The organism is Stenotrophomonas sp. ATs4 (assembly GCF_051861585.1).
GTDB lineage: Bacteria > Pseudomonadota > Gammaproteobacteria > Xanthomonadales > Xanthomonadaceae > Stenotrophomonas > Stenotrophomonas maltophilia_AS.
Genome location: NZ_JBLYPK010000009.1, coordinates 55979 through 245221, shown reverse-complemented (window position 1 = coordinate 245221; position 189243 = coordinate 55979). Strand labels below are relative to the sequence as shown.

Below are 189243 nucleotides of genomic sequence, written 5' to 3'. Positions count from 1 at the left end.
GGCGGAAGCAGTGCGAACCAAGGTTCGCACCCACCACGGCAGATCCCGCATCGGTAGCGCCGGGCCATGCCCGGCGAGCGCAGCGGCAGAAGCGGTGCGAACCAAGGTTCGCACCCACCCCGGCAGATCCTGCATCGGTAGCGCCGGGCCATGCCCGGCGAGTGCAGCGGCGGAAGCGGTGCGAACCAAGGTTCGCACCCACCCCGGCAGATCCTGTATCGGTAGCGCCGGGCCATGCCCGGCGAGCGCAGCGGCGGAAGCGGTGCGAACCAAGGTTCGCACCCACCACGGCAGATCCCGCATCGGTAGCGCCGGGCCACGCCCGGCGATTGCAGCGGCGGGAGCGGTGCGAACCAAGGTTCGCACCCACCCCGGCAGATCCCGCATCGGGAACCGGATGGGGTCAGAGCCCTCGCCGTGGCGAGGGCTCTGACCCCGCGCAGAGGTTCAATCGCGGCGACTTGCCCACTGCGCCAGCAGCACGGCCGTGGCGGAAGCGACATTCAGGCTTTCAACCGCGCCGCTGCCGGGAATCGACAGCTGCTGGTCACACTGACTGGCCAGGCCGCGATCCATGCCTTCACCTTCCGCGCCCATCACGTAGACCAGGCGGGCCGGCAGCGACGCACGGAACACGTCATCGCCACCGTCCACCAGGGTTGCGGCCAGGCCGAAGCCAGCAGCGCGCAGCTGCGCCATCGCTTCTGCGTCTTCAGGCAGCTGCACCAGCGGCACCGACTCCGCCCCACCTTCGGCCACGCGTGCGGCAGCACCGGACAGTGCCAGCGTGCTGCCAGCCGGCAGCAGCAGCGCCTTGACGCCGAAGTGCGCGGCCGAGCGCAGGATCGCGCCGAAGTTGTGCGGATTGCCCACACCATCCAGCCACAACGCCAGCGCCGGGCCTTCGCCCAGATCTTCCAGCCACTGCGCCAGCGGCACCACAGGCGCACGCAGCACATCGGCCACCAGGCCTTCGTGGTGCGTGGTAGCGGCCAGCTTGTTGAGGTCGCCCTCCTCCACCACGCGATAGCCCACGCGGTTGGCCACGCACCACTTCAGCACCGGCTGCATGCGCGGAATCAGCGCGTCCACCAGATACAGCTTGCGCAGCGCCTGCGGACGCTTGTCGAACAGGGCCTGCACGGCGTTCCAGCCATACAGGCGCAGCTCGTCATTGCCACGCCCCGGCGGTGGCGGGGTGCCGCCCTCACGCGGTGGCAGCGGGGTGGCCCGCGGCGGTCGCGACGACGGGCGGCGGGCATTCTTCCAGGGATCATTCACTACGGGACAACTCCAGCTTGCGTTGACGCCAGAAATCGGCGTTCTTGATGCCCAGGGCATCGGGGTCGAAGATCGGATCGAGGCCGAGCTTCTTCTGTCGTTCGTAATCACGCAGGGCCAGCATGGCCGGCTTCTGCACGATGAGGATGGCGATGATGTTCAACCAGGCCATCAAGCCCACGCCGATGTCACCCAGCGCCCAGGCCAGGGTGGCGTTGTGGAAGGCACCGAACACCACCATGCCGATGATGCCCAGGCGCAGCAGCAGCACGGTCAGCGGGCGCTTCTTGTTGTGGTTGACGTAGGTCAGGTTGGTTTCGGCCATGTAGTAATAGGCCATGATCGTGGTGAAGGCGAAGAAGAAGATCGCGATCGACACGAACGCCGAACCCCAGCCCGGCAGCACGGCTTCAACGCCGGCCTGCGCGTAACCGGCACCTTCCGGAATACCGGCCAGACCCTGGAAGATCGGCGCGCCACCCGGTACCGGCGAATACACGTTGTAGGTGCCGCTGGCCAGAATCAGGAAGGCGGTAGCGGTGCACACCATCATGGTATCGAAGTAGATCGCGAAGGCCTGTACGTAACCCTGCTTGGCCGGGTGCGAGACCTCGGAGGCCGCCGCCGCGTGTGGGCCCGAGCCCTGGCCAGCTTCGTTGGCATAGATGCCGCGCTTGATGCCCCACTCCACCGCCAGGCCCATCATCGCGCCGAACGCAGCGTGGGTGCCGAAGGCGCTCTTGAAGATGATGCCGAACATTTCCGGCACGCGGTCGTAGTTGATGATCATGATGACGATGGCCATCAGGATGAAGCCGGCGGCCATGAACGGCACCACCACTTCGGCGAAGTTGGCGATGCGCTTGACGCCGCCGAAGATCACCACGCCCAGCAGCAGGGCCACCACGATGCCGATGCCCAGCTTCAGCGCCTGCGCCGCTTCCATGCCGAAGGCCTGGCCATCAAGCGGACCGCACAGCGCGGTGCCGCGGCAGGCATTGATGACGCTGTCGGCGATGGCATTGGCCTGCACGCCCGGCATCAGGAAACCGGCGGCAATGATCGTGGCGATGGCGAAGGCCATGGCATACCACTTCAGGCCCATCGCTTTTTCGATGTAGTAGGCCGGACCACCGCGGTAGCGGCCTTCGGCATCCTTGGTCTTGTAGATCTGCGCCAGGGTGCATTCCACATACGAGGTGGACGCGCCGAGGAAGCCCATCACCCACATCCAGAAGATGGCGCCGGGGCCGCCGAAGGCGATGGCGGTGGCCACGCCGGCGATGTTGCCGATGCCCATGCGCCCGGCCATCGACATGGCCAGCGCCTGGAACGAGGACACGCCGGCCTCGGACTTCTCGCCCGATACGGTGAGGCGGCACATCTCGACGAAGCCACGGATCTGCATGAAGCGGGTGCGCAGGCTGAAGAACAGGCCGGCGGCCAGGCACATGAAGATCAGTGCCTTGCTCCAGATGATGCTGTTGATGAAATGTACGGTAGCTTCCACGCGCGCTCTCTCCAGTCGGCGGGTTGTGAGGACGTCCCGTCGGCTGGAAGGGACCGGTCGATTCTCCCTGATCGAAGGCCGCTGCGATAGCGCCGGATGTGGGGGCGTGTTCTCCGCCGGGCATGGCCCGGCGCTAGCGGCAATGACCGTGACCCCCACGGTAGCGCCGGGCCATCCCCGGCGGCCTTTCAGGGCAGCTGCGTGCGCACCCGGGCGAAACGGCGCAGGTCGTGCAGCACGCCGCGCTTGTAGACCGCGCAGCGCTCCACGCCTTCTTCCAGGAAACCGCTCTTTTCCAGCACCCGGGCCGAGCCGAGGTTGAAGTCGACCACCGTGGCCTGCAGCCTGAGCAGGCGCAGTTCGTCCATCACCCACGGCGCGAATAGGCCGACCACGCGGGTCATCAGACCCTGCCCCCAATGCGCCTGGCCGAGCCAGTAACCCAGCTCGGCGGTATGCCCGCGCTCGGCCACGCCCTGCTGGGCACCGACGCTGCCACAGGCCTGGCCGTCGATCTCGATGGCCAGGTTGAGCGTGCCCGGCGCCAGCACACGGCCGGCGAGGAAGGCCTCGCCATCCTCGCGCGTGTACGGGTACGGGAAGCGATCACGCAGGCCCCGCGACACCTCGGCGTCGTTGGCGTGGTGCAGCAGCGATTCCAGATCATCCGGGCGCCAGGGGCGCAGGCGGAAACCGTCGCCTTGCAGGTTTGGGGTCAGAGCCCTTTCCCTTTGGGAAAGGGATCCGACCCCGTCGGCAGGCCGGTCAGGCATGGCCACCCACCGACGGGGACTCGGCCTCCTGCTTCTCCAGCTCGCGCTTCACCGCTTCCGGCGAACGGGTGTACGGCGCCAGGCGCGCGTAGAACGCCGGCACCACGAACAGCGACAGGAAGGTGGAGAGGGTCACGCCGAAGATGATCACGATGCCGATCGTGCCACGACTGGCCGAACCGGGGCCACCGGCGACGACCAGCGGGATCGCGCCGACCACGGTGGCGATGGAGGTCATCAGGATCGGGCGCAGGCGCACCATTGCCGATTCGATGATCGCCTCGCGCACGGTCCGCCCGTCATCACGCAGCTGGTTGGCAAATTCGACGATCAGGATGCCGTTCTTGGCCGCCAGGCCCACCAGCATGACGATGCCGATCTGGCTGAACAGATTCACCGTGCCGCCACTCAGCCACAGGCCCACCAACGCGCCGAGCACGCCCAGCGGCACGGTCAGCATGATCGTGAGCGGGTGGATGAAGCTCTCGAACTGCGCGGCCAGCACCAGATACACCACCAGCAGCGCCATGGCGAAGGTCAGCAGCACTGCGCCGCCTGCGCTCTGGTACTCGCGCGATTCGCCCTTCCAGTTCACCTGGGCATACTGCGGCAGCTCCTCGCGCGTGACCTGCTGTGCCCAGGCAATGGCCTCGCCCAGCGGGTAGCCCGGGGCCAGGCCGGCATTGATGGTGATCGAGCGCAGCCGGTTGAAGCGGTTCAGGGTACCGGCCTCGGCCATTTCGCTAAGGGTGACCAGGTTGGACAGCGGCACCAGCTCGCCGGAGGTGGCGCGCACGCGGATAGCGGCGAGGTCGGCCGGGCTGGCACGGCCATCGCGACCGGCCTGGACCAGCACGTCGTACTCCTCACCGTTGTCGACGAAGGTGGTAACGCGGCGCGAGCCCATCATGGTTTCCAGCGCCGAACCGATCGCGGTGACCGGCACGCCCAGATCGGCCGCACGCTGGCGGTCGATGTTCACCCGCATCTGCGGCCGGGTTTCCTTGTAGTCGGAGTCGGGGCCGACCAGACCGGGGTTGTCGGCCATGCGCAGCAGGATGCGGTCACGCCACTGCGCGATCTCGGCGTATTCCGGGCCGCCCAGCACGATCTGGAATGGCTGGCCGCCACTGCGTACCAGACCACCGCCGACCTGTGTACGTACGCGCACGCCGCGGATGGTATCCAGTTCCTTCTGCAGTTCGTTGGCCACTTCCGGGGTACCTTCGCTGCGCTGACGCCACGGCTGCAGGAAGACGCTGACGCGGCCGGTGTGCATTTCCTCGCTGGCGCCCCAGCCGCCCGGCACGCGCGGGTTGGCACGCACGATCGGCTTGTCCGCGCCCACGTGCGGGGCCAGCATCGCTTCCACCTGCTGCACCTGCTGCACGGTGTAGTCGTAGCCGGCGCCTTCCGGGCCATCGATCATGATCTGGAACGAGCCACGGTCTTCGGCCGGGGCCAGTTCCGAGGGCAGCAGCCTGAGCAGGCCCCAGCTGGCGGCCAACGCGGCCACCATCACCAGCAGGTAGATCCAGGTGCGGTCGACGTGGTGGTCGAGCACCCGCCCATAGGCGCCTGCCAGGCGCTCCAGATTGCGGTTGATGAAGCCATGCAGCCCGCGCGGTGCCTGCCCGGTGTGCGGCTTGAGCAGCTTGGAGGCCATCATCGGCGTCAGCGTCAGCGCCACGAAGGCAGACAATGCCACCGCTGCCGCCAGCGCTACCGCCAGCTCGCGGAACAGGCGCCCGGTGTTGCCCTCCAGGAAACCGACCGGCAGGAACACCGCCACCAGCACGGCGGTGGTGGCGATCACCGCGAAGGCGACCTGTGCGGTGCCGCGCTTGGACGCCACCAGCGGTGGCTCGCCCAGATCGATACGGCGCTGCACGTTCTCAACCACCACGATCGCGTCATCCACCACCAGGCCGATGCACAGCACCAGCGCCAGCAGCGTCAGCAGATTGATCGAGAAGTCGAACGCATACAGCGCGATGAACGCCGCGACCAGACACACCGGAACGGTGACCGCAGGAATCAGCGCGGCACGGAAGCTGCCGAGGAACAACCAGATCACCGCCAGTACCAGGATCATCGCCTCCACCAGCGTGGCGTAGACGCGGTCCACTGCGGCTTCGATGAAGGTGGTGTTGTCGAAGGCAACGAAGATCTGCGTGCCCTTGGGCAGGGTCAGTGCCACCCGCTCGGCTTCAGCGCGCGCGGTGCGGGCCACGTCCAGCGAGTTGGCGGTGGAGGTCTTGACGATGCCCAGGCCGATGCCCGGCTCGCCGTTGCTGCGGTAGTAGGCACGACGCTCGGCCGAGGCCAGCTCGATCTTCGCCACGTCGCCCATGCGCACCACGTAGCCGTCGCGGCCCTTGCCCAGCGGGATGGTCGCGAAGTCTTCGGGTTTGATGTAGTTGCGCTCCACGCGCAGGGTGAAATCGCGGTCGGTCGATTCGATGCGGCCGGCCGGCAGTTCCACGTTCTCGTTGCGCAGTGCGGTTTCCACGTCTCCGGTGGTCAGCCCGCGCGCCGCCAGCTGGTCGCGGTCCAGCCAGATGCGCATCGCATAGCGCTGGCGGCCGCCGATACGGACCTGGGCCACACCATCAAGGCTGGAGAAGCGATCGACCACATAGCGGTCGGCGTAGTCGCTCAGCTCCAGCGTGTCCATGGTGGAGGACACCATGTTGAACCAGATGATCGGATCGGCATCGCTCTCGACCTTGGCGATTTCCGGCGGACGCGCTTCTTCCGGCATACGGTCGGCGACGCGGCTGACCGCATCGCGCACGTCGTTGGCCGCCGCTTCGATATCGCGGTTGGAGGTGAACTCGATGCTGACCTGCGAACGGCCGTTGTTGCTGCGCGCGTTGATCGTATCGATGCCTTCGATGCCGGCCAGCGCATCTTCCAGCACCTGGGTGATGCGGCTTTCGATGACCGCCGCCGAAGCGCCGGTGTAATCCACCGACACCGACACGATCGGCGGATCGATGGCCGGCAGTTCGCGCAGGGTCAGGCGGGTGAAGGACATCACGCCCAGCACCAGCAGCAACAGGCTCATCACCACGGCGAACACCGGCCGCTGGATGGAAATGTCGGACAGCTTCATCCGCCGTGGCCCTCGGCCGCGACCGGTGCCGGTGCATCAGCCGGCTTGGCACCTGTGGCCGGGGCCGCGTCCTTGGCGGCAACCTTCAAGCCCGGGCGCAGCTTGCCGGTGCCGTCGACCACGATGCGCTGGCCCGCTTCCAGGCCTTGCTTGATCTCGACCACGCCGGCACGGCGCGCGCCGGTGACCACGTCCACACGCTCGACGCTGTCGTCGGCCTTGATGCGGTACACGAAGGTATCGCGACCGACCTGCACCACGGCGATTTCCGGAACCACCAGCGCCGGCCGTTCGGGATGGAACAGCCGGACATCCAGCAGCATGCCCGGACGCAGCGCGTGGTCGCCGTTGATGAAGTCGGCACGCACGGTCACCGCGCGGGTGGCCGGGTCGATGCGCGCATCGATGGTGCTGACCACGCCCTCGAAGGTGCGGCCTGGCCACGCCACGCTGGTGGCACTGACCTTGTCACCGACACCGAGAGCCGCCAGTTCCACTTCCGGCACCTGGAAATCGATGTGCATGTGCTCGATGTCATCAAGCGTGGCGATCACCGTGGTCGGCGTCAGCAGCGTGCCCGGGCTGACCTGGCGGATGCCGAGCACACCGGCGAACGGCGCACGCACGCGGCGGTCACCGATGTCCGACTGCATCTGCGCCACGCGCGCTTCTGCGGCATCGCGGATCGACTTCTGCGTATCCAGCGTGGCGCTGGACACCAGCCGCTGCGTGGCCAGCTCACGCTGGCGCTTGTACAGCTGGTCGGACTCGTGGAAGGTGGCCTGCGCCTGTACCAGCGCGGCCTCCTGGGCCTGCCCGCGCAGGGTCACGATGGGCGCACCTGCGGCAATGTGCTGGCCGCTTTCGAAGTGCACTTTCTCGACGATTTCGCTGACCTTGGCGGTGACGCTGATCGATTCGCGCGCCTTGGCCGTGCCCAGTGCCTGCAGGGTGTCGTTCCACTGCGAGGACTGCACGACCTGCGCGGTGACCGGCACCGCTTCTCCCTGCCGACGTGCGGCAGCCTCCTGTTTGCCTGCGCACCCGGCCAGCACGGCCAGGCTGAGGCCGAAGGCCAGGGTCGAAGCGATACGAGCCAACATGAACGGTCCTGATTGATCCACGGCCGCCGAGTGTAGGCAAGGGCCCGCAAAAGCGGTATGTGCCAAGCGTTTACCGGCGTGGAACCGGCACTGCGATAGCGCCTTCAACCGGTTCCGTGCAAGGCTGGCACTGGCAGTGTCAACGTGTGTCGGGGTGTATCCAGCGGCCCATTGCAGGCGTTGCCATCGTAGAGTCGAAGCTGCCCGACGGAGGGCGTCGGGCGGGGACGGATCCTGGCGGGGATCCGGCCCCGTTTTTTTTGCCCAACCGCAACGCCGGGGATGGCCCGACGCTACCGTTTCCGCACGTCGATCAATACCGGTAGTTCACCTTCATCCACACGCTGCGGCCCGGCTCGTTGATGCGTACCGGGTCAGCCGGGAAACCGAAGTCGGCACTGCCGGCCAGATTCAGGTGCTCGCTGTAGGCACGGTCGAACAGGTTGTCGACACCCGCACTGAGCTGCAACTGCGAACTGAAGCGGTAGGCCGCATTGAGCGCGAAGGTCGCGAAGCCGGCACTCTGCCCCAGGTCCTGGGCGACGACGTTGCCCTGTCCATCTGCGACACGATGCTGGTGGGTCACCGCCCGCAGCAGTGCACCCGCACTCCAGCGCTGGCCTTCCCAGTTCGCGCTCAGGCGCGCTTCCAGCGGCGGCATCTGCGGCAACGGGCGGTGCTGGTCGCGATTCTCGCCCCAGGCGTAGGCCAGCGTGCCACCGAGCTTCCACTGCTCGGCCACGCTCACTTCCAGCCCGGCTTCTGCACCGGCGATGCGCGCATCGACGTTGTCGGCCTGGCTCATGCCCATCATGCCGCTGCCGTGGTAGGTGAACAGGATGTAGTCCTGGATCTGCCCGGCGTACGCCGAAACCCAGGCCTGCACGCGCGGGCCCTTGTACTGCAGGCCCACATCAAGCTGGGTGGTGCGTTCGGGCTGCACGCCGGTGAACGCGTTCACCGCACCGACGGGGCCGTGGTTGGGCGAGAACAGTTCCCAGTAGTCGGGCATGCGTTCGCTGTGGCCCAGGCCTGCGTACCAGGTCAGGCCGTCGGCCAGATCCTGCTCATAGCGCAGGAAACCGCTGCCGAGCCATTCCTTGCGCTGCTGGCCAGCGGTCGGATTGGGCCGGTTGCCCATCATGCCGCGGACCGACTGCCGCTCGTCGCGTACGCTGGCACGATCGATGCGCAGGCCGCTGATCCAGCGCTGGTCGGTGCCGGCGCCGAGGGTCAACTCGGTGAACACGCCGTAGCGACGGAAATTCGCATCGGTCTCCCAGGCCGCCTGCCGGTAGGTGTCGCGGCCCATGCCCATGCGGCCACGATGACGGCTGGCCTCGCCATCCACGCCGGCCACCAGTTGCACGTCCTGCCAGCGCCACTCGGAACTGACCCGCCCGCCCTGGGTACGGCGATCCACGTTCGAAGCCATCGGCATCGGCATCATGCTGTGCGGGTTCGGCGTGCGCAGCGTGTAGTTGTCCATCACGTGGTCGGCGTTGTTGTAGTACACGTTGGCCAGCAACGTGTCCCAGGCACCCGGCAGATTGCGCTTTTCGAAGCGCGCCGCGTAACTGGTGCGCTCGAAGGCGGCACCGTCCATGCCACGGCCCGCGTACCGCGCGATGGCGTCACCGGCACCGGCGGAGATTTCCAGCAGCGTGTCGGCATCCGGCGTCCAGCCGATCGCAACGTCGCCATTCCACTTGCGCCACTTCGATGGCACCACATCACCGTTGCCGTCCTTGTAGTCGTCGGCTTCGGAACGGTTGCCGCTGGCGCGTACATAACCTGTCGGATTGCCCAGCGTCAGGTCCAGCACCTGGTCGTTGCGGTTGCGCGAACCAACCAGCGCACTGGCATCGGCACGCAGGCCCGGTTCCTCGAAGCGCGGCGTATCGCGTTCGAAGCGCACGGTGCCGGCCGACGCGCCGGCACCCCAGCGCACGCTCTGCGGGCCCTTGATGATGGTCAGCCGGTCAAAGCTCTCCGGCGCGATGTAGGACAGCGGATTGTCCATGCGCGACGGGCAGGCACCGATCAGGTTGCCGTCATTGCTGAGGATGTTCAGCCGCGAACCGAACATCCCGCGCAGCACCGGGTCACCGTTGGTGCCGCCATTGCGGATGGCGGAGAAGCCAGGAACGGTCTTCAGGTAATCGGCACCGTCGCTGGCGGGTACCGGCTGCCGCGGCAGACGCGGATCGGTCACCCAGTGCAGCGGCGAGGATGGTGCGGCGGCGGTGACCACCATCGTGTCGAGGGTGCGCGCCTGCTCGGCGGGCGCAGCGTGGGCCAGTGACGCGGCCACGGCCAGGCCAAGGGCAACCGGCAGGCGCGCGCAGGCGCCCGCGGGGCGGGAAGTCATTTTCATTGGAACAGCTCCAAAGTACGCACGCGCGCACGGCGCCCGGTCAGGCGTCGTGCGGCAGATTCGATAGGGATATCAGCGGACGATGGAGAAACACGGCGGCCCACGCGCGGCATGTGCCGGCCAGCGCAGCGCTGGCAGTACCTGCTGTGACCAGGGAAAAGCCAGTCGCGGCCGCCACAACACGGGCAACAGCAGTACCAGCACCGCCAGCCACGGCAGCAGGCGCATGGCCAGCACGCAGTACTCGCAGGCTTCGCCGTGCATGGCATGGGGGTCGGCCGGACGGCTGGGCGCTGCCGGCGCAACGCCGTACTGATCGTGCCCGGCCATGGCCATGTCGTGCATGTCATGGCCCATGGCAGCGTGGTCCATGCCTGCCATCGCCGCGTGCTCCATCGGCTGCGCCTGCAGCGCGCGGCTGACCAGTGGCGCAAGCACCATCAGCAGCGTCGCCAGGACGGCGAGCTGGAGCAGAAGGCGCTGCGGGCGGGACAGGCGGGTCACCCCGCTAGTGTAGAGCGGGGTCCAGGGTTGCCCGTGCGACGAACGGTCGCAGGAGGGGGTGTCGGCAGGGCTGCGCCCTGCACCTGCCGAATCAACGTCAACGTCAACGTCAGAAGCGGGCTTCCTGTGGGGAGGCAGGGTGGGTCCGGTTGCGGGAGACGCCGTAAACCCGTCCTTGGGGGCTTGGCCGCGGCATCCATGCCGCGGACACTCCCGCAACCGGACCCACCCTGCCTTCGACAGATCTCCGCGATCTGCAGTAGATCCACGCCATGCGTGGATGAATTCCATCGGAATCGAATATTTCGAATTGGAATCGAAAAGCATCCACGCATGGCGTTAATCTACCGTGTCGACCAAGGTCGACACCTACCAACAGCCGCCGGAATCTGTCACCTGCTCGACCCACCTCACACCGTAATGGTCTGGGTCAGCGACTCCCACGTTGGCGGCACCGGCCACGCCGCCGCCTGGTTGCCATCCAGCACCCTGCGCAGGTCGCGCGGATCGATCTGCGGTGCCAGTACATGCACCAGCTCCAGCGCGTAATCACGCAGCACGCGGTCACGCGGCAGCACCGCCCAGGCAATGCACTCGCTGATCGGGTCCGGCGCCGGCCACGATCTCAGGTCTTCATCGTTGGAACTGACCGCCATCTCCGCCAGCAGGCCCACGCCCAGACCGGTGCGCACGTAGGTCTTGATCAGATCGGCATCGAGCGCGGTCAGTGCCAGATCGGGCACCAGCCCGTGGGCGGCGAAGGCGCGCTGCAGCGACGAATTCGGGCGGGTCGAAGATTCATAGCTGATCAACGGCTGGCGGGCCAAGGCAGCCAGGTCCGGTGTGCGTCCCGCGCGATCCAGCGGGTGACCCTTCGGTACCACCACCAGACGCCGCCAGCGGAACAACGGCACCGCAATACCGTCGGTAGGCTCACCGCCGGCGGTGCTGATGATGGCGATGTCGGCATCGCCCTGGTTCAAGCGGTCCAGCGCATCGGCTTCACCGGCCTGCTGCAGATGCACGCTCACCTGCGGATACGCCTGCTTGATGGCAGCCACTGCCGGTGGCAACACGAAGCGCGCCTGGGTGTGGGTGGTGGTGAGGATCAGCTGGCCCTGGCTCTCGCGGCGCTGGTTGGCCGCATAGGTGCGGATGTTGTTGGCCTCGGCCAGCACCGAACGCGCGCGCGCGATCACCTCGGTACCGGCCGGAGTGACCGATTCCAGGCTGCGCCCCTTGCGCACGAACAGCAGGAAGCCCAGTTCGTCCTCCAGCTGCTTGAGCTGCTTGGACAGGCCAGGCTGGGTGGCGTGCACGCGCGAGGCGGCCATCGTGATGTTCAGCTCGGCGTCGGCGATGGCAACCAGATAGCGCAGCTGGGTCAGCGTCATGGCAGGCGGGCGATGTGGGGGCGGAGGTCCACTCTAGGGTCAATTGCCGTCACCAGCTTATAACCAAAGGTTGTTTAAGAAAGGTATCTGGTCATTTCCGGGCGTCATATGCCGGCGCTACGGTCAGCCGGCAGCCGCTGGCCTGAACAGCCAGCCCTCCCCCTTCGCCCGCCGAAGCCCGGCGCGGCCCCGTTTCCGGAGCGCTTCCATGGCCCTGTACGACTCCATCCTCGATACCGTCGGCAACACCCCCATCGTCAAGCTGCAGCGCCTGGCGCCCCCACAGGTCACCGTCTACGCCAAGGTCGAGTCGTTCAACCCGGGCGGCTCGGTGAAGGACCGTCTGGCGCTGGCGATCATCCTCGACGCCGAACAGCGTGGCCTGCTCAAGCCGGGCGACACCATCGTCGAAGCCACCTCTGGCAACACCGGCGTGGCACTGGCGATGGTCGCCGCCGCGCGCGGCTACAAGTTCGTGGCCACCATGGTCGAGACCTTCTCGGTGGAACGTCGCAAGCTGATGCGCGCCTATGGCGCCAAGGTGATCCTGACGCCGGCCGCCGAACGCGGCAGCGGCATGGTGCGCAAGGCGGCTGAACTGGCCGAACAGCACGGCTGGTTCCTGGCCAGCCAGTTCGCCAACCCGGCCAACCCGGCCTATCACCGCAACACCACCGCTGCCGAGATCCTGCGCGATTTCGCCGGCAAGCGGCTGGACTATTTCGTCAGCGGCTGGGGCACCGGCGGCACGCTCACCGGCGTGGGCGAAGTGCTGAAGGTCGCGCGCCCGCAGACCCGCATCATCGCCACCGAACCGGCCGGTGCCGCGCTGTTGAAGGGCGATGACTGGAAGCCGCACAAGATCCAGGGCTGGACGCCGGATTTCGTGCCAGACGTGCTCAACCGTGATGTGGTGGATGAACTGGTGACGGTGGAAGATGACCGCGCGATCGCCACCGCGCGCCGGCTGGCCGCAGAGGAAGGCATCTTCGTCGGCATTTCCGCCGGTGCCACCGTGGCCAGTGCACTGGACGTGGCTGCCCGTGCTGAACCGGGCTCGGTGATCCTGGCGATGCTGCCGGACACCGGTGAACGCTATTTCTCCACGCCGCTGTTCGCCGATGTGAATGAGGGTTCCGACGACGACTGGCTGGCCGGCCTGCCGTAAACCGCCCGGGGTCGGAGCCCTTTGCCGCAGGGAAAGGGCTCTGCCCCCACCCGCGTGAATCAGCGACAGGGGTCAGAGCCTTTCCCATGCGGGAAAGGATCTGACCCCTTTCCGCTTCAGCCTGCGTGAAGGCGTCGCCCGCCATCGTGCGTGAAGGCCGTCGGATCGCAGCGCGTGAGACGGTCATGACGCAGTATCGATGCCCTGTCCCCTACCGTGGGAACAGCCGGCGCAGATGCTGCGCGGAACACCTCACAGGCAGGAGACGGACGCATGAAGATCGAAGTTTGGCAGGGCGACATCACGACCCTGGCGGTGGATGCGATCGTCAACGCGGCCAATGAAACGCTGCTCGGTGGCGGCGGTGTCGACGGCGCGATCCATCGCGCAGCCGGTCCCGCACTGCTGGCCGAGTGCGAGCAGTTGCCGGAACTGCGCCCGGGCGTGCGTTGCCCAACCGGCGAAGTGCGCGCCACCGACGCCCACGCGCTGCCGGCACGGCATGTACTGCACACGGTCGGCCCGGTCTGGCACGACGGCCAACGCGACGAACCGGCGCTGCTGGCAAACTGCTACTGGAAATCGCTGCAGATGGCCGAATCACTGGGCGTGCAGTCAATCGCGTTCCCCGCCATCAGCTGTGGCGTATACGGCTATCCGTTGTACCAGGCCGCGCAGATCGCGGTGACCGAAACGCTGGCATGGCAACGCAGCCATGCACAGCCGATGCGCATCGTGCTGGTGGCGTTCAATACCGCAACCGCCAAGGCCTACCAGCAGGCGCTGACCGCCGCCGGGCAGAACGCGGACAACGAGCCGCGAAGCTCGATGCTGCCGCCTCTGGGCGATACGGGCTTTGCCGCCGCGCACTGAACCGTGGTGCGGGACGTAAAGAAAAGGCCGGGCACTGCCCGGCCTTTTCCGTTTCGCGAGTGCTTTCATCCACGCATGGCGTGGATCACTCTCAACGGCTGGCGGCTTCCACCGCAGCGGCGTCATCGGCCACGGCTGCTGCGTCTGCAGCGGCACGTGCTGCCGAGGCGGCGGCGCCGTCGGCGCTGGCGCCATCAACCTGCACGCGCACTTCCACCATGCCCGCGCCATTGTTCAGGCTGGACACGTCCACGGTGTAGTGACCGGCCGGCAGGGTCTCTTCCAGGCGCGAATTGGTACCGTTGCCACCGTCATCATCGGTCAGCTCGACGTCGCCGCCGACCACGCGCAGCACGGTATCGACCTGGCTGGAAATCGCATCCAGGCGCACGTCGGCCGGGCGGTCCAGGGTCAGCAGGAAACGGCGGCGGCCATCGTTGTCGAGCATGGTGTACACGCTGCCCGACTTCGGCAGTGCGGTGCCGTCGCGCTCGACCAGATTGCCCGGCAGTTCAATGCGGGTGGCCGACAGGGTGAACATGCCACTGACGCCGTCGCCCAGACCACGCGCGGTCAGGGTGTACTTGCCCGGCTTCAGCGACAGGGTCAGGCGCGAGTTGGTGCTGTCGCCGCCATCATCGTTTTCCGCATCGACGCCCTGACCGGACAGCTTCAGCACCGGGTCGAAGACGTCCGAGACCAGGCGGATCTCATACAGGCCCGCTTTCTCTACCTGCAGGGTGTAGTCCTGCGAGTTGCTGGCCAGCATGTCGACGATCTCGCCACTGCCCGCCAGCGGCTTGCCGTCGTACGGCTTCAGCTTCTCGGCGCGCAGGCGGTACGGACCAAAAGCGCTCGGGCCATCGGCGTTGACGGCCACCTGGTAGGTGCCGCCACCGTTGGCACGGAACGCCAGCGAGACATCGCCTTCGCGTTCGTAACCGGTGTTGCTGGTGGACACCAGGCTGCCGTTGTTGAACACCGCGATCGAACCGGTCAGTGCGCCGGTGAGCTTCAAGCCGACCAGTTCCTTGTCTTCCAGCTTGATCTGGTACAGCTGGTGATGGCTGCCGTCGTTGAAGTTGATGCCGCTGCGCGAGGTGATTTCGCCGGACACCGGCTTGTCGAAATCGAGCGACGCGGCCTTGCCTGCGTCACCACCACCGCCAACGATGCGGTTGCAACCGCCTGCGGCGAGGACCGTGACGACGGCCAGTGTGAGTGCTGCCAAACGCATGTTTTTTCTCCTTGGCCTTCCATGTATGCCCCGCACACCGGCCCGGTGCGTGGGGGCGGAAACGATACCCGCAAAAGCAAACGCCGGCGTGATGCCGGCGTTGCCTTGTTCATCCTGCGATGGGACGGATCAACCGTTCCACTTGCCCAGCGCGGCCAGGCCGTTGTCCTTGGCGCGCTCGTACACGGTCTTCTGGGCGGCAGCGTAGTTGCCCTTCATGTCCTTGGCCCACAGCTTCAGTGCAGCCTGCTGCATCGCGCGGCCGTAGGAGAAGCTCAGCGGCCACGGCAGGTTGCCCAGCTGGTTCATTGCGTTCAGGTGCTCGGTGGACTGCTCGTCGGTCTGGCCACCGGACAGGAACACCACGCCCGGCAGGATCGCCGGCACGGTGCTCTTCAGGCACATCACGGTCGATTCGGCCACTTCCTCGGCGTCGGCCTGCTCATCGCAGCCCTTGCCGGAGATGACCATCGACGCCTTCAGGATGGTGCCTTCCAGCAGCACGTTCTGCTGGTACAGCGCATCGAACAGCGAACGCAGGGTGGCTTCGGTGACTTCGTAGCAGGTCTCGATGTCGTGGTCGCCGTCCATGATCACTTCCGGCTCGACCATCGGCACCAGGCCGCATTCCTGGCACAGGGCGGCATAGCGGGCCAGCGCGTGGGCGTTGGACTCGATGCAGGTGCCCGACGGAATGCTCTCGCCGATGTTGATCACCGCACGCCACTTGGCGAAGCGCGCACCCAGCTTGTAGTACTCCTGCAGGCGCTCGCGCAGGCCATCCAGGCCTTCGGTCACCAGCTCGCCCGGGCAACCGGCCAGCGGGTGCGCACCCTTGTCCACCTTGATGCCCGGAATCATGCCGTGGTCGGCCATGTACTTGGCGAACGGCACGCCGTCCTTGGTCGACTGACGGATGGTTTCGTCGTACAGGATGGCGCCGGAAATGTGCTCGTTGAGCTTCGGCGTGGTCAGCAGCAGTTCGCGGTAGGCACGACGGTTCTCCTCGGTGTTCTCGATACCGACGCCGGCGAAACGCTTGGCGATGGTAGCGGTGGATTCGTCGATCGCGATGATGCCCTTGCCCGGGGCAACCATGGCCTGGGCGGTTTCAGCCAGCTGTTCGATGCTCATGTACTTCCTGTGGCGGGTGCGGGAAAAACGTAAGTATAGCCCGCAGCCTGTTGCCCCGACGTGGAAGCCAGTCTGGAAACGATTCCAATGTCCGTGCAGGACAAGGGATGTCCTGCGGCATGGGGTCAGAGCCCCTGAGGGGATCTGACCCGGGGGTCGGATCCGCAATGCGGCTCCGCCCCCAGGCCAACACGACTTACAGGTCGCCCAGGCCGCTGGCGCGGCCGTCGTCGCCCACTTCCAGCAGGCGCAGGGTGTTGGTCGCACCCAGGGTTTCCATGTGCTCACCGCTGGTGAACACCACGCGGTCACCGGCCTGCAGCAGATCGGCTTCAACCAGCAGGCGGATGCTGCCGCGCGCGGCTTCACGCGGGGTCAGGCCACGGCTGTCGAAGTTGATCGGATACACATCGCGCATCAGCGCCATCTGCCGGCGCGCGCCGTCGTGGCGGGTGACCGCGAACACCGGTGCCTTGGCGCGGAAACGCGACAGGTAGCGGGCGGTACCACCGGATTCGGTCATCGCCACGATCGCGCGCACGCCCACGTGCTGCGACAGGAACATGGTGGCCATGGCAATGGCCTGGTCGGCACGTTCCAGGTTGCGCGGCGAAGCGTTGAAGTCGGTCTCGGTCTGGAACTGGCGCTCGGCGCCCAGGCAGATGCGTGCCATCGCTTCCACGGCCTTGACCGGGTAGGCACCGGCAGCGGTTTCGGCCGACAGCATCACCGCGTCGGTACCGTCGATGACCGAGTTGGCCACGTCGAGCACTTCGGCGCGGGTCGGAATCGGGCTTTCGACCATCGACTGCAGCATCTGCGTGGCAGTGATCACCACCTTGTTCTGTGCCAGCGAGGCCTTGATGATCTTCTTCTGCAGGCCCGGCAGTTCGGCGTCGCCGATTTCCACGCCGAGGTCGCCACGCGCCACCATCACCACGTCACTGGCTTCGACGATCTCTTCCAGGTTCTCGATGGCCTCGGTACGCTCGATCTTGGACACCAGCGCGGCGTAGCAGCCGTGCGATTCAGCGATCTGGCGCGCATCGTTCATGTCCTGCGCATTGCGGCAGAACGACACGGCAATGAAGTCGACGCCGATCTTGGCGACGATGCCGATCAGTTCCTTGTCACGCTCGGTCAACGCACCCAGCGACAGGCCACCGCCCTGCTTGTTCAGCCCCTTGCGATCAGACAGCGCGCCATCGTTGAGCACGGTGTTGATGATGCGCTCGCCCTGCACCTCGACCACCTGCAGCTGCATCAGGCCATCGTCGAGCAGCAGCACATCGCCCGGGCCGACGTCCTGCGGCAGGCCGAGGTAGCTGACGCCCACCTGGGTCGTATCGCCGGGGCCGGCGTTGGTGCTGGCGATCAGGTCGAAGCGGTCACCCGCCTTGAGCTGCACTTTGCCTTCGGCGAAGCGTTCGATGCGGATCTTCGGGCCCGGCAGATCGGCCAGGATGCCCACTTCCACGCCGACACGGGCCGCAGCAGCGCGCACTTCGGCGGCACGCTTGGCCTGGCCGGACGGATCGCCGTGGCTGAAGTTCAGGCGCACCACGTTGACGCCGGCGCGGAACAGATCCTCCAGCACGCCCGGCGGATCAGTGGCCGGACCGAGGGTGGCAAGGATCTTGGTGCGACGCTGACGCTCGAACATGATGAAGGGGCCTCTCCCGATAAAGAACGGAAATTAGCACATCCTTCACGCCGCATGTATACGGTTACAGCCTTGCGCTGCCTGACTTCGCGGGTCATGGAACGGACATCGTCCGGACATACGCTGGCGCAGGGCGCGCTCATGCGCCGTGGTAGCGCCGGACAGGGCCCGGCGAGCGTTGGGCAAAGCCGCCGGGCATGGCCCGGCGCTACCGATCAAGCCGGCATCAAGCCAGCAGCGTTTCCAGCTGCGCCGGCTCACGCGCCAGCTGGTCGGCACCGGCCTCGGTGAGTTCCACCTCACCGCCGAAGCCCCACAGCACGCCGATGCTGCGCAGGCCATGGTGGCGTGCGCCTTCGATGTCCATGCGGCGGTCGCCGATCATCCAACACTGCGCGGGCTGCACCTGCAGCCGACGCAGCGCTTCGCCGACCAGTTCCGGCTTGTGGCTGCGCGAGCCGTCCAGGGTCGATCCGACGATTTCCTCGAACAACCCGCCGAACGGCAGGTGGGCAAGGATGCGGCGCGCGTGCGGTTCGTTCTTCGCGGTGACCACCGCCAGGCGATGGCCACGACCATGCAGCGTGCGCAGAGTGTCTTCCACCTGCGGGTACACCGTGTGCTCGCGCCAGCCTTCAGCGTCGAAGCGTTCACGGTAATAACCCACGGCCTGTTCCACCCGCGCCGGTTCGACGAACAGCGGCGCGAAGGTGGTACGCAGCGAAGGACCGATCCAGCCCAGCAGGGTTTCCTGCGGCGGCACCGGATGGTCCATCTTCTGCAGCGCGTAAGCGATGCAGGCGGTGATGCCCACCTGCGAATCGATCAGCGTGCCATCAAGGTCGAAGAACAGGACATCCTTGCTGCGGTCGGCACTCATGCGCCGCGCGCGTCGAGTGCAGCCACCGCCGGCAGGGTCTTGCCTTCCAGGAACTCCAGGAACGCACCACCACCGGTGGAGATGTAGCTCACCTGCGCGGCGATATCGAACTTGTCGACCGCAGCCAGGGTGTCACCGCCGCCGGCGATGGAGAAGGCCTTGGAGCTGGCGATGGCGCGTGCCAGCGCTTCGGTGCCCTTGCTGAAGGCTTCGAACTCGAACACACCCACCGGACCGTTCCAGACCACGGTGCCAGCCTTGTCGATCAACTGTGCATACTGCGCCGCGGTCTGCGGGCCGATATCCAGGATCAGGTCGTCCTCGGCAACGGCATCGACCGCCTTCACTTCTGCCGGAGCATCCGGCAGGAACTGCTTGGCGGTGACCACGTCGACCGGCAGCGGAATATCCGCACCACGGGCCTTGGCATCGGCGACGATCTTCCTGGCGGTATCCAGCAGGTCGGGCTCGTACAGCGACTTGCCGACGTTGTAGCCGGCCGCGGCGATGAAGGTATTGGCAATGCCACCGCCGACGATCAGCTGGTCGACCTTGCCGACCAGATTGGCGAGCAGTTCCAGCTTGGTGCTGACCTTGCTGCCGGCAACGATGGCCAGCAGCGGCGTGGCCGGTGCACCCAGTGCCTGCGCCAGCGCGTCCAGCTCGGCCATCAGCAGCGGGCCACCGGCCGCGACCGGTGCGAAGCGGATGACACCGTGGGTGGAGGCCTGCGCACGGTGCGCAGTGCCGAAGGCATCCATCACGAACACATCGCACAGCGCCGCGTACTTCTTCGACAGGGCTTCATCATCCTTGCCCTCGCCGACGTTCATGCGGCAGTTTTCCAGCAGCACCAGTTGGCCCGGCTGCACGTCAACGCCGTCGACCCAGTCACGCACCAGCGGAACCTCACGGCCGAGCAGCTCGGAAAGGCGAGCAGCGACCGGCGCCAGCGAATCGGCTTCGCTCCACACGCCTTCCTTCGGGCGCCCCAGGTGCGAGGTGACCATCACCGCCGCGCCCTGCTCGAGCGCGCGCTTGAGCGTCGGCAACGAAGCGGTGATGCGCTGTTCGGAGGTGATGCGGCCATTCTCGATCGGCACGTTCAGATCCTGGCGGATCAGCACGCGCTTGCCGGAGAGGTCGAGGTCGGTCATGCGGACGATGGACATGGGCAACTCTTTGGCTCAGGGACGGGATGCCGGGCTACGGCAGACGGCCATTGTATCGGGTGCGGGTGGCGGGAGGGCTGATGCCTGCGGCAGGCAGGGGCGCAGGGCGACAGCGACAGCGACAGCAACAGCAACAGCAACGGCAACAACAACGGCCAAAGCCAAAGCGCTGGCGCTTCGTGATGCTGTGGATGGGCCGGGGTGGTGTGGGCTGGCAGGGGACGCCGTAAACCCGTCCTTGGGGGCTTAGCCGCGCCATCCATGGCGCGGATACCCCTGCCAGCCCACACCGCCCCGGCCTCGACAGGTTCATGAGGTGATGCGGATGGCAAAGGCAAAAGCGGTTTCTGGTGTCGGAGAAAAATGTAGAGCCGAGCCCGTGCTCGGCTGGGTCTATCGCGAACAGCAGCCGAGCGTGGGCTCGGCTCTACAAAGAGCGCGCAGCCAAGCTGCTTTTGCTCTTGCTCTTTTTTTCTCTTCCGTGGGTGGACGCACACGGAAACTGTCAGAGGCCGGGCGGGTGGGCTGGGCAGGGGTGTCCGCGGCATGGATGCCGCGGCCAAGCCCCCAAGGACGGGTTTACGGCGTCCCCTGCACAGCCCACCCGCCCGGCCCATCCCGGGGATCGCGCTTTGCGGCCACCCACGAGGGGCTGCGCCGTTCGCCGGAACCTACGCCGAAGGCGCCGGCTTCTGTCGAAGCAGGCTGACCGCCAGGCCACCCACCACCAGCACGCCCAGGCCCAGCAACGCCCACAGCAACCACGCCTTCCAATCGCGCTGCGGCTTCAGCGCGGCGTCGCCCGCCAGCAGTTCCGGGCTGCCTTCCAACCGCGCCAACGTCGGCTGCCACGACGGATCATTGCGCTGCCGCAGCTCCTCGATCAGCACGCCCACCGGTGCTTCCGCCCGGCGTGCGGTCGAACTGCCCACTGCCAGCGCATACGGCGCTGCCCCCTGGCTCAGGAACACCAGCACTTCCGGCTGGTAGCCCAGGCGCAGGGTCGGGGCGGTGGCCGTTTCGGCCGGGTTCGCCACCAGCTTCCAGTAGCGGTCGCGATGGATGCTGCCCAGCGGCTGCGCGGCAGACTGCTGGCGCTGGCCCTCGGTACCCTGCTGCAGCTGGTAGGCAATCCACGGCGCACTGCGGCGTTGCCATTCCGCGCTCTCGTCATCGCGGCTGAACAACGTCCACTGCACCAGACTGTTATCGGTGCTGGCCACGTCGGCGCGCGCCACCGGGAAACGGCCGTCCAGTTCGAAGGTGTACTCGCCCTTGCCCTTCGAGATCGGCTCCAGCGACAGCCATTCCCACGGCAGCGTGGCCGGTGCCGGCGGCAGTTCGGCCAGCACGCTGCGCAGGGTCGGCAGGCGTGCGTCGCCCTGCGCCAGCACGCGCACGTAGCGCGCACTGCTGTTCACCTGCAGGCGGCGCTGCAGCAGACGCTTGCCGGCGCGCTGCAGATCCACCAGCGGCACATCCCGTGCAATCGAGCGCCAGTTCTTCAGATCGTCGCTGGCGTCCAACTGCACCTGCGCCTGCAGCGGCTGACCGCTGTCGGCCCAGTCCAGTACCAACGCAGCCAGCGGCTGCTGGCCAAGTACGTTGGCATCGATCAACCAGCCGCCCTGCCCGTTCGCCACTGCACCGCCCCCCACGCGCGCTTCGACGCGGCGCACGCGGCCGTCGGTATCGCGTTCGGTCAGCAGCTGCAGATCATTGCGCTGTGCTTCGGCCAGTGGTGGCAGCACGAACCAAGGCAGTTCGCGCTGCACTGGCGGCTGCGCGAGCGGTTGGTCCGGTGCCAACAGCGCCGAAGGCAACGATTGGCCTGCTGCATTGAACACCTGCAGATCCCCCAGGTCGGCGGCGCCGGCACGGCGGTAGATCGCCGGTTCCAGAACAACCCTGTACGCGCCGGACTGCGCGCTGGACAACGTCAACGGCCATTGTTCGGCGTACTGCGTGCGGTACTCGGCGGCCTGCGCCGCGACGGCGGCCAGCATGCCGAACACCATCGGCAGCAGCGCCCTGCTCCAGGTTCTCATTGTTTTTCCTCCACGGACGGCGCCGCGCTGGGCGGTGCCGGTGCCAGATAACCCACGACCGTGCACAGCAGGCCGTAGGCGATGAACGATGCGATGCCCAGCAGGTTGCCCAGGTGCTGGCGATCGACAATGACCAGTTTGGCCAGTACCACACCCATCAGCACGGCACCGACCATCCACAACACGCGCTGGCCGCGGCGCGATCCCCACACCCAGGCAATCACGCCGAGCACGCTCCACAGCACGGTCAGGCTGGTCTGCGCCAGACTGAAGCGCATCATCGAGGCGCCCCACGACAGGCCGCCCCACTGGTGCACGCCATGCAGCACAACGCTGGTCAGCGCGACGAAGGTTGCAAGTGACAGCAGCGGCATGCGGATGTTCAGCAATGCCTGCGGTCCCTGATCGCTGTACAGCCAGCGCGCCAGCAGCAGCAGGCTCAACCACTGCCCCAGCTCGGCCGGGTTCAGCACCGGCAGCCACAGCAGCGGTGCGGCATCGCCCGGCAGCAACTGGCCGAACAGCCAGCCAATCGACAGCAGCCCGAACAGCACGCACTGCAGCGGCTGGCGCACGCTGTCGAAGGCCGCGCCCAGCGGCCAGCGCAGCACGTTCCAGCGCCACAACGACAGCGCGGCCATCAGCAGCCACGGCAGCGTAACCAGCAAGGTCGTCCAGCCCTGCGCCAGATCGGCCTCGCCACCGCCCCACAGGGCCAGCAGCGAGAGCAGTGACGGCCACAGCAGCCACCACAGGAACTGCGCGATACGTGCCACGGTGTCGCCCCCCTGCCGCAGGCACAGCAGGGTGCGCACGCCCAGTACCGCGAACACCGCCCATGCCAGCGCGCCGTGGCCGGCGAACGGTTGCTGGTGCGCATCGCTCTGCATCAGCGCCAGCGGGAAACCCAGCGCCAGCATCACCAGCGCGGTTACGCCCAGCGCGCGTGCCGGCTGCCGGCGCTGCACCTCGGCGGCCAGCCATGCGGTCACCGCGACCAGAATCAGCAGTGCATCCACTTCGATGCGATACGGGAAGAACCGGGTGATCTCGTGCACCAGGCCGCCCAACCACCACAACAGGCCCCACAGGTAGTAGACCAGTGCGATCTCGTGGCGCTGCCTGCGCTGGTAACTCCATGCCGACGCGAAGCCGGCAACGGCCAGCAGCAGTGCACCGATCGCGGTCGGGTTGAGCAGGAAGCGCAGGTCCTCATGCCAGTGATCGCCACCGGCAACGAAAGCGAACGCGGCGCCCATCTGCAACAACGCGCCGGATACCTGCGGCAGCCAACGTTTCTGGCGCAGGCCCAGCCAGGCCAGGCCCGCACCTTCCAGTGCGAACACCGCACCGGTGGCACGCGCAGACAATGCCAGCGGCACCGCCAGCGTGGCGAAGCCCACCGCCAGCACCGCATGCGACTGCGCCAGCACGGTGTACGACGCGCGCGCGATCAGTGCCCGCGCCAGCACGGCGTAGATCGCCGCCAGGCCCAGCGCGCACAGCGCCAGCGTCATCGGCTGCTCGTACAGCATGCCGGCCTGCAGCGAGAACGCCACCAGCGGCGTACCGAACACCAGGCTGCCGTCGACCAGGTCACGTCGCCCGGCCGGCTGCCGGCGCGCGTACAGCAACGGGATCAGCAGGTAGAAGGCGAAGAACAACAGCAGGAACGGCTCGGTACTGCTGAACTTGTCCGGCGCGTACTGCAGCACGCCCCAGAACGTACCAATACCGAAGGTGAAGGCGAAACCGAGCAGATTCAGCGCACGCCAAGGACGGAACCAGGCGATGGCGAAGATGCCGGCGTTGAGCACCGCGTAGTAGCTGAACAGCCCCACATGGTTGCCGCTGCCGGTGGACAGCCACAACGGCGCCATGAAGCCGGCGAGGATGCCCAGCACGGCCAGCGTGCGCGAGTTCTGCACGACCGCCAGCACGCACAAACCAGCCACCAGCGCGATTGAACTGGCAAAGGCAAACCCGGGATTGAGCAGTTCGAATCGCTTGAACGCGGCGAAGATGGTCAGCAGCAGCACGCCGATGGCACCGCCCTGCAGGGCCAGTGCGAACAGGCGCCGGCGTTCGCGTTGATGCCAGCCGAACGCCAACAGGCCCAGCGCACCCACGGTGACGCCGGCCAGGCGCAGTTCGATCGGCAGCACCAGCCAGCCCTGGTCGCTGACGTACTTCAGCAACGCGGCAACACCGGCCAGAAGCACCAGCATGCCGATCTTGACCGGCACGTTGCCCTCGGTGAACCAGCGCTTGACCGCACCGATGCCACGCTCGATGACGTTCGGCAGCGCCGGTTCGGTCGGCAACGGCGGCTGCACCGGCGCGGGTGGCACCGGCGGTGGTGCGACCGGGCGCGGCGCATCCGCTGCCACAGGCACCGCTTCGCGCACCGGCGGCGGCGTTGGCTGGGGGGGAGGCGGTGCGGCAGCCGCCACCGGCCGCAGGAACGGTGGATCGGCACTATCAGCGGGCACGCCCGCCGTCCGTGCAGGGGCCGCCTCGGCGCTGGATGTGGCCGGTTTGGCCGCAGGCCCGGCGGCCAGCGCACCTTCCAGCGCGGCAACACGGCGGCGCAGGCCGGCAATCATCACCAGCGCCACCACCAGCAACAGCGGGATGGCCAGCAGGACCAGTACGACCAGGGCTATCAATGCTTCCATTGCATGCTTCCATTGCGATCCCGCGCCCCAGCGGCAGCGGTCGACCGGCCCATGCTACGACAGTGCTGGCCCCATAAACGACGAACCCCGGCCAGGCCGGGGTCCGCGTGCGATCTTGGCCAGCCTTACTTGGCGGCGACGACCTTGGCCATTTCCAGGCACTTGTTCGAGTAGCCCCACTCGTTGTCGTACCAGGTGACCAGCTTGACGAACGTGCCGTCCAGGGCGATGCCGGCTTCGGCGTCGAACACCGAGGTGCAGGTTTCGCCGCGGAAATCGGTGGCCACGACCTTGTCTTCGGTGTAGCCCAGGATGCCCTTCAGCGGGCCTTCGCTCTGTGCCTTCACTTCAGCGCAGATCTCGGCGTAGGTGGCTTCCTTTTCCAGCTCGACGGTCAGGTCGACCACCGACACGTCCGAGGTCGGGACGCGGAAGCTCATGCCGGTCAGCTTCTTGTTCAGTTCCGGGATGACCACACCGACGGCCTTGGCCGCACCGGTGGACGACGGAATGATGTTCTCCAGGATGCCACGGCCGCCGCGCCAGTCCTTGTTGGACGGGCCGTCAACGGTCTTCTGGGTGGCGGTAGCCGCATGCACGGTGGTCATCAGGCCGCGCTTGATGCCCCACTTGTCATTGATGACCTTGGCCAGCGGGGCCAGGCAGTTGGTGGTGCACGAAGCGTTGGAAACGATGGCCTGGCCGGCGTAGGTCTTGTCGTTCACGCCGTAGACGAACATCGGGGTGTCGTCCTTCGACGGCGCCGACATGATCACCTTCTTCGCACCGGCGTCGATGTGCTTCTGTGCGGTTTCCTTGGTCAGGAACAGGCCGGTGGATTCGATCACCACGTCCACGTCCACTTCGTTCCACTTCAGGTTGGCCGGGTCGCGTTCCTGGGTCAGGCGGATCTTCTTGCCGTTGACCAGCAGATCGTTGCCCTGCACCGCCACGTCGGCCTTGAAGCGGCCGTGCACGGAATCGTACTTGAGCATGTAGGCCAGGTAATCCGGCTCCAGCAGATCGTTGATGGCCACGATTTCGATGTCGTCGCCGAAGTTCAGCACCGCCGAGCGCAGGACGTTGCGCCCGATGCGACCGAAACCGTTGATACCAACCTTGATTGCCATGTTCTCAAGCTCCTGCGGCCGCGACAGGTGCGGCGGGATGGATAGGGCCCACAAGTCTAGCAAACCGGGGCTGGCCACCGCGGGCCAGCCCCGGCGGGCAGCGGGCCGGCGGACAGGATTTGATCCGGATCAAAGCGTTAGCGCGATGTGAGGCCGAGACTGGCCACATCCACCCAGCAACGAGATCACCCCCATGCGCAAGACCTCCCCCCTGATCGTGGCCAGTCTGGCCGCCGCCCTGTCGCTCGCCGCTGCCCCGGCCATGGCCCAGTCCAAGGGCGACTGGACCATTTCCGCCGGCGTGCACCAGGTGGCCCCGAAGTCGAACAACGGCTGGCTGGCCAACCACACCCTGAAGGTCGACGTCGACAACGACGTCAAGCCGACCATCACCGGTGAGTACTTCATCGCCGACAACCTGGGCATCGAAGTGCTGGCCGCGCTGCCGTTCAAGCACGACATCAACATCAATGGCCTGGGCCGCGTGGGCAGCACCAAGCAGCTGCCGCCGGTGGTGACCGTGCAGTACCACTTCAACAGCAAGGGCAAGGTGTCGCCGTTCATCGGTGCGGGCGTGAACTACACGACCTTCTTCAGCGAAGACACCACCGGTGCGCTGAAGGACAGCCGCCTGAAGCTGCAGGATTCGTGGGGCCTGGCCGCGCATGCGGGCGTGGACTTCGCAATCGGTGAAAAGGGCGCGCTGCGCGTGGACATGCGCTGGATCGACATCGACAGCAAGGTGAAGTTGAACGGCGAGAAGATCGGCACGGTCAACATCGATCCGCTGGTCTACGGCGCCTCGTACGTCTTCAAGTTCTAAAGCGGTGTATTGAGCGCGGGGGCTTCGCCCCCGCTCCCCCGCTACACGCAAAACCCTCGCAGCATGTTGCCCCGGTGATTGCCGGGGCTTTTTTGTGCCTGGGACTGAAGCGGTTCCGGAGCTGGGGCAAGGCGGGGAGCGGAGCCGGGACACGCCGTAAACCCATCCCTGGGGGCTCGATGGCGCCATCCATGGCGCCAACGGTCCCGGCTCCGCTCCCCGCCTTGCCCCTTCCCATCACCGCGCGCGTGCCAGCTCAAGCAAAAGCAGGAGCAACGCCAGGTCTTTCGAAGCGCAATGAATGACTGCAACTGCAGGAGGCCGATTGTGGTCCTGCATTTGTTTTTGATGTTGCCTTTGACGTTTGCATCCGCCTCCGCGGCCATGTTGGATGCGGCTGCAGGGGCAGGCGCTCTTCAATCCACCTACCCCGCTAGAATGTGCGCATGAAAGCCCTGCACTCCCTGTTCCTCGCCGCCGCCTTTGCGCCGGCCCTGCTGTCCGTCTCCGCCCCCGCACATGCATGGGGCGCGCAAGGCCACCGCCTTGTCGCCGAAGTCGCTGACGCCCGCCTCAATCCCACCGCCCGCACCGAAGTGGACCGCCTGCTGGCCACCGAACCGGACGCCACGCTGGCCAGCATCGCGCCCTGGGCCGACCAGCTGCGTGCCAAGGACCCGGGCCTGGGCCGTCGCTCGGCCGGCTGGCACTACGTCAACATCGCCGAAGACAACTGCCACTACGAAGCACCGAAGCACTGCAGGAACGGCAACTGCATCGTCGAGGCCCTGAAGGCGCAGAGCGCCATCCTCGGCGATCGCAGCCTGACCGACGGCGAGCGCCTGCAGGCGCTGAAGTTCGTCGCGCACCTGGTCGGCGACATCCACCAGCCGATGCACGCGGGTTACGCCCACGACAAGGGCGGCAACGATTTCCAGCTGCAGTTCGGCAAACGCGGTACCAACCTGCATTCGCTGTGGGACAGCGGCATGCTCAACACCCGCAAGCTGGACGATGCTGGCTATCTGCCGTTGCTGCAGAGCCAGCGCGCACCGAAGCTGGCGCGCCAGTCCAACCCGCAGCGCGACCCGCAGACGTGGGCCGAGGCCAGCTGCCGCATCTCCATGCAGGCTGGCGTTTATCCGGCCACGCGTAAAATCGGTGACGAATACACCGAGCGCTACCGGCCGCTGGCCGAAGCGCAGCTGCGACTGGCCGGTGAAAACCTGGCGCAGTTGCTGAACCGCGTGCTCGGCACGCGCTGAGGAGAATTCCGATGTCGGTCCAGGTGCAGTCGTTCTTCCACCGTGACAGCAACACCTTCAGCTATCTGGTCAGCGACCCGGCCAGCGGCGAGGCAGCGCTGATCGACCCGGTCCTGGACTACGACCCGGATACCGACGCCAGCAGCGAAGCGCCGCTGCATGCTGCATTGCAGGCCATCGAGCAACAAGGCCTGCAGCTGCGCTGGCTGCTGGAAACCCACGCCCACGCCGACCATGTGTCGGCCGGGCGCCGGCTCAAGCAGCGCTTCCCGCAAGCCACGCTGGCCATCGGCGAAGGCATCCGTGCGGTACAGGCCACCTTCGCACCGCGCTATGGCCTGCAGCTTCCGGCCGCCGATGAGATCTTCGACCACCTGTTCAGCGACGGCGAAACCTTTGCTCTGGGCAAACTGCGCTGCCAGGTCATCGCCGTGCCCGGCCACACCAGCGACAGCATCGCGTATCTGATCGGTGATGCGCTGTTCACCGGCGACTCGCTGTTCATGCCCGACGGCGGCACTGCCCGCTGCGATTTCCCGGGCGGCGATGCCGCGCAGTTGTACCGTTCAATCCAGCGCCTGCTGGCTCTGCCCGATGTGACGCGCGTATTCGTCTGCCACGACTACGGCCCGGGTGGCCGCGACGTCGCCAACGAAACCACCATCGGCGAACAGCGCGCGCACAACATCCACGTGCATGACGGCGTAGCCGAGGCGGAGTTCGTCAGCGTGCGACAGGCCCGCGATGCCACGTTGGAAGAACCGAAGCTGATGCAGCCCGCGGTGAAGGCCAATATCCAGGGCGGGGCGTGATCCACGCCGCTGCGCTCGCCGGGCATGGCCCGGCGCTACCCGGTCATCACTAGCGATTATTTTCCCTGTGTCCGCACCACATGCTGGCCCTTCACGATCTCGAAGGTGAAGGCATATTGCAGGGTGACCGCCACCGGTTCGACGCGCTCGGCGCCACGACAATCGCCACGGTCGGCAGGCACCTTGCCGGCGGCAAAGTGGCAGACCGCTGCGGACGAGTACTTCCACATCGCCACCGCGTCCTGTGCAGCCTGCAGCAGGGGCGCATTTTCGCCCGCAGCACCTGCCGCACACTCGGGGCGATCATTCAGCGGCAGGCTGCGCTCCACAGCACCGCTGGCATCGACCACCACCTGCAGGCAGATGGTGGTCGGCGCCAGTTCCGCGCGCGGGTCACGATCGCCGACCTCCGGGTCCGGTGCCGCGTACAGCTGCGGCATCCGGTAGCCCTCGGTCGTGCCCAGTGAGTACACCGGCACCTGTCCGCTGCCGCCGCCCGCCTGCGGCTGCAGGCGCTGGTGGCCGACGTTCTCGCTGCGGGTATCGACGGTGCTGAGGCGGTCCTGGCTCGCACACCCCACCAGCAGCGCCACCACCATGAGCAGCGGCGCGGACTTCACTGGGTGTCCTCGGTGTTGTCCATGGCGAACGTGATCGGAATCTTCACCGCCGCTGCGACCGGTTTCCCATTCTTCATCGCCGGCCGATAGGTCCAGCTGCGCGCCGCAGCAATCGAGACAGCATCGAACACACCTGGGTTGGTGGCGCTGAGCACCTGGACGTCAGTGAGATGGCCCTTGGCATCCACCTCCACACGCAGGTTCACCACGCCTACCTGACGCTGCTCGATCGCAGATTTCGGATAGGACGGTGGCGGCATCTTGTCGACCTGGATCTCCCGATCCATGACGGGCCCTGCCGGGCCAGCCTCCACAGCGCCCTGGCTGGCCCACGCCACTGCTCCCATTCCCACGCACAACCCGACCACCAGCACCTGCCCCGACACCCACGGCAATGCCTTCCGCTTGGACTGCTTCAACATGGCGATACGCTCCTTCAACACGGGTTGGCTGCGCCAAGGGCAGACCGACGGCGCAACCGGATGGACCAGCTGCGCCTTCAGCAGCGTGCTGGCGTAGAGGCCGCGCAGCGCAGGCTGCGGGGCCATGGTGCGGGCATCACAGGCCAACTCCTGGTCGCGCAGGAAGCGGCGTGCGGCCCATGGCACCAGCGGGTGGAACCAGAACGCCGCGCGCATCAGCAGCAGAGCGCCGTTGGCCCAGTGGTCGCCGTTGCGACGGTGGTTGCGCTCGTGTTGCAGGATCAGGCCCTGCTCCTGTGCACTGAACTGCTGATCGAATTCCGGGCCGACCACGATGCGCGGGCACCACAGGCCCACCAGCGCGGGCAACCCCGGATCGCCGCTGGCCTGCCAGCTGCCATCCGTGCGCGGCGTCAGTTGACCCATTCGCCGTTCGAAACGACGTTGTGCGCGCAGGTCGCGCAGCAGGCAGATACCCGCGCCCAGTGCCCACAGCGCGAACAACAGCCCGGCCCATGAAAGCGAATGCCCGGCCACGCTATCAAGGGCACCGGGCATCACTTTCAGCGGCAGCGTGGGCACCTGCTGCAACAGCGCAACCTGCGGCAACGGCAGCATCAGTGCCACCAGCAGCATCGGCAGCAGCCACCAGCTGCGATAGGCCAGCCCAGCGCCGCCCATCCGCACCAGCAACGGTCGCATCACCGCCAGCAGGACCACGCCCACCGCCAGCCACAGGCTGGCCTGCCACAGTCCGTCGAGCAGCTCAGTCATGGTCCAGCTCCTGGATCAGCTTCTTCAGTTCGGCGATGTCCTGCGCGCTCAACTGGCCGCGTTCGCTGAAGTGCGCGACCAGCGGTGCCACGCGCCCTTCAAAGACACGGCCGATGAAGTCCTGGCTCTGCGCTTCCACCCAAGCCTGGCGCTGCAGCAGCGGCCGGTACAGGTAGCGCCGGCCATCGCGCTCGGCGGCGATCGCGCCCTTGGTCAGCAGACGATTGAGCAGGGTCTTGATGGTCGGCTCGGCCCAGTCGCGGTGGGCCAATGCGGCCACTACTTCGTCGGCGCTACGCGGTGCCTGCTGCCACAGCACTTCCATCACAACGGCTTCGGCTTCGCTGATCGGGGTCATGGTTTACATCCGTAATCGATGGTCCGATTACGCGCGTAATCATATCTTCTGTCAAGCCCCTCGACTCCAGGTTCATCGCACCTGCGCCAGCATCGACCCTTCCCGCCTCTCGCCCCGGATGAAAGCACTGCCCAAGAAGGACTTCCCGGTCGAGCAGGCCCGCCGCTTCCTCGAACCCGGCCCGATCGTGCTGGTCAGCACCGCCTGGCGTGGCCAGCGCAACCTGATGACGATGGGCTGGCACATGGTGATGGGCTTCTCGCCCTCGCTGGTCGCCACCTATCTGTGGGACGAGAACTACAGCCATGCGCTGGCGCGCGGCAGCGGCGAATGCGTGATCAACGTGCCGGGGGTGGAACTGCTGGATACCGTGGTGGACATCGGCAACTGCAGCGGCCGCGAGGTCGACAAGTTCGCCCGTTTCGGGCTTGATGCGCTGCCCGCGCGCGAGGTCGGCGCGCCGCTGGTTGGGCAGCGCCATTCCTGCTTCGAATGCCGCCTGTACGACGACAGCCAGGTGGCGTCGAGCAACCTGTTCATCTGGGAGATCGTGCGCGCCCACGTTGCACCCCGGCCGAAGTTGCCGCGCACGGTGCACTACCGTGGCGATGGCCAGTTCATGGTGTCCGGCGCCGAAGTCTCGCGTCGACGGCGGTTCAAGCCCGACATGCTGTAATGCCAGCACTCCCCCACACGCAGGACCGCCGCGCATGACCGAACACCTCACCGACCTGGACGCCGCCGTCGACTGGTTGTTTGCGCGCGTGGACGGGCCGCTGCGGATCGGGGCACCACTGGCACTGGGCAAGCCGCATCGCCTGCTCAATGCGCTGTACGCACGCGTCGAGCACGACCCATCGCGGCCGCTGCAGCTGTATACGGCACTGTCGCTGAACCCGCCGAAGGCGCGCGGCAACGGCCTGGAAGCGCGTTTCATGGCGCCGTTCGCGGCCCGTCATTTCGGCGAAGATTTCCCGCGCCTGGCCTATGCCGATGCGATCGCGCGCGACGCGCTGCCTGCACATGTGCAGGTGGAAGAGTTCTACATGCAGTCCGGCGCCCTGCTCGGTTCGCGGCAGGCGCAGTCCAGTTACACCAGCCTGAATTACACCCACGCCGCCGATGCCGTGGCTCAACGCGCGCCGCAGGTGATCGTGCAGAAGGTGGCGATGCGGCCGGACGACCGACGGCTCTCGCTGTCGTGCAACAACGACATCACCCAGGACACGCTGGATGCGATCGCCGCACGTGGCCTGCCGCGCCCGCTGCTGATCGCCGAGATCGATCCGCAGCTGCCTTACCTGGGCGGCTCGGCCACGGTCGATGTGTCGTTCTTCGATCTGGTGATCACCCCGCCACCGCCGTACCCGGCGCTGTTCGGGCTGCCGCGGCAACCGGTCGGTGATGCCGACTACGCCATTGGCCTGTATGCCAGCGCGCTGGTGCGTGACGGCGGCACCCTGCAGATCGGCATCGGCACGTTGGCCGATGCACTCAGCCATGCGCTGGTGCTGCGCCACACCGACAATGCGCGCTACCGTCGTGTGCTGCACGCACTGGACCCGCAGCTGGCCAGCCATCCGCTGGTGCAGGAAATTGGCGGACTGGAACCGTTCGAGGTGGGCCTCTACGGCTGCAGCGAGATGCTCAACGAGGGCTTCCGCCGGCTGGTGCAGACCGGCGTGATCAAGCGCAAGGTGCACGACGACCTGGCGCTGATGCAGCGCATCGAAAATGGCAGCACGCTGTCCATCGACCACGCCACCCTGGCTGCCGAAGGCGAGTACCTGCATGGCGCGTTCTACCTGGGCTCGCCGGAGTTCTACGAATGGCTGCGCACGCTGCCGGACGACGAATGCCGCGCGATCGGCATGCGCCGCATCAGCGAGATCAACCAGCTGTACGGCGGCAACGAGACGCTGGAGCGCCTGCAGCGCCGGCACGCGCGCTTCTTCAACTCCTGCATGATGGCCACCGCGCTGGGCGCGGCGGTATCGGATGCGCTGGACGATGGACGCGTGGTGTCCGGTGTGGGCGGCCAGTACAACTTCGTGGCGATGGCACATGCCCTGCCGGAAGCACGCAGCGTGCTGATGTTCCGTGCCGCGCGCGATGACAAGGGCCGGCGCGAATCCAACGTGCGCTGGAACTACGGCCACACCACCATCCCGCGCCACCTGCGCGACATCTACCTCAACGAATACGGCATCGCCGATCTGCGCGGGCTGACCGACGAGGACTGCGTGCATGCGATGACCGCGATCACCGAAGCCCCGTTCCAGGGCGACCTGCAGCAGCAGGCGCATGCCTCGCGCAAACTGCTGGCGACCGCGCAACCGGATCCGCAGCGGCAGCAGCGCAATACACCGCAGGCATTGGCGGCGGCACTGGCACCGTTCCGCGCCGATGGCAGCCTGCCCGACTATCCGCTGGGCAGCGACTTCAACGAGATCGAGCAGGTGCTGGTGAAGGCACTGGGCTGGCTGAAAGCCAACACGCAGACCCGCGGCGACAAGCTGCGTACCGTCTGGGCAGCGCTGCGCCAACCGGCGGGCGACGGCGATGCGGTGTACCTGCAGCGCATGGGCCTGCAGGCGCCGAAGGAGTTTGCCGAGCGCCTGGACGCGCGCCTGCTGCGGCTGGCACTGGCGCGCACCGCCTGAAAATAGAGGTTTCCGGTAGCGCCGGGCCATGCCCGGCGAGCATCTGATCCGCCGGGCATGGCCCGGCGCTACCCAAAGAAAAGGCCGGCGTGCGCCGACCTTTCCTTCATTGCATCGCGATGCTGCTTACAGCGACTTGGCGGCTTCCACCACGTGGGCGGTGGTGATGCCGAAGTGCTTGTACAGCTGATCAGCCGGAGCCGAGGCACCGAAGGTGTCGATACCGATCACGGCACCGTCCAGGCCAACGAACTGGCGCCAGAAACCGGTGACGCCGGCTTCCACCGCCACTCGCTTGCGCACGGCGTTGGGCAGCACCGATTCACGGTAGGCCGCATCCTGGCGCAGGAACACATCGGTGGACGGCATCGAGACCACACGGGTCTTGAGGCCGGCCGCGTCCAGCTGGGCCTTGGCTTCGGTGGCCAGCGAGACTTCCGAACCGGTGGCGATCAGGATCACGTCCGGGGTACCGGCGGCATCGGCCAGCACGTAGCCACCGCGCTCGATCTGGGCGATCTGCTCGGCGTTGCGCGGCTGGTGCGGCAGGTTCTGGCGGCTGAACACCAGGCAGCTCGGGCCGTCCTGGCGGGTGATCGCGGCCTTCCAGCTCACCGCCGACTCGACCGCATCGCACGGGCGCCACACGTCGTTGTTCGGGATGTAGCGCAGCGAGGCCAGATGCTCCACCGGCTGGTGGGTCGGGCCGTCTTCGCCCAGGCCGATCGAGTCGTGGGTATAGACGTGGATGGCGTGGGCCGGGATCAGCGCGCTCATGCGCACGCCGTTGCGGGCGTAATCGCTGAACACCAGGAAGGTGGCGTCGAACGGAATGAAACCACCGTGCAGGGCCAGGCCGTTGGCGATGGCGGTCATGCCGAACTCGCGCACGCCGTAGTACACGTAGTTGGCGTTGGCGTCGTCGCTGGCGACCGACTTGCTGCCCTTCCACAGGGTCAGGTTGGAGTGCGCCAGATCGGCCGAGCCGCCGACGATTTCCGGCAGCAGCGGGGCGAAGGCCTCAATGGCCAGCTGCGAGGCCTTGCGCGAGGCGATCGTCGGGCCTTCAGCCGCCACCTGGGCGATGTAGGCATCGGCCTTGGCAACGAAGTCGGCCGGCAGATCGCCGTGCGAACGACGGGTCAGTTCAGCCGCTTCGGCCGGGTACTGCGCAGCGTACTTGTCGAACTGCTGTTCCCACTCGGCCTGGCGCAGGGTGCCGGCGCCATTGGCGCGCCAGCCGTCGTAGATCGCCTGCGGGATCTCGAACGGACCGTATTCCCAGCCCAGCTGCTTGCGGGTGGCTTCCAGCTCGTCCTTGCCCAGCGGTGCGCCGTGGCTGGATTCCTTGCCCGCCTTGTTCGGCGAACCAAAACCAATGGTGGTGCGGCAGCAGATCAGAGTCGGCTTGTCGCTCTGCGACAGCGCGGCCTCGATGCCAGCCTTGATGCTTTCCGGGTCGTGGCCATCAACATCGCGGACCACGTTCCAGCCATAGGCCTCGAAACGCTCCGGGGTGTTGTCGGTGAACCAGCCCTCAACGTTGCCGTCGATGGAGATGTGGTTGTTGTCCCAGAAGCAGACCAGCTTGTGCAGGCCCCAGGTGCCGGCCAGCGACGCCGCTTCATGCGACACGCCTTCCATCAGGCAGCCATCGCCCATGAACACCCAGGTGCGGTGGTCGACCACTTCCAGTTCCGGGCGGTTGAAGCGCTGTGCCAGCAGCTTCTCGGCCAGAGCGAAGCCCACGGCATTGGCGAAACCCTGGCCCAGCGGGCCGGTGGTGGTTTCCACGCCCGGGGTCTCATGGCGTTCCGGGTGGCCGGCGGTGTGGCTGCCCAGCTGACGGAACAGCTTCAGCTGCTCGATCGGCAGGTCGTAACCGCTCAGGTGCAGCAGCGCGTACTGCAGCATCGAACCGTGGCCGTTGGACAGCACGAAACGGTCGCGGTTGAACCAGTGCGGATTGGTCGGGTTATGGCGGAGGTAGTCGTTCCAGAGGACTTCGGCGATGTCGGCCATGCCCATGGGCATGCCGGGGTGGCCGGACTTTGCGGTTTCAACCGCATCGGCGGCAAGGAAGCGGATGGCGTTGGCCAACTGGCGACGGGTAGGCTGCGTCATGGTTCTGTCGGAATCGGGAGGCGGCCGCGGACGTGCGGGCGGCCTATTGTCCCATAGTCGTCGGGCGGGGGGTCAGTTCACCTTGCCCGGTAGTGCCGGCCGCTGGCCGGCATTTCATGATCGCCGCCGGATTCCACATGTAAAAAGGGGTCGGAGCCCTTTCCGCAAGGAAAGGGCTCCGACCCCGATCAGGTCGCCAGCAGTGGCTCCGGACTCAGTCCTGCTTCGGACCCAGCGCCGGGCCGTCGTGGCCCTCGCCCTTGGCCACCAGCGTGGTCAGGGCCAGGTCGCCGGTCACGTTCAGCGCGGTACGGCACATGTCCAGGAAGTGGTTCACGCCCAGGATCAGGCCGATGCCCAGCGGGTTCACGCCGACCATCGCGCAGATCATCGCCACCACCGGCAGCGAGCCGGACGGCACACCGGCGGTACCGATGCCACCCAGGATGCAGACCGCCATCACCATGATCTGCTGGCCGATGCTCAGGTCCACGCCGAAGAACTGGGCCAGGAAGATCACCGTCACGCCCTCGAACAGCGCGGTGCCGTTCTGGTTGGCGGTGGCGCCCACGGTCAGCACGAAGCGCGACACGCGCTGCGGCAGGCCCATCTGGTCGGCCACGCGCAGCGCGGTCGGCAGCGTGGCGTTGCTGGACGCGGTGGAGAACGCCATCACCGTGGCCTCCTGGGTCTGGCGGAAGAACGCCAGCGGCGAACGGCCGGACAGCCACACGGCCGTACCGTAGGTCACCACCATGTGCAGGCCCAGTGCCAGCACCACCACGCCCACGTAGGCACCGAGACGGATGATCAGGTCGAAGCCGAACAGCGCAGCCAGGTTGAACATGAAGCAGGCCACCGCGTACGGCGCCAGGCGGATGACCAGGTTGATCAGGGTCATCGAGATTTCGAACACGCCTTCGATGGCGCGGCGCAGCGGGGCGACCTTCTCGTTGTCGGTCAGCACCATGCCGATGCCGAACATCAGCGCGAAGAACATCAGCGACAGGATCGCGCCGTTGTCCGACGCGGCCTGCAGCACGTTGCTCGGCACGATCGACAGCAGCATGTCCATGCCCTTCGGCGTGCCATGGATGCCAGCAACGATTTCCTTGCTGCGCTCGGCGTTCTCCGACAGCATCATCGCGGCGACCTGCGGATCCACGCCGGCGCCCGGCTTGAGCAGGTTGACCAGCACCAGGCCGATGCCTACGGCAATGCCGGACAACAGCACGGTGTAGGCCAGCGTCTTCCAGCCGATGCGGCCAAGGGCGCGGATGTCGCCCATCTCCGACACGCCCATGATCAGCGCCGAGAAGATCAGCGGCACGATCAGCATGAAGATCAGGTTGAGGAACAGGCCCGACGCCGGGGTGGTGATGTAATCCATGACCCACTTGGCACCGGTCTGCAGACCTTCGACGCTGCCGCCCAGGGCGTGCACGATCAGTCCCAGGACCAGGCCGATTGCAAAGCCGATGCCCATCTTCCAATGCAGGGGCAACTTCTTCTTGTCGGCAGCAGCTGCTGTCATGCGCGGGTTTCCTCGAAAAATGAATGCACTCTAACAAAGCGCGCAAGCGGCGCCGGTTCAGGTTCGCCGCGGCGGATACAGCGGCGCCAGACCAGTTTCAGTGGCGCCTGTAGCCGCCGACCAGTGCGGTCCGTCACGGAAGACCTCGCGCAGACGCGCGCGCAGCGACGCCGGATCCCCCTGCCCGCCCCAGCGCGCCTGCTGCAGCTCCTGCAACACCTGGCGTTGGGCCGGATCAGCCAGGCGGGAGATGACCTGCTCGATGCGGTCGACGCCCGCCATCGCACACAGCTGCGCTTCAACCTGCTCGAAGCCTTCGGCATCCAGCGAACGGCGCAGTTCGGCCACACTGGCACGACCGGTCGCCACACCCGGCACAGAGGGCTTGCCGGCTACAGGTGCCGCTGCACGCGGGCGGCGCCCTCGCTGCCAGCCCCACAGCAGGGTCAGCAGCCATAGCAATGCCAGGCCGATGGCGGCACCCATCCACGGCCACGGGCGTTCGGCCATGCCACTGGCGCGCGGATCGGTCGCCGCGATGCGGCTGTCCAGGCCATCGGCGCCCGGCAGTGCCGCATCGGTGTCGATCGGCGGCAATGGCGCCGGTGCAGCACTGCTGCCACCGTTGCCGGCCGCAACCGTCAAGGTCAGATCCGGTAGTTTCGCCTCCTGCGCCTTGCCTGCGCGCACGTCCCACCACGGCAGGCGCGGACCCGGCACCACCAGTGACCCGGTCTGGCGCGGCACGATCGAATAACGACGGGTGATCTTCAGCCGCGGCGTGCTGCCATTGAACGACTCCTCGTACTGCGCGGGTTCGGCGAACACCTGCGCGGCGCTGCCAAGATCGGGCACCGGCAGATCGGTGAACTGCGCGCGGGTTGCACCTTCAGCAATGGCCTCGACCACTACGTTGGCCGCTTCACCCGTGCGGGCGCTGGTCGGTGCACCGGTGTAGCGCAGCTGCAGGCTCTGCAGCGGCAGCCAGGGCTGCGGCGCCTGTGCCGGCTGTGCCTGCACCTGCAGCGTGCGGTCGGTGCCGGTGGCATTCATTCGGCCATCGCCACCGCCGAAGAAATCATCGAAGAAGCCACCGGCACTGCGCCCGCTGAAGCGCGCACCGGCCAACCGCAGAGCACCGCTGCGCTCGGGAATCAGCAGGAAGCGCCGTTCAACCACGTTGTAGCGACGGCCGTTGACCTGCCGCACATCGGTGCGGTCATCGCCCACGCGTTGCAGCGAGGCACCGGCCGGGGTATCCAGCACCAGCTCGCCGGAGGCCAGCTGCGAAGCGAAGTACAGGCGCACCACCACGCCCACGCTCTGCTGCACATAGGGCGTATCGTCATCGACCACAGTTTCGATGAAGGCCATGGCATTGCTGTCGGGGCCGGCCACGGTTGCCGCGTCCACCTGCAGGGTCAGCGGTGCGGTACGTACGCTGCCCACCTGCAGGCCCGGAACCACCAGTGCACCACTGCGCCGTGGCGTCAGCGCAACGCCATACAGATTGCGTTGCTGCATGCTGCCGTTGCTCCACTCCACCTGGCGGCTGCTGGTCTGGCCGCTGAGGTCGAAGTCGGTACGCAGCGGCGTGAAGTCCGGGGCGCCCTGATCGCTCTCGACATTGAGGGTGACCGTGTCGCCCATCGCGATGCGGTCGCGGTCGAGCCAGGCACGCGGCTGCGCCCACGCCAGCAGCGGCAGCCACAGCAGTAGTGCCGCCAACACCTGCAGCGGCCAGCGCCCATGCATGTTCGTCGCCCGCGTCATCGCCCTTCCCTCTTCCTGCGTTCGTTTTCCAACTGGAACTTGGCGCGCAGCAGTGCGCCCGGATCATCCGGAACACGTCGCATCCACGCTTCCACCGCCTGTTGTTCCTCGCGTTGGCGTGGCGTGCGGCCATCGCCGGCCGGCACTGGCTTGCCGTCCCTGTCCGCCTCGCCTTCGCGCGCCTGCTGCATTGCCTGCTGCATGCGCTGGCGCTGCTGCTCGTCGGCCTGCGCCTGCGCCTTGGCATCTTCCACCTGCGGTGGTGCCTGCTGGCCGTCGCGGCCACGCTCGCCGGGCTGCGGGCTCGACGGGTTCTTGTCGTCACCGGGCTTGGGCTGGCCCTGCTGGCCCGACTGCGGCTGGCCCTGGCCGGGATTCTGCTGGCCTGGCTGCGGCGGCTGGCCCTGCGGATTCTGCTGCCCCTGGCCGTTCTGCGGCGGTTTCTGCTGCCCGTCCTGCGGCGGTTTCTGCGGGCCCTTGCCTTGGCCACCTGGCGGCTTGCGCTTGCGAGCGGCGTCGACCACGGCGCGGTTGGCCACCGCATCGGCCATGCCGGGATGCAGTGCCAGCGCGCGGTCGTAGGCGGCGATGGCTTCATCGTAGTTGCCCTGGCGCGCCAGCGTATTGGCCAGGTTGTACCAGCCGGCATCGTTGTCGATGCCCTCGAACTGCTTGCGTGCACTGGCGAAGTCACCACTGCGGTATGCCTGCACACCTTCGGCCAGGCGCTGGTGCTGCAGCTGGTCGCTGCGCTTCCACAGCGTGCCCTGCACCGGCTGGGAAACAGGCGCTGTAGGCGTCTGCGCCTGCACATCACTCATCCATGGCAGCAAGCCCACCGCCAGCACCGCCGCCAGCAGCGCGCGGCGACGGAAGGCCAGCAACGCAAGCAGCATTACCGGCGGCAGCAGCCAGAAGCCTTCATCGCGCCATTGCCGGCCTTCGCCAGGCTGCTGCGCAGCGGTACCTTCGCGTGCGTCAAGTACACCCAGCGCGCGCAGATCGGTGTCATCCGCGGCAATACGGACATAGCGGCCGCCGCCTGCGCCAGCCACCGCGCGCAGGCTGCCTTCGTCCAGCGCGGCCTGGCGGATCTGACCACTGCCGTCACGGTAGGCAGCACCCGCCGGCGTTCCCAGGCCCAGCACCGACACCTGCAGGCCCAGGCTGCGCGCTTGGGCTGCAGCCAATCCGGCTTCACCGTCGGCCTGGTCGGTCACCAGCAGGATCTGTCCACGCAGTGCACCGATCTGCCGCATCAGCCGCGTTGCCCAGTCGATGCCACGGTCGGCACGCTGGCCCTCGCGCGGCATCACGTCGGGCGACAATGCATCCAGATACAGCGCGACGTTGCTGCCGTCGTCGGTCAGCGGCGCCACGGTGTAGGCATCTTCGGCGTAGACCACAAGACCCACCTGACCGCCCTGGCGGGCACGCAGCAGCTCGCCTATTTTCGCCCGTGCCTGCAGCAGGCGCGACGGCGGCAGGTCGGTGGCATTGATCCGGCTGGACAGGTCCAGCACGACCAGCAGCGGTGCGCTGGCCTGGAACATCGGTTGTGCCTGCTGGCGCCAGCTGGGTCCGGCCATGGCCAATGATGCCAGCGTCCAGCCCAACAGCACCGCCCACGGCAGGCGCGCGCGACGACGTGCACCGGCGGCCAGCAGATGCGGCAGCAGGTGCGCGTCCACCGCGTTCCGCCACACATCACTGCGTCGCTGCCGGTACAGCGCCACGGCCAGGATCAGCGGCAACGCCAGCAACGCCCACAGCCAATCCGGGCGCAGGAAGTGCAGCGCGTTCCAGTCGGGAAGATGGGAAGCGAACGCGATCATCGGCGACGCTCCGGCCACATCCATGCCAACGCACCCAGCAACAACGCCAGGGCCAGTGGCCATGCATAGCGTTCCTCGCGTGGGCGCAGACTCGGTCCCTTCGCCGCGATCGGCTCCAGCCGATCCAGTTCGGCATAGATGCCAGCCAGCTGCGCGGTGTCGCGTGCACGGAAGAACTGGCCGCCGGTCATGCTGGCGATCTGCTTCAACGTGGCTTCGTCGACCGGATCCTGGTCGGCGGAAATGGGAATACCGAGGAAACGCATGCTGCCGTCACCGCCGAACGCGACCGTGTGGATGCGCACGCCTTCGGCACGCGCGACTTCGGCCGCGCGCAGCGGTTCCAGCACGCCGGCATTGCTGACGCCGTCGGTCAGCAGGATCAGCACGCGCTGGCCCTCCGGCTGGCTGCGCAGGCGCTTCACTGCCAGGCCGATGGCATCGCCGATGGCGGTCTCGCGCCCGGCCAGGCCCACCACGCTGTCACGCAACTGGTCGCGCACACTGGCCAGATCGGCGGTCAGTGGCGTCAGCGTGTAGGCGCGGTCGCCGAATACCAACAGGCCGATGCGGTCACCGGCACGACGGTCAAGGAAGTCGGCAAGCACGGCCTTGGCGGCGGTGAGGCGATCGACCGCCTGCCCACCCAGCACCATGTCGCCTTCCCCCATGCTGCCGGACACGTCCATCGCCAGCATCATCTGCCGGCCCTGCTGCGGCGGCGAAATGGCTTCACCCAGCTGCTGCGGGCGCGCAAGCGCGATGCACAGTGCGCACCAGCCCAGCCACAGCAGCAGCGTGCGCAGCCACGACACATCGACGCGGCCGCCACCGGCCAGCGCTTCCAGTTCGGTTGCGGCATACGGCACACGCAGTGCAGCACCCGGATCGGCGCGACGCTTCCACCAGCGCATCAGCAACGGCAACGGCAGTGCCAGCAGCGCCAGCGGCCACGCCAGCTGCAGGTCCGGCCACGGCCAGTAACTTGCCAGCAGGTTCATCGGCGCCGCTCCAGCAGCAGCGCCAGATAGCGCTCGCGCGCCCAGCTGCGCACGGCCGCCACTTCGCGGGCATCCACGTGGGGGCGATAGGCACCTTCAGCCAACAGGCTGCGGCGGGAGGCGGCCAACGTGCCCTGCGGATCCACGCGCTGCCACCACTGGTCATCACGCAGTGACTCGCTGCCCGGCTGTGCCTGCCGTGCGGCGCGCCGCAGCAGGCCGGCGATCGCCGCCAGCTCCGCCGTGGGATCGGTGACGGTCGCCAATTCCTGGTCGAACAGCTGCAGCCAGCGTTGGCGGCGGCGACGACGCTGCCACCAGAAGAATGCGGCCACCAGCAGGGCCAGCAGGACCGCGCCACCGATCATCAGGTAACCCGGTGCCGGCGGCCACCACGATGGAGCCGGCGGCAGCTGCACGTCGCGCAGCGGCAGATTGGCGCTCATGCCGGCACCTCGGTGGGCGACGGTGCCAGCCAGGCATCGCTGGGGGCATCGGTGGACAGCACCTGCACATCGACGCGGCGCGCGCCAAGCTGGCGTCGCAGTTCCTGCAGCGGTTCGACGAAGTGAGCCTTCCAATGGGCCTGCACCTCGCTGCGGCGCAGGTCGAGACCAATGCGCTGCTGCAGCGTCTGGAACTGCAGCGGGGCCGATGGCGGTTGCAGCTCCAGCGGATCAACCAGCAACACCAGGCTGAGGTCATGGTGCTGGGCCAACGCGCTCCAGCGCGCCGACGGAATGCGGATGGCCTGCTGCGGATCGGCCAGCACCAGGATCCGCGCACCGGGCCGCAGCACGCGCGTGGCATGGTCCAGCGCGCGCTCAAGACCAAGGTCATCGGCCGGTGGCTGCGCATACCAGCGGGTGAGCGCATCGAGTACGCGCAGCACGCCACGCGCGCCGCCCGCCGGCGCGATCGGCGCTTCGCGATCGGTCCCGCGCAGTGCGCCGATGCGGTCACCGCGTCGCTGCGCAGACCACGCCGCAATGGCACCGGCACGCGCGGCCTGCACGGATTTGAAACGCACGCGGGTGCCGAAATACAGCGCAGGCGACGTGTCGGCAACGATCAGCGTGACCCGCTCGCGTTCGGCCTGGAACAATTTTGTATGCGCGCGGCCGGTGCGCGCGGTGACGCGCCAATCGATATGGCGCGCGTCGTCTCCCGCCACGTATTCGCGGGATTCGGCGTATTCCATGCCGCGCCCACGCAGCGGCGACGGCGCCTGGCCCGCGCTGCCGGCCCGCCCCCTGCGCGGCGGTGGCGGTCGCTGCGCCAACCGGCGCAAAGCCACAAGCTCGGCCAACTGCGGCCGCAGACCATCGCCATCGCTGGCAGTGGCGGCAGGTTCCCTGGAAATTCCGGTCATGCGCGTACTCAGGGCGCTGGCACCCGGGCCAGCAGTTCCTGCACCAGACGCTCGCCATCCCAGCCTTCGGCGGTCGCCTCATAACTTGGCAGCACCCGATGACGCAGGACGTCGGCAGCCACGGCACGCACGTCGTCGGGCGTGACGAAATCGCGATCTGCCAGCCACGCCCGCGCCCGCGCACAGCGCTCCAGCGCGATCGAACCACGCGGGCTTGCGCCCCACGCGATGCGTCGCCCCAGCGCAGCGTCATAGCGCGAAGGATCGCGCGAGGCCAGTACCAGTTCGATCAGGTAGCGCTCCAGCGCCGGCGCCATGTGCAGGTCCAGCACCTCGCGTCGCGCGTCGAAGACGTCCTGCATCGGCAGCTTTGCCGGCGCGGGCGCAGCGTCGCCCAAGGCGCCCCGTGCACGCTCGCGCGCCAGGCGCAGGATTTCCGCTTCGGCAGCCTCGTCGGGATAGCCGATGCGTACGTGCATCAGGAAACGATCCAGCTGCGCTTCTGGCAGTGGGAAGGTGCCTTCCTGTTCAATGGGGTTCTGCGTGGCCATCACCAGGAACAGTGCCGGCAACGCGTAGGTGTGGCGGCCGACGGTGACCTGGCGCTCGCCCATGGCCTCCAGCAGCGCGGACTGCACCTTGGCCGGTGCACGGTTGATTTCATCGGCCAGCAGGATGGGGTGGAAGATCGGGCCGGGCACGAATTCGAAGCGACCCTCCTGCGGGCGCCAGATCTCGGTGCCGGTCAGGTCGGCCGGCAACAGGTCCGGGGTGAACTGCACACGCGCGAAGTCTGTTTCCAGGCGCGCGGCCAGCGCGCGGATGGCGGTGGTCTTGGCCAGTCCCGGGGCGCCTTCCACCAGCAGGTGGCCGTCGGCCAGCAACGCGATCAGCAGGCGTTCGACCAGTGCCGCCTGGCCGACGATCTCGGCCGACAGCGCGTCGCGCAACTGGTTGAAGGCGCCATGCAGGCGGGATGTCGCCGGCGCGGGCGGCGGCGAAGCGGTTTCGGGCATCGGCGGTGGCAGGTTCATGGGGGCCTTTGACCGGCGCGGGACGGCACGGGTTCCCCACATCATCGCAGGGTGCCTTGCGATTGGCATCAAGAACGGCTGAACGGCCCATCCACGCATGGCGTGGATCTACCAAGCCCATCCACGCGTGGCGTGGATCTACTGGGGCATCCACGCGTGGCGTGGATCTACTGGGGCATCCACGCATGGCGTGGATCTACTGGTTATTTGCGCGTGGCGTGGATCCATCGTCCAAATGAAGAAGGGCCGCACGGGGCGGCCCTTCTTCGTGTTGCAGGTGGCGATGGCTCAGTTCTGCTTGGCCACGCGCAGCACCTTCGGGGTCACGAACACCAGCAGCTCGGCCTTGTCCTTGCTGCGGCCACGCTTCTTGAACAGGTTGCCCAGGAACGGGACATCGCCCAGGAACGGAACCTTGCTGATGCTGTTGCGATCGGTGAACTCGTACACGCCACCGATGACCACGGTCTGCCCATCCTCAACCAGCACGGCGGTATTGACCTCGCGGCGGTTGATCGACGGCACGGTGCCATAGCCTTCCAGCTGGATCAGCCGGTCCACTTCGTCCTTCTTCACCTGCATGTTGAGGAACACGCGGTTGTCGTTGGTGATGGTCGGGGTGACCTTCAGTTCGAGAACCACTTCCTTGAACTGCACGTTCGGCGTAGCGACACCACCTGCACCGGCACTGATGGTCACGTAGCCGATTTCCTTACCCTGCTTGATCAGGGCCTCGCGCTGGTTGGTGGTGACCACGCGCGGGTTGGAGATCACTTCGCCACGCGACTCTTCCTGCATGGCCGACAATTCCACGTCCAGCAGATAACCGGCATTGAGGATCGACAGCGCCAGCGAGCCTGCCGGGTTGGTCGATGCCGCCGGCATGGCCCAGTTCAGGCCACGGGTGATTGCCGAACCCACCGGCACCGGCGCCGGGCCGGTGCTGCCGCCGGCCAGCCAGTCGCGATACGCCTTTGCATTGGTTGCATTGGCTTCGACCTGCGACTTGCGGGTTGCCTCGTTGGCTTCCAGCTTGCCGCTGAAGTAGGCGTTGTCGCGGCTGCCGCTGATGCCGAACCGCGCACCCAGCTCACGTGCGAACGTATCGGTGGCGATCACGATGCGGCTTTCGATCAGCACCTGGTCGACGGGGCGGTCGATCACGCTGATCAGCTCACGCATGCGCGCGATCTTCTTCGGAATGTCGCTGATCATCAGCGTGTTGGTGCGCTCGTCCGCAACGATACGGCCACGGCCGGACAGGAAGCCACTTTCCTCCTGCGACGAACCACCACCGCCGCCACCGCCTGCTCCACCGCCACCGCCGCCGCCGATGCCCTTGGCTTCGGTCAGTGCTTTGAAGATCTGCGTGGCGCTGTGGTAGTTGATCTGGACGTAGTCGGTGACCAGGTCTTCGCGGTTCTCGATGGCGATGCGCGCGTCTTCCTTCTCCTGCTCGAACTTGGCCAGTTCGGACTGCGGAGCAACCCAGATCACGCTGCCGTCGCGTCGCTTGTCCAGGCCCTTGGCGCGCAGCACGATGTCCAGCGCCTGGTCCCACGGCACGTTGACCAGGCGAAGGGTCACATTGCCCTGCACCGAGTCGGATGCCACCACGTTGAGGTTGGACTCCTCGGCGATCAACTGCAGCACGGTGCGCACCGGCACGTCCTGGAAGTTGAAGGTCACCGGCTTGCCGGTGAAGCCGCGCTGGCCGACGGCCTTGGCGGCCTGGGTCACGCTGCCGGCGGTGACCGCACCGACAGCGGCCGGAGCCTGCCGCGGGCTGATCTCGACCACGTATTCGTTGCCGCTCTGGTAGGCCAGTGATTCGACCGCACCACCGGTGCTCAGCACCAGCTGGGTGCCGGTGCCGGACGGCTTGGCGTCGATGCGTTGCACCGGCGTGGCGAAGTCGACGACGTTCATCGGCTTCTGCAGGTTGGCTGGCAGGCGGGCATTGCCGACGTCAACCACCACGCTGTTGCCTTGTGTCCGCAGGTCCGGGATCGCACCCTGGCCATCGAACTGGACGATCAGGCGCCCGGCGCCATCATCGCCCCGCTTGAAATCAATCCTGGCGACCGACAGGCCGGCCGGCGCAGCGGCCGGTGCCACGGTGGTGCCCACCGGCTTCTCCGCCGGTGCGGCGGCCAGCGCCGGAGCGCAGGCCAGCATCAGCGCGACTCCCAACGCGCTGACACGGTTCAAGGTAGAGCGCCGGATGGGACGCAGCCCCTTGGCTTGGTGAAAGGTCATCGTGCTATCCCCAGTAAACGATCATTGATCTTCAAGCGAGAGCGTTGCCGGACGTTCCAGCCAGCCACCCGCGCCATCCGGCACCAGTTCGATCAGCTCCACGCGGTCCTCGAAGACCGCCGTGGCCCGTCCGTCGCTCTGCCCCAGGTAGCCACCCGGGCGTACCCGGTAGGTCACCTTGTCCGGCCCCATCACCAGTGCAACGGTGCCACCACCGGTGCCGATGGTACCGACCATGTCCAGTGCGTCCAGCGGGAAGCCCTCCAGGGGCTCCTTGCGCCGGTTCGGATCTGGCCGCATTCCGCCATTCCCCTGCGGATTGGTCCAGGCATCGGTGAACGGATCGCGCAGGCCCTGCGCGGAGTACTCGAAGGTCTCGAACTGCTGCATCACCGGCAGCGGCTCCAGCGGCTGTGCCGGCCGGGCTCGCTCGCCCTCCACCCATTTTTCCAGGTTCGGTGCATCGCCCGGCGTGCTGGTCACGCCACGGCCACAGGCAGCCAGCAGCAGCACGGCAGCCACCATCCCGCAACGTGCAAAGAAGGAACGCGTCACTTCTTGTCCTCCTTGCCGGCTTCAGCCTTCTGCTGTTCCTGGACCTCGGTTTCGTCCAGGTAACGATAGGTTTTGACCGTGCCGGACAGTTCCAGTGCACCAGCACGGGCGCCGCCACCGGTCTTGTCCGCAGGCTTCAGGTTGATGTCGTGCATGGTCAGGATCACCACGCGCGGCAAAGAGGCCACGCCACTGACGAAAGCGCCGAACTGGTGGTAGCTGCCCACCATCTTCAGCTTGATCGGCTTCTCGGCGTAGAACTCCTTGACCTGCTCCTGTTCCGGTTCGAACAACTGGCTGGTCAGACCGCTGGAAAGCGCCGTCTGCGAGATGTCGATGATCAGGTCCGGCATTTCGGTCTTGCTGGGCAGCTGCCGCAGCATCTGCTGCAGCACCTGCTCCATCTGCGCCAGCTGCTGCTTGAGCGGCCCCAGGTTCACTGCACGTTCCTGCTGCTTGGTGAACTCGGTACGCAGGTCGCCTTCCTTCGACTCCAGGCTGGACAGTTCGTCGCGCTTGCCGCTGATCAGCAGCATCCACGCAACGAACATGATGACCAGCGCCAGCAACGAGCAGAAGACGATCTTGGCCTTCTGCGGCCAGTTGCCGATGTCGTTGAAATCCAGGTTCTTCAGATCGATCTTCTGGCTCATGCGCGGTTCCCCTGCAACGGGGCATTGGAGGCCTGCGGCGGCTGCGCCAAGCGGCTGCCCTCAGGCTTGGCCGGGGCCGGTGCCGGTGCGGCGGGCTGGTTCGGCTTGGCCGGCGCCGCAGCGGGTGCGCTGGCCGGTGCAGTAGCCGGGGCAGATTGGGCCGGGGCCGGGGCAGTGGCTGGTGCCACGGCCGGTGCCGCCGCGTCCGGACCTGCCGCCAGCGGTGCCACAGCAGGCGCCGCAGCCGGTGTGGCCGCCACACTGCCATCGGCATTCAAGCCCTGCGCGCCGGTCTCTTCACTCTGCGCGGGCAGCTTCACCGTGACCTTGAACATGTACGGCAGCGCCTTGATGTCGGACACCGTGCCGGTCGCGTTCTTGTCCGCAGCACTGGCCTGGATGATCGACAGCTCCGGATTGGTCATCCAGCCCGACGTTTCCAGGTTGCGCATGTAAGCCGACACGCGTGCATTGGACTGGGTCCGGCCCTCAAGAGTGAGCATGTCCCCCTCCTGCTGCAGCGCGGTCAGCACCACGCCGTCAGGAATCGTGCGCACCAGCGCGTCGAACAGGTGGACCATCTGCGAGCGCTTGGCCTGCAGTTCCTCGATCACCTTCTTGCGTGCCAGCAGGCGGTCCTTCTGCGCGTCAAGGCGGTCGATCTCCTTGTTCTGTTCCTTGACCTTCTCGATCTCGGCTTCCAGATAGGCATTGCGGTCCATCTGGCCGCTCACCTGACGGTCGTAATAGAACCAGATCAGCAGCGACAGCAGCAGGCCACCGATCGCGGCCATGCCCAGCATTGCGTAGAACTCGCGCTGGCGTTGCTTGCGCCGCTCGGCGCGCCAGGGCAATAGATTGATGCGCGCCATCAGTCAAAGCTCCTCAGCGCCAGACCGGTGGCGATCATCAGCGCGGGGGCATCCTGGGCCAACGCATGCGCGTTCACCTTCGGCCCCAGGGTCATCTGCGCCAGCGGGTTGGCGACCACGGTCGGCACGCCCAGCTGTTCCTCGACCATTTCCGGCAGGCCACCCAACACGGCGCAGCCACCGGCCAGCACGATGTGATCGACGCGGTTGAACTCGCTGCCTGCGTAGAAGAACTGCAGCAGGCGGCTGATCTGCTGGACCGTGGCCTCCTTGAACGGCTCCAGCACTTCCATCTCGTAGCTTTCCGGCAGCCCACCCTGGCGCTTGGCCAGGCCGGCCTCTTCGTAGCTCAGGCCGTAGCGGCGCATGATCTCGTCGGTCAGCTGCTTGCCACCGAACACCTGTTCGCGGCTGTACAGGCTGCGGCCACCGCGCAGGACATTGAGGGTGGTCATGGTGGCGCCGATATCAACCAGTGCGACCACGCCCTCGATGGACACCGGCAGCTCGCTGGCGACCAGGGCATAGGCGTTCTCGACCGCGAAGGCCTCCACGTCCATCACCTTGGCCTGCAGGCCACCCAGTTCCAGGGCCGACTGGCGCAGTTCCACGTTTTCCGAACGCGACGCAGCCAGCAGCACCTGGACCATCTCAGGGTTGTTCGGGATCGCCCCGATCACCTCGAAGTCCAGGTTCACTTCCTCGATCGGGTACGGAATGTAGTTGACCGCTTCCAGCTCGATCTGGGCTTCCATGTCGTTTTCGTCGAGCTCGGCCGGCATCGGGATCACCTTGGTGATCACCGCCGAACCGGCGACGGCGGCAGCGGCCAGCTTGGCCTTGCTGCCCGAGCGGTTCATCGCACGGCGGATGGCCTCACCCACGGCCTCCACTTCCACGATGTTCTTCTCCACCACCGCATTCGGCGGAAGAGGTTCCACAGCGTAATGTTCCACACGAAAACGGTTGCCACTGCGGGACAGCTGCAAAAGCTTTACCGCAGTCGAACTGATGTCGACGCCTACAAGCGGCGACTGACTTTTTGGGATGAGCCCCACGGTTTCTCCCCTGCCGACGGGCACTTGGACGCAAGACCTGCGCCCGAGCATTAATAACGTATTCTTAGCAAATGGCAACGGCCCTGCTGTGAAGTCCCTCACGGATTCACCATGCAGCCCCTGACTGTTCCCTTTGCGCTCCCCGGCAACGACCCCAGCCGCCACCTTGCGTAATCTATACTCTGCGACCACGAAATTCGCAATCGGAATCTGAACCCGATGACTCGACTCCGCCGCTGGCTGCGCTGGATCTTCCTGATTGTCCTGGTCCTGGCGCTGATCGGCGCGGCCGCCGTGGGCGGTCTGTACTATGCCGTTTCCTCCAAGCTTCCCGACGTGCAGACCCTGCGCGACGTGGAAATGCAGGAGCCCATGTACGTCTATGCCGCCGACGGCAAGCTGATGGCGGTGTTCGGCGAGACCCGCCGTACCCCCATCACCATGAAGGACGTGCCCGAGCGCCTGAAGCAGGCGTTCCTGGCCACCGAGGATGCCCGCTTCTACGAGCATGGCGGTGTGGACTACATGGGCATCGGCCGTGCGGTGTGGCTGCTGGCCACCACCAGCGACAAGCGCGTGCCCGGTGGTTCCACCATCACCCAGCAGGTCGCCCGCCAGTTCTTCCTCAGTTCCGAGTACAGCTACACCCGCAAGCTGGCCGAGATCCTGCTGGCGCGGAAGATCGAGTCCGAGCTGAGCAAGGACGAGATCTTCGAGCTGTACCTGAACAAGAGTTTCTTCGGCAACCGCGCGTACGGCGTGGCCGCCGCCGCCGAGTTCTACTACGGCAAGAAACTGAACGAGCTGGACCTGGATGAAATGGCCTCGCTTGCCGGCATCCCCAAGTTCCCGTCCTCGGGCAACCCGATCTCCAACCCGGAACGTGCCCGCCAGCGCCGCGACAACTACGTGCTGCAGCGCATGGCCGACCTGAAGTTCGTCAGCCAGGCCGAAGCCGACGCGGCCAAGGCCGTGCCGATGCACGCCACCGCGCATGAGCCGCCGGTGCAGGTCGATGCCCCGTACGTGGCCGAGCTGGTGCGCCAGGAAATGATTGCCCGCTTCGGCGGCGATGTGGTCAACAAGGGTTACCACGTCACCACCACCATTGATGCCACCCTGCAGGCTGCGGCCAACCAGTCGGTGCGCGACGGCCTGCTGCTGTACGACCACCGCCACGGCTGGCACGGCGTGGAAAAGCAGGTACAGGTGGGTGCCGGCGAAGACGCCGCCGCCCTGGCCGAGCACCTGCGCGGCATGTTCGGCCAGGCCGGCCTGCTGCCGGCCATCGTCGCCAGCACGGGTGCCGATGGCAGCGCCACCGTGGTGCTGGCCAACCGCAGCGAGATCGTGCTGCCGGCCGGCGCTGCCAAGTGGACCAACAAGACCCTGGGCAAGCTGGTGCAGCGCGGCGACATCGTGCGCGTGCGTGCCGGTGCCAAGGAAGGTGAGTGGCTGCTGGACCAGCTTCCGCGCGGCCAGTCCGCGCTGGTCTCGCTGGATGCCCACAACGGCGCACTGAAGGCGCTGGTCGGTGGCTTCAGCTTCTCCGGCAACAAGTTCAACCGCGCCACCCAGGCACGTCGCCAGCCGGGTTCGAGCTTCAAGCCGTTCGTCTACGCGGCCGCCTTCGACAAGGGTTACAACCCGGCCTCGATCGTGCTCGACGCCCCGGTCGTGTTCCGCGACCGCCGCGGCAAGACCTGGGCCCCGCAGAACGACGGCGGCGGCTTCCGCGGCCCGATGCGCCTGCGTGAAGCGCTGGTGCAGTCGCGCAACCTGGTGTCGGTGCGCCTGCTCGATGGCATGGGCGTGGACTACGCGCGCAAGTACATCAGCCAGTTTGGCTTTGCCGAATCGGAACTGCCGCCGAACCTGTCGATGTCGCTGGGTACCGCCTCGCTGACCCCGCTGTCGGTGGCCCGCGGCTACGCTGTGTTCGCCAATGGCGGTTCGCGCGTGGACACCTGGCTGATCGACCAGGTCAATGACCGCGACGGCAACCTCGTATTCAAGGAAAACCCGGCGCTGGCCTGCCGCGACTGCGCCGGCAGCAGCGACCAGCCGGTGAACCAGGTGGTGGACGGCTTCAACTTCGGCGCCCCGGCCCCGAAGGTGGACCCGGCTGCAGCCGCCAAGGCCGAAGCCAAGACCGAACCCCCGGCCGCGCCGGTCAACCCCGATGCCCGCACCGCCCCGCGCGCGATCGACGCCCGCACCGCCTACCAGCTGGTGTCGATGATGCGCGACGTGGTCCAGCGCGGTACCGGTGCCCAGGCCAAGGTGCTCGGCCGCGAAGACGTGGGCGGCAAGACCGGCTCCACCAACGACCACCGCGACGCCTGGTTCTCCGGCTTCGGCGGCCCGTACGTGACCACCGTGTGGGTGGGCCGCGACGATTTCCGCTCGCTGGGTTACCGCGAATACGGTGGCAAGGCCGCCCTGCCGATCTGGATCGACTACATGCGCACCGCGCTGAAGGACACCCCGATCGCACAGAACGAACCGCCCAGCGGCATGGTCCAGGCCACCCTCAACGGCGCGACCGAGTGGGTGAAGGTGGAAGACATGGACCGCCTGACCGACTACGACCTGAACCTCAATACGCCGCAGGCCGACGCCGCCGCGTTCGATATCTTCTGAGGAAGGGATTGGTGGGTGCCAACCGTGGGTTGGCACCGATGCATCCCTGGTAGCTGCCAACCTTGGTTGGCGCCCCGTGCCGACCAAGGTCGGCACCTACCAAAGCGATGGTGGGTGCCAACCGTTGGTTGGCATCAGAGCGTCGGTGGGTGCCAACCTTGGTTGGCACCGATGCATCCACCGGGCACAGCCCCGCGCTGCTCCGGTAGATGCCAACCTTGGTTGGCGCCCCGTGCCGACCAAGGTCGGCACCTACCAAAGCGTTGGTGGGTGCCAACCGTTGGTTGGCTCCGATGCATCCGTCGGACACCGTTCTGCACGGGTAGCGCCGGGCCATGCCCGGCGAGCGCAGCGGCGCCTGCCTTGAATACCCACGCAGATGTCACATCCGTGCGCTAGTCTGTAGCCAGGTCGCAACAGGGAGTCATCGCATGCATCGCGCCCGTCAGCATGCTGCCAGCCAGACCCGCGAGCGGCGCCACCGCCTCGCCCACGAAGCCGCCCGCCTGATGGCCGAAGGCGGCATCCGCGACTACCACCAGGCCAAGTTGAAGGCCGCCAGCCGGCTCGGCATCCACGACGATGCCTCCCTGCCCCGCAATACCGAGATTGAAGACGCCCTGCGCGAGTACCAGCGTCTGTTCTCCGGGCCCCAACACGGCAATGAACTGCAGCGCCGCCGCGAAGCCGCCATGCGTGCGTTGGAGTTCCTGCACGGCTTCGCCCCTCGCTTGGCCGGCCCGGTGCTGGAGGGCACCGCCGACGCCAACAGCCCCGTGCAGCTGCACCTGCACAGCGACGACCCGGAAGCCGTGCACCGCTTCCTGGACGAACACGGTATTCCCGCCGAATCGCGGACGCGCCGGTTGCGCATGGACCGCGAACGCTGCCTGGATGTACCGGTGTGGGTGTTCAGTGCCGAGGAGCTGACCTTCGACCTGGCCGTGCTGCCGTATGACGCCCTGCGCCAGGCACCGCTGTCGCCGGTGGATGAGAAGCCGATGCGACGCGCGTCGGTGGCGCAGTTGCGGCAGGTGCTGGCCGAAGCGGAAATTACTGCCTACATCGGCGGGTAACGGAGGACGGTAGCGCCGGCCCATGGCCGGCGAGCGCAGCGGTGCGGTGCGGACCAAACCTGATGGTGGGTGCGGACCGTTGGTCCGCACCGTGCTTCAGGCATTTCGATTGCTGGCCGAAGAGCAGTCGAGCAAGCCCGACTCTACAAATGCGTGGCATCCGCGGGCCCCACCCAGCATGGCAGTGTTCTACAGCGGCATGCCATTACCGGTTGTCGGCTCCGGGCCAATCAACCACTCCGGCAACCACGGTGCAGGCGCGCGCTTGGGGTACTCCGCCATCATCCGCGCGTGCATGGTCTGCAGATCGTTCAACAGCCATACCTGGTGATAGATGTCACTGAACGAATCCGACCAGCCGCTCTTCACCCGTTGGCGATCGACGCTCGTGAGACCGGGCACCAGATCACGCGGGCCCTCCAGAATGGGCCGCAGCGACCGGTTGATGCCTGCGTTCTCCGCCGCGGCCTCACGCATCAGGCTGATGTGCGCCTGAACCCCTGTGCATTGATACGGCGCGCAGCCCGCGGTCGCCTCGATGTAATCGGCAATATCCGCCAGCAGGTTCGCCTTCAGCCGCCATGCCATCTCGCCATCCAGCACCTGCCGCACCTGCATCGTTCTCCGCGTACTGGCACGGATACCCTCCGCCGTGGTGAATGGCTGGCCCGGCGTGCTGCCACCGTGACGCACCAGAACAATGCGGTGAATCGCCTCGTTGGTGATGCCCTCCACCCGTAGCGCAGCTACCTGCGGATGCATGCGCGGTGGCGGCACACTGGTGAACCGCCAGTAGTACCAGAGCAGCGCCACTACCCCCAGGAAGCACAGCACGCTGGCCAGCATCCAGACGTCCACATGCCGGGTGTAGTAGTAATACCGCGCCCGCCAAACGTAGAACGTGCGGTAGCTGACGAATCGACTCACCCATCGGTACATTGCCATCTCCTCGGCAAGGACCCCGGCGCGGCGGGGTTCATTACGCGCACCACGCCGGGGCTGCATGGCTTACCAGCCGATGCCCACGCCGACGCCCATGCTGCGCTCACCGCTGTTGGTGAACGCACCATTGAGGCTGAAGGTGGCCGAACCCTTCTCGTTCAGCACACGCTGGTAGCCCACCGCCATCGCCGACTCACCCTCGCTGTAGCCCACGCCCGCACCCAGGCGGTTATACGTGGCCAGACCGGCGGTGTTCATCGCCATCGCGCTCTGCGCACTGCTCATCGCCGCCATGCGGTTGAAGCGCTTGTCCATCTTGTCCAGGCGACGCTCGAAGGTGCTGATCGCACCATCGGTGTACTCGTTGGCACGGGCCAGCATCTTCTCCAGGTCGGCGGTGTCGACCTGCGGTTTGGGCATGTCGTCCTGCTTCGACTTCGGCTGCGGCGTCGGCTTGTCACCTTCACCGGTAGAGGCAATCTGTGGCGAGCCGCTGGTTTCCGGCGTCGGCACGATCTCTTCGGTGGATGGCGAAGGCGTGGATGCTGCCGCCATGGCGCGGGCCTGCGGCTGATCGTCAATGCGCTGCTCCAGCCCATCCATGCGGCCGTTGAGCTGCTGCTGCATCGAATGCAGCTGGCCGCCGTTGACCGCATCGCGGCTGCCGGCCGCGATCAGGCCGTTGGCCACGTTGGAGATGACCATGCCGTTGGCGCCGGCCAGGGTGAGCTGTTGGGTGCCGTCTGCGCGTACCGAAGGGGTTTCCTGGAACACGGAGCGGAGCTGGGATTCGACGTGGTTCACGCGCGAGGTGGTGCTGACAACTGCGCCGTCGAGCGCTTCCAATGCGCCATTGAGGGTGGATTGGGACTGGCCCTGCACGTTGAAGCTGGGGCCGACGATGTTACCGTTGGCATCGACTTCGCCGCCGAGAGCGGAGAGTGCACCGCGCAGCTGGCCGACGGTGGCAGCGTTGTGGTTGGCGGTGCCGTTGGCGATGTTTACGAGGCGGCGCCGCGCGGTCGCGTTGCCGAAGGAAGCAACTCCAACTTCTGTAGCCGCAGAGTTGGCGCCCAAAGCCAGAGATCCTGCTGCATATGAGTCAACTACCGAGCCACTGCCAATCGCAATACCTCGTGCGGAGTGCACTTGAGATCCAGTGCCGACCGCAAAACCGTAAGGAGCGTCAGCAGAAACGCCCGAGCCACGACCAAGAGCGACAGAGTTAACACCAAGCGCTCTCGCATAGGCCCCCAGTGCCGTCCCTCCCTCTCCCTGCGTTCGAGCCGAGTCACCAATGGCAACACCCAAGAATCCTGCGAAGGCATCTTCGCTCAGCTGATCCGTGTCAATTTTGAGGAAGCGACCCTGATGCTCGATCTTGGATACTCGATCACTGACGCCGAACAACTGGCGACCGGTGACCACGTCGTGACTATCCGCAGAAACCGAACCATCGGCCACGCCAGTCAAACGCGCACCCCCAAAATCGATCGGACCGCTCGCATCCAATCCACGCATGGCCTGCTCGCGCATCTCCCGCTCCTTTCGCATCGCCTCCAGGTCATTCCGATTCTGCGAGATCTTCTGCTCGGCGGCGTACAACTGGCTGCCGGTTACGGCATCACGGCTTCCTGGCGCCACTCGGCCGTCAGCCAGGTTGGTCAGCACCATGCCATTCGCGCCATTCAGCGCGATCTGGTTCATGCCGTCGGTGCGGGCCGAAGGTGAATCCTGGAAGATCGAGCTGAGTTGGACTTCCACCTTGTCGGCGCGACGGCCTGCGGTGATGACAGCGCCATCGAGTGCCATCAGTGCATCCTCGACGGTGTTCTGCGTTCCACCCTGCACTGCGTAAGTTGGGGCAATGATGTTGCCGCTGGCATCCATGTCAGCGCCGCCGCCGAGGGTGGCGAGGGAGTCCTTGAGCTGGGAAACGGTGGTGGCGTTGTGGTCGGCGGTGCCTCGGGCGATGTTTACAAGGCGGCGCTGCATGCCACTGTTTCCGAACGATGCAACTCCGGCTTCGTTTGCTTGGGCGTCCCTCCCAAGTGCCAGCGAACCGTGAGCCCCGGTCCCGATCTTTGCGCCCGCGCCAATCGCAACACCGTCATTCGCACCGCCGCCTGCTGACCCCACCTCAGCACCAGCCCCCATCGCAAAGCCATTCTCGGATTCCTCAAAAACGGTTGCCCCTCTACCAATCGCAGTCGAACTCCTGCCCATTGCTCTGGCTCGAGTACCAACCGCGGTCCCACTTTCAGAACCTGTCCTGGCTGAGTTACCGATAGCGACTCCTCCTGCCCCCGCTTCAGCAGGCTCACTGATGGGCGCCACGCCAATACTCAGGAACTGATTAACGCCTTCCAGGGCTGATATCCGTGAATTGCTTGAATACAATTGCTTCCCAGACACAGCCTCATCACTACTGGCGCTCAAGAGCCCATCCGCTACACCACTGATCTTCCGATTGGCATTGGCGCTGTTGCGCACGTCCAACGTCGCACCGCTGTTCTTCCCGCCCAGGCGCACATCGCCGGACGCGGAAACCTGCGCCACCAGCCCGCCCAGCGCCGCGGTCTCGGCCAGCGCCTTGGTTGCATCCGTCTTTGCCACACCAGCATCTGCACCCGCAGACCTAGCGATACCCTCCACCGTCGTCACCTTGTCATTGGTGGCACTGAGCTGCCTGCCGTTGACGGCCTCGTAGCTGCTGGCGCTGACCACGCCATCGGCCACGCCGGCCAGCTTCCGGTTCGAATTTGCACTATTGCGCACATCCAGCACGGAGCCACTATTCTTCTCACCCACGCGAACATTGCCGCTGGCGCTGACTTGATTCAGCAACCCGTTGAGCGTACCCACCTGGGTCAGCGCGGTATTCGCTGCGGTCTTGGCGGAACTGGCATCGCTCATCGCGGTGCTGACATTGCCGTTGGTGGTGTTGAGCTGCCGACCGGTCACCGCATCGGTACTCGTCGAGGACAACGTCGCGTCCGCAACACCCGTGATCCTGCGGTTGGCGCTGGCACTGTTCCGCACGTCCAGGGCAGTGCCACTGTTGGATGCGCCCAGTCGGACATTTCCCGAAACAGACGTCTCGCTCAAGAGGCCCGAAAGCGTGTTGGCCTTTGCCAGTGCGCTGTCAGCATTTGTCTTCGCGGCGTCGGCGACAGATCGCGCGGCTGTGACATTACTGTTGGTGGCATTCAGCTGTTTGCCTGACACAGCGTCCGTACTGGTAGTGCTCAGTGTGGCATCCGCCACGCCCGTGATCTTTCGATTGGCGCTGGCGCTGTTGCGGACGTCCAGTACGGTGCCGCTGTTGCTTGCACCTACACGAACATTACCCGAAGCAGAAGTCTGGCTCAGAAGGCCGGAGAGCGTATTGGCCTTTGCCAGCGCGCCGTCGGCATTGGTCTTGGCGGAGTCGGCGACCGAGCGCGCGGCAGTGACATTGCTGTTAGTGGCATTCAGCTGTTTGCCCGACACAGCATCCGTACTGGTCGTGCTCAGTGTGGCATCCGCCACGCCCGTGACCTTGCGATTCGCGCTGGTGCTGTTGCGGACGTCCAGTACGGTACCGCTGTTGCTTGCACCGAGGCGGACGCTACCTGAGACAGATGTCTGGCTCAGCAGCCCGGAAAGCGCATTGGCTTTCGACAACGCGCTGTCAGCATTGACCTTCGCTGTATCAGCGACAGATCGCGCCGCCGTGACATTGCTATTGGTCGTATTCAACTGCCTGCCAGTCACCGCATCCGAACTGGTACTGTTCAGACGCGCATCCTCAACGTTTACGACACGACGCTTCTGGGTTGAAGTTCCGACGGATACCGTATTCCGTTCCGACGCGCTGGAATTTGCACCAAGAGCGACAGAATCTTCAGCAGAAGCACGCGAACCACTACCAATAGCGATCGCATTCTTGGAATTCGCGCGAGAGTCATTGCCAAGCGCTGTTGCACCAACGTAGGCGGCGTACGCCTTGGCTCCAATGGCAACATTGTATCCACCATTATTTGTGACAACTGCGCTATTGCCGATTGCCACACTGTCGCGGGCATACACGCTCGCCTTATAGCCAAAGGCCACACTGTTGTCACCATCAATGCGGGTTCCGTGGCCAAAGGCAAACGAATAGCTGGCATTGATTCGAGAACCTGCCCCCATCGCCAGCACATTGGTGCCGCTGGTGTTCGCGTAAGGCGTGAACACTCGCTCGTCATAGTGTCCAGCATGCGGGGTGCAATTCAGCAGATCGCCGGACGAGAATGGGCTGCAGCCGAGGTACAGTCCGGCATGCACATCTCCAACACTTCCAACGGCAAGAAGGCCAAACAGGGCTACTGAACTCGCGACTTTGCCATCGGACACCTTTCGAGTGCCCCTGCATCGCGGTGATGCAAGTTCACTCCCAACCACCCAACAGTTCTTTGCGACACTCCAGATGCGACGATAGATGTGATTCAAGATCTCTCTCCTTAACAGGACATGGAAAATGAGGCCCTGCGCATGACGCAGGGCCAGCAAAGTTCAGGCGCTCGGCGCCAGGCTCGTTACGTGTTCGCGGTGACCGTCCTTGGACAGGCGGTAGTGCAACCGCAGGGTGCTACTCGGTTGAGGCTGGAACGGCAGCTTCAGCTCCGCGTCGGGGTACAGGCTTTTTGCAAAGTCGTGGGACGTGCAGGCACCGCCGGCACTGCACTCGGCCAGCCCTGTGATTCCCACGCGCAGGGTCCCCACATTGCGCAGGGTGTCGCCTTGAAACTGCAGGTCCACACTGCCATTGGTGGGCAACACGTTCACCAACGCGCCCCAGACCAGGCTGACGCCGACGTTGGCTTGGGCAGCTTGCTCGTCGTCTTCGAGAAGGGTTCCATCCGGCCCCCTGACGCCCTCGAAGTAGATGCGATAAGCCGCTTCTTTCTCGACGGTCTGCAGCGGTATGACCCGGATCAGACGATTGCCGCCACCACTGAGTGCGAACTTGCCAGGCGTGATGGCAACTGCTGCGTCGGCGGCCTCCACCTCCATCTCTTCCTCGCCAACCTGCGCGGGATTCGAGATGCGCAGCAGGCGTGCCTGCACGTACTGCGGCTGGGTGGAGTGCGAGTACACGCGGATCTGCGTACCGCGTTTGCTATCGACGGCCGCACGCATTGGATGGATGGAGAGGTTGGCATGTGCCGGTGGGGCCAGCAGCGCGCCCAATGGCAACAGACAGAACAGCAGCTTCTTCATGATCAGGCTCCGTGAGAATCAGGGTTTGGCAGTCGGCACGCGCAGCTCTACCGTCAGCTCGCCGTCGTAGAGGCCGGGACGCTTGCTGGCGATGGGCGTAGGCGGCGTTTCCAGCGTCAATGGCGTGGGCACGCAGTACACGGGTTGACTGATGCCAGGAAGCATCACCAGCCGCAGCTGTGCGCTGTCGATACCGCGCAGCAACTGCTCCTCGCCGTTCTTCATCGCCAGGCGGTTGCCGCCGTAGTTCAGGCTGACCTGGTAGTCGAGGCGCTGGGTGTCGTCACTGCCGCCATCCGCGTGCCAGACCGCGAAGTCCCGTCCCGGCGGTGGTCGCGGCCCGCTGTCGCGCACGGTGACGCCGAGGAACTCGCTCTGCGAGCCCACGCCGTCGTACAGGCACATGTCCACTTCCTTGTATCCGCCGACCATCTTGCGGATGGGGTCGTAGCGCAGGTCCATGTTGACCAGCGGTGCGATGCCGTCGAAGCCGGGGAAGTAGATCGAGATCGCGTCGTAGTCGGTGACGGTGAAGTCGAAGTTGAAGGTGGCCGTGGCGACCGGTGCTGCGACTGGATCGGCTTTGATGTTCAGGCGCATCGTGGCTTTCCAGTGACCGGCGACGAGACGCGTCAGTTCGGATGAGGGAAATGAGAGCTTGGAACCTGTACCGATTGGCTGATCGATACCACAGGTGTAATAGAACGCTTCATGGAGCGCCCGCTGACTGCTATCCCAGTAATCCGGGCTACAAGTCCAATCATTCAGGACTCTCTGAAGGCTTCCGAGCACCCGAAGCTCCGTGCGCAGGCCTGTCCGGCTCTCCACAAGCCGCAGGACAATTTCGGATGGCCCGCTAACTATTGACGGAACTCCGTCCGTCGGGCACCGCCCAAATTCACTATCAGAAGCAGACCCACAAACCACATGGATCTGCCCATACTTCATCGCCAGGTCGTGACTGAATCCCAGCACCGTCCGCGGCGCCCACAGCTCCACATCACCTGGCACCGCCGAGCGATCCCAGCTCATCACGATGTCCCTGCTCTGGTCCGTCGGGTGCGTCTCCGGCGGCCACTGCGCCCACGCCCGTGGCATCACCAGCACCAGCGCACACACCAGCATCAACACACACATCCAACGCCGGCTCATGGCGTTCCTCCTGCAGCGGCGGTCTGGGGCGTGGCGGCAATCAACGCGCGTTCCTGCAGCAGGCGGGTCACCCGGGCCTGCTGGCGGATCTCGGGTGGCAGCTGGGCCACGGCCAGCGGCTCGCAGTGCACGGCGCCGACCAGCAGCACCACCTGTCGGCGCTCGCGCACCTGCAATGGGCAGTGCAGCAGGCGGTCGTCCTGCAGCAGGTACAGCGTTGTTTCGCGACGCGGGAAATCGGCAACGAAGCTGCCGTTGGCGCTGGTGCCGGGCACCGGCGCATTGAGGATGCGGGCGCCGCCCAGCGGCGCGCCGCCAAGGTCCTTGGCGCTGCCGATGAAGGTGTAGGTCACTTCGATCGGCACCGGCATGCGCATCAGCTTGCCGGGGGTGAGGAACATCGGCCGTGCACCGCCCACGCCGGTCACGCGGATCGCGGCGATGCTGTCCAGCGTGCTGGCATCCTGCACTTCGGCACGATGCGACTGGTACGACGACAACGGCAGCAGCCGACGCTCTCCAATCTGCAGGCGCTGTCGGCGCAGTCCGCCCACCTGCAGTTCGGCGGCCACACCACGCAGGTCCACGTCGTCGGAGCCGTCCACCTGCACGGCCAGACCGGCCTCGGCGCCGTTGGCGCCGCTCCAGTAGAAGCCACGGCGGCCGAGTGCGAAGCCGGAGCTGTGGCTGCCGCTGTAGCCCGTCTCGCCGCGTCCACGCTGCTCATAGTGCGCAATGCTGGCGGTGGTATTGCCGATGCCGTTCTGCAGCTGGCCACTCAGCGAGGCGCTGTAGCGGTCATTGTTGTTGGCGCGCAGTTCGGCGTTGAACTCGCGATAGTGCGTATCCCGTTCCTGGCGCAGGCTCTGTCCCACGCTGTAGTCGATGGCCGGGCGCTGATGCTGCGGCTGGCGCACGTCCACCGCATAGCGGCGCTGGCCATTGCTGTCATGGTTGCGCTGCAGGCGGGTCAGGCTGAGGTTGAAGTAGATGCCGCGGTCTCGCTCGTTGCTGCCACGCACGCTGTCGGTGCTGCGCTGCTGCCACAGGCCCACGCGCGTGGACACGCTGAAGTCCTGCCAGCGATGGCTGCGGCTGAAGCTGGCCTGCCAGGTGCGGCTGAGCACCGGCTCGCGGCGCGGCTCCAACGGGCCGGGCGGCAGCAGCGGATCGAGCCCGAACAACGGGTCCTGCTCGAATTCAGGCCGATGCCAGCCGGTGCGCCAGGTCTGCCGCCGGGTGTAGCCCACGTAGACGTTGCCGCCTGCCAGCGGCAGCGACACCGAGCCGCTGAGTGAGTTGGTGCAGCCCAGCTGGTCGCGCGCATCGGCCTCGAACTGGCAGGCCTTGCCGCGCATGCGCTGCTGGTAGAGATTCCACGACGCCTTGCGCCGGTACGACAGCTGGTGCTGCTGGCCATTGCTGCCATCGCTGCCACGCATGCCGCTGAGCGTGGCACGCATCTCATGCGTGGCCAGCACGCGGCGCAGGTCCACGCGCAGCTCACCGTAGCTGTGGCCACCGAGGTTGGCGGCACCGGCGGTAATGGACGCATCGCGGCCCAGCGGCATGCGCACGCCGGCCATTGCCACGCTTTCACCATCGAAGCGGTCGCTGCGGCGCTCGTTGCGGCGGCCGCCCTGCACGAACCACTGCCACTGGCTGTTGCTCCAGTCGCCGCCCTTGTCGAACGGCGCTTCCTCGGTGCGCACCAGTACGCCGTCCTCGTAGATGCGCATGCGTACCAGGTAGTTGCCGAACGGGAAATTGCGGGTGTCGATCTGGTTGATGCCGGCCTGCAGGTAGAAGGTCTGCAGCAGGCGCTCGCCGTCGAACACGTCGACGCGGGCATCGCGCGCCAGCAGCACCGTCAGTGGCGTGGCCTGCACGGCGGCGTCGGTGTCCACATAGGCCTGGGTGGTGCCCACGCGCGCGCCCTGGAAGCGGTCCAGCGGCAGCATGCTGAAACTGAAGGTGCCGCCCTGCGGGCTGGACAGGTTGCGGCGGTCCATGCGCCCGGCCTGCAGGTAGTGCGCCGGCCCCAGGTCATGGCGGTAATAGACGTTGTCGAACTGGAAGTCGTCGTCGCTGCCACGGCTGCGGTAGCGCTGCTGGGTGTAGTACCAGTCGGCGGACAGGTGGCCGCGATCAAAAAGGCCCAGCGTGCCCACGCCACGCGCGGACAGCGCCTGGTAGTCGCGACCACCGCTGACGTTGAGTGTCTGCTGGTGCAGGAAGGCGTTCTCGGCATTGGCCGTGACCTTGTGGTAACGCTCTGCGGCCGGTTCACCGGGAATCCACTGCCGCGCCACGAACAGACGCACGGCGCCCTCGCCTTCGTCGTACAGCGCGCGCGCGACGGCGGGGTCTTCGGGTGGATCGAGGTAGCCGCAACCGGCCGTGGCGCCGCCAAAGCGGCAGGCCAGGTGGCTGTTGCGCGGCAGCGGTTGCGACAGTGCCGGCAGCAATGCCGCCTGCGCTTCTGCAGGCAGGTCCAACGCCTGCAGCACGCGCGCGGGATCTTCCAGCTGCACGTGCTCCAGGGTCACGCGCACCGGTGACAGCCCGGCCGAGCGGCCGAACAGCTGGATGTCGAGTTGTTCGGTCTGGCCTTCAACCAGATCCTCAAAGCCAGCGGGGACGCCGTGGGCCGCTACCGAGGGGGTAGCCAGCGCAAGGGCGAGCGCGACCGCCAGCCGGGTAACGGCGGGGGCGTGTGGGGTCATGGGGGTACCGCTGCAGAAGCGGCCGGCCCGCAATGCGGGCCGGCGCGGGGAAGCCGTGAATCAGGGCTTCTGGTTCATGACGATGAAGACAACGCCTTCGTAGCGGCCGTTCACCGTAAGCGGGCCACCGGTACCGCCCTGGGCGATGGTCAGCGGCATGGGGATGGAGGCACCCGGGGTCGAGCTGGCGCCGTTGAACAGGTCGGCAGCCTTGAACTCGGTGACCGAGGTGCTCAGCGCATCAGAATTCAGGCTGACGGCCAGCGGCACGCGGGTGCTGCCATTGAGCAGCTCCGGATCGTGGCGGAGGCGAACCTGGATGTCCGCAGTTTCGTCATTGGAGTGGATGCGCACCTGCTGCGTCGACGGCAGCAGACCGCGCAGCGGATCGTGGGTCATCTGCACGGTATCCGGCAGCGGGGTGCCGTCCTCACGCAGCAGCGCCAGGGTCGGGTCGACGTCGGCGTAGACGGTGATCTTGGTTTCCAGCGCGTGCGCGGACAGCGAAGCAGTGGCCAGCGCTGCAGCGAGCGCGGCCTTCTTGAGAATGGCGTGCATGGGTGTCTCTCTCGGACAGGGGGAATATGAAAGCCCCCCTCCCCAAGGAGAAAGGGAGGGAGGCGCCGCCCGCAGAGGTGGTTGCAGGCGACGGAGAGAATGTTAGGAATCCATTGCCATGCAGACTATTCAAGCATTCCTAAAACGTTGAACGTTAAGGAGGATTCTTGAAGGTGTTCAATGTTTGAGGGTTATGCAATTCTCCTCATCCGTTGAATACAACAAACCTCATTGTCCTGTCCTTGTAGAGTCGACTGTTAGTCGACTGCTCTTCCGACACTGCGCGAAACACCCGCGCTGCGCGCGTGAGTCGAGCATGGCTCGACTCTACAATGGGTCATCCACGCACGGCGTGGATCTACTGGATGGGGTCAGGAAGGACTCCATGGCCGCCACCAATGCCAAGGGTGTCTCATTCATCGGGTAGTGCCCTGCACTTTCGATGACCTCCAGCGTCGCGTTTCGATAGCGGCACAGATAAGTCTTTTCCATCAGTGACCGGTTGAACGTTGGATCATTCCCGCCCACCACCACCTTCAACCGATGGTCGCCAACGATCTCATTGCTGAAATCCGTATCTGCCCACGCGGAAAGATAGGCAGAAAACGCACCGGGTGTGGAGCGCTCTATTGAGTAGCCGGCCTTCCAGTCCAACCAGGCTGCGGGCAGCCGCCCGCCGGTGCTGCGATCGATGATGGTCCGCCGGTTGGCGAGGCTGTCGGCGGCACTCTCCAGCAGGCGCCGCGTGGGCGCGTCATAGGCAATACCGCCGCAGGGGACGGGCGCGATGGCCAGCATGGACCGCACACGCTGTGGCGCGAGCACGGCAATGCGCTCGATCGCCATGCCTCCCATGGAATGCCCCACCGCGCTGAAGGTGTCGATCTGCAGCGCGTCGGCCAGCGCCAGCGCATCATGCGCCACCTCGTCGATGCTGAACTGACCCGTCGCATCGCGCATGCCTCCGTAGCCACGGCAATCCATGAAGACATAGCTGAATTGATCGCGCGACAGCCACGGCTCGATCGGTTCGAACGCATGCGCGTCGCCGAACCAGCCATGCAGGACCAGGACGAAGTGAGGCCCCTGCCCCACGCGATGAAAAGTGTTGGCCATGAAAGATCGCCACCGTCAGGATGAGTGTTGATGCTAGGCAGCGCAGGCGCGGCCCGCCGTCGATGGCGGGTCAACCGCTATAGAATCCGGGCCATGCGCAATTCGCTGCTCGATCCCTACGAAGACCTGCCGCGCGACGTCGTGGTGACCTCGAACGATTACGCGGCGGGGTCCCTGTTTCCCTGCCACGCCCATCGACGCGGGCAGTTCGCGTTCGCCGCGCGCGGCACCATCAGTGTGACGACACCGCAGGGGCGCTGGCTGGTGCCGCCACAGCGCGCCTGCTGGGTACCGGCCGGGCTGGCCCACGAAATGACGATGCGTGGGCCGGTAACGATGCTCAACGCCTTCCTTTCCATCCATGCGGCCGCTGCCGTAGCACTGCCAATGCACTGCCGCGTGTATGCGGTCTCTCCCTTGTTGCGGCAGCTGCTGGAGAATGCAGTGGACCTGCCGCCGCTCTACGACAAGGACGGGCGTGCGGGCAAGCTGATGCAATTGCTGGTGGCGGAGATCGCGTCGATGTCGACGCTTTCCCTGCACGCGCCATTGCCTGCCGATGCACGTCTTGCGCGCGTCTGCCGGGCGCTGTTCGATGCGCCCTCGCTCGCCATCGGGCTTGATGAGGTTGCCGCGGATGCGGGCATGAGTCGTCGTACGTTCACGCGGATGTTCCGCGCGGATACCGGGGTGAGCTTTGCCGAGTGGCGGCAGCAGGTGTGCCTGCTGGCGGCCATCGAACGACTGGGGCAAGGGCAGGCGGTGACACGTGTAGCACTGGATCTGGGGTATGCGAGCCCGAGCGCGTTTTCTGCGGCATTCCGGCGTGTGCTGGGGAGTTCGCCAAGCCGGTACGCGGAAGCGTAGTACCGGGCGCGCGTCTGGCCGCCGTGCGCGCTGCGCGCGGGAGTCGAGCATGGCTCAACTCTACAGATACGTGGCGTGGATCTGCTGGATGGCATCAGGCCGCCTTTCGGCGGCCTGATGGGGCTCACTCAACGACTCGATCTCAGAAGAAGATCGCGTACAGGATCAAAAGCGGAATCGGCACTCCTAAAAACCAGAGCAGAAGCGTCTTCATGGCAGGTCTCCTTGCAACAGATGCGGGTTACAGGTCACGGCGGCGGCCGCCCCAGGTGGCGCTGAGGCTGGCGAAGAACGCGCCGATCAGCAGAGTTATGAACAGCCACAGCGCGGCATAGGCCGTCGCCTTGCGGGCGTCATCGGCGGCCTTCTTGGCGGTGGTCTTGGCCTTCTCCAGCGCGGCACGCATACGCGTCTGCACATCGGTCACACGGGCCTGTGCTTCGGCAGGGCTCATGCCCGTCTCGCGCGCGATCAGCTGCGACAGGTACTGGGTATCGGCCGGGTCCAGACCATCGCCTTGCAGACTGTTGACGATGATGCGGTTCACTTCGGCACGCACTTCGCGATGGTCGCCCATCGGGCCATTGCCCGGCATCGGGCGCGGCGGCGGAGCCATGCGGCCATCGCGGGGGCCGGCGTTGGCGCTCGGCGACGGCGGCGCGGCCGGGTCCATCGGTGCTGCGCCCGGCGCACCCGGTGCCGGCGGTGCACCCGCAGCGTCCGGGCCCGGGTTGGTCGCATTGCGGAACAGCGAGTCGACCCAGTAGTTGAGGTCGCCTTCCGGCGCGGCGGCTGCGGCGCTGCCAGCCCCCGCAGCGGCAACACCGACAGTAGAGGCCGCCGCACCGGCGGTGGCACCGGCCACCTTCGCACCGGCGCCCAACACGCCACCGATGGCCGAGGTCAGCAGGCCGGCTGTCAGCAGCGTGGCCACAGCCCACGACACGAAGCCGTGTGCGGTGTCGCGGAAGTAGGTTTCATCGCCGTGGATCTGCGTCCACTTGGTTCGGAGGCGGCCAGCCAGATAGCCACCCAGGCCGGAGGCAGCCAGTGCGGTGAAGGTGAGCCAGGCGATGCTGGACCAACCGAAGGTTTCCTTGCTGACGCCTTCGAACGACCATGGCGACACCGACGACAGGCCAAGGCCAACGCCGAGGATCAGCAGGATGAGGGACAGCGCGGCGGCGGCGACGGCACCGGCGAAGATGGCGCCCCAGGACACGGCGCTTTCGCTGGGAGGGGCGACGATGGGGGAGGCGACGACAGCAGCGACGTCTGGTCCGAGCGGGCCGCGCTCGGGTGGGTCGAATCGGGTACTCATGAGATGGACGCTCCGGATCAGAGGCTGCGGATGCAGTTGGTGTCCTGAGGCTGCGCGAGCGATTGTGAAGCTGGCGAGACCCTTGAATCACGCGGTCTTGGCGCGGTGAAGATCGTGCCAACCAAGGTTGGCACCTACCAAATGCGGGTGCGGTGGTAGATCCACGCCATGCGTGGATGATTTTTTCGCGGGCGCCGAAATCGTGCGGACCAACGGTCCGCACCTACCGGGTCCGCTCCAAAAAAAAACGCCCCGCGGATGCGGGGCGTTCTCAGCACAACCTACGCGGGCGATCAGCCCTGATAGTCGCGCACGTCGCTGCCGGTGTAGACCTGGCGCGGACGGCCGATCTTCATTTCCGGATCGACCTGCTGTTCCAGCCAATGCGACACCCAGCCGGAGGTACGGCCCAGGGCGAACATGACGGTGAACATTTCGGTCGGGATCTGCAGCGCCTTGTAGATGATGCCGCTGTAGAAATCGACGTTCGGGTACAGCTTGCGGGCGACGAAGTACTCGTCCTGCAGCGCGGCCTGTTCCAGCTTCACGGCCACGTCCAGCAGCGGATCCTGCACGCCCAGCTGCTTGAGCACCTTGCCGGTCATCTCACCGATGACCTTCGCGCGCGGGTCGAAGTTCTTGTACACGCGGTGGCCGAAGCCCATCAGCCGGAAGCCGGAGGTCTTGTCCTTGGCCTTCAGAACGGCGGACTCGACGTTGTCGGCGGTGCCGATCTCTTCCAGCATCTTCAGCACGGCTTCGTTGGCACCGCCGTGGGCCGGACCCCACAGCGCGGTGACGCCAGCGGCGACCGACGCGTACGGGTTGGCACCGGTCGAGCCGACCAGACGCACGGTCGAGGTCGAGGCGTTCTGCTCGTGGTCGGCGTGCAGGATGAACAGCAGGTCCAGCGCCTTGACCACGTCCGGGTTCAGATCGTACTGGCCGTCAGCCGACTCGAAGGTCTGCTTCAGGAAGCGGCTGACGTAGTCCAGCGAGGTATCCGGCTTGTTGGCCGGCAGGCCCTTGCCGTGGCGGTAGATCAGCGCCGACAGCGTCGGCACCTTGGCGATCAGGCGCACGGCGGCCTGGCGGCGCTGTTCGGCGTCGGACAGGTCCAGCGAGGCGTGGTAGATGCCCGACAGCTGCGCGATGGCGGCGGTCAGGATGGCCATCGGATGAGCATCCTTGGCGAAGCTGCCGATCAGGGTGTTGATCGAGGCATCGACATTGGCTTCAGCGGCCAGCTCGTCGGTGAAGGCCTTCAGCTGCTCGGCGCTCGGGCGCTCGCCGTTGATCAGCAGGTAGGCCACTTCGACGTAGCTCGACTTTTCCGACAACTGTTCGATCGGGTAGCCGCGGTACAGCAGCACGCCCTTGTCGCCGTCGATGTAGGTGATGGCGGACTTGCAGCTGGCCGTCGCGGTGAAGCCGGAATCGTAGGTGAAATACCCCGTTTCCTTGGTCAGCTTCGCGATGTCGACGCAGTCGTTGCCAAGGGTGGGTTTGATGACGGGCAGAACGACCGACTTTTCGCCGGCGTTGAGCGTGACCTGATCAAGATCGGACACTGTGTGCGCTCCTTCATGGGAAGGCGCCTGCCCAAGCGCATTGGTCAGGCACGTGAATGACGTCCTCGGCCTGTGCCGGGGATCACGCCATTATCGCACAGCAGCATTTGCCCGGCGCTAGACAGAAGTCGTAGACGACAGGCGGCCAGACACCGGCCGTTGAGCGGCCCGGATCGGCAAAAGTGTTGTCATCCGAACGCAGTGTTCTGTCCATCCAAACGCCCGTTGGGCAGGCGTTGGGGAAAAACAAACGGCCGCGCAGAGCGCGGCCGTCGGTTCGAAGCTGGATCGACAGATCAGCGCGCGTAGCGCTTCTGGAACTTGTCGATACGGCCCGAGGTGTCGATGACCTTGTGCTTGCCCGTGTAGAACGGATGCGAAGCAGAGGAAATTTCAACCTTCACCAGCGGGTAGTCGTTGCCGTCTTCCCACTTGATGGTTTCCTTCGCGCTCATGGTCGAGCGGGTCAGGATCTTGAAATCGGAGGTGACGTCATGGAAGACGACGTCGCGGTAGTTCGGATGGATATCGGCCTTCATGGGCTCACACCGTAAATGGGCTGGTGGTCAAGAGCGGCATTATAAGCACCGGTTGCCGCCCAGGGCAACCGGTGCCGTGCAACAGAGGTCAGTCCGCGCCCAGGGCCTGACGGACCAGGGCCTCGAAACGCCGCTGGTCGTAGGCCATCAGCAGATCGCAGTTGTCCGGCTGGCCGGTCTGGCGGTTCCAGTCGACGATCGTGGCGCCGCGGCTGAACGTACCGTTCAGTTCCACGTTCAGCGGCCGCGACTCAACCTGCAGCTGCCCTTCCGGGTTCAGCGCCCAGGCCATGGCCACCGCGTCGGCGGTGTACCAACGGCCGCCCTTGCTGTCTTCGGACAGGCCACGGGTCTTGCGCGAGATCAGCTCGTAGAAGCGGGCACGGTCGGAGTCGGCCTGCAGCCACTTCTCGGCTTCGTCCAGCGGCAGGCCGTGAGCGACAGTGGCTTCCCAGTCCGACACCAGCAGGTGCTTGAACGAGGTGAACACCACGTGCGCTGCTTCCGGGTCGAAAGCGATGTTGAACTCGGCCGCCGGGGTGATGTTGCCGTGGCAGGTGACGGCGCCACCCATCACCACGATGCGCTTGATGCGCTCGGGCAGGGTCGGGTCCAGCTTCAGTGCCAGCGCCAGGTTGGTCAGCGGGCCGAGCATCACCAGCATCAGTTCGCCAGCGTGCTCGTGCGACAGGCGCAGGATCGCCAGCGCAGCATGTTCGGCTTCGGCCTGGCGGCTCGGCGGCGGCAGGTCGACATCGCCGTAGCCATCGCGGCCATGCACGTGGGCAGCATCAACGGAGGGATGCAGCAGCGGATCCGGGCTGCCGGCAAACACCGGTACGTCGGCGCGGCCGACGATGTCGCAGAGCTTGAGGGCGTTGCGTACGGTGTACTGCAGGCCGACATTGCCGGCGGCGATGGTCAGGGCGACCACGTCATGCCGTTCATCGGCAAAGGCCATCAGCAGGGCCAGGGCGTCGTCCACACCGGGGTCGGTGTCGATCAACAGGGGGATCTTGTGGGTCATCGTTGCCGTCTTCAGATCGGCAACGAAGTGTGGACCGGGAAGATGACCGTTGCAAGTACGGGAGGGTGGGGTTCGGCAGGGCTGCACCCTGCACCCGCAGAGGCAGGAGCAACGGCAACGGCAACAGCAACGGCAACGTCAAAAGCTGGTTTCCTGAGGATGGCGGGGCGGGTCCGGTTGCGGGGGACGCCGTAAACCCATCCTTGGGGGCTTGGCCGCGGCATCCATGCCGCGGACACCCCCGCAACCGGACCCACCCCGCCTTCGACAGATTTCCGCGGCTGTTGGTGGGTGTCGACCTTGGTCGACACATCCACGCAATGCGTGGATGAACATGGAAATGATCGAAAAAGCTCTCTGTAGAGACGAGCCATGCTCGACTCACGCGCGCAGCGCGAACAGCAGCCGAGCATGGCTCTACAGTAGATCCACGCCATGCGTGGATGTGTGGACCAAGGTCCACACCCACCAAGGCGGCAGTAGATCCACGCCATGCGTGGATGAGCATCCGGGGACCGGGTCAGAGCCCTTTGCTGGGCAAAGGGATCTGACCCCTCACTTACGCCGAGGCGTAACGTACGGCGGTGCCGATCCAGCGCTGCACCACGCGGTCAGCCAGCGCGGGCTGCTGGTCCAGCAGGCGCTCGGCCAGCGCGTGTACGCCGGGCAGCAGGCCTGCATCGCGGGCCAGATCGGCAATACGGAAACCGGCCAGACCGGTCTGTCGGGTGCCGAGCAGTTCGCCGGGGCCGCGCAGTTCCAGATCTTTTTCGGCAATGACGAAACCGTCGTTGGTTTCGCGCATGGTCTGCAGGCGCTCGCGCGCCATCTGCGAAAGCGGCGCCTGGTACAGCAGCACGCAGCGCGACACCGCCGAACCACGTCCAACGCGGCCACGCAGCTGGTGCAGCTGCGCCAGACCCAGACGCTCGGCGTTTTCGATCACCATCAACGAAGCATTGGGCACGTCCACGCCCACTTCGATGACCGTGGTCGCCACCAGCAGATCGATCTCGCCGGCCTTGAACGCCACCATCGTTGCCAGTTTTTCGGCCGCTTTCAGGCGGCCATGCACCAGGCCCACGCGCACGCCCGGCAGCAGCGCCTGCAGCGATTCGTAGGTAGCCTGTGCGGGCGTGGCGTCCAGCTCTTCGCTTTCCTCGATGAGCGTGCACACCCAGTACACCTGCCGCCCTTCCTGGCAGGCCAGCGCGATGCGCTCGATCAGCTCAGGACGGCGGTCGTTGTTGAGGGCGACGGTCTGGACCGGGGTGCGGCCCGGTGGCAGTTCGTCGATGGCCGATACATCCAGGTCGGCGTATTCGGACATCGCCAGCGTGCGCGGAATGGGCGTTGCGGTCATCACCAGCTGGTGCGGCACGCTGTTGTTGCCTGCGCCCTTGTCGCGCAGGGCCAACCGCTGGTGCACGCCGAAGCGGTGCTGCTCATCGACGATGGCCAGGGCCAGATCCTGGAACACCACCGCCTCCTGCATCAGCGCGTGGGTACCCACCACCACCTGTGCTTCGCCGTTGGCGACCTGTTCCATCACCTTGGCGCGCGCCTTGCCGGTGACCTTGCCGGCCAGCCAGGCGATGCGCACGCCGAGCGGTTCCAGCCAGCCGCGCAGGTTGTTGAGATGCTGCTCGGCCAGCAGTTCAGTCGGTGCAGCCAGCGCAACCTGCTTGCCCTGCTCCACTGCGAGCATCGCGGCCAGCGCGGCGACCACGGTCTTGCCGGAGCCGACGTCGCCCTGTACCAGCCGCAGCATCGGGCTGGGCCGTGCGAGGTCTTCGCGGATCTGCTTGAACACGCGCGCCTGTGCGCCGGTCAGGGCGAACGGCAGCTGCTTCAGCAATGCCTTGGCCAGCTTGCCGGGACCGGCCAGCGGCGGCGCATGATGTGCCTGCAAGGCAATGCGCTGGCGACGCAGGCTGAGGTGGTGGGCCAGCAGTTCTTCCATCGCCAGACGGCGCTGTGCCGGGTGGGTGCCGGCGGCCAGTGCGGCCAGGTCGGCATCCGGCGGCGGCCGGTGCACGGTCAGCAGCGCACTGCGCAGCGATGGCAGGCCGAGGCCATCAAGCCAATCTGCTGGCAGCAGTTCCAGCGTGCTTTCTTCCGGCAGGCGATCCAGGGCCTGGCCGATCAGCTTGCGCATCGTCATCGGGCCGACACCTTCGACGGTGGGATACACCGGGTCGAGGCGGTCGCCGAGTTCGGGATCGTCGTTGCGGCCCAGCACCTGGTAGCTGGGATGGACGATTTCCAGGCCGAGATGGCCGGGCTTGGGCGTGCCGAAGCAGCGCAGCCGGTTGCCAACCGCGAACTGGCCGACCTGCTGCTGGCGGAAGTGGAAGAAGCGCAGCACCAGGCTGCCCTGCCCTTCGTCTTCCACCGCTACCTTCAGCATCGGCCGGTAGCGCATGCCGCGCTCGACCGCGACCACCCGCACTTCCACCTGTGCCGGCACGCCGTTGCGCAGGTCTTCGATGCGGGTCAGGCGGGTGCGGTCTTCATAGCGCAGCGGCAGATGAAGCCAGAGATCCTGCAGGGTGGCCAAGCCACGCGCCTGCAGTTTGGCGGCCACGGCCGGACCCACGCCAGCAAGCATCGCCAGGGATGCTTCGCCGGACGGTGACAGGACCGGGGTGACCGCCGCCTTGCGTGCCACGTGGCGGTCAGTCGATGACCATCACCGCGTCGACCTCGAAGTTGGCGCCCTTCGGCAGGCCGGAGACTTCGATGGTGGAACGGGCCGGGAACGGGGCCTGGAAGTAGTCCTGCATGACCGCGTTGACCTTGGCGAATTCAGCCAGGTCGGTCAGGTACAGGCCCAGACGCACGACCTTGTCCAGCGAACCACCGGCGGCTTCGGCCACGGCCTTGAGGTTGTCGAAGGCGCGGCGGGCCTGTGCTTCGACGTCACCGACGCCGACGATGTCGCCGGTGGCCGGGTCGAGCGGAATCTGGCCGGAGAAATACACGGTGTTGCCGGCGCGCACGGCCTGCGAGTACGGGCCGATGGCGGCGGGGGCCTTCTCGGTGTTGATGATCTGGCGGGACATGGTCGCTCCGGTGCGTTGGGGGAATACAGAGCGGTGATTGTACCGGCTGGGGCTGCATCCACGCATGGCGTGGATCTACCGCGCCGCTTCGGTAGTGCCGGCCGCTGGCCGGCAACCCATGGATCCTCGGCTGCATCGCGATTGCCGGCCAGCGGCCGGCACTACCGGGTACGCGCGGGATCTACTGGCGGCGCACCGCTTGCACCACCGACAGGCGGCGCAGGCGGCGCATCACTTCGGCCAGATGGTTGCGGTCGCGCACCTGGATGTTGAACGCCAGCACGGCGGCGTTGAAGTCGCGGTCCAGGTAGTCCACGCGCTCGATGTTGGAGTGGCTCTGGGCGATGGCGGCGGCCAGCTGCGCCAGCACGCCGGTGCCGTTCTCCACTTCCACCACCAGCGAGGTGTCGTAGTCGCCGGAGACGGTGGTGTCCCAGCCGATCGGCACCCAGCGCTCGGGCGATTTGCGCAGTTCGGCCAGGTTCGGGCAGTCCATGCGGTGCACCACGATGCCCTTGCCGGCGGTGTGGTAGCCCATGATCTCGTCGCCGGGAATCGGCTGGCAACAGCCGGCGAAGGTGACCACGCCGCGCTCGCTGCCGTTGATCAGGATCTTTTCCTGCGAGTGGTGGCGCGAATGCGGGCCGCCACGCAGTTCGGCGTAGGCCATCAGCGCCTGCGCGGCCTGGGTCGGCATCCAGTTGCCCAGCGCGACTTCGGCCAGCAGCGCCTCCAGGCGCGGGAAGCGGTGTTCGGCCAGGAACGCATCCAGGCGCCCCTTCGGCAGCCGCTCCAGCGACGAATCCATCGCCTCCAGCGCACGGTCGAGCATGCGGTGGCCCAGCTGCACGGCATCTTCGTGCTCCAGCTGCTTGAGCTGGTGGCGGATGGCGGTGCGTGCCTTGCTGGTGACCACGAATTCCAGCCACTGCGGTTTCGGCGTGGCCGAGCGCGCGGTGATGATCTCCACCGACTGGCCCGATACCAGCTTGGTGCGCAGCGGCACCAGTTTCTTGTCCACGCGCGAGGCCACGGCCATGTTGCCGACATCGGTGTGCACGGCGTAGGCGAAGTCGAGCGCGGTGGAGTTGCGCGGCAGCGCCAGGATCTTGCCCTTCGGGGTGAACAGGTAGACCTCGTCCGGGAACAGGTCGACCTTGACGTTGTCGAGGAACTCCAGCGACGAACCGGCAGCGCGCTGCGAGTCGATCAGCTCGACGATCCAGGCATGCGCACGGCTCTGTGCACTGTTGGGCGAATCGCCACCAAACTTGTAGGTCCAGTGCGCGGCCACGCCGCGTTCGGCGATCAGGTCCATTTCCTCGGTGCGGATCTGCACCTCGATGGGCGAACCATACGGACCGAACAGCACGGTATGCAGCGACTGGTAACCGTTGGCCTTGGGAATGGCGATGAAATCGCGGAAGCGCCCGTCCAGCGGCTTGAACGCGGCATGCACCGCACCCAGCGAGTGATAGCACTGCGGCACGCCACGCACCACCAGGCGGAAGCCGAACACGTCCATCACCTGGTCGAAGGATTTGTTCTCGTCGCGCATCTTGTTGTAGATGCTCCACGGGGTCTTGATGCGGCTGACCAGGCGGTGCTCGATGCCCTCCTTGGCCAGGCGCTGCGACAGCTGCACTTCCACCTGTGCCAACGCCTCGCGGCGCACCACCGGCTGGCTGCGGATGTGCTTTTCCAGGATCGCATGGCGCCACGGGTACAGCGCCTTGAAGCCCAGGTTCTGCAGTTCGCTCTTGACCAGGCTCATGCCCAGGCGCTGGGCGATGGGCGCATAGATTTCCAGCGTCTCGCGGGCGATGCGGCCCCGCGCTTCGCGGCTCTGCGCGCCCAGCGTGCGCATGTTGTGCAGGCGGTCGGCCAGCTTGATCATGATCACGCGCAGGTCGCGCGACATGGCCAGCAGCATCTTGCGGAAACTCTCGGCGGCGGCCTCCTGGCGGTCGCGGAACTTCAGCTTGTCCAGCTTGGTCACGCCGTCGACCAGCTCGGCCACCGCTTCACCGAACTCGGCCGACAGCGCCTCACGGGTCAGCGGGGTGTCTTCGATGGTGTCGTGCAGGATCGCGGCGATCAGCGCTTCCACGTCCAGGCCCAGCTCGGCCAGCACCTGGGCCACGGCCACCGGATGGGTGATATAGGGTTCGCCCGACTTGCGCGTCTGCCCAGCGTGCGCAGCGGCTCCGACTTCCCACGCACGGCGCAGCAGCGGCAGCTGCTCGGGCGGCAGGTAGTGGGCGGCGCGTTCGAGCTGGAGGACGTAATCGGGTACGGCGGCAGCGGGGACTGCGGCGACCTTGGCAGTGGGGCCTGGGTTCATGGCCAAAGCCTATGCCAGCGCGCCGTTTACGGCAAATCCTGAATGCGAAACAGCCCGCACGGGGCGGGCTGTTCGGCGTATCCAGCGTAGACGTTGATCGAAGCGATCAATCGTCGTTCTTGGACATGTCTTCGTCGGCGACCACTTCAGCGGCGGCCCACTCCAGCGCTTCGCGCTCGGCACGCTCACGCTCGGCCTTCTCGACTTCGTCGATCAGCGCGTTGTCGATCCTGCGGGCAGCGATCTCGCGCAGCGCCAGCACGGTCGGCTTGTCCTCGGTCTCGCTGTTGTCCAGCGTGGCCTGCACGCCATTGGCGAGCTGACGGGCGCGCTTGGAGGCCATCATCACCAGCTCGAAACGGTTGTTAACGACTTCCAGGCAATCTTCTACGGTAATGCGGGCCATACGGGCTCCCGGCGACCGGTCGGCCGCTCAGTCGAATGAGGGAAAGGGGACGGAGTGTACTGGCAGGGGCTGGACAAAATCAAGCCAACCCCTGCCCGATTCTTTTGGAATCAGTCAGTTGCGCCCGGATCCGGCGTCAGCAGGGCCTGGATCAGGCCGGCGTGGCGGACCTTCTGGGCCTCCCGGCGCAGGCGGCTGGCGGTGAAGATGGCGCACAGCTCGTCCACGGCGGTGTCGAACACCTCGTTGACGATGACGTAGTCGAACTCGTTGAAGTGCAGCATTTCATCCCGGGCGGCGCCCAGGCGCTGGGCAATGACCGCCTCGCTGTCCTGGCCGCGCTTGCGCATGCGGTCCTGCAGGGCCTGCTTGGACGGCGGCAGGATGAACACGGTGACCGTGCCCGGTACCAGCTGGCGCACCTGCTGCGCGCCCTGCCAGTCGATTTCCAGCAGCACGTCCTGGCCGGCGGCCAGCTGCGGCTCCACCGATTGGCGGGCGGTACCCTTCCAGTCGCCATGCACCCAGGCATGCTCGAAGAAGTCACCGGCGGCGATCATCTGCTCGAACGTCTCGGCACTGACGAAATGGTAGTGCTGGCCATTCACTTCACCCGGGCGCATGGCGCGCGACGTGAAGGAGATCGACAGGGCGATCTGCGGGTCACGCGCCAGGGTGGCATTGACGATGCTGCTCTTGCCGGCGCCGGACGGGGCGGCAACGATGTACAGCGTGCCGCGCGCAACGGCGTCCGACGGCTTCGACGGGGCGCTCATGCGGGGGATCCAACGGGTTGATTTCGCAAAATTTTTCCTCGGTGTTCCAGATCCGGCGCGGAGGATCGCGCCAGGACGGCGGGGGCTGCGCGGAACATCCTGGAACCAGGCCCGGCAGACGCTTCCCCGGGGGGCGGGCACGCAACTTTACCAGAGCGGCCCCTTTGCGCGCCCGGCCAGCAGGCGGCAGGGCCTTGTGCCACATGGATGTGCGGCAGCCTGTGCTATAACCGGGCCGTACCCACCGACAGCCCGGAGGCGCACGCCTCCTCGCCATCCCAGGAGAACGGCATGCCCTCGATGAGCCGCCGCCAGTTCCTGAAAGTGACCGGGACAACCCTGGTCGGCTCCAGTCTGGCACTGATGGGCTTCGCGCCCGGCATCGCGCTCGCGGAGGTCCGGCAATACAAGCTGACCCGCGCGACCGAGACCCGCAACACCTGTACCTATTGTTCAGTGGCCTGCGGCATCCTGATGTACAGCCTCGGCGATGGCGCCAAGAACGCCGAGCCGAGCATCTTCCATATCGAGGGCGACCCGGACCACCCGGTCAACCGCGGCACGCTGTGCCCGAAGGGTGCCGGCCTGGCCGACATCATCCACAGCAAGTCGCGCCTGCTCTACCCCGAGTACCGCGCGCCGGGCTCGAACGAGTGGAAGCGGCTGAGCTGGGACGATGCGCTGGACCGCATCGCGCGGCTGATGAAGGAAGACCGCGATGCCAACTTCGTGCAGCAGAACGAGGCCGGGCAGACGGTCAACCGCTGGCTGACCACCGGCATGCTGGCGGCTTCGGCCACCAGCAATGAGACTGCGGTGCTGACCCACAAGGTCGTGCGCTCCCTTGGCATGTTGGCATTCGACAACCAGGCACGTGTCTGACACGGCCCGACGGTGGCAGGTCTTGCCCCGACGCTAGGCCGTGGTGCGATGACGAATCACTGGGTCGACATCAAGAATGCCGACCTGGTACTGATCATGGGTGGCAATGCCGCCGAGGCACACCCGTGCGGGTTCAAATGGGTGACCGAGGCCAAGGCACACAACAAGGCCCGGCTGATCGTGGTCGATCCGCGCTTCAACCGCTCGGCCGCGGTGGCCGACGTGTACGCGCCGATCCGCACCGGTACCGACATCGTGTTCCTGGGCGGCCTGATCAACTACCTGTTGACCGAGGACCGCATCCAGCACGAGTACGTGCTGAACTACACCGACATGTCGTTCCTGGTGAAGGACGAGTTCGCCTTCAAGGACGGCCTGTATTCGGGCTACAACGAGGAAAAACGCAGCTACGACCGTTCCAGCTGGGACTACGTGTACGGCGATGATGGCTTCGTGCGCAGCGACCCGACGCTGAAGGACCCGCGCTGCGTCTACACCCTGCTCAAGCAGCACTACGCGCGCTACACCGTGGAGATGGTCGAACGCATCTGCGGCACGCCGGCCGACAGCATCCGCCAGGTCTGGGAGATGATCGCGTCCACCGCCGGCAAGGACAAGGCGATGACCATCCTGTACGCGCTGGGCTGGACGCAGCATTCGGTGGGTGCGCAGAACGTGCGCGCCGGCACCATGGTGCAGCTGCTGCTGGGCAACATCGGCGTAGCCGGTGGTGGCATGAACGCGCTGCGCGGTCATTCCAACATCCAGGGCCTGACCGACATCGGCCTGATGTCCGACCTGCTGCCCGGCTACCTGACATTGCCGAAACAGGACGAGCAGGACTACGACGCCTACATCGCCAAGCGCACGCAGAAGCCGCTGCGCGCCAACCAGATGTCGTTCTGGCAGAACTACCCGAAGTTCCACGTCAGCCTGATGAAGTCGTGGTGGGGCGACGCCGCCACCGCCGACAACAACTGGTGCTTCGACCACCTGCCCAAGCTCGACAAGCCGTACGACATGCTGCAGGCGTACGAGCTGATGAACGAAGGCAAGATCCATGGCTACATCTGCCAGGGCTTCAATCCGCTGGCCTCGGCGCCGAACAAGGGCAAGCTGATCAGCGCGTTCTCCAAGCTGAAGTTCATGGTCAGCATGGACCCGCTGGAAACCGAGACCATCGCCTTCTGGCAGAACCACGGTGCGTTGAACGACGTTGACCCGGGCGCCATCCAGACTGAAGTGTTCCGTCTGCCCACCACCTCCTTCGCCGAGGAGAACGGCGCGGTGGTGAACTCCTCGCGCTGGCTGCAGTGGCACTGGAAGGGTGCCAATCCACCGGGCGAGGCGCGCAGCGACATCGAGATCATGTCCGAACTGTTCCATCGCATCAAAGCGATGTACGAGAAGGACGGTGGTGCGTGGTGGGAGCCGGTGCGCGACCTGGCGTGGAAGTATTCCAACCCGGAACTGCCGACGCCGGAAGAACTGGCGATGGAATACAACGGCAAGGCGCTGGCCGACGTGTTCGATCCGAAGGACCCGACCAAGCTGGTGCGCAAGGCCGGCGAACAGCTGGCTGCATTCGGCGACCTGCGCGACGACGGCAGCACCGCCTCCGGCTGCTGGATCTACATCGGCGCTTGGGGCCCGACCGGCAACATGATGGCGCGGCGTGACAACAGTGACCCCACCGGCATCGGCAACACGCTGGGCTGGGCCTGGGCATGGCCAGCCAACCGCCGCGTGATGTACAACCGCGCCTCGTGCGACGTGGCCGGCCAGCCGTTTGATCCGCGGCGCACGCTGCTGGCCTGGAACGGCAAGAACTGGGGCAGCGTGGACGTGCCCGACTTCAAGGCCGACGAGGATCCGGCCGGCGGCATGGGCCCGTTCATCATGAACCCGGAGGGCATCGCGCGCTTCTTCGCCAAGGCCGGCATGGCCGAAGGGCCGTTCCCGGAGCATTACGAGCCCTTCGATACGCCGCTGCGCAGCAACCCGCTCAGCCCCGGCCAGGCACTGACGCTGAACAACCCGGCGGCACGCGTGTTCGCCAGCGACCGTGCACAGATCGGTTCGCCGGATGAGTTCCCGCATGTGGCCACCACCTACCGCCTGACCGAGCATTTCCACTTCTGGACCAAGCACGGCAAGTTGAACGCCATCATCCAGCCCGAGCAGTTCGTCGAGATCGGCGCGGCGCTGGCCGACGAGCTGGGCATCAACAACGGCAGCCGCGTGCGGGTCAGTTCCAAGCGTGGCCACATCGAAGCGGTAGCCATGGTGACCAAGCGCATCAAGGCCCTGCAGATCGATGGCCGGACCGTGCACCAGGTGGGCGTGCCGATCCACTGGGGCTTCCTCGGTGCGGCCAAGCCCGGATACATCGCCAATACGCTGACCAACGCCATCGGTGACGGCAACTCGCAGACGCCCGAATCGAAGTGCATCCTGGTCAAGGTCGAGAAGGTGTAGGAGACACGCCATGTCACTGCAATCGCTGGACATCATCCGCCGCTCGGCCACCACCACGCCCTCGCCGGAGGCGCGTGGTGCGCACACCTGCCAGGTCGCCAAGCTGATCGATGTGAGCAAGTGCATCGGCTGCAAGGCCTGCCAGGTCGCCTGCATGGAATGGAACGACCTGCGCGACGAGGTCGGCAGCTGCGTCGGCAGCTATGACAACCCGCCCGATCTGAGCGACCAGTCGTGGACGGTGATGAAGTTCCGCGAGTACGAGGACGAGAAAGGCAAGCTGGAGTGGCTGATCCGCAAGGAAGGCTGCATGCACTGCAGCGACCCGGGCTGCCTGAAGGCCTGCCCGTCGCCGGGCGCGATCATCCAGTACGCCAACGGCATCGTCGACTTCCAGGAAGAGAACTGCATCGGCTGCGGCTACTGCGTGACCGGCTGCCCGTTCGACGTGCCGCGCATTTCCAAGAAGGACCACAAGGCCTACAAGTGCACGTTGTGTTCGGACCGGGTGGCAGTAGGCCAGGAACCGGCCTGCGTGAAGACCTGCCCGACCGGCGCGATCACCTTCGGCAGCAAGCAGGCGATGACCGAGCACGCTGCCGGGCGCGTGGAAGACCTGAAATCGCGCGGCTACGAGAACGCTGGCCTGTACGACCCGCAGGGTGTGGGCGGCACCCACGTGATGTACGTTCTGCAGCACGTGGACAAGCCGGAGCTGTACGCCGACCTGCCCAAGGACCCGCGCATCAGCCCGATGGTGGAAATCTGGAAGGGCGTGGCCAAGCCGCTGGGCGTGCTGGCGATCGCCGCCACGGCGTTTGCCGGCTTCCTGCATTACATCGGTATCGGCCGCAACACGGTGAACGATGAGGAAGAGGAAGAGGCCGAGCACGAGGCGAAGAAGATCGAAGAGGAGCAGCGGCCATGAAGTACGCCCCGCATCCGCGGCAGATCATCCGCTACCGCGCGCCGACCCGCATCAACCACTGGATCGTGGCGATCTGCTTCGTGCTGACCGCCTTGTCCGGGCTGGCCCTGTTCCACCCTGCCCTGTTTCCGCTGACCCAGCTGTTCGGCGGTGGGCCGTGGACGCGCATCCTGCATCCGTTCATCGGCCTGGTGATGGTGGTGGGCTTCGCCTTGCTGGCGTTCCGCATGTGGCGCGACAACCTGCCGACCGCCGACGATGGCAAGTGGATGCGCGGCATGCGCGATGTGCTGCGCAACGAGGATGAGAAGCTGCCGCCGGTGGGCCGTTTCAATGCCGGCCAGAAGCTGCTTTTCTGGGCGATCATCGGTTGCCTGTCGGCGCTGCTGCTGACCGGCTTCGTGATCTGGCGGCAGTACTTCAGCCACTTCTTCCCGATCGGGCTGATCCGCTTCTCGGTGCTTGCCCATGCGCTGTTCGGCTGGGTGCTGGTCTGCGCGATCGTGGTGCACATCTATGCGGCGATCTGGATCAAGGGTTCGGTGCGGGCGATGACCCAGGGCAAGGTGACCTATGGGTGGGCGTACAAGCATCACCGGCAGTGGTTCAGGGACCTCCTGCGTGGACGGCGGGAAGAGGGTTAGCGGCAGGGCCTGCGGCCCTGCACCCGCAGAGTCAACGTCAACGTCAACGTCAACGTCAACGTCAACGTCAAAAGCGGGCTTCCTGAGGGATGGAGGGGTGGGTGTCGACCTTGGTCGACACGGTAGATCCACGCCATGCGTGGATGAACGCGGCAATGATCGAAACCGCCGTTCTGTAGAGTCGAGCCATGCTCGACTGCTCTGCCTCGATCACGCTGGACGCCAGCGCTGACAACGGCGAGGATGGAGGCTGGTTCTTCTGGCTGGCCCTGCATGGCGCAACGCATCCTTGAACCCGGTGAGATCGAGACGCTGGCCTCGCGCGATGTCCCGCGCATCATCCTGCCCGATGCCGCGTCCCTGTTCGCCGATCGCGCGGCGCGCCTGCGCAGCCTGGCCGCTCACAGTGCCATCGGCGGTTACCTGCGGCTACTGGCGGCGCTGGCCGATGCGCAGCAGGCGCTGCTGAACGAATTGACGTCGCAGCAACGCGAACAGTTGCAGTCGCAGGCGCGCGCGCAGCAATCGAGCGCAGCAGCCAGAGCCGGTATGCCGTTGCGGCCGGCCAACACGCTTCAACTGGATGGATGCTGGCGCGACTGGCTGCGCACGCTGTGCCGGCACTGTGCCGACGAGACCGGCCTGCCGACGGAAACCCGGCAGGAACTGCAACGTGTCGCCGCGGCCGACGACGCCTGGCTGGATGCACAGGCGCATGCGGTGCTGGAGCGTGATGACGCGCCGTCGGTGGATGCGGTGGCCGCGCTGCTGGTGATGACCGCACTGCAGGTGTACTGGGCGGTGCTGGCGGAGAGCTTCCGCCCTGCCGATCTGAAGCCGCTGGCCGATGCGCCGGGGCTGTGCCCGCTGTGCGGCACCCTGCCGGTGGTGAGCGTGGTGCAGGCGCGCCCACCCTATGCCTCCTATCGCTACCTGTCGTGCGCACTGTGCGCCTGCCAGTGGCACTACGTGCGCGTACAGTGCAGCCAATGTGGTGCCTCCGGCAAGGACATCGCCTACCGGGCCCTGGCTGATGTGGACGGCGACGCTGGCGAAGCCGTGCGCGAGAGCGCGGTGCGTGCCGAAACCTGCGATCGCTGCCACAGCTATCGCAAGATCCTGTACATGGAAAAGGACCCGATGCTGGAGCCGGTGGCCGATGACCTCGGCACGCTGGCGCTGGACCTCCTGCTGGGCGAGGAAGGCTACGCGCGTGCCAGCCAGAATCCGCTGCTGTGGCAATCCGACGGCGACTGACCGATGCCTCACACGCCCCCTGCCACGGCACTGGCCGCTGCCCTGCCCTCGCTGGACCGGCTGCTGCGTCTGCCAGCGTTGTCGGCACTGATCGAAGGTCACGGCCGCAGCCGCATCACCCAGCTGCTGCGTTCGCATCTGCAGATGCTGCGCGAACGCATCAACGCCGCGCAACTGTCGGCCGAGCAACTGCAACAGGCGATTGACGGTCCGGCGCTGGTCGCAGCGCTCGACATCGCACTGGCGGCCGATGCACGGCTGGATCTGCAGCCGATGTTCAACATGACCGGCACCGTGCTGCATACCAACCTGGGTCGCGCATTGCTGCCCGCGGCCGCCGTGCAGGCCGTCACCCGCGCGATGACCGCGCCGGTGGATCTGGAGTTCGACGTCATCCGTGGCCGTCGCGGCGACCGCGATGCACGGGTGCAGGCGCTGGTCTGCGAGCTGACCGGGGCCGAAGCCGCAACCGTGGTCAACAACAATGCGGCGGCGGTTCTTCTGCTGCTCAACAGCCTGGCCAACCGCCGCGACGTGGTGGTGTCGCGCGGCGAGCTGGTGGAAATCGGCGGCGCCTTCCGCATTCCTGATGTGATGCGCAGTGCCGGTGCGCGCCTGCTGGAAGTGGGCACCACCAACCGCACCCATCCGGCCGACTTCGCCAACGCCATCGGCGCACGCACCGCATTGCTGATGGAGGTGCACGCCAGCAACTACGCGATCACCGGCTTCACCGCAAAGGTCGACACGGCGGCAATGGCGGCAATCGCGCACGAGCATGGCCTGCCGCTGGTGGTGGACCTGGGCAGCGGCAGCCTGTGCGATCTCGCCGTGTTCGGCCTGCCGCACGAGCCGACCGTGCAGGAAACGCTGGCGGCTGGTGCGGACCTGGTTTCGTTCAGTGGCGACAAGCTGCTGGGTGGCCCACAGGCCGGCATCATCGCCGGCCGCGCCGACCTGATCGCGCGGATCAACCGCAACCCGCTCAAGCGCGCACTGCGCATGGACAAGATGGGCCTGGCCGCGCTGGAGGCGGTGCTGGCCCTGTACCGCGAACCGGAGCTGCTGGCACAGCGGCTGCCGACCCTGCGCACGCTCTCGCGCACGCAGGACGACATCGATGCACAGGCCCAGCGCCTGCTGCAGCCGATGCGGTCCGCGCTGGCGGCGGATTACATCCTTGAACCTGCACCGATGCACAGCCAGATCGGCAGCGGCGCGCAGCCACAAGCGCAGCTGGCCAGCGCGGGGCTGCGCGTCACAACCGAACGTCGTGGCGGTCTGGATCGCCTGGCCAAGCGCCTGCGCCAGCTGCCACGGCCGGTGCTGGGCCGCATCGCCGATGACGCGCTGTGGCTGGACCTGCGCTGCCTGGAGCCCGCCGACGAAGCGGCCTTCCTCGCCCAATGGAGCACGCTGCAGGCATGATCGTCGGCACCGCCGGGCATATCGACCATGGCAAGACAAGCCTGGTGCGCGCACTAACCGGCATCGAAACCGATCGACTGCAGGAAGAGCGCACGCGCGGTATTTCCATCGAACTGGGCTATGCCTATGTTCCCGTGGAAAGCACGGACGGCGGCGGCCCGGCGACAACGCTGGGCTTCGTCGATGTGCCGGGCCATGAACGCTTCGTGCACACGATGGTGGCTGGCGCCACTGGCATCGATGTCGCCCTGCTGGTGATCGCTGCCGACGACGGCGTGATGCCGCAGACCCGCGAGCATCTGACGATCCTGCAGCTGCTGGGCGTGAATCGTGGTGCGGTGGCACTGACCAAGATCGACCGCGTGGATGCCGCTCGCCTCGCCCGGGTAGAAATCGAGATTGCCGCGCTGCTGGCCGGTACACCGCTGCAGGATTCCCCTGTATTTGCGTGCAACAGCACCGTCCCCGACGATGCCGGCATCGATGCGTTGCGCGCCTGCCTGCATGCGTGGGCGGCGGACACGTCCAGCGCACGCCAGGCTGAACTGCGCAGCGAGCTGTTCCGCATGCCAGTGGACCGCGTGTTCTCGCTGGCGGGCCACGGCACGCTGGTCACCGGTGCAGTGCACGGCGGCATCGCCACTGTGGGCGACCACCTGCAGCTGATGCCCGCCGCCACCGCCGTACGCGTGCGCAGCATCCACGCGCAGAACCAGACCAGCGACCACGCCGTGGCCGGGCAGCGCTGCGCGCTGAACCTGGCCGCCATCGCTCGCGACGACATCCGCCGTGGCGACTGGATCGCCGACCCGCGCGCCCTGCTGGCGACCACCCGCGTCGATGTGCGGCTGCGGCTTTCCCCACTGGCTGCGCCGTTGCGCGACTGGGCGCCGCTACACATCCACTGGGGCACGATGCACCGGCAGGCCCATGTGGTGCTGCTGGAGGACGACGACCACGGCAACGGGCAGTTCGTGCAGCTGGTGTTCGATGCACCGGTCTGTGCGTTGTGTGGGGATCGCTTCATCGCTCGCGATTCAGCGGCCACCCATACGCTGGGTGGTGGCATCGTGCTCGATCCGGACCCGCCACAGCGGCGTCGGCGCAGTCCGGCACGTCTTGCATGGCTGGAAGCATCGGAGCAACTGGCCGCGGGTGCGGGAATCGGCCCACTGTTGCAGCAGGCGCCGTTCGGCATTGCCATGGCCGCGCTGCAACGCTACTGCCGGCGCGCCGCCGACCGGATCGATCTGCCTGCAGATGCGCGGCGCATCGTCACCCGCGATGACACGGTGGTCATCCTTGCTGCGCACTGGCAGGTGCTGCGCGAGCAGCTGATCGCCTCGTTGCGTGGCTGGCACGAGCGACGCCCGGACGAACCCGGTGTCGACAGCGGGCGCCTGCAGCGCAGCACCCTGCCCGCATTGGCAGCAGGGCTGTGGAACGCCCTGCTGCAGGACCTGCTTGAAGACGGCCTGGTGCAGCGCGCGGGCGCCTGGTGGCGCCTGCCCGGCCATGACCATGCGCCACCGGAACGCGAACGCCTGCTGCTCGAACGCGTGTTGCCACTGCTGCACGCCAGTGGCTTCGATCCGCCGTGGGTGCGCACCCTGGCCGCCGACATCGGTCTCGCTGAAGATGAGGTCCGCGCCGTCCTGCGCCGCGCCACCGCACGCGGCGAGCTGTTCCAGGTGGTACCCGACCTGTTCTATGCACCCGCGCGCATTGCGGAACTCGCCGCCATCGTCGCGCAGCTGTCACAGGCCAGCGGCACGGTGGATGCGGCGGCCTTCCGCGATGCCATCGGCCTGGGCCGCAAGCGCAGCATCCAGATCTTGGAGTTCTTCAATCGCGTTGGCTACACTCGACGCGTCGGTGACCTGCATCGGCCGCGCGGCGATCTGCAGTGGAACGCCAGCCACGGTTGAGCGCACCGGCATCGGCGTACTTTCGGAAGGCATGCGCATCCGGGCATGCGGCTGGGCTTCAAACCCAGTAGGGGGCGTCGATCGTTCCCTGGTAGGTTCGACTCCTGCTGCCTTCCGCCATTCGTGTTTCCGCAGGAGATGTCGGCATGGCCACGCACGCACAGTCCCCCGCTCCTTCAACGGCCGATGCCCCGCAACGACTGACGTCTCTCGCGCATGGCGGCGGCTGTGGCTGCAAGATCGCGCCGGGCGTGCTGAGCGAACTGCTGCGCGGCGTTCCGGCGCTTCCGGCACCGGCTGAACTGCTGGTCGGCCGCGAGACCAGCGACGACGCGGCGGTGTACCGCCTCGATGATCGCCAGGCAATCGTGGCCACCACCGATTTCTTCATGCCGATCGTCGACGACCCGTTCGACTTCGGCCGCATTGCCGCCACCAACGCGCTGTCGGACCTGTATGCGATGGGCGCGCGCCCCTTGTTCGCGCTGGCCATCGTCGGCATGCCGATCAACACGCTGCCACAGGACACCATCCGCGGCATCCTGCAGGGCGGCGAACGCGCATGCGCCGATGCCGGCATCGTGGTCGCTGGTGGCCACAGCATCGATTCGGTGGAGCCCATCTACGGCCTGGCCGCGATCGGCGTGCTCGACCCGCAGCGGCTCAAGCGCAATGCCGATGCCCGCGCCGGCGATGTGCTGGTGCTGGGCAAACCGTTGGGCGTGGGCGTGTATTCGTCGGCGCTGAAGAAGAACATGCTGGACGCCGACGGCTACCGGCAGATGATCGATTCGACCACCCGCCTGAATGCCGCGGGCGTGCCGCTGGCCGCGCTGGACGGCGTGCATGCGATGACCGATGTCACCGGCTTCGGCCTGCTCGGCCATCTGCTGGAAGTGTGCCGCGCCAGTGGCGTGGCTGCCGAGGTGGACAGTACCCAGGTACCGCTGCTGCCACAGGCCTTGGAACTGCTGCAGCGTGGCTGCGTGACCGGTGCCTCCAACCGCAACTGGGCTTCCTATGGCGCCGAGGTGCGCTTCGCCGAGGGCTTGCTCGCCCATTGGCAGCCACTGCTGACCGACCCACAGACCAGCGGCGGGCTGCTGGTGTCCTGCGCCCCGGAAGCGGTGGATACGGTGCTGGCCTGTTTCCACGACGCAGGATTCGGCCATGCCGCCGTGGTCGGGCGCTTGGGCGAAGGGGCGCCGGGCGTCAGCGTGCGCTGATGCGCTGAAACGACAAGGGCGCCCGAAGGCGCCCCTGCTGCATCGCTGGATGCAACATCACTCGATGTTCTGCACCTGCTCGCGGATCTGGTCGATCAGCACCTTCAGCTCCACCGCGGCATTGGAGGTGCGGCTGTCCACCGACTTCGAGCCCAGCGTATTGGCTTCGCGGTTGAACTCCTGCAGCAGGAAGTCCAGGCGACGACCGACCGGCTCGCGCTGCTTGAGCACGCGGCGGATCTCGACGATGTGGCTGCCCAGACGGTCCAGCTCTTCATCCACATCCAGCTTCTGCAGCCACAACACCAGTTCCTGCTCGGCGCGGCCCGGATCGACCGGGTGCGGCAGATCAGCCAGGCGTGCGGCCAGCTTGGCGCGCTGACCGTCGCGAATGGCCGGAATCAAGGTGCGCACTTCGGTGGCGATACGCTCGATGCCGTCCACGCGCTCGGCAATGGCCGTGGACAGCTTGTCGCCTTCACGTTCACGGGCGGCAACAAAGCCGTCCAGCACCTGCTCCAGCAACGCCAGCGCCTCGGCCTGCAGGGCGGCAGCGTCGGCGGCCTCGCCCTGGGTCACCCCCGGCAGCTGCAGCAGCTCGGTGAAGCTGACCTGCAGGTTGGGGAAATCGGAGGTCATGCGGTGTGCCAGCTGCCCCAACTGGCCCAGCAGCACCTCGTTGATCTGCAGGCTGGCGGCGCTTTCCGGCGCACGCAGGCGCATGACCAGATCCAGCTTGCCGCGGCTCAGGCGGGCGGAAATGCGTTCGCGCAACTGCGGCTCCAACGCACGCAGTTCCTCGGGCAGGCGGGTGCCCACTTCCAGGAACCGGTGGTTGACCGAGCGCAGTTCGCAGCCCAGCGTGCCCCAGGTCGTGGCGCGCTCGCCGCCAGCATAGGCCGTCATGCTTCGAATCATGGAATGTGTCCGGTGCGTGCAAAGGGGGAATGGTACCCTAGCGCCCTCACCAGAGCCCCCTTGCCCGCCCCGTGAAGGCCGCGGGCGCGGCGGCGTACTCCCTTGCACTTACGGAACCCGCACCATGTCCGATTCCCGCCCCAGTGGCCGCCAGCCCGACCAGCTCCGTCCGGTCGTCATCCAACGCGGTTTCACCCGCCACGCCGAAGGTTCGGTGCTGGTCTGCTTCGGTGAAACCCGCGTGCTGTGCACCGCCAGCGTGGAAAACCGCGTGCCAGGCTTCCTGCGTGGCAAGGGCGAAGGCTGGGTAACCGCCGAGTACGGCATGCTGCCGCGCGCCACCCACACCCGCAGTGACCGTGAAGCTGCGCGTGGCAAGCAGGGCGGCCGCACCCTGGAAATCCAGCGCCTGATCGGCCGCAGCCTGCGCGCCTGCGTGGACCGCAACGCGCTGGGCGAGCGCACCATCACCCTCGACTGCGACGTGCTGCAGGCTGACGGCGGCACCCGCACCGCTGCCATCACCGGCGCTTATGTCGCCCTGGTCGACGCAGTGAACGTGCTGATGAAGCGCGGCGACATCAAGCGCAACCCGATCCTGGGCGCAGTGGCCGCCGTGTCGGTAGGCGTGTACCGCGGCACCCCGGTGCTGGACCTGGACTACGCCGAAGACAGCGACTGCGACACCGACATGAACGTGGTGATGAACGACGGCGGCGGCTTCATCGAGCTGCAGGGCACCGCCGAAGGCCATGCCTTCCGTCGCGATGAACTGGATGCACTGCTGGGCCTGGCCGAAAAGGGCGTGCGCGAGCTGCTGGACGCGCAGCAGGCAGCGCTGTCGGCATGAACCGGCGCCTTGCCCTGTCCACCCTGGTGGTGGCCGACTACGACGAAGCCATTGCCTGGTACACCGGCAAGCTCGGCTTCGCGCTGTTGGAGGACATCGACCAGGGCCACAAGCGCTGGGTCGTGGTCGGCCCGACCGACGGCAGGGCCGCCGCCCTGCTGCTGGCCCGCGCCAGCGACGAGGCGCAGCGCAGCCGTATCGGCAACCAGACCGGTGGCCGGGTTGCTTTCTTCCTCAACACTGACGACTTCCACCGCGACCACGCGGCGATGCTGGCCGCCGGTGTGGAGTTCCTGGAAGCGCCGCGCGAAGAACCCTATGCAACGGTCGCGGTGTTCCGCGATCTGTATGGCAACACCTGGGACCTGCTGGAGCCCCGTCAATGAAGCAACTGGTACTGGCCAGCCACAACGCCGGCAAACTGGTGGAGATGCAGGAAATCCTCGCCGACCTGCCGCTGCAGATCACCTCGGCCGCCGAACTGGGCCTGGGCGATGTGGAAGAGACCGGCCTGACCTTCGTCGAGAATGCGCTGCTGAAAGCACGCGCGGCCTGTGAAGCGACTGGCCTGCCGGCGCTGGCCGATGATTCGGGCCTGATCGTCGATGCCCTCGGCGGTGCGCCGGGGCTGTACAGCGCGCGCTATGCCGGTCACCCGACCAATGCCGCAGCCAACAACGCCAAACTGCTGGAGGCGATGGCCGACATCCCCGATGGTCAGCGCAGCGCCCGCTTCTATGCGGTGATCGTGCTGCTGCGCCACGCCACCGACCCGCAGCCGTTGATCTGTGAAGGCCGCTGGGAAGGCCAGATCATCCGCGAACTGCGTGGCACCAATGGTTTCGGCTACAACCCGGTATTCCTGGACACCACCCACGGCCTGACCGCCGCGGAAATGGAGCCGGCACTGAAGAACGCCATCAGCCACCGTGCCATTGCCCTGCAGCAGCTCAAGCAGCAGCTGGCGACGCTGTACTGACGCCACCCGATCGAACCAGGGAAGCCGGCCAACGGCCGGCACTACCGAAGAAGCCCATGCCGCACGCCCACGACCACTGCAACCACCTGCCCGGCGAAGCCTGCTCCGCCGACCACGACAGCCCGCCGCGGCTGGTGCCGCCACCGCTGTCGCTGTACGTGCACCTGCCGTGGTGCGTGCGCAAATGCCCGTACTGCGATTTCAATTCGCACCAGGCCAAGGGCGAGCTGCCGTTCGAGGCCTACATCGACGCCCTGCTGCGCGATCTGGACCAGGACCTGCCGCTGGTCTGGGGCCGGGTGGTGCACAGCGTGTTCTTCGGTGGTGGTACGCCCAGCCTGTTCCCGCCCGAGGCGATCGACCGCTTCCTGCAGCAGGCCAGCGCGCGCCTGCGCTTCGCGCCCAATGCCGAAATCACCCTGGAAACCAACCCGGGCACCGCCGAACATGGCCGTTTCGACCGCTACCGCGCGGCCGGCGTGAACCGCCTCAGCTTCGGCATCCAGAGTTTCGACGATGCGATGCTCAAGCGCCTGGGCCGCATCCATGACAGTGGCGAAGCCGAGCGCGCGGTGAAGATGGCGCAGGACGCGGGCTACGACAACTTCAACATCGACCTGATGTACGCGCTGCCGGAGCAGACCCTGGCCGGTGCCGAGGCCGACCTGGAACGTGCCTTCGCACTGCAGCCGGCGCATATCTCGCACTACCAGCTGACCCTGGAACCGAACACCGTGTTCTTCGCGCGGCCGCCGCAGGGCATTCCCGATGAAGACAACGCCTGGGACATGCAGGAACACTGCCAGGCCCTGCTGGCACAGGCCGGTTTCGGCCAGTACGAAGTCAGTGCCTACGCCCGCCCCGGCCGGCAGAGCGCACACAACCTGAACTACTGGCGCTTTGGCGATTACCTGGGCATCGGCGCAGGTGCACACGGCAAGATCAGCTCCGGGGCCGAAGAACACGTACTGCGGCGCTGGAAGCTGAAGCACCCGCAGGCCTACCTGGACAGCGCCGGCAGCCCGGCCTCGTTCGGCGGCGACGAGGTGATCGCACCCGAGCGGCTGCCGTTCGAGTACATGCTGAATCTGCTGCGCCTGCACGAAGGCTTCGGTCTGCGCGATTTCGAGTCGCGCACCGGGCTGCCGCGCAGCGTGTTGGACGCACCGCTGGCCGAGGCCGTGCAGCGCGGCTGGCTGGAAGTGACCGATGGCCATGTGCAGCCGACCGAGCTGGGCCGCCGCTTCACCAACGATGTGGTGAGCCTGTTCCTGGAGGAATGAGCCGCCTGCGCAATGGGTAGTGCCGGCCGCTGGCCGGCAATCCGGTGAAGACAGATCTGCCGGCCAGCGGCCGGCACTACCGCTCATCCGTCGGGCATGGCCCGGCGTTACCCAGCAGGCAAACGCCCGGTAGCGCCGGGCCATGCCCGGCGAACAGTACGCACATTCACCCTAAAGTAGCGCCGACAGCGGCCGACACGGTAGATTCACCAGATCGATCCGCGGGAATCCGGGTACCGCCTGCAGATGTCAGCTGTCTTTTCCATCACCCCTGCCGACAAAGCCCGCCTGGCCGCAAGCGACCTGCCACCACGGGTGCGCGAACTGCTGGGCGCGTTGATCGGCCTGTGCCGGCAGACGCTGGCCGCGCCCCTGATCCTGACCGTCGAAGCGCTGGAGCAGACCCTGCTGCACGACGCCGATCGCGCACGCAACCCACAGCAGCAATCCGAGCTGATGGCCCAGCGTGGGCAGCTGCATGCGTTCTCCGGGCACTTTGCCGACCGCATGCTCGAGGCCGTGGCCGATGCGCTGGCACGCCTGCACGGACCGGTCAGCGGTGTGAGCGCCAGTGCAACGCCGCCTGCGCTGCCGGGCATGCTCGGGCTGTCGCTGGTCGATGAGCATGAAGTGGATCGCGACCTGCTGCTGACCGAGATGGTGCGACGGGAGACGCTGCGTTCGACCAATACGTTGAACCTGCTCGGCCAGCGTTTGGGTGTCTTGGCCGCAGCGCCGGCGTTCGAGGCCGACACCCTGCCGCTGGCACCGCAGGCACTGTGCGCGATGGTGCGCCGGATCGCCGAACAGGATGCGCTGAGCGTCGAGGTACAGCTGGCGCTGTATCGCAGTTTCGAGCGGCAGGTGCTGGAACGGCTGGGCGATATCCTTGACCGTGCCAATGCCCTGCTGGCCCAGTCCGGCGTACTGCCGGGGCTGGTCTACACCCCCTACCTGGCGCGCTCGTCGAGCACGCGTCGGATCATCACCCAGTCGGTGGGGGGCGGCCGTACCACGCAGCCGGCCAAGCGCGCCGCTGCGCCCCTGACCGGTTGGAACGGTTCGGCACCCGCCGGCTCCTGGTCCAGCCTGGTACAGGACGCCTTCCAGGAGGGCGGCGCGCCCGGCCCCGCCACGCCGGGCGTGACCACGTCCACCGGCAGTGCATTGCATGAGCTGCTGCAACAGGCACGCCATGCCACCGCGACACCTGCGGACAGCGGCGCGGTGCCCAGCGCAGCAGTCGACGCCGTACTCGCGCGCCTGCAGGCCCAGTCCAGTGCCGCCACGGGCGTGGCCGACCTGCAGGCGGCCGTGGTCGCCCAGCTGCGCAGCGAGCACGGCGCGCAGGCCCAGTTGGGCAGCCACGACCGCGACAATCTCGACCTGCTGCGTCTGCTGATGCAGCAGGTGCAGCAGCAGCAGCGCCCCGACCCGGTGCCTGCCGCACTGCTGGCGCGCCTGCAGGTACCGCTGGCGCGTGCTGCGATGGCCGACCCGGGCTTCTTCGTGCGCGACGAACACCCCGCGCGTGAGCTGCTCAACCAGATCGCCGAAGTCGGTGCCAACTGGCTGGGCGACGATGATGTCGACCCGCAGCTGCTGCAACGCATGGCGCAAAGCGTGCAGGGCCTGATCGGCCAGGATGCGCGCGCACCGGAAGCCTTCACCGCCGCCAACGAAGACGTGCAGCAGCACCAACGTGCCGCTGCGCATCGCGCCGAACTGGCCGAGCGCCGCCACGTGGAAGCCGCACGCGGCAAGGAACGGCTGGAACTGGCCCGGCGCCAGGCCACCGCACGGATCGACCAGTGCTGCGAGGCGCAGGAGCCACCCCGCTTCGTGCAGACCCTGCTGCGCCAGGCCTGGGCCGATGCCCTGACCCTGACCCGGCTGCGCCATGGCGACGACTCGCCCCAGTGGCAGGAGCGCCTGCAACAGACCGAGCGCATTGCCGCGGTGACCGCACAGCCGGTGGACGCCGCAGCCGGCACCGATACCGTACTGGCCGCCGAAGTGGAAGCGGCCTTGCTGCAGGTCGGCTACCACGCCGAGGAAGCCGCTGCCGTGGCCCGTCGCCTGGCCACGCCCGGTGGTGAGGACGACAGCACCTCGCGTACCGAGCTCAGCGCCCGCCTGAAGGCTCGCGCACGCCTGGGTGAACATGCCGGTACGACTGCCGGCACGGCGGCCGCCGCGCCGCGCAGCAATGCCGAAGAAGCGGCGTACCAGCAGCTGTCGACGCTGCCGTTCGGCAGCTGGTTCGATATCGACAACGCTGACGGCACCCTGCGCCGCCAGCGACTGTCCTGGTACAGCCTGCTGACCGGTCACGCGTTGTTCGTCAATGCACGCGGGCAGAAAATCACCGACACCGACCTGGATACGCTGGCCCGGCAGATCAGCGCTGGGCATGCGCAACTGGTCACCGAAGACAAGGGCCGGCTGGTCGACCGCGCCTGGCAGGCCAGCCTCGGCACGCTGCGCGCGCTGGCCAGTGACCGCACGCAGGAGACCCACGCATGAGTACTGTCCCGCCGCAGGACACGCGTCGTGCACCGCGCCGCCAGGTTTCGGACCTGGTACCGGTCACCGACCAGATGCGCGAATGCGTGGTCGGCCGCCTCGGCAATGTGTCCGAGACCGGCATGTTGATGCTGGCCAGCGCCCCGCTGCGCGAAGACGCGCTGTACCAGTTGCGCTTCCCGCTGCCGATGGGTGATGGCCGCCAGGAAGCGATCGATGTGGGCGTGCATCTGCTGTGGAGTGAACCGGCGCACGTGCCCGGGCAGAGCTGGACCGGCTTCCGTTTCCTGACCCTGTCACGCGAACATCGGCAGCTGCTGCGCCAGTGGGTGGGCGAAGACATCGACGAAGGGCCGGTTTCGACGGCCTGAGTGCCGGTTCCGGCACAGCGGTTTTTCGCGGTATGCGGCAGAATCTAGGGCCGTTTTCCGTGTCGAGCCACCGCAATGATCCAGCAAGACCCCGGCGCCCTGTATTCCGACCACCTGGCCGTGCTGTGCCGACGCGCCGAACAGGCGCTGGCTCGCGGCGGCTTCGATCATCTGGTCGTGCCCAGCGGCACCCTGCACTACCAGGTGTTCGACGACCGCGACTATCCGTACGCGGTGAACCCGCAGTTCAAGGCCTGGCTGCCGCTGACCCGCGTGCCCAACAGCTGGATCGTGTTCACCCCCGGCAAGCGCCCGGCGGTGATCTTCCACCAGCCGTTCGATTACTGGCACGTGGTGCCGGACGCCCCCAGCGGCTGGTGGGTGGAACACTTCGACATCCACATCATCCGCAAGCCCGAAGAGGCGCTGGCCCTGCTGCCGGCCGACCCGTCGCGCTGCGCGATCCTCGGCGAGCCGCAGAGCGCGCTGGGCAACTATGTGCCGAACAACCCGGCGCCGGTAGTGAACTACCTGGAATGGCACCGCGGTAGCAAGACGCCGTATGAAATCGCATTGATGCGCCAGGCGCAGGTGCTGGGCGTGCGCGGCCACCGCGCCGCCGAAGCCGCGTTCCGCAACGGCGCCGACGAATTCAGCATCCACATGGCGTACTGCCAGGCCGTGGGCCAGGATGCCAACGAGCTGCCGTACGGCAACATCGTGGCGCTGAATGAACATGCCGCCGTACTGCATTACACCGAGCTGGGCCGCAAGGCACCGCAGCCGCTGCGCAGCTTCCTGATCGACGCCGGCGCCAGCGCCTACGGCTACGCCAGTGACATCACCCGCACCTACGCCGCTCAGGGCCACGACGAATTCGCCGCGATGATCGCTGCCGTCGATGCCGCCCAGCAGCAGATGTGCGCGGCGGTGCGTCCTGGCTTCGACTACAAGCAGCTGCATGTGGACGCGCATCTTTCGCTGATGGGCGTGCTGAAGGATTTCGGCGTGATCAAGGTCTCGCCGCAGACCGCGCTGGAAACTGGCGTCAGCGCCGCGTTCTTCCCGCACGGCATCGGCCACCTGATCGGTCTGCAGGTGCACGACGTGGCGGGTTTCGCGGCCAGCGACGAAGGCGGCCGCATCGAGCGCCCAGCCGGCCACCCGTACCTGCGCCTGACCCGCGTGCTGGAACCGGGCATGGTGGTGACCATCGAGCCGGGCCTGTACTTCATCGACATGCTGTTGAATGAAGTGAAGGACGCCGGCCACGGCGATGCGATCAACTGGGAGCGCGTGGACTTCTTCCGCCCGTATGGCGGCATCCGCATCGAAGACGAAGTGCTGTGCACCGAGGGCGAAGCGGACAACCTGACGCGGCCGGAGTTTGCGGCGGCGAACGGCTGAGCCCCTCGTGGTGTGACGCTCAGAGCAAAAGCCGCGCTTGGCCGGGGGGGTAGGCCATGCAGGGGACGCTGCAAGTACGTCCCTGTAAGCTCGATGGCGCCATCCATGGCGCCAACGCCCCTGCATGGCCTACCCGCCCCACCTTTGACAGTTTCCTGCGCGCGTCCAACCGCGGAAAAGAAAAAAAGAAAGGCAAAAGCGGGTCGCTTGCTGCGCTCGCTCTGTGTCGACCAAGGTCGACACCTACCAACGGCCGCGCGTCCCAACAATCGCAGTTGCCAGTAGATCCACGCCATGCGTGAATGATTCATTCGATATCTGACAGATGTGCCGACCAACGGTCGGCACCCACCAACAGCCGCATGAACCTGTCGAAGGCGGGGTATTGTGGGTTTGCGGCGTGTGAGCCGCATGGATGCGGCGACCAAGCCCCCATGGATGGGTTTACGGCGTCCCCGCAAACCCACAGTGCCCCGCCATCCCACGGATAGCCCGCTGTTGCTGTTGCTCCAGCTGTTGCCTCTGCAGGTGCAGGGCTGCAAGCCCTGCCGAAACCCCTTACCCCGCCATCACCGCTTCGATCTCGTCAGCGCTGCGCGCCAGGCCTTCGGTCAGCACGCGATGGCCATCATCGGTGATCAGCACATCGTCTTCGGTGCGGATGCCGATACCGCGCCAGCGCGGTTCCACCGTCGTGTCGTCCACGCCGATGTACAGCCCCGGCTCGATGGTGAACGCCATGCCCGGCTCCAGCAGGCGCGAATCGCCGGCCAGGCGGTAGTCGCCCACGTCGTGCACGTCCATGCCGATCCAGTGCCCGGTCTTGTGCCGGTAAAAGCGCTGATACAACCCTTCGGACAGGTTCTTTTCCAGCGTGCCCTTCAGCAGGCCCAGCCGCAGCAGGCCCTCGGTCAGGGTCTGCACCGCCGCCAGGTGACCCATCTCGTAGGCCACGCCCGGTTTGGCCTGGGCCAGTGCCGCGGCCTGTGCATCGCCAACCAGGTCATGCAACGCGCGCTGCTCGGCACTGAAGTGGCCGTTCACCGGGAAGGTGCGGGTGATGTCGCTGGCATAGCCGCGGTACTCGGCACCGGCGTCGATCAGCACCAGTTCGCCATCACGCGAACGTGCGTTGTTGTCGCGGTAATGCAGGATGCAGCCGTTGCGGCCGGCACCCACAATGCTGCAGTACGCCGGCACGGCGTCGTTGGCACGGAACACGCGCTCCAGTTCGGCCTGCAGTTCGTACTCGTGGATGCCCGCCCTCGCTGCCTTCATCGCCGCAAGATGCGCGCGCACGCTGATCTGCGCGGCATGGTGCATCAGCGCAATCTCCGCACCGGACTTGAACAGCCGCTGCTCGTGCAGCAGGTGGCCCAGCTCCAGGAACTCATGCGGCGGCTGCGCGCCGTGGCGCACCTGCGAGCGCACACGGTTGACCCAGCCGATCAGCTTCAGGTCGAAGTCGGCATCGCGACCGAAGTGGTAATAGACGCGCGAGCGACCTTCCAGCAGGCCCGGCAGGATCTCATCCAGATCATCGATCGGGTAAGCATCGTCCATGCCGTACTGCGCCACCGCGCCTTCCTGGCCGGCACGGCCACCGTCCCAGGCTTCGCGCTCGGCATCGCGCTCGCGGCAGAACAGGATGGCCTCGCCGTGGCGGCGGCCGGGAATCAGCACCAGCACCGCTTCCGGTTCCGGGAAGCCGCTCAGGTACTGGAAATCCGAATCCTGCCGGAACGGGTAATGGGTATCCAGGCTGCGCACCTTCTCGGCTGCGGCGGGCAGCACGAGAATCGCGTCCTCGCCGGCCATGTCCATCAGCTGGCGGCGGCGACGCTTGTACTCGCCGGCCGCGATGCCGGTGCGCTGCTTGATATCCATCAGTTCAGGCGCTGCCGATGGCGCGAGGCCAGCACCACGTCGCCGTGCAGCAGCAGCACCGCCACGCGGATGAACTCCTCGATCTCCGACAGGGCTTCGTCGTCATCGTCACCACCGGCCTCGAAATCCTCACTGGAGGCGCGGGCCAGGCTGGCCATGTCGTTCAGCGCTTCTTCGCCTTCTTCGGACAGGGCTGGCCGGTTGCCACCACTGCCCAGACCGAAGCCGCCCAGGAACGAGCGGGTCCAGCTGAACATGGCATCGGCCTGCGCGGACACGTCATCGTTGTCGGTCAGCAGCAGTTCGAAGGCGAAGTCACGGTCTTCCAGCTGCTTGATGGTGGCCTGCAGCAGCTGTGCCAGCACGCTGTCGTCAGCCACCGGCGCCAGGTTGTCGTCAGCCAGCACGCGCGCCGGCCAGTCGTTGCCGGGGGCGCCGCCAGCGGCCAGCCAGCCACAGAGCGCGCCATGCAGCTCGGCAGCGGTGGCGCCCAGGCCCAGTTCCTGGCTGGCGCGGGAAACGTCGTCGACGGAGGGAAGTTCGGTCATCGTGCGGCTCGTTCGGGTAAGGAAACCAGGAGCGCGCACGCGCGCGCCCGTGAGACCCGCTAGTGTAGCAACCCGGCGGCCTCCTCCCCGTGGCCGCCGGGCCTTGCTGCGACAGCGCTTGACCGCCCTTGCCCCGCTTGCCTATCGTGCCCGCATGGAACCCGCCGACCCCCTTGCCCAGCTGCAGGACTTCGCCGCCCGCGTGGAAGCGTTGCTTGAGCGCAACCAGCGGCTGGCCGAGGAGAACCGCAGCCTGCGCCACCAGCAGGAACAACTGGTGGCCGAGCGCTCGACGCTGCTCGCCAAGAACGAACAGGCGCGCTCGCGGGTGGAAGCAATGATCAGCCGGCTCAAATCCCTGGAGCAGCACACATGAGCGCCGAACCGGTCAGTGTCCGCATCCTCGATCGTGAATACACCGTGGGCGTCGGCGGTGATGAACGCGACAGCCTGATGGCGGCCGCGCGCCTGCTGGATGCGCGCATGCGCGAGATCCGCGGCAGCAACCGCATGGCCGCGGTCGATCGCGTCGCCGTGCTGGCCGCGTTGAACCTGGCCCACGAACTGCAGCAGCTGCGCGACGAGAACGCCCGCCAGGCGGTGGCCTTGCAGCAGACGCTGGCCGACCTGAACCGGCGCCTCGATCGCGCGATCGACGGCACCCCATAGAAAAAGGGGACGGAGGGAATCAAGGCGCATTCGCCCCTTCCGTGCTGGAAACGTCTTAATCCCCTCCGTCCCCTTTTCTCATATCTGAATTGGCACGGACTGTTGCCGACGAACGGCCTATCCAGAACCTGCGTGCTGGCTATAATGGCCACGCGTTCTCTGCGGTACTCGACGGCATGTGCAAACATTCGCCTTGTCCCTTAAGAACGACACCGGGAGCGCGACAGCGCCGGGAGTGCAGGTCCGCCTTGTAGCGGGAAGCCCGATGGTTCTCCAGCGTTCCCACTTGAGCCCCCGGGTTCAAGGTCGTTTCGCATGCATCGACATTGCGGAGAATGCAATATTCCAGCAAGGGCGGCGTCTTCGGGCGTCGCCCTTGTTCTTTCCGGCACAATGACGGCTGATCCTTGCCGCACGCTGCCATGACCGACCCGCGCCAGGCCCTGCGCCACGACCTGCGGCAACGCCGCCGCGACCTTTCCGCCGCTGAGCGCATCGCCGCCGCCGAATCCCTCGCCGATGCCCTGCTGGCCCTGCCGTTCGCCCCGCGCGAAGGCGCCGTGGCCGGCTACTGGGCGCTGGATGGCGAAATCGCCCTGCACCGCTGGCAGCTGCAGCTGCCCGAAGGACTCACCTACTGCCTGCCGGTGCTGGCCGGCGACGTGCTGCGCTTCGCACCGTGGCGGCCCGGGCAGCCGCTGACCAGCAACCGCTACGGCATTCCCGAGCCGGACGTGGCCGTGGAAGACACCCTGGAACCGTCGCAGATGGCGCTGGTGGTGACCCCGCTGGTGGGTTTCGACACGCAGTGCCGGCGGCTGGGCATGGGGGGCGGCTGGTATGATCGCAGCTTCGCCTTCCGCCATGATCGGCCGGCGCCGCCCTGGCTGGTCGGTGCTGCGTTCGCGGTGCAGCAGGTCGAGTCCTTGCCGGTGGCGTCGTGGGACGTGCCGGTGGATGCGATCTGCACCGAAGACGGCACCCTGTTCCCCTCCGCTGCCCCCGTGAACGCATGACCGCCCGCAAGCGCTACTGGCTGATGAAGTCCGAACCGGACGCCTTCTCCATCGATGACCTGGCCAAGGTCAAGGTCGAACCCTGGAACGGGGTGCGCAACTACCAGGCGCGCAACTTCATGCGCGATGGCATGCAGGTGGGCGACGGCATCCTGTTCTACCACTCCAATACCAAGGTGCCCGGCATCGTCGGCCTGGCTACCGTCGCCAGCCCGGCCTATCCGGACGACACCCAGTTCGACCCGAAATCCGACTACCACGACCCCAAGAGCACGCGCGAGAACCCGCGCTGGATGCTGGTGGACGTGGGCTTCGACCGCAAGCTCAAGCAGGTGATCGCGCTGGATGAGATCAAGCTGCACGCCGAAGCGCTCGGTGAAGGCTTCCCGCTGGTTGCCAAGGGCAACCGCCTGTCGGTGTTCCCGGTGACGGCCGCGCAGTGGAAGCTGCTGCTGTCGCTGGAAAAGAAATCCTGATTCCCTGCCTGAGAGTTCTCCCATGTCCGAAGCCAAGCGCCTGGCCGCCGAGAAAGCCATCGAGTACGTAGAAGACGGCATGATCGTCGGTGTCGGCACCGGTTCCACCGTGGCCTATTTCATCGATGCCCTAGCCCGCATCCAGCATCGCATCAAGGGCGCCGTGTCCAGCTCCGAACAGAGCACTGCGCGCCTGAAGCAGCACGGCATCGAGGTGATCGAGCTGAACCACAGCGGCAACCTGTCGCTGTACGTGGACGGCGCCGATGAGTGCGACGCCAACAAGTGCCTGATCAAGGGCGGCGGCGCCGCGCTGACCCGCGAGAAGATCATCGCCGAGGCCAGCGAGCGCTTCATCTGCATCGTCGACCCGAGCAAGCAGGTGCCGGTGCTGGGCAAGTTCCCGCTGCCGGTGGAAGTGATCCCGATGGCGCGCAGCCTGATCGCCCGCCAGATCCGCGACATGACCGGCGGCCAGCCGACCTGGCGTGAAGGCGTGGTCACCGACAACGGCAACCAGATCCTGGACATCCACAACCTGCAGATCACCGATCCGGAAAAGCTGGAGCGCGAGCTCAACCAGCTGCCGGGCGTGGTCTGCGTCGGCCTGTTCGCGCGCCGCCGCGCCGATGTGGTGATCGTCGGTGGCGAGCCGCCGGTCGTGCTCTGACCCTTTCGAAGGATCCTGACGATGTCGCTGTTGCGTTCGCTGCTGATGCTTCCGCTGCTGGCCCTGGCCGGCTGTGCCACCGACGCGGCCCGCCATTGGGTCGAGCTGGATGGCGCCCGCTACCAGGTGGAGCTGGCCACCAACGATGAAACCCGCGCGCGCGGGTTGATGTTCCGCGACCAGATGGCCGCCGACCACGGCATGCTGTTCATCCACGACCGCGAGGAAATGCAGGCGTACTGGATGAAGAACACCAAGCTTGCACTGGACATCCTGTACTTCGACAGCCAGCGCAAGCTGGTCAGCCAGCAGCGCGATGTGCCGCCGTGCTCGGCCGGCGACATGTGCCCGCCCTACCCCAGCGGTGGCCCGGCGCGCTATGTGCTGGAACTCAACGCCGGCCAGGCCGAGAAGCTGCAGTTGAAGGACGGGACCCAGCTGACCTTCGGCCCGGGCATCGAGTAGATCCACGCCATGCGTGGATGGGGAGGTAGGTGCCGACCTTGGTCGGCACAGGCCCTCTCCGGTCGATCAGGCCAGGGTGTGGACCAAGGTGCACACCCACCTGAAGCAGATCTACACCGAACACGACTTTTTCACGCCACACCGCTTGAAACCGCCTGCGAATGACGCCAGTCTGTGGTCATGCAGGACCGGATCTCTCTCCCCGACTGGGATGCACTGGCCGACCTCGAAGACGAGGCGCTGCCCCTATTGCCGACCGCACTGCTGATCGCGCGCGATGAATACCCCGATCTGCAGCCGTCGACCTACGACGCGCTGATCCAGAGCCATGTCGACCACCTGCGCTCGGAAGTGGACAGCATCGAGAACAGCCCGTTGAAGATGGCGGCGATCAACCGCCACCTGTTCGACGAGCTGGGCTACAGCGGCGACCACGACGAGTACTACGACCCGCGCAACAGCTACCTCAACCAGGTGTTCGAGCGCCGCTTGGGCAACCCGATCTCGCTGGCGCTGGTGCAGATGGAAGTCGCGCGACGGCTGGGCATCCCACTCGACGGTGTGTCCTTCCCCGGCCACTTCCTGGTCCGCCTGCCGGTGGACGACGGTGTGCTGGTGATGGATCCGTTCAACGGTGGCCGGCCGCTGGATGTGGACGAACTGCGCGAGCGGGCCAAATCGCACCTGGGCGGGCAGATGCCCGACGACCAGGTGCTGGCGCAGATCCTCGACCCGGCGCCGGCACGCGCGATCCTGATGCGCATGCTGCGCAACCTGCACGGTGTGTACGCCGAGGCGGGCGAATGGGACCGCGCCGCGCGCAGTGCCGACCGCCTGCTGAAACTGGCCCCGGAGCAGGACGATGCCCTGCGCGACCGCGGCCTGGCCTATCTGCAGCTGGAGTACCTGGGCGGTGCCCGCCATGACCTGGGGCAGTATCTGAAGCGCAACCCCGAGGCCAGCGATGCGCAGTGGCTGCGCGAGAAGCTGATCGATCTCGGTGGGCCGGTGCCGCGGTTGCATTGATTCTGTCAGGTGTGCGGACCTACGGTCCGCACCCACCGGTAGCGCCGGGCCATGCCCGGCGGCCCCTCCCTCAATCGATCTCGACCATCTCGAAATCGGCCTTGGTCACCCCGCAGTCCGGGCAGGTCCAGGTCTCGGGAATGTCTTCCCAGCGCGTCCCCGGCGCGATGCCCTCCTCCGGCAAGCCTTCCGCTTCGCTGTAAAGGAAGCCGCAGACCACGCACATCCAGGTGCGCAAGGTGGTGGGGGTGGCATCGCTCATCGGATAATCGGGGCTGGATTCACGGGCCGCCATTGTCCCATCGCGGTCCACTTACCGGTAGCCATCGATGACTTCTGCTTCCCCGGCGCCCCGTGGCGTCTACCTGATCACCCCGGACGAGCCCGATACCGCGCGCCTGCTGGCGCGTACCGCGCCGCTGCTGGCCGCCGGCGCCACCTGGCTGCAGTACCGCAACAAGACCGCCAGCGACGCGCTGAGGCGGGAGCAGGCCATGGCGCTGCAGGCACTGTGCGCGGAGCACGGCGTGCCGCTGATCATCAACGACGACCCGGCACTGGCCAAGACGGTTGGCGCGGCCGGCGTGCATCTGGGCGGCACCGACGGTGACATTCCCAGCGCGCGCGTGCTGCTCGGTGCCGAGGCCATCATCGGTGCCTCCTGCTACGACCAGCTGGCCAATGCCGAAAAGGCGGTGGCCGCCGGTGCCAGTTACGTGGCCTTCGGCGCCTTCTTCCCGACCACCACCAAGGTCACCAGCAGCCGCGCCCATACCGACCTGCTGCGGCAAAGCGCCGCACTGGGCGTGCCGCGGGTGGCGATCGGCGGGCTGACGCCGGACAATGTCGGTCCCATCATCGACGCCGGCGCCGATCTGGTCGCCGTGGTCAGCAGCGTGTTTGCCGCCGAAGACCCGGTGGCGACCCAGCGCGCCTACCTCGCCCAGTTCGCGTAATGCCCAGGAAATCCGCATGAACCACGACCAGTCCCACGCCCTGTTCTCCCGCGCCCAGCAACTGCTGCCGGGCGGCGTCAATTCGCCGGTGCGCGCGTTCAAATCGGTCGGCGGCGAGCCGTTCTTCGTCGAGCGCGCCGATGGCGCCTACCTGTACGACGTCGATGGCAACCGCTACATCGATTACGTCGGTTCCTGGGGCCCGATGATCGTCGGCCACAACCACACGGCCGTGCGCCAGGCGGTGAAGAAGGCCATCGACAATGGCCTGTCGTTCGGTGCGCCGTGCGCGGCCGAAGTAACCATGGCCGAGACCATCACCCGCCTGGTGCCCTCTTGCGAAATGGTGCGCATGGTCAACTCCGGCACCGAGGCTACGCTGTCGGCGATCCGCCTGGCGCGCGGTGCGACCGGCCGCAACCGCATCGTGAAATTTGAAGGCTGCTACCACGGCCATGGCGACTCGTTCCTGGTCAAGGCCGGCAGCGGCATGCTGACCCTGGGCGTGCCGACCTCGCCGGGCGTTCCGGCCGGGCTGAGCGAACTGACCCTGACCCTGCCCTACAACGACTTCGAGGCGGCCACTGCGCTGTTCGAGGAACAGGGTGGGGACATCGCCGGCCTGATCATCGAACCGGTGGTTGGCAACGCCAACTGCATTCCGCCGCGCGACGGTTATCTGCAGCACCTGCGCGAACTGTGCACGACGCACGGCACGCTGCTGATCTTCGACGAAGTGATGACCGGCTTCCGCGTCGCCCTCGGCGGTGCGCAGGCGCATTACGGCATCACGCCGGACCTGACCACTTTCGGCAAGATCATCGGCGGCGGCATGCCGGTGGGTGCCTACGGCGGTCGCCGCGAGCTGATGCAGCAGATCGCCCCGGCCGGCCCGATCTACCAGGCGGGCACGCTGAGCGGCAATCCGGTGGCGATGGCCGCCGGTCTGGCGATGCTGGAACTGATCCAGCAGCCGGGTTTCCATGCCGACCTCGCCGAGCGCACCGCGCGCTTGTGTGCGGGTCTGGAAGCCGCTGCCGCCGAAGCCGGCGTGGCCGTGACCACCACCTGCGTGGGCGCGATGTTCGGGCTGTTCTTCACCAGCGAGAAGGTGGAGACCTATGCGCAGGCCACCGCCTGTGACATCCCGGCGTTCAACCGCTTCTTCCATGCAATGCTGGACCAGGGCGTGTTCCTGGCACCGTCTGCGTATGAGGCCGGCTTCCTGTCCAGCGCGCACGATGATGCGGTGATCGAGGCGACGCTGGCCGCTGCACGCGTAGCGTTCAAGGCTGCCAAGGGCTGAGTCCTGCTCATGGTGGGTGCCAACCTTGGTTGGCACTGCCTTGCACCGTATCCACGCATGGCGTGGATCTACTGGTAGAGCCACGCCATGCGTGGCTGCACTCAACCGAAGACGAACTTGCCCTTCATCATCGCGAAGTGGCCGGGGAACGAGCAGAAGAAGGTGTAGTCACCGCCCTTCTGCAGGCCCTGGGTGGAGAACCGCACGCGCGTAGTCTCGCCACCGCCGATCACTTTGGTGTGCGCCAGCACGCGCTTGTCGGCCTTCGGCAGGTAGCTGTCGGCCAGGGTCATGCGCATGCCCGCCATCGCCACCGGCTGGTAATCGGCACTGCGGGTCAGCACCCAGTTGTGGCCCATCGCGGTGGCGGCCAGCTTGCCGGTGTGGCGCAGGGTCAGGTCCACGGCGGTGCAATCGGCGGCGACCTTGATCTCGCGGCTGCTGAAGCTCATCTGGTCGGTGCTGTCGATGCTCACCGCACAGACCCGCGCCATCGCCGAAGGCGCCAGCATCAGCGCGCCCAGTCCCACTGCCACCATCCAAGCCTTCATCGTTGCATCTCCTGCGGATTCAAGCGCCATTCTAGGCAGGCCCATGCAACCTCGGCTGCGACCGTCTGTCGCACGCCCACTCCAGGGTTTCCGCGCACCCACTGCACTGGCATGCTCGGCCGATGCGGATCGATCTGTTGCTGCTGGATGTGGATGGCGTGCTGGTGCAGTACCAGCGGGCGCAGCGCGTGCTGCATCTGGCGCAGGCACTGCAGGTTCCGACACAGGCCGTACAGGCCGCGCTGTATGACAGCGGACTGGAAGCGGCACATGACGATGGCACGCTGGATGGCCCGGCCTATCTGGCACGGTTGGGCGAGCGTCTGGGCAGGACCGTCGATGAGCCCACGTGGATTGCCGCACGCCAGGCAGCCAGCCATCCGCAGGCTGCCGTGCTGCAGCGACTGCAGGCCCTGCAGTTGCCGATGGCGGTGCTGACCAACAACGGCGCGCTGATGGTGCAGGCCTTGCCCATCCTGCTACCGGAACTGTTCCCGACGCTGCAGGGCCGCGTGTTCTGCAGCGCGGATTTCAGCCTGCGCAAACCCGCGCCGGCAGTGTTCCTGCGCACGCTGGAGGCGCTCGGCGTGGCCCCTGCACACACGCTGTTCGTCGATGACCTGTTCGCCAATGTGCGCGGCGCACGCGCTGCCGGCCTGCACGCGGAAACCGTGCGCGATGGCCGGGGATTGGGCAAGGTGTTGAAGCGTTACGCGGTGAGCTGATCGGGGTCAGAGCCCTCTCCGCAGGAGAGGGATCCGCCCCCGGCGCCAGGGCTTCAGCGCGCGGCGATGAACGCAGCAATTGCTGCGCGCAGGCGCTTCAGGCCTTCGGCCACTTCTTCGTCGGTGATGTTCAGCGACGGCACGAAGCGCAGCACGTCCGGGCCGGCCTGCAGGGTCAGCAAGCCCTGCTCGGCGGCATGGTCGAGGATCGCACCGGCCTGGCCGGCGAAGTCCTTGCTCAGCACCGCGCCCAGCATCAGGCCACGGCCACGCACGTCGCTGAACACACCGAACTCGTCATTGATGCGGGCGAAGCCATCACGCAGCGCCTTCGACTGGCGGCTGACATTGGCGGCGATCTCCGCCGAAGCCAGCTTGCGCAGCGCCACGCGGGCAACCGCAGCGGCCAGCGGGTTGCCACCGAAGGTGGTGCCATGGGCACCGAACTGCATGGTCTCGGCCACCTTCGGCCCGGCCAGCATCGCGCCGATCGGGAAGCCACCGCCGAGTGCCTTGGCCAGGGTGACCATGTCCGGCACCACGTCATCCTGCCAGTGCGCGAACAGCGTGCCGGTGCGGCCCATGCCGGCCTGGATCTCGTCCAGCACCAGCAGTGCGTTGTGCTGGTCGCACAGTTCGCGCACGCGCTTGAGGAAACCGGACTTGGCCGGCATCACGCCGCCCTCGCCCTGGATCGGCTCCAGCATCACCGCCGCCACGTCGCCGGCGGCCATCGCGGTTTCCAGCTGCACCTCATCGTTGAAATCGATGTAGCGGAAGCCACCGGGCAGCGGCTCGTAGCCTTCCTGGTACTTCGGCTGGGCAGTGGCGGTCACCGCGCCCATGGTGCGGCCGTGGAAGCTGCCACGGAAGGTGATGATCACCCGCTTGTCGGCCGGGCGGCCCTGGCTGGAGGCCCACTTGCGGACCATCTTGATCGCCACTTCGTTGGCTTCGGCGCCGGAATTGCACAGGAACACGCGCTCGGCGAAGCGGCTGGCCTTCACCAGTTCCTCGGCCAGGTGCAGCGGCGGCGCGCTGTAGAACACGTTGCTGGTGTGCCAGAGCTTGCCGGCCTGCTCGACCAGCGCGGCCACCAGGTCCGGATCGTTGTGGCCGAGGCCGCACACGGCGATGCCGGCGGCCAGATCGATGAACTCACGGCCCTGGCTGTCCCACACGCGGGCGCCCTGGCCTCGCTCCAGTACCACCTGGCGGGGCTTGTAGACCGGCAGGTAATAGTGCGAAAGGGAGATCAGCGGATCGGTAGCGGCGGTCATGGCAGTCGGCAGGGTTCAGGAATCCCCATTCTCGCGCCGGAACCCCTGCGGCACAATGCGTACATGCGACCGTTTTCCGCCCCCCAGCTGAACCCCGCCACCGAGACCGGCTGGCGCCGTCGGTGGTTCGACATCATCTACCGCCACGACACCCGGCCCTCGCGCAATTTCGACCTGATCCTGGTGGTAGCGATCATCGCCAGCATCCTGGTGGTGATGATCGACAGCGTGCAGCACCTGCATGCCGAATGGTCCACCGGCCTGTACATCCTGGAATGGGGTTTCACGATCATCTTCACCGCCGAGTACCTGCTGCGGCTGGCGGTGGTCAAGCGCCCGCTGCGCTACGCGGTGAGTGTCTGGGGCATCATCGACCTGCTGTCGATCCTGCCCGCCTACCTGTCGATGTTCATCCCCGGCGCGCAGAGCCTGCTGGTGGTGCGCGCGCTGCGCATCCTGCGCGTGTTCCGCATCCTCAAGCTGACCCGCTACATCGAGGAAAGCGGCGTGTTGATGACGTCGCTGTGGCGCAGCCGGCGCAAGGTGCTGGTCTTTCTGTTCACGGTGATCACCATCACCATCATCGCCGGTGCGTTGATGTACGTGATCGAGGGCCCGGAACACGGCTTCACCAATATTCCGGCCAGCATGTACTGGGCGGTGGTGACCATGGCCACGGTCGGCTTCGGCGACATCGTGCCGCAGACCGTGCTTGGCCGCTTCGTCACCTCGGTGCTGATCCTGATCGGCTACAGCATCATCGCCGTGCCCACCGGCATCTACACCGCCGAACTGGCCAGCACCATGCGCGAAGCCGAACAGGCCGCGCGCCGCGATGCGCGTGGCTGCCCGGACTGTGGGCTGGAAGGCCATGAACCGGATGCACTGCACTGCCGCAAGTGCGGCGGCAAACTGCCGGATGCGTTCAGCCACTGATGACGATGCCGGCCAGGGGCCGGCACTACCCGAAGCGAACGCGGTGCGGACCAAGGTCCACACCCTCCGAACGGCAGGAGATCCACGCCATGCGTGGATGCGCCTGGTTCAATCCAGGAACAGATCCGGCAACAACGGACGCGACGGATCCACCGCGTAGCCCGAAAGATCGGTGATACCGGCTTGCGCCAGCACCTCATCGTCGATCAGGAACTGGCCGTGGAAGCCCGCCGCTTCGCGCACCAGCACTGCATGCGCGGCATCGGCCATGATCTGCGGCGTGCGGCAGCCGGCTGCATCCACGCCCGGAATCATGTTGATCGCATCGGTGGCGATGACGGTGCGCGGCCACAGCGCATTCACCGCCACGCCCTGCGGACCGAATTCCGCGGCCAGGCCCAAGGTGACGAAGCTCATGCCCATCTTCGCCAGCGTGTAGCCGGTGTGCGCACCCCACCACTTCGGCTCCAGGCTCGGCGGCGGTGCCAGGGTGAGGATGTGCGGGTTCGGCGCCTGCAGCAGGTACGGCAGGCAGGCCTGTGCGCACAGGAAACTGCCGCGCGAATTGACCTGCTGCATCAGGTCGAAGCGCTTCATCGGCGTATCCAGCGTACCGCGCAGCCAGATCGCGCTGGCGTTGTTGATCAGGATGTCGATGCCACCAAAAGTATCCACAGTGGCCGCAACCGCCGCGTTGACCTGGTCTTCCTCGCGGATGTCGCACTTCAGGGCCAGGCCCTGGCCGCCTGCGGCATTCACCGCTTCGGCGGCGGTGTGGATGGTGCCAGGCAGCTTCGGGTTGGCGACCGCCGACTTGGCGGCGATGGCCACGTTGGCCCCGTCGCGCGCAGCGCGCAGTGCGATGGCCAGGCCGATGCCGCGCGAGGCACCGGTGATGAAAAGGGTTTTGCCCTGCAGACTGCCCACGTTCCACACTCCAGCGTATGCAATGAGCCGCTAGTATGCCGCGCCGACGCGGAGTTCACCCGGCCTTGACGATACTCGGGCCTCCAGACAACGCACGAGGTCCACGCCATGCGCCGTTCCCGCCTGTTGCTGCCTGCCCTGGGGCTCGCCCTGCTGACTGCCTGCCAGGGCCGTTCGCCGGAACCCGGCAAGGAGCCACCCGCCGGTGACGCGCCCAGCGCGGAGAAGGCCGCCGCTGACGGCAAGATGCGCTGGAGCGAGGCGGTGGTCTGGGATGGCGACCTCAACGCCTGCCGCCAGGGCGAGAATGCGGCCACCCGGGATTGCCTGCGCGACGCGATGCGCGCCGGTGGTGCCAGCGCCGATGCCATCACGGCCGCTGAGCAGCTTTCCAGTGGCGGAGAGCTGGCCTATGTGACCGCCTGGCACGAGAACGAAGGGCTGGGCATCGCCACGGTTGAATATCCGTTCCGCGCCAACACCAATGAAGGCACCCGCCTGGTTGACGCCAGCGGCAAGCGCATCGATGTGGACGCCGTGCAGTTGAACGACACCCTGCGTGCCGATCCCGCCGTGCAACAGTTGCTGACGGCGAACCCGCAGGCGACGCCGTTCGCACCGGCGCAGTCGGCCGGCGCCTCGCCGCTGGACAACGGCGGCATCCGCCTGCTGTACCGCACGCCGCTGCGCGACTGCCACGCCTGCCCGGATGTGGGGCAGTTGCAGATCGCCTACGACTTCGACGCCAAGCGCAACTTCATTGGTCAGCAGGTGGTGCCGGCGACGCCGTAAGGCCACCGACCTTTGTAGAGCCGAGCCATGCTCGGCTGCTGACGGCTACTCGCGAACTGCTGGCAATTCGCTCACCGGACCGACCTGGGGCATCGGAAGGATGCCAGCGGAGTAAACGATGGCGCAGTCGTCGTACTCCGCGCAGAAACCGCGCATGCCTGTGAGCGTCCGCAGTCGCTCCACCGTCTTCAGCTCCGCAAAGCGTCCACCCAGCACCTGCGCAGGTACGACACCATCACCCACTACGATCTGCGGCGAGCGCTGGAAGGTAGCCTGGACACGATAGTAGCCCGCTTCAATCAACGGCTCCTGCTGGTCGGCAACCTTGGAGAACACGATGGCTGAAGCCAGATCGTTGATTTCTGCGGAATCGTGGGTTGCGAATAGAACCTTGGCGCCATTTCCAGGATAGAAGAGCGCCACGGAGATGGTACGCCCTTCAAACGCATCGGACGCGGAGACCAACTCGATCGCAGAGACTACGCAGACCCCGCCTGACATGCGCTGCGCGCAACGGTCAGCGGGCGAGACAGCGATGTTCTCATGCCTGTCACGATTGCAACCAATCGACAATACACACAATAAGACAGTGGTAAACCATGCGCGACCGTTCATTTGATCTCCCTTACCAGATCGCACAGCCGGGTATCCCGTGGCCCTCCAGGATCTGCCACAGCCCGTTGAAACTGCTCGTAACTAAATTCATAAATTCGACCATTGTGAACCATTGCCGCATCGATCTTCATATCAACAGCGGTTGAAAGGCCTCCCCAGTAGGAATTTTCACCGACGCCTCCGTGAATCGAGTTATCCCATTTGGGATGGTCTGAACAATCTTCGTTGAGCGCAGCATTTCCAGCACCGGAGTGATCCGGAGCGGTAGACGTAGAGGATCGCCATGGTCCTCCGTCCTCGAAGTGCCCTTGAGGGCACCTCGAGACGGAGTTATCCCTATGCCGGCATCAACTGCCGGCGCACCATCCACAGGTTGGACAGCGCAAACAATGTCAGCACCTGTGCAGTGTTCTTGGCCAGGCCGCGGTAGCGCACCTTGGTGTAACCGAACTGACGTTTGATCACCCGAAACGGGTACTCGACTTTGGCACGCATGCTTGCCTTGCAGCTCTCCCAGCATTCAACCTGCTTGCGTTCCCGCGCATTGCCAATGACCTTGATCTGCGAGCGCTTGGCGGCAATGAAGAACATCGCCTTGCAGTCGGAAAGCTCAGCACGCTTTTCTGCACCGGTATAGCCGCTGTCGCCGAACACGCAATCTTCCTTGCCATGCAGCAGCGCACTGATGACGGTGACATCTCTCGCGTTGGCTGCCTTGCACTTCACGTGGTGCACCAGTCCGGAAAACTCATCCACGCCGATGTGCGCCTTCATGCCGAAGTACCACTGGTTGCCCTTGCGGGTCTGGTGCATTTCCGGATCACGCGCCCTGTCTGCGTTCTTGGTCGAGCCGGGTGCATGGATGATCGTGGCATCCACGATCGTGCCCGCGCGCAGGCTCTGGCCTTTGCGTGCAAGGTGCGAATTCACCGCATCCAGCATCTTCGCCGCCAGGCCGTGCGTCTCAAGCAAACGACGGAAGTTGAGGATCGTGGTCTCATCCGGAATCGCAGCAAGGCCGCTGCGCCGGGCGAAAAGCCGCATCGAGGCGATCTCGTGCAACGCTTCTTCCATGCTCGGGTCGCTCAATGCATACCACTGCTGCAGAAGATGGATGCGCAGCATCGTATCCATCGCATACGGCGGCCGACCCACGCGCCCCGAACGCGGGTAGTGCGGCTCGATCTGGGCTAGCAACGCCTTCCAGGGAACCACCTGTTCCATCTCGGCAAGGAAGATCTCTCGCCGGGTCTGTTTGCGCTTGCCCAGGCCCTCGGCGTCGCCGAATGTCAGCTGCATGGATGGCTCATCAACATGAGCCGTTATTGTCTCTCAGGTTGCCGGCCAGCGGCCGGCACTACCCCGGTAGTTGTTCAGAGCATCCTTAGTCGACCAGGAACGCCGTATCGCTTCGTTCAAGCATCAGCGCTAGGACATCGCAAGAGCTTCCGCGAAGTTCTTGAACTTCTCAAAGGAGGCCCTCAGCACATCGCTCCTATTGCCACCAGAATCCTTCATCGCCATCTCAGACATAGCAGACCAAGCTCTCGATCTGCGGAGATATCAGCGCGGCACCATCCCAACGGATGATCTCCAGCTCCAGCAATCGGTCACTTGCGTCCGCGTAAAGAACCGGCGTGAGCTCAGCACCATCTGAGTCCTGCATCCGCAGTTCGACAGGATACGCGTGCTGCCCTTGATATGGCGGACGCTCATATCCAGAAATGACAAATCCCACCCTGACTCCACCATGGCCCATTTCCACGGACGTTGCGGAAGCCAGGTCGGCTTGAAGCTGCAAGGCAGAGGTCTCAGGCAGGCGGGCCGCCACAGCATCGATCAGCGCCGTTTCGAAGCTGGAAACGCTACGCGTTAGATTGCGCATCCCATCCTTGATCGGGTGATCGATTCCGTGCTGCATTGCTGCGTACCCTTTCCTGCCTTCACCAAGTCAATCTGATGCTGGGTTGCCACCTGCAGAATCCGCTTCTCTGTGCCACTCCACAATGACCCAATGAGCAAGTGGCATCGCATGCCACATCAAAGCAGTTACATCCACGCAGGCAGTTTGAATATACGGCAACCACCACGTGAGCGATCATTGACCTCGGCCGGACAAAGCATTGCGTCAACGGCCACGAAGGGCACGATCACTCCGTGCCGGAATCCAACTTTGGCATAGGCAAAACGCCGCGCGAATAGCTCATCCTGCAGCCCTTCATACCTCCGCACTCCTTAACAATTTCATCGAACGATACCACCCGCTGAATCCGGGAGAACCCTTCAAAATAACCTCCAACAACTTCTGGCGCTGCGATATCGTCCCCGACGGCAATCGGCATGGAACGCTCGAAGCGACCGACAACCTTGTAGTAGCCGGGGCGATCAAACACGTCCAGCTGCCTGAAGGAACTACCATCCGGTGACAATGGGAAAGCAAATCCAGATGCGAGGTCGTTACTCTGCGCGGCCTCCCAACTCGCGAAAAGCACCCCGGCGCCATATCCAGGGTAATAAAGCACCACCTCGACATCCTGACCAGCGAACGTTTCAGCAAGAACCAAGAGCTTCGTCGCAGACACACGGCAAACGCCGCCAACCATGCCATGGTTGCAGGCATCAGCCGACGCTCCGTTCGTGGGGGCAGGCCGTGCGTGACATGCTGCAAGAACGATGGTCAAAGCTCCAACAGCAAACGAAATCTTCATTTCACCTCCTTCACCAGGCTCCCCAAGCGCAGCAGTCCATCACGCCAGGATGCCTTAGCGCGCTGATACAGGTGGTCCTGACCCGATAGCCCTCGCCAGCCAGACCCGACTTCATCGGAATACAGTCGATGGCATCGCGATGCGAGGTGCTCTACTTGCGTGCAACGCCGTCTGTCGGCATCGGCGTGTTGTTCCAGGCCCCCAGCATGGTGCGATCACCGCCACCCGGGACGTGGATCATGTTGCCCTGCCAGACTTCGTTGAGCCGGAAGGAAATGGGCCACTGAGGTACCATGTCGCCACTGCAACGATTGTTCAGCCAGGCGCTCGCGCCTGGAAACATGCCGGTGATATACGGCGTGTCGACCTCCCAGCCGCCCACACCATCGAGACTGGCGTTGAAGCTGCCACTCCCGACCAGGTCCATCTCGACACTGAACCGGCGCCGCATCTGCACCGGCAACGCGTTGTTGCCGGGCAGGCTGACATCGGTGACGGAAAATTCAGTCTTGCCGTTGTAGAGGCTGACGCTCTCGCCGAAAAGATCATCCTTCAGCGCCGTCAGGTTCTGAGCGGACTCAATGAGCTTGCGGTATTCCTGGTAGGGCTCGACCGCCGAAACCGTTCCCGCACTCACGCACAGCACCAGTGCCGCAGCTGTGCGGCACCGCCAAGCAGAAAATCGACTCACACCATTTCCCTCGCTCCGCATGCGAGCCCGCGCCAGGACGGCGCGACGACGCTTCCATGCGACTCTCTCGCTCTCGATTCTAGGTGAGTATCACGAACAGATGAAAGAGGTTTTCAGCGCCAATTATCTGGCGTCAGTGCGCAATCATTGAATTGCGAACAGCATCCACGCATGGCGTGGATCTACCGGTACAACCGCGCCTGCTTCTGCAGCAGATGCGGCACGATCAATCGATGCACCGGGGCGACCGGCAGCATGTACACACGCCCGAACGCGTTATGCGTATGCACCACGGTCGCCACTTCCAGAATGTCGCCCTGCCATTGCAGGGCCAGCTGGACCCGCAGATGGCGGTCGTTGTCTTCCAGCACGATGGCATCGTCATCCAGCGACTGCAGGGTGAAGATGCCCAGCCGCTGGCCGGGTTGAGGATCCTCGGCAACCTGCACCGCACGCAACGAGCCCAGGTGCTTCATGCCGAGCAGGCGCATGCCGTGGTTGCGCAGCGCCATCAGCCCATCGAACCAGCCGGGAATGGTCGCAGCCATATCGCGGTAGGCCTGCAAGGCCGAGCGCCCATCACGACGGGTCGTCGCCTGGCAGGCGTGCACAAAGTCGGCGCCAGCGAGCTGCGGGCGCAGGACGCTGCCCACGCTCGGCGGGGCCGTCACCACCCGCGATGGACTCACGGCTTCGGTCCCTGCCCCTCGTTGTCTTCCCAGTGCAGGATGCGCCGGGTCACAAAGCGGTAGACCGGCTTGCCGGTGGCGAACCACAGCTCGCGCACCCACGAGGTGCGCTTGAGCACGCGCTTCTCCACCGGGGTGAGCGAGTCACGGCAGTACATGCGCTTGTGCTTGAGCAGGTGGCGCAGATCCTCGCGGGCCAGCAGCCGCATCCAGCGCGAACGCGGGTTGCCGATCACCGCCAGCTGGAAGTCGATCAGTGCCGGCCGACCATCGTCGGTGACCAGCCAGTTGGCTTCCTTGGCCAGATCGTTGTGAGCCACGCCGTTGCGATGCAGCTGCTGCAGCAGGCGACGCGCCGAGCGGAACCAGGCCAGATCGCCACGTGGTGGGCGCTGGTACATGGCGTCGCCGGCCATGAAACTGCGGTCCAGATGATGGCCATTCCACGCCAGCAACTGCGGCACATCGGCCATGCCGTGGATGTGCTGCAGCGCGCGGGCCTCGCGGCGCGCCAGCCACCAGGCAGGCAGCCGCAGCCACATCGGTGTGGCGCCCAGATCACGGCGCACGAAGGGGCCATCGGGCCCCTTCACAAGGAGGATGCGGCCGAAGCTGTCGGCCTTCAAAGCGTGCGGTGGAGCGTCTGGCGTATGCGGCATGGACCCATTCTAGGCGATGGCGCTGGTTGCAAACGGTCACGAAGCGGCTGGGAACCAGTCACCTTCACGCCCCTATAATCGGGCAATGGACTCTTCATGGATCGACGCCACGCTCGCGTGGATTGCCGCTCACCCCGTGTTGGCGGGTGCCGTTATCTTCCTCATCGCCTTCTGCGATGCGGTCATCATTCTTGGCGCCATCGTGCCGGCGCTGCCGCTGCTGTTCGCGGTCGGTGTGTTCATCGGCCTGGGCCAGATCTCCGGGCCGTACGCGGTGGCGGCGGCAGCCCTGGGCGCCTTCGCCGGCGACGGTATCAGCTACTGGATCGGCCGACGCTGGGGCGACCGCCTGCGTGGCGTATGGCCGTTCAGCCGCTACCCGCAGCTGCTCGACCGCGGCGAGAACCTGTTCCGCCGCAATGCCTTCAAGAGCATCCTGATCGCACGCTACGTGGGTGCGATCCGCCCGTTCGTACCAGCCATCGCCGGCATGATGAAGATGCCCGCCAGCCGTTACGTGCAGGCCAGCGGCATCGCCAGCATTTCCTGGGCGGTGCTGTTCCTGGCACCGGGCTGGATCCTGGGTGAAGCCTATGATGCGGTGGCTGCCGTAGCCGGTCGACTGGTGGTGGTGGTCGGCCTGCTGGCGGTGATCCTCAGCCTGGTCTGGGCCATCGTGCTGTACGGCTACCGCTGGTCGGCCGCGCGCATGGACAATTGGGTGGCAAAGCTGCTCGACTGGTCAAACCGGCACCCCACGCTGGGCCGTTACACGGTGGGCGTGCTCGACCCCAAGCGCCGCGAATCGGTACCGCTGGCGATGCTGGCCTTGATGCTGCTGCTGCTCGGCTGGGGCTGGTTCGCTCTGCTGACCGTGGTGGTCGCGCACGGCGAGCCGCTGGCGATCGACCTGCTGGTGCACCAGGCCATGCTGGCCCTGCGCAACCCGCTGGCCGATTACCCGATGGCCGCGCTGGCCTCGCTGGGCGCCTGGCAGGTACTGCTGCCGGCCACCGCTGCGGCGATGGGCTACCTGATCTGGCGCCGGCGCTGGATGGCGGCCGCACACTGGCTGGCCGCCCTTGCCTTCGGCCTGGCGCTGACCATGCTGCTGGGTGCCACCGTGGATGTGGTGCGCCCGATCGATGCCAGCAGTGGCTTCGGCTTCCCCTCGGTGTCGGTGACCATGGCCACCATCACCTTCGGCTTCTTTGCGGTGCTGATCGCCCGCGAGATGCCCGGCCGCACCCGCGTCTGGCCCTATCTGGTATCGGGCATCGTGGTCAGCCTGATCGGTTTCTCGCGGCTGTACCTGGGCGCGCATTGGCTGAGCGATGTGATCGGCGGCATGCTGTTCGGCACGTTCTGGCTGCTGGTGCTGGGCATCGCCTACCGCCGCCGCTTCAACCGCTCGTTCTGGGTAAAGCCGGTGGCCTGGCTGTTCTATGGCGTCTTCGCGGTCGCAGCCATGTGGTACGCGCCACGCAACATCGCGGTGAAGCTGGAACGCTTCGAGCCGGCCCTGCCGGCCCCGCAGGCGATGGACATGCAAGCCTGGTGGCAGCACGAGTGGGCCACGCTGCCAGCACGCCGCAACGAGTTCGACGACGATCAGCGTTGGCCACTGGACGTGCAGGTAGCCGGTCCGCTGGCACCGTTGCAGGCACAGCTGGAAGCACGCGGCTGGAAGCGGCAGGAACAGGCCGGCTGGCAGCAGGCGCTGTTGATGCTGGACAAGAACACCGGCGCCGATGAGCTGCCAGTGCTGCCGGCGACGCTGGACACCCGCGTGGAAGCACTGCTGATGGTGCGCCAGGGCGCGAAGCCGGATGAGCGCTACGTGCTGCGCCTGTGGCCGGCACCGGCCCAGCTGCAACCCGGCAGCACGCCGCTGTGGCTGGGCAGTGCACAGACCCTGCGCTACGAGCGTCACTTCGAGTGGATCGGCATGTGGCATCCGCTGCGTGGCGTCGATCCGGCGTTGAATGCGGTGAAGGAGGCCGTGCAGGAGCTTCCGCAACGCGAGGACGTGCACAGCGAAACCGGGCTGCCGGTGCTGCGGTTGAAGACCACGCCGTGATGGAACCGCCGGGCATGGCCCGGCGCTGCCGGAACACGGACAGGTAGCGCCGAACCAAGTCCGGCGGAGTAGAACCACGCCATGCGTGGATGGCATTCCACGCATACCCCAGCGTGTGCACCAAGGTGCACACCCACCCGAGGCAGGCGGCTACGGCATCCAGCCCAGCAACTGCTGCAGTCGCTGGTGCGGGTCATCCATCTGCAACAGCTGCAGACGCTGCTGCTCGCTCAGCGGCAGCAGTTCTGCCAGCCGCCAGCCGACCCAGCTGGCCTGGTCCAGCAGCGCCGGATTGGCCGGCGCATAGGCCTCCCCGGCCTGTTCGATGATGTGCCCCAGCACCGTGGCCAGCAGCGCATGCTGCGGCTTCAGTTCGTCGTCGGGATCTTCCTCGCACCAATGCACATCGGCCACCACCAGGCCGTTGTCGCGCACGCGGGTGCGCTCGACATGGAAGCGTCGCCCGCCGCGCAGGCGCAGCTGCAGTACGCCGTCGGCGCCGACATCGAAATCTTCGATGCGGGCCTGCACGCCGTAGGCAGCAGGCGTCGCCGGAGGCCCCACTTCCTGGCCGTCGAGGATCAGGCAGACACCAAATCCCTCGCCACTGCGGCCGCTGTCGCGGACCAGATCCAGGTAGCGGCGCTCGAACACGCGCAGGCCCACCGCTGCACCGGGCACCAGCGTGGTGTGCAGCGGAAACAGGGGCAGTGAACCGTCGGCGCTCATCGGGCCTGCAGGGCGGCGAGGAAGCGTCGCGGTGCGCCGTCGAAGCCACCGTTGGACATGAACACCACGTGGTCGCCGCTGCGCGCGCTGGACTGCAGCTGCGCCAGCAGCGCGTCGGTATCCGGTACCGCATGCGCTTGGCCGCGCACCGCGGCGATCACTGCGGCGGCGTCCCAGGCCAGCTCCGGCCGGTGCAGGAACACCACTTCATCGGCCAGCGCCAGCGACGGGGCCAGCGCATGTGCATGCGCGCCCAGCCGCATCGAGTTGCTGCGCGGCTCCATCGCGACCACGATGCGCGCGTCGCCGACCTTGGCACGCAGGCCGTCCAGCGTGGTGGCGATCGCGGTCGGGTGATGGGCGAAATCGTCGTAGACGGTGATGCCATCGTGGCTGCCGATCACTTCCATGCGGCGCTTGACGCTGCGGAAGCGCGCCAGCGCCGGGATCACCTCGGCCGGGGCCACGCCCACCGCATGCGCGGCGGCCAGTGCGGCCAGGCCGTTGAGCACGTTGTGGCGGCCCAGCAATGACCACTGCACATCACCCAGTGCCTGCCCACGGTGGTGCACGCGGAACGCGCTGCCATCGGCGGCCAGCAGTTCGGCGTGCCATTCCATCGACGGGTCGAATCCGAAGCGCTCGACCGGGGTCCAGCAGCCCATCGCCAGCACTTCGGCCAGGTGGGCGTCTTCGCCGTTGACGATCAGGCGGCCGCGTGCCGGCACCGTGCGCACCAGGTGGTGGAACTGGCGCTGGATCGCGGCCACGTCGGGGAAGATGTCGGCGTGGTCGTATTCAAGGTTGTTGAGGATGGCCACCAGCGGCCGGTAGTGCACGAACTTGCTGCGCTTGTCGAAGAAGGCGGTGTCGTACTCATCGGCCTCGACCACGAACTCGCGGCCCTGGCCCAGCCGGGCTGAAACGCCGAAGTCCTCGGCTACGCCGCCGATCAGGAAACCGGGCGAGCGCCCGGCGCTTTCCAGCAGCCAGGTGAGGATGGTGGTGGTGGTGGTCTTGCCGTGGGTGCCGGCCACGGCCAGGGTATCCCGCCCCGGCAGGACCTGCTCGGACAGCCACTGCGCGCCGGAAATGTAGCGCTGGCCGGCATCGAGCACGGCTTCAACGGCCGGATTGCCGCGCGAGAGCGCGTTGCCGATCACCACCTGGCCGGTGCCGGCCGGCACGCTGTCGGCGCGGTAGCCCTGGTCCAGGGTGATGCCCAGCTGCTCGAGCTGGGTCGACATCGGCGGATAGATGGCCTGGTCGCTGCCGCTGACCGTATGGCCCAGTTCCCGCGCCAGGGCGGCCACGCCGCCCATGAAGGTGCCGGCGATTGCAAGGATATGTACGCTGCTCATGACCGAGGATTGTGACCGATGACGGCTGTATAGGGCCAATGTCCGACCGGGGGTAAGACAAGTCCTACACAGGATGTGAGGAAACTCCAATCTTCTGTCAGGGAAATCCTGATAGCGATGTTCTGTGAACCCGGACACAATTCGAACTGCCAGCCGCAGTACCCGAACCGGTCCTACTCCCCAAGAGGCCATCCCCAAGGGAGCTCATGCTGTGGGGCCCTGAGCAAGCCCTTCGCTGGCGCCTATCAAACGACACAGGCCTGATCCTCGCGGATCAGGCCTGTGTTTTTTTACGTGCCAGGGGCCGGCAGGACGCCGGCCCGGCCGGTTCAACCCTTGATCGCCGCCAGGATGCGGGCTTCGATCTCGTCCAGCTCGCCGACGCCGTCGACGCGGGCCAGGGTGCCACGGGCGGCATAGAAGTCGACCACCGGGGCGGTCTGGTCGTTGTAGACCTGCAGGCGCTGACGCACTGCTTCCGGACTGTCATCGGCGCGGCCCTGCTCCTTGGCACGACCGGCGATGCGGTCGACCAGCAGTTCGGTGGCCACGTCCAGCTGAACCACGGCGTCCAGCGGCTGGCCGATCTTGGCCAGCAGGCCGTCCATCGCATTGGCCTGGGCCACATTGCGCGGGTAACCATCGAGGATGAAGCCCTTGGCGACATCGGCCTGGGTCAGGCGCGACTCCAGCATGCCCAGCAGGATGTCGTCCGATACCAGGTTGCCGGCGTCCATGACCGCCTTGGCCTGCTTGCCCAGCTCAGAGCCGGCAGCGATCTCCGCGCGCAGCATGTCACCGGTCGAAATGTGGGCGATACCCAGCTTTTCCTTCAGGCGCGTCGCCTGTGTCCCCTTGCCCGAACCGGGCGGTCCCAACAGAACCAATCGCATTGACCTGACTCCAACGTGTTGAAAATTAAGAAGGTTCGCGTCCCGGACGGACCGGTATCGCTGCACCGCAATAGCGCCACTTTACCGCATACGGGTAATGTCACTGCAATGTCCCCTCCCCCGAGCAGGTAGAAGCATGCGCAACGGTACTCTCCTTTATGCCCAGTCCGGCGGCGTCACCGCGGTCATCAATGCCACCGCAGCGGCGGTGATCGAGCAGGCCCGCGCCAAGGGCATCAAGGTCCTGGCTGCCCGCAACGGCATCCTCGGTGCGCTGCGCGAGGAGCTGATCGACACCAGCAAGGAGAGTGCCGCAGCCATCCGCGCCCTCGCCCACACCCCGGGCGGCGCCTTCGGATCGTGCCGGGTCAAGCTGAAATCACTGGACGCCGACCGTGCCCGCTACGACCGCCTGCTGCAGGTACTGCAGGCCCACGACGTACGCTGGTTCCTCTACAACGGCGGCAACGACTCGGCCGATACCGCGCTGAAGGTCTCGCAGTTGGCCAAGGCGTCCGGCTACGACCTGACCTGCATCGGCGTGCCCAAGACCATCGACAACGACCTGGCGGTGACCGACACCTGTCCGGGCTTCGGCTCGGCAGCCAAGTACACCGCTGTTTCCGTGCGCGAGGCGGCACTGGACGTAGCGGCGATGGCCGAGACCTCCACCCGCGTCTTCATCTACGAGGCCATGGGCCGCCACGCTGGCTGGTTGGCGGCGGCCGCCGGCCTGGCCGGCAACGGCGATGACGAAGCACCGCACGTCATCCTGCTGCCCGAACGCGCTTACGACGAGGCCGCGTTCCTGGCCAAGGTCAAGGCCGTGGTCGAACGCGTCGGCTACTGCGTGGTGGTGGCCTCGGAAGGCATCGCTACCGCCGATGGCCGCTTCGTTGCCGACGCCGGCGGCGGCAAGGACTCGTTCGGGCACTCGCAGCTGGGCGGCGTGGCCGCGCACCTGGCCGGCCGGGTCAAGGACCAGTTGGGCCTGAAGGTGCATTGGGCGCTGCCCGATTACCTGCAGCGCTCGGCCCGTCACCTGGCCAGCAAGACCGACTGGGAGCAGGCACAGGCGGTCGGCAAGGCCGCCGTGCAGCTGGCGCTGAAGGGCCACAATGGCGTGATGCCGGTGATCGTGCGCAGCAGCGACGCCCCCTACCGCTGGAAGATCGAAGCGGCACCGCTGTCGAAGATCGCCAACCATGAAAAGAAGATGCCCGCCGGCTTCATCCGCCGCGACGGGTTCGGCATCACGGCCAAGGCGCGCGCCTACCTGTCGCCGCTGATCAAGGGCGAAGCCCCGCTGCCGTATGGTGCCGATGGCCTGCCGAAGTACGTGACGCTGAAGAATGTGGCGGTGAAGCAGAAGCTGCCCGCCTTCGAAGGCTGAGCCGAAAAAGGGGACGGAGGGGATTAAGTCGTATCTGCCCCTCCGTCATCTCCAACAGTGTCAGCGATGGGTCGGATACGACTTAATCCCCTCCGTCCCCTTTTTAGTGGAGGCACACCGTGGCACTGCGTGTTGTTCAACTGGGTACTCCACGCACTGCCGGCGAGGGGCTGCGCATCGGCACCGTACGGCGACCGCCGCGTGGCGTGCCGCGCAGTGAGTTCGCAAAACAGGACTGGTACGACGTCTGGTTCCCGACCCTGTCACCCAGCGCGGCGCTGGTGAAGCAGGCGCATGAAGCGAAGACCGCGGCCGACTGGAATGCCTTCTTCCGCCACTACAAGGCCGAGATGAAGGCGCCCGATGCGGCCCATGCGCTGGACCTGCTGGCCGCGCTGTCGCAGCACAGCGACATCAGCGTGGGCTGCTATTGCGAGGACGAAGCGCACTGCCACCGCAAGGCGCTGCGCGAGCTGCTGCTGGCGCGTGGAGCGAAGCTGGCGGAGTGAAGATGGCGGGATGCCGGCCAGCGGCCGGCACTACCCCAGGTCTCCCATCCAGTAGATCCACGCCATGCGTCGATTCGCGCTGCCGGATGACCTCAATTGCAGGCCTTGCCTTCCATCTGCAACTGCGCGGCGAACATCGTCACCTGCGGGATCTTGCCGGCAGCGGCCTGCTTCTTGGCTTCTTCCAGATAGATGCGCGACTGGCCCTGCCCATCCAGCGCCTGGGTGTTGTTCACCGGCAGGCGCCACACCCGCACCACCGCCTGCTGCGCCGGGCAGGCGGCATTGGGCACGCGGATCACATCGTTGAGCTTCCAGCCCTTGTCCACACTCGGCTGTGCCTTGGCGTAGTCGACGAAGCGCGCGCGCGGCTGGCACTGCTCGCTGGTGCGCACCGGTGCGAAGCGATACGGTTCGGCAGCCTGGCCGGTGAACGCACCTTCCAGGCGTGCGCAGGCCTCTGGGATCTGTCGCAGCGTATGCACTGCACCAACGGCCTGGGGGGCACCCACGGCGCGCTGCAGCTCCGGCGTTTCCGCAGCGAACGCCGGCACAGCCGGGACCAGGGCAGCAAGCAGAAACAGAGACAGGCGCATGGAAATTCTCCTACAGGACTCGGGGCAGGCTTGCAGAGGTTGGCTTAACGGGGTGCAAAGGGTCTGTGGCTCTCAAAGCACACCCATGGCCCGGCGGCGGGTTCCGCGCGCATGGCGATGCGTTCATCTGGAGGGCGCCCACGGGTCATGCGGCGCGGACCGGCGCTACCATCCCGGCGCCGGTGAACGCATACTGCGGTCACCAGGGAATGCTGAACACCGCCATACGTCGGACGACCACCAAGGTCGGTACGGGTTGGTTCCAGGCTGCAGCCCGTCGTCCCCCTCGTGGTGCAGTTCATCGCCACTGGATGCTTGTCCATCCATTCTGCGGAGGGGTCTAATGCTGGAACGTCACGGGCTGTCACTGGCGCTGGGCTGCGCCATTCTCGCGATCCTGTTCGGAATCGTCTCGGCGCGCTGGATCCTGCGCCAACCCACCGGCAATGAACGCATGGTCGCCATCGCCACGGCCATCCAGGAAGGCGCACGCGCCTACCTCAACCGCCAGTACCTGACCATCGGCGTGGCCGGTGTGGTGCTGTTCGTTCTGGTCGGCATCTTCCTCAGCTGGTACACCGCTGTTGGTTTCGCGGTCGGCGCGGTGCTGTCCGGCGCGGCCGGCTACATCGGCATGAACGTGTCGGTACGCGCCAACGTGCGCACTGCGGAGGCCGCACGCCACGGCATCAGCGCGGCGATGGACGTCGCCTTCCGCGGCGGTGCCATCACCGGCATGCTGGTGGTCGGCCTGGGCCTGCTGGGCGTGGCCGGCTACTACGCCCTGCTGCTGCGCATGGGCCTGCCGATGGAGCAGGCGCTGCATGCGCTGGTCGGTCTGGCGTTCGGTTCGTCGCTGATCTCGATCTTCGCGCGTCTGGGCGGCGGCATCTTCACCAAGGGTGCCGATGTGGGCGCCGATCTGGTCGGCAAGGTCGAAGCTGGCATTCCCGAGGACGACCCGCGCAACCCGGCGGTGATCGCTGACAACGTCGGTGACAACGTCGGCGACTGTGCCGGCATGGCCGCCGACCTGTTCGAAACCTATGCCGTGACCGTGATCGCGACCATGCTGCTGGGCAGCCTGATGCTGGCCGAGGCAGGAGCGAATGCGGTCCTGTATCCGCTGGTACTCGGCGGTGTGTCGATCATCGCCTCGATCATCGGCGCCCTGTTCGTCAAGGTGAAGCCGGGCGGCTCGATCATGGGCGCGCTGTACAAGGGCGTGATCGTCTCCGGCGTGCTGGCGGCGATCGCGTTCTACCCGATCACCACCGGGCTGATGGCCGACAACGTGCACGGGCCGATGGCGCTGTATGGCTGCGCGCTGATCGGCCTGGTTCTGACCGGCCTGATCGTGTGGATCACCGAGTACTACACCGGCACCCAGTACAAGCCGGTCCAGCACGTCGCGCAGGCCTCGACCACCGGCCACGGCACCAACATCATTGCCGGTCTCGGCATTTCGATGAAGTCCACCGCGCTGCCGGTAGTCGCCGTGTGTGCGGCGATCTGGGGTGCGTTCGCGCTGGGCGGCCTTTATGGCATCGCCATTGCCGCCACGGCCATGCTGTCGATGGCCGGCATGATCGTCGCCCTCGATGCTTACGGACCGATCACCGACAACGCCGGCGGCATCGCCGAAATGGCCGAGCTGCCTTCGGAGATCCGCGACATCACCGACCCGCTGGATGCGGTGGGCAATACCACCAAGGCGGTCACCAAGGGCTATGCGATCGGCTCGGCAGCACTGGCCGCGCTGGTGTTGTTTGCCGACTACACCCACAACCTGCAGGCGGCCAATCCAGGACAGGAATTCCGCTTCGATCTCAGCGACCACACGGTGATCATCGGCCTGCTGATCGGCGGTCTGATTCCCTACCTGTTCGGTGCGATGGCGATGGAAGCGGTCGGCCGCGCCGCCGGTGCAGTGGTGGAAGAAGTTCGGCGCCAGTTCCGCGAGATCCCCGGCATCATGCAGGGTACGGCCAAACCGCAGTACGACCGTGCCGTGGACATGCTGACCCGCTCGGCGATCCGCGAAATGATCGTGCCCTCGCTGCTGCCGGTGGCGGTGCCGGTGGTGGTCGGCCTGCTGCTGGGGCCACGCGCGCTGGGCGGCCTGCTGATCGGCACCATCGTCACTGGGCTGTTCGTGGCCATTTCGATGACCACTGGCGGCGGTGCCTGGGATAACGCCAAGAAGTACATCGAGGATGGCCACTTCGGCGGCAAGGGCAGCGAGGCACACAAGGCCGCGGTGACCGGCGACACCGTCGGTGACCCGTACAAGGATACCGCCGGCCCGGCGATCAACCCGCTGATCAAGATCATCAACATCGTGGCGCTGCTGCTGGTGCCGCTGCTGTAATGCCATGCCGGGTGTGCGGTGATTGCCCGTAGTAGATCCACGCCATGCGTGGATGACCGGCCCTACGGGGTCAGAGCCCTTTCCTGCGGAAAGGGATCCGCCCCTCAGGGCCGGTCAGCGACCGCGCAGGAAGAACGACACCGGCACCATCACTTCCACCGGGTCGCCGGCCACTTCGGCCGGTGGCGCCGGGACCGGGCCGGCCCGCTGCACGGTGTCCAGCGTCTCCTGGTCGAGCAGCGCGAAGCCACTGCTGCGACCCAGTTTCAACCCTGAGACCGCGCCGTCGCGGGCCACGGCAAAGCGCACGTAGACCACGCCCTGCTGGCGCAGCCGCTCGGCCTGGCGCGGATAGCGGCGGTGCTTCTGCAGATGCCCGAGCAGGCGTCCTTCCCAGGTCGCCTCGGCGCGACTGCGTTCGCCGGCCGTGGTCTGCGGCGCGGTATAGCGCGCGGCCGCATCGGCCGCCACCTGCGGCGGTGCGCTGGTCTGCGCGACGTTGGCGTCAGCGGTATCCGGCGAGGACGTCGGCTCCGGCGTACGCTGCGGTGGCAGGTCACCCTGCGGCTGCACCGGCGCCTTCGGTTGCTCGCGCAGGGCCGGCTTCGGCGCCTGCCGCTGCTGTTGCTGCTGCAGTGGACCGGTGGCGACCTCGCGCGGCGGCACCGGCGGTGCCTGCGCCATCGGTGCCAGTTCCAGCATCAGCGCGGCGGGCGGCGCCGTCGCAGCCAGCACCGGTGCGCGCGCCGCCCACCAGCAGGCCGCAACGATCAGCAGCGCATGCACCAACAGCACGATCGCCAGGCTGGTCGCCCAGCGCCGCAGCCCCTTCATCGCGCTCCCTGCTCCAGGCCAACCAGCGCCACCTTCAGGTAGCCCGCTGCACGCAACGCATCCAGCGTCGCCATCAGTTCGCCGTAGGGCACGTGGGTATCGGCACGCAGGAAGATGCGCTGCGCGGTGTCGCCGTGGGTGGCCACCTGCAATGCAGCCGCCAGCCCGTCGCGCGCCACGGCCTGTTCGCCAACGCGCAGCGACAGATCGGCCTGCACGGTCACATACACCGGCGCCTGTTCCGGCGGCGTGGCACTGGCGCTGCTGGCCGGCAGCTGCACCGGCACCGATACGGTGGCCAACGGTGCGGCCACCATGAAGATGATCAACAGCACCAGCATCACGTCGATGAAGGGCGTGACATTGATCTCGTGCGCTTCTTCCGGCGTGTCGTCGCGGTCGGACGCGGTCCTGATCGCCATCGTCGTGCCTCAGTGCACCGCACGCAGCGGTGCTGCTGCGGTACGCGGCACGGTGCGATCGAGATCGCGCGAAACCAGCTGCTGCACAGCCGCAGACAGGTCTCCGAGCAGACCCCGCAGGCCGGCCAACACGCGACTGAAGTGGTTGTAGACCAGCACCGCGGGAATTGCCGCGACCAGGCCGAGCGCGGTCGCCAGAAGGGCCTCGGCGATGCCCGGCGCGACCACCGCCAGATTGGTGGTGTTGCTGTGGGCGATGCCGATGAAACTGTTCATGATGCCCCACACCGTGCCGAACAGGCCGACGAAGGGCGCCACTGCGCCGATGCTGGCGAGCACACCGATGCCGCGCCGCTGCACGCGCGCGGTCTCCAGCTCGATGCGGTCCAGACGCGATGCAATGCGCTCCTTGATTCCGTCGCGCCCTTCCAGATCCTGCGACAGGCGCAACTCGGTGCGGGCCGCATCCAGCATCGCCAACGCAATGCCCTGCTGCACACTGGCATCCGCACTCTCACCGGGCAGGCTGGGCGCCTGCAGCAACAGCGCGCGCGCCGCGCGCAGCTGCCGGGCCTGGCGGGCCAACTCCCAGCCCTTGGCCAGCAGCACGGTCCAGGTGGCCAGCGATGCCAGTGCCAGCGCGATCATCACGGTTTTCACCACTACGTCGGCGGCCAGGTACATGCCCCACGGGGTCAATGCGGGGGCGGCCACGGGGGCCAGGTCAGCAGGCAGCATCGTCTCGGTTTCCATCAGCATCAGGGGTCGCTGCGCGGCGGCGGGCCGCGCGCGGATCATTGGCGTCGTCCACTTCCACGACCGGATTGGGCTCCAGCCGCGGTGCCGGTCGGCTCAGTACGTAGCCGGCGCTGACCGCGAAGAACAGGCCCACGCCCAACAACAAGCGCCAGGACGGGTGCGCGCCCCAGCAGAACAGCGCGAAGCCCACCGCCATGCCGGCACTGGCGAACGCCTTGCCCTTGCGCGATACCGCGCCCTGCTCGCGCCACAGCCGCAACGAGGGGCCATAACGCGGATGCGCCAGCAGGCGCTGCTCGAACTTCGGCGAGCTGCGCGCGAAGCAGCCCACGGCCAGGATCAGGAAGATGGTGGTCGGCATCACCGGCAGCAACGCGCCGATCACCCCGAGGCCCACCATCAGCCAGCCCAGCGCGAACCAGAGCCAGCGCATCAGCACTGCACCTGTGGGCGCGCACCGTGCATCAGGCGAATTCCACTTCGACGTGGCCGTGCACGCTGCGGAACGCGGCATCGGCCGCATCGATCACCTGCTGTTCCTGTTCGGCACTCAGCGGTACCGCGTCCAGCGCAGCGGTGAACTCACGCCAGTGGCGCGCCGCGCCATCTGGATGCGCGGCCAGGTGGCGGGCGCCGAAATCACGGTCCAGGCCGAGCTTGGCGGCCATCTTGTACAGAATGGTGCCGCCGAGGTTGGAGCCTTCGGCCACATACAGCCAGCCAAGGGCGGCCGGCAGCGCCAGGTCCGACGGCAGTGCGGCGATGTCCGCGCCCGGCAGGCTCTGCTCCAGGTCCTGCAGGTCACGCGCGACCTGTGTCAGGCGCCGGCGCTCACCGAGATCGGGCAGCAGTGCGTCCAGCGCAGGGTTGGCATACAGCGCATCGATGCTGCGGTGGAAGCGATACTGCACGCGCAGGAAGCGAGCGAAGTTGCTGCGGTCGGCGAAAATGTCGCCGGCCATGATGCGCTTGTCCAGGGCACCGTGGCTGTCGCGGGTGGCGGCCTTGAGCCGCAGGCTGCGGCTGTCTTCAGGAGCGATGTGTGCGTTCATGGGGGAATGCCAGGAGGGTCGTCCTGCTGTAGACGTTCGCCGCGGGGCTTTCCCCAAGCCCGTGTGCACCGATAATGGGCCATCCCCTTTTTCCACCCGGAACCGACGATGATCACCACCGAACCGCGCATGACCAATCTGTTCCTGCAGCTGGGCCTGGACGCCAGCGCCGAGGGCATCGCCCGTTTCATCCGCGAGCACCAGCTGGCCACCGATGTTGAAGTGGCCGAGGCTGCCTATTGGAACGATGCACAGCGCCAGTTCCTGTCTGAATCGCTGCAGGCCGATGCGGCATGGAGCACTGTGGTGGACGAGCTGAACGAGTCATTGCACGAAGATGCGGTGAAGGCTTCGACCGGGCTGTAAGCAGACGCCGGGCATGGCCCGGCGCTACCGCTTCATCTGCACGATCCGCCGGGCATGGCCCGGCGCTGCCGCTTCATCTGCACGATCCGCCGGCATGGCCCGGCGCTACCGCTTCATCTGCACGATCCGCCGGGCATGGCCCGGCGCTGCCGCTTCATCTGCACGATCCGCCGGCATGGCCCGGCGCTACCCGCTGTCCGGTAGATCCACGCCATGCGTGGATGACCGTACCTGATGGGGTCAGAGCCCTTTCTGCAGGAAAGGGATCCGACCCCGCCGATCAGTACTTCCAGGTCAACGCCAGGCGCGCGGTACGGCCCGGGGCCGGCATCACGCCCAGGGCAAGCGGGTCCAGGTAATAGCGGTCGGTCAGGTTGTCCACGCCGGCTTCCACCGACAGCTGGTCATTGAAGCTCCAGCTGGCAAACAGATCCACCAGGGTGGTCGGCCGGTACAACTGCTGGATCGCCGACAGGCCCACGTTCCAGTCCTTGTCCAGCTTGCTGATCGGGCCGGCGTTGTGGACCACGCGGGTGCCGAAGGTCAGGCGCTCGTCGAACAGGCGCGAGCCCAGGGTCAGGTTGACCATGTAGCGCGGCGGGTTCTGGGTGTTGGTGTACGAACCCTCGAAACCGCCGTCCACGCAGTCGGGCGTGTTGGCCAGCTCGCCGTTCTTGCGCTGTGCGCCGTAGGCGCGGCGCTCGGCGGCGATGTCCGGGGCGCAGGTCTTGGCCTTGAAGTAATAGTGCGCGGACAGATCGGCAAATACCTTGCCGCTGTCATAGCTGGACTGGAACTCCATGCCCGAGACCTTGAACTGGTCGACGTTGCGGATCAGACCGGCCGACAGCGTGCGGTAGTCACGGGTGATCAGGTCGTCGATGCGGGTATCGAAGTACGCCAGCTTCAGCGCCAGGCGATCGCCGGCGGTGAACAGGTCATAGCGGATGGTGCTGGCGCCGATTTCCCAGCTGCGCGCACGCTCCGGCTTCAGCTCGCCCACCGGCTTGGCCGCGGTGAACAGGCCCAGCGTGGTCTCGAACAGGCTCGGCAGCTTGGTGCCTTCGGCGTACTTCACGTAGACCATGGTGTCTTCGCTGAAGCGGTAGGCCACGCTGGCGGTCGGCGAGAATGCGGTGTCGCGACGGCGGATCGGCTGCGACCAGGTCCAGCTGACCGGCACTTCCAGGTCCTGCGCCTTGCCGGCGTCGTAGAAGTTCCAACCACCGATGTCGCCCACCGTGCCCTTCTTGTACGGTGAGGCCAGCAGCGATTCCTGGGTGAAGTTGCCGTTGGCATCCGGATACCAGTTCAGCAGCGCGATGCGCTTGGCCCGCCACGACGGCAGCTCCGGGTTGCCATTGAGCAGTTCGGTGTAGCGGTACTGGCCCTGCACCTCATAGGCATCGGGCGTGGCCAGGCGGTTGCGGTCATGCACATCCACGCGGTTCCAGCGGCCGCCGGCCAGCAGTTCCCAATGCTCATCGGGCTGCCACTTCAGCGAGGCCACGGCGCTGTATTCCTTGCGCTCGGCGTTGCGCAGGAAACGGTTTTTGACCAGATCGTCGTGCATGACCGGCCCCGAACTGCCCGGCGCGATGTCTTCGTCGCTGTAGGACAGGCCGTAGTCCAGCGTGAACGCACCGGCCCGGGTGTCGAACTTCGAGGTGTTGCTGGCATCCAGGCCAAAGCGCTTCTGTCGCAGCGGATTGCGGTAGGCATCCTTGTAGCCGGGGTCGCCACTGAAGCTGGGCGCGTCGTACCACTCGGTGCGGCGATCGAAGTACCAGGGGGTGATGCCGGTCAGGCTGTTGTACATCACGCTGTCGGTGTCGGTGTACGCGGCATTGACGCGCAGGTCGATCAGCTCGCTGTCCGGATTGAAGCGATAGCGCAGCGTGTAGCTGTCCATGTCGACGTGGCCCGGATCCCATTGCGGAATGCGGTCACGATCCACACGGATGATCTGCGACGCCATGATCTCGCCGGCGGTGCCTTCGTAGCGGCGATAGCCCGCTTCCAGCGTCTGCACATCGTCGATGCGCCAGGTGCCCTTGAGCAGCGCCGACTTCGAGCGCGACGAAGTGTTGAACACCTCGGTGCGCGGCGGATTCAGCGGTGCCAGCGTGCGTCGGTCCTGCGGGAAGTCGTCGTAACCGTGCTTGCCGGAGAAGTAGTTGCCGTTGTCGCGGTAGGCGTAGGCAGCGACCAGATCGAAGCGGTCCCAGTGACCTGCCGCAGCCACGTTGAAGAACTGGCTGCCGGTGGCGCTGCGGTCGGAACGCGGCGCGGCGCTGTAGGACGGCAGGTTGTTGACGCTGGCGTTGGCCAGGCCGCCACGCACGCGCACGCCGAAGTCACGGCCTTCGCGCAGCACGTCACCGATCTTCAGCGTTTCCATCTCGACCACGCCGCCGATGCCGCCGGAGGCGTTGGCCTGAAGGCTCGGGCCCTTGGTGATGGTCAGGCTGGAGATCAGGTCCGGATCGAGATAGGTGCGCTGCGACTGGCCGGCGTAGCCACGATAGGTGTCCATACTGGACTGGCCGCCGTCGATGATCACCGGCACCCGGCCCTGGCCCTGGATGCCGCGGATGTTGACGTCGAAGCCGTTGCCCACGCGCGGATCACCGGCGGTGACACCGGCCACGCCCTTGACGATGTCGCCGTTGGAGGTGCCGCGGAAACGCTCCAGCTGCGTGCGGTTGAGCGTGGTGGTCGAGCCGACGCTGCGATAGCTGTCGAGCAGGCGGGCCTCGTCGCTGGTCGCGCCACGGTCGATGCGGTCGCCGGCCACGCTCAGCGTGTCGGTGACGATCACGCCGCTGCCGGCCTGCACCGGGGTTGCCGCTTCCAGGGTGACCGCATCGGCGCCAACCCGGCGCACTGCCAGACCACTGCCCTGCAGCAGTCGGGCCAGGGCCTCTTCGGAGGACAGGCTGCCACTGACCGCGTGCGAGGTCACGCCCTGGGCCAGAGTGGCCGGATACACCACCTGCACACCAGACTGACGCATGTAGCTGCGCAGCGCTTCATCCAGCGCCTGTGCGGGAATGTCGAAGCGCTGCATGGCCGCATGACCGCTGGCAGCACTCTGCGCCAGTACGGACGAAGGTGCGGCGCTGGCAAGGCCAGCAGCCAACAGCGCGATGCACAGACGGGACGGGCGCAGCACGCGGCCCGGACGATGGGAGTCGAACATGGGGGAAACCTGTCAGGTAATCGGAGCCGCGGGCGCGGCGTCATCCGCGGCAGGCGCGGACACGGCGACGTACGTGGCGGCGGCGGGTACGTTCGCGAGGTAAGACGGTTGAGCGCGCGGCAACCCCAAGAGCGATTTGCGGTCGCGGCGGTGCGGACGGTTGGTCGGCCGGTTGTAGCGGTGGGTGCCGACCGTTGGTCGGCACACTGGGACGATCATCCACGCATGGCGTGGAGCTACTGATGGATGATGGCGACCCCGAGCGGCAGGCGGGTGACCTGCAAGCCTGCCGTTGCCGCCAATGCATCCAGCGCCTGTTCCGGGCGATCGATGCGCAGCGCCGCACTGACGGCCGGCAACCGAGACAGGTCACCGCGCACGAACGTCGGGCCGGCACGGTAGCGCCCCACCCATTGCACGGCGTCGGCGACGCTGGCCTGCTCCAGCAGCAGCTCGCCCTGGCGCCACGCGCCCACACTGTCGGCCGCCACATCCTGCAGACGCGTCACGCCACTGCGCTCGCCATAGACGGCACGCTGGCCCACCTGCAGGTAGGTCCAGCCACCGTCGGCCGGGCTGGCCACACGCACCCTGCCCTGCCCGACCTGGGTTTCCACCCGGTCATTGCCGCGCGCGACGGTGAACGCGGTGGAGATGTCCTCGACCACGCCATTGCCGGCACGCACGCTGAAACGCCGCTGCGCATCCGGGCTGACCTCGAACCAGACCCGACCACGCAGCAACTCGATCTGTCGCGCATTCGCATCGAAGTGCACGGCGATCGCGCTGTCGGCATCCAGCACCGCACGGCTGCCATCAGGCAGCTGCACGTTCTGTACGACATGGGTGCTGCGATGGTCGGCCTGCACGCGCAGCCATGCTTCCGGCCACACCACCAGCATCGCCAGCACCGCAGCGGCAGCCATCACCCACCGCAGGCGCTGTGGCCGGCGCCGCGCGATCGTTGCCGCCTGCGGCGGACGTGGCCCGGCACTGCGCCACAGCACACGTTCGTGCTCGAAGGCACGGCGATGCCCCGGCAATGCCAGCCAGCACTCGAACTCGTGCATGCGCGCATCGTTGATGTCGCCTGCTGCCAGCCACGCGATCCAGCCCCGGGCCTGTTCGGCCAGGGCATCATCGTTGGCGGCGGGCAGCGTGTTCGGCGGGCTCATGGGCTGGCAGAGAGGCGCATTCAAGCGCGGGCGAAGGAACTAGACCGCATGCACGGTCCAGTAATCAAGACGTTTCAGCGAGGGCCAGCCCCAAGCCCGGTCGATCATCGACCGCTGCGCGCCCAGGCCAGGCGTTGCAGCGCGGTGCGCACGTGGTTCTCGACGGTGGTCACCGACACGCCGAGGCGGCGTGCGATCTCGGCCTGGGTCACGCCCTGCAGGCGATTGAGCCGGAAGATGGTACGGGTCGGTTCCGGCAGGTGGCCGGCAGCATCCAGCACCCGTTGCAGTTCGTCCTGTGCCATCGCCTGCTCTTCGGTCGAGATCACCTCGTCCGGCCCCCACAGGTAGTGGTCGGCAAGCAGGCGGTTGCGACGGGTCGATTCGCGGCCGTGGTCGGTGGCCAGGTTGGCGGCCAACCGGTACAGATAGGCCCGCGGGTTGTCGATGGCCTGGCTGTCGTCGACCCCACGGGCCTTGAACCAGACCGCCTGGATCACATCCTCGGCACCATTGTCTCCGCCGAGGATGCGCTGCACCCGGCGCAGCAGTGCCGGCCGCTCGCGGATCAGCAGTTCGGTAAGGGAGGCGGCATTGGAGGACATGCGCAGAGCCGGAGGACAGACGGAAGGCGCCGCGCATGCTACTCCGTTAATGCGAATCAGTCACGTTCTCATCAGTGAATGCACTCGGTCAGTCCGTCGTAGGCGCTTTGCGACGTGCCTGGCAGCGGGTCGTGCAGCGGATTGCGAGCGGCCAGGGCGGCATGGAAGTCTTCCACCGCCGTGCCCGGCATGAGCGGCAGCCGGCACAGCCAGGTCGGCTGCCGGGCCACGATCGCGCCATCGTTGCGGGAGACCTCCAGGTCACTGGCGGCAAATGCCCACAGGCACTCATGGACGGTGCCGCGCACCGCATCCACCGAGCAGCGCAGGCGCAGGGCACGGATGTCGCTGTATTCGCCCTCGCAGAAGGTGTCGCCACAGATGGCATCGAAGCCATGCTGCAACCGGCCTTCCAGGGCAAAGAAGCGGTCCCAGTTGGCCTCCTGGTACGGGTAGTCGATCAGGTCGACATAGGGAAACGCCTGTACCGGCGGCGCCATCAGCAGCGCGCAGGTCAGGCCGATCGGCAGGGCAGATACTTTCATGCGGGAGCTCCTCGGGATGAGGGTTCCAGCCTGCACCCGCCGTCCCGACGTCCCCATCGGGCAACCCCACCAGCACGTGTGGGCGGCCGCCGTGTCGTACTGTCGGCCCCCTCCCCTGCACAGCGCCCGGCAAAGGCATAAAATGGGGGGCTATCCGTCTATACCCCCACCTGGAGCACGACCATGGGTCTGGAACTCGTCTCGCCCGGCAAGAACCCGCCGGAAGAAATCAACGTCATCATCGAGATCCCGAAGGACTCGGAGCCGGTGAAGTACGAAGTGGACAAGGAAACCGGCGCGATCTTCGTCGACCGCATCCTGTCCACCCCGATGCGTTACCCCTGCAACTACGGCTACGTGCCGAGCACCCTGTGCGGCGACGGCGATCCGGCCGACGTGCTGGTGGTGCTGCCGCTGCCGCTGGTGCCGGGCTCGGTCGTGCGCTGCCGTCCGGTGGGCGTGCTGAAGATGAGCGATGAGGCAGGCAGCGACGAGAAGATCCTGGCCGTGCCGGTCACCAAGGTGTTCGGCGGCTACGCCCACGTGGAAGACATCGAGCAGGTGTCCAGCCACTGGCTGGAGCGCATCGGCCACTTCTTCGAGCACTACAAGGACCTGGAGAAGGGCAAGTGGGTCAAGCTGGACGGTTGGGGTGGCGCCGCTGAGGCCAAGCAGATCCTGATCGAGGCGCACCAGCGCCATCTCGACAGCAAGGCCTGAGCCTGAACCGGATCGCTCCGGCGCATGCCGTCGGAGCGATGCGGGTCACGTTTCATGACTGCGGCACATCACTCTTGCTGCCGTATTAGGTAAATTGCGTCACTTCACACGTCGTCGACATCCATCGTCGAGACAGCCAGGGGAATGTGTCGTGCGTATTCTGCTTGTTGGGGATGCAGCCAGCCTGCCGGTTGAGCTGACCGAATTCATTGCCGATCTTGGGGAAGACTGGCAGCCGCTGACCGCCACCGATGGCCAGACCGCGATGACTGCGGTGGCCACGCAGGGCGTGGATGCGGTAATCGTCTGCCCACAGCTGCCGGACCTCAATGCCACCACGCTGCTCGGCCAGATCCGTACGCTGCGTCCGGAGACCATCCGCATCGCGCTGGTCGATGCGCAACACGGCAACCGGCCGCCGCCGGCGCGCCTGATCGGCGTTGCCCATCGTTTCCTGCCGCTGCCGTTGGCGCCGGAAGTACTGCTGGAAGCACTGACCAGCCTGGAAGAGCTGCGCGAGGTACTGGACAGCCCACGCCTGCGCGGTGCCATCGGCCGCATCGAGAAGCTGCCGTCGCCGCCACACCTGTACCTCAGCCTCACCCAGGCGCTCGAACATGACGACGACGCCGACAGCGCCGACGTAGCCAAGCTGGTTGCCGCTGATCCGGCGATCGCGGCCAAGGTGCTGCAGCTGTCGAACTCGGCGTTCTTCAGCCAGGGCCGCACCATTGCCGATCTGCGTACCGCCGTGACCCGCCTCGGCCTGTCGACGCTGCGCGACCTGGTACTGGCCAGCGAGGTGTTCTCGGCACCGACGTTGTCCACGGCCGAACGCAACTCGCTGCAGCAGCGTGCCCTGCTTGCCTCGCGGCTGGCCGCACGCCTGCTGCCTGAATCCAGCGCCGAACTGGGCGCGACCGCCGCGTTGCTGGCCGATATCGGCCTGCTGCTGCCGGGTGTACGCAACGAGCGCACCGAGCCGTCGCTGGCGGGCGATACGCGCCCAGGCCACGCCGAAGCCGGTGCCTACCTGCTGGGCCTGTGGGGGCTGCCGATGCCGATCATCGAAGCGGTGGCGTTCCACCTACAGCCACAGCGTGCCAGCACCCGCAGCTTCTGGGTCACGGGCGCGGTGCATGTGGCACTGGCGCTGGTCAATGGCGATCCAGTGGACGAGGACTACCTGCAGCGCGCGGGTGTACTCAACAAGCTGCCGCAGTGGCGCGAGCATGCCAATGCGTTGATGGGACTGATTCCAGGAGAGGCCTGAGTCTCTCCATCACACTGGCAGGACCGATAAAAGGCGCACCTGCGAAGGCGCGCCTTTTCTGTATCAGCGCGCGCCGCAGGCGTCCTGTACGCAATGACGATACTGCAGATCGCACATCACCTTCGACTTGCCTGCAGCCAGGCACTGCTGTCGGAATTCTTCGCAGTAGAGTCCACCACCGCAGACTCCGAGTCCCTGCGCGAATACCGCTCCCACCAGCGTTGCATAGATCAGGGCAGCGGCGGACAGTTTGTGCAACAGCGTGCTCTTCATCGCTCTCTCCATGTGCAGGCGTCCGGAAGTGGACCCCTTGACTGTGTTGATTACGACACAACAGGATCGTGACCTCGCTCACCTTCCAACATGTTTCGGAATTTCCCTACAAGAAAAGAGGGCGGACCTTGCGGCCCGCCCTCCTGTTACTGCGATTGCACTTCGAACTATCAGAAGCGCTGGGTGTACTTCATGTACAGGAAGCGACCGACATCGAAACCGCCGTAGTAGGCGAAGCTCGAGTTCGGAGCCGAGTACATCAGCGGACCCTTGTGGGCGAACAGGTTGTTTGCACCCAGAGCGATGGTGGCATCCCACGGTGCCTTCCAGCTGACCTGCAGGTCGTGGAAGGTGTTGGAACCGGTACGACGCACCGGAGCCTTTTCGCCGTAAGCGTAACGATCCGGATCGGTGCAGCCGATCGAGATGCACGACTCGCGCAGGCCCGAGTAGTAACGCGCGGTGTAGTTCACACCGAAATCACCGTACTGCCAGTTGACGCCCAGGTTCGAACGGACACGGAACACGGTGGTGTCGCCGGACTCACCGACGCGGCCCATCATGATGTTGTCGCCAGCGCTGTTCTGGGCCTGTTCGTCGTACTTGGCGGTGTAGCTGGTCTGCCAATCGATGTTGAACTGACCGATGGCCAGTTCCGGCAGGCGGTACTTGACGCCGACGTCGTAACCTTCGGTCTTCATCTTGCCGAGGTTGGCGGTGCCGTAGGTGATGCCGCTGATGTGACCATCGGCCGCACGGGTCACGCTGCCGCAACGGGCGGAGTTGCCCAGCACGTAGCAGTCACGCAGGATGCGGTCGACGCTGTCAGCGATGATCATGTCGCTGATTTCGTACTTGTACCAATCCAGCGACAGGTCCAGGCCCTGCACCCAACGCGGGCTCCACACCACACCGAAGGTGGTGCTCTTGGAGGTTTCCGGCTTCAGGTTCGGGTTGGCACCGGAGACGAACTGGTCACCCGACTGGCACGGCAGCGTGGCGCAAGGCACGTTGCCCTGGCCCAGCTGCACGTAGTTGGCCGGAGCGCCGCCGGCCAAGCAGGCCGCGTTGCCAGCAACACTACCCGGGGCACCAACGGCGCACGGATCGATGTAACGCTCGAAGCTCGAGCTCAGGCCACCGTACAGATCGTTGATGGTCGGAGCGCGGAAGCCCTGGGCGTAGGTGCCGCGGACCAGCAGTTCATCCAGCGGACGCCAGGTCAGGCCGAACTTGCTGTTGGTGGTGCCACCGAAGTTGCTGTAGTCCGAATAACGGCTGGCAACGTTCAGGGTCAGTTCCTTGGCGAACGGCTTGTCCGCAAGGATCGGCACGTTCAGTTCCAGGAAGACTTCGTTCAGGTCGTACTGACCCTTGGTCGGCTTCTGGCCCAGGCCGGTGGACATACCCGACTGCGCGAAGGCGTCCGGCACGTAGTTGCCTTCTTCCTTGCGGTGTTCGACACCCAGAGCAAAGCCCAGGTCGCCAGCCGGCAAGGTCACGATCGAACCGGCCAGGTTGGCGTTGAAGCTGGTGGTCTTGGTCTCACCACGGGTGGTGTAGGTCGGGAACAGGAAGTCCTGCAGCTCCTGGTTGGCCAGCGAGCCTTGACCATTTGCGCCGTACGGCAGCAACGGGTTCCAAGGGCGGCAATCGCCCAGGATCGGCTTGGCCGCGGTGCCGCAGCGGGCCACGCCGCCAGCATCGATGAACGAGGTGCCCATCGCCTGGCCGGCGCTGATCAGACTCATGTCACCACGGCTGCGCTTGATGGTCTCGTTGCGGTTCCACAGTGCGCCGACATCCCAGTCGAAGGTCTTGCCGCCGAGCTCGAAGAAGCCGCTGATGGTCGGAGCAAAGCGCAGGGTCTTCATCTGGCTGTCGGTGGTGCGCGGCACTTCCCACAGGCGACGACGGACGTTGACGTCCTGGCCGACCGGGTTGAAGGCGCTGTCACCGGCCAACGGCTGTTCCCAGGCGCTGGACTGGAACGGATAGCCCGCGATCTGCTGGAACGTCTGGCGCTCGTTGTAGAGCACGTCGGTGTTCAGGCTGATCGAATCGGTGAAGTCGTAGGTACCGTTGATGTACAGCGACTTGCGCTTGACACCGGTCAGCAGGGTCATCTGCTCGTTGGAGTTTGCATACTCCGCCGGGGTCATGACGTGGTAGTCATTCGGGTTCTTCGGATCACCACCCGGGTTCAGGGTCTTCCACACGGCGGTCTTGGAGTCGGAGCAATCGACCTGGGTCGGGTTGCACCAGCTGCCGAACTGGCTGATCGGGCTGCCATCGGCGGCGACCGAGTTCGGGCCCTTGGCGCCATCACGGCTGTACCAACGGTCCTTCGCCCACACCGGATCCATCTTCGAGTACTCGGCCGACAGGGTCAGGCTGCCGCGCTCGCCACGGGCGCCGAGGGTCATCGAGTACTGCTGGGTATCGCCGTCGCCATCGCTGTACTGGCCGACGTAGACGTTGGCTTCGCCACCGTCGAAGTTCTTGCGGGTGATCACGTTGACCACCGCAGCAATCGCGTCCGAACCGTAGATGGAGGAAGCGCCGTCCTTCAGGACTTCGATGCGCTCCACCGCCGACATCGGGATCTGGCTCAGATCCTGCAGGCCCGAGGTGGTCGCGCCGAGGCGCTTGCCGTTCATCAGCACCAGGGTGCGCGCGGCGCCCAGGTTGCGGATGTCAACGTAGTAGCCGCCCACGTTCTCGCCGGACGCCAGCGATTCCGAACGCGAGATGGCCGGGGAACCGGCCGAGGTCAGGTTGCCCAGCACGTCTGCGACGCTCGAGAAACCCTGCTTTTCCAGGGATTCACGGGTCATCGTCAGGATCGGCTGCTGGGTCTCCATGTTGGCGCCACGGATACGCGAGCCGGTGACCGAAATGCGGTCCAGGTCGGTGGTGCCCTTTGCTTCCTGAGCCGAAGCAAAGGCCGGCGCCAGCGCCAGCGCGATGCCGGCCGGCAGCAAGCCGAACCGCACTGCGGGATTACGAACGTTCATCAATCTCTCCAAGGTACGTGTTAGCAGCGTGTTAAAACACCTCAGCACGTTACGATTGCGTTGCAGCGCTGTATTTGCGCGAACCAACCGGAGACTTTGCAGAATGTGGCGGGAGCAAGCCGCCGTTCTCCCTGAAGCGCGAAGCCGACTGGCCGTAGCGGGCGCGGAACGCACGCGCGAAGCTGCAGCAGTTGTCGAAACCACTGGCCGCAGCGACCTCTCCGACCATCATGTCGGTGTCGCGCAGCAGATCGGCCGCCCGTTCCAGACGCAACCGTGCTGAAAGCGACTGCGGGCTTTCCTCGTACAGGCTCTGGAATGTCTTGGAGAGGTACCAGCTGGAGAAGTTGGTGAGCTCGGCCAGTTCACCGATGCGCACCACACGGTGGCTGTTGCCTTCCAGGTACAGGCGGGCGCGCTGCATGCGGCCGAACACCTGCCGCTTGCGGCTGCGCGAACGCCCCGGGCAGCGCTGCACGTTGTCGGCCAGTCCCCGCTGCAGGCCTGCCAGGTGCAGCAGCAGCGGCCGTAGCGCCTGGGCCGGCTGGCCGCTGGCCAGCGCATCGCGCCATAGCCGCAAGGCAACACGGGCATCGCCGCGGTTCATCCGGCCACGACCGGCATACAGTCCGCAGTCGGCCATCTCGGTCAGCACGCGAAGGGCTTCGACCGTCAGGTTCAGGCCGATGCACAGCCCGTTGCGACCGGCCTGCACCAAGGGACGTGATTCCTTCTCGAAGGCGATCCACTCACCCTGGCGCAGGCGGAAACGTCCTTCCTTGGCTTCCACCCAGGAACTGCCACGTACCTGCATCCACACAGTGAAGCTGGTGCCTGCGGTCTGCAGGCTGCCCAGCCGGGCCACGCCGAGGCAGGTTGGGGCGACATCGTCGAGCGAGCGATCCAGGGAGACGGTTTGGCCGCGATCGGCCAGCGAGAGTTGACGCATGGGGGCACCACGGATTTGCCTAGTACAGGACTCCGTTTTGCCAAATCAGGCGGCACCGCGTCAGGAAAGTCCTACGAGATCGCCACGAATTCGCGGCGAGGTCCCGACGAAAAAGTTACGAAGGTCCATTTCCCTTGAACAACAGCAACTTGGAGAAGGCCGGGAACAGTGCGGGCGGGCGTTCAGGCAGTCGCATCACACCGATGTCGGCACCATCGCTGACCGCCATCGCCACGAACAGGTCACGTCCATCGGCACTGGCACTGAGCCCGTTGCCGGCACTGAGCCGTTCTGCGTCCAGGCAGCGCTCCGGTTCCTCGCGGCCGACCTGGATGCGCACCAGGGACGTGCCACAGCGGGTCGATGTACCCAGGTAACCAATGCTGCTGTTACCGGCCACGGTCCAGGCCCGGTATCGCCAACGGCTGGGCCGGTCATCGCTGATCTGCAGCACGCTGGCCGGCGACAACGCCGCATCCACCGACCACAGCCCGCCAGCGGCCAGCCGCGTGAACAACACCCGGCCACTGTTGCGGTCGAAGCGCGCCTGCGAAACACCATCGATGCTGGCGAGCCGGCGCCAGGGCTGCACGCTGCGATCGAACAGGCTCAGCCGGGTGCGTTGGTCGGCATCACGCTCGACCACCAGCAGTTGTTCCGGTGTGGCGCCATACAGCGCCTGCAGGGGCTGCTCTGCCGGGACGGGCAAGGGATGCAGGCGTTCATCGCGCGGGGCGATTTCATACACCACGGTGCGTCCGTGCTCGTCGCGACCGACCACCAGCAATTGCCGACTGTCGGCCGACCAGTCTGGCGCTTGCCGCGCCTCCGGCCGCAGTCCTTCAATGGGCCGCAGCGAATCCGGGCGCTGCATGTCCGCCCACCACAGCGCGAAGCTGCCGGAGCGGTCCGAGGTAAAGACCAGCTGGCGGCCATCCGGGGCGGCCATCGGCTGCCCATCGCGGCCACTGGAGGCAAACAAGCGCTCAGGCGCGCCATTCCCCTGTATCGGCACCTTGAACACGCCGAACTGCGCGCGCCGGTGAACGAAGGCCAGCATGCCGCCGCGGCGGGACACTGCCGGCCACTGTGCATCGTCCAGGCCGGCATCACGCAGCGTATGGCGCTCGACATCCAGGTAGTAAAGCCGCGCTTCGCTGTCGACGCGGCGACCAAACACGATGGTGCGGCCATCGTCCAGCCAGGCCCAGCCGCGCAGCTCGGCCGCTTCGTTGGTCAGCTGTTCGGGCACGCCGCCACTGGCCGGCATGCGCCACAGATCACCCAACTGCGGGTTGCGCACGAACACCAGCCACTGTCCGTCGGGCGAATAGCGCGGTGCGTAATCGAAGTCATCCTGGTCGACGCTGTACTCCAACGCGCGCCACTGGCCGCTGGCCAGATCCAACACGCGGATGCCGCGGTGTGCGTAGCGTCCGACCATGCTGCCGAACACCAACCCACGACCGTCCGGCGTCCAGTCGAAGCTGAGCAGTTCGGTGCCATCGCAACGTGTGGCCTGGCGCACTGCGCCGCCCGTGGCACTGGCGACCAGCACCTGGCAGCCACCATCGGCGGCGAAACGCGCAAAGGCGATCTCGCGTCCATCCGGCGACCAGTTCGGGAAGCGATCGACCGCACCGGCCGGTGGCAGCAGCAACTGCCGCGCGGGTGCGTTGCCGGAGGTCTGCACCTTGATCGCACCACCGCCGTTGCCATCTTCGTTGGCGCCTTCATAGGCCACCATCGAACCATCAGGTGAGAGCGTGGGATAGGTTTCAAAGCCGCTGGTGGCAGTGATCAGCCGGTAGGGCCGCTCTGGACTACCAATCACCCGCGTGCCGTTCTCCACGGCAGCGTCCACTGCCGAACTGCTGGCCGGTGCGCGGCGAAGCAGCAGCACGGTCAACACCAGCAACGCGACCAGCATCACCACACCCAGTACCAGCAGCACGCGGCGACGAAGATGACGCCAGCGGCGACGCATGTTCTGCACGTGCACAGGAGCCTCGGCAGCCGCTGCGGTCACAGGCCGCGCTTCCACCGGTTCGTTGTCAGGCATCACCGATGAGACCGGCTCGACATCGTCCAGTACCTGCACCGGCACCAGCAGGCGATAGCCGGTCTTGGCGATGGTTTCGATGTAGGCCTGTCCGTTGTCGTCGTCGTTGCTGAACGCCTTGCGCAGCTGGGTGACGGCCTGGGTCAGCACATCATTGGTCGGCAACGTATCCGGCCACACTTCTGCAAACAGTTCATCGCGGGTGACAACACGTCCCGGCTGCCGCAGCAACGCACGCAGCACGCCCAACGCCTTCGGCGTCAGCCGGCGCGGGCGACGCGCACCGACGACCTCGACTTCGCGCGAGGACAGAGTGACGGTGCACTCTCCTATCCGGATCCGATCGAATCCGGGGGGCTGGAATTCGCTGCTGTTCATTTTCCGCTACACAGTGGAGACAGGTCCCGGGCAGTGTTCGCCTTCGATACCGTCCCGTCCTGGGAACAGCGAAAAGCCAGACTCCGCACAAAGCATCGGCGCATACCGCAAAAACAATGAAGCGCGCGAATACTAGCCTATGGCGGTTACCTCGCCTATCGCGTGGTCGACATCAGGCTCTCTCTCGCCGACGCATTCACATAATTGGCAACACCATTCGCGCCCTTTTGGGCGCGACATTTTTATCTGGCGTTCATTTTCAGACACGCCTCAACATGGTCAATCCGACCAGTCGCGAAACCACCAAAGCCACGTACATCACGCCGGAAAACTGCTCCAGCATGACCAATGCGCGTGCCTGTGGATGCAGCGGTACGACGTCACTCAACCCCACCCCGGACAGCAAGCTGAAGCTGAGATAAAGCAGCTCCATCCAACTGCGCTGCGGACCACCGCCGGTGCCCTGGAAACTGCCCGGATACCACTGCTGGCACACGGCGAATGCGAACGCGAATGCCCACGCCAGCAGGGTGAAGGTCGCGCCTGCAGCGAACAGTTCGTCGCGGGTGACCTTGTGGTCCTGGAGCATGTAGGCGATCAGGGCGCCGGCTGTATAGAAGTACAGCAGGCTCTCCAGCAACTGCGCGGTGGTCAGCAGTGCGGTGCGGTCGAGCAATGCCCCCGCCAACGAGAACACCACCGAAGGGATGGCCAGCAACAGCGCCAGCCAGGTCCCCAGCGGGCTGCGCTGAACCACCCACAGCGCCAGGCCAAGTACCGCCATGCCGAACATGCCCAGCGCCGCGCGGCCCGCGGCGGTGTCATCCAATGCGGGATACAGCAGCACCGCCAGCAGTTGGGCGCCCAGCAGCCAGGCGGACGGATTGCGGCGGGCCATGGCCAGCCAGCGGGTAGTCAAGGCAACAGGCATGGCATCCATTCCCCGGGGTGATGGGCGGAGGATAGCGGGGAGCGGCGTGATGAGCGGTAGTGCCGGCCGCTGGCCGGCACCCCCGCTTCCGCATTACCCCTGGTGATAGACCTCGGCACCCGCGGCGCGGAACGCCTCCGACTTTTCCTGCATGCCCTTCTCCGCGTACTCGCGCACGTCCTGGGTGATCTTCATCGAGCAGAAGTGAGGGCCGCACATCGAGCAGAAGTGCGCCAGCTTGTGCGCATCCTTCGGCAGGGTTTCGTCGTGGAACTCCTTGGCCTTCTCCGGATCCAGGCCAAGGTGGAACTGGTCTTCCCAGCGGAACTCGAAGCGTGCCTTGCTCAGCGCGTTGTCGCGCACCTGCGCGCCAGGGTGGCCCTTGGCCAGGTCGGCTGCATGCGCGGCGATGCGATAGGCCATGATGCCGTCGCGCACATCCTGGCGGTTGGGCAGGCCCAGATGTTCCTTCGGCGTCACGTAGCAGAGCATGGCAGTACCGAACCAGCCGATCATCGCCGCACCGATCGCACTGGTGATGTGGTCGTAGCCCGGCGCGATGTCGGTGGTGAGCGGGCCCAGCGTATAGAACGGTGCTTCGCCGCACTCGCGCAGCTGCTTGTCCATGTTCTCTTTGATCAGCTGCATCGGCACATGGCCGGGGCCTTCGATCATGGTCTGCACGTCGTGCTTCCAGGCGATCTTCGTCAGTTCGCCCAGCGTCTCCAGCTCACCGAACTGCGCAGCATCGTTGGCATCGGCAATGCAGCCCGGGCGCAGGCCGTCACCCAGCGAGAAGGTCACGTCGTAGGCCTTCATGATTTCGCAGATGTCTTCGAAATGCGTGTAGAGGAAGTTTTCCTTGTGGTGGGCCAGGCACCACTTGGCCATGATCGAGCCGCCGCGACTGACGATGCCGGTCACGCGCTTTGCAGTGAGCGGCACGTAGCGCAGCAGCACGCCGGCGTGGATGGTGAAGTAGTCCACGCCCTGCTCGGCCTGCTCGATCAGCGTGTCGCGGAAGATCTCCCAGGTGAGCGCTTCGGCGCGGCCATCGACCTTCTCCAGCGCCTGGTAGATCGGCACGGTACCGATCGCCACCGGCGAATTGCGGATGATCCATTCACGGGTTTCGTGGATGTGCTTGCCGGTGGACAGGTCCATCACCGTGTCGCCACCCCAGCGGATCGCCCACACCAGTTTCTCCACTTCCTCGGCAATGCCCGAAGAGACGGCGCTGTTGCCGATGTTGGCGTTGATCTTGGTCAGGAAATTGCGGCCGATGATCATCGGCTCGCTTTCCGGGTGGTTGATGTTGTTGGGCAGCACCGCGCGGCCGCGTGCGATCTCATCGCGCACAAACTCCGGTGTGATGATCTTCTGGATCGAGGCACCAAATGCCTCGCCCGGATGCTGCTGCAGCAGGCTGGCATCGCGGATCGCGTCCAGCCGCTGGTTCTCGCGGATGGCGACGAACTCCATCTCCGGGGTGATGATGCCGCGGCGTGCGTAGTGCATCTGGGTGACGTTCGCACCTGCACGCGCCCGGCGTGGCAGGCTGCGCGCGGGGAAGCGCACAGCGTCGAGCTTCGGGTCATGTTCGCGATCGCGGCCGAACGACGAACTCAGGCCGTCGAGCTGCTCGGTATCACCGCGCTCTTCCACCCAGCCGCGACGCAGTTCCGGCAAACCGGCGGACAGATCGATGCGCACGTCCGGATCGGTGTAGGGGCCGGACGTGTCGTAGACCGTGACCGGTGCATTCTCTTCGCCGCCGAACAGCGTCGGCGTGCGGGTCAGCGCGATCTCGCGCATCGGCACCTGCAGATCCGGGCGTGAACCGGGCACGTGGATCTTGCGCGAACCGGGAATCGGCCGGGTCACGGATTCGGAGAGTTGCTGGGCCTGTTGCTGCAGGGCGGAGAGCTGTGCGTTCATCGGGCATCGTCCAGGTAGGTCGGGGACGAAGCGGCGGCGCACTGCTGCCGCGCCCGGACGGTCCTTGGGCGGAGTCCGGGCATGGCTGCATTGCAAAGCTTCCCTACGCCGGTATGAGCCGGATCAGGTTCCAAGGGACTGTCTCAACCGTGGCCACATGGCCGCGGTACCCCCGCTTCTTGGTGCGCATTAGAGCATAGAACGCACTGCAGCTCCTGGCTGTTGCATCCACGCACGGCGTGGATCCGCTGTTTCTGTATTAACAGAACCGTGACATCGCGTTCAGTAACGTGCACGCGCATCGTGTCGCTGCGACCGATGTTCCGCTCGCCGCCTTCGCGGCCCCTGCCCGGTTCGTGCTGCATGCCGCCGGCCCCTCGCAGCAAGCTCTGCTCGCTCCCCTCAATCCCTTGATCGGAGAAGCCCCTTCATGGTGTTTCGCGTTTCCATCGCACTGGTTCTGCTGCTGGTGCTGCTTGCCGGTGTTGCACCGGGCCCCTTCAATGCCGTGGTGCAGAGCATCCTCGGTGAACTCATCCGCGGCATTGGCTGGCTGTACCTGCTGGTCGTGTTCCTGGCGCTGGTGTTCCTGATGTATCTCGCCTTCGGCCGCTTCGGCAACCTGCGCATCGGTGGCGAAGACGCCGAACCGGAATTCTCGCGCGCCAGCTGGATGTCGATGCTGTTCGCCGCCGGCATGGGCATCGGCCTGGTGTTCTGGGGCGCCGCCGAGCCCATTTCGCACTTCAGCAAGCCTCCGGAGGGGCTGGCCCCCGAAAGCATGGACGCCGCGCGCGCCGCCATGCGTTATGTGTTCTTCCATTGGGGCCTGCACCCATGGGCCATCTATGCGCTGATCGGCCTGGCGATGGCCTGGTTCCAGTTCAACCGCAACGGGCGTGGCCTGGTCAGCGACATGCTGCAGCCGATCATCGGTCGCCACCATCGTGGCTGGATCGGGCGTGTGGTCAATATTGCCGCTGTCGTTGCAACGGCAATCGGTGTTGCCACCACGCTGGGCTTCGGCACCATCCAGATCGCCGCTGGCATGGAGCGCGTGTTCGGCCTGCACGCGGGCCCTCCGCTGCAGCTGGTGATCATTGCGGTGGCGTTCGTGCTGTACATGGCCTCCACGCTCAGCGGCGTCGACCGTGGTGTCAAATGGCTGTCCAACTTCAATCTGGCGTTGGCCGCCGTGTTGTTGCTTCTGGTGCTGGTGCTTGGCCCCACCGGCGCGATCTTCAATACTTTCACCACCACGCTGGGCTCCTACCTCAACCAGCTGGTGACGATGAGCCTGCGCATGTCGCCGTTCTCGTCCAGCACCTGGGTGGCCGACTGGACGATCTTCTACTGGGCCTGGTGGATTTCCTGGGCTCCGTTCGTCGGCTCGTTCATCGCACGTATCTCGCGTGGACGCAGCGTGCGCGAGTTCGTGATCGGCGTGGTACTGGCGCCGACGCTGCTGGGCTTCTTCTGGTTCTCGGTATTCGGCGGCACCGCGATCTGGATGCAGATCTTCGGCCAGGCCGACCTGCTGCAGGCGCTGGGCAACGGCTACGAGACGGTGCTGTTCACCATGTTCGACAGCATGCCGCTGCCGTTGCTGCTGTCGTGCATCGCGCTGGTGCTGCTGATGATCTTCTTCGTGACCTCGGCCGACTCGGCGGTGCTGGTGCTGGCCAGCATGTCCACCGACGAGGCCGGCGATCCGCCCCCCAAGCGCAAGCTGGCCTGGGGCGTGGGCGTGGCGCTGATTGCCGGTGCGCTGCTACTCGCGGGCGGGTTGGATGCGCTGCAGGGCATGATCACGATTGCGGCGTTGCCGTTTGCGCTGCTGATGGTGCTGGTGATGGTGTCGCTGTACCGGGTGCTGGACCAGGAGTACACCCGCGAGCGGCGGCAGGCGCAGCGCCAGCGGCACATGATCGATGCGTGGATCGCACGCGAGATGGCGGCGCAGGAGGAGACCCAGGCGGAGGCAGCGCGCGCGCAGGATCAGGATTGAGGGTTGTTTTGCAGCCTGCGGCTGCACCGCTTTCTTCAAGCAACGGCAACAGCAAACGCGGCTCTGGGTTGCTGCTGGTTGGGCGGGGCGGTGTGGGTAGTAGATCCACGCCATGCGTGGATGAGGTGTATCGGAAAACAAGAAGGGGTCGGATCCGTTTTCCTGCGGAAAACGGATCCGACCCCAACCCAAAGCGCGCGGCTGTTGCCGTTGCTCTTGCTCTTCTTTTTTCTTTTCCTGCGGTGATGGCCACGGAAACTGTCCGTGGCCGGAAACCTCAATACCCCGCTGCCTGCCCATCCTTTCGACTCTCCGAAGCACCGTAGTACACGCCCGTGTCCGGATCACGCAGGATCGCCTGGTAGCCACCATACGGGCCGTCGGCGAACACGATGCGATGCCCCTTGCGCATCAGCGCACGCACCGTCTCGTACGGGAAGCCGGTTTCCAGATTCACCTCACCACCATCGGTCATCGCCGTGGCCTGCCCGGTCGGTTCGGTGGAACCTTCATGCTGGATGCGCGGTGCATCACCGGCCTCCTGCAGGTTCATGCCGAAGTCCACCAGATTCATCACGATCTGCGCGTGGCCCTGCGGCTGCATCGCGCCGCCCATCACGCCGAAGCTGGCGTACGGCTTGCCGCCCTTGGTGATGAACGCCGGGATGATGGTCTGGAACGGGCGCTTGCCCGGTGCGTAGCCATTGGGATGGTTCTTCTGCAGAACGAACATCTCGCCACGATCCTGCAGGATGAAGCCCAGTCCTGGCGGTGCCATGCCGCTGCCCATGCCGCGGTAGTTGGACTGGATCAGCGACACCATCATGCCGTCGGCGTCGGCCACGGTCATGTAGATCGTGTCACCCTCCTCCAGCTGCTTCGGCGTGCCCGGCTGCACTTCCTTCAATGCCTTGTCCATCGAGATCAGCGCGCGGCGCTGCGCGGCGTACTCCTTGGAGATCAGCTTCTGCACCGGCGCCGGCTGGAACGCCATATCGGCATAGAAGCGCGCGCGGTCGGCGAAAGCCAATTTCTTCGCTTCAACGAAAAGGTGCACGTGTTCGGGTGAACCGAACGGGATCTTCGAGAAGTCGTAGCCTTCCAGCACGTTGAGGATCTGCAACGCAGCGATGCCCTGGCTGTTCGGCGGCAGCTCCCACACGTCATAGCCACGGTAGTTGCTGCTGACCGGTTCAACCCATTCGCCATGATGGTCGGCCATGTCCTGGTAGCTCAGGTAGCCACCGTTGGCCTTGAAGTAGTCGCCGATGGTGCGGGCGATCTCGCCCTTGTAGAAGGCGTCACGGCCACCGTCGGCGATCTTCTGCAGCGTGCTGGCCAGGTTCGTGTTCTTCCACATCTCGCCCTTGCGCGGGGCGTGGCCGTTGATCGTGAACTGCTCCTTGAAGCCCGGGTACTGCGACAGCTTGGGCACCGAGCGATCCCAGTAGTAGGCGATCACTTCGGCCACCGGGTGACCGTCGCGGGCGTAGCGGATGGCCGGCGCGAGGTTGTCGGCCATCGGCTTGCGGCCGAAGCGGTCGTGCAGCGCGAACCAGCCGTCGACTGCACCCGGCACCGACACCGGCAGCGGACCGGTGGCGGGAATCTCCTTCAGGCCCCGGCGCTGGAACTCGGCCAGGGTGAGCGACTTCGGTGAGCGGCCCGAGCCGTTGTAGCCGTAAAGCTTCTGCGTCTTCGGGTCCCATACGATGGCGAACAGGTCGCCGCCGATGCCGTTGCCGGTCGGCTCCATCAGTCCGAGCGCGGCGTTGGCGGCAATCGCCGCATCCACCGCCGAGCCGCCGCCCTTCATCACGTCCAGCGCGATCTGGGTGGCCAGCGGCTGCGAGGTGGCGGCCATCGCATGCGGGGCGATCACCTCCGAACGGGTGGCGAAGGTATGGCCGGTGATGCGGTCGGCAGCGAAGGACAGCGCGGGCACGGCAGCCAGCACGGCGGCGGCAAGCAGGGAACGGGCAAGGCGTCGGGACACGGTAGGGTTCCGATGGAAGGGTGGTTCCCCGATCTTCGCCGCTGTGGCCTTCATGCGGTATCGGGCAGAGGTCATGGACGGCACTGACATTCCGCCGGGCATGGCCCGGCGCTACCACGCGCGGACGCGCCCATGGCCGCCGGGCGCCCTTTCGGTAGCGCCGGGCCATGCCCGGCGAGCACAGCGGCAGATGCCCGGTAATCCGCGCAAAAACCGCCTCGAAAAGAGTGAATTCCGGTTCACCGAAACACTTTCAGCGGCAACCATCCTTGTGCCGCAAGCGATTGCGCTGGATGCAACGGAAACCGACAAGAATTCCGTCGCGAGGGTTGACATCGCCGAAATGGCTGTGTTTCTCTCGATCACATGCTGCAACACAACACGCCACCGCGAACCCACATCGAAGCCGCCGACATCGGCGCCGCCTCGCTGCGTTCGATTCTTGTGCTCGTACTTATTACCCAACCAACAGGTGCGGGACGAGCCAGCGTGTAAGCAACAAACACTCCGGAACTCATCAAAACCCGCACCCGCCCAGGTGCGGGTTTTTTCATTTCAGGACCTGGTTTCAGACGCAACCACCATGAACAACGCCAACTTCAAAACCTGGACCAGCACCACCACAACGCCTCGTGGTGGCTGTGCCTGTGCGACGCATGGCGCCTCCCCCACCGCTTTCCCCTGATCGGCCGGCACGTCCCCAAGACGACCGGCCGTTCTTTTTTCTTCCCACCGCAAGGAACCTCCCCCATGAGCACCAACGACCTGCCCCAGACCAAGATCGCTGTCATCGGCTACGGCAGCCAGGGCCGCGCCCACGCGCTGAACCTGCGTGAATCCGGCTTCGATGTGGTGGTAGGCCTGCGTCCGGGCGGCCCCACCGAGGTCAAGGCGCAGGCCGACGGCTTCACCGTGAAAGCACCGGCCGATGCGGTGAAGGACGCCGACCTGGTCGCCGTGCTGACCCCGGACATGGTGCAGAAGAAGCTCTACGACGATGTGCTGGCACCCAACATGAAACAGGGCGCGGTGCTGCTGTTCGCGCATGGTTTGAACGTGCACTTCGACATGATCAAGCCGCGCGAGGACCTCGATGTCGTGCTGGTCGCACCCAAGGGCCCCGGCGCGCTGGTGCGTCGCGAGTATGAAATCGGCCGTGGCGTGCCGTGCATCTGGGCGGTCTACCAGGACAAGAGCGGCAAGGCGGCCGAGTTCGCGCTGGCTTACGCCGGCGGACTGGGCGGTGCACGCGCCAACCTGATCCAGACCACCTTCAAGGAAGAGACCGAAACCGATCTGTTCGGCGAACAGGCGGTGCTGTGCGGCGGCGCTTCGGCGCTGGTGCAGGCCGGTTTCGAGACCCTGGTCGAAGCCGGCTACCAGCCGGAAATCGCCTACTACGAAGTGCTGCACGAACTGAAGCTGATCGTCGACCTGTTCTATGAAGGCGGCATCTCGCGCATGTTGGAGTTCATCTCCGAGACCGCGCAGTACGGCGACTACGTCAGCGGCCCGCGCGTGATCGACGCCGGCACCAAGGCGCGCATGAAGGAAGTACTGAAGGACATCCAGGACGGCACCTTCACCAAGAACTGGGTGGCCGAGTACGAAGCAGGCCTGCCGAACTACAACAAGTTCAAGCAGGCCGATCTGGAGCACCCGATCGAGAAGGTAGGCAAGGAACTGCGCGCCAAGATGGTCTGGTTGCAAGGACAGGCCGCGTAACCACGCGGCCTCCCCCACCCGCTTTGCAAGGTTCCCCCATGAACTCTTCCACACACCGCAGCGCGCCAGCCAACGGCGCGCGCTGGCTGACCCAGGCGCTGGAAGCCGAAGGCGTCCGCACGTTGTTCGGTTATCCCGGCGGCACCATCATGCCGTTCTACGACGCGCTGGTGGATTCGTCGCTGAAGCACATCCTGGTCCGCCATGAGCAGGGCGCGGCACTGGCCGCCAATGGCTTCGCACGCGCCAGCAACCAGGTTGGCGTCTGCGTGGCCACCTCCGGCCCGGGCGCCTCGAACCTGGTCACCGGCATCGCCGACGCGATGCTGGATTCGGTGCCGATGGTCTGCATCACCGGCCAGGTCGCCACCCCGCTGCTGGGCACCGATGCCTTCCAGGAGCTGGATGTGTTCGGCCTGACGATGCCGATCGTCAAGCACAGCTGGCTGGTGCGCAGCGTTGACGACCTGCCGCGCGTGATCGCCGATGCCTTCCGCATCGCCCGCGAAGGCCGGCCCGGCCCGGTGCTGATCGACCTGCCCAAGGACGTGCAGCTGGCCGATGCGAGCCATCTGCCGGCGCACGTGCCGAGCAGCGTCGAACCACCGCCTGCCCCCGCCGAAGCCGCCATCGCCGAAGCCATCGCCGCACTGGCGGCGGCCGAGAAGCCGGTGGTCTACGCCGGTGGTGGCATCGCACTGGGCGATGCCGTGCAGGACCTGCGTGACTTCGTCGAGGCCAGCGCCATCCCCACGGTGATGACCCTGCGTGGATTGGGCGCACTGCCGGCCAACCACCCGCAGTCGCTGGGCATGCTGGGCATGCACGGCACCCGTGCCGCCAACATGGCGGTGCAGGAAAGCGACCTGCTGCTGGTGCTGGGTGCACGCTTCGATGATCGCGCCACCGGCAAGCTGGCCGAGTTCGCGCCGTTCGCACGTGTCGTCCATATTGATGCGGACGCCTACGAGATCTCCAAGCTGCGCAGTGCCGATGTCGCCGTGCCCGGCAATGTCGGCCATGCCATCCGCGCCCTGCGTGCGGCCTTCCCCTCCCCCAAGGCCCACCAGGACACATGGCGCAAGCGCTGCGCGCAGCATCGCGAACGCTTCACTGCGCGTTACGACGCACCCGGCCAGCACATCTACGCACCTGCGCTGCTGAAGCGCTTGAGCGAGCTGGCGCCGGTCGATGCGGTGATCGCCTGCGATGTCGGCCAGCACCAGATGTGGGTGGCCCAGCATTGCCGCTTCAACCACCCGCGCAACCATCTGACCAGCGGCGCGCTGGGCACCATGGGATTCGGCCTGCCGGCCGCAATGGGCGCGCAGTTCGCCTGCCCCGATCGCACCGTGGTGCTGGTGTCCGGCGATGGCAGCTTCATGATGAACGTACAGGAGCTGGCCACCATCGCCCGCTGCCGCCTGCCGGTGAAGATCGTGCTGCTGGACAACAGTTCGCTGGGCATGGTGCGGCAGTGGCAGGAGCTGTTCTTCGCCGAGCGCTACAGCGAGATCGACCTGTCCGACAACCCGGACTTCGTGGCACTGGCCAAGGTGTTCGGCATCGCCGCGACCCGCATCGATGCACGCGATGACGTCGAAGGTGGACTGGCCGCGCTGCTGGCCGAACCGGGCCCGGCGCTGCTGCACGTGGCCATCGATGCACGCGCCAACGTGTGGCCGCTGGTGCCGCCGAACACCGCCAACAGCACGATGCTGGAAAGCAACCCCGCCCATGCCCGCCAGGAGATCCCCAATGCAATACCGGCTTGACCTGGTGCTGCACCCGGCCGAAGGCGCGCTGCTGCGTGTGATCGGCATGGCCGAGCGTCGCGGCTTCGCGCCGTGCGCGATCAGCGGTGCGCCGGTGGCCGCCGACGATGGCCGCTGGCACCTGCAGCTGGTGGTCGATGGCCAGCGCCCGGCGGAAACCCTGTGCCGGCAGATGGAAAAAATCTACGACTGTGTGTCGGTGCAGATGACCGCACTGGAAGGAGTATCCGCATGAATTCCCGTACCGTTTCCAACACGGTGCCGGTACGGAGGCGTCTTCTTCGCCGCTCGTACCCGCAGGCGGTGGTCAGCAACCATCGGGTGGCTCATGCCGGCCGCTGATGGCAGCAAGGAAAGCGATGTTGGCGACGTAACCGTTGCCGATGTCCTGGCCGCGCAGGCACGCCTGCGCCGCTTCCTGCCGCCCACACCGCTGCATCATGCCGAACGCTTCGGCACCTGGCTGAAGCTGGAAAACCTGCAGCGTACCGGCTCCTACAAAGTACGCGGCGCGCTCAACGCATTACTGGCTGCTCGTGAACGTGGCGATACCCGCCCGGTGATCTGCGCTTCGGCCGGCAACCACGCCCAGGGCGTTGCGTGGGCTGCCTATCGCCTGGACGTGCCGGCCATCACCGTGATGCCGCATGGCGCGCCGGCAACCAAGATCGCCGGCGTTGCCCACTGGGGCGCGACCGTGCGCCAGCACGGCACCAGCTATGACGAAGCCTATGCCTTCGCCGTCGAACTGGCGCAACGCCACGGTTACCGCTTCCTGTCCGCGTTCGACGACGCCGACGTGATCGCCGGCCAGGGCACGGTCGGCATCGAGCTGGCCGCACATGCACCGGACGTGGTGATCGTGCCGATCGGCGGCGGTGGCCTGGCCTCCGGCGTTGCACTGGCACTGAAATCACAGGGCGTGCGCGTGATCGGCGCGCAGGTGGAAGGCGTCGACTCGATGGCACGCGCGATCCGCGGCGACGTGCGCGAGATCGCCCCCGTCGCCTCGCTGGCTGACGGCGTACGGGTAAAGATCCCTGGCTTCCTGACGCGTCGCCTGTGCACCTCGCTGCTGGACGACGTGGTGATCGTGCGCGAAGCCGAGCTGCGCGAAACCCTGGTGCGGCTGGCGCTGGAAGAACACATCATCGCCGAGGGCGCCGGTGCGCTGGCGCTGGCCGCCGGCCGCCGCGTTGCCGGCCGCCGCAAATGCGCGGTGGTGTCCGGCGGGAATATCGATGCCGGTGTGCTGGCCGGCCTGCTCACCGACATCCGTCCGCGCCCGCCACGCAAACCGCGGCGACGGCGCACCGAAACCCCGCGCTCGCCCGGCAAGGCCAGCGCCACCGCCTCCCCCACGTCTTCCCCTTCCCCCGTGCAAGCCGTCGCACCCGCTGTCGAGGAGATTTCCCTGTGACCACCATCGAACGAATTACCACCCCGCGCATCCGCATCTTCGACACCACCCTGCGTGACGGCGAGCAGTCCCCCGGCTGCAGCATGAGCCCGCCGCAGAAGCTGGTGATGGCGCGTGCGCTGGACGAACTGGGCGTGGACATCATCGAGACCGGCTTCCCGGCCAGCTCGCAGTCCGACCGCGAAGCGATGGCACTGATCGGCCGCGAACTGCGCCGCCCGAGCCTGACCCTGGCGGTGCTGTCGCGCTGCCTGCAGGCCGATATCGAGACCTCGGCGCGTGCACTGGAGGCTGCTGTCAATCCGCGCCTGCACGTGTTCCTGTCCACCAGCCCGCTGCACCGCGAGCACAAGCTGCGGATGACCCGCGAGCAGGTGCTGGAATCGGTACGCAAGCACGTAGCGCTGGCGTGCTCGTACATCGACGATGTCGAGTTCTCGGCCGAGGATGCCACCCGTACCGAGCTGGACTACCTGATCGAAGTCTCGCGCGTGGCCATTGCCGCCGGTGCCACCACCATCAACCTGCCCGACACCGTCGGATTCACCACGCCGGAAGAGATCCGCGCGATGTTCCAGCAGGTCATCGCCGGCGTCGCCGACGTGCCGAACGCCGCCAATGTGATCTTCAGCGCGCACTGCCACAACGATCTGGGCCTGGCCGTGGCCAACTCGCTGGCCGCCATCGAAGGCGGCGCACGCCAGGTCGAGTGCACCATCAACGGCATCGGCGAGCGCGCCGGCAACTGCTCGCTGGAAGAAATCGCGATGGTGCTGAAGGTGCGCCAGGCCTTCTACGAGCAGGACAGCGCGATCAACACCCCGCGCATCGTCGGCACCTCGCAGCTGCTGCAGCGCCTGGTCGGCATGCCGGTACAGCGCAACAAGGCCATCGTCGGCGCCAACGCGTTCGCCCATGAATCGGGCATCCACCAGCACGGCATGCTGCGCCACCGCGGCACCTACGAAATCATGCGCCCGGAAGACGTGGGCTGGGAAGATTCGCAGATGGTGCTGGGCCGCCACAGTGGCCGCGCTGCCGTCGAAGCACGCCTGCGTGCGCTCGGCTTCTGGCTGGACGAAGACGAGCTGAAGCTGGTGTTCGAGCAGTTCAAGGGCCTGTGCGAACAGCAACGCGTGGTCACCGACGCCGACCTGCAGACACTGATGCAGGGCGGCTCAAACGCACAGGGCTATCGCCTGGCCTCGATGACCATCAGCGATGTCGGCAGCCGCGCCAACGCGCTGGTCGAACTGTCTGACCCGGATGGCAACCGCGTGGCCGAGACCGCGCAGGGCGACGGCCCGGTCGATGCGCTGTTCGGCGCGCTGTCGGCCGCTACCGGCGTGCAGCTGATGCTGGACAGCTACCACGTGCACAGCGTCGGCATCGGCGCCGATGCGCGCGGCGAAGCCAACCTGAGCGTGCGCCACGAAGGCGTGGAGTACGACGGAACCGGCACCAGCAAGGACATCATTGAAGCCTCCGCGCTGGCCTGGCTGGATGTGGCCAACCGCCTGCTGCGCCAGCGCCAGGCCGCCGCCCACAGCAGTACCGACGTTCCTACCCCCGTCACCGCCTGAGGAACCCGCCATGAGCGCCTTCGACACCATCACCCCGGCCAGCGCGGCTGGCCAGCAGTGGAACGCCCAGGACTATGCGATCGATGCCGGTTTCGTGCCGCTGCTCGGCGGCGCGGTATCGCGCCTGCTCGACCCGCGCGCCGGTGAACGCATCCTCGACCTGGGCTGTGGCGATGGTGTGCTCAGCACCGAACTGGCCCTGAGCGGCGCGCGCATCCACGGCGTGGATGCTTCGCCGGAGCTGGTGATCGCCGCCCGTGCGCGCGGCGTCGACGCGCAGGTGATGGATGGCCATGCGCTGTCCTTCAACAGTGAGTTCGATGCGGTGTTCAGCAACGCCGCACTGCACTGGATGGGCCACCCCGATCAGGTCATGGAGGGCGTGCGTCGCGCACTGCGCCCCGGTGGCCGCTTTGTCGCCGAGTTTGGTGGCCACGGCAACGTGGCCACGATCATCGCGGCGGTGCAGGCCGCACGCGTGGCCCACGGCCACGGCGCCAGCGCGTTCCAGTGGTACTTCCCCACTGCGGACGCCTACGCTGACCGCCTGCGCCAGCATGGCTTCCAGGTTCAACTGATCGAGTGCACGCCACGCCCGACCGCGTTGCCGACCGGCGTGGCCGGCTGGCTGCGGGTATTCGCCGCACCGCTGCTGGACGATCTGCCGGCGGAGGCACGCGCTACCGTGCGCGAGGCCGCCACCGCGTTGCTGGCCGATCTGCCACGCAATGCCGCCGGCCAGCCACTAGCCGACTACGTGCGCCTGCGCGTGCTCGCCCGCCGTCGCTGACTTGACCGTTCCGCTTTCACAACTGATGTTCGCTATTTCGTACTTCTGCCAGGCATACGCATGACTTCCGCACCCCGCACCCTGTACGACAAACTGTGGGACGCCCACGTGGTGGTTCCCGAATCCGACAGCGCCCCCGCCGTGCTGTACATCGACCTGCACCTGATCCACGAGGTGACCTCGCCGCAAGCGTTCACCGAGCTGCGCGAGCGTGGCCTGCCGCCGCGCCGCCCGGACCGCACCAAGGCGACGATGGACCACTCCACGCCGACCCTGCCGGCCGCTGCCGACGGCACGCTGCCCTACGCCAGCGCCGCCTCCGAAGCGCAGGTCGCCACGCTGGCGCGCAACTGCGCCGAGTACGGCATCGAGCTGTTCGACATGGCCTCGGACAACCGCGGCATCGTCCACGTGATCGCGCCGGAGCAAGGCTTCACCCAGCCGGGCATGACCATCGTCTGCGGCGACAGCCACACTTCCACCCACGGCGCGTTCGGTTCGCTGGCCTTCGGCATCGGCACCAGCGAAGTCGGCCACGTGCTGGCCACGCAGTGCCTGTTGCAGCGCAAGGCCAAGACGTTCGCCATCACCGTCGATGGAGCACTGGCGCCCGGCGTCGGCGCCAAGGACGTGGTCCTGCACATCATCGGCGTGATCGGCGTCAACGGTGGCACCGGCCACGTGATCGAATTCCGTGGCAGCACCATCGAAGCGATGGACATGGAGCAGCGCATGACCTTGTGCAACATGTCGATCGAGGCCGGTGCACGTGCCGGCATGGTCGCCCCCGACCAGGTCACCTTCGACTTCGTGGCCAACACCCCGCGCGGGCCCAAGGGCGCCGACTTCGACGCCGCCGTGGCACGCTGGCAGCAGCTGCGCAGCGATGAAGGCGCGCGCTTCGACAGCGAAGTGCACATCGACGCCGCCGACATCCGCCCGACCCTGACCTGGGGCACCCACCCGGGCACCGCCATCGCCGTGGACGCGCCGATTCCGGCGGCCAACGATGCGGCCGCACAGAAGGGCCTGGACTACATGCACTTCCAGGCGGGCAAGGCGCTGGCCGGCACCCCGGTCGACGTGGTGTTCGTCGGCTCGTGCACCAACGGCCGCCTGAGTGACATGCGCGAAGTGGCGCAGGTGCTGCGTGGCCGCCACGTCGCCGACGGCGTGCGCATGCTGGTGGTGCCGGGCTCGGAGATCGTCAAGCGCCAGGCAGAGGCCGAGGGCATCCACGAGATCGTGCGCGCGGCCGGTGCCGAATGGCGCGAGCCGGGCTGCTCGATGTGCATCGCCATGAACGGTGATCTGGTCGCCCCCGGCCAGCTGGCCGTGAGCACCAGCAACCGCAACTTCGAGGGTCGCCAGGGCCCCGGTTCGCGCACCCTGCTGGCCTCGCCGATGAGCGCGGCGTGGGCAGCGGTGAAGGGCCAGGTGGCCGACACCCGCGAACTGTTCGCACAGGAGGTGGCGTGATGTCCGGTTTCCGTAGTCTGACCTCCTCCAGCGTGGTACTGGCGCAGACCAACATCGACACCGACCAGATCATTCCGGCGCGGTTCCTGTCCACCACCGAACGCGCCGGCCTGGGCCGCAATGCGTTCAATGACTGGCGCTGGCAGGCCGACGGTTCGCCGGTGGCCGGCTTCGCCTTCAACCAGCCGCACAACGCCGGCCGCAGCATCCTGCTGGCCGGCCGCAACTTCGGCTGCGGCTCATCGCGCGAGCATGCACCGTGGGCCCTGACCGACCTCGGCCTGCGCGCCATCGTCAGCAGCGAGATCGCCGACATCTTCCGTGGCAACTCGCTGAAGAACGGCCTGCTGCCGATCGTGCTGGACGAAGCCGACGTGCAGGCGCTGATGCAACGCCCGGATGACGTGCTGACCATCGACGTGGCCGCGCGAGAGCTGCGTACGCCCGATGGCCGCGTCTATTCCTTCCCGCTGGATGGCTTCTCGCAGACCTGCCTGCTGGAAGGCGTCGACCAGTTGGGGTATCTGTTGGGCCGCGTCCCTGAAATCGAACGCTACGAGAGTGAGCATGCACGCTGAAATTGTTGTCCTGCCTGGTGATGGCATCGGCCCGGAAGTGGCCGCCGCCGCAGTCGCCGTCCTGAAGGCCGTCGCCGAACGCTTCAACCACACCTTCACCTTCAGCGAGCACGACATCGGTGGCATCGCCATCGACCGCCATGGCGAACCGCTGCCCGCCTCCACCCTGGCTGCCTGCCAGGCCGCCAATGCGGTACTGCTGGGCGCGGTCGGCGGCCCGAAGTGGTCCGATCCCAACGCCAAGGTGCGCCCGGAACAGGGTCTGCTGGCGATCCGCAAGGCGCTGGGCCTGTATGCCAACCTGCGTCCGGTGCGTACCCATGAGGCCGCGCTGCACGCGTCGCCGATCAAGGCCGAGCTGCTGCAGGGCGTGGACTTCGTGGTGGTACGCGAACTGACCGGCGGCATCTACTTCGGCGACAAGACCCGCGATGCCGACAGCGCCAGCGACCTTTGCCGCTACACCGTGGCCGAGATCGAACGCGTGCTGCGCAGTGCGTTCCGCCTGGCCCAGCAGCGCCGCGGCAAGGTGACTTCGGTGGACAAGGCCAATGTGCTGGAAACCTCGCGCCTGTGGCGCGACGTCGCCGCGCGCATCGGCCGCGACGAGTTCCCGGACGTCGCGCTGGAGCACCAGCTGGTCGATTCGATGGCGATGCATCTGTTGGCCAAGCCGCGCGAGTACGACGTGATCGTGACCGAGAACATGTTCGGCGACATCCTCACCGACGAAGCCTCGATGCTTGCCGGTTCGCTGGGCCTGCTGCCGTCGGCCTCGCTGGGCGAACCCGGTGCGGTTGGCATCTACGAACCGATCCACGGTTCGGCGCCGGACATCGCCGGCAAGGGCATCGCCAATCCGTATGCCACGATCTTCAGCGCGGCGATGCTGTTGCGGCACTCGCTGGGGCTGGAAGCAGAAGCCGCAGCAGTGGAAGCCGCTGTGCACGCGGTGCTGGACGATGGCGTATTCACTGCGGACCTGGCGGCCAAGGGATCGGCCGTGAGTACGGCAGCGGCGACCGATGCGGTACTGGCCAAGCTGGCCTGATTCACGCGGGTGCCGGGACCTGCCCGGCACCCGTTGTCTGTCCATCGCTAACACCGGGTCCCATCCGCTCTGCTGCGGGTTGCCCGGCATGAGAACCGTTTAGTCCGCAGTGCTGCGCGCGTAATCACTGGCGCAACCGGCGATGACGTGGCCTTCGTCGGTGCGCATCACGATGTGCTGCGGGATCCACTTGCCAGCGCTGAACGCGACCGGCGGCAACGCGCGCTGCCAGGTGCCCTCGCCCACCTGGTGCGAGGTGTCCATGCCGGTCTGCGCAAGCACCGGCGCCACTGCAACGTCACCGAGATCAGCACCAAAGAAACCGCCGAAGGTTACCGCGATCGTATGCGTGGATACGCCGTACACCTGCATGGGCGTCTGCATCCCGATCAGCATCAGATGTAGTTCTTCATCGTCGACGGTGTAAATCACCTCGTTGACCGAACGGACATCCTGCGGCCATTCGAACTGCGGCTGTTCGGAAAGCCGCTGCCAGAACGCCTGCAACCGGCGCATGCTGCCTTCGTCGGCGCGGCAGTGAATGGCATCCTGCAGGTCCTGGACGTCAACAGCCGGCACCTGACGTACGGCGGCCTTGCCATCTTTCGTGAAAGGTTTGCAGCCCAGTCGGTAGCTGTCGCCCGCGCTGCGCACAATGATCGATGTGGTGGGCGTCGACCAAAGCTCGAACGGCTCGTGCAGCGTGCTCGACTGCAGCTGCAGCCCGTATGCAGCGACGATGCGCTCGCGCTGCGCAGGGTCCAGCGCAACCGAGAACCCGAACCTGTCGGCGAACAACTGCGGCGCGTCCACACCATGGGCGGTGACCGACTGCGGCGGCGTGATGACGATCACCCGATGATCGTCATCCTCGTCCGTCTGCTCGAATCGCCAGTCGCGCAGATAACGCGGTCGTTCGGAAGCATCGGCATAGCGAGCCTCGCGCAAGCGGTTGACGACGGCCTGCTGGACCTCCGCACTCGCGCTGCACTCAAGTACGTCCTGCAGATCGAGCTGAAACCGCAGGGCATCGTCATCTGTCGGTTGCGCATCGGCAACGCTGCTGCTGGCAACCAGCAGCAGCGTTGCCGAGGCGCAGGTCGTACGGAAGAACATGGCAGGCACTCCGGCCTTGGAACTGCGGCTATTGTGCCCGTGAACGCCCTGATGCTGTCCGCTTGAGACAGGAAAGAACGTTGCCAACCTGTCGATGGTTGGGGACCAACAGTAGATCCACGCCATGCGTGGATGCGCGTATTGGAAGCCAGGAGCATCCACGCATGGCGTGGATCTACTGCACGAACTCAAGCCTCGCGTGTCTCTACTTTGTGGTGTACCCACCATTGACCAGAATGGTCTGCCCGGTCATCCACCAGCCGTCGGTGACCAGGAAACGGATCCACGGCACGATGTCGGCGATGTCGGTCAGGCCGGTACGGGTGAAAGGCGACAGCGCCGCAGCCGTCCTGTGATACGCCTGCGCATCGGCACTCTCGGCCGGGTAGAAGAACGGCGTGTCCATCGGGCCGGGGCCGATCGCGGTCACCGAGATACCGCGCTCACCGAACTCCTTCGACGCCGCACGGGTGAAGTGCTCGACCGGCGCCTTGGTGCCGGCATAGCTGGAATAGAACGGCGTGAACGCGCCCAGCAGTGAGGTCACCAGGGTGCAGATGCGCCCACCGTCATTGACATGGCGCCCAGCCTCCTTGAGGAAGAAGAACGCGGCCTTGGCGTTGACCGCACTCATCTCGTCGTACTCCGCTTCGCTGATGTCCAGCAGCGGCTTCTTCAGTACCTTGCCGACCGTGTTGATGGCGATGTCGGGACGGCCGACCGCGGCCACGGCATCGGCGAACAAGCGCTCCATCGCTGCCGCCGAGGTCAGGTCGCCCTGCAGGGCCACCGCCTTGCTGCCGGCAGCCTGCACGGCGGCGACGGTGGCCTCTGCATCGGCCTGGGTGGCGGCGCTGTTGTAGTGGATGACGACGGCCTTGGCACCCTGTGCGGCGAAGTCGCGGGCGATCAGTCCGCCCAGATTTTTGGCGCCACCGGCGATCAGTACGGTCTTGCCCTTGAGGGAATGGTCGGTCATGGCTTCGGTCTCGGGAGGGGGCTGTCCGGGGTGGCAACCCTGCCCTGACGACGATATCGTGCAGAAAATGCGGATAAAGCCCGCCACATTGACTTAACTTTCCAGAGCCAGCGAACAATGGACCGGATCGATCGCTTCCGCATCTTCACCCGGGTGGTGGAGTGCGCCAGCTTCACCCGCGCCGCCGACCAGCTCGGCCTGCCCCGCTCCACCGTCTCGGCAGCCATTGCAGAGCTGGAGCAGCGGCTCGGCACCCGCCTGCTGCAGCGCTCGACCCGCCGGGTCTCTACCACCCACGATGGCGATGTGTTCCATGCCCGTTGCCTGCGCCTGATCGCCGAGGTCGAAGACGCAGAGTCCCTGTTCCGCCAGGACGATGCACAGCCGATGGGTCTACTGAAGATCGACGTCCCCAGCCGCATCGGTCGTCGCATCATCGCCCCGGCCCTGCCCGAATTTTTCGCCCGCTATCCGCAGGTGGAGCTGGATCTGGGCATGACCGACCGTGCAGTGAACCTGATCGAAGACGGCTGCGATGCGGTGCTGCGGGTCGGCCAACTGGGCGACTCGAGCCTGGTGGCCCGCGAGCTGGGCCAGCTGGACTTCGTCAACGTCGCCGCACCGGCCTACCTGCGCGAGCACGGCGTGCCGCAGCACCCCGCCGATCTGCAGCAGCATCGCGCGGTGAACTATGCGTCGCCGACGACGGCACGGGTGGAACCCTGGGAATGGCAGGACGGCGGCCAGCTTCACATGCAGCCGATGTTGGGCTGGGTACGGGTGAACAGCGCCGAGGCGTCGATCGCCTGCTGCGTGGCGGGACTGGGGCTGCTGCAGATTCCGCGCTACGACGTGCAGGCCGAACTGCAGTCAGGTGCCTTGGTGGAGGTGATGCCGCAGCACGTGGCGCAGCCATTGCCGGTGACACTTCTGCAGCCGCATCGGCAACACCGCGCACAGCGTGTGCAGGTGTTCATCGAGTGGCTGCTACCGGTGCTGCGGGCCGGCCTGCAGTTGCGGTAGATCCACGCCATGCGTGGATACCCGCATCCGTGCCAACCAAGGTTGGCACCTACCAAAGCGACGGCCAACCACGGTAGATCCACGCCATGCGTGGATACCCGCATCCGTGCCAACCAAGGTTGGCACCTACCAAAGCGACGGCAAACCACGGTAGATCCGCGCCATGCGTGGATGCCCGCATCCGTTCCAACCAAGGTTGGCACCTACCAAAGCGACGGCAATCCTCAGTAGATCCACGCCATGCGTGGATATCCGCATCCGTGCCAACCAAAGTTGGCACCCACCAAAGCGACGGCAATCCTCAGTAGATCCACGCCATGCGTGGATATCCGCATCGGTGCCAACCAAGGTTGGCACCTACCAGGGGCGGTGGCCGGAAAACCCGGGGCATTACGCCCCGGATTCATCCGGCTTCACCCGGAACCATGCCGCGTACAGCGCCGGCAGGAACACCAGCGTCAGCACCGTGCCCACGATCAAACCACCCATGATCGAGATCGCCATCGAGCCATAGAACGCACTGCGCGACAGCGGGATCATCGCCAGCACGGCAGCAAGGGCGGTCAGCACGATCGGGCGGAATCGACGCACCGTGGCATCGATGATCGAATGCCAACGGTCATGCCCGGCGTCGATGTCCTGCTGGATCTGGTCGATCAGGATCACCGAGTTGCGCATGATCATGCCGGCCAGCGCGATCGTACCCAGCAGCGCCACGAAGCCGAACGGCGCCCGGAACAGCAGCAGGAACAGGGTTGCACCGATGATGCCCAGCGGTGCGGTGACCAGCACCATCGCCGCGCGCGAGAAGCTGCGCAGCTGCAGCATCAGCAGCGTGGCCACCACGATCAGGAACAACGGCATGCCGGCCTTGATCGAGTTCTGCCCACGCGCTGAATCTTCCACCGAACCACCGGTTTCCAGCAGGTAGCCACTGGGCAGCTCCGCACGGATGCCATCCAGGGTCGGCACGATCTGCTGCACCACGTCCAGCGCCTGCATGCCATCGCTGATGTCGGCACGCACGGTCACCGTCGGCAGACGGTTGCGGTGCCAGATGATGCCGTCCTCGAAGGCGTACTCCAGGCGCGCGACCTGCGACAGCGTCACCGCCGTGCCGCTGCTGGTGGGCATCGCCAGGCTGCCGATCAGGTCCAGCTGCGCGCGCTCGTTGTCCGGGCCGCGCAGCAGCATCTCGATCTGGCGGTTGCCTTCACGATAGGTGCTCACGCTCATGCCCGACAGCGAACTGCTGAGGAACTGGCTGACCTGCGCACTGCTGACGCCCAGCGCGCGCGCGCGGTCCTGGTCGATCACCAGGCGCACCACCTTGCTCGGCTCGCTCCAGTCCAGGTTGACGTTCATCACGTGCGGGTTTTCGCGCACCTTGGCCTCGACCTGGCGCGCGATGGCCTGCACTTGTGCGATGTGTTCGCCGGACACGCGCATCTGCACCGGATAGCCCACCGGCGGGCCATTCTCAAGCCGGGTCACGCGCATCTGCACATCCGGGAACTGCTTGATGACGTCCTTCAGCATCCAGTCGCGGGTGGCTTCGCGGGCCTTGGCGTCTTCGGTGAGCACCACGAACTGGGCGAAGTTGGTGGCCGGCAGCTGCTGGTCCAGCGGCAGGTAGAAGCGCGGCGAACCGGTGCCGACATAGGCCACGTAGTTGCTGATGCCTTCGCGCTGCTTGAGCAGCGTTTCCAGCTTGTTGGCCTGCGCCTGGGTGGCGGCCAGCGATGCGCCTTCGGCCAGCTCGATGTCCACCATCAGTTCCGGGCGGGTCGAGTCGGGGAAGAACTGCTGTGGCACGAAGCGGAACAGCATCAGCGAGCCGATGAACAGCGCGATGGTCGCACCGATCACCCACCAGCGATGGCGAAGGCAGGTATCCAGGAACGCGCGGAACCGGGTGTAGAACGGCCGCTGGTACGGATCATGGTCGTGCGCATGCTCCTTCGGTGCGATCCAGCGCGCGAGTGCCGGATGGCGGTCGGCCCACTGCAGGCGCTTGGCGCGCCAGCGACCGGCAAGACTATCCGGCTTGGGAAGCTGCGGATTGAACAGGTCCGGCAGCATCTTGTCGCCCAGGTACGGGATGAACAGCACCGCGGCAATCCAGGACACCACCAGCGCGATGGTCACCACCTGGAACAGCGAGCGGGTGTATTCACCGGTGCTCGATGCGGCGGTGGCGATCGGCAGGAAGCCGGCCGCGGTGATCAGGGTACCGGTCAGCATCGGGAAGGCGGTCGATTCCCAGGCGAAACTGGCCGCGCGCAGGCGGTCGTAGCCCTGCTCCATCTTGGTGGCCATCATCTCCACCGCGATGATCGCATCGTCCACCAGCAGGCCCAGTGCCAGCACCAGCGCACCCAGCGAAATCTTGTGCAGACCGATGTCGAAGTAGTGCATGACGAAGAAGGTCATCGCCAGCACCAGCGGAATGGTCACGCCCACCACCAGGCCGGTGCGCAGGCCCAGCGAGAAGAAGCTGACCAGCAGCACGATCACCACTGCTTCGGTCAGCACCTGCACGAACTCGCCCACCGACTCTTCCACCGCATGCGGCTGGTCGGACACCTTGCGCAGCTGCATGCCGGCCGGCAGGGTCTTCTGCAGGCGCTCGAACTCGGCATCCAGGGTCGCACCGAGTTTCAGGATGTCGCCGCCGTCCTTCATTGCCACCGCCAGGCCGATCGCATCCTGGCCCATGAAGCGCATCTTCGGTGACGCCGGATCGGCAAAGCCACGCTTCACCTCGGCGATATCGCCCAGATGCAGCGTGCGCTCGCCGGCCTGGATCGGGAACTTGCGGATGTCCTCGATCGAATCGAACTGGCCGGTCACGCGCAGCTGCACGCGGTCGGTCTGGGTTTCAAAGAAACTGGTGGCAGCCACCGCGTTCTGATCGGCCAGCGCCTGCTGCACCTGCTGCAGCGACACGCCCAGCGTGGCCAGCTTGGTGTTGGACAGCTCGATCCACACCTTCTCGTCCTGCAGGCCCACCAGGTCGATCTTGCCGACGTCGGGCACACGCTGCAGCTCCAGCTGGATGCGGTCGGCATAGTCACGCATCACCGCATAGTCGAAGCCTTCGCCAGTCAGCGCATAGATGTTGCCGAAGGTATCGCCGAACTCATCGTTGTAGAACGGTCCGACGATCTCGCGGGGCAACGTGGGGCGAATGTCGCCCACGCGCTTGCGGACCTGGTACCAGAGGTCGGGAATCTGCTTGGAGCGCAGGCTGTCGCGGGCCATGAAGATCACCTGCGATTCGCCCGGGCGCGAGTACGAGCGGATGAACTCGTACTGGCCGGTGTTCATCAGCGCCTTCTCGATCGGCTCGGTCACCTGCCGCGAGACCTGCTCGGCGGTGGCGCCGGGCCACATCGTGCGTACCACCATCGCCTTGAAGGTGAACGGCGGATCTTCAGACTGGCCCAGATGCTTGTACGACCATGCACCAATGACGGCAAAGGCCAGCATGGCAAACAGCACCAGCGGGCGATTGCCCAACGCCCATTCGGAAAGATTGAAGCGGCGCACGGATCAGTGCCCCTTGCCTGCAGCAGGCGCAGCGGCCGGCTGCGACGCCGGTGCCAGTACCGGCCGGTTCTGGCGATCAACGGGTGTCACCACCTGGCCTTCGCGCAGCAGGTGGCCACCGGCAGCGACCACCCAGTCACCCACCGCCACACCGGACAGTACCGGCACGGCCTGCGCACCATAGGCACCGACCGTCACCGGGGTTGCCTTCAGCGCACCATTGGCCGGATTGACCACCCACACGCTGGCCTTGCCATCACTGCCGCGCAGCACCGAGCCAAGCGGCAGCTGCAAGGTGCCACTGCGGCCTGCGGCGGCGAACACCCGTGCGCTCTGGCCCAGTTCGACTTCGCTCAAGGCTTCCGGCGCCAGGCTGACCCGCGTGGCATAGGTGCGCGCCTGCGCATCGGCAGCCGGCGCGATCTCGCGCAGGGTGCCCGGCAGCAGCTGGCCCGGACGGTTCCACAGTTCCACCTGCACCGGCTGCCCGACCTTGTAATCACGGATGCTGCTTTCAGGCAGCGCGATCAGGACTTCGCGGCCACCATCAGCGGCCAGGGTGAACACCGTCTGCCCGGCACTGACCACCTGCCCGGCTTCGGCCTGGCGGCTGGCGATCACACCGTCGGCCGGCGCGCGCAGCTGCGCGTACTCGGCCTGGTTGCGGGCCACCGCCAGGTTGGCGCGGGCGGCATTGGCCTGGCCCTGCGCGGCCTTGAACGCGGCGGTCTGCTGGTCCAGCGCCGAGCGGCTGACCAGCTGGTCTTCGGCCAGCTTGGCATAGCGCTTCTGGTCATCGCGGGCACGCACCAGATCGGCTTCCGCCGCCGCCAGCTGCGCCTGCGAAGCGGCCGCCTGCGAGGCATAGTCGGCGACGTCCAGTTCGGCCAGAAGCTGGCCCTTCTTCACCCGCTGCCCGGCGTCGACATGACGCTTGATCAGATTGCCGCCCACCCGGAACGACAGCGGGCTCTCCTGGCGGGCACGTACTTCGCCGGGATAGGCAGCCGGTGCTTGCCCCTCCTGCGTGGTGGGATGCACCACCAGCACCGGAATGGCCGCCACCGGCTCGGCGGCCTGCCTGCCACAGGCTGCCACCACCACCGCCAGCACGCCAACGCCCAACCAACGCATGTTCTTCATGAGGTACAAGACCTGAAAAGGGGATCCGGGGGAACGCGCCGACAACATACTGTTGCGACACGGACATTAGTGAACCAGCCGGTATAGTATAAATATCGAACCGCTTGGTCTAGTATTGTCGTGATGAGTTCTCCCACTTCCCGCAAGCCGTCGGCCAAGCCCGCTGCCAAGGCCGCCGGACCCGGGCGTCCCAAGGACCTCGGCAAGCGCGCGGCGATCCTTGAAGCAGCCAAGGACCTGTTCATTGAGCAGGGCTATACCGGCGTGAGCATGGACACCATCGCCGCTCAGGCCGGCGTCTCCAAGCTGACGGTTTACAGCCACTTTGGCGACAAGGAGACCCTGTTCTCCGAGGCGGTGCAGTCAAAATGCGTTGAAATGCTGCCTGATGCGCTGTTCGTGGCCGACGCGGACGGCCCCCTGCGCGACCAGCTGATCGGCATCGGCCTGGCCTTCTTCGAGCTGATCACCTCCGATGCGGCGATCTCGATCCAGCGCATGATGATGGCGCCGGAGACCGACGAACGCCTGCGCGAGCTGTTCTGGCAGGCCGGCCCGGAGCGTACCTGCGAGGCTCTGGCCGACTTCCTCCGCGCGCGCGGCGATCGCGGCGAGCTGGACATCCCCGACTATTACCTCGCCGGCCAGCAGTTCCTGACCCTGGTGAAGGGCGAAGTGCACATGCATATGATGTGCGGCATGCCATTGTCACCGGTGGAGTGCGACCCTCTGACCCACGTGACCGCCAGCATCGACTTCTTCCTGCGCGCCTATGCGCCGCGAGGGGCCGGGACGGCTGAATAACCAAAACTGAACGAACCGGAGGTTGCGATGACTTCCGGCACTGCGACCCCGGCCCCCCGGCAGCTGATGCTCTGGGCGCGCCGCCGGCCTCCGGCACCGGTAAAATGGCCGGCCCACTGCGCTGGATTTGAACCTCATGACGATTGATTACGCCCACGCCCGCGAACTGATGGTGGAACAGCAGATCCGTCCCTGGGACGTGCTGGACATCAAGGTGCTCGACGTCCTGGCCCGCCTGCCGCGCGAGGCCTTCGTCGCCGACGCGCACCGGGCGCTGGCCTACGCCGATGTCGAACTGCCGATCGGCAACGGCCAGAAGATGATGAAGCCGGTCATCGAGGGCCGTACCCTGCAGGCACTGGATCTGCAGCCGGGTGACGAAGTGCTGGAAATCGGCACCGGCAGCGGCTTCCTGTCGGCCTGCATCGGCGCGCTGGCGCGCGACGTGCTGAGCCTGGAGATCGACCCGGAACTGGCCGGCGCCGCGCGTGCCCGCCTGGATGCCTCCGGCCTGGGCACCAACGTCCGCGTGGAAGTGGCCGACGCCCTGTCCTGGCAGACCGAACGCCGCTTTGACGTGATCTGTGTCACTGGTGCGGTCGACGTGGTGCCGTCACAGTTCGCTTCGTGGCTGCGTCCGGGTGGTCGCCTGTTCGTGATCCAGGGCCGTTCGCCGGCAATGGAGGCCCTGCTGGTCAAGGCCGACGGCAGCAGCGAGTCCCTGTTCGAGACTGATATCGATTACCTGCGTGGTGCCGCCCCGGCCCCCCAGTTCCACCTCTGAGTCCAAGGAAGCCGCAATGATCCGCCGATCCCTCGCTGTTGCGCTGGCCACTGCCCTGCTGCCGTTGTCCGCCCATGCCGCCGACCTGCTGCAGGTCTACGAGATGGCGCGCAACGGCGATCCGCAGTTGTCCGCTGCCGAATCGACCCGGCTGGTCGACAAGGAAGGCGCCGTGCAGGCGCGCGCCGCCCTGCTGCCGCAGATCAACGGCCGTGCCCAGCTGAACCGTTCGCGCAGCGAGCCAAACGCCGATGCCAATTCCGGCTCATTCACCAGCAAGAGCCGCAACTACACGGTCGACGGCACCCAGACGCTGTTCAACTGGACCCAGATCAACAACCTGCGTTCGCAGCGCGAGCTGAGCAAGGCTGCGGATTTCACCCTCGATTCGGCCAACGACAACCTGATCGTGCGCACCTCGGCGGCCTACTTCAACGTGCTGGTGGCGATCGAATCGCTGAATGCCGCACAGACCAATGAAGCGGCCGCGAAGAAGCAGTTCGACTTCGCCGACAAGCGCCTGGAAGTGGGCCTGGCGCCGATCACCGACGTGCACGAAGCACGCGCCCAGTACGACCAGGCGCGCGCCAACGCCATCGTTGCGCAGAACACCCTGGCCGACAATTACCAGGCACTGACCGAACTGACCGGCCAGCCGGTGGTGAACCTGCGTGGCCTGCCGGCGGATTTCCGCCCGGAAGTGCCGGCCAACCGCGGCAACATCGATGAACTGGTGCACCAGGCCACCGGCCAGAACCCGGCGCTGAAGGCGCAGGAGCTGAAGGTCAGTGCTGCCGAAGCCGGTGTACAGGCCGCGCGTGGCGGCCACTACCCGACCCTCTCGCTGGGCGGCAGCTGGGGCAAGAGCGCAACCTGGGGTGACAGCGTCGGTTCCGGCTCGCTGTCACCGGACGCACGCACCAACAGCATCGGCCTGACCCTGAGCGTTCCGATCTTCGCCGGCGGTGCCACCCAGTCGAATGTGCGCCAGGCGCTGGCCCAGCGTGACATCGCCCAGGATGGTTTCGAGCAGCAGAAGCGCGCACTGGACCGCAACACCCGCAATGCCTACCAGACCCTGGTGCAGGGCATCAGCGAAGTGGAAGCCCGCCGCCTGGCGGTGGTCTCGGCACAGAGCGCCTACGATGCTTCGCAGGTCGGCCTGGAAGTCGGTACCCGAACCGTGCTGGACGTGATCCAGAACCAGCGCATCCTGTTCTCCGCGCAGCTGGATTACGCGCAGGCCCGCTACAACTTCCTGCAGAACCGGCTGCTGCTGAGCCAGTCGCTGGGCGCGCTGGACGTGGCCGAGCTGCAGGACATCAACCGCCTGCTGACCCAGGACGCGGGCAACCCGGCAACGACCACGCACTGAGTCGTCGCCCTGTCGGCAATGAGAAAGCCACCCGCGAGGGTGGCTTTTTCGTGGGTGCCGTCTGCATACGTATCAGCCGGGCCATGCGCGCAGCAGCTGCACGGCCGAAACCAGGCACAGGGCCGCCGCCACGGGTGCCAGCACCGGCATCGTTGCCATCCACCGCGAGCATCGCGATACCTCGGCACGGTGCCGCGTACGTAGCGCCCCCAGACACAGCGCTGCCGTCACCAGCAGAGTCACCGGCCCGGGGAGCACGGGCAACCACCCCATCGGCACCCACAGCGCCAGCACCGCCGAAACCAGAACGACGACCACGGTCACCAGCGTCCTTCCGGGCCCGCGCGCCTCTTCGCCTGCCACTGGCCACATAGCCGCTGCCAAATGTGCGGCCAGCAACACCAGCACCAGCAACAGCGCCGCCAACCCCGCTGCCCCGGCGAAAGGCAGCAGCGGCAACAGCCATAGCAGTTCCGGATGGCTCTGCAGTGCCACCGACAACGGGCGTGTGCTGGCCAATGCCGGGAACGCGACCAGCCCCGCCTGCAGCGCGGCAAGCAGGATCAACAGCAGCATGGCCAGCAGCACCATCGCCGCCAGCACCCTGGGCTGCTGTGACACCCTTCGCGTGCGCAGGCCGGGAAAGCCCAGTGCCAGCCCCACGCTGGCAAACACCCCCAGCAACGACATGCTCGCGGCGAATACCCCGCCCAGCCCGAAGTGGTAGGGCGCGGTCGCCTCCGGCAACCACGGGATCCAATGGGCGTAGTGCACATGACGCGCGGCCAGTGCCAGCAGCAGCATGCCAATGCCGATCTTCATCGTCAGCAGTGCGCAGACCAGCAGTGCTGCACGCCGCGGCGGCAACACCGCGAACATTCCCAGCAGCAGCACGCCGGCCGCCGCCAGCAACGGGCCCGGCAGCCAGGTATCTGCGCTGATGCCCCGGCTGGCCAGTACCGCCTGCAGATGCAGGGCGACGGACTGCCCAACGCCTGCAGCCGTCGCCACCAGCTCCAGCAGCAGTGCGGCACCCAGCAGGCCGGCTGGGCCCGAGCCCCAGCTTGCAACCAGCAGTCCGTGCAGGCCATCCGCATCTGGCCGTTGCACGCGCACAGCCTGCAGACAACACAGCACCAGGCCGGCAGCCAACGCGGCCAGCAACAGGCTCAGCACGATGGCCGGACCAGCCTGTTCAGCGGTGTACTGGCCCAACCGAGCCACCACGCTCCCGCCCAGCAGCAGCGTCAACGCGACGACCGCCAGATGCTCCTTTCCGGGATGCCGTGCGCCGACGCCATCCCTGCTGCTCTCGCCATCCATCGCAAGTCCTCTTGATATCCGCCCACGTGCGGGCGACCGCAGGCTGGCAGCCCGCGCCAAGGGGCGGTATCAGATTCCGTTTGATCTATGCCGCGATGTGATCGCAGACACGCTGTCTTCTGCACAACCGGTCCAGCAGCGACAGGAATCTGACCGCTAAGCAGAATTGATACAGGCGTTCACGACAGCCGGGCGGCGATTGGAAAAACGGCCCCTTGCCTATCGGCGAGGCGGCGGCAGGTGCGGCGCAACCAGCTCCAGCGTGCGCTGCAGCGCGCCGCGACCATTGCTGACCAACGTGCAGCCGGCGCGCGCCATCTCTTCACGCGCCTGCACGCTGTCGAGCAGGTGTTGCAGTAGATCACCGACCGCCTGCACATCCTCACCGATCAGCAGAGCACCGGCCTCGCGCATGCGCCGCGAGATCTCGGCGAAGTTGTGCAGATGCGGACCGGTCACCGTCGCCGTACCCATTGCTGCCGGTTCCAGCAGGTTGTGGCCACCGATCGGCTGCAGGCTGCCACCGACGAACGCGACCTGTGCACAGGCATAGAACGGCATCAGCTCGCCGAGGGTATCGATGACGAATACATCGGTATCGGCCTCGGGCCACTGCTTCGCGCGACGGGTGGCCACATTCCAGCCCTGTTCGCGGGCCAGCGCCTCCACCTTCGGGAAACGCTCGGGGTGGCGTGGTGCCCATAGCAGCAGCAGTCCGGGATGTTGCTGGCGCAGGCGTCGGTGCAGATCGATCACGGCCTGTTCTTCGCCGTCATGGGTACTGGCCGCGATCCAGACCGGGCGCCCGGCCGGCACCCGTGCATGGAACTGTTCGACAAAGCCCTGTACGTCCGGCGTGGCGATGTCGAACTTCAGATTGCCCAGCGCCTGCACCTGCTCCGGCACGGCGCCCAGCTGCACGAAGCGCTCGGCGTCGTCCTGCGACTGTGCGGCAACGCAGGTGACGGTGCGCAGCGCGCGCCGGATCAGTGCGGCCAGCAACCGGTAACCACGCAGCGAGCGCGCCGACAAGCGGGCATTGAGGATATAGACCGGGATGCGGCGGTCGCGGCAGCCGAACAGCATGTTCGGCCACAGTTCGGTTTCCAGGATCAGCGCCAGGCTGGGCTGGAAGTGGCCGAGGAAGCGATTGACGCTGCCCGGCACGTCGTACGGCAGGTAGACATGGTCCAGCGCATCACCCCACAGCGCACGCACCCGCTCCGAGCCTGTCGGCGTGATGGTGGTGATGACCCAGCGGATGTCCGGGCGCTGCTGGCGCAGGGCGTTCACCAACGGGGCGGCGGCGTTGACCTCGCCCACCGAAACCGCGTGCAGCCAGACCCGCGGCTGCCCGCTGGGCTGTGGGTAGGACGCGTAGCGCTCGTCCCAGCGCCGGAAGTATTCACGGACCCGGAAGCCCCGCCAGACCAGGTGGTACACGGTGATCGGCAGCAGGATGTAGAGCACGGCTGAATACAGGCCGCGCAGGATCCATTCGACAGGGTCTTTACGCATGCGGCAAGGATACGGGAGCCCCCCGGGAAAGACACGCAGCCGGCTTGGTAGAATGGAGCAATGTCCGATGCCTCCACCGCCGTCCGCCCGTCGCTGCGCGATCCCCGCAACTGGCCGATGTTCGCCGTCATGTTCGGCGCCTTCGCCATCGCCCGCCTGCCGTGGATGCTGCAGCGCGCGCTCGGCCGTGGCGTCGGCTGGATCAGCTGGCGCCTGCTCGGCAGCCGCCGGCGCGCCGCGGAAGTCAACCTGCAGCTGTGCTTCCCGGAAAAAGACGAGGCCTGGCGACAGCGCCTGGTCCGCGACAGCTTCGATGCGCTGGGCGTTGGGGTACTCGAGTGCATCCGCGCCTGGTGGGGCAGCATCGACCGCATCCGTCCGCAGGTGCAGATCGAGGGCCTGGAGCATCTACGGCAGATGCAGGCCGAAGGCCGCGGCGTACTGCTGGTCTCCGGCCACTTCATGACCCTGGAGATGTGTGGCCGCCTGCTGTGCGACTACGTCGACCTGTCGGGCATGTACCGCAAGCACAAGAACCCGGTGTACGAGTGGGCGGTGAAGTTCGGCCGCCTGCGCTATGCCAAGGCGATGTATGCCAACGAGGATATCCGCGCCACCGTGCGCCACCTGAAGAAGGGGGGCTTCCTCTGGTACGCGCCGGACCAGGACATGCGCGGCAAGGACACCGTGTTCGTGCCGTTCTTCGGCCATACCGCTTCGACCATCACCGCTACCCACCAGTTGGCACGGATGACCGGTTGTGCGGTGATCCCGTACTTCCACCGTCGCGAAGGCGGCAAGTACTTCCTGAAGATCGGCGCACCGCTGGAGAATTTCCCCAGCGAGGATGTGGAAGCCGATACCACGCGGGTCAACCAGGCCATCGAAGCGATGGTGCGCGAGGCCCCCGACCAGTACCTGTGGATCCACCGCCGTTTCAAGCGCCAGCCGGGCGGCCGGAGCGATTTCTACAACTGATGCGGGCCCCTGCTGGCGCCATCCACGCATGGCGTGGATCTACTGATACGTGCGGGCGGTTTCATCCACGCATGGCGTGGATCTACTGATACGTGCGGGCGGTTTCATCCACGCATGGCGCGGATCTACTGATACGTGCGGGCGGTTTCATCCACGCATGGCGTGGATCTACTGACGCGGGGCATTCTGAAGTAGATCCACGCCATGCGTGGATGCTCTTCGTTCCGAGACAGATATCTACAACGGCCAGCGGCACCACGCGTATGGGTACTCCCCCACCACGCAGGCCAGACCGGCCCGGACCGGGTTGGCCATGATGTACATCGCCTTCTGATGAAGGGATTCATCGCTACGTACGGCGTGATCGTGGTAACCGTGCTGCCACAGTGCGCCGCGTCGGCCCAGATGCTGGTTCAGCAGGCGACTGCTGCGGGATTTGAGCAAGGACATGCATTCGGCCAAGGTGCCTTTCCGTAGTTCCATCAGCCAGTGCAGATGGTCGGGCATCACCACCCAGGCGAGGCTGTGGCTGAAGCCCTTGTGCTCTACGAAGCGCAGGGTGTCGATCAGGATCCCCACGTTGGCAGCATCGGCGAAGATGGCTTCACGGCCGAGGGTAACCGTGGTCAACGAATACACGTTGCCGGATTGGGAATACCGACCGTAGCGGAGTCTGGGACTGGCCATGCCTCCAGCGTGCGATACGCATGGAAACACCGGTAGCGGTGGTTTACCTGTGTTTGCGTCGGTAAAGCTCCATCCACGCATGGCGTGGATCTACCAAAGCAATCTCCGTTCGGTACCTGCAGTAGAGCCACGCCATGCGTGGATGGACGATCACACCACCGTCGGCGTGTCATCCGCGTCCCGCGCCAGCAGGCTACCGGCGAACAACGCAGCCAGCAGCACGGTCAGGCCACCCCAGAATGCGGAGTAGAACGCCAGGTGCGTGTTGAGCGGAAACACCGTGACCGCCAGCGCCAGCATTGCCGGGCGCGCGCGCTCGCGGGCGCCGGCGGGTGCAAAACGCCACGCGCGCCAGGCCTGGGCCACCGCGGCCAGCCACAGCAGCAGGCCGAGCACGCCGGTTTCAGCAAGGATTTCCAGCACGATCTGGTGTGCATGCAAGGCCGGGGCATTGCCCCACACGGCGGAGCCCCCTTCAGCCACGCAGTCCGGATAGGCGTCGCGGAAACCGCGCGCGCCGACGCCATTGACCGGATGTGCCTCGATCATGCAGACGGCGGCTTCCCATATACGGGCCCGTCCCGACAGCGCTTCATCGATGCCTTGTCCGCCCTCGTCCCAGGCCATCGCGGTACGGGCCATGCGCTCGCGCAGCTGTGGCACGCTGACGGTCAATGCAGCGGCGCCCAGCACCGCGAGCAGCGCCAGCACCGTCAACCGCTTCCAACCGAACTGGCGCACGCCGCTGTAGGCCAGCACCAATGCGAAAGTGATCCATGAGGCGCGCGAACCAGCCAGCAGCAGTACGCAGCCCAGCGCCGCTGCCGCCAGCGCCCAGCCCAGGTTGCCGAAGCGGCGCGCCGCAGGCAGCAGCAGGAACGGTGACAGACTGGCCAGCACCTGGCCGAATTTCAGGTTGCACGGCCCCAGTGCGCCACTGAGCCGGTCGGCCAGGGCGGCTTCGTCCGCCGGACACAGCGCGTGGCCGCTTATTGCCAGTTTCAGGTGTTCCAGCGACCAGAACCATGGGCTGGTGCCGGCCAGCGCCTGCACCAGCGCATCCAGCGTCCATGCGGCCGTGATCAGCGCCAGACCACCGAAGGTCAACCGTCGTCGTTCCGGGGTGCCCACGGCAATTGCCACCAGCCACATGAAGGGCAGGTAGCGCAGGCCGGCGGCAGCCTTGGTCCACGACGCCGCCGGATCGATCGCATCAAACGCCGAGAACGCCTGCGGCAGCCAATAGCCGAGGAACAGGATGGAGGTGAGCGCCCACGCCGCGGTGCTCAGCAGGTGCGGCCGGCGCTGCAGCCGGCGAATCATCATGCGTGCGGCGGCGTACAGGGCACCAAGGCCGAGCACGGTTTCGGCGATGCCCGGCAACGGCCACAGCGCCACGTACGCCAACACCCACCACGGCGCCCAGCGCCCGGCGCGGTCATCGCGCACGAGGGTTGCGGGGTCAGCCGGCGAGATCGGCATAGAGGCGGAGGGTATCGCGCTGCATGGCCTGCAGGGTAAACGGGATACGGCCCGGCAAGGACGGCGGCTGCGCCAGCAGGGCCAGCGCACGTTCACCCAGCGCGGCCGCGTCACCCAGCGGCACCGCGCCGCGGGGCTGCAGCTGCTGCAGCAGTTCACCAACGCCGCCGTGGTCCCAGCCCAGTACCGGGCGACCAACCGACAACGCCTCGACCACGGTGCGACCAAACGCTTCGGGCTTGTCCGACAGCTGCAACACCAGATCGCTGGCCGCATAGGCCTGGGCGATGCGTGCCGTCGGCGTGCTGATCTGCACGGCGTCGGTCACCCCCAGTGCGGCCGCCTGCCGACGCAGCTCGGCCACGTAGGCTTCGCGACCGGGCTCATCGGTACCCAGCATCCACAGCTGTGCCGGCACGCCGGCGGCGCGAACGTCGGCCAGCAGTTGCAGCGCGTGCGCGTGCCCCTTCAGGCGGGTGCCCCGCCCCGGCAACAGCAGCAGCGGGCCTTCAACCTGCGCCAGCCACGGGTAGTCCGCCGCCAGCGCCAGTCGCGGCCGACGATCGGCGCGGGCCACGCGCGGGAACTGACCGACATCAACGCCGCGCGGAATCACCTGCAGCATCGCTTCCGGTACGGTCGGGTAATGCCGTTGCACATACGCGCGCACGGTGTTGGACACGCAGATCACGCGCTCGCCGCTGGTCATCACCGCGCTGTAGCGACTGGGTGAATTCAGGCCGTGCACGGTGGTGACCCAATGCGGGCGCTGTGCGGAGGGCATGGCACGGATCGCGTACAGGCCCAGCCAGGCTGGCAGCCGCGAACGGGCATGCACGATGTCCGCACCAACTTCGGCAAACAGGCGGCGCAGGGTCGGCAGATGGCGCAGGGTCAGCAGCGATTTGCGACCAATATCGAGGGTAAGGTGCTCGGCACCACTATCGAGCAGCGGCTGCACCAGGCGGCCACCGGCAGAGACCACCAGCGCGCGATGGCCGGCGGCCACCAGGGCGGCAGCGATTTCCAGGGTCGAGCGCTCGACACCGCCGGAGTGCAGCGCCGGCAGCAACTGCACCACGGTCAATCGGCGCATCGATCAAAGCCCTGCTTAGTCGGCCAGCACGAACACGGAACCGCAGTACGCGCACTTCGCTTCGCCATTGGGCTCGTCTTCGATCGGCAGGTACACCCGCGGATGCGAGTTCCACAGCGCCATTTCCGGCGTCGGGCAGCTCAGCGGCAGGTCGCTGCGGTGCACGGTGTAGCGCTTCTCGGCGTTGGCGGGCGCGGTGGCGGTATGGCTCATGGCGGATGTCGATGAACGGGTTGCGAGGCCTGTGATTCTAGCATCCGGGCTGCCCCGACATTGCGCCGCAACAGGCCTTTGCGCACCCAGGGGCATTCCGCGCGCCTTCGCGCCGGGCATCGGAGGGCGCCGCCCAGGGGATTTCCCCGATCGATCCGCCCGGATCGCCCTGAAAATCCACCGACAGCGATATTTCCCGCATTTGGATCGAACTAAATGGCACTTGTCAGGCTGCTGTGGCTGTTGCAGGATCGGGCCAGGTCGCGACCCGACCTGCCCAATCCGACCCGATCGCATGGCCCGCCCCCACCGGACCGGCATCGCTTCTTCCACTGCCAGCCTGGCGGGCGGAGCGATGCTGTCCGTGGTGTCCGCCGATGCGGGTTCTGCCTGCCGCCTGCCCTTCCGGGAGACCCTTGCATGACCCTGTCCGATCCACGCCGCGCCCTGCTTCCGCTCGCCCTGGCCCTGGCCTGTGCGACTACCGCGATGCCGGTGGTGGCACAGGGACTGCAGACCTCGTTCGAGCCCGGCGAACCTGCCCCGTCGCAGGCCGCAGGTGCACTGCAGGTCACGATCGGCAACGGCCCTGCGGCGCCTTACGCCGCCAAGCGCAATGCGGGCTACAGCGGCCTGCATGCACTGCACTACAGCAGCGAAGGCGGCAGCGCGCGGCGCGAGCTGTTCAAGGCGGACATGACCATCGAGGCCGATACCACCCTGTCGTGGCTGGTGCTGCCGGAGATCGTCGGCAAGGACACCGTGGCCTCGACCTATGTGTCACTGGACCTGCTGCTGGACGATGGCAGCCGCGTTTCGGCCGGCGCTGCGCGTGACCAGCATGGGGTGGCCCTCGGCGCACGCGCGCAGGGCGCGTCGAAGACGCTGTATCCGCAGCAGTGGGCGCGCAAGGCGGTGCGGCTGGGCGACGTGCCCGCGCTGAAGGGCCGCCGCGTGGTCGCGATCGAACTGGAAGTGGCCAGTGCCGATGGTGCGGCGGTGTCCGGCTGGATCGACGATGTGCGCCTTGATGTGCAGCCACGCCAGCAACCGCAGCGCGTCTCCGACTGGGTGCTGACCACCCGTGGCACCCAGGCCAACGGCACCTTCTCGCGTGGCAACAATTTTCCGGCCACGGCCGTGCCGCACGGCTTCAACTTCTGGACCCCGGTGACCGATGCCGGTGCGCTGAACTGGCTGTACCGCTGGAACGAACAGAACGACGCGCAGAACCGACCGCAGCTGCAGGCGCTGGCCCTGAGCCACCAGCCCAGCCCGTGGATGGGCGACCGCCAGACCTTCCAGGTGATGCCCTCGGCCAGCCGCGGCGTACCCGATGCGGACCGCCGCAAGCGAGCGCTGTCGTTCGACCGCGCACATGAAAGTGCGCGCCCATATCGCTACGACGTGCGGTTCGACAATGGCATCGCGGCCGCGATCGCACCGACCGACCATGCCGCCTTGTTCCGCTTCGACTTCCCCGAAGGCGGCGACGCCCATCTGTTGTTCGACAATGTCGATGGACGCGGCGGCCTGACCCTGGACGCTGCGACGCAGACGCTGTCCGCCTACACCGACACCCGCAGCGGCCTGTCCAACGGCGCCAGCCGCATGTACGTGGTGGCCAGCTTCGACAAGCCGTGGCGCAGCAGCGGCCACCTCGGCACCGGCCGCCCCACCGGCTACATCACGTTCGATGCCGGCAGCGATCGCCGGGTGAACATGCGCATCGCCACGTCATTGATTTCGGTGGAACAGGCACGGCACAACCTCGCACTGGAAATCGCTACCACCGACACGCTGGAAAGCGTGGCCGGCCGCGCCCAGGACGCGTGGGACGCGCGCCTGGCCCGCTTCGATATCGGCGATGCGAGCGACGACCAGAAGACCACGTTGTATTCCAGTCTGTACCGGCTGTTCCTCTACCCCAACTCCGGCCACGAGAACGTCGGCAACGCCGCGACGCCGGACTGGCGCTACGCCAACCAGGCCAGCGCCAGTGACGACAACACCGACGGCAACGCCACCCGCAGCTTTGCTGCCGTGCGCGATGGCAAGGTGTTCGTCAACAACGGCTTCTGGGATACCTTCCGCACCACCTGGCCCGCCTATGCGCTGTTCACTCCGCAGGATGCCGGGCAACTGGTGCAGGGCTTCATCGAGCAGTACCGCGCCGGCGGCTGGATCGCGCGCTGGTCGTCGCCGGGCTACGCCGACCTGATGGTCGGCACCAGCTCGGACGTGGCATTTGCAGATGCGTGGCTGAAAGGCATCGGCGGCTTCGATCCGGCCGAGGCCTACGCCGCTGCGCTGAAGAACGCGACCGTGGTACCGCCGGACCGCCATGTCGGCCGCAAGGGCATGGACCGATCGACCTTCCGTGGGTATGCCAGCGCCGACGTGCATGAAGGCATGTCGTGGACGATGGAGGGCGCCCTCAACGATTTCGGCATCGCCAACATGGCCGAGGCACTGGCCAAGCGCGCGACCACCCCCACCACGCGCGAGCGCTACAGCACCGAGGCCGACTACTTCCGCCATCGCGCCGCCAGTTACGCGACGATGTTCGACCCGGCCGCCGGCTTCTTCCAGGGCCGTCGTGCCGATGGTCGCTGGCGCGTGGACGCCAAGCACTACGACCCGCGCGTGTGGGGCCACGATTACACCGAATCCAATGGCTGGACGTTCGCCTTCACCGCCGCCCACGATGGCGAAGGCCTGGCAGCACTGTACGGTGGTCGCGACAAGCTGGCGGCGAAACTCGATACGTTCTTCGCCACCCCTGAAACCGCCGATGCGGCGCTGGCCGGCTCCTACGGCGGCACCATCCACGAGATGACCGAAGCGCGTGACGTGCGCATGGGCATGTACGCGCACAGCAATCAGCCGGCGCACCACATTCCGTGGATGTACCTGTATGCCGGGCAGCCGTGGAAGACCCAGCAGCACGTGCGCGAGATCCTGTCGCGGCTGTATGTCGGCAGCGAGATCGGCCAGGGCTATCCGGGTGACGAGGACAACGGCGAGACCTCGGCGTGGTACGTGCTTGCCTCGCTGGGCCTGTACCCGCTGCGGATGGGCGCGCCGGAGTACGTGATCGGCTCGCCAGCATTCCGGCACGCACGGGTGGAACTGCAGGGCGGTGCGGTGCTGACCGTGAACGCGGCCAACAACTCGCGCGAGAACGTCTACGTGCAATCGCTGAAGATCAACGGCACGCCGTGGACGAAGACCTGGGTGCCGCATGAGCTGATCGCCAAGGGCGCAACCCTGGACTTCGTGATGGGTCCGCGGCCGTCGCGCTGGGGCAGCGGCGTGGACGATGTGCCACGCTCGTTGACCGCACGTGGCCAGCGGCCGCAGCTGCTGCATGATCTGTTGGGCAGCGGCGCCAAGGCAACGCTGGCCGATGGTCGCGCCCTGCCCGCGCTGATCGATGACGATGCCACCACCACGGTGGGTCTGGGCGGTGGGGCCACCATTGCGCTGACCGGCCTGGCCGACGGCACCCCGACGATGTACACGCTGACCAGCGGTGACGGCAGCATCCGCGGCGGCGAATGGGCATTGGAAGCACGCAACGGCAATGGCGACTGGACCGTGCTCGACCAGCGCAGCGGTGAAGACTTCGCGTCCGCCCACCAGACCCGTCCGTTCCGCATCGCCAGACCTGGCCGCTACAGCGAGTATCGCCTGCGCCTGCTGGCACCGGGCCGGCTGCCGTTGGCGGAGATCGAACTGTTGACGACCAGCACCGTACAATGAGCCCCATGCGCTACCGTCTGCTGCCTCTGGCCCTTGTTGCCCTGTCCTTCTCCAGCTTTGGCCAGACCCAGGCGTTCGATACGCAGCTGACCCGCGATGGCGTGACGCTGAACTACCAGGACGCCCGTGGCACCCTGTCCGCGCCGCAGCGCAAGCGGGTGATCGATACGTTCTTCTTCGCCTACCTGCGCGAACGTGCGGACTTCCACCCGGCTGCACCGTCGATGGTGCGCATCGTGATCGATCCGGCCTACACCGGCATCGCCTTCGTCGGCGACAAGGACCAGGCCGCAACGATCACCATCAACCCCGGCTGGCTGGCACAGCATCCGAACGACATCGACCTGGTCACCCACGAAGCGATGCACATCGTGCAGGGCTATCCAGGCTACGGCGACACGCGGGTGCCGGGCTGGCTGGTGGAAGGCATTGCCGACTATGCGCGCGATCGCTATGGCATGGACAATTCCGCCGCCGGCTGGGCGCTGCCGGGCAAGGTCGAGAAGGGCCAGAACTTCGACAGCGGCTACCGGGTCACCGGTGCCTTCCTGAAATGGGCGGAGAGCGAGCACCCGGGTCTGGTGCTGGCGCTGGACAAGGCCCTGCGCGATGGCCGCTACACGCCTGCGCTGTGGCAGAAGCAGACCGGCAAGGCGTTGCCGGCGCTGTGGACGCAGTATGCCAAGCCGCGTTCGGATGCACCGCCGCCGGCCCCGGCACGCCGCGGCAAGCGGCACTGACCACCCACGCACTACACGTTCGCCGGGCGTGGCCCGGCACTAGCGTTGTCGCCTCAGCGCGACCGCACGAAACCTGCGTACAGCGCGAACAACTGCCGGAAATAACGACGCGTCACTCGATTGCGCATGGCGCCCTCGCCCATGGAAAGTTGGTCGGGCCCAGGGCGGGAAGACCGGTCCGGTTCCTTCCCACGGCCGGGCCGCGTGGGCGTATTGAGCCGTAATGGCGTTGCAGGGACATGACCGGGTTGCGTAGTGCGTGTGGCACAGACCGGGGTAGAGCCGGCCGCTGGCCGGCTGACGTCGTGTATCTGGACATGATTGGGGTTGCCGGCCAGCGGCCGGCACTACCCGTTTCCGCTGCGCGGAAACAGAAACGCGCCCCGTGGGGCGCGTTTCTGCAGCTGTCGCTGGAACGAAAGCTTATGCCTTCTTTTCCGCTTCGATCTGCTTGCGGATCTGCGCATCCACCGCCGCAATGGCGGTCATGTTCAGGATCCGGCGCGAGGTCGCGCTGGTGGTCAGGATGTGCACCGGCTTGTTCACGCCCATCAGGATCGGGCCGATCGCCACGCCGTCGGTGAACACACGCACCAGGTTGTAAGCGATGTTGGCCGCTTCCAGGTTCGGCAGCACGAACAGGTTGGCGCGGCCCTGCAGGGTCGAGCCCGGCAGCAGCTTCTGGCGCAGCGCTTCATCCCATGCGGTGTCGCCCTGCATCTCGCCGTCCACGTTCAGACGCGGGTTGCGCTTGAGCAGCAGCTCACGCACCTGGCGCATCTTCAGCGCATCCTTCGAGTCGTGGCTGCCGAAGTTGGAGTGCGACAGCAGCGCGACCTTCGGTTCCACGCCGAACAGCTTCATGCGGTAGGCGGCCTGCAGGGTCGCTTCGCACAGCTGCTCGGCCGTCGGATCTTCCTGCACATGGGTGTCGACGAAGAAGAACACGCCCTGCTGGTTGATCACGCCGGTCATCGCCGAGGTCGAGGTGACCTTCGGCTCCAGCGGCAGCACGCTGCGCACGTAACCCAGCTTCTTGTGGAAGCGGCCGACGATGCCGGTCAGCATCGCATCGGCTTCGCCACGGGCCACCATCACCGCAGCGATCAGGGTCGGACGCGAACGCATCAGGTTCTTGGCCGCGGCCACGGTGACGCCACGACGGCCGGTCAGGCCGTGGTAGTACTGCCAGTACTCGTTGAAGCGCGGGTCATCATTGATGTTGGTGACTTCAATGTTCTCGCCGATCTTCAGGCGCAGGCCGAGGCGCTCGATGCGCGATTCGATCACTTCCGGGCGACCGATCAGGATCGGATGCGCCAAGCCGTCGTCGACCACGTTCTGCACGGCCTGCAGCACTACCTCTTCTTCGCCTTCGGCATAGACCACGCGCTGCTTGTCGCTGCGCGCGCGATCGTAGACCGGCTTCATCATCAGGCTGGTGCGATAGACGAACTGAGCGAGCTTGTCGCGGTAGGCGCCCATGTCGGCGATCGGACGAGCGGCGACGCCCGAATCCATCGCGGCCTGGGCCACCGCAGCCGACAGCTCCACCAGCAGGCGGCGGTCGAACGGGCGCGGAATCAGGTATTCACGACCGAAGCTCGGGGTCTCGCCGCCATAGGCCGAGCCCATGTCAGTGGCCGCACGACGGGCCAGCGCGGCGATGGCGCGCACGCAGGCGATCTTCATTTCCTCGTTGATCGCGGTCGCGCCGACGTCCAGCGCACCACGGAACAGGTACGGGAAGCACAGCACGTTGTTGACCTGGTTCGGGTAGTCCGAACGGCCGGTGCCGATGATGGCGTCCGGCCGGGCGGCACGCGCCAGTTCCGGCATGATTTCCGGGGTCGGGTTGGCCAGCGCGAAGATCACCGGGTCCGGCGCCATGGTCTTGACCATGTCCGCGGTCAGGATGCCCGGTGCCGACAGGCCCAGGAAGATGTCCGCGCCGTCAACGATCTCGGCCAGCGTGCGCTTGTCTGTATCACGCGCGTAGCGCTGCTTCTCCGGGTCCAGGTCGGTACGGCCGGTATGGATCACGCCCTCGCGGTCGAAGGCCAGGATGTTCTCCGGCTTCAGACCCAGCTGCACCAGCATGTTCACGCAGGAAATGCCGGCCGCGCCCATGCCCGTGGTCGCCAGCTTCACTTCCTCGATCTTCTTGCCGGTGATCGCCATGGCGTTCAGCACGGCGGCACCGACGATGATCGCGGTGCCGTGCTGGTCGTCATGGAACACCGGAATCTTCATGCGCTCGCGCAGCTTGCGCTCGACCACGAAGCATTCCGGCGCCTTGATGTCTTCCAGGTTGATGCCGCCGAAGGTCGGCTCCAGCGAGGCGATGATGTCGACCAGCTTGTCCGGGTCGGTTTCATCCACTTCGATGTCGAACACATCGATGCCGGCGAACTTCTGGAACAGCACGCCCTTGCCTTCCATCACCGGCTTGCCGGCCAGCGCGCCGATGTTGCCCAGGCCCAGCACCGCGGTGCCGTTGGAGATCACCGCCACCAGGTTGCCGCGGGCGGTCAGCTCGCTGGCCTGCTGCGGGTCGGCCTTGATCGCTTCACAGGCGTATGCCACGCCCGGCGAATACGCCAGCGACAGGTCGCGCTGGGTCAGCATGGGCTTGGTTGCGGAAACCTTGATCTTTCCCGGCGGGGACATCCGGTGGTAATCGAGGGCGGCCTGTTTGAAATCTTCGTTGGACATCGATGTGGGTTACATGAATGGGCAGAAGGGACAGGGGATCATACCCCCGTTGGAGCGCTCGGACCTGTCGCTACCCTGTCGCAGTCATGCTGCAACCGCACAATTCCGGGGCGTATGCGACGGTCTGAAGAGGCCAGCTTCGGCGCTGGCCATGACAGCTTTGGGACGCTTTGAAACGCTGCGGGGCCGTACCACTGTCGTGATCGGCCCCGCAGTACCACACACCTGGATCAGCCCTTGGCCGGCAGTGCCTCGGGCACCACGTCGATCGGCGGCGGCAGCTCGCTCTCGCGACCGTCCAGCGCCAGCTGCAGGCGGTTGCGGTCCAGCGCGCCTTCCCAGCGCGACACCACCACGGTGGCCACCGCATTGCCGATGAAGTTGGTCAGCGAGCGGCATTCGCTCATGAAGCGGTCCACGCCGAGGATCAGCGCCATGCCGGCCACCGGCACCTCCGGCACCACCGCCAGGGTGGCGGCCAGGGTGATGAAGCCGGCACCGGTGACACCGGCCGCGCCCTTGGAGCTGAGCATGGCAACCAGCAGCAGGGCGATCTGGTGGCCCAGGGTCAATTCGGTGTTGGTGGCCTGGGCGATGAACAGCGCGGCCAGGGTCATGTAGATGTTGGTGCCGTCCAGGTTGAACGAGTAGCCGGTGGGGACCACCAGGCCCACCACCGACTTGCTGCAGCCGGCGCGTTCCATCTTCTCCATCAGCGACGGCAGCGCCGACTCCGACGACGAGGTACCCAGCACCAGCAGCAGTTCGGCCTTCAGGTAGCGCGCCAGCTTGAACACCGAGAACCCGCACAGGCGGCAGACCACGCCCAGGATCACGGCAACGAACAGGAACGCGGTGAGGTAGAACGAGCCCACCAGCCAGGCCAGGTTGACCAGCGAACCCACGCCGTACTTGCCGATGGTGAAGGCGATCGCACCGAAAGCACCGATCGGTGCAGCCTTCATCAGGATGTGCACCAGCTTGAACACCGGGGCGACCAGCGCCTCCAGGAAGTTCAGGATCGGCTTGCCCTTCTCGCCCACCGATGCCAACGCAATGCCGAACAGCACGGCCACGAACAGCACCTGCAGGATGTTGCCATCCACGAACGCGCTGAGCAGCGTCTTCGGGATGATGTCCATCAGGAAGCCGACCAGGGTCAGATCATGCGACTTCTCGACGTAGCTGTGCACCGCGGTCTGGTCCAGCTCGGCCGGATTGATGTTCATGCCGGCGCCGGGCTGCACCACATGCGCCACGATCATGCCGACGATCAGCGCCAGCGTGGAGAAGAACAGGAAATACGCCATCGCCTTGGCGAACACACGGCCCACCGTGCGCAGATGGGTCATGCTGGCGATGCCGGTGACGATGGTCAGGAAGATCACCGGCGCGATGATCATCTTCACTAGGTTGATGAAGGCATCGCCGAGCGGCTTCATTTTCTCGCCGACCAGCGGTTCGTAGTGGCCGAGGATGGCGCCCAGGACGATCGCCACGATCACCTGGAAGTACAGCTGGCGATAGATCGGCAACGGCTTTGCAGGCACCGGTGCTGCGGTCGGGATGTGCATGGCGGACTCCGGAAGGGGCGTTTTTCAGGCACGTACGGCCCCGGGACAGCACGGGAACCGTTACCGTGGAAACTGATCGCCGGCCCTGTGCAGCACGCACAGGGGGTGCGACCAATGGACGCCTTTGTACGCGCCAGGCACGCCGGCGCAGATAACCTATTGGTACTAGCCTCCCGGTTCAGGTGGCGGTGGTGCCTACACTGGCGCCGCACCGCCCGATCACGGGGAGGCCGGTGGCCCGAGCTGAACGGCCGGGCGCGTCATTGCGAAAGTTCCGGCCCTTGCGGCCGTTGTTGTCCTGTCCACACGCAATCTGAGAGAGCCGCACCCATCATGCGCCCGATTCCCACCTTGCTGGCCCTGTCGCTGGCCGCGCTTCCCGCCTTCGCTTCGGCTGCCGATTTCGACAACTGGCCGACCAAGTACGCCTTCGGCGACGGCACCGAGTTGGCCGCTACCGCCAACATCGCCTACGACTACAACGATTTTTCCTCGGGCAGCGGCCTGGAGGACGATGACGCCGTGCGCCGCAAGGAGTTCGGCGCGACGCTGAAGAAGAAGGGCGTCTACGACGCGATGGTCTACTACGACTTCCAGTCCGATACCTGGCTGGACGTGTTCGTGCGCTTCGAGAGCAAGGCCTTCTTCGGCCGCGACATCGGCCGCTTCCGCTTCGGCTACATGAAGACCCCGGTCGGCCTGGACGCGAACACGTCTTCGCGCGCCGGCAGCTTCCTGGAGACCGCACTGCCCGTGCAGGCCTTCTACGCCGGCCGCCGCACGGGTGTGGAATGGGTGCTGGAGCGCCCGCAGTACCTGCTGCAGGCCGGCGCCTATGGCGGCAAGGACCTGCAGGGTGACAACCCGGGCACCACCCAGGCCGTGCGTGCGGTGTGGACCCCGGTGAAGGCGCCGGGTGACGTAATCCACCTGGGCCTGGCCTACTCGCAGGAAAATCCGCGCGGCTACAGCGATGGCCGTGATGTGCACCACGAGGCCAGCGCGCGCCTGCGCGCACGTCCGGAAGCCGGCCTGACCGACATCCGCTACGTCGATTCCGGCGCGCTGGTCACCGCTGACCAGATCCGCCGCACCGGCCTGGAAGGCATCTGGATCCGCGGTCCGTTCTCGCTGCAGGCCGAAGCCCTGCGCGCCACGGTCACCCGCACTGACGGCAAGCCCGACTACACCGGCAGCGGCCAGTACGCCATGGCGAGCTGGGTGCTGACCGGCGAATCGCGCCCGTACAACGCCGGCGCTGTGGCCAACATCAAGCCGGCGCACGACTACGGCGCAGTGGAACTGGTGGCCCGTTACAGCCGCATGGACCTCGACGATGGCAGCATCCTCGGCGGCCGCCAGCATGACCTCACCCTGGGTGCGAACTGGTACCTGACCAGCCACTTCAAGTTCCAGGCCAACTACGTCAAGGTCGACGCCAGCCGTCGCGGTGTGCACAGCACGCCGGAGATCTTCGAACTGCGCGCGCAGATGCACTTCTGACCCCTTCCACGTCAGACCCCGGCGGGCGTGCACGCCACGCCCGCCGGCCCTGCGTAGACTGCCGCCATGTACTGGCTCAGCCGCCACCGCATGCTGTTGCTGACCCTCCTGGTGA

At 66.3% G+C, this 189243-nt stretch carries 157 protein-coding genes, 1 tRNA gene, 1 other RNA gene and 1 riboswitch (1 of these 160 running past the window's edge); of the genes, 65 read left to right on the top strand and 94 right to left on the bottom strand.

Going from position 1 to position 189243, the window contains the following annotated elements:
• Window positions 1-447 precede the first annotated feature (447 nt).
• From ABR323_RS17140 to ABR323_RS17105, 8 genes are all read right to left on the bottom strand, one after another.
• Window positions 448-1281 carry a TrmH family RNA methyltransferase gene (locus tag ABR323_RS17140; protein ID WP_439450164.1) on the bottom strand — a complete coding sequence of 278 codons (834 nt, stop codon included), beginning with the start codon at window positions 1279-1281 and terminating at the stop codon, window positions 448-450.
• On the bottom strand, window positions 1274-2791 hold the full coding sequence (locus ABR323_RS17135; RefSeq protein WP_439450163.1) for an alanine/glycine:cation symporter family protein: 1518 nt from the start codon (window positions 2789-2791) through the stop codon (window positions 1274-1276). Before ABR323_RS17135 ends, ABR323_RS17140 begins: the two co-directional genes overlap by 8 nt.
• A gap of 188 nt (window positions 2792-2979) precedes the next feature.
• On the bottom strand, window positions 2980-3564 hold the full coding sequence (locus ABR323_RS17130) for a GNAT family N-acetyltransferase (protein WP_439450162.1): 585 nt from the start codon (window positions 3562-3564) through the stop codon (window positions 2980-2982).
• Window positions 3557-6682, bottom strand: a complete 3126-nt coding sequence (locus ABR323_RS17125; RefSeq protein ID WP_439450161.1) for an efflux RND transporter permease subunit — start codon at window positions 6680-6682, stop codon at window positions 3557-3559. The genes ABR323_RS17130 and ABR323_RS17125 overlap by 8 nt, the downstream gene beginning before the upstream one ends.
• A complete protein-coding gene (locus tag ABR323_RS17120; protein ID WP_439450160.1) occupies window positions 6679-7785 on the bottom strand; it encodes an efflux RND transporter periplasmic adaptor subunit in 1107 nt (368 codons plus the stop codon). Before ABR323_RS17120 ends, ABR323_RS17125 begins: the two co-directional genes overlap by 4 nt.
• 313 nt (window positions 7786-8098) lie before the next feature.
• Window positions 8099-10162 (bottom strand): TonB-dependent copper receptor, encoded by a 2064-nt coding sequence (locus ABR323_RS17115; RefSeq protein ID WP_439450159.1) that lies wholly within the window; start codon window positions 10160-10162, stop codon window positions 8099-8101.
• A 72-nt stretch (window positions 10163-10234) separates the two neighbouring features.
• Window positions 10235-10666 carry a DUF2946 domain-containing protein gene (locus ABR323_RS17110; RefSeq protein WP_439450158.1) on the bottom strand — a complete coding sequence of 144 codons (432 nt, stop codon included), beginning with the start codon at window positions 10664-10666 and terminating at the stop codon, window positions 10235-10237.
• A 410-nt stretch (window positions 10667-11076) separates the two neighbouring features.
• A complete protein-coding gene (locus ABR323_RS17105; protein ID WP_439450157.1) occupies window positions 11077-12060 on the bottom strand; it encodes a LysR family transcriptional regulator in 984 nt (327 codons plus the stop codon).
• 208 nt (window positions 12061-12268) lie between these two features.
• Here ABR323_RS17105 and cysK point away from each other — a divergent pair, with 208 nt between their 5' ends.
• Entirely contained in the window at window positions 12269-13228 is a 960-nt protein-coding gene (cysK, locus tag ABR323_RS17100) for a cysteine synthase A (RefSeq protein WP_439450156.1), read from the top strand.
• A gap of 273 nt (window positions 13229-13501) precedes the next feature.
• On the top strand, window positions 13502-14101 hold the full coding sequence (locus ABR323_RS17095; RefSeq protein WP_135274912.1) for an O-acetyl-ADP-ribose deacetylase: 600 nt from the start codon (window positions 13502-13504) through the stop codon (window positions 14099-14101).
• 91 nt (window positions 14102-14192) lie between these two features.
• On the opposite strand, the gene ABR323_RS17090 is transcribed toward ABR323_RS17095, so the two are convergent.
• From ABR323_RS17090 to gap, 8 genes are all read right to left on the bottom strand, one after another.
• On the bottom strand, window positions 14193-15338 hold the full coding sequence (locus ABR323_RS17090) for an ABC transporter substrate-binding protein (RefSeq protein ID WP_135274913.1): 1146 nt from the start codon (window positions 15336-15338) through the stop codon (window positions 14193-14195).
• A gap of 129 nt (window positions 15339-15467) precedes the next feature.
• Window positions 15468-16472: a class I fructose-bisphosphate aldolase gene (locus ABR323_RS17085; RefSeq protein ID WP_135274914.1), complete on the bottom strand. Its 1005-nt coding sequence runs from the start codon at window positions 16470-16472 to the stop codon at window positions 15468-15470.
• Between the two features lie 196 nt (window positions 16473-16668).
• Entirely contained in the window at window positions 16669-18135 is a 1467-nt protein-coding gene (pyk, locus tag ABR323_RS17080; protein ID WP_135274915.1) for a pyruvate kinase, read from the bottom strand.
• A gap of 226 nt (window positions 18136-18361) precedes the next feature.
• Window positions 18362-19015 carry an HAD hydrolase-like protein gene (locus tag ABR323_RS17075; RefSeq protein WP_439450155.1) on the bottom strand — a complete coding sequence of 218 codons (654 nt, stop codon included), beginning with the start codon at window positions 19013-19015 and terminating at the stop codon, window positions 18362-18364.
• Complete coding sequence (locus tag ABR323_RS17070; protein ID WP_135274917.1) at window positions 19012-20187, bottom strand: phosphoglycerate kinase; 1176 nt, start codon at window positions 20185-20187, stop codon at window positions 19012-19014. Before ABR323_RS17070 ends, ABR323_RS17075 begins: the two co-directional genes overlap by 4 nt.
• 671 nt (window positions 20188-20858) lie before the next feature.
• Window positions 20859-22235, bottom strand: a complete 1377-nt coding sequence (locus tag ABR323_RS17065; RefSeq protein ID WP_439450154.1) for a DUF3999 domain-containing protein — start codon at window positions 22233-22235, stop codon at window positions 20859-20861.
• Complete coding sequence (locus ABR323_RS17060) at window positions 22232-24913, bottom strand: DUF2339 domain-containing protein (protein ID WP_439450153.1); 2682 nt, start codon at window positions 24911-24913, stop codon at window positions 22232-22234. Before ABR323_RS17060 ends, ABR323_RS17065 begins: the two co-directional genes overlap by 4 nt.
• Window positions 24914-25038: 125 nt before the next feature.
• Complete coding sequence (gene gap / locus ABR323_RS17055; protein WP_032127866.1) at window positions 25039-26043, bottom strand: type I glyceraldehyde-3-phosphate dehydrogenase; 1005 nt, start codon at window positions 26041-26043, stop codon at window positions 25039-25041.
• 193 nt (window positions 26044-26236) lie between these two features.
• Here gap and ABR323_RS17050 point away from each other — a divergent pair, with 193 nt between their 5' ends.
• The 3 genes from ABR323_RS17050 to ABR323_RS17040 all read left to right on the top strand — a co-directional run bounded on the left by ABR323_RS17050 (window position 26237) and on the right by ABR323_RS17040 (window position 28943).
• A complete protein-coding gene (locus ABR323_RS17050; RefSeq protein ID WP_049437095.1) occupies window positions 26237-26866 on the top strand; it encodes an OmpW/AlkL family protein in 630 nt (209 codons plus the stop codon).
• Between the two features lie 446 nt (window positions 26867-27312).
• Window positions 27313-28131: a S1/P1 nuclease gene (locus ABR323_RS17045; RefSeq protein WP_439450152.1), complete on the top strand. Its 819-nt coding sequence runs from the start codon at window positions 27313-27315 to the stop codon at window positions 28129-28131.
• A gap of 11 nt (window positions 28132-28142) precedes the next feature.
• Complete coding sequence (locus ABR323_RS17040; RefSeq protein ID WP_439450151.1) at window positions 28143-28943, top strand: MBL fold metallo-hydrolase; 801 nt, start codon at window positions 28143-28145, stop codon at window positions 28941-28943.
• 56 nt (window positions 28944-28999) lie between these two features.
• Here ABR323_RS17040 and ABR323_RS17035 read toward each other — a convergent pair whose 3' ends face one another.
• From ABR323_RS17035 to ABR323_RS17025, 3 genes are read right to left on the bottom strand one after another with little or no spacing between them, the layout of a single operon-like run.
• Window positions 29000-29563, bottom strand: a complete 564-nt coding sequence (locus ABR323_RS17035; RefSeq protein ID WP_439450150.1) for a hypothetical protein — start codon at window positions 29561-29563, stop codon at window positions 29000-29002.
• Window positions 29560-30759, bottom strand: a complete 1200-nt coding sequence (locus tag ABR323_RS17030) for a M56 family metallopeptidase (RefSeq protein ID WP_439450149.1) — start codon at window positions 30757-30759, stop codon at window positions 29560-29562. The genes ABR323_RS17035 and ABR323_RS17030 overlap by 4 nt, the downstream gene beginning before the upstream one ends.
• Entirely contained in the window at window positions 30752-31117 is a 366-nt protein-coding gene (locus ABR323_RS17025) for a BlaI/MecI/CopY family transcriptional regulator (RefSeq protein ID WP_012481135.1), read from the bottom strand. The genes ABR323_RS17030 and ABR323_RS17025 overlap by 8 nt, the downstream gene beginning before the upstream one ends.
• Before the next feature lie 118 nt (window positions 31118-31235).
• On the opposite strand from ABR323_RS17025, the gene ABR323_RS17020 reads away from it, so the two are divergent.
• Together ABR323_RS17020 and ABR323_RS17015 are read left to right on the top strand one after the other, a co-directional pair.
• Entirely contained in the window at window positions 31236-31793 is a 558-nt protein-coding gene (locus ABR323_RS17020) for a flavin reductase family protein (protein ID WP_439450148.1), read from the top strand.
• 34 nt (window positions 31794-31827) lie between these two features.
• On the top strand, window positions 31828-33780 hold the full coding sequence (locus ABR323_RS17015) for an acetyl-CoA hydrolase/transferase C-terminal domain-containing protein (RefSeq protein WP_439450147.1): 1953 nt from the start codon (window positions 31828-31830) through the stop codon (window positions 33778-33780).
• Window positions 33781-33906: 126 nt separating this feature from the next.
• On the opposite strand, the gene tkt is transcribed toward ABR323_RS17015, so the two are convergent.
• From tkt to ABR323_RS16950, 13 genes are all read right to left on the bottom strand, one after another.
• A complete protein-coding gene (tkt, locus tag ABR323_RS17010; RefSeq protein ID WP_439450146.1) occupies window positions 33907-35904 on the bottom strand; it encodes a transketolase in 1998 nt (665 codons plus the stop codon).
• 214 nt (window positions 35905-36118) lie between these two features.
• Window positions 36119-37438 carry a dicarboxylate/amino acid:cation symporter gene (locus ABR323_RS17005; RefSeq protein WP_135274927.1) on the bottom strand — a complete coding sequence of 440 codons (1320 nt, stop codon included), beginning with the start codon at window positions 37436-37438 and terminating at the stop codon, window positions 36119-36121.
• Between the two features lie 57 nt (window positions 37439-37495).
• Window positions 37496-39211, bottom strand: a complete 1716-nt coding sequence (locus ABR323_RS17000; protein ID WP_439450145.1) for a BatD family protein — start codon at window positions 39209-39211, stop codon at window positions 37496-37498.
• A complete protein-coding gene (locus tag ABR323_RS16995; protein WP_439450144.1) occupies window positions 39208-41046 on the bottom strand; it encodes a tetratricopeptide repeat protein in 1839 nt (612 codons plus the stop codon). The genes ABR323_RS17000 and ABR323_RS16995 overlap by 4 nt, the downstream gene beginning before the upstream one ends.
• Window positions 41043-42047 carry a vWA domain-containing protein gene (locus ABR323_RS16990; protein ID WP_135274930.1) on the bottom strand — a complete coding sequence of 335 codons (1005 nt, stop codon included), beginning with the start codon at window positions 42045-42047 and terminating at the stop codon, window positions 41043-41045. Before ABR323_RS16990 ends, ABR323_RS16995 begins: the two co-directional genes overlap by 4 nt.
• Complete coding sequence (locus ABR323_RS16985; protein WP_439450143.1) at window positions 42044-42493, bottom strand: DUF4381 family protein; 450 nt, start codon at window positions 42491-42493, stop codon at window positions 42044-42046. Before ABR323_RS16985 ends, ABR323_RS16990 begins: the two co-directional genes overlap by 4 nt.
• Window positions 42490-43419, bottom strand: a complete 930-nt coding sequence (locus tag ABR323_RS16980; protein WP_439450142.1) for a DUF58 domain-containing protein — start codon at window positions 43417-43419, stop codon at window positions 42490-42492. The genes ABR323_RS16985 and ABR323_RS16980 overlap by 4 nt, the downstream gene beginning before the upstream one ends.
• 8 nt (window positions 43420-43427) lie before the next feature.
• Complete coding sequence (locus tag ABR323_RS16975) at window positions 43428-44453, bottom strand: AAA family ATPase (RefSeq protein ID WP_439450141.1); 1026 nt, start codon at window positions 44451-44453, stop codon at window positions 43428-43430.
• A gap of 288 nt (window positions 44454-44741) precedes the next feature.
• Window positions 44742-46712, bottom strand: a complete 1971-nt coding sequence (locus ABR323_RS16970; protein ID WP_439450140.1) for a type IV pilus secretin PilQ — start codon at window positions 46710-46712, stop codon at window positions 44742-44744.
• A gap of 21 nt (window positions 46713-46733) precedes the next feature.
• Window positions 46734-47237, bottom strand: a complete 504-nt coding sequence (locus ABR323_RS16965; RefSeq protein ID WP_135274938.1) for a pilus assembly protein PilP — start codon at window positions 47235-47237, stop codon at window positions 46734-46736.
• Between the two features lie 26 nt (window positions 47238-47263).
• Complete coding sequence (locus ABR323_RS16960) at window positions 47264-47920, bottom strand: type 4a pilus biogenesis protein PilO (protein ID WP_135274935.1); 657 nt, start codon at window positions 47918-47920, stop codon at window positions 47264-47266.
• A complete protein-coding gene (locus tag ABR323_RS16955; RefSeq protein ID WP_439450139.1) occupies window positions 47917-48792 on the bottom strand; it encodes a PilN domain-containing protein in 876 nt (291 codons plus the stop codon). Before ABR323_RS16955 ends, ABR323_RS16960 begins: the two co-directional genes overlap by 4 nt.
• On the bottom strand, window positions 48792-49850 hold the full coding sequence (locus ABR323_RS16950) for a pilus assembly protein PilM (protein ID WP_010484061.1): 1059 nt from the start codon (window positions 49848-49850) through the stop codon (window positions 48792-48794). The genes ABR323_RS16955 and ABR323_RS16950 overlap by 1 nt, the downstream gene beginning before the upstream one ends.
• Window positions 49851-50069: 219 nt before the next feature.
• Here ABR323_RS16950 and ABR323_RS16945 point away from each other — a divergent pair, with 219 nt between their 5' ends.
• Both ABR323_RS16945 and ABR323_RS16940 read left to right on the top strand, forming a co-directional pair.
• On the top strand, window positions 50070-52493 hold the full coding sequence (locus ABR323_RS16945; protein ID WP_439450138.1) for a penicillin-binding protein 1A: 2424 nt from the start codon (window positions 50070-50072) through the stop codon (window positions 52491-52493).
• 431 nt (window positions 52494-52924) lie between these two features.
• Window positions 52925-53569: a hypothetical protein gene (locus tag ABR323_RS16940; RefSeq protein ID WP_075676367.1), complete on the top strand. Its 645-nt coding sequence runs from the start codon at window positions 52925-52927 to the stop codon at window positions 53567-53569.
• Between the two features lie 189 nt (window positions 53570-53758).
• On the opposite strand, the gene ABR323_RS16935 is transcribed toward ABR323_RS16940, so the two are convergent.
• From ABR323_RS16935 to ABR323_RS16905, 7 genes are all read right to left on the bottom strand, one after another.
• A complete protein-coding gene (locus tag ABR323_RS16935; RefSeq protein ID WP_439450137.1) occupies window positions 53759-54508 on the bottom strand; it encodes a hypothetical protein in 750 nt (249 codons plus the stop codon).
• Between the two features lie 69 nt (window positions 54509-54577).
• Entirely contained in the window at window positions 54578-58984 is a 4407-nt protein-coding gene (locus tag ABR323_RS16930; protein WP_439450136.1) for an ESPR-type extended signal peptide-containing protein, read from the bottom strand.
• A 63-nt stretch (window positions 58985-59047) separates the two neighbouring features.
• Window positions 59048-59755 (bottom strand): pilus assembly protein, encoded by a 708-nt coding sequence (locus tag ABR323_RS16925; RefSeq protein ID WP_439450135.1) that lies wholly within the window; start codon window positions 59753-59755, stop codon window positions 59048-59050.
• Window positions 59756-59773: 18 nt separating this feature from the next.
• Window positions 59774-60703: a CfaE/CblD family pilus tip adhesin gene (locus ABR323_RS16920; RefSeq protein WP_439450169.1), complete on the bottom strand. Its 930-nt coding sequence runs from the start codon at window positions 60701-60703 to the stop codon at window positions 59774-59776.
• Between the two features lie 200 nt (window positions 60704-60903).
• On the bottom strand, window positions 60904-63633 hold the full coding sequence (locus tag ABR323_RS16915) for a TcfC E-set like domain-containing protein (RefSeq protein ID WP_439450134.1): 2730 nt from the start codon (window positions 63631-63633) through the stop codon (window positions 60904-60906).
• A 60-nt stretch (window positions 63634-63693) separates the two neighbouring features.
• On the bottom strand, window positions 63694-64191 hold the full coding sequence (locus tag ABR323_RS16910) for a CS1 type fimbrial major subunit (protein ID WP_439450133.1): 498 nt from the start codon (window positions 64189-64191) through the stop codon (window positions 63694-63696).
• A 327-nt stretch (window positions 64192-64518) separates the two neighbouring features.
• Window positions 64519-65307, bottom strand: coding sequence for an alpha/beta fold hydrolase (locus ABR323_RS16905; protein ID WP_439450132.1), 789 nt, complete (start codon window positions 65305-65307; stop codon window positions 64519-64521).
• A 93-nt stretch (window positions 65308-65400) separates the two neighbouring features.
• On the opposite strand from ABR323_RS16905, the gene ABR323_RS16900 reads away from it, so the two are divergent.
• A complete protein-coding gene (locus tag ABR323_RS16900) occupies window positions 65401-66174 on the top strand; it encodes an AraC family transcriptional regulator (protein ID WP_439450131.1) in 774 nt (257 codons plus the stop codon).
• A 241-nt stretch (window positions 66175-66415) separates the two neighbouring features.
• Here the strand turns inward: ABR323_RS16900 and ABR323_RS16895 are convergent, their stop codons facing one another.
• From ABR323_RS16895 to gmk, 9 genes are all read right to left on the bottom strand, one after another.
• Window positions 66416-67495, bottom strand: coding sequence for a hypothetical protein (locus ABR323_RS16895; RefSeq protein WP_439450130.1), 1080 nt, complete (start codon window positions 67493-67495; stop codon window positions 66416-66418).
• 293 nt (window positions 67496-67788) lie between these two features.
• Window positions 67789-69066, bottom strand: a complete 1278-nt coding sequence (locus ABR323_RS16890; RefSeq protein ID WP_439450129.1) for a citrate synthase — start codon at window positions 69064-69066, stop codon at window positions 67789-67791.
• Window positions 69067-69362: 296 nt separating this feature from the next.
• Window positions 69363-69605, bottom strand: a complete 243-nt coding sequence (locus ABR323_RS16885) for a type B 50S ribosomal protein L31 (RefSeq protein WP_439450128.1) — start codon at window positions 69603-69605, stop codon at window positions 69363-69365.
• An 88-nt stretch (window positions 69606-69693) separates the two neighbouring features.
• A complete protein-coding gene (locus ABR323_RS16880) occupies window positions 69694-70632 on the bottom strand; it encodes a nucleoside hydrolase (protein WP_439450127.1) in 939 nt (312 codons plus the stop codon).
• A gap of 559 nt (window positions 70633-71191) precedes the next feature.
• Window positions 71192-73303: an ATP-dependent DNA helicase RecG gene (gene recG, locus ABR323_RS16875; RefSeq protein WP_135274951.1), complete on the bottom strand. Its 2112-nt coding sequence runs from the start codon at window positions 73301-73303 to the stop codon at window positions 71192-71194.
• Between the two features lie 7 nt (window positions 73304-73310).
• Window positions 73311-73697, bottom strand: coding sequence for a RidA family protein (locus tag ABR323_RS16870; RefSeq protein ID WP_025874214.1), 387 nt, complete (start codon window positions 73695-73697; stop codon window positions 73311-73313).
• 181 nt (window positions 73698-73878) lie between these two features.
• Entirely contained in the window at window positions 73879-76041 is a 2163-nt protein-coding gene (locus ABR323_RS16865; protein WP_135274952.1) for a RelA/SpoT family protein, read from the bottom strand.
• A gap of 106 nt (window positions 76042-76147) precedes the next feature.
• A complete protein-coding gene (rpoZ, locus tag ABR323_RS16860; protein ID WP_042614409.1) occupies window positions 76148-76447 on the bottom strand; it encodes a DNA-directed RNA polymerase subunit omega in 300 nt (99 codons plus the stop codon).
• Window positions 76448-76557: 110 nt separating this feature from the next.
• Window positions 76558-77223 (bottom strand): guanylate kinase, encoded by a 666-nt coding sequence (gene gmk / locus ABR323_RS16855; protein WP_135274953.1) that lies wholly within the window; start codon window positions 77221-77223, stop codon window positions 76558-76560.
• Window positions 77224-77514: 291 nt separating this feature from the next.
• Here gmk and fdnG point away from each other — a divergent pair, with 291 nt between their 5' ends.
• The 8 genes from fdnG (at window position 77515) to selD (ending at window position 87994) form a co-directional block, all read left to right on the top strand.
• Window positions 77515-80583 carry a formate dehydrogenase-N subunit alpha gene (fdnG, locus tag ABR323_RS16850; protein ID WP_439450126.1) on the top strand — a complete coding sequence of 1023 codons (3069 nt, stop codon included), beginning with the start codon at window positions 77515-77517 and terminating at the stop codon, window positions 80581-80583.
• Between the two features lie 10 nt (window positions 80584-80593).
• On the top strand, window positions 80594-81511 hold the full coding sequence (gene fdxH, locus ABR323_RS16845; protein ID WP_439450125.1) for a formate dehydrogenase subunit beta: 918 nt from the start codon (window positions 80594-80596) through the stop codon (window positions 81509-81511).
• Complete coding sequence (locus tag ABR323_RS16840; RefSeq protein ID WP_135274956.1) at window positions 81508-82155, top strand: formate dehydrogenase subunit gamma; 648 nt, start codon at window positions 81508-81510, stop codon at window positions 82153-82155. Before fdxH ends, ABR323_RS16840 begins: the two co-directional genes overlap by 4 nt.
• Window positions 82156-82428: 273 nt before the next feature.
• Window positions 82429-83412: a formate dehydrogenase accessory protein FdhE gene (fdhE, locus tag ABR323_RS16835; protein WP_439450124.1), complete on the top strand. Its 984-nt coding sequence runs from the start codon at window positions 82429-82431 to the stop codon at window positions 83410-83412.
• 3 nt (window positions 83413-83415) lie between these two features.
• A complete protein-coding gene (selA, locus tag ABR323_RS16830) occupies window positions 83416-84840 on the top strand; it encodes an L-seryl-tRNA(Sec) selenium transferase (RefSeq protein WP_439450123.1) in 1425 nt (474 codons plus the stop codon).
• Complete coding sequence (gene selB, locus ABR323_RS16825) at window positions 84837-86768, top strand: selenocysteine-specific translation elongation factor (protein WP_439450122.1); 1932 nt, start codon at window positions 84837-84839, stop codon at window positions 86766-86768. Before selA ends, selB begins: the two co-directional genes overlap by 4 nt.
• 24 nt (window positions 86769-86792) lie before the next feature.
• Window positions 86793-86888 (top strand) — tRNA-Sec (locus tag ABR323_RS16820).
• A gap of 26 nt (window positions 86889-86914) precedes the next feature.
• On the top strand, window positions 86915-87994 hold the full coding sequence (gene selD / locus ABR323_RS16815; protein ID WP_439450121.1) for a selenide, water dikinase SelD: 1080 nt from the start codon (window positions 86915-86917) through the stop codon (window positions 87992-87994).
• A gap of 57 nt (window positions 87995-88051) precedes the next feature.
• Here the strand turns inward: selD and ABR323_RS16810 are convergent, their stop codons facing one another.
• Window positions 88052-88912 (bottom strand): YicC/YloC family endoribonuclease, encoded by an 861-nt coding sequence (locus ABR323_RS16810; protein WP_439450120.1) that lies wholly within the window; start codon window positions 88910-88912, stop codon window positions 88052-88054.
• A gap of 124 nt (window positions 88913-89036) precedes the next feature.
• Here ABR323_RS16810 and rph point away from each other — a divergent pair, with 124 nt between their 5' ends.
• The 7 genes from rph (at window position 89037) to pepQ (ending at window position 96328) form a co-directional block, all read left to right on the top strand.
• Window positions 89037-89762, top strand: coding sequence for a ribonuclease PH (gene rph, locus ABR323_RS16805; protein WP_012512000.1), 726 nt, complete (start codon window positions 89037-89039; stop codon window positions 89760-89762).
• Complete coding sequence (locus ABR323_RS16800; protein ID WP_439450119.1) at window positions 89759-90148, top strand: VOC family protein; 390 nt, start codon at window positions 89759-89761, stop codon at window positions 90146-90148. Before rph ends, ABR323_RS16800 begins: the two co-directional genes overlap by 4 nt.
• Window positions 90145-90741 (top strand): RdgB/HAM1 family non-canonical purine NTP pyrophosphatase, encoded by a 597-nt coding sequence (gene rdgB / locus ABR323_RS16795; RefSeq protein ID WP_439450118.1) that lies wholly within the window; start codon window positions 90145-90147, stop codon window positions 90739-90741. The genes ABR323_RS16800 and rdgB overlap by 4 nt, the downstream gene beginning before the upstream one ends.
• Window positions 90742-90797: 56 nt before the next feature.
• Window positions 90798-92024 carry a radical SAM family heme chaperone HemW gene (hemW, locus tag ABR323_RS16790; protein WP_439450117.1) on the top strand — a complete coding sequence of 409 codons (1227 nt, stop codon included), beginning with the start codon at window positions 90798-90800 and terminating at the stop codon, window positions 92022-92024.
• 246 nt (window positions 92025-92270) lie between these two features.
• Window positions 92271-94550 carry a DUF1631 family protein gene (locus tag ABR323_RS16785; RefSeq protein WP_439450116.1) on the top strand — a complete coding sequence of 760 codons (2280 nt, stop codon included), beginning with the start codon at window positions 92271-92273 and terminating at the stop codon, window positions 94548-94550.
• Complete coding sequence (locus ABR323_RS16780; RefSeq protein WP_439450115.1) at window positions 94547-94921, top strand: PilZ domain-containing protein; 375 nt, start codon at window positions 94547-94549, stop codon at window positions 94919-94921. The genes ABR323_RS16785 and ABR323_RS16780 overlap by 4 nt, the downstream gene beginning before the upstream one ends.
• 75 nt (window positions 94922-94996) lie before the next feature.
• Window positions 94997-96328, top strand: coding sequence for a Xaa-Pro dipeptidase (pepQ, locus tag ABR323_RS16775; RefSeq protein WP_439450114.1), 1332 nt, complete (start codon window positions 94997-94999; stop codon window positions 96326-96328).
• A 558-nt stretch (window positions 96329-96886) separates the two neighbouring features.
• On the opposite strand, the gene ABR323_RS16770 is transcribed toward pepQ, so the two are convergent.
• Window positions 96887-98209 (bottom strand): aminopeptidase P N-terminal domain-containing protein, encoded by a 1323-nt coding sequence (locus ABR323_RS16770; protein ID WP_439450168.1) that lies wholly within the window; start codon window positions 98207-98209, stop codon window positions 96887-96889.
• A gap of 5 nt (window positions 98210-98214) precedes the next feature.
• Window positions 98215-98763: a YecA family protein gene (locus ABR323_RS16765; RefSeq protein WP_439450113.1), complete on the bottom strand. Its 549-nt coding sequence runs from the start codon at window positions 98761-98763 to the stop codon at window positions 98215-98217.
• Between the two features lie 154 nt (window positions 98764-98917).
• Between ABR323_RS16765 and ABR323_RS16760 the strand changes: the two genes are divergently transcribed.
• The 8 genes from ABR323_RS16760 to ABR323_RS16725 all read left to right on the top strand — a co-directional run bounded on the left by ABR323_RS16760 (window position 98918) and on the right by ABR323_RS16725 (window position 103085).
• Entirely contained in the window at window positions 98918-99139 is a 222-nt protein-coding gene (locus tag ABR323_RS16760; protein WP_005410898.1) for a TIGR02449 family protein, read from the top strand.
• Window positions 99136-99432 (top strand): cell division protein ZapA, encoded by a 297-nt coding sequence (locus ABR323_RS16755; protein ID WP_135274969.1) that lies wholly within the window; start codon window positions 99136-99138, stop codon window positions 99430-99432. Before ABR323_RS16760 ends, ABR323_RS16755 begins: the two co-directional genes overlap by 4 nt.
• Window positions 99433-99585: 153 nt before the next feature.
• Window positions 99586-99771, top strand: a non-coding RNA gene (gene ssrS / locus ABR323_RS16750) — 6S RNA.
• An 83-nt stretch (window positions 99772-99854) separates the two neighbouring features.
• The gene (locus ABR323_RS16745) at window positions 99855-100448 is read left to right on the top strand and encodes a 5-formyltetrahydrofolate cyclo-ligase (RefSeq protein ID WP_439450112.1); all 594 of its coding nucleotides are present in this window, start codon (window positions 99855-99857) and stop codon (window positions 100446-100448) included.
• The gene (locus ABR323_RS16740; protein WP_439450111.1) at window positions 100445-100924 is read left to right on the top strand and encodes an EVE domain-containing protein; all 480 of its coding nucleotides are present in this window, start codon (window positions 100445-100447) and stop codon (window positions 100922-100924) included. The genes ABR323_RS16745 and ABR323_RS16740 overlap by 4 nt, the downstream gene beginning before the upstream one ends.
• A 22-nt stretch (window positions 100925-100946) precedes the next feature.
• Complete coding sequence (gene rpiA, locus ABR323_RS16735) at window positions 100947-101594, top strand: ribose-5-phosphate isomerase RpiA (RefSeq protein ID WP_012512008.1); 648 nt, start codon at window positions 100947-100949, stop codon at window positions 101592-101594.
• A gap of 21 nt (window positions 101595-101615) precedes the next feature.
• Window positions 101616-102059, top strand: a complete 444-nt coding sequence (locus ABR323_RS16730) for a DUF192 domain-containing protein (protein ID WP_049437177.1) — start codon at window positions 101616-101618, stop codon at window positions 102057-102059.
• Window positions 102060-102239: 180 nt separating this feature from the next.
• A complete protein-coding gene (locus ABR323_RS16725; protein ID WP_135274972.1) occupies window positions 102240-103085 on the top strand; it encodes a SirB1 family protein in 846 nt (281 codons plus the stop codon).
• A gap of 70 nt (window positions 103086-103155) precedes the next feature.
• Here ABR323_RS16725 and ABR323_RS16720 read toward each other — a convergent pair whose 3' ends face one another.
• Window positions 103156-103380 carry a rubredoxin gene (locus ABR323_RS16720; protein ID WP_097049433.1) on the bottom strand — a complete coding sequence of 75 codons (225 nt, stop codon included), beginning with the start codon at window positions 103378-103380 and terminating at the stop codon, window positions 103156-103158.
• A 34-nt stretch (window positions 103381-103414) separates the two neighbouring features.
• Here ABR323_RS16720 and thiE point away from each other — a divergent pair, with 34 nt between their 5' ends.
• Window positions 103415-104041: a thiamine phosphate synthase gene (thiE, locus tag ABR323_RS16715; protein WP_439450110.1), complete on the top strand. Its 627-nt coding sequence runs from the start codon at window positions 103415-103417 to the stop codon at window positions 104039-104041.
• Window positions 104042-104057: 16 nt separating this feature from the next.
• Window positions 104058-105347, top strand: coding sequence for a glutamate-1-semialdehyde 2,1-aminomutase (gene hemL / locus ABR323_RS16710; protein ID WP_135274974.1), 1290 nt, complete (start codon window positions 104058-104060; stop codon window positions 105345-105347).
• Between the two features lie 101 nt (window positions 105348-105448).
• Here hemL and azu read toward each other — a convergent pair whose 3' ends face one another.
• Window positions 105449-105898 carry an azurin gene (azu, locus tag ABR323_RS16705; RefSeq protein ID WP_006389875.1) on the bottom strand — a complete coding sequence of 150 codons (450 nt, stop codon included), beginning with the start codon at window positions 105896-105898 and terminating at the stop codon, window positions 105449-105451.
• Between the two features lie 122 nt (window positions 105899-106020).
• Here azu and ABR323_RS16700 point away from each other — a divergent pair, with 122 nt between their 5' ends.
• Window positions 106021-106623, top strand: a complete 603-nt coding sequence (locus ABR323_RS16700; protein ID WP_439450109.1) for an HAD-IA family hydrolase — start codon at window positions 106021-106023, stop codon at window positions 106621-106623.
• 53 nt (window positions 106624-106676) lie between these two features.
• Here ABR323_RS16700 and ABR323_RS16695 read toward each other — a convergent pair whose 3' ends face one another.
• A complete protein-coding gene (locus tag ABR323_RS16695) occupies window positions 106677-107903 on the bottom strand; it encodes an acetylornithine transaminase (RefSeq protein ID WP_006467246.1) in 1227 nt (408 codons plus the stop codon).
• A 63-nt stretch (window positions 107904-107966) separates the two neighbouring features.
• Between ABR323_RS16695 and ABR323_RS16690 the strand changes: the two genes are divergently transcribed.
• Window positions 107967-108839, top strand: coding sequence for an ion transporter (locus ABR323_RS16690; protein WP_439450108.1), 873 nt, complete (start codon window positions 107967-107969; stop codon window positions 108837-108839).
• Between the two features lie 108 nt (window positions 108840-108947).
• Here ABR323_RS16690 and ABR323_RS16685 read toward each other — a convergent pair whose 3' ends face one another.
• The gene (locus ABR323_RS16685; RefSeq protein WP_439450107.1) at window positions 108948-109766 is read right to left on the bottom strand and encodes an SDR family oxidoreductase; all 819 of its coding nucleotides are present in this window, start codon (window positions 109764-109766) and stop codon (window positions 108948-108950) included.
• A 108-nt stretch (window positions 109767-109874) separates the two neighbouring features.
• Between ABR323_RS16685 and ABR323_RS16680 the strand changes: the two genes are divergently transcribed.
• Entirely contained in the window at window positions 109875-110558 is a 684-nt protein-coding gene (locus ABR323_RS16680) for a hypothetical protein (RefSeq protein ID WP_439450106.1), read from the top strand.
• A gap of 45 nt (window positions 110559-110603) precedes the next feature.
• On the opposite strand, the gene ABR323_RS16675 is transcribed toward ABR323_RS16680, so the two are convergent.
• The 7 genes from ABR323_RS16675 to ABR323_RS16645 all read right to left on the bottom strand — a co-directional run bounded on the left by ABR323_RS16675 (window position 110604) and on the right by ABR323_RS16645 (window position 115920).
• Window positions 110604-111173: a hypothetical protein gene (locus tag ABR323_RS16675; RefSeq protein ID WP_439450105.1), complete on the bottom strand. Its 570-nt coding sequence runs from the start codon at window positions 111171-111173 to the stop codon at window positions 110604-110606.
• A gap of 336 nt (window positions 111174-111509) precedes the next feature.
• Entirely contained in the window at window positions 111510-112472 is a 963-nt protein-coding gene (locus ABR323_RS16670) for an IS5 family transposase (RefSeq protein ID WP_439450104.1), read from the bottom strand.
• A 226-nt stretch (window positions 112473-112698) separates the two neighbouring features.
• A complete protein-coding gene (locus ABR323_RS16665) occupies window positions 112699-113094 on the bottom strand; it encodes a DUF6984 family protein (RefSeq protein ID WP_439450103.1) in 396 nt (131 codons plus the stop codon).
• Between the two features lie 229 nt (window positions 113095-113323).
• On the bottom strand, window positions 113324-113881 hold the full coding sequence (locus ABR323_RS16660) for a hypothetical protein (RefSeq protein WP_439450102.1): 558 nt from the start codon (window positions 113879-113881) through the stop codon (window positions 113324-113326).
• Window positions 113882-114032: 151 nt separating this feature from the next.
• The gene (locus tag ABR323_RS16655; protein ID WP_439450101.1) at window positions 114033-114518 is read right to left on the bottom strand and encodes a hypothetical protein; all 486 of its coding nucleotides are present in this window, start codon (window positions 114516-114518) and stop codon (window positions 114033-114035) included.
• Between the two features lie 236 nt (window positions 114519-114754).
• Complete coding sequence (locus ABR323_RS16650; protein ID WP_439450100.1) at window positions 114755-115261, bottom strand: DUF2867 domain-containing protein; 507 nt, start codon at window positions 115259-115261, stop codon at window positions 114755-114757.
• Window positions 115258-115920, bottom strand: a complete 663-nt coding sequence (locus tag ABR323_RS16645; RefSeq protein ID WP_439450099.1) for a serine/threonine-protein kinase — start codon at window positions 115918-115920, stop codon at window positions 115258-115260. Before ABR323_RS16645 ends, ABR323_RS16650 begins: the two co-directional genes overlap by 4 nt.
• Before the next feature lie 85 nt (window positions 115921-116005).
• On the opposite strand from ABR323_RS16645, the gene ABR323_RS16640 reads away from it, so the two are divergent.
• Window positions 116006-118000, top strand: coding sequence for a bifunctional DedA family/phosphatase PAP2 family protein (locus tag ABR323_RS16640; RefSeq protein ID WP_135274984.1), 1995 nt, complete (start codon window positions 116006-116008; stop codon window positions 117998-118000).
• Window positions 118001-118150: 150 nt separating this feature from the next.
• Here the strand turns inward: ABR323_RS16640 and ABR323_RS16635 are convergent, their stop codons facing one another.
• The 3 genes from ABR323_RS16635 to ABR323_RS16625 all read right to left on the bottom strand — a co-directional run bounded on the left by ABR323_RS16635 (window position 118151) and on the right by ABR323_RS16625 (window position 120983).
• On the bottom strand, window positions 118151-118729 hold the full coding sequence (locus ABR323_RS16635) for an LON peptidase substrate-binding domain-containing protein (RefSeq protein WP_439450098.1): 579 nt from the start codon (window positions 118727-118729) through the stop codon (window positions 118151-118153).
• On the bottom strand, window positions 118726-120090 hold the full coding sequence (gene mpl / locus ABR323_RS16630; RefSeq protein WP_439450097.1) for a UDP-N-acetylmuramate:L-alanyl-gamma-D-glutamyl-meso-diaminopimelate ligase: 1365 nt from the start codon (window positions 120088-120090) through the stop codon (window positions 118726-118728). The genes ABR323_RS16635 and mpl overlap by 4 nt, the downstream gene beginning before the upstream one ends.
• Before the next feature lie 329 nt (window positions 120091-120419).
• A complete protein-coding gene (locus tag ABR323_RS16625) occupies window positions 120420-120983 on the bottom strand; it encodes an adenylate kinase (RefSeq protein WP_012512023.1) in 564 nt (187 codons plus the stop codon).
• Between the two features lie 136 nt (window positions 120984-121119).
• Here ABR323_RS16625 and ABR323_RS16620 point away from each other — a divergent pair, with 136 nt between their 5' ends.
• The gene (locus ABR323_RS16620) at window positions 121120-122376 is read left to right on the top strand and encodes a 6-phosphofructokinase (protein ID WP_439450096.1); all 1257 of its coding nucleotides are present in this window, start codon (window positions 121120-121122) and stop codon (window positions 122374-122376) included.
• Between the two features lie 119 nt (window positions 122377-122495).
• Window positions 122496-122885, top strand: a complete 390-nt coding sequence (locus ABR323_RS16615) for a DUF488 domain-containing protein (RefSeq protein WP_135274988.1) — start codon at window positions 122496-122498, stop codon at window positions 122883-122885.
• 92 nt (window positions 122886-122977) lie between these two features.
• On the opposite strand, the gene ABR323_RS16610 is transcribed toward ABR323_RS16615, so the two are convergent.
• The gene (locus ABR323_RS16610; protein ID WP_439450095.1) at window positions 122978-123481 is read right to left on the bottom strand and encodes a hypothetical protein; all 504 of its coding nucleotides are present in this window, start codon (window positions 123479-123481) and stop codon (window positions 122978-122980) included.
• Between the two features lie 343 nt (window positions 123482-123824).
• On the opposite strand from ABR323_RS16610, the gene ABR323_RS16605 reads away from it, so the two are divergent.
• A complete protein-coding gene (locus ABR323_RS16605) occupies window positions 123825-125852 on the top strand; it encodes a sodium-translocating pyrophosphatase (protein ID WP_439450094.1) in 2028 nt (675 codons plus the stop codon).
• A 114-nt stretch (window positions 125853-125966) separates the two neighbouring features.
• Here ABR323_RS16605 and ABR323_RS16600 read toward each other — a convergent pair whose 3' ends face one another.
• Genes ABR323_RS16600 through ABR323_RS16580 form a run of 5 tightly spaced genes read right to left on the bottom strand, consistent with a single transcriptional unit; the run spans window position 125967 to window position 128919 of the window.
• Entirely contained in the window at window positions 125967-126686 is a 720-nt protein-coding gene (locus tag ABR323_RS16600) for an energy transducer TonB (protein ID WP_439450093.1), read from the bottom strand.
• Entirely contained in the window at window positions 126683-127108 is a 426-nt protein-coding gene (exbD, locus tag ABR323_RS16595) for a TonB system transport protein ExbD (RefSeq protein WP_135274992.1), read from the bottom strand. Before exbD ends, ABR323_RS16600 begins: the two co-directional genes overlap by 4 nt.
• 9 nt (window positions 127109-127117) lie before the next feature.
• Window positions 127118-127846: a tonB-system energizer ExbB gene (exbB, locus tag ABR323_RS16590; RefSeq protein WP_439450092.1), complete on the bottom strand. Its 729-nt coding sequence runs from the start codon at window positions 127844-127846 to the stop codon at window positions 127118-127120.
• Entirely contained in the window at window positions 127833-128300 is a 468-nt protein-coding gene (locus ABR323_RS16585; protein WP_110713541.1) for a YbaN family protein, read from the bottom strand. The genes exbB and ABR323_RS16585 overlap by 14 nt, the downstream gene beginning before the upstream one ends.
• Window positions 128301-128331: 31 nt before the next feature.
• Complete coding sequence (locus tag ABR323_RS16580; RefSeq protein WP_439450091.1) at window positions 128332-128919, bottom strand: biliverdin-producing heme oxygenase; 588 nt, start codon at window positions 128917-128919, stop codon at window positions 128332-128334.
• Between the two features lie 108 nt (window positions 128920-129027).
• Between ABR323_RS16580 and ABR323_RS16575 the strand changes: the two genes are divergently transcribed.
• Entirely contained in the window at window positions 129028-129285 is a 258-nt protein-coding gene (locus ABR323_RS16575) for a DUF2789 domain-containing protein (protein WP_439450090.1), read from the top strand.
• A 280-nt stretch (window positions 129286-129565) separates the two neighbouring features.
• On the opposite strand, the gene ABR323_RS16570 is transcribed toward ABR323_RS16575, so the two are convergent.
• The 4 genes from ABR323_RS16570 to ABR323_RS16555 form a co-directional block, all read right to left on the bottom strand.
• Window positions 129566-132487 carry a TonB-dependent receptor domain-containing protein gene (locus tag ABR323_RS16570; protein ID WP_439450089.1) on the bottom strand — a complete coding sequence of 974 codons (2922 nt, stop codon included), beginning with the start codon at window positions 132485-132487 and terminating at the stop codon, window positions 129566-129568.
• 236 nt (window positions 132488-132723) lie between these two features.
• On the bottom strand, window positions 132724-133662 hold the full coding sequence (locus ABR323_RS16565) for a FecR family protein (RefSeq protein ID WP_439450088.1): 939 nt from the start codon (window positions 133660-133662) through the stop codon (window positions 132724-132726).
• 104 nt (window positions 133663-133766) lie between these two features.
• A complete protein-coding gene (locus ABR323_RS16560; RefSeq protein ID WP_135274997.1) occupies window positions 133767-134267 on the bottom strand; it encodes an RNA polymerase sigma factor in 501 nt (166 codons plus the stop codon).
• Between the two features lie 71 nt (window positions 134268-134338).
• Window positions 134339-134812, bottom strand: a complete 474-nt coding sequence (locus ABR323_RS16555; RefSeq protein ID WP_439450087.1) for a hypothetical protein — start codon at window positions 134810-134812, stop codon at window positions 134339-134341.
• 183 nt (window positions 134813-134995) lie between these two features.
• Between ABR323_RS16555 and ppa the strand changes: the two genes are divergently transcribed.
• The gene (gene ppa / locus ABR323_RS16550) at window positions 134996-135532 is read left to right on the top strand and encodes an inorganic diphosphatase (RefSeq protein WP_025874161.1); all 537 of its coding nucleotides are present in this window, start codon (window positions 134996-134998) and stop codon (window positions 135530-135532) included.
• Window positions 135533-135683: 151 nt separating this feature from the next.
• Entirely contained in the window at window positions 135684-136805 is a 1122-nt protein-coding gene (locus tag ABR323_RS16545; protein WP_439450086.1) for an HDOD domain-containing protein, read from the top strand.
• 63 nt (window positions 136806-136868) lie between these two features.
• On the opposite strand, the gene ABR323_RS16540 is transcribed toward ABR323_RS16545, so the two are convergent.
• The 6 genes from ABR323_RS16540 to thiC form a co-directional block, all read right to left on the bottom strand.
• Window positions 136869-137078, bottom strand: coding sequence for a hypothetical protein (locus ABR323_RS16540; RefSeq protein WP_439450085.1), 210 nt, complete (start codon window positions 137076-137078; stop codon window positions 136869-136871).
• Between the two features lie 170 nt (window positions 137079-137248).
• Window positions 137249-140095, bottom strand: coding sequence for a TonB-dependent receptor plug domain-containing protein (locus ABR323_RS16535; RefSeq protein ID WP_439450084.1), 2847 nt, complete (start codon window positions 140093-140095; stop codon window positions 137249-137251).
• Window positions 140096-140144: 49 nt separating this feature from the next.
• Window positions 140145-141044, bottom strand: coding sequence for a helix-turn-helix transcriptional regulator (locus ABR323_RS16530; RefSeq protein WP_135275002.1), 900 nt, complete (start codon window positions 141042-141044; stop codon window positions 140145-140147).
• Between the two features lie 115 nt (window positions 141045-141159).
• On the bottom strand, window positions 141160-143484 hold the full coding sequence (locus ABR323_RS16525) for a winged helix-turn-helix domain-containing protein (RefSeq protein WP_439450083.1): 2325 nt from the start codon (window positions 143482-143484) through the stop codon (window positions 141160-141162).
• A 259-nt stretch (window positions 143485-143743) separates the two neighbouring features.
• Entirely contained in the window at window positions 143744-144415 is a 672-nt protein-coding gene (locus ABR323_RS16520; RefSeq protein ID WP_439450082.1) for an ion channel, read from the bottom strand.
• 93 nt (window positions 144416-144508) lie between these two features.
• Window positions 144509-146353, bottom strand: coding sequence for a phosphomethylpyrimidine synthase ThiC (gene thiC / locus ABR323_RS16515; protein WP_439450081.1), 1845 nt, complete (start codon window positions 146351-146353; stop codon window positions 144509-144511).
• 82 nt (window positions 146354-146435) lie between these two features.
• Window positions 146436-146537: riboswitch (TPP riboswitch) on the bottom strand.
• A 246-nt stretch (window positions 146538-146783) separates the two neighbouring features.
• On the opposite strand from thiC, the gene ABR323_RS16510 reads away from it, so the two are divergent.
• On the top strand, window positions 146784-148361 hold the full coding sequence (locus tag ABR323_RS16510; RefSeq protein WP_439450080.1) for a BCCT family transporter: 1578 nt from the start codon (window positions 146784-146786) through the stop codon (window positions 148359-148361).
• 277 nt (window positions 148362-148638) lie between these two features.
• Here the strand turns inward: ABR323_RS16510 and ggt are convergent, their stop codons facing one another.
• Window positions 148639-150357, bottom strand: coding sequence for a gamma-glutamyltransferase (ggt, locus tag ABR323_RS16505; RefSeq protein ID WP_439450079.1), 1719 nt, complete (start codon window positions 150355-150357; stop codon window positions 148639-148641).
• A gap of 73 nt (window positions 150358-150430) precedes the next feature.
• On the opposite strand from ggt, the gene ABR323_RS16500 reads away from it, so the two are divergent.
• From ABR323_RS16500 to leuB, 10 genes are all read left to right on the top strand, one after another.
• On the top strand, window positions 150431-151042 hold the full coding sequence (locus tag ABR323_RS16500; RefSeq protein ID WP_439450078.1) for a hypothetical protein: 612 nt from the start codon (window positions 150431-150433) through the stop codon (window positions 151040-151042).
• A 65-nt stretch (window positions 151043-151107) separates the two neighbouring features.
• Window positions 151108-152082, top strand: a complete 975-nt coding sequence (ilvC, locus tag ABR323_RS16495; protein WP_135275013.1) for a ketol-acid reductoisomerase — start codon at window positions 151108-151110, stop codon at window positions 152080-152082.
• A 38-nt stretch (window positions 152083-152120) separates the two neighbouring features.
• Entirely contained in the window at window positions 152121-153857 is a 1737-nt protein-coding gene (gene ilvG, locus ABR323_RS16490) for an acetolactate synthase 2 catalytic subunit (protein WP_439450077.1), read from the top strand.
• A complete protein-coding gene (locus tag ABR323_RS16485; protein ID WP_012512039.1) occupies window positions 153841-154092 on the top strand; it encodes an ACT domain-containing protein in 252 nt (83 codons plus the stop codon). Before ilvG ends, ABR323_RS16485 begins: the two co-directional genes overlap by 17 nt.
• Window positions 154093-154185: 93 nt before the next feature.
• Window positions 154186-155277, top strand: a complete 1092-nt coding sequence (locus tag ABR323_RS16480) for a threonine dehydratase (protein WP_439450076.1) — start codon at window positions 154186-154188, stop codon at window positions 155275-155277.
• Window positions 155274-156860, top strand: coding sequence for a 2-isopropylmalate synthase (locus tag ABR323_RS16475; protein WP_135275016.1), 1587 nt, complete (start codon window positions 155274-155276; stop codon window positions 156858-156860). Before ABR323_RS16480 ends, ABR323_RS16475 begins: the two co-directional genes overlap by 4 nt.
• A gap of 10 nt (window positions 156861-156870) precedes the next feature.
• Entirely contained in the window at window positions 156871-157650 is a 780-nt protein-coding gene (locus ABR323_RS16470) for a class I SAM-dependent methyltransferase (RefSeq protein ID WP_439450075.1), read from the top strand.
• A gap of 60 nt (window positions 157651-157710) precedes the next feature.
• Window positions 157711-159129, top strand: a complete 1419-nt coding sequence (leuC, locus tag ABR323_RS16465; protein ID WP_439450074.1) for a 3-isopropylmalate dehydratase large subunit — start codon at window positions 157711-157713, stop codon at window positions 159127-159129.
• Window positions 159129-159707: a 3-isopropylmalate dehydratase small subunit gene (gene leuD, locus ABR323_RS16460; protein ID WP_439450073.1), complete on the top strand. Its 579-nt coding sequence runs from the start codon at window positions 159129-159131 to the stop codon at window positions 159705-159707. Before leuC ends, leuD begins: the two co-directional genes overlap by 1 nt.
• Entirely contained in the window at window positions 159697-160758 is a 1062-nt protein-coding gene (leuB, locus tag ABR323_RS16455; protein ID WP_439450072.1) for a 3-isopropylmalate dehydrogenase, read from the top strand. Before leuD ends, leuB begins: the two co-directional genes overlap by 11 nt.
• 99 nt (window positions 160759-160857) lie before the next feature.
• Here leuB and ABR323_RS16450 read toward each other — a convergent pair whose 3' ends face one another.
• Together ABR323_RS16450 and ABR323_RS16445 are read right to left on the bottom strand one after the other, a co-directional pair.
• A complete protein-coding gene (locus tag ABR323_RS16450) occupies window positions 160858-162000 on the bottom strand; it encodes a hypothetical protein (RefSeq protein ID WP_439450071.1) in 1143 nt (380 codons plus the stop codon).
• A 79-nt stretch (window positions 162001-162079) separates the two neighbouring features.
• Window positions 162080-162853: an SDR family oxidoreductase gene (locus tag ABR323_RS16445; RefSeq protein ID WP_439450070.1), complete on the bottom strand. Its 774-nt coding sequence runs from the start codon at window positions 162851-162853 to the stop codon at window positions 162080-162082.
• 117 nt (window positions 162854-162970) lie between these two features.
• On the opposite strand from ABR323_RS16445, the gene ABR323_RS16440 reads away from it, so the two are divergent.
• Window positions 162971-163876, top strand: coding sequence for a LysR family transcriptional regulator (locus ABR323_RS16440; protein WP_439450069.1), 906 nt, complete (start codon window positions 162971-162973; stop codon window positions 163874-163876).
• 390 nt (window positions 163877-164266) lie between these two features.
• On the opposite strand, the gene ABR323_RS16435 is transcribed toward ABR323_RS16440, so the two are convergent.
• Both ABR323_RS16435 and ABR323_RS16430 read right to left on the bottom strand, forming a co-directional pair.
• A complete protein-coding gene (locus tag ABR323_RS16435; protein WP_439450068.1) occupies window positions 164267-167428 on the bottom strand; it encodes an efflux RND transporter permease subunit in 3162 nt (1053 codons plus the stop codon).
• Window positions 167429-167431: 3 nt separating this feature from the next.
• Window positions 167432-168571, bottom strand: coding sequence for an efflux RND transporter periplasmic adaptor subunit (locus tag ABR323_RS16430; RefSeq protein WP_439450067.1), 1140 nt, complete (start codon window positions 168569-168571; stop codon window positions 167432-167434).
• 123 nt (window positions 168572-168694) lie between these two features.
• On the opposite strand from ABR323_RS16430, the gene ABR323_RS16425 reads away from it, so the two are divergent.
• From ABR323_RS16425 to ABR323_RS16415, 3 genes are all read left to right on the top strand, one after another.
• Window positions 168695-169375, top strand: a complete 681-nt coding sequence (locus ABR323_RS16425; protein ID WP_135275025.1) for a TetR/AcrR family transcriptional regulator — start codon at window positions 168695-168697, stop codon at window positions 169373-169375.
• Window positions 169376-169511: 136 nt separating this feature from the next.
• A complete protein-coding gene (locus ABR323_RS16420) occupies window positions 169512-170159 on the top strand; it encodes a protein-L-isoaspartate O-methyltransferase family protein (RefSeq protein ID WP_439450066.1) in 648 nt (215 codons plus the stop codon).
• A gap of 16 nt (window positions 170160-170175) precedes the next feature.
• Complete coding sequence (locus ABR323_RS16415; RefSeq protein ID WP_135275027.1) at window positions 170176-171534, top strand: TolC family outer membrane protein; 1359 nt, start codon at window positions 170176-170178, stop codon at window positions 171532-171534.
• A 72-nt stretch (window positions 171535-171606) separates the two neighbouring features.
• On the opposite strand, the gene ABR323_RS16410 is transcribed toward ABR323_RS16415, so the two are convergent.
• Both ABR323_RS16410 and waaA read right to left on the bottom strand, forming a co-directional pair.
• A complete protein-coding gene (locus ABR323_RS16410) occupies window positions 171607-172857 on the bottom strand; it encodes an amino acid transporter (RefSeq protein WP_439450065.1) in 1251 nt (416 codons plus the stop codon).
• A 219-nt stretch (window positions 172858-173076) separates the two neighbouring features.
• Window positions 173077-174375, bottom strand: coding sequence for a lipid IV(A) 3-deoxy-D-manno-octulosonic acid transferase (gene waaA, locus ABR323_RS16405; RefSeq protein ID WP_135275029.1), 1299 nt, complete (start codon window positions 174373-174375; stop codon window positions 173077-173079).
• Between the two features lie 60 nt (window positions 174376-174435).
• Here waaA and ABR323_RS16400 point away from each other — a divergent pair, with 60 nt between their 5' ends.
• Window positions 174436-175353, top strand: coding sequence for an LpxL/LpxP family Kdo(2)-lipid IV(A) lauroyl/palmitoleoyl acyltransferase (locus ABR323_RS16400; RefSeq protein WP_439450064.1), 918 nt, complete (start codon window positions 174436-174438; stop codon window positions 175351-175353).
• Window positions 175354-175590: 237 nt separating this feature from the next.
• Here ABR323_RS16400 and ABR323_RS16395 read toward each other — a convergent pair whose 3' ends face one another.
• The 4 genes from ABR323_RS16395 to ABR323_RS16380 all read right to left on the bottom strand — a co-directional run bounded on the left by ABR323_RS16395 (window position 175591) and on the right by ABR323_RS16380 (window position 178831).
• Window positions 175591-176040: an REP-associated tyrosine transposase gene (locus ABR323_RS16395; RefSeq protein ID WP_439450167.1), complete on the bottom strand. Its 450-nt coding sequence runs from the start codon at window positions 176038-176040 to the stop codon at window positions 175591-175593.
• Between the two features lie 150 nt (window positions 176041-176190).
• On the bottom strand, window positions 176191-177522 hold the full coding sequence (locus tag ABR323_RS16390; RefSeq protein ID WP_439450063.1) for an O-antigen ligase family protein: 1332 nt from the start codon (window positions 177520-177522) through the stop codon (window positions 176191-176193).
• Window positions 177503-178618 carry a glycosyltransferase gene (locus ABR323_RS16385; RefSeq protein ID WP_439450062.1) on the bottom strand — a complete coding sequence of 372 codons (1116 nt, stop codon included), beginning with the start codon at window positions 178616-178618 and terminating at the stop codon, window positions 177503-177505. The genes ABR323_RS16390 and ABR323_RS16385 overlap by 20 nt, the downstream gene beginning before the upstream one ends.
• A 15-nt stretch (window positions 178619-178633) precedes the next feature.
• Window positions 178634-178831 carry a zinc-finger domain-containing protein gene (locus tag ABR323_RS16380; RefSeq protein WP_012512052.1) on the bottom strand — a complete coding sequence of 66 codons (198 nt, stop codon included), beginning with the start codon at window positions 178829-178831 and terminating at the stop codon, window positions 178634-178636.
• Between the two features lie 420 nt (window positions 178832-179251).
• Here ABR323_RS16380 and ABR323_RS16375 point away from each other — a divergent pair, with 420 nt between their 5' ends.
• Together ABR323_RS16375 and ABR323_RS16370 are read left to right on the top strand one after the other, a co-directional pair.
• Window positions 179252-182596, top strand: a complete 3345-nt coding sequence (locus ABR323_RS16375) for a GH92 family glycosyl hydrolase (protein WP_439450061.1) — start codon at window positions 179252-179254, stop codon at window positions 182594-182596.
• On the top strand, window positions 182593-183336 hold the full coding sequence (locus ABR323_RS16370; RefSeq protein ID WP_439450060.1) for a basic secretory protein-like protein: 744 nt from the start codon (window positions 182593-182595) through the stop codon (window positions 183334-183336). The genes ABR323_RS16375 and ABR323_RS16370 overlap by 4 nt, the downstream gene beginning before the upstream one ends.
• A 423-nt stretch (window positions 183337-183759) precedes the next feature.
• Here ABR323_RS16370 and ABR323_RS16365 read toward each other — a convergent pair whose 3' ends face one another.
• Together ABR323_RS16365 and ABR323_RS16360 are read right to left on the bottom strand one after the other, a co-directional pair.
• Entirely contained in the window at window positions 183760-186051 is a 2292-nt protein-coding gene (locus ABR323_RS16365; protein WP_135275035.1) for an NADP-dependent malic enzyme, read from the bottom strand.
• 230 nt (window positions 186052-186281) lie between these two features.
• Window positions 186282-187625 carry a dicarboxylate/amino acid:cation symporter gene (locus ABR323_RS16360; protein ID WP_135275036.1) on the bottom strand — a complete coding sequence of 448 codons (1344 nt, stop codon included), beginning with the start codon at window positions 187623-187625 and terminating at the stop codon, window positions 186282-186284.
• Between the two features lie 333 nt (window positions 187626-187958).
• Between ABR323_RS16360 and ABR323_RS16355 the strand changes: the two genes are divergently transcribed.
• Window positions 187959-189128 (top strand): OprO/OprP family phosphate-selective porin, encoded by a 1170-nt coding sequence (locus ABR323_RS16355; RefSeq protein WP_439450059.1) that lies wholly within the window; start codon window positions 187959-187961, stop codon window positions 189126-189128.
• A 66-nt stretch (window positions 189129-189194) separates the two neighbouring features.
• Window positions 189195-189243 carry the start of a hybrid sensor histidine kinase/response regulator gene (locus ABR323_RS16350; RefSeq protein WP_439450058.1) on the top strand. It continues 2600 nt past the right edge of the window, so the window shows 49 of its 2649 coding nt (coding positions 1-49); it begins with the start codon at window positions 189195-189197; its stop codon lies beyond the right edge, outside the window.

What these genes read in the sequence shown, in the direction of transcription:
- ABR323_RS16625 (WP_012512023.1), bottom strand. Translation starts at nt 120,983, where the DNA reads ATGCGATTGGTTCTGTTGGGACCGCCCGGTTCGGGCAAGGGGACACAG.
- ABR323_RS16760 (WP_005410898.1), top strand. Translation starts at nt 98,918, where the DNA reads ATGGAACCCGCCGACCCCCTTGCCCAGCTGCAGGACTTCGCCGCCCGC.
- ABR323_RS16510 (WP_439450080.1), top strand. Translation starts at nt 146,784, where the DNA reads ATGGTGTTTCGCGTTTCCATCGCACTGGTTCTGCTGCTGGTGCTGCTT.
- ABR323_RS16620 (WP_439450096.1), top strand. Translation starts at nt 121,120, where the DNA reads ATGCGCAACGGTACTCTCCTTTATGCCCAGTCCGGCGGCGTCACCGCG.
- leuD (WP_439450073.1), top strand. Translation starts at nt 159,129, where the DNA reads ATGTCCGGTTTCCGTAGTCTGACCTCCTCCAGCGTGGTACTGGCGCAG.
- ABR323_RS16580 (WP_439450091.1), bottom strand. Translation starts at nt 128,919, where the DNA reads ATGAACGCACACATCGCTCCTGAAGACAGCCGCAGCCTGCGGCTCAAG.
- ABR323_RS17095 (WP_135274912.1), top strand. Translation starts at nt 13,502, where the DNA reads ATGAAGATCGAAGTTTGGCAGGGCGACATCACGACCCTGGCGGTGGAT.
- ABR323_RS16945 (WP_439450138.1), top strand. Translation starts at nt 50,070, where the DNA reads ATGACTCGACTCCGCCGCTGGCTGCGCTGGATCTTCCTGATTGTCCTG.
- ABR323_RS17075 (WP_439450155.1), bottom strand. Translation starts at nt 19,015, where the DNA reads ATGAGTGCCGACCGCAGCAAGGATGTCCTGTTCTTCGACCTTGATGGC.
- ABR323_RS16520 (WP_439450082.1), bottom strand. Translation starts at nt 144,415, where the DNA reads ATGCCTGTTGCCTTGACTACCCGCTGGCTGGCCATGGCCCGCCGCAAT.
- ABR323_RS16385 (WP_439450062.1), bottom strand. Translation starts at nt 178,618, where the DNA reads ATGCGCCGATTGACCGTGGTGCAGTTGCTGCCGGCGCTGCACTCCGGC.
- exbB (WP_439450092.1), bottom strand. Translation starts at nt 127,846, where the DNA reads ATGCTGCCTGCTGACCTGGCCCCCGTGGCCGCCCCCGCATTGACCCCG.
- ABR323_RS16610 (WP_439450095.1), bottom strand. Translation starts at nt 123,481, where the DNA reads ATGCGCCTGTCTCTGTTTCTGCTTGCTGCCCTGGTCCCGGCTGTGCCG.
- ABR323_RS16390 (WP_439450063.1), bottom strand. Translation starts at nt 177,522, where the DNA reads ATGCCGATCTCGCCGGCTGACCCCGCAACCCTCGTGCGCGATGACCGC.
- ilvC (WP_135275013.1), top strand. Translation starts at nt 151,108, where the DNA reads ATGAGCACCAACGACCTGCCCCAGACCAAGATCGCTGTCATCGGCTAC.
- ABR323_RS16785 (WP_439450116.1), top strand. Translation starts at nt 92,271, where the DNA reads ATGTCAGCTGTCTTTTCCATCACCCCTGCCGACAAAGCCCGCCTGGCC.
- ABR323_RS17025 (WP_012481135.1), bottom strand. Translation starts at nt 31,117, where the DNA reads ATGACCCCGATCAGCGAAGCCGAAGCCGTTGTGATGGAAGTGCTGTGG.
- ABR323_RS16915 (WP_439450134.1), bottom strand. Translation starts at nt 63,633, where the DNA reads ATGACCCCACACGCCCCCGCCGTTACCCGGCTGGCGGTCGCGCTCGCC.
- ABR323_RS16870 (WP_025874214.1), bottom strand. Translation starts at nt 73,697, where the DNA reads ATGTCCCGCCAGATCATCAACACCGAGAAGGCCCCCGCCGCCATCGGC.
- ABR323_RS16895 (WP_439450130.1), bottom strand. Translation starts at nt 67,495, where the DNA reads ATGAGTACCCGATTCGACCCACCCGAGCGCGGCCCGCTCGGACCAGAC.
- ABR323_RS16575 (WP_439450090.1), top strand. Translation starts at nt 129,028, where the DNA reads ATGATCACCACCGAACCGCGCATGACCAATCTGTTCCTGCAGCTGGGC.
- ABR323_RS16410 (WP_439450065.1), bottom strand. Translation starts at nt 172,857, where the DNA reads ATGGATGGCGAGAGCAGCAGGGATGGCGTCGGCGCACGGCATCCCGGA.
- ABR323_RS17090 (WP_135274913.1), bottom strand. Translation starts at nt 15,338, where the DNA reads ATGCGTTTGGCAGCACTCACACTGGCCGTCGTCACGGTCCTCGCCGCA.
- fdxH (WP_439450125.1), top strand. Translation starts at nt 80,594, where the DNA reads ATGTCACTGCAATCGCTGGACATCATCCGCCGCTCGGCCACCACCACG.
- ABR323_RS17115 (WP_439450159.1), bottom strand. Translation starts at nt 10,162, where the DNA reads ATGAAAATGACTTCCCGCCCCGCGGGCGCCTGCGCGCGCCTGCCGGTT.
- ABR323_RS17065 (WP_439450154.1), bottom strand. Translation starts at nt 22,235, where the DNA reads ATGAGAACCTGGAGCAGGGCGCTGCTGCCGATGGTGTTCGGCATGCTG.
- ABR323_RS16425 (WP_135275025.1), top strand. Translation starts at nt 168,695, where the DNA reads ATGAGTTCTCCCACTTCCCGCAAGCCGTCGGCCAAGCCCGCTGCCAAG.
- ABR323_RS16955 (WP_439450139.1), bottom strand. Translation starts at nt 48,792, where the DNA reads ATGGCGCGCATCAATCTATTGCCCTGGCGCGCCGAGCGGCGCAAGCAA.
- ABR323_RS16445 (WP_439450070.1), bottom strand. Translation starts at nt 162,853, where the DNA reads ATGACCGACCATTCCCTCAAGGGCAAGACCGTACTGATCGCCGGTGGC.
- ABR323_RS17030 (WP_439450149.1), bottom strand. Translation starts at nt 30,759, where the DNA reads ATGACTGAGCTGCTCGACGGACTGTGGCAGGCCAGCCTGTGGCTGGCG.
- hemL (WP_135274974.1), top strand. Translation starts at nt 104,058, where the DNA reads ATGAACCACGACCAGTCCCACGCCCTGTTCTCCCGCGCCCAGCAACTG.
- selA (WP_439450123.1), top strand. Translation starts at nt 83,416, where the DNA reads ATGCCTCACACGCCCCCTGCCACGGCACTGGCCGCTGCCCTGCCCTCG.
- ABR323_RS16355 (WP_439450059.1), top strand. Translation starts at nt 187,959, where the DNA reads ATGCGCCCGATTCCCACCTTGCTGGCCCTGTCGCTGGCCGCGCTTCCC.
- ABR323_RS16665 (WP_439450103.1), bottom strand. Translation starts at nt 113,094, where the DNA reads ATGCAGCACGGAATCGATCACCCGATCAAGGATGGGATGCGCAATCTA.
- ABR323_RS16995 (WP_439450144.1), bottom strand. Translation starts at nt 41,046, where the DNA reads ATGATCGCGTTCGCTTCCCATCTTCCCGACTGGAACGCGCTGCACTTC.
- ABR323_RS17120 (WP_439450160.1), bottom strand. Translation starts at nt 7,785, where the DNA reads ATGTTGGCTCGTATCGCTTCGACCCTGGCCTTCGGCCTCAGCCTGGCC.
- ABR323_RS17020 (WP_439450148.1), top strand. Translation starts at nt 31,236, where the DNA reads ATGAAAGCACTGCCCAAGAAGGACTTCCCGGTCGAGCAGGCCCGCCGC.
- ABR323_RS16970 (WP_439450140.1), bottom strand. Translation starts at nt 46,712, where the DNA reads ATGACCTTTCACCAAGCCAAGGGGCTGCGTCCCATCCGGCGCTCTACC.
- ABR323_RS16975 (WP_439450141.1), bottom strand. Translation starts at nt 44,453, where the DNA reads ATGAACCTGCCACCGCCGATGCCCGAAACCGCTTCGCCGCCGCCCGCG.
- ABR323_RS16960 (WP_135274935.1), bottom strand. Translation starts at nt 47,920, where the DNA reads ATGAGCCAGAAGATCGATCTGAAGAACCTGGATTTCAACGACATCGGC.
- ABR323_RS16395 (WP_439450167.1), bottom strand. Translation starts at nt 176,040, where the DNA reads ATGGCCAGTCCCAGACTCCGCTACGGTCGGTATTCCCAATCCGGCAAC.
- pyk (WP_135274915.1), bottom strand. Translation starts at nt 18,135, where the DNA reads ATGTTCGAGCGTCAGCGTCGCACCAAGATCCTTGCCACCCTCGGTCCG.
- ABR323_RS17085 (WP_135274914.1), bottom strand. Translation starts at nt 16,472, where the DNA reads ATGAGCATCGAACAGCTGGCTGAAACCGCCCAGGCCATGGTTGCCCCG.
- ABR323_RS16640 (WP_135274984.1), top strand. Translation starts at nt 116,006, where the DNA reads ATGGACTCTTCATGGATCGACGCCACGCTCGCGTGGATTGCCGCTCAC.
- thiE (WP_439450110.1), top strand. Translation starts at nt 103,415, where the DNA reads ATGACTTCTGCTTCCCCGGCGCCCCGTGGCGTCTACCTGATCACCCCG.
- ABR323_RS16800 (WP_439450119.1), top strand. Translation starts at nt 89,759, where the DNA reads ATGAACCGGCGCCTTGCCCTGTCCACCCTGGTGGTGGCCGACTACGAC.
- cysK (WP_439450156.1), top strand. Translation starts at nt 12,269, where the DNA reads ATGGCCCTGTACGACTCCATCCTCGATACCGTCGGCAACACCCCCATC.
- ABR323_RS17070 (WP_135274917.1), bottom strand. Translation starts at nt 20,187, where the DNA reads ATGTCCATCGTCCGCATGACCGACCTCGACCTCTCCGGCAAGCGCGTG.
- gap (WP_032127866.1), bottom strand. Translation starts at nt 26,043, where the DNA reads ATGGCAATCAAGGTTGGTATCAACGGTTTCGGTCGCATCGGGCGCAAC.
- rpiA (WP_012512008.1), top strand. Translation starts at nt 100,947, where the DNA reads ATGTCCGAAGCCAAGCGCCTGGCCGCCGAGAAAGCCATCGAGTACGTA.
- ABR323_RS16920 (WP_439450169.1), bottom strand. Translation starts at nt 60,703, where the DNA reads ATGAAGTATGGGCAGATCCATGTGGTTTGTGGGTCTGCTTCTGATAGT.
- ABR323_RS16755 (WP_135274969.1), top strand. Translation starts at nt 99,136, where the DNA reads ATGAGCGCCGAACCGGTCAGTGTCCGCATCCTCGATCGTGAATACACC.
- ABR323_RS16680 (WP_439450106.1), top strand. Translation starts at nt 109,875, where the DNA reads ATGCGCCGTTCCCGCCTGTTGCTGCCTGCCCTGGGGCTCGCCCTGCTG.
- ABR323_RS16430 (WP_439450067.1), bottom strand. Translation starts at nt 168,571, where the DNA reads ATGAAGAACATGCGTTGGTTGGGCGTTGGCGTGCTGGCGGTGGTGGTG.
- ABR323_RS17105 (WP_439450157.1), bottom strand. Translation starts at nt 12,060, where the DNA reads ATGACGCTGACCCAGCTGCGCTATCTGGTTGCCATCGCCGACGCCGAG.
- ABR323_RS16570 (WP_439450089.1), bottom strand. Translation starts at nt 132,487, where the DNA reads ATGTTCGACTCCCATCGTCCGGGCCGCGTGCTGCGCCCGTCCCGTCTG.
- ABR323_RS16470 (WP_439450075.1), top strand. Translation starts at nt 156,871, where the DNA reads ATGAGCGCCTTCGACACCATCACCCCGGCCAGCGCGGCTGGCCAGCAG.
- ilvG (WP_439450077.1), top strand. Translation starts at nt 152,121, where the DNA reads ATGAACTCTTCCACACACCGCAGCGCGCCAGCCAACGGCGCGCGCTGG.
- ppa (WP_025874161.1), top strand. Translation starts at nt 134,996, where the DNA reads ATGGGTCTGGAACTCGTCTCGCCCGGCAAGAACCCGCCGGAAGAAATC.
- ABR323_RS16480 (WP_439450076.1), top strand. Translation starts at nt 154,186, where the DNA reads ATGCCGGCCGCTGATGGCAGCAAGGAAAGCGATGTTGGCGACGTAACC.
- ABR323_RS17045 (WP_439450152.1), top strand. Translation starts at nt 27,313, where the DNA reads ATGAAAGCCCTGCACTCCCTGTTCCTCGCCGCCGCCTTTGCGCCGGCC.
- rpoZ (WP_042614409.1), bottom strand. Translation starts at nt 76,447, where the DNA reads ATGGCCCGCATTACCGTAGAAGATTGCCTGGAAGTCGTTAACAACCGT.
- ABR323_RS16560 (WP_135274997.1), bottom strand. Translation starts at nt 134,267, where the DNA reads ATGTCCTCCAATGCCGCCTCCCTTACCGAACTGCTGATCCGCGAGCGG.
- ABR323_RS16585 (WP_110713541.1), bottom strand. Translation starts at nt 128,300, where the DNA reads ATGCGCTGGCTCTGGTTCGCGCTGGGCTGGCTGATGGTGGGCCTCGGG.
- ABR323_RS16660 (WP_439450102.1), bottom strand. Translation starts at nt 113,881, where the DNA reads ATGAAGATTTCGTTTGCTGTTGGAGCTTTGACCATCGTTCTTGCAGCA.
- pepQ (WP_439450114.1), top strand. Translation starts at nt 94,997, where the DNA reads ATGATCCAGCAAGACCCCGGCGCCCTGTATTCCGACCACCTGGCCGTG.
- ABR323_RS16440 (WP_439450069.1), top strand. Translation starts at nt 162,971, where the DNA reads ATGGACCGGATCGATCGCTTCCGCATCTTCACCCGGGTGGTGGAGTGC.
- leuB (WP_439450072.1), top strand. Translation starts at nt 159,697, where the DNA reads ATGCACGCTGAAATTGTTGTCCTGCCTGGTGATGGCATCGGCCCGGAA.
- ABR323_RS17015 (WP_439450147.1), top strand. Translation starts at nt 31,828, where the DNA reads ATGACCGAACACCTCACCGACCTGGACGCCGCCGTCGACTGGTTGTTT.
- ABR323_RS16780 (WP_439450115.1), top strand. Translation starts at nt 94,547, where the DNA reads ATGAGTACTGTCCCGCCGCAGGACACGCGTCGTGCACCGCGCCGCCAG.
- mpl (WP_439450097.1), bottom strand. Translation starts at nt 120,090, where the DNA reads ATGAGCAGCGTACATATCCTTGCAATCGCCGGCACCTTCATGGGCGGC.
- ABR323_RS16605 (WP_439450094.1), top strand. Translation starts at nt 123,825, where the DNA reads ATGCTGGAACGTCACGGGCTGTCACTGGCGCTGGGCTGCGCCATTCTC.
- ABR323_RS16675 (WP_439450105.1), bottom strand. Translation starts at nt 111,173, where the DNA reads ATGAACGGTCGCGCATGGTTTACCACTGTCTTATTGTGTGTATTGTCG.
- ABR323_RS17050 (WP_049437095.1), top strand. Translation starts at nt 26,237, where the DNA reads ATGCGCAAGACCTCCCCCCTGATCGTGGCCAGTCTGGCCGCCGCCCTG.
- ABR323_RS16400 (WP_439450064.1), top strand. Translation starts at nt 174,436, where the DNA reads ATGTCCGATGCCTCCACCGCCGTCCGCCCGTCGCTGCGCGATCCCCGC.
- ABR323_RS16720 (WP_097049433.1), bottom strand. Translation starts at nt 103,380, where the DNA reads ATGGCGGCCCGTGAATCCAGCCCCGATTATCCGATGAGCGATGCCACC.
- fdhE (WP_439450124.1), top strand. Translation starts at nt 82,429, where the DNA reads ATGGCGCAACGCATCCTTGAACCCGGTGAGATCGAGACGCTGGCCTCG.
- ABR323_RS16530 (WP_135275002.1), bottom strand. Translation starts at nt 141,044, where the DNA reads ATGCGTCAACTCTCGCTGGCCGATCGCGGCCAAACCGTCTCCCTGGAT.
- ABR323_RS16485 (WP_012512039.1), top strand. Translation starts at nt 153,841, where the DNA reads ATGCAATACCGGCTTGACCTGGTGCTGCACCCGGCCGAAGGCGCGCTG.
- thiC (WP_439450081.1), bottom strand. Translation starts at nt 146,353, where the DNA reads ATGAACGCACAGCTCTCCGCCCTGCAGCAACAGGCCCAGCAACTCTCC.
- ABR323_RS16810 (WP_439450120.1), bottom strand. Translation starts at nt 88,912, where the DNA reads ATGATTCGAAGCATGACGGCCTATGCTGGCGGCGAGCGCGCCACGACC.
- ABR323_RS16450 (WP_439450071.1), bottom strand. Translation starts at nt 162,000, where the DNA reads ATGGCGTGGATCTACTGTTGGTCCCCAACCATCGACAGGTTGGCAACG.
- ABR323_RS17000 (WP_439450145.1), bottom strand. Translation starts at nt 39,211, where the DNA reads ATGACGCGGGCGACGAACATGCATGGGCGCTGGCCGCTGCAGGTGTTG.
- ABR323_RS16910 (WP_439450133.1), bottom strand. Translation starts at nt 64,191, where the DNA reads ATGCACGCCATTCTCAAGAAGGCCGCGCTCGCTGCAGCGCTGGCCACT.
- ABR323_RS16765 (WP_439450113.1), bottom strand. Translation starts at nt 98,763, where the DNA reads ATGACCGAACTTCCCTCCGTCGACGACGTTTCCCGCGCCAGCCAGGAA.
- ABR323_RS16885 (WP_439450128.1), bottom strand. Translation starts at nt 69,605, where the DNA reads ATGAAGGCCGATATCCATCCGAACTACCGCGACGTCGTCTTCCATGAC.
- selD (WP_439450121.1), top strand. Translation starts at nt 86,915, where the DNA reads ATGGCCACGCACGCACAGTCCCCCGCTCCTTCAACGGCCGATGCCCCG.
- ABR323_RS16500 (WP_439450078.1), top strand. Translation starts at nt 150,431, where the DNA reads ATGGACGGCACTGACATTCCGCCGGGCATGGCCCGGCGCTACCACGCG.
- ABR323_RS16635 (WP_439450098.1), bottom strand. Translation starts at nt 118,729, where the DNA reads ATGAGCGCCGACGGTTCACTGCCCCTGTTTCCGCTGCACACCACGCTG.
- ABR323_RS16700 (WP_439450109.1), top strand. Translation starts at nt 106,021, where the DNA reads ATGCGGATCGATCTGTTGCTGCTGGATGTGGATGGCGTGCTGGTGCAG.
- leuC (WP_439450074.1), top strand. Translation starts at nt 157,711, where the DNA reads ATGACTTCCGCACCCCGCACCCTGTACGACAAACTGTGGGACGCCCAC.
- ABR323_RS16965 (WP_135274938.1), bottom strand. Translation starts at nt 47,237, where the DNA reads ATGGTGGCTGCCGTGCTGCTGCTGGCTGCCTGTGGCCGTGGCGTGACC.
- ABR323_RS16905 (WP_439450132.1), bottom strand. Translation starts at nt 65,307, where the DNA reads ATGGCCAACACTTTTCATCGCGTGGGGCAGGGGCCTCACTTCGTCCTG.
- ABR323_RS16365 (WP_135275035.1), bottom strand. Translation starts at nt 186,051, where the DNA reads ATGTCCAACGAAGATTTCAAACAGGCCGCCCTCGATTACCACCGGATG.
- ABR323_RS16880 (WP_439450127.1), bottom strand. Translation starts at nt 70,632, where the DNA reads ATGACCCACAAGATCCCCCTGTTGATCGACACCGACCCCGGTGTGGAC.
- ABR323_RS16980 (WP_439450142.1), bottom strand. Translation starts at nt 43,419, where the DNA reads ATGACCGGAATTTCCAGGGAACCTGCCGCCACTGCCAGCGATGGCGAT.
- ABR323_RS16925 (WP_439450135.1), bottom strand. Translation starts at nt 59,755, where the DNA reads ATGAAGAAGCTGCTGTTCTGTCTGTTGCCATTGGGCGCGCTGCTGGCC.
- ABR323_RS16985 (WP_439450143.1), bottom strand. Translation starts at nt 42,493, where the DNA reads ATGAGCGCCAATCTGCCGCTGCGCGACGTGCAGCTGCCGCCGGCTCCA.
- ABR323_RS16555 (WP_439450087.1), bottom strand. Translation starts at nt 134,812, where the DNA reads ATGAAAGTATCTGCCCTGCCGATCGGCCTGACCTGCGCGCTGCTGATG.
- rph (WP_012512000.1), top strand. Translation starts at nt 89,037, where the DNA reads ATGTCCGATTCCCGCCCCAGTGGCCGCCAGCCCGACCAGCTCCGTCCG.
- ABR323_RS16380 (WP_012512052.1), bottom strand. Translation starts at nt 178,831, where the DNA reads ATGAGCCATACCGCCACCGCGCCCGCCAACGCCGAGAAGCGCTACACC.
- rdgB (WP_439450118.1), top strand. Translation starts at nt 90,145, where the DNA reads ATGAAGCAACTGGTACTGGCCAGCCACAACGCCGGCAAACTGGTGGAG.
- ABR323_RS16645 (WP_439450099.1), bottom strand. Translation starts at nt 115,920, where the DNA reads ATGCCGCATACGCCAGACGCTCCACCGCACGCTTTGAAGGCCGACAGC.
- ABR323_RS17005 (WP_135274927.1), bottom strand. Translation starts at nt 37,438, where the DNA reads ATGACAGCAGCTGCTGCCGACAAGAAGAAGTTGCCCCTGCATTGGAAG.
- gmk (WP_135274953.1), bottom strand. Translation starts at nt 77,223, where the DNA reads ATGAGCGCCCCGTCGAAGCCGTCGGACGCCGTTGCGCGCGGCACGCTG.
- ABR323_RS16600 (WP_439450093.1), bottom strand. Translation starts at nt 126,686, where the DNA reads ATGAAGGGGCTGCGGCGCTGGGCGACCAGCCTGGCGATCGTGCTGTTG.
- ABR323_RS16940 (WP_075676367.1), top strand. Translation starts at nt 52,925, where the DNA reads ATGCATCGCGCCCGTCAGCATGCTGCCAGCCAGACCCGCGAGCGGCGC.
- ABR323_RS17130 (WP_439450162.1), bottom strand. Translation starts at nt 3,564, where the DNA reads ATGCCTGACCGGCCTGCCGACGGGGTCGGATCCCTTTCCCAAAGGGAA.
- ABR323_RS16415 (WP_135275027.1), top strand. Translation starts at nt 170,176, where the DNA reads ATGATCCGCCGATCCCTCGCTGTTGCGCTGGCCACTGCCCTGCTGCCG.
- ABR323_RS16865 (WP_135274952.1), bottom strand. Translation starts at nt 76,041, where the DNA reads ATGAACCCAGGCCCCACTGCCAAGGTCGCCGCAGTCCCCGCTGCCGCC.
- ABR323_RS16670 (WP_439450104.1), bottom strand. Translation starts at nt 112,472, where the DNA reads ATGCAGCTGACATTCGGCGACGCCGAGGGCCTGGGCAAGCGCAAACAG.
- ABR323_RS16730 (WP_049437177.1), top strand. Translation starts at nt 101,616, where the DNA reads ATGTCGCTGTTGCGTTCGCTGCTGATGCTTCCGCTGCTGGCCCTGGCC.
- ABR323_RS16565 (WP_439450088.1), bottom strand. Translation starts at nt 133,662, where the DNA reads ATGAGCCCGCCGAACACGCTGCCCGCCGCCAACGATGATGCCCTGGCC.
- ABR323_RS17060 (WP_439450153.1), bottom strand. Translation starts at nt 24,913, where the DNA reads ATGGAAGCATTGATAGCCCTGGTCGTACTGGTCCTGCTGGCCATCCCG.
- ABR323_RS16690 (WP_439450108.1), top strand. Translation starts at nt 107,967, where the DNA reads ATGCGACCGTTTTCCGCCCCCCAGCTGAACCCCGCCACCGAGACCGGC.
- ABR323_RS16535 (WP_439450084.1), bottom strand. Translation starts at nt 140,095, where the DNA reads ATGAACGTTCGTAATCCCGCAGTGCGGTTCGGCTTGCTGCCGGCCGGC.
- ABR323_RS16745 (WP_439450112.1), top strand. Translation starts at nt 99,855, where the DNA reads ATGACCGACCCGCGCCAGGCCCTGCGCCACGACCTGCGGCAACGCCGC.
- ABR323_RS16725 (WP_135274972.1), top strand. Translation starts at nt 102,240, where the DNA reads ATGCAGGACCGGATCTCTCTCCCCGACTGGGATGCACTGGCCGACCTC.
- ABR323_RS16375 (WP_439450061.1), top strand. Translation starts at nt 179,252, where the DNA reads ATGACCCTGTCCGATCCACGCCGCGCCCTGCTTCCGCTCGCCCTGGCC.
- selB (WP_439450122.1), top strand. Translation starts at nt 84,837, where the DNA reads ATGATCGTCGGCACCGCCGGGCATATCGACCATGGCAAGACAAGCCTG.
- ABR323_RS16420 (WP_439450066.1), top strand. Translation starts at nt 169,512, where the DNA reads ATGACGATTGATTACGCCCACGCCCGCGAACTGATGGTGGAACAGCAG.
- hemW (WP_439450117.1), top strand. Translation starts at nt 90,798, where the DNA reads ATGCCGCACGCCCACGACCACTGCAACCACCTGCCCGGCGAAGCCTGC.
- ABR323_RS16360 (WP_135275036.1), bottom strand. Translation starts at nt 187,625, where the DNA reads ATGCACATCCCGACCGCAGCACCGGTGCCTGCAAAGCCGTTGCCGATC.
- exbD (WP_135274992.1), bottom strand. Translation starts at nt 127,108, where the DNA reads ATGGCGATCAGGACCGCGTCCGACCGCGACGACACGCCGGAAGAAGCG.
- tkt (WP_439450146.1), bottom strand. Translation starts at nt 35,904, where the DNA reads ATGACGCAGCCTACCCGTCGCCAGTTGGCCAACGCCATCCGCTTCCTT.
- ABR323_RS16935 (WP_439450137.1), bottom strand. Translation starts at nt 54,508, where the DNA reads ATGTACCGATGGGTGAGTCGATTCGTCAGCTACCGCACGTTCTACGTT.
- ABR323_RS17040 (WP_439450151.1), top strand. Translation starts at nt 28,143, where the DNA reads ATGTCGGTCCAGGTGCAGTCGTTCTTCCACCGTGACAGCAACACCTTC.
- ABR323_RS16695 (WP_006467246.1), bottom strand. Translation starts at nt 107,903, where the DNA reads ATGACCGCCGCTACCGATCCGCTGATCTCCCTTTCGCACTATTACCTG.
- ABR323_RS17125 (WP_439450161.1), bottom strand. Translation starts at nt 6,682, where the DNA reads ATGAAGCTGTCCGACATTTCCATCCAGCGGCCGGTGTTCGCCGTGGTG.
- ABR323_RS16990 (WP_135274930.1), bottom strand. Translation starts at nt 42,047, where the DNA reads ATGAACCTGCTGGCAAGTTACTGGCCGTGGCCGGACCTGCAGCTGGCG.
- ABR323_RS16370 (WP_439450060.1), top strand. Translation starts at nt 182,593, where the DNA reads ATGAGCCCCATGCGCTACCGTCTGCTGCCTCTGGCCCTTGTTGCCCTG.
- azu (WP_006389875.1), bottom strand. Translation starts at nt 105,898, where the DNA reads ATGAAGGCTTGGATGGTGGCAGTGGGACTGGGCGCGCTGATGCTGGCG.
- waaA (WP_135275029.1), bottom strand. Translation starts at nt 174,375, where the DNA reads ATGCGTAAAGACCCTGTCGAATGGATCCTGCGCGGCCTGTATTCAGCC.
- ABR323_RS16525 (WP_439450083.1), bottom strand. Translation starts at nt 143,484, where the DNA reads ATGAACAGCAGCGAATTCCAGCCCCCCGGATTCGATCGGATCCGGATA.
- ABR323_RS16840 (WP_135274956.1), top strand. Translation starts at nt 81,508, where the DNA reads ATGAAGTACGCCCCGCATCCGCGGCAGATCATCCGCTACCGCGCGCCG.
- ABR323_RS16740 (WP_439450111.1), top strand. Translation starts at nt 100,445, where the DNA reads ATGACCGCCCGCAAGCGCTACTGGCTGATGAAGTCCGAACCGGACGCC.
- ABR323_RS16900 (WP_439450131.1), top strand. Translation starts at nt 65,401, where the DNA reads ATGCGCAATTCGCTGCTCGATCCCTACGAAGACCTGCCGCGCGACGTC.
- ABR323_RS16540 (WP_439450085.1), bottom strand. Translation starts at nt 137,078, where the DNA reads ATGAAGAGCACGCTGTTGCACAAACTGTCCGCCGCTGCCCTGATCTAT.